The sequence below is a fragment of the Pseudomonas sp. FW300-N2F2 genome (genome assembly GCF_017351655.1).
GTDB classification, from domain to species: domain Bacteria; phylum Pseudomonadota; class Gammaproteobacteria; order Pseudomonadales; family Pseudomonadaceae; genus Aquipseudomonas; species Aquipseudomonas fluorescens_AA.
Map to the genome: position 1 here is coordinate 909,438 of NZ_JACNDQ010000001.1, position 230,686 is coordinate 1,140,123.

The 230,686-nt window shown below is 61.0% G+C and carries 198 protein-coding genes, 2 tRNA genes, 7 pseudogenes and 1 riboswitch (2 of these 208 only partly in view); of the genes and pseudogenes, 119 read left to right on the forward strand and 88 right to left on the reverse strand.

Annotation, left to right across the window (positions count from 1 at the left end):
* Positions 1-265 (reverse strand): annotated as a pseudogene (gene alaC / locus J4E63_RS04200) (alanine transaminase); it reaches 952 nt to the left of the window's first position.
* 208 nt (positions 266-473) lie between these two features.
* Here alaC and J4E63_RS04205 point away from each other — a divergent pair.
* Both J4E63_RS04205 and J4E63_RS04210 read left to right on the forward strand, forming a co-directional pair.
* The gene (locus J4E63_RS04205) at positions 474-1,136 is read left to right on the forward strand and encodes a LysE family translocator (RefSeq protein ID WP_060738843.1); all 663 of its coding nucleotides are present in this window, start codon (positions 474-476) and stop codon (positions 1,134-1,136) included.
* Between the two features lie 80 nt (positions 1,137-1,216).
* Complete coding sequence (locus J4E63_RS04210; RefSeq protein ID WP_192262235.1) at positions 1,217-1,705, forward strand: GyrI-like domain-containing protein; 489 nt, start codon at positions 1,217-1,219, stop codon at positions 1,703-1,705.
* 133 nt (positions 1,706-1,838) lie between these two features.
* Here the strand turns inward: J4E63_RS04210 and J4E63_RS04215 are convergent, their stop codons facing one another.
* Positions 1,839-2,324 (reverse strand): GNAT family N-acetyltransferase, encoded by a 486-nt coding sequence (locus tag J4E63_RS04215; RefSeq protein ID WP_060738841.1) that lies wholly within the window; start codon positions 2,322-2,324, stop codon positions 1,839-1,841.
* Positions 2,325-2,464: 140 nt separating this feature from the next.
* Between J4E63_RS04215 and J4E63_RS04220 the strand changes: the two genes are divergently transcribed.
* From J4E63_RS04220 to J4E63_RS04235, 4 genes and pseudogenes are all read left to right on the forward strand, one after another.
* Positions 2,465-2,899, forward strand: a complete 435-nt coding sequence (locus J4E63_RS04220; RefSeq protein ID WP_207281197.1) for an SgcJ/EcaC family oxidoreductase — start codon at positions 2,465-2,467, stop codon at positions 2,897-2,899.
* A gap of 67 nt (positions 2,900-2,966) precedes the next feature.
* Complete coding sequence (locus J4E63_RS04225; RefSeq protein ID WP_060738839.1) at positions 2,967-3,311, forward strand: YciI family protein; 345 nt, start codon at positions 2,967-2,969, stop codon at positions 3,309-3,311.
* Between the two features lie 75 nt (positions 3,312-3,386).
* Positions 3,387-3,482 (forward strand): annotated as a pseudogene (locus J4E63_RS04230) (polyketide cyclase); the annotation flags it as partial.
* Positions 3,482-4,720 (forward strand): RNA polymerase sigma factor, encoded by a 1,239-nt coding sequence (locus J4E63_RS04235; protein ID WP_207281198.1) that lies wholly within the window; start codon positions 3,482-3,484, stop codon positions 4,718-4,720. The pseudogene J4E63_RS04230 and the gene J4E63_RS04235, both read left to right, overlap by 1 nt.
* Positions 4,721-5,284: 564 nt before the next feature.
* Here J4E63_RS04235 and J4E63_RS04240 read toward each other — a convergent pair.
* The 4 genes from J4E63_RS04240 to J4E63_RS04255 all read right to left on the reverse strand — a co-directional run bounded on the left by J4E63_RS04240 (position 5,285) and on the right by J4E63_RS04255 (position 10,610).
* Positions 5,285-6,628, reverse strand: a complete 1,344-nt coding sequence (locus tag J4E63_RS04240; protein ID WP_060738837.1) for an imelysin family protein — start codon at positions 6,626-6,628, stop codon at positions 5,285-5,287.
* Between the two features lie 259 nt (positions 6,629-6,887).
* A complete protein-coding gene (locus J4E63_RS04245; protein ID WP_207281199.1) occupies positions 6,888-8,939 on the reverse strand; it encodes a bifunctional diguanylate cyclase/phosphodiesterase in 2,052 nt (683 codons plus the stop codon).
* Between the two features lie 296 nt (positions 8,940-9,235).
* Positions 9,236-9,832 (reverse strand): superoxide dismutase, encoded by a 597-nt coding sequence (locus tag J4E63_RS04250; protein WP_060738835.1) that lies wholly within the window; start codon positions 9,830-9,832, stop codon positions 9,236-9,238.
* 175 nt (positions 9,833-10,007) lie between these two features.
* Positions 10,008-10,610, reverse strand: a complete 603-nt coding sequence (locus J4E63_RS04255; protein ID WP_092203858.1) for a LysE/ArgO family amino acid transporter — start codon at positions 10,608-10,610, stop codon at positions 10,008-10,010.
* 97 nt (positions 10,611-10,707) lie between these two features.
* Between J4E63_RS04255 and J4E63_RS04260 the strand changes: the two genes are divergently transcribed.
* The 4 genes from J4E63_RS04260 to J4E63_RS04275 all read left to right on the forward strand — a co-directional run bounded on the left by J4E63_RS04260 (position 10,708) and on the right by J4E63_RS04275 (position 14,714).
* Complete coding sequence (locus J4E63_RS04260) at positions 10,708-11,616, forward strand: LysR family transcriptional regulator ArgP (RefSeq protein WP_092329047.1); 909 nt, start codon at positions 10,708-10,710, stop codon at positions 11,614-11,616.
* 43 nt (positions 11,617-11,659) lie between these two features.
* Positions 11,660-12,652 carry an NAD(P)-dependent oxidoreductase gene (locus tag J4E63_RS04265; protein WP_207281200.1) on the forward strand — a complete coding sequence of 331 codons (993 nt, stop codon included), beginning with the start codon at positions 11,660-11,662 and terminating at the stop codon, positions 12,650-12,652.
* Between the two features lie 106 nt (positions 12,653-12,758).
* Entirely contained in the window at positions 12,759-13,634 is an 876-nt protein-coding gene (locus J4E63_RS04270; RefSeq protein ID WP_207281201.1) for an ATPase, read from the forward strand.
* 237 nt (positions 13,635-13,871) lie between these two features.
* Complete coding sequence (locus tag J4E63_RS04275; RefSeq protein ID WP_207281202.1) at positions 13,872-14,714, forward strand: cache domain-containing protein; 843 nt, start codon at positions 13,872-13,874, stop codon at positions 14,712-14,714.
* A 143-nt stretch (positions 14,715-14,857) separates the two neighbouring features.
* Here the strand turns inward: J4E63_RS04275 and rapA are convergent, their stop codons facing one another.
* Complete coding sequence (rapA, locus tag J4E63_RS04280; protein WP_060738829.1) at positions 14,858-17,704, reverse strand: RNA polymerase-associated protein RapA; 2,847 nt, start codon at positions 17,702-17,704, stop codon at positions 14,858-14,860.
* Positions 17,705-17,934: 230 nt separating this feature from the next.
* On the opposite strand from rapA, the gene J4E63_RS04285 reads away from it, so the two are divergent.
* The 3 genes from J4E63_RS04285 (at position 17,935) to ccoM (ending at position 18,793) form a co-directional block, all read left to right on the forward strand.
* Complete coding sequence (locus tag J4E63_RS04285) at positions 17,935-18,276, forward strand: hypothetical protein (protein ID WP_060738828.1); 342 nt, start codon at positions 17,935-17,937, stop codon at positions 18,274-18,276.
* Between the two features lie 94 nt (positions 18,277-18,370).
* Positions 18,371-18,532 carry a hypothetical protein gene (locus J4E63_RS04290; RefSeq protein ID WP_003184513.1) on the forward strand — a complete coding sequence of 54 codons (162 nt, stop codon included), beginning with the start codon at positions 18,371-18,373 and terminating at the stop codon, positions 18,530-18,532.
* Positions 18,533-18,676: 144 nt separating this feature from the next.
* A complete protein-coding gene (ccoM, locus tag J4E63_RS31080) occupies positions 18,677-18,793 on the forward strand; it encodes a cytochrome c oxidase subunit CcoM (RefSeq protein WP_025212288.1) in 117 nt (38 codons plus the stop codon).
* 256 nt (positions 18,794-19,049) lie between these two features.
* Here the strand turns inward: ccoM and J4E63_RS04295 are convergent, their stop codons facing one another.
* Positions 19,050-20,525: an inorganic phosphate transporter gene (locus tag J4E63_RS04295; RefSeq protein WP_060738827.1), complete on the reverse strand. Its 1,476-nt coding sequence runs from the start codon at positions 20,523-20,525 to the stop codon at positions 19,050-19,052.
* 366 nt (positions 20,526-20,891) lie between these two features.
* The gene (locus J4E63_RS04300; protein WP_003184509.1) at positions 20,892-21,092 is read right to left on the reverse strand and encodes a hypothetical protein; all 201 of its coding nucleotides are present in this window, start codon (positions 21,090-21,092) and stop codon (positions 20,892-20,894) included.
* A 576-nt stretch (positions 21,093-21,668) separates the two neighbouring features.
* Here J4E63_RS04300 and pcaR point away from each other — a divergent pair.
* From pcaR to pcaC, 11 genes are all read left to right on the forward strand, one after another.
* A complete protein-coding gene (pcaR, locus tag J4E63_RS04305; protein WP_003184507.1) occupies positions 21,669-22,511 on the forward strand; it encodes a pca regulon transcriptional regulator PcaR in 843 nt (280 codons plus the stop codon).
* 141 nt (positions 22,512-22,652) lie between these two features.
* Positions 22,653-23,999 (forward strand): MFS transporter, encoded by a 1,347-nt coding sequence (locus J4E63_RS04310; protein WP_207281203.1) that lies wholly within the window; start codon positions 22,653-22,655, stop codon positions 23,997-23,999.
* Positions 24,000-24,293: 294 nt separating this feature from the next.
* Positions 24,294-25,154 carry a CoA transferase subunit A gene (locus J4E63_RS04315; RefSeq protein WP_207281204.1) on the forward strand — a complete coding sequence of 287 codons (861 nt, stop codon included), beginning with the start codon at positions 24,294-24,296 and terminating at the stop codon, positions 25,152-25,154.
* Complete coding sequence (locus J4E63_RS04320; protein ID WP_053182625.1) at positions 25,151-25,930, forward strand: CoA-transferase subunit beta; 780 nt, start codon at positions 25,151-25,153, stop codon at positions 25,928-25,930. The genes J4E63_RS04315 and J4E63_RS04320 overlap by 4 nt, the downstream gene beginning before the upstream one ends.
* Positions 25,927-27,132 carry a 3-oxoadipyl-CoA thiolase gene (gene pcaF / locus J4E63_RS04325; protein WP_176814202.1) on the forward strand — a complete coding sequence of 402 codons (1,206 nt, stop codon included), beginning with the start codon at positions 25,927-25,929 and terminating at the stop codon, positions 27,130-27,132. The genes J4E63_RS04320 and pcaF overlap by 4 nt, the downstream gene beginning before the upstream one ends.
* 37 nt (positions 27,133-27,169) lie before the next feature.
* Positions 27,170-27,874 (forward strand): protocatechuate 3,4-dioxygenase subunit beta, encoded by a 705-nt coding sequence (gene pcaH / locus J4E63_RS04330; RefSeq protein WP_060738823.1) that lies wholly within the window; start codon positions 27,170-27,172, stop codon positions 27,872-27,874.
* Between the two features lies 1 nt (position 27,875).
* The gene (gene pcaG, locus J4E63_RS04335; RefSeq protein WP_060738822.1) at positions 27,876-28,442 is read left to right on the forward strand and encodes a protocatechuate 3,4-dioxygenase subunit alpha; all 567 of its coding nucleotides are present in this window, start codon (positions 27,876-27,878) and stop codon (positions 28,440-28,442) included.
* Between the two features lie 331 nt (positions 28,443-28,773).
* A complete protein-coding gene (locus tag J4E63_RS04340; RefSeq protein WP_207281205.1) occupies positions 28,774-30,072 on the forward strand; it encodes an MFS family transporter in 1,299 nt (432 codons plus the stop codon).
* Positions 30,073-30,159: 87 nt separating this feature from the next.
* Entirely contained in the window at positions 30,160-31,524 is a 1,365-nt protein-coding gene (locus tag J4E63_RS04345) for a 3-carboxy-cis,cis-muconate cycloisomerase (protein WP_207281206.1), read from the forward strand.
* A gap of 12 nt (positions 31,525-31,536) precedes the next feature.
* On the forward strand, positions 31,537-32,352 hold the full coding sequence (gene pcaD, locus J4E63_RS04350) for a 3-oxoadipate enol-lactonase (RefSeq protein WP_207281207.1): 816 nt from the start codon (positions 31,537-31,539) through the stop codon (positions 32,350-32,352).
* Positions 32,353-32,362: 10 nt separating this feature from the next.
* On the forward strand, positions 32,363-32,755 hold the full coding sequence (pcaC, locus tag J4E63_RS04355; RefSeq protein WP_207281208.1) for a 4-carboxymuconolactone decarboxylase: 393 nt from the start codon (positions 32,363-32,365) through the stop codon (positions 32,753-32,755).
* Between the two features lie 207 nt (positions 32,756-32,962).
* Here pcaC and J4E63_RS04360 read toward each other — a convergent pair whose 3' ends face one another.
* Positions 32,963-34,216: an OprD family porin gene (locus J4E63_RS04360; protein ID WP_207281209.1), complete on the reverse strand. Its 1,254-nt coding sequence runs from the start codon at positions 34,214-34,216 to the stop codon at positions 32,963-32,965.
* A 496-nt stretch (positions 34,217-34,712) separates the two neighbouring features.
* On the opposite strand from J4E63_RS04360, the pseudogene J4E63_RS31085 reads away from it, so the two are divergent.
* Both J4E63_RS31085 and J4E63_RS04365 read left to right on the forward strand, forming a co-directional pair.
* A pseudogene (locus tag J4E63_RS31085) lies at positions 34,713-34,825 on the forward strand (nucleoid-structuring protein H-NS); the annotation flags it as partial.
* 680 nt (positions 34,826-35,505) lie between these two features.
* Positions 35,506-35,871, forward strand: coding sequence for a DUF6124 family protein (locus J4E63_RS04365; RefSeq protein ID WP_092329017.1), 366 nt, complete (start codon positions 35,506-35,508; stop codon positions 35,869-35,871).
* A gap of 61 nt (positions 35,872-35,932) precedes the next feature.
* Here the strand turns inward: J4E63_RS04365 and adeC are convergent, their stop codons facing one another.
* The 3 genes from adeC to J4E63_RS04380 are packed head-to-tail and all read right to left on the reverse strand — an operon-like array spanning position 35,933 to position 41,712.
* Complete coding sequence (gene adeC, locus J4E63_RS04370) at positions 35,933-37,390, reverse strand: AdeC/AdeK/OprM family multidrug efflux complex outer membrane factor (protein WP_207281210.1); 1,458 nt, start codon at positions 37,388-37,390, stop codon at positions 35,933-35,935.
* Positions 37,387-40,551, reverse strand: coding sequence for an efflux RND transporter permease subunit EmhB (gene emhB, locus J4E63_RS04375; protein WP_192263294.1), 3,165 nt, complete (start codon positions 40,549-40,551; stop codon positions 37,387-37,389). Before emhB ends, adeC begins: the two co-directional genes overlap by 4 nt.
* Before the next feature lie 3 nt (positions 40,552-40,554).
* Entirely contained in the window at positions 40,555-41,712 is a 1,158-nt protein-coding gene (locus tag J4E63_RS04380; RefSeq protein ID WP_207281211.1) for an efflux RND transporter periplasmic adaptor subunit, read from the reverse strand.
* 265 nt (positions 41,713-41,977) lie between these two features.
* On the opposite strand from J4E63_RS04380, the gene J4E63_RS04385 reads away from it, so the two are divergent.
* Positions 41,978-42,610: a TetR family transcriptional regulator gene (locus J4E63_RS04385; protein WP_060738814.1), complete on the forward strand. Its 633-nt coding sequence runs from the start codon at positions 41,978-41,980 to the stop codon at positions 42,608-42,610.
* A gap of 213 nt (positions 42,611-42,823) precedes the next feature.
* Here J4E63_RS04385 and J4E63_RS04390 read toward each other — a convergent pair whose 3' ends face one another.
* The 4 genes from J4E63_RS04390 to J4E63_RS04405 all read right to left on the reverse strand — a co-directional run bounded on the left by J4E63_RS04390 (position 42,824) and on the right by J4E63_RS04405 (position 46,236).
* On the reverse strand, positions 42,824-43,339 hold the full coding sequence (locus tag J4E63_RS04390) for a hypothetical protein (protein ID WP_207281212.1): 516 nt from the start codon (positions 43,337-43,339) through the stop codon (positions 42,824-42,826).
* Positions 43,340-43,661: 322 nt separating this feature from the next.
* On the reverse strand, positions 43,662-44,711 hold the full coding sequence (locus tag J4E63_RS04395; protein ID WP_192263299.1) for an alkene reductase: 1,050 nt from the start codon (positions 44,709-44,711) through the stop codon (positions 43,662-43,664).
* A 38-nt stretch (positions 44,712-44,749) separates the two neighbouring features.
* The gene (locus J4E63_RS04400; RefSeq protein ID WP_018607025.1) at positions 44,750-45,916 is read right to left on the reverse strand and encodes an MFS transporter; all 1,167 of its coding nucleotides are present in this window, start codon (positions 45,914-45,916) and stop codon (positions 44,750-44,752) included.
* 17 nt (positions 45,917-45,933) lie between these two features.
* Entirely contained in the window at positions 45,934-46,236 is a 303-nt protein-coding gene (locus J4E63_RS04405; RefSeq protein ID WP_003198672.1) for a helix-turn-helix transcriptional regulator, read from the reverse strand.
* A gap of 158 nt (positions 46,237-46,394) precedes the next feature.
* On the opposite strand from J4E63_RS04405, the gene J4E63_RS04410 reads away from it, so the two are divergent.
* Entirely contained in the window at positions 46,395-46,979 is a 585-nt protein-coding gene (locus J4E63_RS04410) for an ACP phosphodiesterase (RefSeq protein ID WP_207281213.1), read from the forward strand.
* Between the two features lie 120 nt (positions 46,980-47,099).
* On the opposite strand, the gene J4E63_RS04415 is transcribed toward J4E63_RS04410, so the two are convergent.
* A complete protein-coding gene (locus tag J4E63_RS04415; protein WP_060738810.1) occupies positions 47,100-47,891 on the reverse strand; it encodes a lysophospholipid acyltransferase family protein in 792 nt (263 codons plus the stop codon).
* Entirely contained in the window at positions 47,891-48,646 is a 756-nt protein-coding gene (olsB, locus tag J4E63_RS04420; RefSeq protein WP_092204386.1) for an L-ornithine N(alpha)-acyltransferase, read from the reverse strand. Before olsB ends, J4E63_RS04415 begins: the two co-directional genes overlap by 1 nt.
* A 145-nt stretch (positions 48,647-48,791) precedes the next feature.
* Here olsB and J4E63_RS04425 point away from each other — a divergent pair, with 145 nt between their 5' ends.
* The 5 genes from J4E63_RS04425 to J4E63_RS04445 all read left to right on the forward strand — a co-directional run bounded on the left by J4E63_RS04425 (position 48,792) and on the right by J4E63_RS04445 (position 53,231).
* Complete coding sequence (locus J4E63_RS04425; RefSeq protein WP_207281214.1) at positions 48,792-49,664, forward strand: acyl-CoA dehydrogenase; 873 nt, start codon at positions 48,792-48,794, stop codon at positions 49,662-49,664.
* Positions 49,665-49,843: 179 nt separating this feature from the next.
* Positions 49,844-50,938 (forward strand): serine hydrolase, encoded by a 1,095-nt coding sequence (locus tag J4E63_RS04430; protein ID WP_207281215.1) that lies wholly within the window; start codon positions 49,844-49,846, stop codon positions 50,936-50,938.
* Entirely contained in the window at positions 50,935-51,246 is a 312-nt protein-coding gene (locus J4E63_RS04435) for an amidase (protein ID WP_207281216.1), read from the forward strand. Before J4E63_RS04430 ends, J4E63_RS04435 begins: the two co-directional genes overlap by 4 nt.
* Before the next feature lie 235 nt (positions 51,247-51,481).
* Entirely contained in the window at positions 51,482-52,072 is a 591-nt protein-coding gene (locus J4E63_RS04440) for a YceI family protein (RefSeq protein ID WP_207281217.1), read from the forward strand.
* A gap of 1 nt (position 52,073) precedes the next feature.
* Positions 52,074-53,231: a phosphatidylserine/phosphatidylglycerophosphate/cardiolipin synthase family protein gene (locus tag J4E63_RS04445; RefSeq protein ID WP_060738804.1), complete on the forward strand. Its 1,158-nt coding sequence runs from the start codon at positions 52,074-52,076 to the stop codon at positions 53,229-53,231.
* 265 nt (positions 53,232-53,496) lie between these two features.
* On the opposite strand, the gene bglX is transcribed toward J4E63_RS04445, so the two are convergent.
* A complete protein-coding gene (gene bglX, locus J4E63_RS04450) occupies positions 53,497-55,788 on the reverse strand; it encodes a beta-glucosidase BglX (protein WP_207281218.1) in 2,292 nt (763 codons plus the stop codon).
* A gap of 251 nt (positions 55,789-56,039) precedes the next feature.
* Here bglX and J4E63_RS04455 point away from each other — a divergent pair, with 251 nt between their 5' ends.
* From J4E63_RS04455 to J4E63_RS04480, 6 genes are all read left to right on the forward strand, one after another.
* The gene (locus J4E63_RS04455) at positions 56,040-56,648 is read left to right on the forward strand and encodes a LemA family protein (protein WP_207281219.1); all 609 of its coding nucleotides are present in this window, start codon (positions 56,040-56,042) and stop codon (positions 56,646-56,648) included.
* Between the two features lie 124 nt (positions 56,649-56,772).
* Positions 56,773-57,528: a YgcG family protein gene (locus J4E63_RS04460; RefSeq protein ID WP_207281220.1), complete on the forward strand. Its 756-nt coding sequence runs from the start codon at positions 56,773-56,775 to the stop codon at positions 57,526-57,528.
* 28 nt (positions 57,529-57,556) lie between these two features.
* Positions 57,557-58,174, forward strand: a complete 618-nt coding sequence (locus J4E63_RS04465) for a TPM domain-containing protein (RefSeq protein ID WP_207281221.1) — start codon at positions 57,557-57,559, stop codon at positions 58,172-58,174.
* Positions 58,175-58,467: 293 nt separating this feature from the next.
* Positions 58,468-59,688 carry an SAM-dependent methyltransferase gene (locus tag J4E63_RS04470; RefSeq protein WP_207281222.1) on the forward strand — a complete coding sequence of 407 codons (1,221 nt, stop codon included), beginning with the start codon at positions 58,468-58,470 and terminating at the stop codon, positions 59,686-59,688.
* 220 nt (positions 59,689-59,908) lie between these two features.
* Positions 59,909-60,490, forward strand: a complete 582-nt coding sequence (locus J4E63_RS04475; RefSeq protein ID WP_060738798.1) for a DJ-1/PfpI family protein — start codon at positions 59,909-59,911, stop codon at positions 60,488-60,490.
* Between the two features lie 71 nt (positions 60,491-60,561).
* Complete coding sequence (locus J4E63_RS04480) at positions 60,562-60,906, forward strand: YegP family protein (protein WP_092172614.1); 345 nt, start codon at positions 60,562-60,564, stop codon at positions 60,904-60,906.
* A 169-nt stretch (positions 60,907-61,075) separates the two neighbouring features.
* Here J4E63_RS04480 and J4E63_RS04485 read toward each other — a convergent pair whose 3' ends face one another.
* Positions 61,076-62,095: a DUF4917 family protein gene (locus J4E63_RS04485; RefSeq protein WP_207281223.1), complete on the reverse strand. Its 1,020-nt coding sequence runs from the start codon at positions 62,093-62,095 to the stop codon at positions 61,076-61,078.
* A gap of 140 nt (positions 62,096-62,235) precedes the next feature.
* On the opposite strand from J4E63_RS04485, the gene yiaY reads away from it, so the two are divergent.
* Complete coding sequence (yiaY, locus tag J4E63_RS04490) at positions 62,236-63,384, forward strand: L-threonine dehydrogenase (RefSeq protein WP_060738795.1); 1,149 nt, start codon at positions 62,236-62,238, stop codon at positions 63,382-63,384.
* On the opposite strand, the gene J4E63_RS04495 is transcribed toward yiaY, so the two are convergent.
* Entirely contained in the window at positions 63,381-64,544 is a 1,164-nt protein-coding gene (locus J4E63_RS04495) for an MFS transporter (RefSeq protein WP_207281224.1), read from the reverse strand. The two genes, yiaY and J4E63_RS04495, sit on opposite strands and share 4 nt — an antisense overlap.
* Before the next feature lie 13 nt (positions 64,545-64,557).
* Positions 64,558-65,793: an aminotransferase class I/II-fold pyridoxal phosphate-dependent enzyme gene (locus tag J4E63_RS04500; protein WP_207281225.1), complete on the reverse strand. Its 1,236-nt coding sequence runs from the start codon at positions 65,791-65,793 to the stop codon at positions 64,558-64,560.
* Between the two features lie 257 nt (positions 65,794-66,050).
* Between J4E63_RS04500 and J4E63_RS31155 the strand changes: the two are divergent.
* From J4E63_RS31155 to J4E63_RS04510, 3 genes and pseudogenes are all read left to right on the forward strand, one after another.
* Positions 66,051-66,134, forward strand: a pseudogene (locus tag J4E63_RS31155) (glutathione transferase); the annotation flags it as partial.
* A 231-nt stretch (positions 66,135-66,365) separates the two neighbouring features.
* Positions 66,366-67,715 carry a GGDEF domain-containing protein gene (locus tag J4E63_RS04505; RefSeq protein WP_207281226.1) on the forward strand — a complete coding sequence of 450 codons (1,350 nt, stop codon included), beginning with the start codon at positions 66,366-66,368 and terminating at the stop codon, positions 67,713-67,715.
* Between the two features lie 328 nt (positions 67,716-68,043).
* Positions 68,044-68,547, forward strand: coding sequence for a DUF4142 domain-containing protein (locus tag J4E63_RS04510; RefSeq protein ID WP_060738791.1), 504 nt, complete (start codon positions 68,044-68,046; stop codon positions 68,545-68,547).
* 96 nt (positions 68,548-68,643) lie between these two features.
* Here the strand turns inward: J4E63_RS04510 and J4E63_RS04515 are convergent, their stop codons facing one another.
* Positions 68,644-69,048: a low affinity iron permease family protein gene (locus J4E63_RS04515; RefSeq protein ID WP_060738790.1), complete on the reverse strand. Its 405-nt coding sequence runs from the start codon at positions 69,046-69,048 to the stop codon at positions 68,644-68,646.
* Positions 69,049-69,224: 176 nt separating this feature from the next.
* On the opposite strand from J4E63_RS04515, the gene J4E63_RS04520 reads away from it, so the two are divergent.
* Positions 69,225-69,371 carry a hypothetical protein gene (locus J4E63_RS04520; RefSeq protein WP_170866878.1) on the forward strand — a complete coding sequence of 49 codons (147 nt, stop codon included), beginning with the start codon at positions 69,225-69,227 and terminating at the stop codon, positions 69,369-69,371.
* A 120-nt stretch (positions 69,372-69,491) separates the two neighbouring features.
* Here J4E63_RS04520 and J4E63_RS04525 read toward each other — a convergent pair whose 3' ends face one another.
* The 5 genes and pseudogenes from J4E63_RS04525 to J4E63_RS04545 all read right to left on the reverse strand — a co-directional run bounded on the left by J4E63_RS04525 (position 69,492) and on the right by J4E63_RS04545 (position 71,988).
* Complete coding sequence (locus tag J4E63_RS04525) at positions 69,492-69,902, reverse strand: type II toxin-antitoxin system HicB family antitoxin (RefSeq protein ID WP_058543061.1); 411 nt, start codon at positions 69,900-69,902, stop codon at positions 69,492-69,494.
* Positions 69,903-69,942: 40 nt separating this feature from the next.
* Positions 69,943-70,119 (reverse strand): annotated as a pseudogene (locus J4E63_RS04530) (type II toxin-antitoxin system HicA family toxin); the annotation flags it as partial.
* Positions 70,120-70,386: 267 nt separating this feature from the next.
* On the reverse strand, positions 70,387-70,746 hold the full coding sequence (locus J4E63_RS04535; protein ID WP_092204408.1) for a type II toxin-antitoxin system HigA family antitoxin: 360 nt from the start codon (positions 70,744-70,746) through the stop codon (positions 70,387-70,389).
* Positions 70,746-71,048: a type II toxin-antitoxin system HigB family toxin gene (locus J4E63_RS04540; RefSeq protein WP_092332753.1), complete on the reverse strand. Its 303-nt coding sequence runs from the start codon at positions 71,046-71,048 to the stop codon at positions 70,746-70,748. The genes J4E63_RS04535 and J4E63_RS04540 overlap by 1 nt, the downstream gene beginning before the upstream one ends.
* A 310-nt stretch (positions 71,049-71,358) precedes the next feature.
* Complete coding sequence (locus J4E63_RS04545; RefSeq protein ID WP_207281228.1) at positions 71,359-71,988, reverse strand: LysE family translocator; 630 nt, start codon at positions 71,986-71,988, stop codon at positions 71,359-71,361.
* Between the two features lie 145 nt (positions 71,989-72,133).
* On the opposite strand from J4E63_RS04545, the gene J4E63_RS04550 reads away from it, so the two are divergent.
* The 4 genes from J4E63_RS04550 (at position 72,134) to J4E63_RS04565 (ending at position 75,653) form a co-directional block, all read left to right on the forward strand.
* Positions 72,134-72,613, forward strand: a complete 480-nt coding sequence (locus J4E63_RS04550; protein ID WP_207281229.1) for an Lrp/AsnC family transcriptional regulator — start codon at positions 72,134-72,136, stop codon at positions 72,611-72,613.
* A gap of 214 nt (positions 72,614-72,827) precedes the next feature.
* Positions 72,828-73,124, forward strand: a complete 297-nt coding sequence (locus tag J4E63_RS04555) for a helix-turn-helix transcriptional regulator (RefSeq protein WP_207281230.1) — start codon at positions 72,828-72,830, stop codon at positions 73,122-73,124.
* Complete coding sequence (locus J4E63_RS04560; protein WP_207281231.1) at positions 73,124-74,407, forward strand: type II toxin-antitoxin system HipA family toxin; 1,284 nt, start codon at positions 73,124-73,126, stop codon at positions 74,405-74,407. The genes J4E63_RS04555 and J4E63_RS04560 overlap by 1 nt, the downstream gene beginning before the upstream one ends.
* Before the next feature lie 301 nt (positions 74,408-74,708).
* Positions 74,709-75,653 (forward strand): hypothetical protein, encoded by a 945-nt coding sequence (locus J4E63_RS04565; RefSeq protein ID WP_207281232.1) that lies wholly within the window; start codon positions 74,709-74,711, stop codon positions 75,651-75,653.
* Between the two features lie 374 nt (positions 75,654-76,027).
* On the opposite strand, the gene J4E63_RS04570 is transcribed toward J4E63_RS04565, so the two are convergent.
* The 12 genes and pseudogenes from J4E63_RS04570 to J4E63_RS04625 form a co-directional block, all read right to left on the reverse strand.
* Positions 76,028-76,101, reverse strand: a tRNA-Gly gene (locus tag J4E63_RS04570).
* A gap of 159 nt (positions 76,102-76,260) precedes the next feature.
* A complete protein-coding gene (locus J4E63_RS04575) occupies positions 76,261-77,145 on the reverse strand; it encodes an alpha/beta fold hydrolase (protein WP_103310310.1) in 885 nt (294 codons plus the stop codon).
* 311 nt (positions 77,146-77,456) lie between these two features.
* Complete coding sequence (locus tag J4E63_RS04580) at positions 77,457-78,149, reverse strand: pseudouridine synthase (RefSeq protein WP_207281233.1); 693 nt, start codon at positions 78,147-78,149, stop codon at positions 77,457-77,459.
* Positions 78,150-78,184: 35 nt separating this feature from the next.
* Complete coding sequence (locus J4E63_RS04585; protein ID WP_207281234.1) at positions 78,185-78,403, reverse strand: cysteine-rich CWC family protein; 219 nt, start codon at positions 78,401-78,403, stop codon at positions 78,185-78,187.
* Positions 78,396-79,001: pseudogene (locus J4E63_RS04590) on the reverse strand (GGDEF domain-containing protein); the annotation flags it as partial. The gene J4E63_RS04585 and the pseudogene J4E63_RS04590, both read right to left, overlap by 8 nt.
* Positions 79,002-79,323: 322 nt before the next feature.
* On the reverse strand, positions 79,324-81,102 hold the full coding sequence (gene atzF, locus J4E63_RS04595) for an allophanate hydrolase (protein ID WP_207281236.1): 1,779 nt from the start codon (positions 81,100-81,102) through the stop codon (positions 79,324-79,326).
* Between the two features lie 22 nt (positions 81,103-81,124).
* Positions 81,125-84,766: an urea carboxylase gene (uca, locus tag J4E63_RS04600; protein WP_207281237.1), complete on the reverse strand. Its 3,642-nt coding sequence runs from the start codon at positions 84,764-84,766 to the stop codon at positions 81,125-81,127.
* A 286-nt stretch (positions 84,767-85,052) separates the two neighbouring features.
* Positions 85,053-85,694 (reverse strand): urea amidolyase associated protein UAAP2, encoded by a 642-nt coding sequence (locus J4E63_RS04605; RefSeq protein WP_042732480.1) that lies wholly within the window; start codon positions 85,692-85,694, stop codon positions 85,053-85,055.
* Positions 85,695-85,705: 11 nt separating this feature from the next.
* Positions 85,706-86,431 (reverse strand): urea amidolyase associated protein UAAP1, encoded by a 726-nt coding sequence (locus J4E63_RS04610; protein ID WP_207281238.1) that lies wholly within the window; start codon positions 86,429-86,431, stop codon positions 85,706-85,708.
* Positions 86,432-86,444: 13 nt separating this feature from the next.
* Entirely contained in the window at positions 86,445-87,233 is a 789-nt protein-coding gene (locus tag J4E63_RS04615; RefSeq protein WP_103311042.1) for an ABC transporter ATP-binding protein, read from the reverse strand.
* The gene (locus J4E63_RS04620; RefSeq protein WP_192263357.1) at positions 87,230-88,045 is read right to left on the reverse strand and encodes an ABC transporter permease; all 816 of its coding nucleotides are present in this window, start codon (positions 88,043-88,045) and stop codon (positions 87,230-87,232) included. The genes J4E63_RS04615 and J4E63_RS04620 overlap by 4 nt, the downstream gene beginning before the upstream one ends.
* Positions 88,046-88,060: 15 nt before the next feature.
* Positions 88,061-89,128 (reverse strand): putative urea ABC transporter substrate-binding protein, encoded by a 1,068-nt coding sequence (locus tag J4E63_RS04625; RefSeq protein ID WP_060738776.1) that lies wholly within the window; start codon positions 89,126-89,128, stop codon positions 88,061-88,063.
* 60 nt (positions 89,129-89,188) lie between these two features.
* A riboswitch (guanidine-I (ykkC/yxkD leader) is annotated at positions 89,189-89,290 on the reverse strand.
* Between the two features lie 304 nt (positions 89,291-89,594).
* Here J4E63_RS04625 and J4E63_RS04630 point away from each other — a divergent pair.
* Complete coding sequence (locus J4E63_RS04630) at positions 89,595-89,984, forward strand: hypothetical protein (RefSeq protein WP_081015315.1); 390 nt, start codon at positions 89,595-89,597, stop codon at positions 89,982-89,984.
* Positions 89,985-90,165: 181 nt separating this feature from the next.
* Here the strand turns inward: J4E63_RS04630 and J4E63_RS04635 are convergent, their stop codons facing one another.
* Positions 90,166-91,278 (reverse strand): enoyl-CoA hydratase/isomerase family protein, encoded by a 1,113-nt coding sequence (locus J4E63_RS04635; protein ID WP_192263359.1) that lies wholly within the window; start codon positions 91,276-91,278, stop codon positions 90,166-90,168.
* Positions 91,279-91,409: 131 nt separating this feature from the next.
* Here J4E63_RS04635 and ung point away from each other — a divergent pair, with 131 nt between their 5' ends.
* Entirely contained in the window at positions 91,410-92,102 is a 693-nt protein-coding gene (gene ung, locus J4E63_RS04640; RefSeq protein ID WP_207281239.1) for a uracil-DNA glycosylase, read from the forward strand.
* 109 nt (positions 92,103-92,211) lie between these two features.
* Here ung and J4E63_RS04645 read toward each other — a convergent pair whose 3' ends face one another.
* From J4E63_RS04645 to J4E63_RS04660, 4 genes are read right to left on the reverse strand one after another with little or no spacing between them, the layout of a single operon-like run.
* Positions 92,212-93,249, reverse strand: coding sequence for an AbrB family transcriptional regulator (locus J4E63_RS04645; protein WP_207281240.1), 1,038 nt, complete (start codon positions 93,247-93,249; stop codon positions 92,212-92,214).
* Positions 93,242-94,756, reverse strand: a complete 1,515-nt coding sequence (locus J4E63_RS04650; RefSeq protein WP_103309775.1) for a tripartite tricarboxylate transporter permease — start codon at positions 94,754-94,756, stop codon at positions 93,242-93,244. The genes J4E63_RS04645 and J4E63_RS04650 overlap by 8 nt, the downstream gene beginning before the upstream one ends.
* Before the next feature lies 1 nt (position 94,757).
* Positions 94,758-95,219 (reverse strand): tripartite tricarboxylate transporter TctB family protein, encoded by a 462-nt coding sequence (locus J4E63_RS04655; RefSeq protein WP_060738771.1) that lies wholly within the window; start codon positions 95,217-95,219, stop codon positions 94,758-94,760.
* 55 nt (positions 95,220-95,274) lie between these two features.
* The gene (locus tag J4E63_RS04660; protein WP_192263368.1) at positions 95,275-96,252 is read right to left on the reverse strand and encodes a tripartite tricarboxylate transporter substrate binding protein; all 978 of its coding nucleotides are present in this window, start codon (positions 96,250-96,252) and stop codon (positions 95,275-95,277) included.
* A 456-nt stretch (positions 96,253-96,708) separates the two neighbouring features.
* Here J4E63_RS04660 and J4E63_RS04665 point away from each other — a divergent pair, with 456 nt between their 5' ends.
* Positions 96,709-97,380, forward strand: a complete 672-nt coding sequence (locus J4E63_RS04665) for a response regulator (protein ID WP_003198779.1) — start codon at positions 96,709-96,711, stop codon at positions 97,378-97,380.
* Positions 97,373-98,764: a sensor histidine kinase gene (locus J4E63_RS04670; RefSeq protein ID WP_060738769.1), complete on the forward strand. Its 1,392-nt coding sequence runs from the start codon at positions 97,373-97,375 to the stop codon at positions 98,762-98,764. Before J4E63_RS04665 ends, J4E63_RS04670 begins: the two co-directional genes overlap by 8 nt.
* 167 nt (positions 98,765-98,931) lie before the next feature.
* On the opposite strand, the gene J4E63_RS04675 is transcribed toward J4E63_RS04670, so the two are convergent.
* Both J4E63_RS04675 and J4E63_RS04680 read right to left on the reverse strand, forming a co-directional pair.
* The gene (locus J4E63_RS04675) at positions 98,932-99,753 is read right to left on the reverse strand and encodes an HDOD domain-containing protein (RefSeq protein ID WP_060738768.1); all 822 of its coding nucleotides are present in this window, start codon (positions 99,751-99,753) and stop codon (positions 98,932-98,934) included.
* Positions 99,754-99,788: 35 nt separating this feature from the next.
* On the reverse strand, positions 99,789-100,730 hold the full coding sequence (locus J4E63_RS04680) for a folate-binding protein YgfZ (RefSeq protein ID WP_207281241.1): 942 nt from the start codon (positions 100,728-100,730) through the stop codon (positions 99,789-99,791).
* A gap of 149 nt (positions 100,731-100,879) precedes the next feature.
* Here J4E63_RS04680 and J4E63_RS04685 point away from each other — a divergent pair, with 149 nt between their 5' ends.
* Both J4E63_RS04685 and J4E63_RS04690 read left to right on the forward strand, forming a co-directional pair.
* Positions 100,880-101,134: a succinate dehydrogenase assembly factor 2 gene (locus tag J4E63_RS04685; RefSeq protein ID WP_003184348.1), complete on the forward strand. Its 255-nt coding sequence runs from the start codon at positions 100,880-100,882 to the stop codon at positions 101,132-101,134.
* Positions 101,118-101,570: a protein YgfX gene (locus J4E63_RS04690; protein ID WP_207281242.1), complete on the forward strand. Its 453-nt coding sequence runs from the start codon at positions 101,118-101,120 to the stop codon at positions 101,568-101,570. The genes J4E63_RS04685 and J4E63_RS04690 overlap by 17 nt, the downstream gene beginning before the upstream one ends.
* Here the strand turns inward: J4E63_RS04690 and nadB are convergent.
* Positions 101,539-103,155, reverse strand: a complete 1,617-nt coding sequence (gene nadB, locus J4E63_RS04695) for an L-aspartate oxidase (protein ID WP_207281243.1) — start codon at positions 103,153-103,155, stop codon at positions 101,539-101,541. The genes J4E63_RS04690 and nadB overlap by 32 nt on opposite strands.
* A gap of 559 nt (positions 103,156-103,714) precedes the next feature.
* On the opposite strand from nadB, the gene rpoE reads away from it, so the two are divergent.
* The 4 genes from rpoE to J4E63_RS04715 all read left to right on the forward strand — a co-directional run bounded on the left by rpoE (position 103,715) and on the right by J4E63_RS04715 (position 107,545).
* Positions 103,715-104,296, forward strand: a complete 582-nt coding sequence (rpoE, locus tag J4E63_RS04700) for an RNA polymerase sigma factor RpoE (protein WP_003172477.1) — start codon at positions 103,715-103,717, stop codon at positions 104,294-104,296.
* A gap of 36 nt (positions 104,297-104,332) precedes the next feature.
* Positions 104,333-104,920 carry a sigma-E factor negative regulatory protein gene (locus J4E63_RS04705; protein ID WP_014337028.1) on the forward strand — a complete coding sequence of 196 codons (588 nt, stop codon included), beginning with the start codon at positions 104,333-104,335 and terminating at the stop codon, positions 104,918-104,920.
* 12 nt (positions 104,921-104,932) lie between these two features.
* On the forward strand, positions 104,933-105,880 hold the full coding sequence (locus J4E63_RS04710; protein WP_207281244.1) for a MucB/RseB C-terminal domain-containing protein: 948 nt from the start codon (positions 104,933-104,935) through the stop codon (positions 105,878-105,880).
* Positions 105,881-106,114: 234 nt separating this feature from the next.
* Complete coding sequence (locus tag J4E63_RS04715; protein ID WP_192263380.1) at positions 106,115-107,545, forward strand: DegQ family serine endoprotease; 1,431 nt, start codon at positions 106,115-106,117, stop codon at positions 107,543-107,545.
* A 61-nt stretch (positions 107,546-107,606) separates the two neighbouring features.
* Here the strand turns inward: J4E63_RS04715 and J4E63_RS04720 are convergent, their stop codons facing one another.
* The gene (locus tag J4E63_RS04720; RefSeq protein ID WP_060738762.1) at positions 107,607-109,040 is read right to left on the reverse strand and encodes a M48 family metalloprotease; all 1,434 of its coding nucleotides are present in this window, start codon (positions 109,038-109,040) and stop codon (positions 107,607-107,609) included.
* 98 nt (positions 109,041-109,138) lie between these two features.
* Between J4E63_RS04720 and J4E63_RS04725 the strand changes: the two genes are divergently transcribed.
* Both J4E63_RS04725 and J4E63_RS04730 read left to right on the forward strand, forming a co-directional pair.
* Positions 109,139-109,378 (forward strand): sulfurtransferase TusA family protein, encoded by a 240-nt coding sequence (locus J4E63_RS04725; RefSeq protein ID WP_053120054.1) that lies wholly within the window; start codon positions 109,139-109,141, stop codon positions 109,376-109,378.
* A 32-nt stretch (positions 109,379-109,410) separates the two neighbouring features.
* Positions 109,411-110,481: an AI-2E family transporter gene (locus J4E63_RS04730; RefSeq protein WP_060738761.1), complete on the forward strand. Its 1,071-nt coding sequence runs from the start codon at positions 109,411-109,413 to the stop codon at positions 110,479-110,481.
* A gap of 131 nt (positions 110,482-110,612) precedes the next feature.
* Here the strand turns inward: J4E63_RS04730 and J4E63_RS04735 are convergent, their stop codons facing one another.
* Together J4E63_RS04735 and J4E63_RS04740 are read right to left on the reverse strand one after the other, a co-directional pair.
* Positions 110,613-111,086 carry a peroxiredoxin gene (locus tag J4E63_RS04735; RefSeq protein ID WP_024616115.1) on the reverse strand — a complete coding sequence of 158 codons (474 nt, stop codon included), beginning with the start codon at positions 111,084-111,086 and terminating at the stop codon, positions 110,613-110,615.
* A 10-nt stretch (positions 111,087-111,096) separates the two neighbouring features.
* Entirely contained in the window at positions 111,097-111,657 is a 561-nt protein-coding gene (locus tag J4E63_RS04740; RefSeq protein WP_003184325.1) for a glycine cleavage system protein R, read from the reverse strand.
* A gap of 315 nt (positions 111,658-111,972) precedes the next feature.
* Here J4E63_RS04740 and dapA point away from each other — a divergent pair, with 315 nt between their 5' ends.
* The 9 genes and pseudogenes from dapA to J4E63_RS30710 all read left to right on the forward strand — a co-directional run bounded on the left by dapA (position 111,973) and on the right by J4E63_RS30710 (position 119,354).
* Positions 111,973-112,851: a 4-hydroxy-tetrahydrodipicolinate synthase gene (dapA, locus tag J4E63_RS04745; protein ID WP_060738759.1), complete on the forward strand. Its 879-nt coding sequence runs from the start codon at positions 111,973-111,975 to the stop codon at positions 112,849-112,851.
* Positions 112,852-112,868: 17 nt separating this feature from the next.
* Complete coding sequence (gene bamC / locus J4E63_RS04750; protein WP_060738758.1) at positions 112,869-113,984, forward strand: outer membrane protein assembly factor BamC; 1,116 nt, start codon at positions 112,869-112,871, stop codon at positions 113,982-113,984.
* Between the two features lie 4 nt (positions 113,985-113,988).
* Complete coding sequence (locus J4E63_RS04755; protein ID WP_103309781.1) at positions 113,989-114,747, forward strand: MBL fold metallo-hydrolase; 759 nt, start codon at positions 113,989-113,991, stop codon at positions 114,745-114,747.
* Between the two features lie 27 nt (positions 114,748-114,774).
* Positions 114,775-115,488 (forward strand): phosphoribosylaminoimidazolesuccinocarboxamide synthase, encoded by a 714-nt coding sequence (gene purC / locus J4E63_RS04760; protein WP_057449754.1) that lies wholly within the window; start codon positions 114,775-114,777, stop codon positions 115,486-115,488.
* Between the two features lie 83 nt (positions 115,489-115,571).
* A tRNA-Ser gene (locus tag J4E63_RS04765) sits at positions 115,572-115,661 on the forward strand.
* Between the two features lie 638 nt (positions 115,662-116,299).
* Complete coding sequence (locus J4E63_RS04770) at positions 116,300-117,364, forward strand: hypothetical protein (RefSeq protein WP_207281245.1); 1,065 nt, start codon at positions 116,300-116,302, stop codon at positions 117,362-117,364.
* A gap of 195 nt (positions 117,365-117,559) precedes the next feature.
* Positions 117,560-118,336, forward strand: a pseudogene (locus J4E63_RS31160) (MCP four helix bundle domain-containing protein); the annotation flags it as partial.
* Positions 118,337-118,414: 78 nt separating this feature from the next.
* Entirely contained in the window at positions 118,415-119,194 is a 780-nt protein-coding gene (locus J4E63_RS31165) for a methyl-accepting chemotaxis protein (RefSeq protein WP_404943328.1), read from the forward strand.
* A gap of 13 nt (positions 119,195-119,207) precedes the next feature.
* Entirely contained in the window at positions 119,208-119,354 is a 147-nt protein-coding gene (locus J4E63_RS30710; protein ID WP_219738703.1) for a hypothetical protein, read from the forward strand.
* Positions 119,355-119,365: 11 nt separating this feature from the next.
* Here the strand turns inward: J4E63_RS30710 and J4E63_RS04785 are convergent, their stop codons facing one another.
* The 3 genes from J4E63_RS04785 to J4E63_RS04795 all read right to left on the reverse strand — a co-directional run bounded on the left by J4E63_RS04785 (position 119,366) and on the right by J4E63_RS04795 (position 121,030).
* Positions 119,366-119,734: a cupin domain-containing protein gene (locus J4E63_RS04785; RefSeq protein WP_060738754.1), complete on the reverse strand. Its 369-nt coding sequence runs from the start codon at positions 119,732-119,734 to the stop codon at positions 119,366-119,368.
* A 100-nt stretch (positions 119,735-119,834) separates the two neighbouring features.
* Positions 119,835-120,641, reverse strand: a complete 807-nt coding sequence (locus J4E63_RS04790) for an AraC family transcriptional regulator (protein ID WP_207281247.1) — start codon at positions 120,639-120,641, stop codon at positions 119,835-119,837.
* A 197-nt stretch (positions 120,642-120,838) separates the two neighbouring features.
* Positions 120,839-121,030 (reverse strand): DUF1508 domain-containing protein, encoded by a 192-nt coding sequence (locus J4E63_RS04795; RefSeq protein ID WP_092204443.1) that lies wholly within the window; start codon positions 121,028-121,030, stop codon positions 120,839-120,841.
* Positions 121,031-121,298: 268 nt separating this feature from the next.
* Between J4E63_RS04795 and J4E63_RS04800 the strand changes: the two genes are divergently transcribed.
* The 3 genes from J4E63_RS04800 to J4E63_RS04810 all read left to right on the forward strand — a co-directional run bounded on the left by J4E63_RS04800 (position 121,299) and on the right by J4E63_RS04810 (position 123,083).
* A complete protein-coding gene (locus J4E63_RS04800) occupies positions 121,299-121,478 on the forward strand; it encodes a GtrA family protein (protein WP_259333573.1) in 180 nt (59 codons plus the stop codon).
* Between the two features lie 212 nt (positions 121,479-121,690).
* Positions 121,691-122,614 (forward strand): LysR family transcriptional regulator, encoded by a 924-nt coding sequence (locus J4E63_RS04805; protein ID WP_207281248.1) that lies wholly within the window; start codon positions 121,691-121,693, stop codon positions 122,612-122,614.
* Between the two features lie 103 nt (positions 122,615-122,717).
* Positions 122,718-123,083, forward strand: coding sequence for a 5-carboxymethyl-2-hydroxymuconate Delta-isomerase (locus tag J4E63_RS04810; protein ID WP_060738747.1), 366 nt, complete (start codon positions 122,718-122,720; stop codon positions 123,081-123,083).
* A 3-nt stretch (positions 123,084-123,086) separates the two neighbouring features.
* Here J4E63_RS04810 and J4E63_RS04815 read toward each other — a convergent pair whose 3' ends face one another.
* On the reverse strand, positions 123,087-124,019 hold the full coding sequence (locus J4E63_RS04815; protein ID WP_207281249.1) for a LysR family transcriptional regulator: 933 nt from the start codon (positions 124,017-124,019) through the stop codon (positions 123,087-123,089).
* A 536-nt stretch (positions 124,020-124,555) separates the two neighbouring features.
* On the opposite strand from J4E63_RS04815, the gene J4E63_RS04820 reads away from it, so the two are divergent.
* The 6 genes from J4E63_RS04820 to J4E63_RS04845 all read left to right on the forward strand — a co-directional run bounded on the left by J4E63_RS04820 (position 124,556) and on the right by J4E63_RS04845 (position 131,049).
* Positions 124,556-125,923 (forward strand): glutamine synthetase family protein, encoded by a 1,368-nt coding sequence (locus J4E63_RS04820; protein ID WP_207282448.1) that lies wholly within the window; start codon positions 124,556-124,558, stop codon positions 125,921-125,923.
* Between the two features lie 164 nt (positions 125,924-126,087).
* Complete coding sequence (locus J4E63_RS04825) at positions 126,088-127,737, forward strand: phosphoethanolamine transferase (protein WP_207281250.1); 1,650 nt, start codon at positions 126,088-126,090, stop codon at positions 127,735-127,737.
* A gap of 68 nt (positions 127,738-127,805) precedes the next feature.
* Positions 127,806-128,447, forward strand: coding sequence for a class I SAM-dependent methyltransferase (locus J4E63_RS04830; protein WP_207281251.1), 642 nt, complete (start codon positions 127,806-127,808; stop codon positions 128,445-128,447).
* Positions 128,448-128,568: 121 nt separating this feature from the next.
* Positions 128,569-129,702: a ribonuclease D gene (gene rnd / locus J4E63_RS04835; protein ID WP_060738742.1), complete on the forward strand. Its 1,134-nt coding sequence runs from the start codon at positions 128,569-128,571 to the stop codon at positions 129,700-129,702.
* Entirely contained in the window at positions 129,699-129,992 is a 294-nt protein-coding gene (locus J4E63_RS04840) for a YcgL domain-containing protein (RefSeq protein WP_053120094.1), read from the forward strand. The genes rnd and J4E63_RS04840 overlap by 4 nt, the downstream gene beginning before the upstream one ends.
* A 124-nt stretch (positions 129,993-130,116) precedes the next feature.
* Positions 130,117-131,049, forward strand: coding sequence for a D-2-hydroxyacid dehydrogenase (locus J4E63_RS04845; protein ID WP_192263402.1), 933 nt, complete (start codon positions 130,117-130,119; stop codon positions 131,047-131,049).
* 569 nt (positions 131,050-131,618) lie between these two features.
* Here the strand turns inward: J4E63_RS04845 and J4E63_RS04850 are convergent.
* Positions 131,619-132,212: a nitroreductase family protein gene (locus J4E63_RS04850; protein ID WP_103310569.1), complete on the reverse strand. Its 594-nt coding sequence runs from the start codon at positions 132,210-132,212 to the stop codon at positions 131,619-131,621.
* Positions 132,213-132,372: 160 nt separating this feature from the next.
* On the opposite strand from J4E63_RS04850, the gene J4E63_RS04855 reads away from it, so the two are divergent.
* Positions 132,373-132,822 carry a YcgN family cysteine cluster protein gene (locus J4E63_RS04855; RefSeq protein ID WP_060738739.1) on the forward strand — a complete coding sequence of 150 codons (450 nt, stop codon included), beginning with the start codon at positions 132,373-132,375 and terminating at the stop codon, positions 132,820-132,822.
* A 32-nt stretch (positions 132,823-132,854) separates the two neighbouring features.
* Positions 132,855-134,084, forward strand: a complete 1,230-nt coding sequence (locus J4E63_RS04860) for a hypothetical protein (RefSeq protein WP_207281252.1) — start codon at positions 132,855-132,857, stop codon at positions 134,082-134,084.
* Between the two features lie 105 nt (positions 134,085-134,189).
* On the opposite strand, the gene J4E63_RS04865 is transcribed toward J4E63_RS04860, so the two are convergent.
* From J4E63_RS04865 to J4E63_RS04880, 4 genes are all read right to left on the reverse strand, one after another.
* On the reverse strand, positions 134,190-134,567 hold the full coding sequence (locus J4E63_RS04865; protein WP_207281253.1) for a DUF2892 domain-containing protein: 378 nt from the start codon (positions 134,565-134,567) through the stop codon (positions 134,190-134,192).
* 76 nt (positions 134,568-134,643) lie between these two features.
* Positions 134,644-135,114, reverse strand: a complete 471-nt coding sequence (locus J4E63_RS04870) for an RNA methyltransferase (RefSeq protein WP_003198862.1) — start codon at positions 135,112-135,114, stop codon at positions 134,644-134,646.
* A 183-nt stretch (positions 135,115-135,297) separates the two neighbouring features.
* Positions 135,298-135,672, reverse strand: coding sequence for a YajD family HNH nuclease (locus tag J4E63_RS04875; protein ID WP_003184246.1), 375 nt, complete (start codon positions 135,670-135,672; stop codon positions 135,298-135,300).
* Between the two features lie 49 nt (positions 135,673-135,721).
* Complete coding sequence (locus J4E63_RS04880) at positions 135,722-136,408, reverse strand: spermidine synthase (RefSeq protein ID WP_207281254.1); 687 nt, start codon at positions 136,406-136,408, stop codon at positions 135,722-135,724.
* Positions 136,409-136,480: 72 nt separating this feature from the next.
* On the opposite strand from J4E63_RS04880, the gene J4E63_RS30745 reads away from it, so the two are divergent.
* Entirely contained in the window at positions 136,481-136,768 is a 288-nt protein-coding gene (locus J4E63_RS30745; protein WP_046062927.1) for a hypothetical protein, read from the forward strand.
* A gap of 131 nt (positions 136,769-136,899) precedes the next feature.
* Here the strand turns inward: J4E63_RS30745 and J4E63_RS04890 are convergent, their stop codons facing one another.
* Positions 136,900-137,373 carry a cyclic nucleotide-binding domain-containing protein gene (locus J4E63_RS04890; protein WP_207281256.1) on the reverse strand — a complete coding sequence of 158 codons (474 nt, stop codon included), beginning with the start codon at positions 137,371-137,373 and terminating at the stop codon, positions 136,900-136,902.
* Positions 137,374-137,578: 205 nt separating this feature from the next.
* The gene (locus tag J4E63_RS04895; protein ID WP_207281257.1) at positions 137,579-139,633 is read right to left on the reverse strand and encodes a S9 family peptidase; all 2,055 of its coding nucleotides are present in this window, start codon (positions 139,631-139,633) and stop codon (positions 137,579-137,581) included.
* A gap of 135 nt (positions 139,634-139,768) precedes the next feature.
* Here J4E63_RS04895 and J4E63_RS04900 point away from each other — a divergent pair, with 135 nt between their 5' ends.
* The 7 genes from J4E63_RS04900 (at position 139,769) to J4E63_RS04930 (ending at position 145,665) form a co-directional block, all read left to right on the forward strand.
* On the forward strand, positions 139,769-140,266 hold the full coding sequence (locus tag J4E63_RS04900; RefSeq protein ID WP_207281258.1) for an MFS transporter: 498 nt from the start codon (positions 139,769-139,771) through the stop codon (positions 140,264-140,266).
* 32 nt (positions 140,267-140,298) lie between these two features.
* A complete protein-coding gene (locus J4E63_RS04905) occupies positions 140,299-141,075 on the forward strand; it encodes a class II glutamine amidotransferase (RefSeq protein ID WP_053120116.1) in 777 nt (258 codons plus the stop codon).
* 12 nt (positions 141,076-141,087) lie between these two features.
* A complete protein-coding gene (locus J4E63_RS04910; protein ID WP_192263410.1) occupies positions 141,088-141,630 on the forward strand; it encodes a DUF2937 family protein in 543 nt (180 codons plus the stop codon).
* Positions 141,631-141,943: 313 nt separating this feature from the next.
* Positions 141,944-143,230, forward strand: coding sequence for an MFS transporter (locus J4E63_RS04915; protein ID WP_060738732.1), 1,287 nt, complete (start codon positions 141,944-141,946; stop codon positions 143,228-143,230).
* 64 nt (positions 143,231-143,294) lie between these two features.
* A complete protein-coding gene (locus tag J4E63_RS04920; RefSeq protein WP_092476028.1) occupies positions 143,295-144,047 on the forward strand; it encodes a 5-oxoprolinase subunit PxpA in 753 nt (250 codons plus the stop codon).
* Positions 144,044-144,748 carry a 5-oxoprolinase subunit PxpB gene (gene pxpB / locus J4E63_RS04925; protein WP_207281259.1) on the forward strand — a complete coding sequence of 235 codons (705 nt, stop codon included), beginning with the start codon at positions 144,044-144,046 and terminating at the stop codon, positions 144,746-144,748. The genes J4E63_RS04920 and pxpB overlap by 4 nt, the downstream gene beginning before the upstream one ends.
* Complete coding sequence (locus tag J4E63_RS04930; RefSeq protein ID WP_207281260.1) at positions 144,745-145,665, forward strand: biotin-dependent carboxyltransferase family protein; 921 nt, start codon at positions 144,745-144,747, stop codon at positions 145,663-145,665. The genes pxpB and J4E63_RS04930 overlap by 4 nt, the downstream gene beginning before the upstream one ends.
* Positions 145,666-145,769: 104 nt before the next feature.
* Here the strand turns inward: J4E63_RS04930 and J4E63_RS04935 are convergent, their stop codons facing one another.
* From J4E63_RS04935 to J4E63_RS04945, 3 genes are all read right to left on the reverse strand, one after another.
* Positions 145,770-146,948, reverse strand: coding sequence for a VWA domain-containing protein (locus J4E63_RS04935; protein WP_207281261.1), 1,179 nt, complete (start codon positions 146,946-146,948; stop codon positions 145,770-145,772).
* 34 nt (positions 146,949-146,982) lie between these two features.
* Entirely contained in the window at positions 146,983-147,828 is an 846-nt protein-coding gene (locus J4E63_RS04940) for a MoxR family ATPase (protein WP_003184225.1), read from the reverse strand.
* Positions 147,829-148,069: 241 nt separating this feature from the next.
* The gene (locus tag J4E63_RS04945; RefSeq protein ID WP_207281262.1) at positions 148,070-149,146 is read right to left on the reverse strand and encodes a DUF748 domain-containing protein; all 1,077 of its coding nucleotides are present in this window, start codon (positions 149,144-149,146) and stop codon (positions 148,070-148,072) included.
* Between the two features lie 147 nt (positions 149,147-149,293).
* Between J4E63_RS04945 and cysK the strand changes: the two genes are divergently transcribed.
* From cysK to J4E63_RS04960, 3 genes are all read left to right on the forward strand, one after another.
* Positions 149,294-150,268: a cysteine synthase A gene (gene cysK, locus J4E63_RS04950; RefSeq protein WP_053120124.1), complete on the forward strand. Its 975-nt coding sequence runs from the start codon at positions 149,294-149,296 to the stop codon at positions 150,266-150,268.
* Between the two features lie 354 nt (positions 150,269-150,622).
* Positions 150,623-151,561, forward strand: a complete 939-nt coding sequence (locus tag J4E63_RS04955) for an aspartyl/asparaginyl beta-hydroxylase domain-containing protein (protein WP_207281263.1) — start codon at positions 150,623-150,625, stop codon at positions 151,559-151,561.
* A 339-nt stretch (positions 151,562-151,900) separates the two neighbouring features.
* Positions 151,901-152,764 carry a DMT family transporter gene (locus tag J4E63_RS04960; RefSeq protein ID WP_207281264.1) on the forward strand — a complete coding sequence of 288 codons (864 nt, stop codon included), beginning with the start codon at positions 151,901-151,903 and terminating at the stop codon, positions 152,762-152,764.
* A 122-nt stretch (positions 152,765-152,886) separates the two neighbouring features.
* Here the strand turns inward: J4E63_RS04960 and J4E63_RS04965 are convergent, their stop codons facing one another.
* Complete coding sequence (locus J4E63_RS04965; RefSeq protein ID WP_207281265.1) at positions 152,887-153,795, reverse strand: DMT family transporter; 909 nt, start codon at positions 153,793-153,795, stop codon at positions 152,887-152,889.
* 130 nt (positions 153,796-153,925) lie between these two features.
* Between J4E63_RS04965 and aceK the strand changes: the two genes are divergently transcribed.
* The 7 genes from aceK to J4E63_RS05000 all read left to right on the forward strand — a co-directional run bounded on the left by aceK (position 153,926) and on the right by J4E63_RS05000 (position 165,099).
* Positions 153,926-155,647 (forward strand): bifunctional isocitrate dehydrogenase kinase/phosphatase, encoded by a 1,722-nt coding sequence (gene aceK, locus J4E63_RS04970; protein WP_207281266.1) that lies wholly within the window; start codon positions 153,926-153,928, stop codon positions 155,645-155,647.
* 207 nt (positions 155,648-155,854) lie between these two features.
* Entirely contained in the window at positions 155,855-159,766 is a 3,912-nt protein-coding gene (gene hrpA, locus J4E63_RS04975) for an ATP-dependent RNA helicase HrpA (RefSeq protein WP_207281267.1), read from the forward strand.
* 329 nt (positions 159,767-160,095) lie between these two features.
* A complete protein-coding gene (locus tag J4E63_RS04980) occupies positions 160,096-161,217 on the forward strand; it encodes a beta-ketoacyl-ACP synthase III (RefSeq protein ID WP_106274898.1) in 1,122 nt (373 codons plus the stop codon).
* A 192-nt stretch (positions 161,218-161,409) separates the two neighbouring features.
* Positions 161,410-162,021, forward strand: coding sequence for an RNA polymerase sigma factor (locus J4E63_RS04985; protein ID WP_207281268.1), 612 nt, complete (start codon positions 161,410-161,412; stop codon positions 162,019-162,021).
* A complete protein-coding gene (locus tag J4E63_RS04990; RefSeq protein WP_018607575.1) occupies positions 162,015-162,251 on the forward strand; it encodes an anti-sigma factor in 237 nt (78 codons plus the stop codon). The genes J4E63_RS04985 and J4E63_RS04990 overlap by 7 nt, the downstream gene beginning before the upstream one ends.
* 271 nt (positions 162,252-162,522) lie before the next feature.
* A complete protein-coding gene (locus J4E63_RS04995; RefSeq protein WP_207281269.1) occupies positions 162,523-163,833 on the forward strand; it encodes an OprO/OprP family phosphate-selective porin in 1,311 nt (436 codons plus the stop codon).
* Positions 163,834-163,974: 141 nt separating this feature from the next.
* The gene (locus tag J4E63_RS05000; protein ID WP_207281270.1) at positions 163,975-165,099 is read left to right on the forward strand and encodes a GNAT family N-acetyltransferase; all 1,125 of its coding nucleotides are present in this window, start codon (positions 163,975-163,977) and stop codon (positions 165,097-165,099) included.
* Positions 165,100-165,279: 180 nt separating this feature from the next.
* On the opposite strand, the gene J4E63_RS05005 is transcribed toward J4E63_RS05000, so the two are convergent.
* The 4 genes from J4E63_RS05005 to J4E63_RS05020 all read right to left on the reverse strand — a co-directional run bounded on the left by J4E63_RS05005 (position 165,280) and on the right by J4E63_RS05020 (position 169,506).
* Entirely contained in the window at positions 165,280-167,112 is a 1,833-nt protein-coding gene (locus J4E63_RS05005) for an ABC transporter ATP-binding protein (protein WP_207281271.1), read from the reverse strand.
* Between the two features lie 84 nt (positions 167,113-167,196).
* Positions 167,197-167,760 (reverse strand): peptidylprolyl isomerase, encoded by a 564-nt coding sequence (locus J4E63_RS05010; protein WP_192263430.1) that lies wholly within the window; start codon positions 167,758-167,760, stop codon positions 167,197-167,199.
* A gap of 4 nt (positions 167,761-167,764) precedes the next feature.
* On the reverse strand, positions 167,765-168,568 hold the full coding sequence (locus J4E63_RS05015; RefSeq protein WP_207281272.1) for an alpha/beta fold hydrolase: 804 nt from the start codon (positions 168,566-168,568) through the stop codon (positions 167,765-167,767).
* A gap of 14 nt (positions 168,569-168,582) precedes the next feature.
* Entirely contained in the window at positions 168,583-169,506 is a 924-nt protein-coding gene (locus J4E63_RS05020) for a LysR family transcriptional regulator (RefSeq protein WP_060738713.1), read from the reverse strand.
* 50 nt (positions 169,507-169,556) lie between these two features.
* Here J4E63_RS05020 and J4E63_RS05025 point away from each other — a divergent pair, with 50 nt between their 5' ends.
* The 3 genes from J4E63_RS05025 (at position 169,557) to J4E63_RS05035 (ending at position 171,799) form a co-directional block, all read left to right on the forward strand.
* Entirely contained in the window at positions 169,557-169,871 is a 315-nt protein-coding gene (locus J4E63_RS05025) for a hypothetical protein (protein ID WP_060738712.1), read from the forward strand.
* A 150-nt stretch (positions 169,872-170,021) separates the two neighbouring features.
* On the forward strand, positions 170,022-170,621 hold the full coding sequence (locus J4E63_RS05030) for an FMN-dependent NADH-azoreductase (protein ID WP_053120158.1): 600 nt from the start codon (positions 170,022-170,024) through the stop codon (positions 170,619-170,621).
* Positions 170,622-170,932: 311 nt separating this feature from the next.
* The gene (locus tag J4E63_RS05035) at positions 170,933-171,799 is read left to right on the forward strand and encodes a carboxylate/amino acid/amine transporter (RefSeq protein ID WP_207281273.1); all 867 of its coding nucleotides are present in this window, start codon (positions 170,933-170,935) and stop codon (positions 171,797-171,799) included.
* Positions 171,800-171,911: 112 nt separating this feature from the next.
* Here J4E63_RS05035 and J4E63_RS05040 read toward each other — a convergent pair whose 3' ends face one another.
* On the reverse strand, positions 171,912-173,210 hold the full coding sequence (locus tag J4E63_RS05040) for a mechanosensitive ion channel family protein (protein ID WP_060738710.1): 1,299 nt from the start codon (positions 173,208-173,210) through the stop codon (positions 171,912-171,914).
* Between the two features lie 193 nt (positions 173,211-173,403).
* On the opposite strand from J4E63_RS05040, the gene J4E63_RS05045 reads away from it, so the two are divergent.
* Entirely contained in the window at positions 173,404-174,750 is a 1,347-nt protein-coding gene (locus tag J4E63_RS05045) for a DEAD/DEAH box helicase (RefSeq protein WP_060738709.1), read from the forward strand.
* A 244-nt stretch (positions 174,751-174,994) separates the two neighbouring features.
* Here the strand turns inward: J4E63_RS05045 and J4E63_RS05050 are convergent, their stop codons facing one another.
* The gene (locus J4E63_RS05050) at positions 174,995-175,267 is read right to left on the reverse strand and encodes a hypothetical protein (protein WP_207281274.1); all 273 of its coding nucleotides are present in this window, start codon (positions 175,265-175,267) and stop codon (positions 174,995-174,997) included.
* 365 nt (positions 175,268-175,632) lie between these two features.
* Between J4E63_RS05050 and J4E63_RS05055 the strand changes: the two genes are divergently transcribed.
* The 7 genes from J4E63_RS05055 to J4E63_RS05085 all read left to right on the forward strand — a co-directional run bounded on the left by J4E63_RS05055 (position 175,633) and on the right by J4E63_RS05085 (position 195,783).
* Entirely contained in the window at positions 175,633-178,137 is a 2,505-nt protein-coding gene (locus tag J4E63_RS05055; RefSeq protein WP_207281275.1) for a glycoside hydrolase, read from the forward strand.
* A 322-nt stretch (positions 178,138-178,459) separates the two neighbouring features.
* Positions 178,460-180,166, forward strand: a complete 1,707-nt coding sequence (locus J4E63_RS05060; RefSeq protein ID WP_207281276.1) for a ShlB/FhaC/HecB family hemolysin secretion/activation protein — start codon at positions 178,460-178,462, stop codon at positions 180,164-180,166.
* A gap of 24 nt (positions 180,167-180,190) precedes the next feature.
* Positions 180,191-193,072: a filamentous hemagglutinin N-terminal domain-containing protein gene (locus tag J4E63_RS05065; protein WP_207281277.1), complete on the forward strand. Its 12,882-nt coding sequence runs from the start codon at positions 180,191-180,193 to the stop codon at positions 193,070-193,072.
* On the forward strand, positions 193,073-193,420 hold the full coding sequence (locus tag J4E63_RS05070; protein ID WP_092446284.1) for a DUF3969 family protein: 348 nt from the start codon (positions 193,073-193,075) through the stop codon (positions 193,418-193,420).
* A 397-nt stretch (positions 193,421-193,817) separates the two neighbouring features.
* Positions 193,818-195,203, forward strand: a complete 1,386-nt coding sequence (locus J4E63_RS05075) for an IS4 family transposase (RefSeq protein ID WP_207281278.1) — start codon at positions 193,818-193,820, stop codon at positions 195,201-195,203.
* Complete coding sequence (locus J4E63_RS05080; RefSeq protein WP_207281279.1) at positions 195,204-195,356, forward strand: hypothetical protein; 153 nt, start codon at positions 195,204-195,206, stop codon at positions 195,354-195,356. It begins immediately after the preceding gene.
* A 7-nt stretch (positions 195,357-195,363) separates the two neighbouring features.
* Entirely contained in the window at positions 195,364-195,783 is a 420-nt protein-coding gene (locus tag J4E63_RS05085) for a hypothetical protein (RefSeq protein ID WP_207281280.1), read from the forward strand.
* Here the strand turns inward: J4E63_RS05085 and J4E63_RS05090 are convergent.
* Positions 195,754-196,320, reverse strand: a complete 567-nt coding sequence (locus J4E63_RS05090) for an RNA 2'-phosphotransferase (protein ID WP_207281281.1) — start codon at positions 196,318-196,320, stop codon at positions 195,754-195,756. The two genes, J4E63_RS05085 and J4E63_RS05090, sit on opposite strands and share 30 nt — an antisense overlap.
* Positions 196,321-197,155: 835 nt before the next feature.
* On the opposite strand from J4E63_RS05090, the gene J4E63_RS05095 reads away from it, so the two are divergent.
* Positions 197,156-197,419, forward strand: a complete 264-nt coding sequence (locus J4E63_RS05095) for a hypothetical protein (protein ID WP_207281282.1) — start codon at positions 197,156-197,158, stop codon at positions 197,417-197,419.
* Positions 197,420-197,593: 174 nt separating this feature from the next.
* Entirely contained in the window at positions 197,594-198,154 is a 561-nt protein-coding gene (locus tag J4E63_RS05100; RefSeq protein ID WP_207281283.1) for a hypothetical protein, read from the forward strand.
* A 49-nt stretch (positions 198,155-198,203) separates the two neighbouring features.
* On the opposite strand, the gene J4E63_RS05105 is transcribed toward J4E63_RS05100, so the two are convergent.
* Both J4E63_RS05105 and J4E63_RS05110 read right to left on the reverse strand, forming a co-directional pair.
* Positions 198,204-198,476, reverse strand: a complete 273-nt coding sequence (locus J4E63_RS05105; protein WP_207281284.1) for a hypothetical protein — start codon at positions 198,474-198,476, stop codon at positions 198,204-198,206.
* A gap of 264 nt (positions 198,477-198,740) precedes the next feature.
* Positions 198,741-199,472 (reverse strand): thioredoxin family protein, encoded by a 732-nt coding sequence (locus J4E63_RS05110; protein ID WP_207281285.1) that lies wholly within the window; start codon positions 199,470-199,472, stop codon positions 198,741-198,743.
* Positions 199,473-199,659: 187 nt separating this feature from the next.
* Between J4E63_RS05110 and J4E63_RS05115 the strand changes: the two genes are divergently transcribed.
* Positions 199,660-200,052 (forward strand): transcriptional regulator, encoded by a 393-nt coding sequence (locus J4E63_RS05115; protein WP_207281286.1) that lies wholly within the window; start codon positions 199,660-199,662, stop codon positions 200,050-200,052.
* Positions 200,053-200,190: 138 nt separating this feature from the next.
* Here the strand turns inward: J4E63_RS05115 and J4E63_RS05120 are convergent, their stop codons facing one another.
* The 3 genes from J4E63_RS05120 to J4E63_RS05130 all read right to left on the reverse strand — a co-directional run bounded on the left by J4E63_RS05120 (position 200,191) and on the right by J4E63_RS05130 (position 202,234).
* The gene (locus J4E63_RS05120) at positions 200,191-201,057 is read right to left on the reverse strand and encodes a DUF6279 family lipoprotein (protein ID WP_207281287.1); all 867 of its coding nucleotides are present in this window, start codon (positions 201,055-201,057) and stop codon (positions 200,191-200,193) included.
* Between the two features lie 81 nt (positions 201,058-201,138).
* A complete protein-coding gene (locus J4E63_RS05125) occupies positions 201,139-201,855 on the reverse strand; it encodes a TorF family putative porin (RefSeq protein WP_207281288.1) in 717 nt (238 codons plus the stop codon).
* 190 nt (positions 201,856-202,045) lie between these two features.
* Complete coding sequence (locus J4E63_RS05130; RefSeq protein WP_018607615.1) at positions 202,046-202,234, reverse strand: hypothetical protein; 189 nt, start codon at positions 202,232-202,234, stop codon at positions 202,046-202,048.
* A gap of 339 nt (positions 202,235-202,573) precedes the next feature.
* Between J4E63_RS05130 and J4E63_RS05135 the strand changes: the two genes are divergently transcribed.
* Both J4E63_RS05135 and J4E63_RS05140 read left to right on the forward strand, forming a co-directional pair.
* The gene (locus J4E63_RS05135; protein ID WP_207281289.1) at positions 202,574-203,410 is read left to right on the forward strand and encodes a S1 RNA-binding domain-containing protein; all 837 of its coding nucleotides are present in this window, start codon (positions 202,574-202,576) and stop codon (positions 203,408-203,410) included.
* A gap of 389 nt (positions 203,411-203,799) precedes the next feature.
* Positions 203,800-205,254: an NCS1 family nucleobase:cation symporter-1 gene (locus tag J4E63_RS05140; protein WP_060738694.1), complete on the forward strand. Its 1,455-nt coding sequence runs from the start codon at positions 203,800-203,802 to the stop codon at positions 205,252-205,254.
* Here J4E63_RS05140 and J4E63_RS05145 read toward each other — a convergent pair whose 3' ends face one another.
* Positions 205,255-206,427: an MFS transporter gene (locus tag J4E63_RS05145; protein ID WP_207281290.1), complete on the reverse strand. Its 1,173-nt coding sequence runs from the start codon at positions 206,425-206,427 to the stop codon at positions 205,255-205,257. It abuts the gene before it with no gap.
* Positions 206,428-206,530: 103 nt separating this feature from the next.
* Here J4E63_RS05145 and J4E63_RS05150 point away from each other — a divergent pair, with 103 nt between their 5' ends.
* Both J4E63_RS05150 and J4E63_RS30750 read left to right on the forward strand, forming a co-directional pair.
* Positions 206,531-207,424, forward strand: a complete 894-nt coding sequence (locus tag J4E63_RS05150; protein WP_192263453.1) for a putrescine utilization regulator PtrR — start codon at positions 206,531-206,533, stop codon at positions 207,422-207,424.
* Positions 207,425-207,563: 139 nt separating this feature from the next.
* Positions 207,564-207,692, forward strand: coding sequence for a PA1414 family protein (locus J4E63_RS30750; RefSeq protein ID WP_003198971.1), 129 nt, complete (start codon positions 207,564-207,566; stop codon positions 207,690-207,692).
* Positions 207,693-207,900: 208 nt separating this feature from the next.
* Here the strand turns inward: J4E63_RS30750 and J4E63_RS05155 are convergent, their stop codons facing one another.
* The 4 genes from J4E63_RS05155 to speB all read right to left on the reverse strand — a co-directional run bounded on the left by J4E63_RS05155 (position 207,901) and on the right by speB (position 212,441).
* A complete protein-coding gene (locus J4E63_RS05155; RefSeq protein ID WP_207281291.1) occupies positions 207,901-209,289 on the reverse strand; it encodes a sodium:solute symporter in 1,389 nt (462 codons plus the stop codon).
* Between the two features lie 223 nt (positions 209,290-209,512).
* Positions 209,513-211,024 (reverse strand): cytosine permease, encoded by a 1,512-nt coding sequence (locus J4E63_RS05160; protein ID WP_207282449.1) that lies wholly within the window; start codon positions 211,022-211,024, stop codon positions 209,513-209,515.
* A 49-nt stretch (positions 211,025-211,073) separates the two neighbouring features.
* Positions 211,074-211,481 (reverse strand): nuclear transport factor 2 family protein, encoded by a 408-nt coding sequence (locus J4E63_RS05165; RefSeq protein ID WP_207281292.1) that lies wholly within the window; start codon positions 211,479-211,481, stop codon positions 211,074-211,076.
* A gap of 9 nt (positions 211,482-211,490) precedes the next feature.
* Positions 211,491-212,441 (reverse strand): agmatinase, encoded by a 951-nt coding sequence (gene speB, locus J4E63_RS05170; protein ID WP_092205065.1) that lies wholly within the window; start codon positions 212,439-212,441, stop codon positions 211,491-211,493.
* A 344-nt stretch (positions 212,442-212,785) separates the two neighbouring features.
* Between speB and J4E63_RS05175 the strand changes: the two genes are divergently transcribed.
* Together J4E63_RS05175 and J4E63_RS05180 are read left to right on the forward strand one after the other, a co-directional pair.
* Complete coding sequence (locus J4E63_RS05175) at positions 212,786-213,679, forward strand: LysR family transcriptional regulator (RefSeq protein WP_003184133.1); 894 nt, start codon at positions 212,786-212,788, stop codon at positions 213,677-213,679.
* A 2-nt stretch (positions 213,680-213,681) separates the two neighbouring features.
* A complete protein-coding gene (locus J4E63_RS05180) occupies positions 213,682-214,278 on the forward strand; it encodes a tRNA-uridine aminocarboxypropyltransferase (RefSeq protein WP_192263457.1) in 597 nt (198 codons plus the stop codon).
* A 158-nt stretch (positions 214,279-214,436) separates the two neighbouring features.
* Here the strand turns inward: J4E63_RS05180 and J4E63_RS05185 are convergent, their stop codons facing one another.
* The 3 genes from J4E63_RS05185 to J4E63_RS05195 all read right to left on the reverse strand — a co-directional run bounded on the left by J4E63_RS05185 (position 214,437) and on the right by J4E63_RS05195 (position 219,514).
* Positions 214,437-215,801: an HlyD family type I secretion periplasmic adaptor subunit gene (locus tag J4E63_RS05185; protein ID WP_192263458.1), complete on the reverse strand. Its 1,365-nt coding sequence runs from the start codon at positions 215,799-215,801 to the stop codon at positions 214,437-214,439.
* A gap of 165 nt (positions 215,802-215,966) precedes the next feature.
* Positions 215,967-218,126, reverse strand: coding sequence for a type I secretion system permease/ATPase (locus J4E63_RS05190; RefSeq protein ID WP_207281293.1), 2,160 nt, complete (start codon positions 218,124-218,126; stop codon positions 215,967-215,969).
* A 29-nt stretch (positions 218,127-218,155) separates the two neighbouring features.
* Positions 218,156-219,514 carry a TolC family outer membrane protein gene (locus J4E63_RS05195; protein WP_060738685.1) on the reverse strand — a complete coding sequence of 453 codons (1,359 nt, stop codon included), beginning with the start codon at positions 219,512-219,514 and terminating at the stop codon, positions 218,156-218,158.
* A gap of 455 nt (positions 219,515-219,969) precedes the next feature.
* On the opposite strand from J4E63_RS05195, the gene J4E63_RS05205 reads away from it, so the two are divergent.
* Positions 219,970-229,998, forward strand: coding sequence for a retention module-containing protein (locus J4E63_RS05205; RefSeq protein WP_310650693.1), 10,029 nt, complete (start codon positions 219,970-219,972; stop codon positions 229,996-229,998).
* A 371-nt stretch (positions 229,999-230,369) separates the two neighbouring features.
* Here the strand turns inward: J4E63_RS05205 and J4E63_RS05210 are convergent, their stop codons facing one another.
* On the reverse strand, positions 230,370-230,686 hold the 3' portion of the coding sequence (locus tag J4E63_RS05210) for a YbaN family protein (RefSeq protein WP_103307884.1). The gene runs 79 nt beyond the window's last position; 317 of the gene's 396 nt are visible here — the last part of the coding sequence; its start codon lies beyond the right edge, outside the window; the stop codon is at positions 230,370-230,372.

Genomic DNA, 230,686 nt, shown 5'->3' on the forward strand with positions numbered 1-230,686 from the left:
CCTTGTACCAGCGCGAAATGGCGCGGCGCAGGCGCGGGATGCCTTTGGAGGTGGAATAACCGTGGGTGTCTTCACGCTGGGCGACGGTGACCAGTTTTTCCACGATGTGTGGAGGCGTGGCGCCGTCGGGATTACCCATGCTCAAGTCGATGATGTCTTCGCCGCGCCGACGCGCAGCCATCTTCAGCTCGGCAGTGATATTGAATACATACGGGGGGAGTCGATCGATGCGCGCAAAGCGGCGCGGCGAACCTTGTTCGGCCATTGTTGCCTCGAGATACGTGAGCGCCCGGAACCGTCCGAGCGACGTTGGCCACTGCGGTGGCCTGCGGCGCAAGATAATCGGGCGGATGTCGGATTGTCCAGTAGCCGCGGCGAACTATTTTCGACGACACTGTCGCCCTGGCCGCGGCGCCATCGATGGTCGCAGCGGCTTGTTGAACCTGTCTCACCCAATCCTGATGGAACGAATGATGGAATTTTCCAGCGGCTTCCTGCTGAGCCTTTCGCTGTGCCTGGACATTGGCGTGGCCAATATCGCGATGATCACCCTGGCGATGCAGCGCGGCTATTTCCAGGGGTTCGCCCTGGGCCTGGGCACCTGCGTGGGCGATCTGATCTACGCCGTCCTGGCCTTGGCCGGCATGACCGTGCTGCTGCAATACGAAGCGGTGCGCTGGGTGCTGTGGGTCGGCGGCTCAGTGCTGTTGCTGTACTTCGCGGCCAAGATGATCCACTCGGCGATCTATCACAGCGCGGTATTGGCCGAGGCCGGTGAAGTGCAGGGCAACTCTTCGCGCCAGGAGTTCTTGCGCGGGATTTTCCTGGCCATGTCATCGCCCAGTGCCATCCTCTGGTTCGCGGCGGTGGGCGGTACGCTGATCGCCCGTTCGGGCGGCGGAACCTTGCTCAGCTCGGCGCTGTTTCTCAGTGGTTTCCTCTGCGCCGGGCTGCTGTGGTGCGCGGCTTTGTGCCTGGCGGCGACCCAGGGTGGCAAACTGTTGGGGGATAAATTGTTGCGTTATTCCTATTGGGCATCCGCCGCGATCTTCTGTTATTTCGCGGTGTACGTGATTGTTTCTGGCTACAACGAGTTTGTAGGTAGCGCCGTCACCGCGGCCCTGCCTGGCATCTGACAAGCGAAACGGCCCTGGCAATCACGGTTTGGCTTCTATACTGCCAAGCCCGACTTCACGTTTTGCTGGAGTGTTGCCGCATGGAAAAGCCCGAACGCGATTACACAGCCGTGCCACGCTTTGAACAGGGACGTTTTCAGCTCATCGCCGGCTTTGGTGCTCGGTTTACCCAGGACACCGCCCAAGACATCCCTTTGCTCTGGGAAAAGTTCCTGCCCTGGCTCGGCAAGGTGCCAGGGCAGAAAGATGAAGTGACCTACGGTGTGTGTTGCAACCCGGACGGGAAGGGTGGGTTCGAATACATCGCCGGCGTGGAAATCAGCCGGCTCGACGATTTGCCGGAGCAATATCGCTGGATCGAAATCCAGCCAGGCCATTACGCGGTCTTCGAACACAAAGGGCCATTGAAAAAACTGCCGGATACGTTCCAATACATCTGGAAAGAGTGGCTGCCCCATTCCGGTTACGAAGCGGCGGATCAGCCTGAATTCGAGCGCTACAGCGAAGACTTCAACCCCAGAACCGGCCAAGGCACCCTGGAGATCTGGATCCCGCTCAAGCCAAGCTGATCGGGCAGTCCCCTGTGGGAGCGAGCTTGCTCGCGATAGCGTCAGGTCAGCCACTTTGATGTTGACTGAAACACCTCTATCGCGAGCAAGCTCGCTCCCACATTCAGCGCCTATCGATCGTTGATTCTGTTTGTCAGAACACCAACCCCATCCGCCGCTCATAACCGATGCGGCCCTTGTAGGCTTCGCCACTGTCGACCCAGCCCAGGCGGGCGTACAGGCCAATGGCCGAGACGTTATCGGGATCGACCGAGAGCTCCAATCCGTGGATGTCCGGCCAGGCGGCTCGTGCCACGGCGGGCAGCGCCTGCAGGCAGGCCTTGCCATACCCTTTGCCCTGGGCCCGGTGGTCGACTTGCAAGGCATGCAGGGTGGCGCTGTGTTCGTTGGCCCAGGCCGGCAGTACCGGCGGGCGCTTGAGCAGCAGGAAAGCCACTGGCACGTCCCCAGCCAATAGCGCAAAGCCTTTGACCCCCGGGCCGGGCCGGGACAGCAGCATGTGCAGGGCGCCATGAATATCGCCGGCGAACTTGATCTGTTCGGGGTGGAGTTCGATGGCGCTGACCTGTTCACGTTGCAGCGCGGTCAGGTCTTCGTAGGGGACGAGTCGAGCGGTCACAGAAACGTCCAATGTGTGCCGGCAGAATAGGACTTGGATTCTAGCGAATTTTCTCTTTGAATTATTTTTGTTGGATTGTCGATTCGCTGTTTCTCCAAACGACAAAGGGTGTCTTCAACAAAAAACTGCGGAGAATCACCATGAATACCCAAGCCACTGAAACCCAGATCCAGGCCTTGATCGACACTTACCGCCAGGCCGTCATGGCCAAGGACGTCGATAAAGTCATGGCGCTCTATGACGAGAGCATTGTCTCGTTCGATGCCATCCAGGCCCTGCAATTCAAGGGCAAGACCGCTTACCGGGCCCATTGGCAAGCGTGTATGGAAATGTGCCCCGGTCCGCACAAGTTCGACTTTCATCAGGTCAAGATTACCCCGGCCGACAACATCGCCTTTGCCCACTGGCTGGCCTATTGCGGCGGCACCAACGAGAAAGGCGAGGAACAGGCCTGCTGGATGCGTGTGACGGCCTGTTACCAGCGTGTAGACGGACAATGGCGGATCGTCCATGAACATTGGTCCGCTCCGTTCGACCCGATGGCCGGGACGGCGCTGTTCGACCTGCAACCCTGATCGTCGGTTTTTTCGCCGAGCGTCATTCTGCCGTCCATAGTTGATCTGTCCGAACACGGAGCCTTCCATGAAGTACCTATGCCTGGTGTATAGCAACGAACAGACGCTGCACAACTCGCCCGACAGCCCGGAGGACGCCGAATGCATGGCCTATGCCGAATCGATCCAGGGCAGTGGGCGCATGCTGGCCGCCGAAGCCCTGGAGTCGGTACAGACCGCCACCACGGTGCGCATGCGTGGCGGCAAGCTGTCGATCACCGACGGCCCGTTCGCCGAAACCAAGGAGCAACTGGCGGGCTTCTACCTGATCGACGCCAAGGACCTCAACGAAGCCATCCAGGTCGCTGGCAATATCCCGGCGGCCCGGGTCGGCTGCGTTGAAGTGCGACCGGTACGCCAACTGAACCCCTGAACAACAATCACAAGCAGGATTTCATTCATGAACCTCACAGCTGCCCCTTACGCGTTATCCGTCAGCCGGGTAATCGATCGCCAGGCACACGACGCCATGGGTTTCCCTGAGGGTTGGGGCCAGAGCCTGGGCCGGCTTGAGACACTGGTTACCCAAGGCATGCCCGACTGATGTCGGTCGAAACGGTCAAGGCGCGGGTCGAGCAGGTTTATCGGCAAGACTCGCGGCGGATCCTGGCGACGCTGATTCGCCTGCTGGGTGACTTCGATCTGGCGGAAGAGGCTTTGCACGAGGCCTTTTTCATTGCGGTCGAGCGCTGGCAGCGCGACGGTGTGCCGGACAACCCACGGGCCTGGCTGGTGTCTGCCGGGCGCTTCAAGGCCATCGACAGTTTGCGCCGGCGCGCGCGTTTCGCCGCGTCCCAACCGTTGTTGATCGCTCAACTCGAAGCGCTGGAGCAGGACCCGTGGAGTGACGAAGACGTGGAAGACGATCGCCTGCGGCTGATTTTTACCTGTTGCCACCCGGCCCTGGCGGCGGATGCCCAGGTGCCCCTGACGCTACGGGAAGTCTGCGACCTGACCACCGAGCAAATCGCCCGGGCGTTTCTCGCCGCCCCGGCGGCCATTGCCCAGCGCATCGTGCGGGCCAAGGCGAAAATCCGCGATGCCAGGATCCCCTATCAGGTGCCGTCCCGCGCGGAACTGCCGGAGCGGCTGGACAGCGTTCTGCGGGTGATCTACCTGGTGTTCAACGAAGGGTATTCGGCCTCGATGGGCGCCGAGCTGACTCGCGAAGACCTGACGCGCGAAGCCATCCGTCTCGGGCGTCTGCTGATGGAGTTGCTGCCCGAGGCCGAGGTCATGGGGTTGCTGGCGTTGATGCTGCTGCACGAATCCCGGCGCCCGGCGCGAACGTCGTCGACCGGTGAACTGATTCTGCTGGATGAGCAGGTGCGATCCTTATGGGATGCCGAGCTGATCGCCGAGGGCTGTGCGTGGGTGGAAGCCGCGTTGAAAACCCGACGGTTCGGGCCGTACTGCCTGCAAGCGGCGATTGCGGCGGTGCATGCCGAAGCGCCGACGGCAGAGCAGACCGACTGGCCGCAGATCGTCGGGCTTTATGATGTGCTGCTGCGGGCCGTGCCGTCGCCGGTGATCGAACTCAACCGCGCCGCCGCCCTGGCCAAGTGCGACGGACCACAGGAAGGGCTGCGCCTGGTTGACGGGATACTCGCCAGGGGTGATTTGACGGACTATCACCTGGCCCACTCGGCGCGGGCGGAGTTCTGTCGGCAGTTGGGACGGGTGGACGAGGCGAGGGCCGCGTACCGACGCGCGCTCGAACTGACGCAGCAGTTGCCGGAACGGCGGTTTATCGAAGGGCGGCTTGCCGGGTTGCAGCCATGAACCACAGTGACGCCCCTTGTGGGAGCGAGCTTGCTCGCGATAGCGGAAGATCAGACACATCAAATGTCGACTGATATGCCCTCATCGCGAGCAAGCTCGCTCCCACAAGGGCAGTGATGACTGATCTCGCATTTTCGAAACACCAGAAACCACTGTGGGAGCGAGCTTGCTCGCGATAGCGGTAAACCAGCCAACATCAAAATCGACTGATAGACCCCTATCGCGAGCAAGCTCGCTCCCACAAGGGCAGTGATGACTGATCTCGCATTTTCGAAACACCAGAAACCACTGTGGGAGCGAGCTTGCTCGCGATAGCGGTAGACCAGCCAACATCAAAATCGACTGATAGACCCCTATCGCGAGCAAGCTCGCTCCCACAAGGGTAGTGATGACTGATCTCGCATTTTCGAAACACCAGAAACTACTGTGGGAGCGAGCTTGCTCGCGATAGCGGTAGACCAGCCAACATCAAAATCGACTGATAGACCCCTATCGCGAGTAAGCTCGCTCCCACAGGTTTTGTGGCTTGGCTGGCTGCGTTGACCCGCAGCCAGCCGGCGTTGATCAGAACTCGTGATCAGCGTTATCCGGGTTCAGGTCGCTGATGCCCAGTTTGCCCGCAGCCTGTTCGATCGAACCGGTCTGCTTGACCAGCGCGGCGATGGCGTCGCGCACGATCTGGTTACCGGCAGTGTTGCCGGCGGCGATCAACTGGTCGTAGTGCTCACCCTTGTTGGCGTGATCGACCATGACCTGGATCTTGGCTTCGGTGTCGGCCAGGTCGGCCTTGAGCGCGGTGTCCGCGGCCGGGTCGGCCTTGGCGACCAGGGACGACAGGCTGGCGCCGGTCATCTTGGTGCCGTCGACACGGGTGTATTCGCCCAGATACACGTTACGCACGCCCTTGGCATCGTAGAAATGCGAGTTGTGGGTGTTGTCGCTGAAGCAATCCTGTTCGTCTTCCGGCGAGTTGGCTTCCAGGGACACCTTCATGCGCTCGCCCGCCAGTTCACCCAGGGACAGGCTGCCCATGCCGAACAGCATCTTGCGCAGGCCACTTTCGGCCGGCTCGGCTTCCAGGGTGGCGCGGTAGTTGTCGGCCACGTTCGGCTTCCAGTTGCCGACCATTTCCTGCAGGTCATTGACCAGCAGTTGGGTCACGGACTTGAGGTAGGCACGACGACGGTCGTTGTGGCCGCCAGTGGCACCGGCGCCTTCCAGGTAATCCGAAGCGGGGCGATTGCCGGCGCCCGGGCCGGTGCCGTTGAGGTCCTGGCCCCACAGCAGGAATTCGATGGCGTGGTAGCCGGTGGCGACGTTGGCCTCGGAACCCCCCAGCTCGTTCAGGCTGGCGAGTTTTTCCGGGGTGATGTCCTTGACGTCGACCTTGTCTTCGCCAACCTGGACTTCGGTATTGGCGATGATGTTGGCGGTGGCGCCCGGGTTACCCAAGGCGTGCTCGTAGGATTTGTCGACGTAGTCGATCAGGCCTTCGTCCAGGGGCCAGGCGTTCACCTGGCCTTCCCAGTCGTCGATGATGGTGTTGCCGAAGCGGAACACTTCGCTTTGCAGGTACGGCACGCGTGCGGCGACCCAGGCAGCCTTGGCGGCTTTCAAGGTGTCGGCGTTCGGCTTGGCCAGGAACGCGTCGACGGCGGTTTGCAGGGTCTTCGCAGTGGATTCGGCATCGCTGTAGACGGCATAGACGATGTCGGCATAGTGCGCGACAACGGCCTTGGCGGCGGCTTCGTCGACTTTGCCGGCGGCAGCAGGGGCGACCGGTGCCGAGGTGCTGGCGGCCGGCGTTGGCGCTTGCGGCGCGGCGGCCTTGTCTTTGCCTTCGCCGCAACCGGCGAGGGAAATAGCGATGGCCAGCAGACTGGCGGTAGCCAGGGGCATACGAATCATGGCGAACATCCTGCTTCGGTGATGGATGGGACAGGCGCGAGGGTGCGCAAAAACTGCGACATAATGCGAAAGATTTGCATTATGTGTAAAGGGTTATGGTTGTAAATATTTCTTATTTAATGAAGGGGTCGGCAGCGTCTGTAGGAGCCGCCGAGCGAAGCGAGGCTGCGATCTTTCCACTGCCAATTGAGTCTGGAGCGAAAGATCAACAGATCGCAGGCTTCGCCAGCTCCTACAGGAACGTGGCAGAAGAGAGGAATCAGAGGATGGATACCTTGCTGCGCTCGGCCTGCTTCAGGTAAAGGCCCAATTCCCGTGCCGGCAGTGGTTTGCTGTAGTAGTAGCCCTGACCTTCGTGGCAGCCCTCGGCGATGATGTAGGCTTCCTGCTCGACCGTCTCGACGCCCTCGGCAATGACCTGCATCCCCAGGCTCTTGCCCAATTGGATGATGGCCCGGACGATGGTTGCGTCGTCTTCGTCGTCGAGCAGGTCCTGGACGAAGCTCTTGTCGATCTTGATCTTGTCCAGCGGCAGGCTCTTGAGGTAGCTCAGGGACGAATAGCCGGTGCCGAAGTCATCGATGGCAATCAGCGCTCCGGAGCGACGCAGGCTCAGCAAGTGCTGGGCCGCGGTGGTGATGTCTTCCATCAGGCCGGTCTCGGTGACTTCCAGCTCCAGGCTGCGCGGCGGCAGCCGGTACATCTGCAGGAGATTGTTCACCACCCGTGGCAGTTCGGCGTGGTGCAATTGCACAGTCGACAGGTTGACCGCCATGCGCAGGTCGAGGAAACCCTGGTCGTGCCATTCGCGCAATTGCCTGCACGCCTGGTCCAGCACCCATTCACCGATGGCGATGATGGTGCCGTTCTGCTCGGCCAGGGGAATGAACAGGTCCGGCGGCACCAGGCCGTGCTCGGGGTGGTGCCAGCGGATCAGGGCTTCAGTGCCCACTACCCGCAGGTCGCGGTAGCTGATCTGTGGCTGGTACACCAGGGTGAACTGCTCGCGGGCCAGGGCCTCGCGCAGGTCTTTTTCCAGTTCGCGACGGCGGCGCATCTCGCTGTCGACGCTGGCAATGTAGAACTGGTAGCGATTGCGCGAGCGGCTCTTGGCCAGGGTCATGGTCTGCTCGGCTTTCTGCAACAGTTTCTCGGTGCTGTCGCCGTCTTCGGGGAAAAGGGTGATGCCGATGGTGGCCCGCAGGCGGATTTGCTGATCGTCGATGGCGAACGGTGCTTCCAGGTCATCGAGGATGCTCTGGGCCAGTTCGGCGGCCTCGTAAGGCTGTTCGATGTCGGCCTGGACCAGGGCGAACTGGTCGCCCCCCAGTCGCGCCAGTGCGCCGAGCCGCCCACTGTGGGCCCGCAGGCGATCGGCCAGGGCCAGCAGCAACTGATCGCCGGTCTGATAGCTGAACTGTTCGTTGATGCCCTTGAAATCATCCAGCCCTACACACAACACCGCCACCCGACGTTGCAGGCGTCCGGCGTCCACCAGGATCTTGTCCAGTTGCTGTTGAAGTTGCTGGCGGTTGGGCAGACCGGTGAGAAAGTCGTACTGGGCCATTCGCAGCAGGCTGTTTTCCGCTTCGTGACGCAGGTGCGTGTTGCGCTCGATGGATTCGAGCAGTTGGTTGGCCGTGTTGATCCACAGGCCCAGTTCGTTTTGCTCGTGGCCGCGCAACTGCGGGATCTTGTGCGCACTGGGGCGATCGGGGTTGATTTCGGTCAGGTGCTCAATGATCCGCGACAACGGCTTGGTCAGCAGCCAGTGATAGACCAGGTACAGCACCAGGCCCATGGCCAGGGCCCGCAGCATTCCGGAGATGAAGATGATCACCGAGCTGACGATGAAGCCCTCGCCGTAGGTGGCCGTGTCGAGGGTAATGCTCAGGTCGCCGTAATATTCGCTGTAGGGGCCACGTCCCACCAGCTGCGTGGTGAAGGTGCGCTCCTTGCCCAGGATCAGGTCGGTCAGCCAGCGGCTTTCGGAGTCCTGCAAGGGGCGGGCTTTTTCGGCGAGCATGGTTTCGCGGGGATGGCCTATGGAAGCCATGCGCACGGCTTGGTCCTGGAACAGGCCTTCGATCACTTGCATGCCCATTTCCCGGTCCAGGCTATAGACGGCCTGGGTCGATGGATCGCGGAACATGTCGAGGATACGCTGGGCGTCACTGGCGACGGCCTGGTTGGTTTTGTAGGCATCGAACACGATCTGGGCGCAGCTCAAGACCATGCCAACGATCAATGCCGAGAGGAGCACGACCCGGAGCAACTTCACAGACAAGCTGTTCTTGAGTTCCAGCTTCAAAGAGTGGTTCCTTGTTCCGTGCGGGTAGCGTCAAGTTGCCATGAGTATTGGCAATCCTGTGATGTCAGTCAAAGGGACAATCAAACGCAAGGGTTTTCGCTTGAAACCTGACCGATATACGTTCTTTTCAGAGTGATTGCTCTACGACCATTGTGTCGGTTGAAAGGCACCGCAACTTGAGGCCTGTCGGGATTTTTTCTTGGGTTCCAGACACGAGGTATTTGGCTGGCGATCAATTTTTTCGCGCAAAAAAAAAACCCGGCACGGCGCCGGGTTTCCTTTGTCTGGCATCGAGCTTAGGCAGTGAAGGCTTTGCCTTCGAACTGCTCGGCGACGAATTTCCAGTTGACCAGGTTCCAGAACGCTTCGACGTATTTCGGACGAACGTTGCGGTAGTCAATGTAGTAGGCGTGTTCCCACACGTCGCAGGTCAGCAGCGGGGTGTCGCCGCTGGTCAGCGGGTTGCCGGCGCCGATGGTGCTGGCCAGGGCCAGGGAACCGTCAGCCTTTTTCACCAGCCAGCCCCAGCCGGAACCGAAGGTGCCGATGGACGTCTTGCTGAATTCTTCCTTGAACTTGTCGAACGAACCGAATGCCTTGTTGATGGCTTCAGCCAGGGCGCCGGTTGGTTGACCGCCGGCGTTTGGCGCCAGGCAGTTCCAGTAGAAGGTGTGGTTCCAGACCTGAGCGGCGTTGTTGAAGATACCGCCCGAGGAAGTCTTGACGATTTCTTCCAGGGTCTTGCCTTCGAACTCGGTGCCAGGCACCAGGTTGTTCAGGTTCACGACGTAGGTGTTGTGGTGCTTGTCGTGGTGGTATTCCAGTGTTTCTTTGGAAATGTGTGGCGCCAGTGCGTCGTGTGGATAGGGCAGCGGCGGCAATTCGAAAGCCATGGTGATTCTCCTAATCAGGTCAGTTGCGGTGAGCGCAAGGCCGATCACGGGCGGCCAGACTAGCGCCGGGGAGTTTGTACTCTTTGCGGCGCAGGAGTCGGATCATAGCACCGGGGGTGCGGCATAACCACGCAACAACTGTGTGGAATAGAGGTTCCAGAGCGGTTTGGAATAATCAGCCGGCGACAATCAATTGCATCGCCACGGTAAACATCATCACCGCCACCAACAGGTCCAGGATCCGCCAGGTGCTTGGACGGGCCAACCAGGGAGCCAGCCATGCGGCGCCGATGGCCAGGGTGAGGAACCACAGCAGCGAGGCACTGGCCGCGCCTACCACATAGGCGCCGGGCACGCTCTGCTGGGCACCGAGGGAGCCGATCAGCAGCACGGTGTCGAGGTAGACGTGGGGGTTGAGCAGCGTCACCGCCAGCGCGCTGAGCAAGACTGCCCGCAGCGAGCGCACAGCCTGGTTCTCACCCTGTTGCAGACTCTGCTTCGAACAGGCCCGGCGCAAGGCCAGGCTGCCGTACCAGAGCAGGAACGCCGCGCCGCCCCAACGGGCAATCGACAGCAGTAACGGACTCTGGGCGAGCAAGGTCGCCAAGCCGAACACCCCGGCGGCGACCAACAGGGCGTCGCAGGCGATGCACAGCGCCGCGACCGGCAAGTGGTGCTCGCGGCGCAGGCTCTGGGCCAGCACGAATGCGTTCTGGGCGCCGATGGCCATGATCAGCCCGAGGGCGACCAAGAGCCCGTTCACATAGCTTTGCCACATCGTTTTATCCCCGGTCAGTTGATGAATTGCTGGCCATTCTCCTGTGGCGAGTTGTATAAGAAAAACCAATATTGCTGATTGCTCATTAGGGAAACTGATGTTCGATTACAAATTGCTCTCTGCCCTGGCCGCCGTGGTCGAGCAGGCCGGTTTCGAGCGCGCGGCCCAAGTGCTGGGTTTGTCGCAATCGGCCATTTCCCAACGGATCAAACTGCTGGAGGCGCGTATCGGGCAGCCCGTTCTGGTGCGTGCCACACCGCCAGCGCCCACGGAAATAGGCCGTCGGTTGCTCAACCACGTGCAACAGGTGCGGCTGCTCGAGCGCGACCTGCAAAGCCTGGTGCCGGCGCTGGATGAAGAGGGGCTGCCGGAGCGTCTGCGCATCGCCTTGAACGCCGACAGCCTGGCAACCTGGTGGGCCGCTGCCGTGGGAGATTTCTGCGCCGACCATCACCTGTTGCTCGACCTGGTAGTAGAAGACCAGACCGTGGGCCTCAAACGCATGCGCGCCGGTGAAGTGGCGGCCTGTGTCTGCGCCAGCGAACGCCCGGTGGCGGGGGCTCGCAGCGTGTTGCTGGGGGCGATGCGCTACCGGGCGTTGGCCAGCCCGGCCTTCATCGCCCGGCACTTTCCCGACGGCGTGCGGGCCGATCAACTGGCTCGTACGCCGGCATTGGTGTTTGGCCCGGATGATTTCCTGCAGCATCGCTACCTTGCGTCCGTGGGCGTGGAGGGCGGTTTCGAGCATCATTTATGCCCCTCCTCCGAAGGTTTCATCCGTCTTGCCGAGGTGGGGTTGGGCTGGGGGCTGGTGCCAGAGCTGCAAGTGCGCGAACAGCTGGAACGAGGCGTGCTGGTGGAATTGTTGGCAGATAAACCGATCGATGTGCCGTTGTACTGGCATCATTGGCGCAATGGTGGGCAGTTGCTCGGCTTATTGACTGAGCGATTGATCGCAGCGGCAAGCAGCACGCTGCAAGCGGTAAGTGAAAAGCGCTTGGCTTGAAGCTTGTGGCTTGTAGCTCGAATCTGATTTTTTAGGAGCATGCATGAAGATTTTGGTCACCGGCGCAAGCGGCTTCATTGGCGGGCGCTTTGCGCGTTTCGCCCTGGAGCAGGGCCTGGATGTAAGGGTCAACGGTCGCCGGGCCGAGAGCGTGGAACATCTGGTGCGTCGCGGTGCGCAGTTCGTCCAAGGCGACCTGAACGACCCTCTGCTGGCCCGCGACCTGTGCCTGGATGTCGAGGCCGTGGTGCATTGCGCCGGCTCCGTGGGGCTGTGGGGCCGCTACCAGGACTTCCACCAGGGCAATGTCCAAGTCACGGAAAATGTCGTCGAAGCCTGTCTCAAACAGAAGGTGCGCCGCCTGGTTCATCTGTCCTCGCCGTCCATTTACTTCGACGGCCGTGACCACCTCGGGTTGACCGAAGAACAGGTGCCCAAGCGCTTCAAGCACCCTTACGCCGCCACCAAGTACCTGGCCGAGCAGAAAGTCTTCGGCGCCCAGGAGTTCGGCCTCGAAGTGCTGGCCCTGCGCCCGCGTTTCGTGACCGGTGCCGGTGACATGAGCATTTTCCCGCGTCTGCTGAAAATGCAGCGCAAGGGACGACTGGCCATTGTCGGCGACGGGTTGAACAAGGTGGACTTCACCAGTGTGCAGAACCTCAACGAAGCGTTGCTCAGCAGTCTGCTGGCCACCGATTCAGCCCTGGGCAAGGCCTACAACATCAGCAACGGTGTACCGGTCCCGCTGTGGGACGTGGTCAACTATGTGATGCGCCAGATGGAAGTCCCACAGGTCCGACGTTATCGCTCCTACGGCTTGGCTTACAGCGTCGCGGCCCTGAATGAAGGATTCTGCAAGTTGTGGCCAGGCCGCCCCGAACCGACGCTGTCGCGCCTGGGCATGCAGGTCATGAACAAAAATTTCACCTTGGATATCAGTCGCGCCCGGCATTATCTCGATTACGATCCGCAGGTCAGCCTGTGGACCGCCCTCGATGAATTTTGCGCCTGGTGGGGTGTCCAAACAGCCCGCTGATCGGCCCATCATGAACCGAGTGCCAGGTTCGGGGTCAATCGGTGCGGCGGGCGAGAGGGTTATACTCGCCGCATCAAGCCATTATCGGTTTCCCAAAGGTCGAACCATGCCCATGCGTAACGATGCCAACGACGACTTCGATGATGTACCGAGCCTGCGGATGCGGGCCGACATTCCCGATGACGATGATTTCATGCCCAGCCGCCAGCCCCACGTGCAAGCGCGCCCGGCGCCCGTTGCCGCGGCCAAGGTCAAGGGGGCCAGCACCGGGCCACTGTGGGCGTTGGTCGGCGCGCTGCTGTGTGCATTCGGTTTTCTGGCCTGGTGGAGCTTCCAGCAGATTTCCCTGATGGAGCAGCAACTGGTGGCGACCCAGGAAAGCTTCGCCCGGATCAGTGAGGATGCGGCGGGGCGCTTGCAGGACATTTCCGGCAAGGTGGTCGCCGGGCAGTCCAACGTCATGAGCGACAGTGAAGCCTTGAAGCTGCAGATCAAACAGTTGGACACCAAGCTGCAGGAACAGGGGCGGCAATTCGACGGCAAGCTGCAGGAGCAGTACAAACTGCAGCAGGCCACGTTCGGCCCCTCTGCCGACCTGGACAAGGAACTGGCCCAGCTCATCGCCCAGGCCTCGGAACAACAGAACACCAACACGCAGTTGCAAGCGTCCAACAAGGAACTCCAAGCCCAGGTCAAGGCGCTGGCGGCAGAAGTAGCCGCCCTGAAGAGCCAGGGCGAGGGTGGTGCCTTGGATGCCCAGCTCAAGAGCATCGGTGCTGATATCACCGCCCTGAAAAGAGCCACCTCCAACTCTGCCATCGACCGCCTGGAGCAGGACGTGATCGTGCTCAAGAGCCAGCAGGACAAGGGCGGCAACACGGCCGAGTTCGATGCCTTCCGCGGCCAGGTCACCCGTAACATCAACACCTTGCAGGCGCAGATCCAGAACTTGCAGCAGCAACTCCGCGCTGGGGCTCAATAAGCCGTTTGTGCGCGTCAGTGCGCATCATTTCTGAATGTGCCGCCGCTATCGCGAGCAAGCTCGCTCCCACAGGGTCAGCCCCTACAGTGTGGGAGCGAGCTTGCTCGCGATGACGTCCTGTCAGTCAATATCAATACCCACTGACTTGCCAGGCTCCCCAGCAATCCCCTGAATACTCCAACATCCCCCCACGCCGTCTACGCTCTTGAAACACCAACAAGAACGAGGGGCGCACGCATGGTTTTTTTTCACAGGATGGTCTGGCTGGGTGCAATGCTCATGCTGGGGCTGGCTCAGGCCCAGGCGGCCACTGCGGACGATGGCCAGGCGGCCCGGGCGCTGCTGGAGAAGGCCTTGGCCTATTACCACGACAACGGCGACAAAGCCTTTGCCGCGTTCAGTCGCCAAGGGGAATTCGTCGACAAGGATCGCTACGTGTTCGTGGTGGATACCCAGGGTGTGATGCTCGCCAGCGGCGGGCCGTCCCAGGCGTTGATCGGGCGGGACGTGTCCGACGTGCTGGGGGCGGATTTGCGCAAAGCCTTCAAGGACGCCTTGAAAACCCCCGAGGCCAGTGGCATCCAGCAAGCCGAGTACCGCTGGCAGAACTGGACGGACGGCAAGGTCGAGCGCAAGCATGTGTATTTCCAGCGTGTCGGCGAGCGAATCCTGGCTGTCGGCTACTACCTGCCCCGGGCTTCCGCCGAACAGGCCAGGGCGTTGCTGGACAAGGCCTCGAATGACCTGCTGAAAAACGAGAAGGCCACGCTGACGGCGGTCAACTCCCTCAAGGGCGGCTACTTGCAGGATGACTTGTATGTCTTTGTCGTCGACCTCGATACCCGGCGCTATGTCGGCCATGGCACCAATTTGCGCCTGATCAATACCGACTTCGCCAAGGTCAAGGACCCGGATGGCAAACCGGTGGGCGAGCCGATCCTGGCGTTGATCGGGAAACAGGGCGAGGGAGAGTACGAGTACCGCTGGAAGAATCCGGTGACCGGCAAGGTCGAGGATAAACACGCGTACCTGAAGAAGGTCGGGCATTTCCTGGTGGCGGTGGGATATTACAGCCCTTGATGCGAGGCGCTGGACATTGTGGCGAGGGAGCTTGCTCCCGCTGGAGTGCGCAGCGCTCCCCAAAAAAGGGGGCTGCTACGCAACCCAGCGGGAGCAAGCTCCCTCGCCACAGGTGAATCCCAACAGCCTTCAGACGGTGGCAATCAGCCCGCCACCAGCACCCGAATCGCCTCCAGGCGCAACGCCGCCTTCTCAAGCATCGCCAAGCCTTGCTCGCGCTGTTGGCGCAGGGCCACCAGCTCGCTGTCGCGCACGGTCGGATTGACCGCTTGCAGGGCGGTCAGGCGGGCCAGTTCCTCGTCGGTATCGGCGGCCAGGCGGCGCTGGGCCTCGGCCACGCGTTCAGCGTGACGCGGGGCGATCTTCTCTTCGCCAGCGTTGATCCGTGGCGTGAGCTGGTCGCGCTGGGCCTGGATGAACTTGTTGGCGCTGGCGCGGGGCACGCTTTCGAGTTGGTCGTTCAGGGTCTCGAACGAGACCCGGGCGGCCAGGTCGTTGCCGTTGGCGTCCAGCAGGCAGCGCAGGGCGGCCGGCGGCAGGTAGCGGCCCAGTTGCAGCGAGCGCGGGGCGACCACTTCACTGACGTAGAGCAGCTCCAGCAACACGGTGCCGGGCTTGAGGGCCTTGTTCTTGATCAGCGCCACCGCGGTGTTGCCCATGGAGCCGGACAGCACCAGGTCCATGCCGCCTTGCACCATCGGGTGCTCCCAGGTGATGAACTGCATGTCTTCGCGCGACAGCGCCTGGTTGCGGTCGTAGGTGATGGTCACGCCTTCGTCGTCGCCCAGGGGGAAGCTGGCGTCGAGCATTTTTTCGCTCGGCTTGAGGATCAGCGCGTTTTCCGAATGGTCCTCGCTGTCGATACCAAAGGCGTCGAACAGGGTTTCCATATAGATCGGCAGGGCAAACTGGTCGTCCTGCTCGAGAATGGCCTCCACTAGCGCATCGCCTTCACCGGCACCGCCGGAGTTGAGCTCCAGCAAACGGTCGCGACCGGTGTGCAGCTCGGCTTCCAGGCGCTCGCGTTCGGCACGGGCCTCGTCGATCAGCGCTTGCCACTGGCCATCGTCGGCTTCTTCCAGCAAGGGCAGCAGGCGCGGGCCGAACTGGTGCTGCAAGGCGTTGCCGGTCGGGCAGGTGTTGAGGAAGGCATTCAGGGCTTCGTGATACCACTGGAACAGTCGCGCTTGCGGGCTGGTTTCCAGGTAAGGCACATGCAGCTCGATGGTGTGCTTCTGGCCGATCCGGTCCAGGCGGCCGATACGCTGCTCCAGCAGGTCCGGGTGCGCCGGCAGATCGAACAGCACCAGGTGATGGGCGAACTGGAAGTTGCGGCCTTCACTGCCGATTTCCGAGCAGATCAGCACTTGGGCGCCAAACTCTTCGTCGGCGAAATAGGCCGCCGCACGGTCACGCTCCAGGATGTTCATGCCTTCGTGGAACACCGTGGCCGGAATGCCGGAGCGCACGCGCAAGGCATCTTCCAGGTCCATGGCGGTTTCGGCGTGGGCACAGATCACCAGCACCTTGGTGCGCTTGAGCATCTTCAGGGTGTCGATCAGCCACTCGACCCGCGGGTCGAAACGCCACCAGCGTTCTTCTTCGCTGGCGTCCGGCTGGGCCTGGAAGCTGACTTCCGGGTACAGCTCGGCGTGATCGCCCAACGGCAATTCGAGGTATTCGTCCGGGCAAGGCAACGGGTAGGCGTGCAGCTTGCGCTCGGGGAAGCCCTGCACAGCGGCTCGGGTATTGCGGAACAGCACGCGGCCGGTGCCGTGACGGTCCAGCAGTTCGCGCACCAGGCGGGCGCTGGCTTCGACATCGCCATCATTGACGGCGGTCAGCAAGGCTTCGCCTTCGTTCCCCAGGAAACCCTGGATGGTCTTGTGGGCTTCGGGCGAGAGGCGGCCTTTGTCCAGCAACTCCTGCACGGCTTCGGCCACTGGGCGATAGTTTTCGCTCTCGGCACGGAAGGCCTTGAGGTCATGGAAGCGGTTCGGGTCCAGCAGGCGCAGGCGGGCGAAGTGGCTGTCCTGGCCCAGCTGTTCCGGGGTCGCGGTGAGCAGCAGCACGCCTGGGATGGTTTCGGCAAGCTGCTCGACCAGGGCGTATTGCGGGCTGACCTGGTCTTCGTGCCACACCAGGTGGTGGGCCTCGTCGACCACCATCAGGTCCCAGCCAGCGGCGAACAGCGCGTCCTGGGCCTTCTCATCGTCCACCAGCCACTCCAACGCCACCAAGGCCAGTTGGGTGTCTTCGAACGGGTTGCTGGCATCGCTTTCGATAAAGCGTTCTTCGTCGAACAGCGCGACCTGCAGGTTGAAGCGCCGACGCATTTCCACCAGCCACTGGTGCTGGAGGTTTTCCGGCACCAGGATCAGGATGCGGTTGGCGCGGCCGGACAGCAACTGACGGTGGATGACCAGGCCGGCCTCGATGGTCTTGCCCAGGCCCACTTCGTCGGCCAGCAATACCCGCGGCGCAATGCGGTCGGCCACTTCACGGGCAATGTGCAGTTGGTGGGCAATGGGCTGGGCACGTACGCCGCCCAGGCCCCAAAGCGAAGACTGCAACTGGCGACTGGTGTGTTCCAGGGTGTGGTAGCGCAGGGAGAACCAGGCCAGTGGGTCGATCTGGCCGGCGAACAGACGGTCGCTGGCCAGGCGGAACTGGATGAAGTTCGACAGTTGAGTCTCGGGCAGGGTGACGACTTCGTTCTGCCCGTTGAGGCCGTGGTAGACCAGCAGGCCATCGACGTCATCGACCTCGCGCACGGTCATTTTCCAGCCTTCGAAGTGAGTGATCACATCGCCCGGCGAAAACCGTACACGGGTGAGGGGCGCATTCCGTAGCGCGTACTGGCGAGTGTCGCCAGTGGCCGGATAGAGCACGGTCAACAAGCGGCCGTCCTGTGCCAGAACGGTGCCTAAACCCAGCTCGGCTTCGCTGTCACTGATCCAGCGTTGCCCCGGTTGATACTGCTGCGCCATGCTGCCTGACTCCCGCCTTGAAAAAGCCGGTTATCTTAACGGAAGGATCCTTCAGACCAAAGGATTTACGTACGCTGATTCATTACCAACGGCACGGAACTTACGCTTGCCCAGCGATCAAACAAGCTCGGCCCTGGTGAACGGTGCAATTGCCAACTGGGTCACAAGTTTCGGACCGGCGGTTCAAGCTGCCACTTTAGCCGCCGACAACCTGAAGACAGGAGAACTTTATGTTGCCACCCATGCTCCCTTTGAGCGCTGTACCCATCACCGCTCAACAGGATCCGGTTCGCCAGCGACCGGACATACCGCCCGTGGTCCCGGTGCAGCAAAGCTCCAATGAAAGCACCATTGACCTGCAAAAACGCGACCCGGAAGAGACCGCGCTGCTGTTGCGCGAGGAGCAGCGTCGCCAGCAGGAACGCGACCGTCGTCGCCGCGAGGCCGATGAAGACCCAGAAGTACACCTCGCCGTACCGGGTACCGAGCTCAACGCCGACAACACCGTGCCAGTGGTGCCGCTGATAGACGACGAGACGCGCCAGGGCCTGTGGGTCGATATCCAGATCTGATTCAGGCGTCTGCCTGCACGCACAGGCTGGTCAACGCCGCCAACAGCCCGCATCATGGGCGCATCCGCAATTCACTGCACGATGCCTACACGCCATGAGCCAAGACGACAAGCTGATCGACCTCAGTGCCGAGCGCGCCAAGCGCGTTCACGACCTCAACGAAAAACGCCTCAATGAAGTCCGCCAGGCTTTCGAGCAGGCCATGCCGTTGGGTAAGCCCAAGAAAAAGCCGAAAAACAAACCGAAAAAGCGCTGAACCCCCTCGATCCATTGATGCAGATCAGTTATTTCCCCACCTTTGCGCCCCGTTGCGGGCGTTATTGACCCCGGTCAATTTTCATCCAGGCCTGATTGGTTACCTTGAACCCATCGCAACAGGGGCAAGACCAGGAGGCCAGTCATGTTTTTCGATAATGTGGTGTTTGCCGGGGTGTTGACGGTCGGCCTCATGTTCGTGTTTTTCGCAGGTTTCGGATTATTCATCTGGAAAGACGCACACAAGCGGAAAAAACCGTAGGTCTTTCCGGCTACAACGAGCACGCAAGGCATTTTGGGCGACTTCGGTCGCCCTTTTTTTTGGCCAATTCTTGCTGTTTCAACGCAAAACAACTGTGGGAGCGAGCTTGCTCGCGATGAGGGCCTGTCAGTCGACATCGACGTTGGCTGATACACCGCTATCGCGAGCAAGCTCGCTCCCACTTGGGCTGGGTGTTTTGGGGCATAAAAAAAGGTGCGAACCGCAAGGGTCGCACCTTTTTTGTCAGCCGCTGGAATCAGCTACCCAGGGCCTTGGATGCCAGCCAGAACAGCCCGGCCGACAGGGCCACCGTCGCCGGCAGGGTCAGCACCCAGGCCAGCAGGATGTTGCGCACGGTGCCACCTTGCAGGCCGCTCTTGTTGGCGACCATGGTGCCGGCCACGCCCGAGGACAGGACGTGGGTGGTGGAAACCGGCAGGCTGAAGATGTTCGCCGCGCCGATCATGCACGCGGTGGTGATCTGGGCCGACATGCCCTGGGCGTAGGTCATGCCTTGCTTGCCGATCTTCTCGCCGATGGTCAGCACTACACGCTTCCAGCCGATCATGGTGCCCAGGCCCAGCGCCAGTGCGACGGCCAGGATCACCCAGAACGGGGCGTATTCGGTGGTGGCGGTCAGGTCCTTGCGCAGCTTGTTCAGGTCGTCTTTCTCACGAGCGGCCAGGCCCGGCAACTTGCCGACCTTCTTCGCCGTGTCGTCCAGGCAAAGCAGGTAGCGACGAACCTCGATGCGTCGTTCCGACGGCAGCGAATGGTAGTCCGCCACGCCTTTGAGCGTGTCGAGCAGGGCATTGATGGTCGGTTCGGTCTGCTGCGGGTTGCAGCGGAATTTCTCCGGCAGATCGCCTTCCACGCTTTTGCCCAGCGCCAGGAATTCACCCAGGGACTCGTTGTTGCGTTGGTAGAACTGGCTCAAGTGCAGGGTCGCGTCTCGGGTCCGCTCGATCTGGTAGGTGGTGCTGCCCAGGTCGAGTACGAACTGCGCCGGCACGATACCGATCAGCACCAGCATGATCAGGCCGATACCTTTCTGGCCATCGTTGGAGCCGTGGACAAAGCTGACGGCCATGGCCGAGATCACCAGGACCAGGCGATTCCAGAACGGTGGGTGCTTCTTGTCGTCGATCTGGCGGCGCTGTTCCGGTGTCTTGTGCATCTTCGACAGCGGGCGCCACCATTTCAGGCCAATCAGCACCAGGGCGGCGATCAGGAAACCGGCCATGGGCGAGAACACCAGGGAGGCGCCGATATCGATCGCCTTCTGCCAGTTCACCCCATCGGCCAACGGGATATCGTTGATCAGCGCATTGGCCAGGCCTACGCCGAGGATCGAACCGATCAACGTGTGGGAACTGGACGCCGGGATACCGAAGTACCAGGTGCCCAGGTTCCAGGTAATGGCCGCTGCGAGCAGCGAAAACACCATGGCTAGCCCGTGTCCGGTGTTCACATTGATCAGCAGCTCCACGGGCAGCAGGTGAACGATGGCGTACGCCACCCCCACGCCGCCCAGCAGCACACCGAGGAAATTGAACACACCGGAAAAGAACACCGCCAGGTGAGGCGGCATGGCTTTGGTGTAGATAACAGTGGCAACCGCGTTAGCGGTGTCATGAAAGCCGTTGATGAACTCGAAGGCGAGGACAAAAGCCAGGGCGAGCAAGAGGCTCACAAGCACCCAAGCATCCAGTCCGCTGAATAAATCGATCATGAAGGTTTTCTGACCCGGTCGTAAGGGGGCGCGATTATGCCAGAAAACCTCGGTAATCGATGCACTGCCTGCTCATCGGTAACATTCTTCAACGAAATAATTTGTAGGAAAGCCTCAAGCGCGAGGTTTTCCAAGGGGTACGTAACCCCTTGATTCAGGGGCGCAAAGCGCATCCGACCAGGATCGCCGTCAACTGTAGGACGCCTCGAGAAATTGTATGAAATATCTGAAAAGGAGGTCGGCCATGACCCTTCCCGATTGTCGGACGAGGAGCGGATGGCGGCCCGCTCATGGCGGGCGTGCGCTATGGCTTCCGGCCAGGGTGGCGGCCGGAGACCTCTTCACAAGAACATCGGGCCCGGAGCGTCACTGCTCTTCGGCTTTGAGTTCTTTTTCCATTTTCTGAAGTTCCTGGGTGAAGGCCTGGTCCTGAACGGTGGCGCGCTTACGCCAGGGTTTGCGTTCCGGTTCAGGTTGCGCGGCGTAGGTGGTGACCTCCCCGCCGTAAACTTCCTTGTAACGTTGTTCCTGGCGCTCAAGTTCCGCGCGCAGTTCGTCTTTCGTCACAGTTCTACCTAAATTAAATGAAGTTGAATCTGGTGATACGCACTGCATGTGGACATGCAGACGGCCACGGCACCAGAGCTGACAGCTGACGTAGCATCAGGGCTTCGCGTTGTTGCCAAACAGGGGAAGCGACCATGAAGGTGCTTCGGGCACCAGGGTCGCGACCACGATGCCTGCGTACGGGAACGGTCGATTGGCCGTACCGTCGCTGTTTTGCATTATAGCGGCCCAGCCGAATAACACTATCGGGAAAAAGTAAAAGGCGTTGTTGTTGTGTGAACTCATGTTTTTATGTGCAACTTGTACTGCCGCTCGCAGAAGATACCGGCTAGTGCCGCTAGCCAGATGCCGTTCCCGCCGACTAGTTCAATATTGCTAACATCGTCACGTCAAACCGTGTGTTGTTTCCCGCAAAACTTACTATCGATCGCGTCCACGGCAGGCCGCTTATTCGGCGCCTGGCCTGATTGCGATTATCGGTCGACGGTTCGATAATCGAACGATCTTGGCCGGCGGCCCTTGCTTGCCCATCGGGCAGCCGCTTGAATAGCCGTCACTCCCGGGGAAGGAACAGACATGAACGACCAATTGCGCAATGCCTTCACTTCCGTAGCGCCACCGATCGTCGCCTCGCCGGCCAAGCGGATCCAGGCCCTGACCGGTGATCCCGATTTCATGACGTCCCTGGCCCGCGGGTTGGCGGTGGTCCAGGCCTTCCAGGAGCGCAAGCGGCACCTGACCATCGCCCAGATCAGCCACCGCACGGAAATCCCCCGCGCTGCCGTCAGACGTTGCCTGCATACCTTGATCAAGCTTGGCTACGCCACCACGGACGGGCGCACCTATTCGCTGCTGCCTAAAGTGCTGACCCTCGGTCACGCCTATTTGTCCTCCACGCCCCTGGCCGTTTCTGCCCAACCGTACCTGGACCGCATGAGCGAGCAACTGCACGAAGCCTGCAACATGGCCACGCTCGAAGGCGACGACATTCTCTACATCGCCCGCTCCGCCACTACCCAGCGCCTGATTTCGGTTGACCTGTCGGTGGGCGGGCGCCTGCCAGCCTATTGCACCTCGATGGGCAGGATCCTCCTGGCGGCCCTGGATGATGCGTCGCTGCGCGACTACCTCGACCACGCCGACCTGCAAGCCAAGACCAGCCGCACTTTGCATACACCCGAAGCGTTGCTCGAGTGCCTGCAACAGGTGCGGCAGCAGGGCTGGTGCATCGTCGACCAGGAACTGGAACAGGGCCTGCGTTCGATTGCCGTGCCGGTGTACGACGCTTCCGGTCAAGTGGTGGCCGCGCTCAACGTCAGTACCCATGCCGGGCGGGTCAGTCGCAATGAGTTGGAACAGCGCTTCCTGCCAGGCCTGCTGGGGGCCAGTCGCGACCTGAGCGCGCAACTGTTCACTTAAGCTGTTCGATAAACGCACACAGTCGGCGGCGATGAATTGACGGTATTTGCCTGGCCTCATTAATGTCGCGCAGCGTCATCCGGCGTGTTTCGCCGGTTTCTGATTCGTTCGCCTGCGTTTCTTGCGTGGAATAAAAATAAAATGAACCAGCCCCAGACCTCCGTAGGCCACTGCCTCGATGTGCAGTCCTTCATCAATGCCCAACCCATTTCGCGCTATCAGTGGCGGGTGGTAATCCTCTGTTTCCTGATTGTGTTCCTCGACGGCCTCGATACTGCCGCCATGGGGTTCATCGCCCCGGCCTTGTCCCAGGACTGGGGCATTGATCGCGCCAGCCTCGGCCCGGTGATGAGCGCCGCGCTGATCGGCATGGTGTTCGGCGCGCTGGGCTCCGGGCCGCTGGCTGACCGCTTCGGGCGAAAAGTCGTACTGGTGGGCGCGGTCCTGCTGTTTGGCGCGTTCAGCCTGGCGTCGGCCTACAGCACCAACGTCGATCAATTGCTGGTATTGCGTTTCCTGACCGGCCTGGGCTTGGGCGCCGGGATGCCGAACGCCACCACCTTGCTCTCGGAATACACCCCGGAACGCAAGAAGTCCCTGCTGGTGACCAGCATGTTCTGCGGCTTCAACCTGGGCATGGCCGGCGGCGGGTTCATCTCCGCCAAGCTGATACCGGCGTTTGGTTGGCACAGCCTGCTGCTGATTGGTGGGGTCCTGCCGTTGATCCTGGCAGTGGTGTTGCTGTTCTGGCTGCCGGAATCGGCGCGTTACCTGGTGGTGCGCAATCGCGGTACCGACAAAGTGCGCAAGACCCTGGCACCGATCGAGCCACACACGGTTGCCCAAGCGACGAGCTTCAGCGTACCGGAACAGAAAACCGTGAAAGCCCGCAACGTGTTGGCGGTGATTTTCTCCGGCACCTACAGCGCCGGCACCTTGCTGCTGTGGCTGACCTATTTCATGGGACTGGTGATCGTCTACCTGCTGACCAGCTGGCTGCCGACCTTGATGCGCGACAGCGGCGCGAGCATGGAACAGGCCGCGTTTATCGGCGCGTTGTTTCAATTCGGCGGCGTGTTGAGCGCCGTCTTCGTCGGTTGGGCAATGGACCGGTTCAATCCGCACAAGGTCATCGGCCTTTTCTATCTGATGGCCGGGTTGTTTGCCTACGCGGTGGGGCAGAGCCTGGGCAACATCACCTTGCTCGCCACCCTGGTGTTGGTGGCTGGCATGTGTGTCAACGGCGCGCAATCGGCGATGCCTTCCCTGGCGGCGCGTTTCTACCCGACCCAGGGCCGGGCCACCGGCGTCTCGTGGATGCTGGGCATCGGTCGCTTCGGCGCGATCCTCGGGGCCTGGATGGGCGCGACCCTGCTGGGCCTGGGGTGGAACTTCGAACAGGTCCTGACGGCCCTGGTCATTCCGGCGGCCCTGGCGACCACGGCGGTGGTGATCAAAGGCATGGTCAGTCATGCGGATGCGACCTGAGCCAGTGCTTAAGCCTGTAAGCAACCCTGTGGGAGCGAGCTTGCTCGCGATAGCAATGTGTCAGCGACTGATGCCTGTCTGATCCACCGCCATCGCGAGCAAGCTCGCTCCCACAGGGATCTCTGTGTACTGGGATAAATCGATAGCCAAACAACAATCCGTTCGATAAACGAACACTCAGTCGATTATCGGATTGTTTGGCCTTTTTCCGCAGCTTAATCTTCAGTCACTCCGGCGCTTAACCTCGCGCCTTTTTTCTTCATGTCGGTCTACTGGAAAACGGGAGCCTGCCCCATGGCTGAAATCCTTTCGCTGCACGACGCGGTGAAGCAATTCGTCAACGACGGCGATACCGTCGCGCTCGAAGGCTTCACTCACCTGATTCCTACGGCGGCGGGTCATGAAATCATTCGCCAGGGCAAGAAAGACCTGACCCTGGTGCGCATGACACCTGACCTGATCTATGACCAGTTGATCGGCGCCGGTTGTGCTCGCAAATTGATTTTTTCCTGGGGCGGCAACCCTGGCGTCGGGTCGTTGCACCGCTTGCGCGATGCCGTGGAGAAACAATGGCCGCACCCGCTGGAGATCGAGGAACACAGCCACGCCGACCTGGCCAACGCCTACGTCGCCGGCGCCTCCGGCCTGCCATTCGCGGTGTTGCGGGCCTACGCCGGCTCCGACCTGCCGAAGGTCAACCCGCTGATCAAGAGCGTAACCTGTCCCTTCACCGGTGAAGTATTGGCCGCCGTGCCTTCGGTTCGCCCTGATATCACTGTGATCCACGCCCAGAAAGCCGACCGCAAGGGCAACGTGCTGCTGTGGGGCATTCTCGGTGTGCAGAAAGAAGCCGCCCTGGCCGCCAAGCGTTGCATCGTCACCGTGGAAGAAATCGTCGACGACCTGAATGCGCCGATGAACGCCTGCGTCCTGCCGACCTGGGCGTTGAGCGCGGTGTGCCACGTACCGGGCGGTGCTCATCCGTCCTACGCCCACGGTTACACCGAGCGTGACAATCGTTTTTATCAGGCGTGGGATCCGATCGCTCGGGACCGTGAGACGTTTACCACATGGATCAACGAATACATCCACGGCACTCGGGATTTCAGTGAATTCCAGGCCAGACTGGCAGCTGCTTCGCAGGTGAAACCATGACCTACTCCACCAACGAAATGATGACCGTCGCCGCGGCGCGTCGCTTGAAAAACAATGCCGTGTGCTTCGTGGGCATCGGTCTGCCGTCGAAAGCGGCGAACCTGGCACGGTTGACCTCGTCGCCGGACGTCGTGCTGATCTACGAATCCGGCCCGATCGGTGCCAAGCCCAGCGTGCTGCCGCTGTCCATCGGCGACGGTGAGCTGGCGGAAACCGCCGATACCGTCGTACCGACCGGTGAGATTTTTCGTTACTGGCTGCAGGGCGGGCGTATCGATGTCGGTTTCCTTGGCGCGGCTCAGGTCGACCGTTTCGGCAACATCAACACCACGGTGGTGGGCGACTACCATCAGCCGAAAGTTCGCTTGCCGGGTGCCGGTGGCGCACCGGAAATCGCTGGCTCGGCCAAGAGCGTGTTGATCATCCTCAAGCAGTCGGCGCGTTCGTTTGTCGACAAGCTGGATTTCATCACCTCGGTCGGCCATGGTGAAGGTGGCGATTCGCGCAAGCGTCTCGGTCTGCCGGGCGCAGGGCCCGTGGGCATCATCACCGACTTGTGCATCATGGAGCCGGAAGCCGGCAGCCATGAATTCGTGGTCACCGCGCTGCACCCCGGCGTGACCCGCGAGCAAGTCATTGCGGCCACCGGGTGGGCGATCCGTTTCGCCGACCAGGTGCAAACCACCGCCGAGCCGACCGAGGTGGAGCTGCGTGCACTGCGCGACCTTGAAGCTCGCACCGCGGCGGCCCACGGCCAGGCACCGGGAGAAGCCTGATGCGCGACGTTTATATCTGTGATGCGATTCGAACCCCCATCGGTCGGTTCGGCGGCGGTTTGTCCGCCGTGCGTGCCGATGACCTGGCGGCTGTGCCGATCAAGGCGCTGATGGAACGCAACCCATCGGTGGACTGGAACGCGGTGGACGAGGTGTTCCTCGGCTGCGCCAACCAGGCTGGCGAAGACAACCGCAACGTGGCGCGCATGGCGCTGCTGTTGGCGGGCCTGCCGCAGAGCATTCCCGGTGTGACCCTCAATCGTCTTTGCGCCTCGGGCATGGACGCCATCGGCACCGCGTTCCGCGCCATCGCCAGCGGCGAAATGGAACTGGCGATCGCGGGCGGTGTGGAGTCGATGTCCCGTGCGCCGTTCGTGATGGGCAAGGCTGACACCGCGTTCTCCCGCAACATGAAACTGGAAGACACCACCATCGGCTGGCGCTTCATCAACCCGTTGATGAAAGCCCAGTACGGTGTGGACGCGATGCCACAGACGGCGGACAACGTGGCCGACGATTACGCCGTGTCCCGCGCCGACCAGGACGCTTTCGCCTTGCGCAGCCAACAGCGCACGGCGGCGGCCCAGGCGGCGGGTTTTTTCGCCGAAGAAATCGTGCCGGTGCGCATCGCCCATAAGAAAGGCGAAACCGTGGTCGAGCAGGACGAGCATCCTCGCGCCGACACCACGTTGGAGACCTTGAGCAAACTCAAGCCGGTCAACGGGCCGGACAAGACCGTCACCGCCGGCAACGCATCCGGCGTGAACGACGGCGCAGCGGCGCTGATCCTGGCCTCGGCCGAGGCGGTGAAAAAACATGGCCTGACGCCTCGCGGCAAAGTGCTGGGCATGGCCAGTGCCGGCGTCGCTCCACGGGTGATGGGCATCGGCCCGGTACCGGCGGTACGTAAGCTCACTGAGCGCCTGGGCCTGGCGGTCGCCGATTTCGATGTGATCGAACTCAATGAAGCGTTTGCCAGCCAGGGCCTGGCGGTGCTGCGTGATTTGGGGCTGGCGGACGATGCGCCGCAGGTCAACCCGAACGGCGGCGCCATTGCCCTCGGCCATCCGCTGGGTATGAGTGGGGCGCGTTTGGTGATGACGGCGTTGCACCATCTGGAAAAGACCGGCGGCAAGAAAGGCCTGGCGACCATGTGTGTCGGCGTCGGCCAGGGTCTGGCATTGGCCATCGAACGCGTCTGACGCGTCGCTCTACTAATAAGAAACCGAGGAATGCTTCATGACTGACAAGCCTGGTTATCGTCGCCCCCAAGCGGGCACCCAGCCGGAGTATCTGCACCCGCCGTACCAGTCCACCAACCTGCGCTCGCCGTCCAAGCCATTGGTGTTCCTGCCGCATTCGTTGTCGGAAATCACCGGCCCGACTGTCGGCGCCGACCGCGTGCAGGAAAAGGACTACGACCTGACCGCCCAGCATGCCGGCGAGCCACTGGGTGAACGGATCATCATTCACGGGCGCGTGCTGGATGAGCACGGTCAGCCGGTGCCGGGCATCCTGGTGGAAATCTGGCAGGCCAACGCCGCCGGTCGCTACAACCATGACCGTGACAACCACGACGCGCCGCTGGACCCGAATTTCACCGGCACCGGTCGCACTGTCACCGATGCTGATGGTTGGTATCAGTTCCAGACCATCAAGCCTGGCGCCTACCCTTGGGGCAACCATCACAATGCCTGGCGCCCGGCGCATATCCATTTCTCCCTGTTCGGGCCGAGCATCCTGACGCGCCTGGTGACGCAGATGTACTTTCCTGGCGATCCGTTGCTGGAGTACGACCCGATCTACAACTGCGTGCCGGACACGAGTGCCAAGGAACGCCTGATTTCCAGTTTCGACCTGGAAAAAACCATCCCTAACTACGCCCTCGGTTATCGCTGGGACATCGTCTTGCGCGGCCGCGATGCCACGCCGATGGAGAAATAAGATGACGCTCACCGCCACCACGTCCCACACCGTTGGCCCGTACTACCACATCGGCCTGACCTGGCTGAACCGCGAAGACCTGACTGTCGCCGAAACCCTCGGCCAACGCGTGGCGATCACCGGGCAGGTGGTCGACGGCAATGGTCAGTTCGTCAACGACGCGATGCTGGAAGTCTGGCAGGCCAACGCCGCCGGCAAATACGCCCACCCGGAAGACGACCAGGACAAACCCCTGGACCCGCATTTCGAAGGCTTCGGCCGAGTGCCGGTAGATGCCGAAGGGCGTTTTCGCTTCACCACCATCAAGCCGGGCACCGTACCGGGGCTGGCAGGCACGACCCAGGCACCGCACCTGGTGGTGCTGGTGTTCGCTCGCGGGCTGGTCAAGCATTTGCTCACGCGCATCTATTTCGACGGCGAACAGGCCAACGAAACCGACCCGCTGCTGGCCTGCGTCCCCGAAGAACGTCGCGGCACAATCGTGGCCAAGCCTGATGCGTCGGGTGTGTACCAGTGGAACGTGATCCTTCAGGGCACAGATGCCGAGACGGTGTTCTTCGATTACTGAGTCATGATTTTCCTGTGGCGAGGGAGCTTGCTCCCGCTCGGCTGCGAAGCAGTCGCAAAACCTGGCACTGGGGTCATCCTGATACACCGGGTCGCCGGCTTTGGGCTTGCTGCGCAAGCCAGCGGGAGCAAGCTCCCTCGCCACAGGGGATATGAACCCAGCCCAGAAGTGTATGAACCCACAGGACCACAGCAATGGCATGAACCCTGTGGGAGCGAGCTTGCTCGCGATGGCGGCGCTATAGGCGCTACCGTTTGAAAGACTGTTTGTGGAACGGGATTGTTACGAAGTGTGTCTAGACTTTGTCCATTCCCCAACGAGTGAATAACCCATGGCCACCCCAATCGTCAGCCACTACACCGGTGAAGAGCGCAGCAAGCGCATCTTCGCCATCGTCGGTGCTTCATCCGGCAACCTGGTCGAATGGTTCGACTTCTACGTCTATGCGTTCTGCGCGATTTATTTCGCGCCGGCGTTCTTTCCGTCCGACAACCCGACGGTGCAACTGGTCAACACGGCCGGTGTGTTCGCCGCCGGGTTCCTGATGCGACCCATCGGTGGCTGGATTTTCGGCCGGGTGGCGGATCGTCACGGGCGCAAGAATTCGATGATGATCTCGGTGCTGATGATGTGTTTCGGCTCGTTGCTCATCGCCTGCCTGCCCACCTACAAGGACATCGGCGTCTGGGCGCCGGTGCTGCTGTTGTTCGCGCGTTTGCTGCAGGGCCTGTCGGTGGGCGGCGAGTACGGCACCACCGCCACCTACATGAGCGAAGTCGCCCTCAAGGGCCAGCGCGGTTTCTTCGCCTCGTTCCAGTACGTGACGTTGATCGGTGGGCAACTGCTGGCGGTGTCGCTGGTGGTGATCCTGCAACAGTTTCTCAACGAAGACGAACTGCGTGCCTACGGCTGGCGGATCCCGTTCGTGGTCGGCGCCGTGGCCGCATTGATTTCGCTATTCCTGCGGCGGTCCCTGAAGGAAACCAGCAGCAAGGAAATGCGTGAGAACAAGGATGCTGGCAGCATCGCGGCGCTGTTTCGCGACCACAAGGCCGCGTTCGTCACCGTGCTGGGCTACACCGCCGGCGGTTCGTTGATTTTCTATACCTTCACCACGTACATGCAGAAATACCTGGTGAACACCGCCGGCCTGCACGCCAAGACCGCCAGCTACATCATGACCGGCGCGCTGTTTCTCTATATGTGTATGCAGCCACTGTTCGGCATGCTGGCGGACAAGATCGGCCGGCGTAATTCCATGCTTTGGTTCGGTGGCCTGGGGGCGTTGTGCACGGTGCCGATCCTGCTGACCCTCAAAAGCATCAGCAGCCCGTTCCTGGCGTTTATCCTGATCACGCTGGCGCTGGCAATCGTCAGTTTCTACACCTCCATCAGTGGCCTGGTGAAAGCCGAGATGTTTCCACCTGAAGTGCGAGCGCTGGGAGTAGGGTTGGCCTATGCGGTGGCCAATGCGATTTTTGGCGGATCGGCCGAATACGTCGCCTTGAGCCTGAAGGCCCAGGGCATGGAGAACGCCTTTTATTGGTATGTCACGGTGATGATGGTCGTGGCGTTCCTGTTCAGCTTGCGCCTGCCCAAGCAACCGGCGTATTTGCACCACGACCTTTGAATCCACCTGATCATTTGAGGCTTGTTTGAGTCATTGTGGCCACAGCAATCTCTGGCCACAGGACATCCACCTTCCCAAGGACTGTTTATGAGCGAACGACCGGGCAATCAGCTGTTTGATGCCTACTTCACCGCCCGCGACATGCGCGAGGTGTTCTGCGATGCGGGCCGGGTCCAGGCCATGCTGGACGTCGAAGCCGCCTTGGCCCGGGCCGAGGCGCGGGTGGGGTTGATTCCGCAAAGTGCCGTGGCGTCGATCGAAAAGGCCTGTCGCGCCGAGTTTTATGATTTTTCGACGTTGAGCGAAGCAATCGCCAGCGCTGGCAATTCGGCGATTCCGTTGGTCAAGGCGTTGGGCAAGCGCATCGCCGCCGAGGATGCCGAAGCCGAGCGCTACGTGCACCTGGGCGCAACCAGCCAGGACGTGATGGACAGCGGGCTGGTGCTGCAACTGCGCCAGGCATTGAGGTTGATCGAAGGCGAGCTGGCGCAACTGGCCGCCATTCTGGCCCGACAAGCCGAACGCTACGCCACCACACCGCTGGCCGGACGCACCTGGCTGCAACACGCCACGCCGGTGACACTGGGGATGAAAATCGCCGGTTGGCTGGGGGCGATCACCCGCAGTCGCCAACGCTTGAAAGAGCTCAAGCCGCGCTTGCTGGTGCTGCAATTCGGCGGCGCCTCCGGGACGCTCGCCGCCTTGGGTGACCAAGCGCTGCCGGTCGCCGAAGCCTTGGCCGCCGAACTGCAACTGACCCTGCCGGAGCAGCCGTGGCACACCCAGCGTGATCGTTTGGTGGAGTTTGGCGCGGTGCTGGGGTTGATCGCCGGCAGCCTGGGCAAATTGGGCCGCGACATCAGCCTGTTGATGCAAACCGAGGCCGGTGAAGCGTTCGAACCCTCCGCACCGGGCAAGGGCGGTTCGTCCACCATGCCGCACAAGCGCAACCCGGTGGGCGCGGCGGTGCTGATCGGTGCAGCGACGCGAGTCCCCGGTTTATTGTCGACGCTGTTCAGCGCCATGCCCCAGGAACACGAGCGCAGCCTGGGTTTGTGGCACGCCGAATGGGAGACCTTGCCGGAAATCTGCTGCCTGGTCTCCGGTGCCTTGCAACAGGCGCGACTGCTGGCCGAAGGGCTGGAAGTGGATGCGGCGCGCATGGCCCGCAATCTGGAACTGACCCAAGGGTTGGTGCTGGCCGAAGCCGTCAGCATTGTCCTGGCCCAGCGTGTCGGGCGCGATACCGCCCATCATTTGCTGGAGCAATGTTGCAAGCGCGCCGTGGCCGAACAGCGGCATCTACGCGAGGTGCTGGGAGACGAACCCCAGGTCACCGCGCAGCTATCGGCAACCGAGATTGATCATCTGCTCGACCCGGCGCACTACCTCGGACAAGCCCAGACCTGGGTCGCCCGAGCCGTGGCCGAACACTTTGCCTTGAACGCCTGAAAGGAGATTGTTGTGGGATTCGTCAAACTCGCCGAGGGCGATCTGAACTATTGTTTTGATGAGCGGCGACTGGACGGGACGCAAGACGCCCCGGTGCTGGTGCTCTCCAACTCACTGGGCACTGATTTGCACATGTGGGACGAGCAGGTCGCGGCCTTCAGCGAACACTTTCGCGTGCTGCGTTTCGACACTCGCGGCCATGGTCAATCGCTGGTCACCGAAGGCCCCTATAGCATCGAACAACTGGGTCGCGATGTGCTGGCGATGCTCGATCAGTTGAACATTGATAAGGTGCATTTCTGTGGCTTGTCCATGGGCGGGCTGATTGGCCAGTGGCTGGGGATCAATGCCGGCGAGCGCCTGCACAAACTGGTGGTGTGCAACACCGCCGCCAAGATCGGCGACCCGTCGGTGTGGAACCCGCGCATCGAAACCGTGCTGCGCGACGGTAAAGCGGCGATGGTCGCGCTGCGGGATGCTTCGATCGCCCGCTGGTTTACCGCGGACTTTTCCGAGGCTCATCCTGCGAAGGTGAAGAAAATCACCGACATGCTCGCTGCCACATCGCCCCAGGGCTACGCGGCCAACTGTGCGGCTGTGCGTGATGCCGATTTCCGTGAGCAGTTGTCGTCGATTCGTGTGCCACTGCTGGTGGTCGCCGGCACCGAAGATGCCGTGACGCCACCGTCGGGTGGGCACTTTATCCAGGAGCGGGTCAGTGGGGCCGAGTACGCCGAGTTCTACGCCGCGCACCTGTCCAACGTCCAGGCCGGCGCTGCGTTCAGCACCCGGGTGCTGGATTTCCTGCTTGATTCCAGCCGCGTCTGAGGAGTTTTTTGTGGACGAGAAACAACGTTACGATGAAGGCATGCAAGTACGCCGCGCGGTACTGGGCGATGCCCACGTCGACCGCAGCCTCGATGCCCTGACCGAGTTCAACAGCGAATTCCAGGAGATGATCACCCGCCATGCCTGGGGCGACATCTGGACCCGCCCAGGCCTGCCGCGCCATACCCGCAGCCTGATCACCATCGCCATGCTGATCGGCATGAACCGCGCCGAAGAGCTCAAGCTGCACCTGCGCGCCGCCGCCAACAACGGCGTGAGCCGCAGCGAGATCAAGGAAGTGATCATGCAGAGCGCCATCTACTGCGGCATCCCGGCAGCCAACGCCACCTTCCACCTGGCTGAGTCGGTGTGGGACGAACTGGGCGTCGAGTCGCGGGTTTAAGTGGGTTTCATCCCCTGTGGGAGCGAGCTTGCTCGCGATCGCGGTGGTTCAGTTGATGGGGATGTTGAATGTGATGACGCCATCGCGAGCAAGCTCGCTCCCACACTGGATCTTCAGTGAGCACAAATTTTGTGCGCGGCACTGATCCGCTGTGGGAGCGAGCTTGCTCGCGATGACGGTGGTACAACCTCCATCCATGTTTGGCTTCTACAGCAGGCTGATCGGATAGCTGATGATCAACCGGTTCTCATCAAACTCGTTGGTGCTGTAGTCCCGACGCATCGTTGAGTTACGCCACTTCACATTCAGGCTCTTCAGTGCGCCGCTCTGCACGGTATAGGCCAGCTCACTTTCCCGACCCCATTCCTTGCCATCGTCGACCGTGGCGGTGTGCACGTTGTCACCGCTGATGTAGCGGTTCATCAGGGTCAGACCCGGCACGCCGACCGCGGCGAAGTTGAAGTCGTGGCGCAGTTGCCAGGATTTTTCCTTGGCGTTGTCGTAGCTGGAGTTGTAGCTGTCGTTGGCCAGGGTGCCGCCGCTGGTGCCGTTGACGCGCATCCAGGCATCGTCGCCGCCGACTTTCTGCAGGCCGACATAGAAGGTGTTGCCGCCGTATTTGGCCGAGAGCATGGCGAACGCGGTTTTGTTGTCCAGGTCGCCGGCCAGGGCGCTGCCGTCTTCCTTGCCGATGAAGTAGCCGAGGTTGGCGCCCAGGGTCCAGTCGCCGATGGGCTGGCTGTGGGTCAGGTTGAAATATTGCTGCTGGTAGATGTCGGACAGTTCCGCGTACCACACGCCAACCTGGGTGCGTTTTTCGTTGAAGGCGTATTCGCCACCGCCGAAGTTGAAACGATCGGAGGTGAACGCACCGCGGCCGTTCATGGACATGTCTTCCATGCTCGCGTCGTTGCGCGGGCTGTTGCCACGGAACTGGCCGCCGTAGAGGCTCAGGCCGTTGATTTCGGTGGAGGTCACCTGGCCGCCACGGAAGGTTTGCGGCAGGGAGCGGCCGTCGTCGGAACGCAGGATCGGCAGCACTGGCATCCACTCGCCGACCTTCAATTCGGTCTTCGACACCTTGGCCTTCAGGGCTACGCCCAGGCGCCCAAAGTCATCGGCCGGGCGACCGTCGTCATGCACCGGCAGCAATTGCGTACCCGCCGTGCCACGACCGCCGTCGAGCTTGACCGAGTACATCCCCAGTATGTCCACGCCGAAACCGACCGTGCCCTGGGTGAACCCGGACTTGGCATCAAGGATGAAACTCTGGGTCCACTCCTCGGCCTTGCCCTGGGCGTTGTTCGGGTTGGTGAAGTTGCGGTTGAAATAGAAGTTACGCAGGTTCAGCGTGGCCTTGGCATCTTCGACAAACCCCGATTCCGCCGCCAGGACGGGCAGGGCGGTACTGGTCAGGGCGACGGCAATGAGGCTGGGGAACAAGTGCTGTGTGGGCTTCATGGGCGTTGTCTCTATTTTTTGTGGACGAAGCGGGTCGTTGCCGCACGTTTTGAAGTGCGGGCGGTGAGGGTGGAGCCTGGGGTGTCAGGGCGATCGGGGATCAGCCGGGCGAGGCGGGGCGTAGGGGCATGGCGTCGAACCTGTTGTTATTGGTTTTGTGCGAGGGATGGTGAAGGGCGGCCCGGGATCGGTTCAATTGCCGTTTGCGGGTTTTGGGCGATTATCGAACAGCAAAATAATCGATTGGATGGACGCAATTTCCTGTGGGAGCGAGCTTGCTCGCGATGGCGGCCTTACGCCCGGCCTCTCTCTTGCGGACCGAGTACATATCCATTCCTGCGGTAACGGCCACTTAGGGTTTCGCCCTTACGGCGACTCACTTTTGAGAAGCGCAAAAGTAAGCAAAACGCTTTATGCCCCACCACTCGGCACCTCGCCTAGGCTCGGTGTGCCCTCACTCCGGCATTGCTCCGTGGGCCGCCGCGAAGGGCCATCCATGGCCCAGCGCGGCTATCCCGGCATCCATGCCGGGATGCCCACTCCACAATGCCTGCGTTCGGCCATCGTGGTTAACGGGGCGCCGAGATCAACGTCCGACGCGAGGCGGCCTGCCAGCCGGCCTGGCTCTCACGGTCGTACTCCGATCCAATTGTGGGAGCGAGCTTGCTCGCGATGGCGGCCTGACAGCCGACCTGATTCTGGCATCTGGACTCCGATCCAATTGTGGGAGCGAGCTTACTCGCGATGGCGGCCTGACAGCCGACCTGATTCTGGCATCTGGACTCCGATCCAATTGTGGGAGCGAGCTTGCTCGCGATGGCGGCCTGACAGCCGACCTGATTCTGGCATCTGGACTCCGATCCAATTGTGGGAGCGAGCTTGCTCGCGATGGCGGCCTGACAGCCGACCTGATTCTGGCATCTGGACTCCGATCCAATTGTGGGAGCGAGCTTGCTCGCGATGGCGGCCTGACAGCCGACCTGATTCTGGCATCTGGACTCCGATCCAATGTGGGAGCGAGCTTGCTCGCGAAGACGATGGCACAGTCGTTGAAGATGTTGAATGCTCCGGCCTCTTCGCGAGCAAGCTCGCTCCCACAAGATTTGTGGCCGGTCTGACAGACGCGGCGATTTTTCCGACGAGGTTTTAAGGTTGCTGCTCGGAAGCGGTATCTCTAGCTTGTACGTGTCGCTGCCAATCCAGCGACCGGGTCTGCAAGCCCGCCGAATTCGTTAGGCGCCAGCGCCCGGGCCCACGTCTCGGGCTCCAATTGATGCAGGAGCGCCGTTATGAAAAAACATCATCCTTCTTCGCCATCAGAGAGCACCTTCCCCTACAACGACCCCGATCCGGAAAAGCTCCAAGAGGCCGCAGACCGGGCACTCGATTACCATCTGGGCACCCACCCTGATCCCAAACCCAAAACCTCAACACAAGTCTTCACCGTCATCGATACCATCGACACGGAGTGTCTCCTGGCCAATCTCAGCGAAACCCTGGCCTCGGCCAATGCCATGGTCAGTGACTTGGCGTTCGAGTTGGAGGGCTCGCGGCGGCATGTCGCGCTCGGCGTGGCGCAGATGATCGAGCTGAGTGAATTGTTGGCTAATCGTGCGCTGGATATCGTCGACCCGCGTTCGCCAAGTCGGAGTTGAAGCAGGCACAAACAAAAAAGCCCACCTTTCGGTGGGCTTCGTGTTCAACCTTCAACATCCATCAGAACAATTTCATCTTCGGCGCTTCTTCTTTCACCGGTTCGTTCTTGCCCGTCTCGGCATTCCAACCACCGCCCAGTGCCTTGTACAAATTGACCTCGCTGGTCAGTTGCGCAAGGCGGTCAGTGATCAGCGACTGTTGCGCGCTGAACAACTGGCGTTGGGCGTCGAGGAAGGTCAGGTTGCTGTCGACGCCGATGCGGTAGCGACGCTCGGCCAGGCGGTAGTAGTCCTGGTTGGCGGCAACGAAGTCGGTCTGGGCCTGCAACTGTTCGTTGTAGGTCTGGCGGGCGGCCAGGCCGTCGGAGACTTCCTGGAACGCTGTCTGAATCGACTTCTCGTACTGCGCGACGTTGATGTCTTTCTGGATCTTGGCGTAGTCCAGGCTCGCTCGCAGGCTGCCGGCGTTGAAGATCGGCAGGTTGATCTGCGGCGCGAAGGTCCAGGTGCCCGAACCGCCCTTGAACAGGCCGGACAGGTCCGGGCTCAGGGTGCCGGCGTTGGCCGTCAGGCTGATGCTCGGGAAGAACGCGGCCCGTGCGGCGCCGATGTTGGCGTTGGCGGCCAGCAGGTTGCGTTCGGCCTGGAGGATGTCCGGACGACGTTGCAGCAGGTCCGACGGCAGCCCGGCCGGCACTTTGCTGAGCAGGTCATCGCTCAACGGTTGCGAGCTCAGGTTGGCCGGCAGGCCGGTGCCCAGCAGCAGGGTCAGGCTGTTTTCGTCCTGGGCGACCTGGCGAGTGTAGCGGGCCAGTTGCACACGGGCGTTTTCCACCGCGGTACGCGCCTGGCTCAGGTCCAGGGCCGAGGCCACGCCGACTTCGGCGCTGCGCGAGGTCAGCTTGAAGCTTTGCTCGTAGGCCCCAAGGGTTTCCTGGGTCAGCTTGAGCAGTTCCTTGTCGGCCTGCCAGGTCAGGTAGGCATTGGCGACGTTGGCCACCAGGCTGATCTGGGTGCTGCGGCGGGCTTCTTCGGTGGCGAAGTAGCTTTGCAACGCTTGCTCGCTCAGGCTGCGAACCCGACCGAACAGGTCCAGTTCATAGGCGCTGATGCCCAGGGTGGCCGAGTAGGAACTGCTGATGGACGCTTCACCGGTTTGCGAAGCCCGGGCCGGCAGGCGCTGGCGGCTGCCGGAACCGGTGGCCGAGACCGCCGGGAACAGGTCAGCGCGCTGGATGCGGTATTGCGCGGCGTAGGCATCGATGTTCAGCGCCGCGACGCGCAGGTCGCGGTTGTTTTCCAGGGCGACCTGGATCAGCTGTTGCAGCGCCGGGTCATGGAAAAACTGCTTCCAGCCTTGCTCGGCGGCGGCCTGGCCGGGCGCCTTGGCTGCCTCGTAGGCCGGCCCTTGCGGGTACTGCGCCGCGACCGGTGCTTCGGGCCGCTGATAGTCGGGGATCAGCGAGCAACCGCTGAGCACGACGGCGGCGATGGTCAGGGAGAGGAGCGACTTGCTCATTGGCCAGCCTCTTTAGAAGTTTCAGGAGTATCGTCCTGGTCCGCATTTTTGCGGCGACCTATCGACGACACGGTCACGAAGAACAGGGGCACCCAGAAAATCGCCAGGATGGTAGCGGTCAACATGCCGCCGATCACACCGGTGCCAATGGCGTGCTGGCTGCCCGAGCCGGCGCCGGTGGAAATCGCCAGCGGGACCACGCCGAGGACGAACGCCAACGAGGTCATGATAATCGGCCGCAGACGCATCCTACAGGCTTCGATGGCGGCTTCCACCAGCGTTCGTCCCTGTTCGTGGAGTTCCTTGGCGAATTCCACGATCAGAATGGCGTTTTTCGCCGCTAGGCCGATGGTTGTCAACAGGCCCACCTGGAAGTACACATCGTTGGACAGGCCGCGCAAGCTGGTGGCCATCAAGGCACCGATGATCCCCAGTGGCACCACGAGCATGACCGCGATCGGAATCGACCAACTTTCATACAGCGCCGCCAGGCACAGGAACACCATCAGCAGCGACAAGGCGTACAACGCCGGCGCCTGGGAACCCGACAGGCGTTCCTCATAGGACAGGCCGGTCCAGGAAATACCCACGCCGGCCGGCAGCTTCTTGGCGATGGCTTCGACTTCGGCCATGGCTTCACCAGTGGAGTAGCCCGGTGCCGGGGTACCGAGGATCTCCATCGCTTCCACGCCGTTGTAACGCGCCAGTTTCGGCGAGCCGTAGACCCACTCGCCCTTGGCGAACGCAGAGAACGGCACCATGGTCCCGGCGCTGTTGCGCACGTACCACTTCTGCAGGTCTTCGGGGCTCATGCGCGAGTTCGGCTGGCCCTGGACGTACACCCGCTTTACCCGACCACGGTCGATGAAGTCGTTCACATAGTTACTGCCCAGTGCAATCGACAGGGTGTTGTTGATCTCCGAGAGCGTGATGCCCAGCGCGCTGGCCTTCTCGTCATCGATTTCCAACTGGTATTGCGGTTCATCGTTCAGACCGTTCGGACGTACCTGGGCCAGTACCTTGCTCTGGGACGCCATGCCCAGGAACTGGTTACGGGCTTCCATCAGCTTGTCGTGGCCAATGCCGGCACGGTCCTGCAGGAACACGTCGAAACCGGTGGCGTTACCCAGTTCCATCACCGCTGGCGGGGCGAAGGCGAACACCATGGCGTCGCGGAAGGTGAAGAAGTGTTGCTGGGCGCGGCCAGCGATCTTGAACACGGTGTTGTCAGCGTTACGCTCTTCCCACGGCTTGAGCATGATGAATGCCAGGCCCGAGCTTTGGCCACGACCGGCGAAGTTGAAGCCGGTCACGGTGAACACCGAGGCCACACCGTCGCCTTCGCCGCCGTCCTTGCTGGGGCGCAGCAGGAACTCGCGCATGTTGTCCACCACCACCTGGGTGCGCTCGGCACTGGAGCCGGCTGGTGTCTGTACCTGGGCAAACAGCACGCCCTGGTCTTCTTCTGGCAGGAACGCTGTCGGGATGCGGGTGAACAGCCAGACCATGCCGACCACGATGATCACGTAGACCAGCAGGTACGGGGCCTTGTGCTTGAGCATGTTGCCCACGCCACGTTCGTAGCTCCTGACGCCACGGTCGAAGCTGCGGTTGAACCAGCCGAAGAAGCCGCGTTTCGGCGTGCCGTGCTCGCCTTTCGGAATGGCCTTGAGCATGGTGGCGCACAGGGCAGGGGTGAAGATCAGTGCCACCAGTACCGACAGGGCCATGGCCGAGACGATGGTGATGGAGAACTGCTTGTAGATCACACCGGTGGAACCGCCGAAGAACGCCATCGGCAGCAGTACCGCCGAGAGCACCAGGGCGATACCCACCAGGGCCCCCTGGATCTGGCCCATGGATTTCTTGGTGGCTTCCTTGGGCGACAGGCCTTCTTCGCTCATCACCCGTTCGACGTTTTCCACCACGACGATGGCGTCGTCCACCAGCAAGCCGATGGCCAGCACCATGCCGAACATGGTCAGGGTGTTGATGCTGAAACCGAATGCCGCGAGGATCCCGAAGGTGCCCAGCAGTACCACCGGCACGGTCATCGTGGTGATGATGGTGGCGCGGAAATTCTGCAGGAACAGGAACATCACCAGGAACACCAGCACGACCGCTTCGACCAGGGTCTCGATCACGCCCTTGATCGACTCGCTCACCACCGGGGTGGTGTCGTACGGGAATACCACTTCCAGGCCTTGCGGGAAGAATGGCTTGAGGTCGTCGACGGTCTTGCGCAGGGCCTTGGCCGTGTCGAGGGCGTTGGCGCCGGTGGCGAGCCGCACCGCCAGGCCGGAAGCCGGGAGGCCGTTGAACTGGGCGTTGATGCTGTAGTTTTCACCGCCGAGGGCGACATCCGCCACATCGCCGACACGCACTTGCGAGCCGTCCGGATTGACCTTGAGCAAGATGGCCTTGAACTGCTCGGCGGTCTGCAGGCGGGTCTTGCCGATAATGGTGGCGTTCAGTTGCTGGCCGGGCATGGCAGGCAGGCCGCCGAGCTGGCCGGAGGCGATCTGGACGTTCTGCGCGGAAATGGCCGTGCTCACATCCACCGGGGTCAGGTTGAAGTTGTTCAACTTGGCCGGGTCGAGCCAGATCCGCATGGCGTACTGGGCGCCGAAGACCTGGAAGTCACCGACACCGGCGGTGCGCGAGATCGGGTCCTGCATGTTGGACACGATGTAGTTGGACAAGTCTTCCCGGGTCATGCTGCCGTCACGCGACACCACGCCGATCACCATCAGGAAGTTTCGCACTGACTTGGTGACGCGGATGCCCTGTTGCTGCACTTCTTGCGGCAGCAATGGAGTGGCGAGGTTCAGCTTGTTCTGGACCTGGACCTGGGCGGTATCGGAGTTGGTGCCCTGCTCGAAGGTCGCAGTGATGGTCATACTGCCGTCGGAGTTACTTTCCGAGGACACGTAACGCAGGTTGTCGATACCGTTGAGCTGCTGCTCGATGACCTGCACCACGGTGTCCTGCACGGTTTGCGCGGACGCACCCGGGTAGGTCACCTGGATCGCAATGGCCGGCGGCGCGATGCTCGGGTACTGGTTGATCGGCAATTTGAGGATCGATAGAGCCCCGACCAGCATGATCACCAGGGCGATCACCCAGGCGAAAATCGGACGGTCGATGAAAAATTTCGACATGGTTTACTCCCCTTTGCCGCCGGCGGCTTTATCAGCTGCCTGTGCGGGGGCCGGGTTCTTGGTGCCAACGTTGGTGGCTTCGGTGGCTTTGACTTCCACGCCTGGCCGTACGTACTGCAACCCTTCGGTGATCAGGCGATCGCCGGCCTTGAGCCCGTCTTCGATCAGCCACTGGCTGCCGACGGTGCGGCTGGCCTTGAGCTGGCGCAACTCGACCTTGTTGTCCGCACCCACCACCAGCGCGGTTGGCGCGCCCTTGAGGTCACGGGTCACGCCTTGTTGCGGTGCCAGGATCGCCGCGCTGTTCACGCCGGCCTGCAATTGGGCGTGGACGAACATGCCCGGCAGCAGGGTGTGGTCAGGGTTGGGGAACACGGCGCGCAAAGTCACGGAGCCGGTGGTCTGGTCAACCGACACTTCAGAGAACTCCAACTTGCCTTCGTGCGGATACTGGCTGCCGTCTTCCAGGGTCAGCTTGACCATGGCCGCGTTCTCGCCGGCCTTTTGCAAACGGCCGCTTTCCAGTTCGCGGCGCAGTTGCAGCAGCTCGACCGAGCTCTGCGTCACGTCGACATAGATCGGGTCCAGTTGCTGAATGGTTGCCAGGGCATCAGTCTGGCCGTTGCTCACCAGCGCACCCTCGGTGACCGAGGAGCGGCCGATGCGACCGGAAATCGGTGCGTAGACCTTGGTGTAGCGCACGTTGATCTGGGCAGTCTGCAGGTTGGCTTCCGATTCCAGGCGATTGGCCACGGCGGTATCGTATTCCTGACGGCTCACCGCCTGTTCATCCACCAGTTGCTTGTAGCGGTCGGCAATCGACTTGGTGGAGCGCAGGTTGGCCTCGGCGCTCTTGAGGGTCGCTTCGTAGACCGCAGGGTCGATCTGGTACAGCTGCTGGCCGGCCTTGACGTCGGCGCCCTCCTTGAACAGGCGCTTGAGAATGATGCCGTTGACCTGTGGCCGTACTTCGGCGACGCGGAACGCGCTGGTGCGGCCCGGCAGTTCCGAGGTCAAGGTGAAGGGCTGGGTCTTGAGGGTTACGACGCCGACCTGAGGAGGGGGCGCTGCAGGTGCAGCCTCTTCCTTTTTGCATCCGCTGAGCAGCGATGCCAGGGCGATGGCGGTAACCAGAGCAGTAACAGCTGGCTTGAATTGCATGGAAATCCTCGGGTCCAGGCGCGCAAGGGGCGCACTCGAAGGTGGAAGGTAAAAAGCAGCAGTAATTCAATTAGTAGGATGCTAAGAAATATACTTACGTACACGGTTGTTTGTAAACAGCCAAATTGCGTAATATCCGGATTTACAAAAGCCTGACAAAGGGCACGAGTAGATCGGGGACGCGCTTCAAGCGACGTCGCCTCATATTTTGCTCTGTTGATTCTTACGCATTGCTGACGCAATCCTGATTGAGGTGTTTACTGCCATGGTCCGTCGTACCAAAGAGGAAGCCCAGGAGACTCGCAGCCAGATAGTCGAAGCGGCCGAAAAGGCGTTCTTCGAGCGAGGCGTGGCCCGTACCACTCTGGCGGATATCGCGACGCTGGCCGGCGTGACGCGCGGTGCTATCTATTGGCATTTCAGCAACAAGGCGGACCTGCTCCAGGCCATGCTCGATACCTTGCATGAGCCGCTCGATGACCTGGCCCGCGCCAGTGAGAATGAAGAGGAGCTTGACCCGCTGGGTTGTACGCGCAAGCTGCTGGTGCAATTGTTTCAACAAGTTGCCCTGGACCCGAAGACCCGACGCATTAATGAGATTCTGTTCCATAAGTGTGAATTCACCGATGAAATGTGCGATCTGCGCCAGCAGCGGCGCCAGGTCAGTCTCGACTGTAATGTGCGTATTGCCTTGTCGTTGCGCAATGCGATGAATCGCGGCCAGCTACCGGCGGATCTGGAACCGGAAAGGGCGGCGATTGCCCTGCATGCCTATGTCGACGGTATTCTTTATCAGTGGCTGCTGGCCCCCGATAGCTTCCCCCTGGCCGGTGAGGCTGAGCGCTGGGTGGATATCGGGCTGGATATGCTGCGCCTGAGCCCTAGCCTGCGCAAATGAAACAAAATGCGTAATTGCTTCGGCTTGTTTCATGACAAGTGTTCGAAATAGCTTTTATAAACTGAATGCTGTCGTGGTTGAAAGGCAATCATGAACAAATTTTGTAGGGGATTTGTTTCGTGACCGGCAGCGACTCCGTCGGCTCCCGATCCCACGGAGTAAGCTTGCAGGAGAATCGCCGGCTCATGTCAACGTCTTGGCGGGGCCGCAGGCTCACCGACCTGGTTCGATAATGAGGCGAACGGTGTAGTTGAAGGGTGGCTCAAGCATCTTCCGGGAAATTTCCGACCGGCACGTGTATTCGCCATTGCCGGTGTAAGTCGTCCTGCTCTTCCAAGTGGGCTTATAGCTGGGTTCCAAAGCGCCAGGCACGATGGAAACCTGTAAGCGAGTGTGCATTTGACATTCAAAGTTGAAGTGGCTCATTTCATAATTAAGGACCAGTTCGACAGGTTTGACTTTTTTTAATGTCGGGCGCCAGCCGGCTCCAGGGTAGGTGTAATCCCTGAAGTGCTCGATATGGAATCTATAACTTGATGTTGGATCGATGTCGTGGGCGCTCAAGGAAAAATCCTCGGCCTGGGGTGGGTCGGTTAACAGGTTGTTCATTTTCATTGTGCCGCGGGTGTTGTTGGCAATCTCCACGGTCACTTCGGTATTGGCCTGGCTGTGGGCAACCATGGCGGGGCCCAGCAGGAGGGCGAGAATGAGGTTTTTCAGGATGTTCATGGTGAGGCATCTCTCATAAATACACGGCTCGCTGGCGTTCGCCTGCAAACTGATGGTGTTTGGTTAGTGGGTGTTGCTGGAATGTTAAAGTTCTGAATGTGTGGTTGGGTGAGGTGTAAGTTTCAATCCTTTGTATCAGTGGTTGGTGCGTTCGAGCGTTATTATTAGCGCCGTTGCGTGATTGAATCCACGCCAGATGAAAGTTGCCTTGTTATTTAATGTTGCTGTTCGCGTTGGTTGCGCGTGGCTGAAGTTTTACAGGTATAAAAAAGCCCCGGCTCTTTCGAGTCGGGGCTTTTTTTATAAAGCGGCTGATGCGAGCTTACATCACGGGGTAATCAATGTACCCCACTGGGCCTTTCCCATAGAAAGTTTCAGGATGCGGCTCGTTCAACGGTGCATTGGCCTTCAGGCGTGCCGGCAAATCCGGGTTGGCAATGAACGGAACCCCGAACGCGACCGCATCAGCCTTGCCAGCCGCCAGCCAGGCGTTGGCGCTGTCCTTGGTGAAGCGTTCGTTGGCGATGTATGGGCCGCCAAAGGCTTGTTTGAGTTGCGGACCGATGCTGTCATCGCCTTCTTTCTCGCGGGAGCAGATGAAGGCGATGCCGCGCTTGCCCAGTTCACGGGCCACGTAGCTGAACGTCTCCAGACGGTTTTCGTCGCCCATGTCATGGGAGTCGGCCCGTGGTGCCAGGTGCACGCCTACTCGGCCGGCGCCCCAGACTTCAATGGCTGCGTCGGTCACTTCCAGCAGCAGGCGGGCACGGTTTTCCAGGGAACCGCCGTACTGGTCGGTGCGCTGGTTGGTGCTGCTTTGCAGGAACTGGTCGAGCAGGTAGCCGTTGGCGCCATGGATTTCCACACCGTCGAAACCAGCGGCCTTGGCATTCTCGGCACCGACACGGTAGGCATCGACAATGTCGGCGATTTCAGCGGTTTCCAGTGCGCGTGGCGTCGGGTAGTCGGCCAGCGGACGGACCAGGCTCACGTGGCCCTTGGGCTGGATCGCGCTGGGCGCCACCGGGGTTTCGCCATTGAGGTACGACGGATGGGAGATCCGGCCCACGTGCCACAGTTGCAGGAAGATCTTGCCGCCAGCGCCGTGGATCGCTTTGGTGATGTTGGCCCAGCCGCGCACCTGGTCGTTGGACCAGATACCCGGGGTGTCCGGGTAGCCCACGCCCATCGGCGTGACGGAAGTGGCTTCGCTGAGGATCAGGCCAGCGGAGGCGCGTTGCACGTAGTACTCGGCCATCAGCGCGTTGGGGACGCGGCCTGCGTCGGCACGGCAGCGGGTGAGCGGGGCCATGATGATGCGGTTCTTCAGCTCGATGTCGCCGAGTGTGATCGGATCGAAAATAGTCGTCATGAGTTACAGCCTCGTCAGAATCGGAGAGTGATTGAAAATCAGTGAGTCGCCGGGGCCAGGTCGGCATTGCCGCCCTGGCGGAAAGTGATCAGGGTGACCAGCAGCGCCAGCACGGCCAACGCGCCGGCGGCCAGGGGCACGGAGGTCAGGCCCAGGCCATGGTCGATGACGCTGCCGCCGACCCAGGCGCCCAGGGCGTTGCCGATGTTGAAGGCGCCGATGTTCAGGGTGGACACCAGGTTGGGTGCGTCTTTGCCGAAGGTCACCACGTTGACTTGCAGGGCCGGCACGGCAGCGAAGCAGGCGGTGGCCCAGAGGAACAGGGTGATTTCACTGGGGATCAGCGCCACGCTGGTCCAGCTCAGGACGGTGGACACCACGGCCATGGTGAGGAAGACGCCCATCAGGGTGTTCGCCAGGCTCTTGTCCGCCAGCTTGCCGCCGATGATGTTGCCCAGGGTCAGGCCCAGGCCGATCAGCACCAGGGTCCAGGTCACGCCACGGGGCGACACACCCGTGACTTCACCCAGCAGCGGGGCGACGTAGGTGAACAGGGTGAACACCGACGCGGAGAACAGCGCGGTCATGCTCAGGGACAACCACAGACCGGCGCCTTTGAGCGCTACCAGTTCCGAGCGCATGTCGAGTTTCTCTTCATCGCGCTTGGCTGGCAGGAAACGGATCAGGCCGATCAGGGCAATAACACCGATGACGGTCACCGCCCAGAAGGTCGAACGCCAGCCGGCCTCCTGGCCCAGTGCGGTGCCCAACGGCACGCCGAGCACATTGGCCAGGGTCAGGCCGGTGAACATCAGGGCCACGGCCGAGGCGCGCTTGTTGGGCGCCACCAGGCCGGCGGCCACCACCGAACCGATGCCGAAGAACGCGCCGTGGCACAGGGCGGTGACGACCCGGGCGAACATCAACACGTTGTAGTCGCTGGCGATGGCGCAGAGCAGGTTGCCGACGATGAAAATCCCCATCAATGCCACCAGGGCGGCCTTGCGCGGTAGTCGGGCGGTGGCCAGGGCCATGAACGGTGCACCGATGGCCACGCCCAGGGCGTAGCCGGTCACCAGCCAGCCGGCGCCGGGAATCGACACGCCCAGGTCAGCCGCCACATCGGGCAACAGGCCCATGATGACGAACTCGGTGGTGCCGATGGCGAAGGCGCTCAGGGCCAGGATCAGGAGTGAGAGGGGCATGATGGGTCCTTGTCGGGTCAGAGCTCTTGGCTCATCTGCTTGAGGAACTGCTGGATCACTTCCTCGTTGCGTTTGAAGAAGTGCCATTGACCGACCTTCTGGCTGGTGATCAGCCCCGCCCGTTGCAACACCGCCAAGTGCGCAGACACCGTGGATTGCGACAGGCCGCAACGCTGGTCGATCTGCCCGGCGCAAATGCCGAACTCGTGGTTGTGCAACTGCTCGGGGAACTGGACCTTGGGGTCTTTGAGCCAGTTGAGGATGTCTCGCCGTACTGGGTGCGCCAGGGCTTTTATTATTTCGTCGAGGTCGAGGGTCATGGGTGGCAAGCTCGGGGGTGAGTAAAACGCTATATCGCGATAGAGCGAACCTTAAATCGTTATTTCGCGATACACCAATATGGATTTGATCTGAATGCCGAACAAATCGCTATATCGGGTTATAACGATATTGGCGCGGGGGTGCTAAGCTGCGGGCCATGAACTATCTCGCGCACCTGCACCTCGGCGGCCCCGGCCGGGAACAACTGCTCGGCAGCCTCTACGGCGACTTCGTCAAAGGGCCGTTGCAAGGGCAGTACGATCCGCAGATCGAAGCGGCGATTGCCCTGCATCGACGCATCGACATGTACACCGACCGCCATCCCTTGGTGGACATTGCCCTGTCGCGTTTTTCCACGGTGCGGCGGCGCTATGCCGGGATCGTGCTGGACGTGTTTTTCGATCACTGCCTGGCCCGGGACTGGGCGTTGTACGGCGAAGGGCCGCTGGTGGATTTCACGTCCCGTGTCTACCAGGTACTGCGCACCGAACCCCAGCTGCCAGGGCGCCTGGCGCAGATCGCGCCGTACATGGCGGCGGATGACTGGCTGGGGTCTTATCAGGAATTCGAAGTACTGGGGCAGGTACTGCGCGGCATTTCCCGCCGCCTGTCCCGACCCGAGGAATTGGCTGGGGCGATGGCGGAGTTGATCGAGCTTTATGAGCCGCTGAGCGAGGATTTTCGGTTGTTCTACCCGCAGTTGCAGGATTTTGCACAAACCCAAGCCATGCCGCAGGACTAATTGTGGGAGCGAGCTTGCTCGCGATAGCGGTGTATCAGTCAGTTCATCTGCTGAATGTTAAGCCGCTATCGCGAGCAAGCTCGCTCCCACAAGGGATCCCTCTGCACAAAAGGATCCGGTTCAAGCCGCGATGGCAGGCCGCATCGGCGCTTGCTGTTTCTCGGGTATCGTCCCGAACAGCGCCTTGTGCACCGCCTGTTGCGCTTGGAACGCCAGGGCCGCGCGTTCCTGGCCGTGGCAGGCAATCGGTTCCAGCAGGTGAATGTGTACGTCGCCCCGATCATTGGCGAACAGGCGCATCAGGTGCGACAGCAAATCATCATCGCCAATGAACGGTGCCAGCGAATCCGGCTCACCGTCGCGCAGGTAACGGATCGCCACCGGCTGCAACGCCACATCGGCATCGATGGCCGCCGACAACAAGCGACCGTGGAAGGTACGCAGGGATCGGCCATCGGTGGTGGTGCCTTCCGGGAACATCAGCAGCGGATGGGCCTGTTCCAGGTGGCGGCTCATTTGTTTGCGGATCAGTTGGCTGTCTCCCGACCCGCGCCGGATAAACAGGCTGCCGGCCTTGGCGGCCAGCCATCCGGCCACCGGCCAGGTACGCACTTCGGCCTTGGACAGGAATGACATCGGCGTGAGCATGCCCAGCAACGGGATGTCGGTCCAGGACACATGGTTACTGACCCACAGCATCGGCCGTTGCGGCAGTTGACCGTGGACGGTGACTGAAAAGGGCAGGGCATGGCTCAGCCGCGCCATGAAGAACCGCGACCAGCGCTGGCGACGGACCATCGAGTTGGCGACCCCCAGGCGTTCGAACAGGCCGAACACGCTGGCCATGCTCAGGCCCAGGGTCACCACCAGCAAGACTCGCGCGATACGCGCGTACACCCGTAACCGGCTCATTACACGGCTGCCTTGAAGTGGCGGGCGTAGCGCGGGCAGAGCTCGTCGCGCTTGAGCAGGATGAACACGTCGGCCACCTGGAAGTCCTCGTCCCAGCACGGCTCGCCGCAAATCTTCGCGCCCAGGCGCATGTAGGCCTTGAGCAGCGGTGGCATTTCGGCGATCACGTTGGACGGCACGTCCAGAGTCGGCAATGGTTTTTTCGGCACGGCTTGCAGGTGTTCGGTGCACAGGTAGCGTTCGCGCAGGCGCTGCATGATTGCCTGGGCCTGGATACCGCCATCTTGCATCGGAATGCTCGCGCAGCCCATCAGGTAGCTGTAGCCGCCTTCGTTCAGGACTTCGGCCAGTTCGCCCCAGAGCACCGCGATGGTGCCGCCGTTGCGGTAGGCCGGGTCGACGCAGGTACGGCCGATTTCCAGGATCGGGCCCTTGAGATGGACCAGGCCGTGGAGGCTGAATTCTTCTTCGCTGTAGAACCGGCCCAGGCTGCTGGCGGCCTGGTGGTCGAGCAGGCGCGTGGTCGCCACGAGGCGGCCGGTGTTCAGGTCGCGTACGCCGATGTGGGCGCAGTGAACATCATAGTCATCCATGTCCAGACCCACTTCCGCGCCTTTGAGCTTGGCGTTGAATTCGCCGCTGAAGACGTTGAAGCGCAGGGCCTGGGCTTCTTGCAAGGCGTGGGCGCCGATCAGGCGTTCGGCTTGCAGGCGGCGTTCATTGCCGGTGTCGCTGATGCGGGCGATCTGGGTCATAGCGAATCTCCGTGCGGGCTGTTCAGTTGCAGCCTGTCGACTTTCTTTATGCAGCCATGTTGTGCAAAGTCAGGCTATGTAGCCCCGGTGTCATCGCCATGAAGCTTTGGTGATGCTTATATGACAGCCTTCAAGGAGCCCTCTCATGCCCTGGCACACCCTGATCGAACGTGGCGAGCGCCTGCCCACCTATCCGGACCTGGCTGAAGGTTATGCCGCGTTGTTGCAACGCCTGGGGCCGGTGACGCCGTTCGAGTTGGCCGTGGTCGGCGCCCGCTCGATGGCCACGCCGGGGCTGGCTTTCCTGGTGGGGTACCAGGCGGCGCTGCGGGTGCTTTGGCCGAGCGCGCCCCAGAGCCTTGGCGCCTTGTGTGCCACCGAACAACGCAGCTTGCGCCCGGCGGACATGCAAACCCGCCTCGACGATTTGCGCCTGAGCGGGCGCAAGGATTTCGTCACCGCTGGCGACGCCGCCGAGTGGCTGTTGATTGCCGCTCGCAGCGAAGCGCCCGGCGAAACGCCACGACTGAACCTGGCAGTGGCCTATGCGGGCGAGCCCGGCGTGACCCTGGAAAAACTCCCCGCCATGGGCCTGATGCCGGACATCAGCCATGGCCGTGTGCTGCTCGACGGCGCGCTGTGCGAGTTGCTGGCCGGTGATGGTTGGGACGCCTACGTCAAACCGTTCCGCACCCTGGAAGACCTTTATGTACTCAGCGCGATGACGGCCTGGTTGTATGGCGTCGGGCAGGAATGTGCCTGGCCCCAGGTGTTGCAACTGCGCCTGCTGGCGTTGCTTGCCGGTTGCGCGGAGGTGAGTCGCCACAACCCTTCCAGCCTTGCCGGGCATGTGCTGCTGGGCGGGTTGTTCGCCCAGTTCCAAGGGCTCGACGGCGAACTCGACGCTGCCCTGGCCGCCGGGCCTGCGGGGTGGCGCGAGATGTGGACGCGGGACAAAGGTGTGATGGACCTTGCGGCGGGGGCGCGGGCCAAGCGGTTGGCCAAGGCGTTGGGATAGCCCTCCAAACGACCATCCATTGTGGGAGCGAGCTTGCTCGCGATAGCGCTGGATCAGCGACAATGATGTTGGCTGACACTCCGCTATCGCGAGCAAGCTCGCTCCCACAGGGGGGCACACACTCAAATTGTCATCAAGTCTGCATAGGCTCCGAAGGTTAAAACCTGCGAGCCCCAAGCATGTCCAAAGGCTGGTTCCTGATCCCGCTGCTGATACTCAACCTGAGCGTCCAGGCCGAAGACTGGCCCGGCGAGCAATGGCCAAGCGGCCCGACTCCGAGCGGGCCGGCCATCGAAGCCTTGGAACAATACGCCTTCCCACCCCGGGACGATGCGAGCCGTGAGGGCATCCGCACCGATGCGCTGCTGGTGATCCAGGACGGTCGACTGGTCTATGAACGCTACGCCGGGCCGACCACCGCCCAGACCCCGCACCTGACCTGGTCCATCAGCAAAAGCCTGCTGGCGACGGTGTTTGGCGTGGCCTACGGTGAACAGCGCTTTGCCCTGGACGATCCGGCAGCCAAGTACTACCCACCCCTGAACCGGCACCCTGGCCTGACCCTGGCCGATCTTTTCCACTGGGCGTCTGGCCTGGACTGGCAGGAGGACTACGAATACGCACCGCTCAAGTCCTCGGTGGTGGCGATGCTCTATACCCGCGGGCGTCATGACATGGCGGCGTTTACCGCGCGGCACGAAAGCTTCAGCCCCCCGGGGCAGGCGTTTCGTTACTCCAGCGGTGACAGCAACCTGTTGGCGGCGGCCCTGAAAAACATCGTCGGTGCGGCACGTTATCCCGATTATCCCTGGACGGCCCTGTTCGAGCCCCTGGGCATCCGCCACGCGACTTGGGAAACCGACGCCAGCGGCACATTCGTGGGATCGTCCTATGCCTATCTCACGGCGCGGGACCTGGCGCGTGTCGGGTTGTTGATGCAACGGGACGGCCGATGGGGCGAACGGCAACTGATCCCCAAGGATTGGGTCGCGTTCAGCCGCGAACCGTTCGTGCACTTCCAGGCCGGCCAGGACGAAGCCGTGCCGGGCGGGCACTGGTGGCTCAACCGCGGCGCCGATCCGGGGCTCCACCCCTGGCCCGATGCGCCGACGGATACCTTCGCCGCGCTGGGCCATTGGGGCCAGGCGCTGTACATCATCCCCAGCGCCAGGCTGGTGATCGTGCGCTACGGCGACGACCGCGACGGCAGCTATCGCCATAACGAACTGCTCAAGCGCGCCATGGCGGCGTTCGCCGGGAAGGTGCAGCCATGAAGCGCAAAATCCTGCTGACCTTGCTGTCGGTGCTACTCATTGCCCTGTTCAGTTGGGTCTGGCTGGAGCGGGTGGCATTGCGGGCCTTTCCCGACATCATCAGTGCCTACACCGCCAAGGAGTACTGCTCATGCCGCTATGTGATGCAGCAACCGGCCGAGTATTGTCGGGGTTATGTGAAGCAGGCAGTGCCCATCCGCGATTTTCTCGAGACCGTTGAAGCCAAGCGCGTCACCGTCAGTGGATTGGGACGTAGCCACAGTGCGCAATGGTTGGGGGAGCGGCAGGGGTGTCGGTTGGAGCCTTGAGATTGGCCTGCAACGACCGCTGTTGTGGCGAGGGAGCTTGCTCCCGCTCGGGTGCGCAGCGCTCGCAAATTCTTTAACCTGTCGCGATCTTGGGGCTGCTTCGCAGCCCAGCGGGAGCAAGCTCCCTCGCCACGGTGTTATGTGGTGAGCAGGTACCGTTGTTGAAACAGACTGTTTGCAAGCGCCCTCGGCCCGGTTAAGGTTCGCCACAGGTTTATCTGCCCCCCGAGTGTGTATGTTCAAGCGGTTTTTCCCTCACGCGGTCGCCAGCTTGCTGCTGGCCTGCGCAGTGTTGCCGGCCCAGGCCGACTGGTACCTGGACGGCGAGTCGTCGCGGTTGTCGTTTATCAGCAGCAAAAACGGCAACGTTTCCGAGGTCCAGCGTTTCCTGGTGCTGCACGGTCAAGTCCAGCCCGACGGCTTGGCGCGCCTGGAAGTGGAGCTGGAATCCATCAACAGCGGCATTCCCCTGCGGGACGAGCGCATGCGCGCCGAGTTGTTCCAGATCAAGCAATTCGCCGAAGCCACCGTTACCGCCAGGATCGACCTGGCACCGATCCAGGACCTGGCCAACGGCGCGCAGTTGGAGTTGCGCCTGCCGCTGACGGTGAACCTGCACGGCAAGCAGCATGAGTACCCCGTCGAACTGCTGGCGACACGCCTGGATGAACGCCGCTTCCAAGTAGTGACCCTGGAGCCGGTGGTACTCAACGCGGCGGATTTCGATCTGGCGCCGGGCCTGGAAAAGCTCCGCAACCTGGCCGGGTTGTCGGCCATCAGCCTGTCGGTGCCGGTGAATGCGGTGCTGATCTTCACGGCGCGCTGACATGAGCGGCCCGGTCTTTCCCTGGCGTGAAGGCAATCGCTTCGAGCTGTTGATCGACGGCCCACAGTTCTTCCCACGCATGCTGGTGGAAATCGCCCGTGCCCAGGAGCAGGTCGAGCTGGAGCTGTACCTGGTGGAGGCGGGGGCCTGCGCCGAGGCGATGGTCCAGGCACTGGTGCAGGCCGCCGAGCGGGGCGTTCGCGTGCGCTGCCTGTTCGATGACTATGGCAGCCTGGCGTTTACCCTGGCCCTGCGCAAGCGCCTGACCGAGGCTGGGGTGGAGTTGCGTTTCTACAATCGCCTGAGTTGGCGCCGCTGGGTGCGCAACCTTTATCGGGATCACCGCAAGCTGCTGTTGGTGGACCAGCGCCTGGCCGTGGTCGGTGGCACCGGGGTGACCGATGAATTCTGGAACCCCCTCGACGACCGCAGTGAATGGCACGAAGTGATGGTGGAAATCGTCGGCCCGCTGGTGCTCGACTGGCAGTTGCTGTTCGACCGCCAGTGGCTCGCCAACCGTCATCGGCGGGCCTGGAAGCCAGCCTCCAATTTCGGCTTGCCGCGCCTGCCGCGCATCCCGCCGGTGGGCGAAGGCATGGGCCGGGTGGCGTATGCCGACGCCCGCCAGCATCGCGACATCCTGCAATCGCTGTCCCGGGCATTGAACAGCGGCCAGAAACGCATCTGGATGGCGACGCCGTATTTCCTGCCGACCTGGAACGTGCGCCGCTCCTTGCGCAAGGCCGCCGCCCGGGGCATCGACGTGCGCCTGCTGCTGACCGGCCCGCGCACCGATCACCCGTCCGTGCGCTACGCCGGGCACCGTTACTACCCGCGATTGCTCAGGGCCGGCGTGCAGATTTTCGAGTACCAGCCGTGTTTCCTGCACCTGAAGATGGTGTTGGTGGATGATTGGGTCAGCATCGGCTCCTGCAATTTCGATCACTGGAATCTGCGTTTCAATCTGGAAGCCAATCTGGAAGCCCTGGATTCCAGGCTCAGCAGCGCCGTGGCGGCCAGTTTCGAACGGGATTTCGCCCAGAGCCTGCAAGTCAGCCTCGACGCCTGGCAGCGCCGACCGCTGTGGAAGCGGTTCAAGCAGCGGGTATGGGGATTGGTGGATCGGGTGGTGGTGAATCTGTTGGATCGGCGCGGCTAGCTCAAGCACCCAGATACAACTGTGGGAGCGAGCTTGCTCGCGATAGCGGAGTGTCAGCCAATGTCGATGCGGCTGATCTGACGCCATCGCGAGCAAGCTCGCTCCCACAGTGGATTTTCAGCGGTCACAAAAGCGTTTGCCACAGAACCCATTGTGGGAGCGAGCTTGCTCGCGATAGCGGAGTGTCAGTCGATATCGATGCGGCTGACCTGACGCCATCGCGAGCAAGCTCGCTCCCACAGGGAGGATCAAGTTGTTCTGAAGGTCAGAGCAACTCAAAACTCTGCTGCTTCACGTCCTGGGAATCCAGGCCGATCTGCACGTTGAACTTGCCCGGTTCCGCCCCGTACTTGAGCTGGGCATTGAAGAACTTCAGGTCGTCTTCGGTGATGGTGAAGTGGATGACTTTCTTCTCGCCGGCCTTGAGCATCACCTTGCGGAAGTTCTTCAGCTCTTTCACCGGGCGAATGATCGAGCCGGTCACGTCCTGGATGTACAACTGCACCACGGTTTCGCCGTCACGCTTGCCGGTGTTTTCCAGGGTCACGCTGGCATCGAGCTTGCCGGTCTTGTTCAGCGTGGTCGACGACAAGGCCATGTCCGACAGGCTGAACTCGGTGTAGCTCAGGCCATAGCCGAACGGGTAGAGCGGGCCGGTGGTGTCATCGAAATACTGCGAGGTGTAGTTGCCCGGCTTGCCCGGCGTGAACGGCCGGCCAATGCTCAGGTGGTTGTAGTAGGTCGGAATCTGCCCCACCGAGCGTGGGAAGGTGATCGGCAGCTTGCCCGACGGGTTGTAGTCGCCGAACAGCACGTCCGCGATGGCGTTGCCACCTTCGGTGCCGCTGAACCAGGTTTCCAGGATCGCATCGGCCTGCTGCTTTTCTTCCAGCAACGACAGCGGACGGCCATTCATCAGCACCAGCACCAGGGGCTTGCCGGTGGCCTTCAGGGCCTTGATCAGCTCGCGTTGGCTGGCCGGGATGTTCAGTTCGGTACGGCTCGACGACTCATGGGACATGCCACGGGACTCACCCACGGCGGCCACCACCACATCGGCGTCCTTGGCGGCTTGCACCGCTTCGTCGATCAGTACCTGGGCCGAGCGCGGGTCGTCCACCACCTCCGGGGCATCGAAGTTGAGGAAATTCAGGTAGTCGAGCACCTTCTTGTCGCCGGTGATGTTGGCGCCACGGGCGTAGATCAGCTTCGACTCGGCGCCCAGGGCGCGGGTCATGCCGTCGAACAGGGTGACCGATTGCGCAGGGCGCCCGGCCGCGGCCCAACTGCCCATCATGTCGATCGGTGCCTTGGCCAGCGGGCCGACCAGGGCGATCCTGGCGGTCTTCTTCAGGGGCAGGGTCTGGTTGCGGTTTTCCAGCAGCACCAGGCTGCGGCGTGCCACGTCCCGGGCATCGGCGCGGTGCAGGCGGCTTTCGGCGTAGGTGTCGGCCGGGTCGTCCTCGGCCTTGCCGATGCGCAGGTACGGATCCTTGAACAGGCCCATGTCGTATTTGGCCGCGAGCACTTCGCGCACGGCGTTGTCGATGTCGCTCTGTTCGATCTCGCCGGCCTTGAGCAGCCCTGGCAGTTCCTTGCCGTAGAGCGAGTCGTTCATGCTCATGTCGATGCCGGCCTTGATTGCCAGCTTCGCCGCTTCGCGACCGTCCTTGGCGACGCCGTGCTTGATCAGTTCGAAGATGGCGCCGTGGTCACTGACCGCGAGGCCCTTGAAGCCCCATTCCTTGCGCAGCAGGTCGTTCATCAGCCAGGTGTTGGCGGTGGCCGGCACGCCGTTGATGGAGTTCAGCGCGACCATCACCCCGCCGGCTCCGGCGTCGATGGCGGCGCGGTAGGGCGGCAGATAGTCCTGGTACATTTTCAGCGGACTCATGTCCACGGTGTTGTAGTCCCGGCCGCCTTCCACTGCGCCGTAGAGGGCGAAGTGCTTGACGCTGGCCATGATGCTGTCGGCCGCGTTGGCGCCGTTGCCCTGGAATGCCTTGACCATCACCCCGGCGATGCGCGACACCAGGTAGGTGTCCTCGCCGAAACCTTCGGAGGTCCGGCCCCAACGTGGGTCGCGGGAAATGTCGACCATGGGCGCGAAGGTGATGTCCAGGCTGTCGGCCGCGGCTTCCTGGGCGGCGATGCGCCCGGAGTGGTAGATGGCGTCCATGTCCCAGCTCGAGGCCAGGGCCAGGGGGATCGGGAAAATCGTGCGGTGGCCGTGGATCACGTCATAGGCGAAGAACATCGGGATCTTCAACCGGCTGCGCATGGCCGCGTCCTGCATCGGACGGTTCTCATCGCGGGTGATGGAGTTGAACGTGCCGCCGATGTTGCCGGCGGCGATTTCCTTGCGGATCATCTCCCGGGGCATTTCGGGGCCGATGCTGATCAGGCGCAATTGGCCGATCTTCTCTTCGAGGGTCATTTGCTTCATCAGGTTGCTGATGAACGCGTCCTTGTTCTCTATGGGGGCGGGCAGGTTGTCGGCTAATACGGATTGACTGGCCAGACTGACAAACAGGCCCAGCAAACACAGCTTCTTCATGAATAGTTTTCTCGCAAGCCTAAAGGGCGGTGATCAGGACACGCCGGTCAGCCAAAATGTGAGGAGCGGCTATTGTTGTTCGGCTAAATACAGCACACTTTCGAACCCATTGGGCTGAACTTAGTTTCGCACTGCGCATCTTTTAGCCCATCGCCCCGATTCAATCCAGTGCGGCGGCAGATTATGCCCCAGACGCCGATGAGATAGGTGGCCGGGTTTTTCCAATGTCATGCCAGGGAGCGCTTCATCCAATGAATCCACGACTGAACCACCTTCGCAGCCTGCCGATGCTGGCCTTGATGCTGCTCACTACGCTGCTGGCCGGTTGCGGCATCAATAACATCCCGACCCTGGACGAACAGGCCAAGGCCGCCTGGGGCCAGGTGCAGAACCAGTACCAGCGCCGTGCCGACCTGATTCCCAACCTGGTGGAAACCGTCAAGGGCTACGCCCAGCACGAGCAGGAAACCCTGACCGCGGTGATCGAGGCGCGGGCCAAGGCCACGTCGATCCAGGTGGACGCCAGTACCTTGGACAACCCGGAAAAGCTCAAGCAGTTCCAACAGGCCCAGGACCAGTTGACCGGTGCGTTGAGCCGGCTGATGGTGGTGTCCGAGCGTTATCCGGACCTCAAGGCCAACCAGAATTTCCTGGCGCTGCAATCGCAGCTCGAAGGCACCGAGAACCGCATCGCCGTGGCACGCCGCGACTTCATCCTGGCGGTGCAGAAGTACAACACCGAGATCCGCACGTTCCCGGGCCGTCTGTGGCACAGCGTGATGTACAGCGACCTGCCGCTGCGCGAAACGTTCGAGGCCACCAACTCCAATGCCGAAAAAGCCCCTGAAGTGAAGTTTTGATCAATTCGGCAGTTTGAAGCGTTGTGGGAGCGAGCTTGCTCGCGATGGCGGCGGCACATTCAGCATTGCTGCAAGCTGACCCACCGCTATCGCGAGCAAGCTCGCTCCCACACAAGGAGTTCCGATGCGAGTGTTGAAATTTGGCCTGGTGCTGTTGCTCTGGGTGTTTGCAGTCACGGCACAGGCCGAATTGAAGTTTCCAGCGCTGACCGGGCGTGTGGTGGACACCGCGCAGATGCTCGATCCTTCGGTGCGCGCGCAACTGGAGACGCAGCTCAAGGCCCATGAACAGGCGACCGGCGAACAGCTGGTGGTCGTGACCCTGGCGGACCTGCAGGGCAGCAGCATCGAAGATTTCGGCTATCAACTGGGGCGCCACTGGGGCATAGGGCAGAAGGATAAAAACAACGGCGCGCTGCTGATCGTCGCCCGGGATGACCGTAAACTGCGCATCGAAGTGGGCTACGGCCTGGAGGATCGCCTGACCGACGCCCAGAGTTCGGTGATCATCAACCAGGTGATCACGCCGGCCTTCAAGACCGGCAACTTCAACAAAGGCATCAGCGACGGCGTCGCGGCGATGCTGGTGGTGCTGGGCGGCAGCCCGCTGGACGAGCCGGTGCCGGCATACAGTACGGATGGACAGCAGGAGCAGGGCGATTTTGTCGAGCGCCATGCCGGGTTGTTCATCTTCCTGGTGATCCTGTTTATTTTGACGATATCGGTCTGCCAGATGCTCGGTATCCTGCCGGCCGGGCGCGGTGGCTCCAGCGGTTCGGGCAGCTCCGGTGGGGGCGGCTTCAGCGGTGGAGGCGGCGGTGGCGGCTTCAGTGGTGGCGGTGGCAGTTTCGGGGGCGGCGGTTCGTCGGGCGGCTGGTGACAATAATAATGAGCAGGCACTTTAAACCATGGCATTACTGACTGAACACGAACAACGCAAGGTCGCCGAGGCCATCGCCCGGGTCGAGCAGCATACCGACGCCGAACTGGTCACGGTGCTGGCCGCCCGCGCCGACGACTACGCTTACATCCCGCTGCTATGGGCGAGCCTGCTGGCGCTGGTGGTGCCCGGCGCGGTCCATTACCTCACCGGTTGGTTGGCCCTGCACAGCCTGTTGCTGGTGCAGTGGGTCAGTTTCATCGTGTTGTGCCTGGTGTTTCGCATCCCAAGGATCACCACTCACCTGATCCCCCGTTCCGTGCGTCACTGGCGGGCCTCCAACCTGGCACGCCGGCAATTTCTCGAGCAAAACCTGCACCACACCGTGGGCAGCACGGGCGTGCTGATCTTTGTCTGCGAGGCCGAGCGGTATGTGGAAATCCTCGTCGATGAAGGCATTTCCAAACACCTGGACAACACATGCTGGGACGCCATCGTCGCGACGTTCACCCAGCAGGTCCGCCAGGGGCAGACGCTGGAAGGCTTCGTGACTTGCATCGCGGCCTGTGGCGAATTGCTCAAGGAGCATGTGCCGGTGACTCATGAGCGCAATGAGCTGCCGAATCGGTTGGTGGTGCTGGGCTAGGGCACTCTCATGGCGAGAGCGCTTGTGTGGCGAGGGAGCTTGCTCCCGTTGGGCCGCGAAGCGGTCCCCATTGGTTCTCTGTCGGGCATCAAACTTGCCAGGCGGCTGCTTCGCAGCCGAGCGGGAGCAAGCTCCCTCGCCACATGAGCCCCGCTGCTTGTAAAACGTGGGTCGTCACGGAGGGGGGTGGAGCCTCAATTCGCACCGTTCGGGAAATTCCCCGTGCCGTCATCCCCCATCCCCCCTAAAATACCCGCCATTCTCCGATCCGCCCGCCCCGAGGCCGCTTGTCCATGTCCGCCACCGCAACTCCAGCCCGTCCCGCGCCGGATCATCACGCCCAGTTCATCGAACTGCTGCACACCAGCCTTGAACAAAACGCTTTCATCAAACTGGTGCTGGCCAAGTACGTCGGGGATGAGGCGGACCTCCAGCGGCTGATCATCAAGCAACTGACGGTCAAGGACCAGCCGTGCCTGTCCTTCGTCTACCGCTACAAGACTCGCGACATCACCAAGAATCTCCCGCTGGCCGAAGGCGTGGACACCATCGCCGCGCTGTTGCCAGCGTCGTTCAAGAACGCGCATTTGCTGGCGGTCACCGACGAGGCGCAGTTGGAGTACAGCAAAAAGGGCAAAAGCTCGCTGTTCAAGAGCAAGCCCCAGCAACTGCGGGAAGTGCCGTCTGCCGAGCACAACCGCGAGAAGAACCGCTTCCTCGACCTGAACCGGCCATTTTTGGCCGACCTGGGCGTGACCAACCACAAGCACGAGCTGATTCCGGCGATGTCGCGCAAGTGGAAGCAGATCAACAAGTTCATCGAGGTCTTCAGCCACGCGCTGACATCTTCGCCACTGGCCCTGGACCAACCGGTGCGGGTCTCGGATTTCGGTTCGGGCAAGGGCTACCTGACCTTCGCCATCCACGATTACCTGCGCAACACCTTGCAGGCCGAAGGCGTGGTGACCGGTGTCGAGCTGCGTGAAGACATGGTCAAGCTGTGCAACGAAGCCGCCGCGCGGCTGGAGCACCCGGGCCTGAGTTTCCAGCACGGTGACGTGCGCAGCGTGGCGCCGAGCGCGGTGGATGTGATGATTGCCTTGCATGCCTGCGACATCGCCACCGACTACGCGATCCACATGGGCATTCGCTCGGGTGCCTCGATCATCATGTGCTCGCCGTGCTGCCACAAGCAGATCCGCCTGCAGATCCAGAGCCCGGCCTTGCTCAAGCCGATGCTGCAATACGGTCTGCACCTGGGCCAGCAGGCGGAAATGGTCACCGACAGTTTACGGGCGCTGTTCCTGGAAGCCTGCGGCTACGAGACCAAGGTCTTCGAGTTCATCTCCCTGGACCACACCAACAAGAACAAAATGATCCTGGCCGTCAAACGCGCCGAACCTGTGGATCCCACCGAGCTGCTGGCAAAGATCGAAGCACTCAAGGCCTTCTACCACATCACCGAGCATTGCCTGGAAACGCTGCTGCGGGCGGATGGTTATCTCGAGCACTGAGGCCCCCTGTGGGAGCGAGCTTGCTCGCGATGGAACGATGACGCGGTGTGCCTGAAAGACCCCATCGCCTGAATCGCGAGCAAGCTCGCTCCCACAGACTGTCCTGCCACTTCATTTTTGTGCAGCCCGTCAGGTAATGACGGGTTATCGCTCATCCACCGACTTACCGGACTACCTTTAATGCGTTCACCCCTCACGCATTTCCAAAGGAGCCCAACCCATGGCCGCCAAGAAAATCCTGATGCTGGTCGGCGATTACGTCGAAGATTATGAAGTCATGGTGCCATTCCAAGCGTTGCAGATGATCGGCCACACTGTGCACGCAGTGTGCCCGGACAAAACGGCCGGGCAGACCGTGCGCACGGCGATCCACGACTTTGAAGGCGACCAGACCTACAGCGAAAAACCGGGGCACCTGTTTGCCCTCAATCATGATTTCGCCGGTGTCGAAGCCGCCGACTACGACGCGTTATTGGTGCCGGGCGGTCGCGCGCCGGAATACCTGCGCCTGAATGAAAAAGTCCTGCAGCTGGTGCGCGATTTCGACCTGGCGGGCAAGCCGATTGCCGCGGTGTGCCACGGCGCGCAATTACTGGCGGCGGCGGGCATCCTGGAAGGGCGCGAATGCAGCGCCTACCCGGCGTGTGCCCCGGAAGTACGCCTGGCGGGCGGGACCTATATCGACATTCCCGTGACCCAAGGCCATGTTCAAGGCAACCTGGCGACTGCACCGGCCTGGCCTGCGCACCCGAGCTGGCTGGCGGGGTTCCTGACCCTGCTGGGCACGGCTATCACTTTGTAGTAACGCACTGGCAAGGCAAGCGCAGCGGGTCTTTACTCTCGGGACATGCCCTCATTGCCTGGAGAATAATCATGTCCGGATGGTACGAAATCAGCAAAAGCAGCAGTGGCCAGTTTCGGTTTGTACTCAAGGCGGCCAACGCCGAGACCATCTTGACCAGCGAGCTTTACACCACCCGCAGCGGCGTCGACGGCGGCATTGCTGCGGTGCAGAAAAACAGCCCGTTGGCCGAGCGCTATGAACTCAAGAACACCAAGGACGGCCATCCGTACTTCAACCTCAAGGCCGGTAACCATGAAGTGATTGGCAGCAGTGAGGCGTATTCATCGGACGCCGCCCGGGACAAAGGCATCGCCAGCGTCAAGGCCAACGGACCGACGACGGTCATCAAGGACAAGACCGTGGCTGCGCTCTGACGGGACAGCAATAAGGGCGCCTGGCCTGTGGAGGGGAATCATGTGTGGGAGCAACGCTTGCTCGCGATCCAGGCGCTGCGGTTGTGCAGGCTAAGCGAGCCATTGTTCATCACGAGCAAGCTTTGCTCCCACAAATAGATCCCCTCGCTACACGTTTTTTACCCTGCCTTTAAACCTCCACCGGCACCGACAGCTTCGGATCGCCCAGTGGATGGCTCTTGGCATCGAAGAAGCGCAATTGCACCTCCAGCCCCTGGAACACCTTGGCGTAATGCCGTTTCTGGTGCTGGATGAACGCCTGACTGCGCGGGTAGATCGAAATCGCCACGGTTTTCGGTGCGGCCAGGCGCAGGGCATGGACAATGTGCCGGTCCTGCTCGCCCAGGGCATGGCCGAACAGGCACAGGTTGTCGCCATGGCGCAGCAACTGGTCGTAGCAGAACGACAGGTAATCGCTGCTGCGGATGGTCTTGAGCTTGTCCGCGCAGGAGCCTTCATTGACGAACAGCGGCACGTCGTCGAGGGTCTTGATCGTGTTGTTGATGGCGAAACTGCCCAGCAAGGTGCCTTCGGTGGACGTGAGCTTGCGCGCCGTGCCGTCCTGGTTGCGTACCAGGTGCAGGCCACCGTGCAGGTACAGCAAGCGCGGTTTGTCCGTGGTCACCTGGCTCAGGTCGAAACTGTGATCATCGCCGAAGAACAGGTCGCTGATGGTCTCGGCCCCATGCTGGATCGCCCAGTAGTTGAGCAGGTCGTAGTTGCTGGTGAACACCGTGCGGTAGCGGCTCAGCTCCTGGTTGAGCGTCGCCAGGGTCGACGGTTGCACCAGCCGCCACGGGATGTGCACCGCGTGCACGGTGTTGATCAGCGCTTCCTTGATCGCGTAGTAACGGTTACGCGGGGCGGCGGAACTGACGGCCAGGGCCTTGTTGACCCGACTGGTGGTTTTCAGCGCCCCGAGCACCTGTTCGAAACTGCGCGTCTGCATCGCGTCGAACACGCTCAGTTCCGACGGGCTCAAGGGTTTCTCCTCGACGGTGCGGGCGTTTTCGAACAGCGAGTCATAGCCGAAATCGTCCCACACTGCGCGGCTGGCCCCATTGCCCACCAGCAGGCCGCTGAAGGCGGTATCGGCGCGCACGGCCTCCCAGTCTTCGAGCCGGGTGTCGTATTCCTGGAAATCGGTCATTGCAAGGGTCATCTCAAAACGTGGCAAAGGCAGGCCGCGACTTTATCACGCCCCAGTCTTGAGCCAGATCAAGATGCGTCGTGACTACTGGGTCATTCTGTAGGTCCTGCCGATCCGGCCTCTACCAGGAGTGTGACCCCATGAGCAGTACTTTTTTCATTCCCGCCGTGAACATCATGGGGCTGGGTTGCCTGGATGAAGCGATGACCGCCATCCGCAACTACGGCTTTCGCAAGGCGTTGATCGTCACCGACGTGGGGCTGGCCAAGGCCGGCGTCGCCAGCAAGGTGGCCGAACTGCTGGCGTTGCAGGACATCGATTCGGTGATTTTTGACGGTGCCAAGCCCAACCCGAGCATTGCCAATGTCGAGCTCGGCCTGGGTTTGTTGATGGAGAACCGGTGCGATTTCGTGGTGTCCCTGGGCGGCGGTTCCCCCCACGATTGCGCCAAGGGCATCGCGTTGTGTGCCACCAACGGCGGGCAGATCAGTGACTATGAAGGCGTCGACCGTTCGAGCAAGCCGCAATTGCCGCTGATCGCCATCAACACCACGGCCGGCACCGCCAGCGAAATGACCCGCTTTTGCATCATCACCGACGAGACACGCCACGTGAAAATGGCCATTGTCGATCGCAACGTGACCCCGCTGATGTCGGTGAACGACCCGGCGCTGATGGTGGCGATGCCCAAGGGCCTGACGGCTGCCACCGGCATGGATGCGCTGACCCACGCGATCGAGGCTTATGTATCCACCGCCGCCAATCCGATTACCGATGCCTGCGCCCTGAAGGCCATGACCCTGATCAGCGACAACCTGCGCCTGGCCGTGCGCGACGGCAACGATCTGGTGGCGCGGGAAAACATGGCGTACGCGCAGTTTCTCGCGGGGATGGCGTTCAACAATGCGTCGTTGGGGTTCGTGCACGCCATGGCCCATCAACTGGGTGGTTTTTACGACTTGCCTCATGGCGTGTGCAACGCGGTGTTGTTGCCCCATGTACAGAGCTTCAACGCCTCGGTGTGCGCCGCTCGCCTGAGCGACGTGGCCCATGCCATGGGCGCCGATACACGTGGCTTCAGCCCGGAAGAGGGGGCCCGGGAAGCTATTGCGACGATCCGCAGCCTGGCCCATGACGTGGACATTCCGGCCGGTTTGCGTGACTTGGGCGTGCGCCTCAACGACGTGCCGTTGCTGGCCGCCAACGCCTTGAAAGACGCGTGCGGCTTGACCAACCCACGGGCGGCGGACCAGCGGCAGATCGAAGAGATTTTCCGCAGCGCGTTCTAAGCGACCCGGGGCGGCACGAACCTCACACAGAGCATCGCCGCCGCCCCCAGCAGCGCGCACAACGCCGCCAACGGCCAGGCCTGTTGGCACAACAACAGGCTGGCCATGGCGCCGATCACCGAGGCCATCAGTTGATGCAGGAACCCGCTCAACGCCATGGCATAAGCGCCGGCCACCGGTGAGCCTTCGTTGGCCAGGGACAGGCTGATGGGGTAGATCAACGATTGGCCAAACACCGCGAAGCAATACGGCAGCCAGAAGAGTAACGCGATGCTGCTCAGGGTGAGGCTGCCTGCCAGCATGGTCATGCTGCCGCCCAGCACCAGCGCGATGCCCCAGCCCATCATTCGCCGTTGACCGGTGCGCAGCACAAACGCGTTCACCGCCAGCGCCCCGAACAGGTACGCCGCACTGATCGGCCAACCCAGCAGGCCGTATTCGATGGCCGACCAGTGGAAGCTTTCCTGCAGGATCAGCGGCGCGGCGGTATTGAAAGCGACGATCACGCCGTAACCCAGCCCACCGGCCAAGGCCGGCAGCAGGAACGCGCGTTGCCGGACTATCTGCCCGTAGATCCCCCACGCCGATTGCCCATTGCTGGCGTGCACCAACATCGGGAACCTGGCCCGGGACACCGCCGCCGCCATGGCCAGGCTGACGGCGCCCAAACCCTGGAAAATCGCCTCCCAGCCGAAAGCGGCCTGGATCAGCGAGCCCAGGTACTGGCCGATACCGAGGGCAACCACAAAGGCGATCGATATCCAGGACAGGGCCTTGGCCAGCAGGTCGCCGCTGAAACTGTCGCGAATCAAGACCCGCGCCATCACCGAAATACCGCTGGCACCGATGCCCTGAATCAACCTGAACGTCAGGAACGCCTCCACGCTTGTGCCCAGCGGCAGGGCCAGGTTGCCCAGGCCATACAGCCCCAGTGCCGCCAGCAAGACCGGTTTGCGCCCCAAGCGCTGGCTCAGGCTGCCCCACAGCAACATGGGCAGCGCCATGCCGACCAGGTACACCGACAGGCCCCAGGAAACCAGGGACGCATCGGCACCCAGGTCCCAGGCGATAGCGGGCAGGGCCGGCAAGTAGATACTCATGCCCAGTTGTGCCAGGAAAACGGTGGTGCAGGTGAGGATCAGGGTTGTACGGTTCTTCATCGAGCGTCCTGTCTCAAGGGCGGAGGTCACGCCCGTGGGTCAGCAGCAGTTCGGTGATCTTTTCGCAAAACGAGCGAATCACGTCCGGCTCCATGTCGGCGCGCAGGGTAATGCGGATGGCAGCCTTGCCTTGCGGCACCACGGGAAAAAATACCGCCGAGGTGAAATACCCCCGTTCGGCCAGTTCGACCGCCAGGCTGTTGGCCAGGGCCGCTTCACCGCAAGGCACCATACGGATTGCCATGGGGGTGCCGCGCTGTCCGGTCCGCACGAGGCTGTCGAAGAGGCGGATATTAGCCTGCAAACGCTCCTGCAAGGCACTGAGTTCGCGGCTGCGGTGCAGGCGGATCGACGCCATGCCGGCACCAATGGCCGCTGCGTTCAGGCTCTGGGACCAATTGCTCGGTCCACCGTAGCGCTGCACCAGCGCCTTGTACCGTTCACAGCCAAACATGACCAGCCCGCCGCTGGCACCGAATGACTTGGCCAGCGAGGCAACGATCAGGGTGCGCTCGTCCACCGCCGGGATGCGCGAACGGACCAGGCCGGCGCCGGATTCCCCGACGGCAGACAGGGCGTGGGAATCGTCCAGGTAAAGAAACAAGCCATAGCGCTGCTTGAGATACATCAGGCTGTCCAGGTCCGCCATCCCGCCCATGCTGTAGGCGCCGTCGGCCACATACGCCACGTCGCGCTGGCGTTTGCACACGTCTTCGATGAAATCCATGTCGTTGTGCGGGCAGGTGATGACCTGGGTTTCATCGGCGCAGGCGGCCTTGCTGTGGTTCATCGAATAATGGGCCTGTTTGTCGAACACCATGACGGGCGCGCGATGTTGGGTGAATGCGCCGCTGGCCAGCAACGGCAGGATCCCGGCGCTTGCCGCACTGCAAGACAGGGCACTGAGGCAACTGGCGCCGAACAGCTCCGACAATTGGCTTTCGTACTGGTCCAGGATCGCCAGCTTGCAGCGATTCCTTGAGTTGGCGACCCGCAGGGTCCCGGCTTCCCACAGGGCAGTCATGGCGCCGTCCAGCAGCGCGGGGTGATAGTCCAGGCCCAGGTAGGACGTGGTACAGAAGTGATGAAAGGTCCGACCGTATTGGTCGACCAGCACATTGGGTGTCTTGACCTCGACATTCAGCCCTGAGATTTTTCCGGCCTCGGTGCCTTGCCAATCCTGGTCAGCGAGGGAAATGAGCTTGCGGTAGTTGGTGAAGTAATGAGGTGGTTGAGCAGTCTGGTCCATGGCGCGATTACATTCCTTGGTTGATGGTGCTGTCCGTGGGGTGTTGCGATAGCGGTGTGTTTCCAGACTTTACAGATTGTTGTGCAGGGCTTTGAATCGGCTGTTTCCGGCGTGTTTGAGTGTCACTGGAGAGTTCAACGTAGGACTTTGCCTAGGACCCTGGCCGGGGAATCCATCGACGCTGTCGGAGCTCGGGAACACCACGGATTTGCCCCAGGCCCGCTGGGTGATCACTCTTTTCTGAAGGTTGCTTGCTGATGCTCTCAGGCCTCAATCATCTGACCCTTGCGGTCACCGATCTGGATCGCAGTGTGGTTTTTATGGCGACTTGGCGTCGCGGCTGAAGGCCTGTCGACAGGCACCGTATGCCGGCATGGTGTTTTTTACGGAGCCGTGATGGGCTGGGTCGAGTCGAGGGGCAGCGCCTGCCAGGCGTTTCATCCCCTTAAGTGTGATCGCCTGCGCTATCCTCATCGGTATTGGGCGCGTCGGTCTCGCTCGCTGTACGGCGTCACGAACTGACCATTGCCCGCTTCGCTCACCGTTGCATTATCCGGATGACCTCCAGCCCCATGGACACTTCAAGTTCCGCGCCGCTGGCCAGCTACATCGACCTTCTGCTGGACGCCGTGTGTGCCGTCGACGGTCAAGGGCGTTTCGTGTTTGTCAGTGCCGCCTGCGAACGCATTTTCGGCTACACGCCGCAGGAGCTGATCGGCCAGCCAATGATCGATCTGGTGCACCCTGCCGACCGCCAGCGGACCCTCGAGGCGGCGCGGGAGATCATGGAGGGCGAGCCCAAGCTCAATTTCGAGAATCGCTACCTGCGCAAGGACGGGCGGGTGGTACACATCCTGTGGTCGGCGCGCTGGTCGCCGGTGGACCAACTGCGCATTGCCGTGGCCCGGGACATCACTGAACGCAAGCAGGCCGAGTCCCGCCAGGCGGCGTTGTATGCGATTTCCGAGGCGGCCCATGCCGCGGCTGACTTGCTGGCGCTGTTCAAGCGCGTCCACCTGATTATCGGTGAGTGGCTGCCGGCGCTGAATTTCTCGGTGGCGCTGTATGACGAACAATGTTCGCAGCTGAACTTCCCCTATCACGTCGATGATCGGGAAGGGCAGCCTGAGTTGCCGGGCACGGTCACCGGGCGTTTGTGCGCCGAGGTGATTCGCAGCGGCCAGCCGATCCTGCTGACGCCCGGTGGCACTTCGCTGCCAGCGGGGTTCGACGACCTGGTGGCGCAGCCGGACGCGCCGTGTTGGCTGGGCGTGCCGCTGAATTCGCAGAACGGCACGATTGGCGCATTGATCGTCAAGAGTGCGCCGGACAACGAGCGCTACACCGAACAGGACAAGGAACTGCTGCAATACGTCTGCGCACAGATCACCATTGCCATCGAGCGCAAGCAGTTGCACGCCCGGTTGCAGCACATGGCTCAGTACGATCAGTTGACCCAGGTGCCCAACCGCGAATTGCTCCGTGAACGTTTCAAGTGCGCACTGACGACCGCCCGCGCCGCATCCGGGCGCATGGCTTTGCTGTATATCGACCTGGACCGTTTCAAACAGGTCAACGACACCTATGGCCACGGAGTGGGCGATATGCTGTTACAGGCGGTGGCCAATCGTATCAAGGGCTGTATCCGCGACACCGACACCGTGGCGCGCATCGGCGGAGACGAGTTCGTAGTCCTGCTGCACAGCATCCAGGCCTTGGAGGATGCCCGCAGCGTGCAGGAAAAAATCCACCATGCACTGGTCCAGCCGCTGCGCCTGGACGGGCACTGCCTGAGCATCGAGCCGAGCATCGGCGTGGCCTGCTTCCCCGACCATGGCACTGAAGATATCGCGCTGTTCCGCCACGCCGACGAGGCGATGTACGCCGCCAAACGCCACAATCACCGGGCGTTTGGTATTTGATCGTGCGTCACCGTTCGTCGTGGCGCCAGCACCTTTCTCAAACCTTCGCCGCGTATCTCATTCCAATACAAGACGGGGCCTGCGTGCCCGGTATTCACGAGTAAGGAGGGCTGAGCCATGCCTGGTTCAAGCAATGTTTATCCGACAAACATTGCTCATGATCGAACGAAGGTGTCTGAAGCAGGTCGCAAAGATGGGAGAACCACCATCACGACCGTCGATAGAAGCCCGTCGAAAGCCGGGTCGGACGTCTCGCTGAATATTCATGGCTGGTTCTGATTCAACGGTGGATAACCCACCAGAACTTTTATCAGAGGAGGGCGCGACCATGAGCCGTATGGCCAGCTTTTTTCGCACCACCAGTCTCGTCGTGCTGATGGGCCTGGGTGCCAATAGTGCCTGGGCCCAATCGCCTGCCGAATTCATCGACGATGCTTCTGCCAAGGGCATGGCCGACATCGAGACAAGTCGTATGGCCCACGCAAAAGCCGAATCCAGGGAGGTCAAGGACTACACCATTATGGTGATCAACGACCGCACCACCGCCAATCAACATCTGGCGAAGATCGCCAAGAAGCTCGACTTGCCTGTCGCCCCCCGGGAGGAAGTGGCCGACAAGGCCAAGGCCTTGATGCCACAGGTCACGGAAGGCGAGTCGTTCGAAGCCGCGTATGCCGCCAGCCAGGTCAAGGCTACCGAGGAGGCCATCGCGCAAATCCAGCAGCAGGCCCAGACCACCGAAGTGCCAGAGATCAAGGCCTTCGCCGACGAAACCCTGCCCAAGTTGCAGACCCATCTCGAAATGGCCAGGGCGCTGCAGGCCAGCCGTTGATTTTCCGGATCTGCTTTTACATTCAGGACCGGGGCGCCAGCGTCCCGGTTGATCTTGCCCGCCGAAAAAAGGCCTGACGCCACTCGTGCATAGGCATCAGCACTGGTTCAGGTCGATCTTGTTTTTTTGTTCCAGGCCGTCAAGGCTCTTGGCCTCGTCTTTGCCCATGTCCTGGTAGTGCTTTCTCAGCGCTTCCAGTTGCTTGAGGTCCAGCGATTCGAGGCCGAGCATTGCGTTCTGTGCATCCTTGGTCGCCCGCAATAATTCGTCGACCTTGAGATGCAGGATGTCCGTATCGCGGTTCTGCGTATTCTGGATCAGGAACACCATGAGGAAGGTGATGATGGTGGTCGAGGTGTTGATGATCAATTGCCAAGTGTCGTTGAAACCGAAGAAAGGTCCGCTGGCTGCCCACAGTGCCAACAACACGATGGCCCCCAGGAATGTCTTGGGGCTCCCCGCCCAGAGGGCCAGTTTTTGAGCGATTTTTGCGAACGCCATTGCCGTGTTTCCTTATTGGATGCACCTGTCTGGTGTGACAGCAACGAGGCGGTGAAAATTCTACTTACATTCCAGTCGCCAGCATCCGTCGACGTTCATCGTCCGGCACGATGACAGTCGCAACCATTGCCGCTCTCGCAGGTCACTGCTCAAAGCCCTCGGCATCGGAGTACATCATGAATCTCGCCCGCACTTTTTGCCTTGCCTGCTGCTTGTTCGCCCTGCAAGGCTGTTTCGACAACTCGGATAACGAGACCAAGGACAACACCGACGGCACCAAGTCTTCGGTGCAGATGCAAGAGTCCGGGGCGGAGAAAAAATAGCCGTCTGGCTGAGTCCTGTGGGAGCGAGCTTGCTCGCGATGGCGTCAGATCAGCAGCATCCATGTTGGCTGACAGAGCACTATCGCGAGCAAGCTCGCTCCCACAGGTGGTGGTGGCTTCTCACCGGCCTTGTTGCAACACCTTCAGCGCTGCCGAAGCCAGGAAGCCGGAGCGGCTCTTCTCTTCAGGATGGTGCAGCACGTATTCATCGATACGATTGAGCAGATAACCGGGCAACGTGATGTTGAGTTTCTGCGCCTTTCCCAGATATTTGGTCACATCAATGTCCACCAGTGCCCAGGTGCAGCCGGCATATTTCGGATTGGCGGCGTGCAAGGTAACGGTGTTGGCCGGCGGAATCGGCGAGCCGTCTTCAGCCAGAATTTCAAAATGTCCCTCAATGGCCTCACGCGCCATCGCCATGGCCTCGTCGAGGTCGTCGCCTGCGGAAAAACACCCTGGGATATCCGGCACTTCAACCCCCCAGGCGTGCTTGTCATCGCCCATGGAAATCGCAATCGGGTAAAGCATATTCATCGTCCTCCGGGAACGTCGCGCAATGGGCCGTCTGAAGCAGCGCCTGTTGCAAAATACTGATGGCCGTTTTCTTGAGCAGATCCTTCTTCGGATGAGGAACCGTGACCAACCCCGGTTTGGTCGGGTGCTTGAAGTGATGATGACTGCCCCGAACCTGCACCAGATACCAACCGTCTGCAATGATCTGGCTTATCAAGAATCGGCTATTCACAACACCTCCGTGTGGTGTGCTTGGTGGGTACTATACCTACTGAAATTTAATGATCAACACTATAACCACCAGGGATGACACTGGCGGGTGGGTGAGTGGGTTGTTCCGAAGTGTAGAAGCCGCGCCTGGTAAGGACTGCGGGAGACGTAGTGAGTTATTTCAGGATGTGATGAGGGTGGTGATGACTAAAACGAGGACATGAAAAACCGGTCACGATGGACCGGCTCTATTTGAGATGTTGATAGGATTGGTCGATGCCGTCACGTATTAGGCAACGTCCGCCAAAAGGCTCTCGTAAGGGATTCTCAATCCATCGTGAAGGCGTTTAATCATCGCCAGACTCAGTTTGCGTTTGCGGTTCAGCACTTCAGATACACGCCCGCTCGAACCGAGGAACGGTTCCAAGTCGCGCGCGGTCAAGCCTTGCTGGTCCATCCGGAATTTGATGGCCTCAATTGGGTCGGAAGGCGGCATTGGGTAGTGCTCGTCCTCATATTTTTCGATTAGCAAGGCAAGGATTTCCAGCTCATCACCTTCAGCCGAACCGACGTCAGCACCCCAGAGTTGCTCGATGCGCGCAAAGGCTGCATTCAAGTCGTCTTGGCTGCGAATGGGTTTGATGTTCATCATACGGTCTCCGCATTAATTTGGTCGTACTGGGCATGGGTTCCGACGAACCGGACAAAACCGAGCTGGCGCTGATAGTCGATCGCCAGAATGATTCGGTATTTGTTACCGCCAATGTTGAATACAACCCTGCTGCTTTTGAGAATGCTGGCTGTTCCGAGTTCTGCCTTAATCTCTTGAGGCGTGTGATAGGTTGCTTTCTCCATGTGTCGATACCATTCAACCAGTGGAATCTGAGAGTCGGCATAAGCCGGATTACTTTCCCAAAATTCCCGCAAGGTACCTCTCGCAATAATCCGCACCCACTATCTCCCGTTTTGGGAGGAGTCTAGTCTGAGCATCCCACCATTGCAAATGGTGCTTAATGGGAACGGAGTTGAGGGGGCTGAAAGGTCCGCTCGACCCCTAGCACCCCATGCTAGTGCGCTATTCCCGATGGTGAAGAAGTACATCAGAAGACGCCTGGTTCGATTTACTGACATTTGGAATGTGATGACGACAGATGATGCCACGTGGCGAGGGAGCTTGCTCCCGCTGGGCTGCGCAGCAGCCCCCGGTTTCAGCCCAGTTCGCTTCGCTCCAGGTCCCGTCCGACCAGCTTATCCACAGGCACTAGGCCTGCTGCACAAACGTCAGCCGCACCGCAAACCCAATCAAAAGACTCCCAAACAACCATTGCTGCACGCGCTGGGCCGAAGGGGAGCGTTGAAGCCAGCGCCCAAGCGCGACACCCACCAACGCGTAGGCGCTATCAAACAACAAACCCACGCTGACCAACACCACGCCCAGGGTCGAAAACTGTCCCAACACCGGCCCGCCCTGTGGATCGATGAACTGCGGCAACAACACCGAGCAAAACAGCAATGCCTTCGGGTTGAGCAAGTTGGTCAGCAGCCCACGCCGAATCGCCTGATACCAACGCCGCTTTCCGGCCTCGATACCGGCTCCTTCAAAACTTGGCAGCAACGTGGTCCGCAGGCATTGAAAACCGATCCATAACAGGTAGGCAGCTCCGGCCAGGCGCACCGCGTCAAACGTCCAGGGCGCAGTCTTGAACAATGCCGAAAGCCCCAATGCGGCCAGCGCGACATGACATCCCCGGGCGACGCCCAGGCCCACCGCCGTCGCCAGCGCCGCGCCCCTGCCCTGACGGGCACCGGTTTGCAGCAGCAGGATCATGTCCGGCCCAGGCAGCACATACACCACCATCAAGGCCATCAGGAACAACCAGAGCTCTGCCATGCCACATCCCCCTTCATCGACGATTCGGTAGCGTCAGTCTAGGGCCGAGGGGCAGGGCAGGTGGTTGCGAAGTCAGCTTCTAAAGCTCTGGAAATTGGCATAACCTGCCATGCACTCGTGTCATTCCATTGGGAAATGCCAATTCATGAAACTGGATGCCTTCGACCGCAAAATTCTCGCCGCGCTGCAACGTGACGGTCGCCTGAGCAATGTGCAACTGGCCGAAGAAATCGGCCTGTCCCCGTCACCCTGCCTGCGCCGTGTGCGGATGCTCGAAGAAGCCGGTGTCATTCGCGGTTACCAAGCCATCCTGGACCGCGACGAAGTGGGCCTCGGGCTGACGATCTTTGTCGGCGTGAAGGTCGAACGACACAACGACGAACAAGCCGAAGCGTTTCGCCAGGCGGTCACGGCATTGCCGGAGGTGATCTCGGCGTTCCTGGTCTCAGGCGAATCGGATTTCCTCTTGCAAGTGGTGGTGCCGGATCTGCGGGCCTACGACCGATTCCTCACCGGGCGCTTGCTGAAGTTGCCGGGGGTGAGTGACATCCGGAGCAACTTTGCGATTCATACGGTGAAGACGCCGGGAGCGTTGCCGTTGGGGCATTTGCCGGGGGCTGAATAGTTTTTACGAAGATGGCTCACCCTCGTGCCGACAACATGCGCTGCTTGAATGCATCGCGGCCCACTCGCAGAAGAGAGTTGGATGCGATGGTCATCCCTCAAGGGCCGGGCTTGCGCTGTAAATTATTAAAAGGTCATATACGATCCAAATATGGATTTTTAGATCTATAATTGGTCAAATATAGCCATTATTGAATTATTTCGGAGGAGTGGCCATGTCATTCATGCACTTGCTCTATTCGCCGGCTGAGATCGCTAGGAGTGTTGGGGAGAACGCGAAGACAATCCGTCTTTCAAAGAACCTCTCCCGCAAGACGCTCGCCGAGAAGTCGGGGGTGTCTGAGTCCACCATCAAGCGATTTGAGACGACCGGTGTGGTGACCTTGGAGGCCCTGATCCTTATGGCCACAGCGCTTGATGAACTCGCTTGCGTGACCAGGCTTTTCAAACCTGAGCATCCGAATTCAGTTGATGAACTCAAGAACGCCAAGCGCAAGCGGGGAATGAGGTGATGACGAAAGCGTTCAAACGCACTGAAGCTCTGACCGTCTTGAAAAGTGGCGTTAAGGTCGGAGAGCTTTTTAAAGCCGAAGGGAGGGGAATCTACTTCGCTTACGATCAGGGGTGGCTCGTCACTGGCTACAATCTCTCGCCGCTCACGATGGCCTGGGACGAAAAACCACAGTTAGCCAAAGACACAAACCTCTTCGAAGGGCTCCATGGGCCGTTCGCTGATTCCCTGCCAGATGGCTGGGGCATGCTGCTGATGGACAGATACTTCAACAGCACCTTCGGTGACGGCACCCACCTCACGGTCACCGCCCTGGATCGCCTTGCCTACATGGGCGAGCGAGGCATGGGAGCTTTTGAGTATCAGCCGAAGGCTGAAAAAACAGTGCTGCTTGGCCCTATTGATCTTTGTCAGCTGTATGAGGCATCCATCGAGGTTCAAGAGGGTGAAACCCAAGCAGTGCTCACCAAGCTACGGCTTGCCGGGGGTTCACCGGGAGGGGCTCGTCCAAAGGCGATTGTGGCTCTCTCGGCCGATGGCGCGAATGCAACCTCGGCCTTCGGGCCTCTTCCCGAGGGCTATGCACACTGGATCGTTAAGTTCAGAGCGTTGTACGAACCGGTGGAAACCGGGGCCATCGAGTTCGCTTATGCAGAGATGGCCAGGGCAGCCGGGGTAACCATGGCTGAGTCGAGTCTCTTGAATATGCAGATGCCCGACGGGCAGTCTGAGCATTTTTTTGCGACCAAGCGTTTCGACCGAGATGGCGAACGCAAGATACACATGATGACCGTAGCGGCACTCATGTATGCGAACTACCGTGCTTTGTCATCCATCGACTACCCCAACCTGCTGAAGCTCACCCAGATACTGACCAAAAGCGCTGTCGAAGTCGAAAAAATGGCCAGGTTGATGATCTTCAACGCTCTGTCGCATAACCATGACGACCATGCGAAGAACTTTGCTTTCCTTTGCCACGATCCCGCAAAGCCCGGGGAAAAGGAGATCTGGACGCTTTCCCCCGCGTACGACGTTACGTTCGCGAACGCCATGGGTGAGCACACCACTGACTTCGGTGGCCGCACCCCCGGCAAACCGACCAGGAAGAGGATCATGGAGATCTGCCGGGATTACAAATACCTCAAGGCCGAGGAGTACATCGAGCAGACTCTCGCCGCGCTGTCGGACTGGGGGAAGGTATTCACTCGATTGAGGATCCCACATAAGGCGGGGGAGCCGATCTTCAATGTCCTGGCTAAGTTGCATCAAGATTTTGAGGGGTAGCGTGTATTAGCTATTTCCCATGGGTGAACCGAAATGGGACGCGTCTGGTGGAGGGGATGCCGGCAGGTGCTCATACGCACAGCGGGGGCCCAAAAAGAAGCTTGAACTCCAGGGTTGGCGCTTGGGCTTCCAGAAACCAGAGCATAGCTTGCGTAAGCGTCTGGCAAGAGGGAGATGCCGCAGGCATACTTTAACGATACGGGAATCAGCTCTTCCCATTTAGAACCTTTGCTAATGAGTCGACATCAGCAGGACGCAAAGAATCCAGCCGGTTAGATTCGGTACCTACTAAGGATAGGCTGTGGCCACGAAATTTTTTCCGCGCTTTGGAATTTTCGAGTTTATAAGTTTAATTATCGGTGTTTTGGGGGTGGCCGTTACTATTTACCAAGCCACAAACTCGGAAAAAATGTCTCTTCAGGTCCGCATGGAGTCTTCCATCTCTTTGTTACAAGAGGACCCAATTCTAAAGGATGAGTTGCAAATATTTTATCGGGGAGAGCCCGTGTCAGGCATTTCAAGGTTGGATTTTCTTATTGTAAATAATGGTGAAAAGCCTATCTCCGCCTCGGAAATTGTGCTTGCGCCAACGATTTATTTTGACAGTGGTTCGAAGGTGTTATCTGCAAAAATTACATCGATGGACCCGCCAGATATCAATGCCAAGCTAATAATATTGGGTGATGATAATGCTGTAAGAATAGATCCCAACCTGTTAAATCCAACTGACTATGTCCGAATGTCCATATATCTGAGGAATCCCCCTGCCGTATTGCCAAGGGTCCAAGCTAGGATTACAGGACTTAAGAAAGTCGATTTTACTGATGCGCGGCCGGAAAAAAATCCTGTTAAGAAAGAAGTATCTTGGTTGGTCTATCCTGTTGGAGTGATCATGGGGGTGTTCCTGCTCTTCCTCTTCCCAATGTTTCGCGAGTCCAGTCAGCATCGTAGATTAAGATCCAGGCTCACGAGCAATAATAATCTTGTAAAAGAGCTAAGTTCATCTGATGATTTTCAGTCTTTTATAACCCAGAATATGGCGTTTGCTATCAATAGCGAAAAATCTACCATGATGTCGTTGCTGGAAAGTTATGCAGCAGAAGGTAGTGATGATAATAAGAGACGCTTGGTAGCGTCCATAGAGCGCGTTGCAATGGAGACGGGAGGGGCGGAAATTCTCTTTTACATCTGTCCGTTTGTTCTAGGTGCTAGCGGTTTCTATATTTATTATCAGTTATTTTTATAGGTGTGCCTGTCAAATTCATTGACGAGTCTCTTTAACATAACAGGTATGAAGGGATGAGTGAAGACATCATCAGACCACTTGAAGACGCCAGCTTGGGCACAAGAGTGACTCAATGTCGATACGCTGGCTCAATGGCTGGCTGGGATTTGTAGAGTTCGGCGCAAGTAGTGTTGCCTGGGCGCGCGCTGATGTCGCTGTTTGGCGCAGTGTGGAAATAGGGACGTATTTATTTTGGACGTAGACGGGGAGCCATCTATCTACGCTCGGAGATCACCTCACACTTCCCCGAATATCAGCCATAAAAAAACCGGCCACCATGGGCCGGTTTTTTAATCCCCCGTCAAAAAACATACGACAAGGGACCAGAATTCGATTGGAGCGGGTGAAGGGAATCGAACCCTCGTTATCAGCTTGGGAAGCTGGAGTAATGCCATTATACGACACCCGCTCAGAGCGGCTGACTTTGTACCAGATGTGGCCACGGATTTGAAGTTTTTCTTTACGTGCGGCGAGGTCACTCGTCTACGCAAGGCTCAAACCAGAGCGGTCGTTGGCGGGCAAGCCCCTGTGCTGATGGGGGAAGGGGCTTGCTCGCCAGGACTCGGTTTCAGATAGCCAGTGCATGGTAGCCCTGCACGTAGCTATAGCGCGGTCGGCTTTCGTGGTGTTCCGGTGTGAGGAAACCCAGCAAGGCGTTGCGGCTGTCGCGGCAGGCGGCTTTGTGTTCCATGTCCAGGAAGTGCCCGGTGGCTTGCAGCGTGCTGAAGGTGCTGTGCTCGACGTGGTTGGCGAACAGCCTGGCGTCGACGGCCGAGGTGTATTCGTCCCATTCGCCGTTCAGGAACAGTACCGGCACGTTGATTTTCCTGGCCGCGTTGACGTAGCACTGCTGGTCGCTGTGGAGCACGTCGGTGATGTGGAAGTGCATCTGCCCGTACTCATGCTCGGCCAGGCTGCTGACGTGGCGATAGTTGAAGCGCTTGAACAGCGGCGGCAGATGCTTGCCGATGGTGCTGTTGACCAAGTGCCCGACACGGTCGCCGTCCAGGCTGCCCAGGTAATCCACGCCGCGTTCCAGGTAGTCGCGCATCGGCGCGTTGAGCACCGGTGAGAACGAGCTGATCACCGCTTTTTCGATGCGCCTTGGTCGATGGGCCAGGGCGCTCAGCGTGGCGGCGCCGCCCCAGGAAAACGACAGCACGTGCTCGGCGGCGAAGTGATCGATCAGCTCCAGGAGGATCTGCCCTTCGATCTCCTTCGTCAGCATTTTCTCGTGGCGATTGTGAGCCTTGGACTTGCCCGCGTAGGGCTGGTCGTACAGCACGACATTGAATTGCGGGTAGAGGTTTTTGGCGGTCTGTGCAAACGACGCAGTGGTGGCCATCGAGCCGTTGACCAGGATGATGGTCTTTTGTGCGGCGTCTGCGCGATAGAACTCCGTGTAAACCCGATACTGACCCTGTATATCCAGCACAGCGATTTCTGGCCTCATGTCATAAGACTCCTGGCAAGCGGGTATGCGCGCAATGAGATTGCACGGGCAATGTGACAGGTAGGCATACGCCTGGAAGATAAGGCCCATGTCGATCCAAGGAAGACGGTCGACGGGTGTTGTTATAGGCGGGCAGTTTGCCGGGCGGACAAGGCGGAACCTGAGGGTTCCCGCCGGCAAAAAGTTTCTTGGAAGTATGTGGTGACTCATCGGTCACATTTCGGCCGACGGTTTGATTCAAGCAGGGGGGCGACCGTTGCGCAAGTACCTGTCGGAAAATTGTTCGACACTTCTGCCGAGCGGTAGCGGGATCAGATGAGCTGGATTTCCTCAGGGCTCAAGGCGCGGTATTGGCCCGGCTCGAGATGGCCGTCCAACGTGAGCGGGCCCATGCGCTCGCGGTGCAGGCGCAGCACCTTGTTGTTGAAGTGGCCGAACATGCGTTTGACTTGGTGGTAGCGCCCTTCAACGATGCTCAAGCGCGCCGATTTTTCCCCCAGCAGCGTCAGTTCTGCCGGCTGGGTGGTGAGGTCTTCGAAGGCGAAATACAGGCCTCGGGTGAAGGTGTCGGCGTATTCGGCGGTGATGGTTCGCTCGGTTTCGACGTAGTAGACCTTGGGCAGCTTGGTCTGCGGTTGGGTCAGGCGCCGCGACCAGCTGCCGTCATTGGTGATCAACATCAGCCCGGTGGTGTTGAAATCCAGGCGCCCGGCGATGTGCAGGTCGTCCTTGTCCGGTTCGTCCAGCCAGTCGAGGACGGTGGGGTGTTGTGGATCGCGAGTGGCACTGACGCAGCCGGGTGGCTTGTGCAGCATGAAGTAGCGCGCCGGTCGGCCGGCTTGCAGCACTTCGTCGTCGACTTCGACGCGACTGAATTCTCGTACCGGTGCATGGGGATCGTTGACGGTCTGGCCGTCGATTCGCACCCGGCGCTCCACCAGCAACAGGCGCACTTGTTGGCGATTGAATCGCGGGAGATTGCTGAGGAAACGGTCGACGCGCATGGGCAGTTCAGGCAGGGCAGCGGAGGGTGGGCATCTTACGCGATCGTCTGGGGTTTGGCGCGCAACTGGGCTTGGACCTGGGCGCAGCGTGGGCACAGGCAGGACTGATCACGCAGTTCGGCCGGCAATGCTTCAAGCACGGCCGGATCGATGCTCACGCCATAACACCAGCAGGCCCGGTCGGCGGTTCGTGGATCGGCCAGGGTGCAGTCGTTGGTGCCGCCGCAGGCCGGGCAAAGGTCGGGTTTATTCATAACTGGAGTGAGGCATGTCCACGCAGGTTCGGTTGCACCCGGTCTGCCGGGCGCGTTGCAACGCATGATCGGTCCGCGACAGCAAGCTGTGCAAGGTGTCTTCGCCCTGCAAGGTGGTGAGGCCGAGGCTGACGGTGACCAGCAATTGTTTACCACTGCAGAAATAGCGCTGCTTTTCGATGTGCTGACGAATTTTCTCCGCGATTTTCAGACCGGTCTGTCCGTCGGTGTCCTTGAGCAGGACGACAAAGGCTTCGGCGCTCCAGCGACAGACGATGTCCGAATGCCGCAGGCTCTCAGTCAGGCTGCGGGCGAACCCGGTCAACAGTTGATCGGTGGCGATATGACCGTGGGTGGTGTCCAGCCGCTTGAAGTCGTCCAGTTCCACCAGCAGCGCCGTCAAGGGTCTGGGCTCGCGCTGGGCTTCGTGCAGGGCTTGCACGGCCAGCAGGTCGAAGCCACGGCGGTTTGGCAATTCAGTCAGGCCGTCGAGGGTGGCCTGGGCGTCGATGCGTTGCTGGTAGTCGTTGATCAGCCGATAAAGAATGGCCAGGACCGCCAGCGTCACGAGCACGCCGATCATCAGGTTCACGTACAGCGTCTTGAGAACATGATCGCGCATCGAGGCATGGGCTGCGTAATAGCCCAGCAACGCAATGACCAGGAAACCAGTACCGAGCAGCGCCACCACCGCCAGCAGCGGCTTGCACTGGGAATACAACGGCGAACGGAGCGACATGGCGATTCCCTTGGCGCAGACCCAATGAAGTCAGTTTAGTGGCCTTGTGGGAAAAGACAGTCGAATTTGCAGGTTTGTAGGAGCGTGGCGAGGGAGCTTGCTCCCGCTGGGCCGAGAAGCGGCCCCGAAAGCGTTTGCTTCGCAGCCGAGCGGGAGCAAGCTCCCTCGCCACCCATCAACGCTATTTCAGACTCTGTAAATAAGCCCGCCATCCCCCCAGATGGCTGATGTCCCGCGCACCTTCCAGGCCATATGGCTCACAGATGAATCCGCTTTCCCAGCGCCCATCGGCCAGTTGCACCTTGCCCAGCCCCAACGGTGCGGGAATGCCCGTCAGGAACGAGCCCAGTTCACTGCTCGGCAGCTCCCAGACTTCGACCTCGATCGCCACGCCGCCTTCACGAACCCGAACCATGCCGGGACGCAAGGGTGGGCCGCCGGCCAAGGCATGGAGGCGGTAGTCCGGTGAGCTTTGGGTGGCCTCGATCAGCCGGGCACCGCGTTGCTTGAGCTGCCAGTTCAGTGCCAACCCGTCCAGGTGTGCGCCGCACACGACCAGTCGCGCCCGGTCGTGGCGAGCCGGGTGGGCGGGCACGGGCAAGGTCTTGTCCTGTTGACGCTGCAAGGCATCGGCCAGGCTCAAGAGGTATTGATCGGTGAAGGCTCGACCGAACAGCGTCACACCCCAGGGCAAGCCGTTGGTCATGAACGCGCTGGGAACGGCGACGGCGGCGTAGTCCAGCAGGTTCATGAAATTGGTGTAGTAACCCAGTTCCGAGTTGCGTAGCACCGGTTCTGCGGCCAGTTCGGCCAGGGTCACTGGTCGGCCGATGGTCGGTGTGAGTACGCAATCAAGCGCGTCCATGGCCCGGTCGCATTGGGCTTTGAGTGCTTGCAACCGGTATCGGGCGCGGAAGGTTTGTACGCCATCTACCGTAGGCGCTTTCGCCAGTACGGCACGGATGACGGGCAGCACGGCGTCGGGCTCGCGCTCCATCAATGGGCCGGCAACGCTGTAGCGTTCGGCCACCCACGGGCCTTCATAAAGCAGCCGTGCGGCTTCCAGGAACGGCGACAGGTCCAGTTCCACGGCTTCGCCGCCCAGACGTTCGAGTCGCTCGATGGCCTCCAGAAACAGTTGCGGACCTTCAGGGCAGCCGAAAAACGCCAGGTCTTGCTGGCGCGGCACACCGAAACGAAAGCGCCGAGGCGCGCCGAACGCAGAGCCGTCGTTCCACTGCGGGTTGTGGCGGCTGTAGTCGTCACGAGGGTCTGGACGGGCCGTCAGCGCCAATAGCTGGCTGGATTCCTTGGCCGTCGCCGTGAAGGTCGTGACGCAGTCCAGCGTGCGACAGGCCGGGACCACGCCCGCCGTGGAGATCAATCCCAGGGTGGCTTTCAATCCCACCAGGTTGTTCAGCGCGGCGGGCACCCGGCCGGAGCCGGCGGTATCGGTGCCCAAGGCAAAACTTGCCACGCCCAGGGCCACGGCCAGCGACGAACCGGCGCTCGAACCGCCTGCCGGATAGTCGGGCAACACGCTGTTGCGGCAGGCGCCGTAGGGCGAGCGGGTGCCATTGAGCCCGGTGGCGAACTGGTCGAGGTTGGTCTTGCCCAGGGGGATCGCGCCCAGTGCCAGCAACTGCTCGACAATGGTCGCCGAGCGAGGCGGCACATAGGCAAACGCCGGGCAGGCTGCCGTGGTCGGAATGCCGGCCAGGTCGATGTTGTCCTTGATGGCAAAAGGTACGCCATACAGGGGCAGGCTCTCCAGGTCGCGGCCTTCCAATGCGGCCAGGTAGGGCTCCAGTTCCTCGACCGTCAGCAGGTGGATGAACAGGTGATAGTCCGGGTTCAGCGCCGCGGCTTTTTCCCGCAGGTCCAACAGCAATTTCCGAGGCGTCAGTTCGCCGCTGCGATAGGCATTGCGCAGTTCGTCCAAGCGAAGCGAAAGGTTCATGGTGTTAATCCTTTGATTGAGTTCAGTCACGTTCCAGCACCACGACGCGCTGTCCGGCGCGCACCGCCGAACCGGCCTGGACGCGCACCTCGCGCACCACGCCGGCCGAGGGCGCAAGCAGCGGGATTTCCATCTTCATCGACTCCAGGATGACCAGCACATCACCGGCGGCCACCCGCGTGCCCACGTCGACCTGCACTTGCCAGAGGTTGCCAGCGATGTGGCTGTCGACGCTCAGTTGACCGTCAGTCAGTTGCGCATCTTCACTTGGCGCGATGGCCGGTTCTTCACTGTCGAAGTGTGCCTGGCCACTGGCGATCCAACGCTCGCGCTCGGCATCGAAGGCACCTTGTTGCTGTTGTCGGAACGCGGCGATGCTGTCGGCTTCCTGCACCAGGAAACGCTGGTAGTCGGCGAGGTTGAGCTGGCTGTGCTCGATCTTCAGGTCGAAGCGGCCCAGGGGGAATTCGCGGCGGATGTGCAGCAACTCATCGGCGCTGACCGGGTAGAAACGGATCTGATCGAAGAACCGCAGCAACCAGGGTTTGCCGTCGAATGCGGCGACCTCCCGATAACGATTCCACATCTGCAATGTGCGCCCGACGAACTGATAGCCGCCAGGCCCTTCCATGCCGTACACGCACATGTAGGCGCCGCCGATGCCCACCGAGTTTTCCGCGGTCCAGGTCCGGGCCGGGTTGTATTTGGTGGTCACCAGTCGATGCCGTGGGTCGAGCGGTGTGGCGACCGGTGCGCCGAGGTAGACGTCTCCCAGGCCCATCACCAGGTAGCTGGCGTCAAACACCGTGCGTTGCACCTCGTCGAGGTTGGGCAGGTCGTTGATGCGTCGAATGAACTCCAGGTTGCTCGGGCACCAAGGCGCGTCCTTGCGCACCGTGGTCATGTATTTTTCGATGGCCAGCTGACAGGCCGGATCATCCCAGGACAGCGGCAGGTGAACGATGCGCGACGGCACTTGCAGGTCCTGCGCGGCGCACACGGCGTCCCACTCACCGGCGATGATGCTCAGTAGATCGGCCAAGGGCAGTTGTTCGGGTTGATAGTGCACTTGCAGCGAGCGAATGCCTGGCGTCAGGTCGATCACACCGTGCAATTGTTTGTGTTCCAAAGCCTGCATCAAGGCGTGGGCGCGAAAGCGCAGCACCAGGTCCAGTTCGGGGGCGCCGATTTCCAGCAGCAGATGAGTGTCGCCGGCCAGGCGAGCAACCAGGCGGGTATCGTCCTGGCCGATATCCAACACCACAGGCGACACAATCCCCTGTGGGAGCGAGCTTGCTCGCGATAGCGGCGGGACATCCAACATCGAAGTCACTGACTGACCGCTATCGCGAGCAAGCTCGCTCCCACAGGAGGCCCATTTCAGGGCCAGTGAGCGCGCGGTCAATATATCCACCGGCACGAATCGCACCTTGTCCCCGGCCTTGAGCTGCCCCAACTGCCAGAGATCCGCTTCGATCACCGTCACCGGACAGACAAAACCGCCCAGGCTCGGACCGTCGGGGCCGAGGATGACGGGCATGTCGCCGGTGAAGTCCACGGCGCCGATGGCGTAGGGGTTGTCATGGATATTGGAAGGATGCAGCCCGGCCTCGCCACCGTCAGCGCGTACCCATTCAGGTTTCGGCCCAATCAGTCGGACGCCGGTGCGGCTGGAGTTGAAGTGCACTTCCCAGGCGGTGTCGAAGAATGTCTGGATGTAGCGCTCGGTGAAATATTCGGGCGCGCCGTGGGGGCCGTAGATCACGCGGATCTGGCGCACGCTCGGCAGTTCCAGGATCGGTGCGCTCGTTGGCGGCAGCGTCGTGTGCTCATCCAGTGGCGCTAGGTGCAACACGTCGCCGGTGCACAACGCTCGTCCGCCATGGCCGCCAAACTGGCCGAGGGTAAACGTGCTTTTGCTGCCCAGGTAATCCGGCACTTGTACGCCACCCTGCAGGCACAGGTAGCTGCGCGCCCCGGCACCGGAAATGTTGCCGATGGCGAGGGTGGCGCCGGCAGCGATCGACAACGGTGTGTTCATCGGTACGGCTTCACCGTCGAGCGTGAGGGCAATCACCGCACCGGTCACCGCCACCCGGGCATCGCAGTTGAAACGCAACAGCGGCCCGTTCATGGTGATTTCCAATGCCGCCGCACCTTCTTCATTGCCCAGCAGGCGATTACCCAGGCGCAACGAACGGCTGTCCATCGGTCCTGACGGCGGCACCCCCACCGCCCAGTAACCGAGGCGGCCGGGATAGTCCTGGACGCTGGTCTGGGTGCCGGGGCTGAGTACTTCAACGGTGTGGGCGCGATAGACCAACGCGTCCAGGCAGCGGGTCCAGGGCTGGCCGTTGGCAAACGGTGCATCGAGGAGAATCTGTTGCAGGTAGGCGCGGTTGGTTTCGACGCCGTACAGCAGGCTTTCGTCCAGCGCTTGGTGCAAGCCCAGGCGGGCCTGCTCGCGGGTTGGCGCCCAGCGAATGACCTTGGCGATCATCGGGTCGAAGTAGGGCGGGATCTGGCAACCGGCCTCGACCCAGGTGTCGATGCGCAACTGTTTGCCGTCGGCCTCGGGGAATTTCACGGCGGTCAGCAGTCCCGGGCTTGGCTGGAAGTCCCGGCCTGGATCCTCGGCGTACAAGCGAGCCTGGATCGCGTGGCCCTCGGCTTTTAAACCCTGGCTCAACTCGTTCAGCGGCGGGAGGTCTCCGGCAGCCAGTTGCACCATCCAGCGCACCAGGTCCACGCCCCACACCTGTTCGGTGACACCGTGCTCCACTTGCAGACGGGTGTTCACTTCCAGGAAATAGAAGCGCCCGGCGTCGCTGTCGAACACGAACTCCACGGTGCCGGCGCTGCGGTAGTTCACCGCCTGGGCCAGTTGGATCGCCGCTGCGCAGAGTGCGTCGGCCATGCCCTCGGGCAGGTTGGGGGCCGGGGTTTCCTCGAGGACTTTCTGGTTGCGCCGTTGCACCGAGCAGTCGCGCACGCCCAGGGCGATCACCTGGCCCTGGCCGTCGCCGAACACCTGCACCTCCAGGTGCCGGGCCTTCTCGATGTATTTCTCGATGAATACCCCGGCGTCGCTGAAGTTGTTCTGGCCCAGGCGCTTGACCGCTTCGAAGGATTCGCTCAGCTCGGCGGCGCTGCGGCACACGCGCATGCCGATGCCGCCACCGCCGGCGGTACTTTTGAGCATCACCGGATAACCGATCCGGGTGCCGGCCAACAGTGCGGCGTCGAGACTGTCGAGCAGTTCGGTGCCTTCGAGCAGGGGCACGCCGTGCTGCCGCGCCAGGTCGCGGGCGGTGTGCTTGAGACCGAACACGCGCAGTTGTTGTGGCGTCGGACCAATGAAGGCGACACCGGCCGCTTCGCAGGCTTCGGCGAAGGCTGCGTTTTCCGAGAGAAAGCCGTAGCCGGGATGAATCGCCGTCGCGCCGCTGCTTTTGGCAATCGCCAGGAGCTTGTCCACCGCCAGATACGTATTGGCCGCCGCGCCTTCGCCCAGGCTGTGGGCTTCGTCGGCCTGCAAGATATGCAGGCTGGCGGCGTCGGCTTGGGAATACACCGCCACGCCGTGGACCTTCAGCTCGCCCAGGGTCCGCAGGATGCGGCAAGCGATGGCGCCACGGTTGGCGATGAGGATTTTTTCGAACATGGCATTGCCCCCTCAGGCATGAGTGCTGCCTGAACTGGGATGCGGGCCGTCCCGCAGTTTTCGATGGCCACCGGGGTCGTCCCAGGTGGCAAACCTCCAAACATCACTGCGCCCCTTGTGGGAGCGAACTTGCTCGCGATAGCGGTGGTACATCCAACATCAATGTGACTGACAGACCGCTATCGCAAGCAAGCTCGCTCCCACAGGGGATCAGGGCGTTATTTGATGCATTGCCCCGATCGGCTCTGGCACAGCATGAACAGCCAGCGACGCAGGCGGGTGAGTTTCAGTTCCATATCAAAAGCTCCGCTGGCGTGGGGTTGTAGGCGTTGCACGGGTTATTCAGTTGCGGGCAGTTGGAGATCAGCACAATCACGTCCATCTCGGCCCGCAGGTCGACGTATTTGCCTGGCGCCGAGATCCCGTCTTCGAAGGTCAGCCCGCCGTCGGCGGTGACCGGCACGTTCATGAAGAAGTTGATGTTCGGCCCGATATCGCCCTTGCCCAGGCGACCATCGTGGGCGCAGGCCCGCAGGTAGTTGTCACGGCAGCTGTGCATGTAGCGTTTTTCCAGGGCGTAGCGCACGGTGTTGCTTTCCTGGGCGCAGGCGCCGCCGAGGGTGTCGTGGCGCCCGCAAGTGTCTTCGACGATGGTCAGCATCGGGTGGCCGAGGTTCGAATAGAGCACGCTGCCGGTGCTCAAATAAACGCTGTTTTGCCGGCGCAGGGTGCGTTGCACGTCGTAGCGTTCCTTGGGGTTGGCCAGGCTGTAGAACAGCGTATCGACCGCCTGGTTGCCTTCGAGGTCGAGGATGCGCAGGGTCTGGCCCGCCTTGACCTCCACCAGCCAGGGTTCCCCGGCGGGAATCGTGGCACGGTAGACGGCGGTATCGGGTTGCTTGTGTGCGGTGGCGATGGCGAGTGACATGGCAGCGATCCTCAGGCGAACAGGCGGTCGGTGTTGATGAAGCCGCGCTGGTTTTCCGGGCGTGAAAGGCGGCAGTGCTCGGCGACGCTGGCGTCGGCATTCATCCAGCTGAGCTTGAGCGGTTGCGGGGCGTATTGCGGGTTCGGGTCCATCGGATGTTGCAGTGCGGTCAGCACCACCAGGGTGTCCATTGGCGCGTACAGCTCGATGTAGTCGCCAGTCAGGGAGTTACCCTCGACGAAGTGAAAATTTCCCACCTCATCGACATCGACCCGGCTGAACAGGTTGAGGGTCATCAGCAGGTCGGACAGGCCCAGGCCCCATTTGCCCAGTTCCACCAACAGGTTGTCGGTGCCGTTGCGAAAGAAGCCGTTGCGCAGTTCCTGGTAGCGACCCTGACCGTATTTTTGTGCGACTTCCTCGGCGCAGAGCACGCCGCCCAGGCTGTCGCTCCAGCCGCAGGTGTCGGCGGTGATGGCCGCCAGCACCCGGCCCATGTCCGAGTAGAGGCAGTGGCCGGCGGTGAGCTTGGCGGTGTGTTGGCATTTGAGGCTGTCGGGCAGGTTCAGGCGTTCGGTTTTCTCGTTGGCATTGAGCAGCGTGAGGCTCACGTTGGCCCCGCCGCGCAGGTCGGTCAGGCGCAGCAGTTGGCCGCGCTTGAGTACGAAAGAACGGTGGCCGCCACCGGGCAGCAGTTCTTCGGCGAAGGGGGTAAACAAGCGGGTCGAGTCGGGCATGGAAAAACTCCTTTCAAGCGATACGCAATGTGCCGGCCAGTTCGGCGGGCAGGGCGTCGACGGCGGCACGGGCGGTGCGGCGGTCGCTGTTCAATGGAATGTCGTAGGTGATGCGGGCGCCGTAGGCGCCAGGGGCGTGGGGATCGACACGGACTTTGTCGAACACCAGCAGGCGCGTGCCGAGGCTGAAACCTTCGGACAGGTCATGGGTGACCATGAACACGGTCAGACGGGTTTCGCGCCACAACTCCAGCAACAAGGCGTGCATGTCTTTGCGAATGCCCGGGTCGAGGGCGCCGAAGGGTTCGTCCAGCAACAGGACCCGGGGCTTCATGATCAGTGCCTGGGCGATGGCCAGTCGCTGCTGCATGCCTCCGGACAGTTGCGCCGGGTATTTATCCAGCGCATGGCCGAGTCCGACTTTGTCCAGCAAGTGTGCGGCGTCTTCCCGGGCCTGGCGTTTGGCGCTGCCGAACAGACGGCCCAGCAGCGGCGAGCGCGGCAACTCCAGGCCCAGGGCGACGTTGTCCAGCACGGTCAGGTGCGGGAACACCGAGTAACGCTGGAACACCACGCCCCGGCTGGCATCCGGTTCGCCGGCCAAGGGCTCGCCATCCAGGAGAATCTGTCCGCGACTGGCACGTTCCTGGCCCAGCAGCAAGCGCAGGAAGGTCGACTTGCCGCAACCCGACGCCCCCACCAAGGTGCAGAACTCACCCTCGGCGACGCTCAGGTTCAAGCGCTCGAGTACCACCTGATCGCCGTACTGTTGCCAGACATTGTTCACGGTAATGAAACTCATGCCTTCGCCCCCTCATACCAGGGAAACGCTTGCCGGGTCAGGCGCTTGAGGCCCCAGTCCATCAGCCAGGCGAGCAGGGTGATCCACACCACGTACGGCAAGATCACGTCCATCGCCAGGTAACGGCGCACCAGGAAAATCCGATAGCCCAGCCCATCGGTGGAGGCGATGGCTTCGGCGGCGATCAGAAACAGCCAGGCCGAACCGAGCATCAGTCGCAGGGAAATCAACAAGCGCGGCAGCAATTGCGGCAGCACCACCCGCAGCATCAGCGTCCAGGTCGAAGCGCCGAGGGTCTGGGCCTTGATCAGCAGCTCGGGCGGAATTTCCCGGGCGCGCTGTTCCAGGTCCCGGGCCAGGCACGGTGTGATGCCGATGACGATCAGCATCACTTTCGACAATTCTCCCAGGCCGAAGACGATGAACAGGATCGGCAGGATAGCCAGCGGCGGCACCATCGACACCACGGTGAGCAGCGGCGATAACGGCGCGCCCAACAGCGGCAACGTGCCAGCGGCGATGCCCAGGCACAGCCCGGCCAGGGCGCTGATGCCCAGGCCGATGGCCAACCGGCGCAGGCTTGAGGCGGTATCTTGCCAGAGCAGGTATTCGCCGCTGCGGGCGTCAGCGGTGAAGGCCAGGCGCTTGACCGCATCGGTCATTTGCACGGCGCTGGGCAGCAGTTTGTCGTTGGGGTTGTCCGTCAACCGTTCGGCCGAGCCCATGAAGTAGGCGAACAACACCAGCGCGAATGGCAGGATCACCAGCAACAAGCGGCTGGGACGATCCGGGTAGCGGTTGATCAGGCGCATGCCAGGTCCTCCGGTTTACAGCTTGGCGTCGGCGGCCAGCTGTACGTAGGTCGGGTCAAAGCGCAGCTTGAGGTTGGCCTTGTCGCCGCGGGTCACGCCATTGGCGAACGCCATGCCGACCGCGTTCGTGTCCTTGGCGCCTTCGCCCAACAAACCGTGCTGGAACGAGAATTCGGCCACCTTGCCCATGGTGGCGGGCAGTTGTTCGCTGGTGGCGAAGTTGAGCGCTTCTGTGGGCGTGGCGAACAACTTGGTGGTGTCCAGTTGCGCCTGGAAACCTTTGAGGTCGGTGCCCGAGGCTTTGGCCATGTGTTCCAACGCGGCCTGGCTGGCTGGGTTTTTCGCATTCATCAGCGCCACCACTTCAAACCAGGCGCCGGTCAACGCTTTGCCCAGGGCCGGGTTGTCCTGCAGGGTCTGGGTGTTGACCACCATCATGTCCATGATCTCGCCGGGAACCTGGCTGGAATTGAACACTTCACTCACGCCGGGCTGGGCCTTGATGTCCGAGAGCATCGGGTTCCAGGTGGTGACGGCCTTGACTTGATCGGTGTTGAACGCTGCGGAGATGTCGGCGTCGGAGGTGTTGACGACTTTCAGGTCTTTTTCGGCGAGGCCGACGGAATCCAGGGCGCGGGCCAGCAGGTAATGGGACACTGACAGTTCCACCAGGTTGACGTCCATGCCCTTGAGGTCGGCCACTTTCTTGCCTTCGCCCTTGAGGACGATGCCGTCGTTGCCGTTGGAAAAATCGCTGACGATCAGCGCGGTGCTGTCCACGCCACCGGCCGCAGGAATGGTCAGGGCGTCCATGTTGGTCATGGTGCAGCCGTCGAACTGACCGGCGGTGTACTGATTGATGGATTCAACGTAATCGTTGAGCTGCACGACATCGATCTTGATGCCGTATTTTTTTGCCCATTTGTCGACGATGCCTTGGCTGCCGGCGTATTCCCAGGGCATCCAGCCGGCGTAAATGGTCCAGCAGACGCTGAAGTGGTCTTTTTGTGCGGCGGCGGATGAAAAGCTCACGAGGGCCGAGAGGGCGGCGAGGAGCAGGGCGGACAGACGAAGCTTGAGCATGGTGGTTCTCCAGTTGATCAAGGGCGGACAGGAGCAACGCGGCACCGCGAACGGTGGCTTGTCTCCCGGGCTTTTGTCCCGCCGTGTAACCTCAACTGGAGGTCGCCAACTCTCGGACCAGCCACTCGCCAGAAGCGAGCCGGAACCCTAGTCAGCCATTGCAAATTGTGGTGCCGCGAACCTGTGATGACTCCTGCACGGAGTTTGTTAAAGCGAGAGCCGTGCCAATTCCGGCAAAGGCCCGGGCCAGAGAGGGCAGGTGTTGGGGAAAGAGTATCGAGGGCGGATTTGTGCTTGCTTGTGGTGCTCTCGCGCACCGGAAAAGAGCGACGAGCGACATGTTTCCAGTTGTTGCCAGGTCGCACCAGATTCCGATTTTGCTGTCTGAGTAGTTGTCAGTCACACCCTGTTGACTGCCGCCCATCAGCGTCGCTGATGTGGCCCATCCGCGGTCCAGGAGGCCGCCATGTATCGACGACTGCTGCTCATTGCGTTTCTCGGTTTGACTCTTTCGGCCTGCGTGCCTTATTACGACGGAGACTCGAGCTACTACCGTTCCGAGGTCTACACCTCACCGGCGCCGGTCTATTACGGTGGCGGGAGTTATTATTCGGCCCCGCGTGGCTATTACGCCCCGCGGTATTACCAACCGGCGCCGCGCTATTACTCGGCACCGCGTTACTACCAACAAGGCCCACGCTACTACTCGCCACCGCGAGCGGCGTACCGGTCTTATCCGAATCGGGGCGGCTGGGACGGCCGTGACCGGGGCGGTTGGAATGACGACCGAGGCGGTCGAGGCGGGCGTGATCATCGGGGACGCGGTGGTCATGACGGAAGGGGCGGTCACCGCTGATCCCGGGGCAACAGAAAGCGGCGCATATAGCGCCGCTTTTTTGTACCCGTCATAAAACCGATGGGATAGCTCTTGTGGGAGCGAGCTTGCTCGCGATGGCGTCGGGTCAGCCAGCATTGATGTGTCTGATATGCCGCTATCGCGAGCAAGCTCGCTCCCACAGGGAGTTGTCCCAGGCTCGTTACTCGTTGGACAAATCCGCCAGCGGATGCCGCCCTTCCCACGCCTTGTGGAAATGCGCCTCGACCGCCGCTGCGGGCACATGATTGATATCCGGCCAGTGCCAGCGCGGCTTGTGGTCCTTGTCGATCAATCGTGCCCGCACGCCTTCGCTGAATTCCGGATGACGGCAGCAGTTGAGGCTCAAGGTGTATTCCATCCGGAACACGCCGGCCAGGGACAAATGCCGAGCCCGAGCGATCTGCTCCCAGACCAGATGAGCGGTCAATGGCGAGCCTTCGCTCATGGTCTTGGCAGCCCGGGCGATCAGTGGATCGGGGTGGTCCACCAACAGGCTGAGGGCTTTCCAGGCGCAGCGCACATCGCTGACATCCAGCCACTCATCGATTTTCGGCCGCCGCGGCAGCCATTGGGCTTCGGGCAGTTGGGCGACGGCTTCCTGCTGCAAGGCCTTGAGCAGGCTGTTGAGTTGCATCTCGGTCTGCTCCTGCCAATTGAGTTGCAGCAGGCCTTCGATCAGGTCGTCCTGTTGTTCATCCAGCAAGAAGCGGTCGGCCAGGCCCAGGTCGATGGCGTCCCGGGCATTCATGTGAGCGCCGGTCAGGCCGAGAAACAGCCCGAGCTTGCCGGGCAGGCGTGACAAGAACCAACTGGCGCCGACATCCGGGTACAGGCCGATGCTGATTTCCGGCATGGCCAGGCGGCTGCTTGGCGTGACGATGCGGGTACTGGCGCCTTGCAGCAGCCCCATGCCGCCGCCCAGGACATAACCGTGGCCCCAGCACAGCAAGGGTTTGGGGTAGGTGTGCAGGTTGAAGTCCAAGCGGTATTCCGCCGCGAAGAATTGTGCCGCCAACGGCGGTACTTCGCCGGGATGAGCGCGGCAGGCCTCCACCAGGCTGCGCACTTCACCGCCGGCGCAGAAGGCCTTGGCGCCATTGCCACGCAAAAGCACACAAACGACCTGCGGTTCCCGAGCCCAGGCATCGAGGCGATCACGCAAGGCGTTGATCATCGGCAGGGACAGGGCGTTCAGGGATTTTTCGGCATCCAGGGTGGCGATGCCGATGCGGGCACCGTCGATGCCGGTGAGCTCTTCGAAGTGCAAATTCATCGTGACCTCGATCAGAAATTTGAATGTTCAGTATGACCGCTATGTAGGAAAGTGCCGGTTCTGCGTCAGATCAATTGACAAGCCCTGTAGGCTTTCCTAGGGTGCGCCCATTGTTTTTACCGGATGCAACCATGACTGCCGACGACCGTATCAAACTCGAACCGAGCTGGAAGCAGGCCCTGCGTGCCGAGTTCGACCAGCCCTACATGGCGGAGTTGCGTGAGTTCCTACGCAGTGAATACGCCGCTGGCAAGGAGATCTATCCGCCGGCTTCGCTGATTTTCAACGCCCTCAATTCCACGCCGCTGGATAAGGTCAAGGTGGTGATTCTCGGCCAGGATCCTTACCACGGTCCAGGCCAGGCCCATGGCTTGTGCTTCTCGGTACAGCCGGGCGTGCCGACACCGCCGTCCCTGGTGAACATCTACAAGGAATTGAAGCGCGACCTGAACATCGACATCCCGAGTCACGGCTACCTGCAAAGTTGGGCCGACCAGGGCGTGTTGCTACTCAACACGACCCTGACCGTGGAGCGAGCCAATGCCAACGCCCACGCCAAAAAAGGTTGGCAGTACTTTACCGACAGGATCATTGAAGTCGTCAGTGAACACCAGCCGCACTTGGTGTTCCTGTTGTGGGGCGCCCATGCCCAGAGCAAGCAGAGGCTGATCGATGCGACCAAGCATTTGGTGCTGACTTCGGTCCACCCGTCACCGCTGTCGGCCCACCGAGGTTTCATCGGCTGCGGGCATTTCAGCCGGACCAACAAGTTTCTCCAGCAGCAGGGCGAGACGCCGATCGATTGGCGGTTGCCGCCGCTTTAAGTGGGCGGCAGTCAGGGCCCCATCGCGAGCAAGCTCGCTCCCACAGGGTTCAGGGCAACACAAATCCCTGTGGGAGCGAGCTTGCTCGCGATGAAGGCGCCGCGGACGATCAGGCCGAATTCGGCTGGCGCGTCCAATATCTGAACAATGGCTCCGCCAGAAACAGCACGAACAGCAACCGCATCACCTGCAACGCCGTCACCAATGGCACCGACAGTTGCAGCGTCTCCGCCGTCAGGCTCATTTCCGCGATGCCGCCGGGCATCATGCCCAGTGTCAACGAGCGCAGATCCAGATGGGTCAAGGTGCTCAAGCCTAGGGCGGCAAGCGTGGCGATCAGCATCGTCAACACCGTGCCAACCAACGTGCGGCCCATGAACGACGGTGCCCGACGAAAGAACTGCCGGTTGAAATGACAACCCAACCCGCTGCCGATCAGCCATTGGCCGATCTGGCTGGCGCCGTTGGGCAGGCCGATGTGCAGGTCCCAGCCGACGCTCACCGCTGCGCTCACCAGCAACGGCCCGAACAACCAGGGATTGGGTTGGCGCAAGCGCTCCCAGACCCAGGCGAGCAGGGCGCCCGCCGGAAACAGGAGCGCCAGCCACAGCCAGTCCACCGTGGTGGCGTGCTGCGCCGGGGTGCCTTCGCCCAGCAGGTACTTGAAGGCCGCCGGCACGCACAGCACCACCACCAGCACCCGCAAGCTCTGGCCAGCAGCGACACGGCTCAGGTCCGCGCCGTTGCGGGCACCGAGGTTGACCATTTCGCCGGAACCGCCGGGCATGCTCGAGAAAAACGCGGTAGCACGGTCCTCGCCGGTGCGGCGCATCAACCACACTCCCACCACGCTGGACACGCTGGTAATCAGCGCGCCGAAGAAAATTAGTCCGAAGTGGCTCAGGACCTGTTCCATCACCACGGGGGTGAAGTGCAGGCCGATGCCGATGCCCACCACCCATTGGCCGCATTTACGGCCACCGGGGATTTCCATCAGTTGCCACGGCGTCAGGCAGCGCACCAGGATGATCGCCAGCAACGAGCCGACCATCCAGGGCAAAGGCCAGCCGATCAGGCTGGCCAGGTAACCGCCGGCCAGACCGACCAGCGGTGTTCCCCACCAATGTCTGAAGGTTGCTTCAGACATTGGCCAGGGCGCGACGTTGGGCGGCGCGGCGACGCCAGATCCGCAGCAATGGCATGAACAGCATGATCGCCGTCAGGATCCAGCAGCCGAAGGTGATCGGGCTCGACCAGAGGATTTCCAGCGCACCGTTGGAGATCGACAGCGCACGACGCAGGTTCTGCTCCATCAGGCCGCCGAGAATGAAGCCCAGCAGGACCGGCGACAGCGGGAAATCCAGCTTGCGCAGGATGTAGCCGAAGATACCAATGCCGATCATCAGGAACAGGTCGAACGTCGTGGCATGTACTGCGTAGACGCCGATGCCGGTGATGATCGCGATGACCGGTACCAATGCCCAGTTCGGCACGGCCAGGATACGGGTGAAGATGCGGATCATCGGGATGTTGAGGATCACCAACATGATATTGGCGACGAACAACGAAGCGATCAGGCCCCAGACAATGTCCGGCTGTTGCTGGAACAGCAGCGGACCCGGCGTGATGTTGTACAGCGACAGTGCGCCGATCATCACCGCCGTGGTGCCCGAGCCGGGAACACCGAGGGTCAGCATCGGCACCAGCGCCCCGCAGGCTGCGCCGCCAATGGCGGTTTCCGGAGCGGCGAGGCCGCGTTTGTCACCCTGGCCGAACTTGCCACTGGCACCGGCGATGCGCTTCTCGGTCATGTAGGCTACGGCACTGGCCAGGGTCGCCCCGGCACCGGGCAACACGCCCATGATGAAGCCGAGCACGCCGCAACGCAGGTTCACGACGAAGACCGACGCCGCTTCCTTGAAGTTGAACATCATCCGCCCAGTGGCTTCCACCGCTTCCTGGCCGCGATGGGTTTTCTCCAGCAGTAACAGGATTTCACTGATGGAGAACAAACCCAGCACCAGCACGACGAACTGGATGCCATCGGTCAGATGGATGTTGTCACCGGTGAAGCGGTAGACGCCGCTGTTGGCATCGATCCCGACACTGGACAGGAACAGACCGATCAGCGCCGCAATGAACGTCTTGAGCGGTCGGTCGCCGGCCATGCCGCCGAGGCAGACAATGGCGAACACCATCAGGACGAAATATTCCGCCGGTCCGAACGCAATCGCCCATTTGGCCAGTAGCGGCGCGAACAGCACCATGCCGCAGGTGGCGATGAACGCGCCGATGAACGAACTCCACGCCGACAGCGACAACGCCACCCCGGCCAGGCCCTGGCGAGCCATCGGGTAGCCGTCGAGGGTGGTCATCACGGTGGAGGCTTCCCCCGGGATATTGAGCAGGATCGAGCTGATGCGCCCGCCGTATTCGCAACCCAGGTACACCGCCGCCAGCAGGATCAGCGCCGACTCCGGCGGCAGGCCCAGGGCGAAGGCGATCGGGATCAGCAGCGCTACACCGTTGATCGGACCCAGGCCCGGCAGCAGGCCGACCACCGTGCCGATCAGCGTACCGCTCAATGCGGTGACGAGGTTGTAGGGGGTCAGTGCAACGCCAAAACCCTGGCCGAGATAATTCAGGGTATCCATATCAATTCTCCAGGACGTCGAGCAGGCCCAGGGGCAGCGGCACGTCCATCAGCTTGTCGAACAACAGATAAAGACCGATGGCCATCAGGCTGATGATCACCACGCTCGGCACCCAGCGCCCGCCATACAGGCGCGCCATCGGCACGCCGATCAGGATGCTGGCGACAATGAAGCCCAGGGGTTCGAAGGTCCCGGCGAATACCAGCAGCAGCGCCACGCAGATGCCGATTTTCTGCAGGGTTTCACGGTCCAGTTGCGGGTCTTCGTCGCTGTGCACGATAGGGGTCGGACGAAACAGCATGTACAGCAGCGCCAGGCCCATCAGCCCCAGCATCAGCAAGGGAAAGGCGCGCGGGCCGACCGGTTCGTAGGAAAAGGCGGCCTGATACGGCCAGGCCATCAGCGCGAGGCCGATGCAAACCAGCAGCAGCACCGCGGCAAAAATACGTTGGATGGTGAGCATGACTAACTCCTGGGCGGCGCCGGTGATGCCAGCGCCGCCACGCGAACAGAGACGGTTACTGGATCAGGCCGAACTCTTTGGCCAGCACCTTGTAATCAGCCACTTGCTTCTTCACGTAGGTGTCCAGTTCCGGGCCGGTCATGGCAAACGGGAACAGCTCGCGCTGGTCGCGCAGCTTGGCGAACTCTTCGGAAGCCAGCAGCTTGTCGAATGCATCTTTCCACCAGGCGTAGTCTTCATCGCTGACTTTTGGCCCGAGGTAGAAACCGCGGACCACCGGCCAGACGATGTCATAGCCTTGCTCGCGGGCGGTGGGGATGTTTTTCATCTCCGGCTCGTCGATGCGCTTCTCGGCAAACACCGCCAGCAGGCGCATGTCGCCGCTCTGGATGTGGGGCATGGAGTCGGAAATGTCGGTACTGCCGACCTGGATGTGGCCGCCGAGCAGCGCGGTGGCGATCTCGCCGCCGCCTTCGAGGGCTACGTAACGCAGGTCGCGGGGGTTGATGCCGGCGGCCTTGGCGATCAGGGCGGTCTGCATCCAGTCCTGGCTGCCGACCGTGCCGCCGGAACCGATCACCACCGACCCCGGATCTTTCTTCAGGGCCTGTACGAGATCGTCGAGGGTCTTGTAGGGCGAATCGCTTTTCACCGCGATGGCGCCATAGCTGGTGCCAACGGCGGCCAGCCAGCGCACGGCGCTTTCATCGAAACGACCGAACTTGCCTTGGGCCAGGTTCAGCAGTGAGCCGCTGGACCAGGCTACCAGCGTGCCGGCGTCGGCCGGGCGCTGTGCGACCACTGCGTTATAAGCCACCGCGCCGACACCACCTGGCATGTAGGTGACGCGCATCGGCTTGGTCAACAGCTTCTGGTTGACCAGCGCGCTTTGCGCTAGTTTGCACGTCAGGTCGAAACCGCCGCCGGGGGAGGCTGGGGCGATACATTCCGGGCGTTTCGGTTCGGCGAGCAACTGTCCGGCGAACATCAGGCATCCGGCGGCCAAGGCTACTTTACGCAGTGATAGGTTCATCATCGTCTCCACAGGAGTTGTTGTTGTGTGTGGTGCAAATTTGGTGTCGATGGGTTCCCGGCCTGGTCGTCGCTGATAGCGGAAGCAGGTTGTTGCCAGGGAGTTCGGGATTGAAGGCGTAGGAAGACGCTGGACCGAGGAGCGGCGGCATCGGCCACGCGGGTCTGATTGAAGCGGGAAAGGCGGGTAGGCATTGGGGCCTGGAGCTGTAGGGACAGCATGTGATTACTCCGCTTTTATTGTTTTTATTCGGCGAAAACGCTTCGAGGCGTTTTTCGTTCGCGATGTGCGTCGCGACGGGCAGTCGAAACTGTCCGTGGGAGGACTCTAGCGGCCCAACCTTTCGCTAACCTTTCAAAAGCTTTCAACGTCTTTTTTGGCTTCACAGTGACGGACTCGGCTGTAAACTCCGCGCCAAAGAATGGCGTCGACCATCCCTGAATCGAGGAATAACCCATGCGTGTTCTGCTCGTCGAAGACCATCTGCAGCTCGCCGAAAGCGTTGCCCAGGCGCTCAAGAGCACCGGTTTGACCGTGGACGTGCTTCACGACGGCGTCGCGGCCGACCTGGCCTTGAGCAGCGAGGAATATGCCGTGGCGGTGCTCGATGTCGGGCTGCCGCGCATGGACGGTTTCGAGGTGCTGGCGCGCCTGCGGGCTCGCGGCAAGACTTTGCCAGTGCTGATGTTGACCGCCCGCAGCGACGTCAAGGACCGCGTCCATGGCCTCAACCTCGGTGCCGACGACTACCTGGCCAAGCCATTCGAGCTCACTGAGCTGGAGGCCCGGGTCAAGGCCCTGTTGCGGCGCAGCGTACTGGGTGGCGAACGCCAGCAGCGCTGCGGCGGGCTGGTCTATGACCTGGACACCCGCCGTTTTACCCTCGACGATGAATTGCTGACCCTCACCTCCCGCGAGCAAGCCGTGCTCGAAGCGTTGATTGCCCGGCCGGGGCGGGTGATGAGCAAGGAGCAACTGGCGGCCCAGGTGTTCGGCCTGGACGAAGAAGCCAGCCCGGACGCCATCGAAATCTACGTCCATCGCCTGCGCAAGAAACTCGACGGCCATGCGGTCGCGATCGTGACGTTCCGCGGCTTGGGCTACCTGCTGGAAAACCGCAATGCATAAGCCCGACAGCCTGCGCTGGCGGCTGCTCTGGAACCTGGCATTGCTGCTGGTGGTACTGATGCTCGCCAGCGGCCTGAGCGCCTACTGGAACGGCCGCGAAGCGGCGGACACCGCCTATGACCGGACCCTGCTGGCCTCGGCCCGGACCATCGCCGCGGGCCTGTCCCAGCGCGACGGCAGCCTCAGCGCGGATGTGCCCTACGTGGCCTTGGACACCTTTGCCTACGACAGTGCCGGGCGCATTTATTACCAGGTCAATGACATCGACAAGAAGTTGATTTCCGGCTACGAAAACCTTCCCGGCCCGCCGCCCGGAACACCCCGCACGGACGATTACCCGGCCCTGGCGCGCTTCTATAACGCCCAATACCAGGGGCAGAGCGTGCGGGTGGTGAGCCTGCTCAAGGCGGTGAGCGAGCCGAACATGAATGGCATGGCGGAAATTCGCGTGGCCGAGACCGAAGAGGCGCGGGTCAGCATGGCCCGTGGCCTGATGGCCGACACGCTGTTGCGCCTGGGCATGCTGGCCGTGGGCGCGCTGCTGTTGGTGTGGTTTGCGGTCAGTGCGGCGTTGCGCCCGTTGGAGCGCTTGCGCACGGCGGTGGAGGAGCGCCAGCCGGACGATCTGCGGCCGTTGCCGCTGGTGGAGGTGCAGCACGAATTATGGCCGCTGGTACGGGCCCTCAACCATTTCACCGAACGCCTGCGCGGGCAGTTCGAGCGTCAGGCTCAGTTCATCGCCGATGCCGCCCATGAACTGCGTACACCGCTGGCCGCGCTCAAGGCGCGCCTGGAGCTGGGGTTGCGCGCCAGCGAGCCGGCGACCTGGCGTGAAACCCTGGAGACCGCGGCTCAGGGGACCGATCGATTGACCCACCTGGCCAACCAGTTGCTGTCCCTGGCGCGGGTGGAAAATGGCGCCCGGGCCATTGCCGAAGGCGGCGCTCAGTTGCTCGATCTCAGCCAGTTGGCCCGTGAGCTGGGCATGGCCATGGCCCCGCTGGCCCATGCCCGAGGCGTGGCGCTGGCCCTGGAAGCCGACGAGCCGGTATGGCTGCGGGGCGAGCCGACCTTGTTGAACGAGTTGTTGAGCAATCTGGTGGACAACGCCCTGGCCCACACACCGTCGGGCGGCAACGTGATCCTGCGGGTCACCCCACCGGCGGTCCTGGAAGTCGAGGACGACGGGCCAGGCATTCCGCTGCATGAGCGGGACCGGGTGTTCGAGCGCTTCTATCGGCGCAACCAGCAAGTGGCCGGTTCCGGGTTGGGGTTGGCAATCGTCGGCGAAATCTGCCGCGCGCATCTGGCGCAGATCACCTTGCATGACGGGCAGGAGCGCGGGCTGAAGGTGCGGGTGAGTTTTATCCCTGGATCAGACTGAGCCAGAGCAGAACGCCGTTGTGGCGAGGGAGCTTGCTCCCGCTGGGTTGCGCGCGGCGCTAAAAGCCTTGCGCCTGCTGCGCAGTCGAGCGGGAGCAAGCTCCCTCGCCACAAAAGCATCTGCTGACCAGAGCATGCTCGGAGACGTTTCCATGGCCTCAGGCGTCTCTAATAAAACATCGACCGCGCTTCTTCGATATCCGCACACCGGGCCTTGTTCTCCGGGTCGATGCCCAGTTTCTTGAAGGCTGGGACGCCGAATACATCAATCTTGCTCAGAGGATGGTCGGTGTCCTTGTAGCAATACAGCGCAGCGACCTGCACCAGGTCGACATAGTCGATTTGCTTGGAGTCGCGGTTGAAATCCAGATACAACCCCGGCAGCTTCACCAGCCGCTCCGGAAATTCCCAGACACTGAGTAACTTGTCCCCCAGCACCGGGTGAATCGTTTCGATGACATGGTTGAGGCTGACCGGATCCGACAGTAACTCATTATTGTCCTGTGCATACGTGAGGATCGGCAGCACGCCGATCTGATGCACCAGCCCACCCAACGCAGCCTGGTCGGGCTTGAGTTGGGTGTAGCCGCGACACAACGCATAGCTGACGCCGGCGATCTCCAGGCTTTTGCGCCAGACTTCGCGCATCTTCAGTTCCACCACCTCGGAACGGGCATGGAAAATCTGCTCCATCACCAGGCCAATGGCCAAGTTGCTGCTGTAGTTGACGCCCAGTCGAGTGATGGCCGTGTGCAGGTCAGTGACTTCCTGGGTGGCGCGCAACAGCGGGCTGTTGACCACTTTTATCAGGCGTGCCGAAAGGGCCGTATCGCGGCCGATCACTTTGCTCAGGTTGCTGACGCTGATTTCCGGGTCTTCGGCGGCCCGGCGAATCTGCATGGCCACTTCCGGTAATGTTGGCAGAACCAGGTCATCGTTATCGATGGCCTGCACCAAATCCCGTTGGACCTTATCCGCCAAATCGCTCATTTCGGTTCTCTAGGGTGTTGCGACAAATGCTGCGATCAGCGCTGGATTTCGCGGTCGCGGTCCAGTTCGTAAGGCAGGTCCAACAATTGAAGGCGAGGGCCTTCCAAGGCACCGAGGTGCAGATTGTTATCTTCTGCAGCTTCGGCCTGTAATACCGCCAGCAGTTCAATGTTTCCTTCGCCGCGGGCGGCAATCACCACTTCGCCGATGGAACTGCCATGGGTGGGGGAGAACAACGCCGTGCCAGGTTCCGGCAATTCGCTGGCGTCCAGTTGCAGGCGATACAGGCGCCGCTTGAGCTTGCCCAGGTATTGCATGCGGGCGACGATTTCCTGGCCGGTGTAGCAGCCTTTCTTGAAGCTGACGCCGCCGACGGCTTGCAGGTTGAGCATCTGTGGGATGAACAGTTCGCGGGTGGTCGGCATGACCTGGCCGATCCCGGCACGGACCTGGCCCAGCAGCCAGGAATTCAGGTCCGCCTCGGCCAGTTCGGCGCCCAGGCGACTTCGCAGTACCTGTGCCTGTTCGGCGGGTGCCCACAGCTCGGCGCGGCCGGGAGAAACGCGGATGGCGATCAAGGTTTCATGGCGCACCACGCTGTCGGTGTCGCTCGGCAGTTCGAGGCCCAGGCCAGCCAGGGCATTGTCGGCATTTTCCAGGCCGAAGCGAACCCAGGCGGCGCTTTCGTCGGTGAGCTTGGATTTGGAGAACACGGCGTATTTTTTCAGGTCCGCCAATTGCGGTTCGAGCAGTTCGGTGGCCATGGCCATCAACACACCGTCGCCTTCGAGCAGGATGCGGAAGCTCGATTGCATCCGGCCTTTCTGCGTGCAGCGGGCGCCGAGGCTGGCCCGGCTGTCGCTCAGGTAGTCGAGGTTGCAGGTCAATTGGCCTTGCAGGAATTTGCTGGCATCCACGCCGCGGACCGCGAGGACGCCTTCGTGGGACAGGGTGCAGAAAAAAGCGAAATCAGCCATGGGTCATCGCAGGGTAAAAAGTCTGGTAGACATCATAAGGGGACGCCCTTGAAATGGGTAGTTCACAAAGGATCGGTGGTGCCAGACCAAAGCCGTCTGTTGCGCTGTGGCGAGGCCTGTATACTTGCGCTCTATTTGAGGAGCGCTCCATGGTCGAAGATGTTGAACTGAATCGCCTCTACTGGCACAGCCGCCGCGGCATGCTTGAGCTGGACGTGTTGCTGGTGCCGTTCGTGAAAGAGGTTTACCCCCATCTCAATGAAGTGGACCGTGCGTGCTACGTCCGCCTGCTCGAATGCGAGGATCAGGACATGTTCGGCTGGTTCATGGAGCGCAGCGAATCCGAAGACCCCGAGTTGCAGCGCATGGTCCGGATGATCCTGGACCGTGTCCAACCCAAGTAATGACTTCGAATGCCGCTGGCAGGCCTCTGGGCAACTGCTGGCGGCCTATCTGCTGGCCCAGGTGTTCGCCCTGGGTTCGTTGTTGCTGTTGTCCATCGCGTCCTGGTGCGCCGCGCTTGGCATTATCGTGTGCCTGGCCCATGGCGCCTGGGTGATCCCCCGACATGTCGTGCTGACCCATCGCCGGGCCTTTTGCGGGTTGCGTCGCAATGCCGCGGGCTGGCAGCTCTGGAGCCGGGCCGATGGCTGGCGGGCTGTGCAGTTGCGCCCCGATAGCCTGGCGCTGCCGCTGATCATCGTGCTGCGTTTCCGATTGCAGGGTGAGCGGCGGGTCCGATCGCTGTGCGTGCTCCGCGACGCGCTGGCGCCGGATGTCCATCGGCGCCTGCGGGTGCGGCTCAGGTTCAGTCGGCGTAGGTGGGTGGCACCAGGATAGTGTCCAGAGCCTCGGGCAGCAGGTTCGGGTAGTCGAGGGTGTAATGCAGCCCCCGGCTTTCCTTGCGTTCCATGGCCGAGCGAATCATCAGTTCCGCCACCTGGGCCAGGTTGCGCAGTTCGATCAGGTCGCGGCTGACTTTGTAGTTGCTGTAGAACTCGTCGATCTCATCCAGCAGCAAGCGCACCCGGTGCTGTGCCCGTTGCAGGCGCTTGTTGGTGCGCACGATGCCCACGTAGTCCCACATGAAGCGCCGCAGTTCATCCCAGTTGTGGGCAATGATCACGTCTTCGTCCGAGTCGGTGACCTGGCTGGCGTCCCACGAGGGCAGGGCGACCGGAATGGCGATCTGCGGCAATTGCTCGAGGATGTCTGCCGCCGCCGAGCGGGCGTAGACGAAACATTCCAGCAGCGAATTGCTGGCCATGCGATTGGCGCCGTGCAGGCCGGTGAAGCTGGTTTCGCCAATGGCATACAGGCCAGGCACGTCGGTGCGGCCGTGTTGGTCGACCATCACGCCACCGCAAGTGTAGTGCGCCGCCGGCACCACCGGGATCGGTTGCTTGGTGATGTCGATGGAAAACTCCAGGCAGCGCTCGTACACCGTCGGGAAGTGGCTCTTGATGAAGGCTTCAGGCTTGTGGCTGATGTCCAGGTAGACGCAATCGATACCCAGGCGCTTCATTTCGTGGTCGATGGCCCGGGCGACGATGTCACGCGGCGCCAGTTCGGCGCGCGGATCGAAGCGTTGCATGAAGCGTTCGCCGTTGGGGAGCTTCAAATGGGCCCCTTCGCCACGCAGGGCCTCGGTCACCAGGAAACTCTTGGCCAGCGGGTGATAGAGGCAGGTGGGGTGGAACTGGTTGAACTCCAGGTTCGCCACCCGGCAACCCGAACGCCAGGCCATGGCGATGCCGTCGCCGCAGGCGCCGTCGGGGTTGCTGGTATACAGGTAGACTTTCGCCGCGCCACCGGAGGCCAGGACGACGAAGCGCGCGCCATAGGTGTCGACTTCGCCGGTACCGCGATTGAGCACGTAGGCGCCGAGGCAGCGGTCACCGTCCAGGCCCAGGCGTTTTTCGGTGATCAGGTCGACCGCGACGCGCTGTTCCAGCAGTTCGATGTTCGGCCGTAGTCGCGCCTGGGCGAGCAGGGTCTTGAAGATCGCCGCGCCTGTGGCGTCGGCCGCGTGGATGATGCGCCGATGGCTATGGCCGCCTTCGCGGGTCAGGTGGAACTCGAAACCGCCGTCTTCGGTGCCCGATTGTTCGTCACGGGTAAACGGCACGCCCTGGTCGATCAGCCACTGGATGGCTTCCCGGCTGTGCTCGACGGTGAAACGCACCGCTTGCGGATCGCAAAGGCCACCGCCGGCGTTGAGGGTGTCGTCGACATGGGATTCAATGGTGTCGGTATCGTCCAGCACGGCGGCGACACCGCCCTGGGCCCAGAAGGTCGAGCCGTTGGCCAGGTCGCCCTTGCTCAGCACTGCGATGCGCAAATGCGCAGGCAAGGTCAGCGCCAGGCTCAATCCGGCGGCTCCGCTGCCGATTACCAGAACATCGTGTTGAAACTGTTGGCTCATTCGAATGGTTTCCGCTCAAGGCGACCCGGGTCGGGGTTGGCGCCAGACACCGTTTCAACGGGTCGGGCAGCCACGCAGCCCACTAGTATATAGAGGGGGGGATCGGCACAATAGCCGGGCATTCATGGCAATGTGAAACCAGCGTGACAGAAAAGCGACACGCTTCGTCGGATCATCCGCTTGGCTTTGAGTCGACAAAGGCGGCCGTTTCGAGGACAGAACGCTGTTTATCACGTCATGGGGGCCTGATATTCAGTTCATGGTGATGTAAATAGCGGGAACTTTTGCCAAGCGCCTACGTTCAATAGACGGTTGTCTGCAAAAGGGAGCAGCGTCGGGTTGGTGCAAGATTTCGATTGGAATCTCTGCCGACAGACCCGATGACAGATTATTCGCGCAGCCGGGGAATCTCCTGCTGCGTTTTTCGTGCGTGCCGAGATCAGAGCGCGCCGGAAACTTGCTTGGAAGGGGGAGAACTTTTGCGAAAAGCCCGAGTCTATGTTTGCAAGCCCGGTCAATTAGTAATGCAAGCCTCCTTCGAGCTTATCGAGGAGTGTTCATGCTAACCCAGGAAGAGGATCAGCAGCTGGTCGAGCGGGTCCAACGCGGCGACAAGCGAGCTTTCGATCTGCTAGTGCTGAAATACCAGCACAAAATTCTCGGGTTGATCGTGCGTTTCGTGCACGACACCCATGAAGCGCAGGATGTCGCTCAGGAAGCCTTCATCAAGGCCTACCGCGCACTTGGTAATTTCCGCGGGGACAGCGCGTTTTATACGTGGCTTTACCGCATCGCCATCAACACGGCGAAAAACTATCTGGTTTCACGCGGCCGTCGGCCGCCGGATAGTGATGTAAGTTCTGAAGATGCCGAGTTCTATGATGGCGATCATGGCCTCAAGGATCTCGAATCACCGGAACGTGCGTTACTGCGGGATGAGATTGAAGGCACCGTCCATCGAACCATCCAGCAACTGCCTGAAGATTTGCGTACGGCTTTAACTTTACGTGAGTTCGACGGTCTGAGTTACGAAGACATTGCGAGCGTCATGCAATGTCCTGTGGGCACCGTGCGCTCCCGGATTTTCCGCGCTCGGGAGGCCATCGATAAAGCCCTGCAACCTTTGTTGCAGGAAAACTAGAAAAGAGACAGCGGCGACAGCCAAGAGAGGAACGCCATGAGTCGTGAAGCCCTGCAGGAATCGCTGTCCGCAGTTATGGACAACGAAGCGGACGAACTTGAATTGCGTCGGGTACTGAATGCCTTCGACGATGTTGAAACACGTGAGACCTGGGCTCGTTACCAGATCGCCCGGGCTGTCATGCACAAGGATTTGCTGCTTCCACGCCTGGACATCGCCGCGGCCGTTTCTGCTGCATTGGCTGACGAAGCCGTACCGGCAAAAGCTTCACGCGGACCATGGCGCAGCCTGGGTCGTCTGGCGGTAGCCGCGTCGGTCACCGTTGCCGTATTGGCCGGTGTGCGCCTGTACAATCAGGATGAGATTGCCGGCGTGCAAATGGCGCAGCAGTCCAACCAGCCTGGCTTGGCCGCTCCACAGGTCAAGGGCCCAGCGGTATTGGCCGGTTACAGCGAAGGTTCGGAAACCGCAGGCCCGATGGTCAACGGTGTTCTGCAAGGCCAGCCTGGCTGGCATGATCAGCGTCTGCCCAACTACCTGCGTCAGCATGCCCAGCAAGCTGCCCTGAAAGGTACCGAAAGCGCGCTGCCTTACGCCCGTGCCGCCAGCCTGGAAAACCGTTAATAAGGAAAACCATTGCGCGCCATACCTCTATTCACGCTTCTGCTTGGTGGCTGGTGTGCGATTCCAGCCCATGCCGATGAGGCTCAGGACTGGTTGAGCCGCCTGAGTCAAGCCGAGCAACAGCAGAGCTTCCAGGGCACTTTCGTTTACGAGCGCAACGGTAGTTTTTCTACGCATAACATCTGGCATCGCGTCCAGGATGGCAAGGTCCGCGAGCGGTTACTCCAGCTCGACGGCTCGGCACAGGAAGTCCTGCGCATTGATGGGCATACTCAATGCGTCAGCGGCTCCTTGATCGCGGGGCTGGGCAATACGCCGGACGGCACTTCACGTGCGCTCGATCCGCAAAAACTCAAGAATTGGTATGACCTTGCCGTCATAGGCAAGTCGCGCGTGGCCGGGCGTCAAGCGGTCATCGTGGCGTTGACGCCCAAGGACCAGCATCGTTATGGCTTCGAGCTGCACCTGGACAAAGAGACCGGCCTGCCGCTCAAGTCCTTGTTGCTCAATGACAAGGGCCAGTTGCTCGAACGCTTCCAGTTCACTCGCTTGAACGTCGCCGCGCCCACGGACGGTGACCTGCAAGCCAGCGCCGAATGCAAGGCTGTCGCGCAGGATCCCGGCAAGGCCGTTGCGGTGAAAGCCGCCTGGCACTCGGACTGGTTGCCGCCCGGCTTTGAACTGACCAGCAGTGCCATGCGCAAGGACCCGGACACCCAGATCCAGGTCAGCAGCTTGATGTACGACGATGGCCTGGCGCGCTTCTCGGTGTTCCTGGAGCCGTTGAACGGTGCCAACGCCACCGATACCCGTACTCAACTCGGTCCGACGGCTGCCGTCTCCCGCAGGCTCACGACGCCCCAGGGCGAAATGATGGTCACAGTGGTCGGTGAGATTCCTATCGGTACGGCGGAACGGATCGCGCTTTCCATGCGCTCCGACGTCACCGCGACTCAATAGCCGGCTGACGGCGCGGGTGGTTCGATTGCGCGAGAGGCTGATGACGCCAGGGCTTGATCGAAATGCCGAAACTTCCTGTCAGCATTTTCATTTGCAAAAAACCAGCTTTTTTTCTATAGGTCAGAGCCGCTCGGCTCTGGCCTTGTCTGTTCCCGGAACAAAAATACCGGCGTATCTTTCCCTGGTATTCCTTGCTCCATATCGCTTAACCATGCTCGTCGTAACGGGAGCCGTATGTCGATACCACGCTTGAAAACCTATCTCTCCATTTTTGCCACCGTGCTTGTGCTCGGCCAGGCCGTTCCTGCCGTGGCGGTCGAATTGCCTGATTTCACGCAACTGGTCGAGCAGGCTTCACCCGCCGTGGTGAACATCAGCACGACCCAGAAGCTGCCGGATCGCCGTGTATCGGACCAGCAGATGCCGGACCTGGAAGGCCTGCCGCCGATGCTGCGGGAGTTCTTCGAGCGTGGCATGCCACAACAACCCCGTTCGCCTGGCGGTGGTCGTCAGCGCGAGGCCCAGTCCCTGGGGTCGGGCTTCATCATTTCACCTGATGGCTACATCCTGACCAACAACCATGTGATCGCCGATGCCGACGAAATCCTGGTTCGCCTGGCCGACCGCAGCGAGCTCAAGGCCAAGCTGATCGGCACCGACCCACGTTCCGACGTGGCGCTGTTGAAAATCGAGGGCAAGGACCTGCCGGTGCTCAAGCTGGGCAAATCCCAGGACCTGAAAGCCGGCCAATGGGTCGTTGCCATCGGTTCGCCGTTCGGCTTCGACCACACCGTGACCCAGGGTATTGTCAGCGCCATCGGTCGCAGCCTGCCGAACGAAAACTATGTGCCGTTCATCCAGACCGACGTACCGATCAACCCGGGTAACTCCGGTGGCCCGCTGTTCAACCTTGCCGGTGAAGTGGTCGGCATCAACTCCCAGATCTACACCCGTTCGGGCGGCTTCATGGGCGTGTCGTTCGCGATTCCGATCGACGTTGCCATGGACGTGTCCAACCAACTGAAGAGCGAAGGCAAGGTCAGCCGTGGCTGGTTGGGTGTGGTGATCCAGGAAGTGAACAAGGACCTGGCCGAGTCGTTCGGGCTGGATAAACCCGCCGGTGCGCTGGTGGCGCAGATCCAGGAGGGTGGCCCGGCTGCCAAGGGCGGTCTGCAAGTGGGTGACGTGATTCTGAGCATGAATGGTCAGCCGATCGTCATGTCCGCCGACCTGCCGCACCTGGTGGGGGCCCTCAAGGCTGGCGCCAAGGCCAATCTGGAAGTGATTCGCGAGGGCAAGCGCAAGAACGTCGAGTTGACCGTCGGGGCCATTCCTGAAGAGGGCAAGGAGCTGGATTCGCTGCCCAAGTCCGGCGTCGAGCGCAGCAGCAACCGCCTGGGCGTGGCGGTGGCCGAGCTGACCGAAGAGCAGAAGCGCACCCTGGAGCTCCAGGGCGGCGTGGTGATCAAGGAAGTGCAGGACGGTCCTGCCGCGTTGATCGGTCTCCAGCCGGGCGACATCATCACGCATCTGAACAACCAGGCCATCGGCTCAGCCAAGGAATTCACCGACATTGCCAAGGCATTGCCGAAGAATCGTTCAGTGTCGATGCGAGTCCTGCGTCAGGGGCGTGCGAGCTTCATCACCTTCAAGCTGGCCGAATGATCGGTTAGCCGCTGAAAAAAACCGCCTCGAAAGAGGCGGTTTTTTTATGCCTGGCGAATGCTCAGCCCATCATGTCCTTGACCATGCGTTCCTGCTCCATGAGTTCTCGCTGGCGGGCATCGATGCGCGACGACAGGGGGAAATTGGTGCCGGCGCGCCGTTTGGCGAAGTCCAGTTGCTGAATGGCCTGACGGTAGTCGCCCACCAGGGCGAAGTACTCGGCACGGGCCTGATGCAGGCCAATGATGTTGCCTGACAGCCCGCGGGTCTCGGCCACCATGTACCAGATGTCCGGATCGTCCGGGCGCGACTTGAGCAGGGTTTCCAGGGCTTTCTCGGCATCGGCGGGGCGGTTCTGCTTGAGCAGCAGGTCGACGCGTACCTGGTTCAGCGGATAGTTGCCTGGGTACTGGCTCAGCATCCGGTCGACGCGGGATTGAGCGTCGGCCAGTTTGTTGCTGGTGATGTCCAGGTCCACCTGGGCGAGGTTGTAGATGATCTCGTTGGGCGATTTGGCCAGCAGCGGCTTGAGATTCTCCCGTGCGTCATTCAACTGGCCGCCCTTGATCTGCGCGATCGCCAGGCCATAGCGGGCCACGTCGTTCTTCGGGTTCTCATCCAGCTGTGCCCGGAAGCGCTTGGCGCCCAGGCCCGGGGTTTCTTCGTAGGTCAGTTGGACCCGAGCGCGAATCAGTTGATAGCGCACACTGTCTTCGATGCCGCCCGGCTTGGCCTGTTCGGCGCGGTTGCGGGTGTCGGCGATCCGCGATTCGGTCACCGGGTGAGTCAGCAGGAATTCCGGCGGCCTGGCGTCGAACCGGTACTGGCGCATCAGGCGCTCGAACATGGTTGGCATGGACCGCGGGTCGTACCCGGCCTTCTCCAGGTTCTGGATGCCAATGCGGTCGGCTTCCTGTTCGTTCTGGCGCGAGAAGCGCCGTTGTTCCTGGATGGCGGCGGCCTGGGTTCCGGCGATGGCCGCGATCCCGGCGTCACCACCACCGGCGGCGGCAATCACGATGCCAGCCAGCAGCGCCGCCATCATCGGCACCTGCATGCGTTGCTGGGCTTCGACGCCGCGGGCGAAGTGGCGTTGTGACAAGTGCGCCAGTTCGTGGGCCATGACCGAAGCGTATTCGCCTTCGGTCTGTGCGTTGAGGAACAGGCCGCCGTTGACCCCGACGATTCCGCCCGGTGCGGCGAAGGCGTTGAGCTGCGGGCTGTTGATCAAGATGAATTCCAGGCGCCGGTCGTTGACCTGGCTGGTTTCCACCAGCTTGTAGACGCTGGTTTCGACGTAGTCCTTGAGCTGTGGATCGTTGAGCTGTGAAACCTGGCTGCGCAGCAGGGCCAGCCAGGCGCGGCCCAGTTGGTGCTCCTGTTCTGGCGAGACGATGGCAGAACTGGCATCGCCAAGTGACGGCAAGTCGTCGGCGAAGCCCGGTGAGGCAAGCAGGCAAGCGAGCGTCAGCAGGGTGGGGCGCAGAAATGTCATGCACGAAGCCTTAGTTGACAAAGACCCTACTGTAGCCGGACACCGGGCCTGGGACCAGATATTCTAGGCCGCTCAACGACCTGCCGCGGAGCGAACCCATGACTGATGCTGTAGCCCACGATGCCGAACTGGACGCCAGCGGCCTGAATTGTCCGTTGCCGTTGCTCAAGGCCAAGCTGGAACTCAATCGCCTGGCCAGCGGCAGTGTGCTCAAGGTGATCGCCACGGATGCGGGCTCGCAACGTGACTTTCGCACCTTCGCCCGATTGGCCGGTCATACGCTGCTGCGTGAAGAAGACGAAAACGGCGTCTACCGTTACTGGCTGAAAAAGGCCTGAAAAAAACCGATAGCGTCTCTTAAGGATTTTTAATGTTCAAAGTGTTACGCGATTGGATTCAGCGCTACTTCTCCGATGAAGAGGCGGTGGTTCTGGCAGTGCTGCTGTTCCTGGCGTTTACCGCCGTGCTGACCCTGGGCGGCATGCTGGCGCCGGTGCTGGCGGGAATGGTGCTGGCGTATCTCATGCAGGGGCTGGTCACGACGCTGGAGCGTTTGCGGCTGCCCGGCACTGCGGCAGTCGGGCTGGTATTTGCCTTGTTCATGGGCGTGCTGGTGGTGTTTATCGTGGTGATCGTACCGTTGCTCTGGCACCAGTTGGTGACCTTGTTCAACGAGTTACCGGGGATGCTCGCCAAGTGGCAATCCCTGCTATTGCTGCTGCCCGAGCGTTATCCGCACCTGGTGTCCGATGAGCAGGTGTTGCAGACCATCGAAGTGGTGCGCGGCGAGATTGGCAAGTTCGGCCAATGGGCGCTGACGTTCTCGCTGTCCAGCCTGCCGCTTCTGGTCAACATCATGATCTACCTGGTGCTGGTACCGATCCTGGTGTTCTTCTTCCTCAAGGACCGGGAAATGATCGGGCGTTGGGTGCGGGGCTACCTGCCTCGCGAGCGGGCGCTGATCACCCGAGTGGCCCAGGAGATGAATCGGCAGATCGCCAATTACATTCGCGGAAAAGTCATCGAGATTTTCATCTGCGGCGGCGTGACCTATATCGGTTTCGTGACCATGGGGCTCAATTACGCCGCCCTGCTGGCGCTGCTGGTGGGCATTTCAGTGGTGGTGCCTTACGTCGGCACCGTGGTGGTGACCGTGCCGGTGGCCTTGATTGCGCTGTTCCAGTGGGGCTGGAGCGATCAGTTCATTTACCTGATGGCGGTCTACGGGATCATCCAGACCCTGGACGGCAACGTGCTGGTCCCGCTGCTGTTCTCCGAGGCGGTGAACCTGCATCCGGTGGCGATCATCTGTGCGGTGCTGCTGTTTGGCGGGCTGTGGGGATTCTGGGGGGTGTTCTTTGCGATTCCCCTGGCGACGCTGTTCAAGGCGGTGCTGGATGCGTGGCCGAGCAAGGAGCCGGTTGTAGCGCCGTTGTTGTAGCTTTGACTGATGGGGTGAGGCGGATGGCCTCATCGCGAGCAAGCTCGCTCCCACACTGGATTGAGTAACACCACTAATCCCGTGTGGGAGCGAGCTTGCTCGCGATAGCGCCAGTAAAGGCAGCGAAAGTTTCAGCCCTTGTTGAGCGCCTGGGCCGCCGCCAACACCGCATCCACATGCCCCGGCACCTTCACGCCACGCCATTCCTGGCGCAGCACGCCGTTCTTGTCGATCAGGAAGGTGCTGCGGTCAACGCCCAGGTATTCCTTGCCGTAGAGCTTTTTCAGCTTGATCACGTCGAACAGCTGGCAGACCGCCTCGTCCTTGTCGCTGATCAGTTCGAACGGGAACTCTTGCTTGCACTTGAAGTTCTCGTGGGACTTGAGGCTGTCCCGGGAGACGCCGAACACTTCGGTGTTGGCAGCCTGGAATTGCGCGTACTGATCGCGAAAGCCCTGGCCTTCGGTGGTGCAACCGGGAGTGCTGTCCTTGGGGTAGAAATAGATCACCACCTGCTTGCCCTTGAGGGCGGCGAGGCTGATGGTCTGCCCGCTGGTGGCGGGCGCCTGGAAATCGGTAACCGGCTGGTCGACGGCAACGGCCATGAACGCTTCCTTACATTGGGTTTTGTGGGCGCCACGGTTCGATCAGGGCATCCAGGTTCATCGCATCGGCGAAGTCCAGGAACTGATCGCGCAGCCAACTGATCTGGGTGCCGGCGGGCAGGGTCACGGTGAACGTGGCGTTGAGCATGGTGCCGCCGGTCTGTGGGGCCTGATAGGTGTCGCAGGTCAGGTTCTCCAGCTCGACGTGGTGGTCCATGAAGAACTGGCACAGCTCGTTGATGATGTCCGGACGGTAGGCCGAGCTCACGTAGGCCACATAGGGCAGGGCCTGGGGACGGTTCTCCAGGGCGGCGCTGCGCACGACGTTGACGGTAAAGGCATGCTTCTTGGCCAGCACCGGCAGGCTGCCTTCCAGGCGCGCCAGAGCGTCCCAGCTGCCGGAGATCTCGAGCACGAGTGCACTGCATTCGCCATGACGGGTCAGGCGTGAGGTCACGACGGCGCAGCGATTTTCATGGCTGGCGCGGCACAGGACGTTAGTCAGCTCCATGGGGTTGGCGCCAAGGGCACTGATAACAAGGAATTGTTCGCGGACTGTGGGGGTGGACATGCAGCATTCCTAAAGCGATGAGCGGTCGGTACCTTTGCCGCTCGACACAGCGTCCGGCCCGGGAAAGCGAACGGCTCAAGCCTTGTGTCCAGGGTTGCGCTGCATTCCGCGACAGCGGGAATGCACCAGGACAAACCCGGGATCGGGGCTTGTGGCGTCGAAAACGGAGGCTGGAAACCGGCGTATGAGCTTGTCGGTACCGATCAAAGCCTGAAGGGTAGCGAAAACCATCGCCCAGGGGAATGGTAGTTCGCTTGTACAAGCATCTTGGCGCCAGTACCATTACCGCTCTCTTTTTCCGGCAGGAGCGGTTTCATGATTGCGGGCAGTATGGTGGCACTGGTCACACCCATGGATGCACAAGGGCATCTTGACTGGGCCAGCCTCAGCAAACTCGTGGACTTCCACCTTGAGAACGGCACCCATGCCATTGTCGCCGTCGGTACCACCGGCGAGTCGGCAACCCTCGACGTCAATGAGCACATCGAAGTCATCCGTGCCGTGGTCAAGCAGGTCAACGGTCGCATCCCCGTCATCGCCGGTACTGGCGCCAACTCGACTCGCGAAGCCGTCGAGCTGACCCGCAACGCCAAGGAAGCCGGTGCCGACGCCTGCCTGCTGGTCGTCCCGTACTACAACAAGCCGACCCAGGAAGGCCTGTACCAGCACTTCAAGCACATCGCCGAAGCCGTCGACATCCCGCAGATTCTCTATAACGTTCCTGGCCGCACCTCCTGCGACATGCAGGCCGAGACCGTGATCCGCCTGTCCACCGTGCCGAACATCATCGGCATCAAGGAAGCCACCGGCGACATGAAGCGCGCCAAGGCCATCCTCGATGGCGTGAGCAAGGACTTCATCGTGCTGTCCGGGGATGATCCGACAGCGGTCGAGCTGATCCTGCTGGGTGGCAAGGGCAACATCTCCGTCACCGCCAACGTTGCCCCGCGCGAAATGGCCGACCTGTGCGAGGCCGCGCTCAAGGGCGACGCCGAGACCGCACGGGCCATCAACGAAAAACTGATGCCGTTGCACAAGGACCTGTTCATCGAGGCCAACCCGATTCCGGTGAAGTGGGCCTTGGTCGAAATGGGCCTGATGCACGAAGGCATCCGCTTGCCACTGACCTGGCTGAGCACCCCCTGTCACGAACCGCTGCGGCAGGCCCTGCGCCAGTCCGGCGTCCTGGTTTAATTGAGGAAGTACAACGCATGAAGCGAATGGCCGGACTTTCCGCACTTGCCTTGATTATCTCCAGCACCAGCGGCTGCGGATGGATCTGGGGGCCGGAAGGTTACTTCCGCGACCGTGGTAGCGATTACCTGCAAGCGCAACAGACTGCACCGATGCAACTGCCGCAAGACGTCAACATCGCCAAGCGCCTGGATCCGCTGCTGCCGATTCCGCGCAACGTCGCGGACGACAGCGTCAAGGGCGAGTACATCGTTCCACGTCCGCAGCCGCTGTCGGCCGTGGCCGACGCCAGCGACTACACCCTGCAGAAGAGTGGCGATTCCAGCTGGGTCATGGGCCAGCATCCGCCAGCCGAAGTCTGGCCGGTGGCGATCCAGTTCTTCCAGGACAACGGTTTCCGCCTGGACGAACAGCGCCCGCAAACCGGCGAGTTCACCACCACCTGGCAGCGCTCCGATGAACTGTCCGCCGCCATGGCCAAGCGCCTGAGCGCCGCCGGTGTCGCGGCCGACAGCGAAACCCGCGTGCGGGTGCGTATCGAGCCGGGCGTGCAGCGCAACACCAGTGAAATCTACGTGGTCAGCGCCGAGCGTCCTGCCGGCAGCACCGCCGACGTGGCCTTCACCAACCGTTCGGTCAATACCGGCCTCGACGCTGCCCTGGTGGACGACATGCTTGCCAGCATGAGTCGTACCGCGGAGCAGGGCGGTTCGGTCTCGATGCTGGCGTCCAAGGAATTCGATGCGCCGAGCCGCGTCAGCCTGAGCGAAGACGGCAGCGGCAACCCGGTGCTCAACGTCGGCTCCGACCTGGACCGTGCCTGGTCGAGCGTTGGTCGTGCGCTGGAACAGGGTGAGTGGCGCGTTGAGGACATCAACCGCAGCCTGGGCCTGTACTACATCAACCTCGCCGAGAAGGCCGAGAAGAAAGACGACAAGCCCGGCTTCTTCAGCGGCCTGTTCGGCAGCAAGCCGGACAAGGAAGAGATCGAAGCCCGCGCCGAGCGTTACCAGGTTCGCCTGAGCAAGGTCGGCGAAAGCGTCCAGGTCACTGTCGAGAAGAACATCAACACCGTGGCGCCGGCCGATGTGGCCCGCAAGGTATTGAGCGTGATTCAGGATAACCTGGGCTGATCCGATGCGTTTCGCCGTTCTCGGCAGCGGTAGCCAGGGCAACGGCACGCTGGTCGCCAGCGCTGGTACGTACGTGTTGGTCGATTGTGGTTTCTCCCTGCGGGAAACCGAGAAACGCCTGTTGCGCCTGGGTGTGCACCCGGCGCAACTGAGCGCGATACTCGTGACCCACGAACATGCCGACCACGTGCATGGCGTGGGTTTGCTGTCTCGGCGCTACAATCTGCCGGTGTACCTGAGTCGTGGGACACTGGCAGGCCTGCGCAAACCCATCGAGCCAGCCGGCTTCGTGGTCGGTGGCGAGCAACTGCGTATCGGTAGCCTGGACATCAGCGTGGTCAGTGTGGCGCACGATGCCCGGGAACCGACGCAATATGTGTTCAGCGATGGCGAACGACGTTTCGGGTTGTTGACCGACCTGGGGTCGTACTGCAACAGGGTGATGGACAGTTACCGGGACCTCGATGCGTTGATGATCGAGTCCAACCACTGCCGTGACATGCTGGCCCGTGGGTACTACCCCTACTTCCTCAAGCAGCGGGTCGGCGGGGAACACGGACATTTGAACAACCACCAGGCTGCGTTCCTGGTGGCCGAGTTGGGCTGGCAAGGCCTGCAACACCTGGTCCTGGCCCATCTGAGCAGCAAGAACAACCTGCCGCAGCTGGCCCGGCAATGTTTCGTCGACACCCTCGGGTGCGACCCGGACTGGCTGCAACTGGCCGATCAAGATTCAGGGCTCGACTGGCGACATATCGCCTAGCCCACTACTTAGCAAGCGGAGCCCATCATGGAAAAACGTGAAGAACTCTACCGCGGCAAAGCCAAGTCGGTTTACAAGACCGACGACGCTGACCGCTTGATCCTGCTGTTTCGCAACGACACCTCGGCGTTCGACGGCAAGCGCATCGAACAGCTGGACCGCAAGGGCATGGTGAACAACAAGTTCAACGCCTTCATCATGCAAAAACTCGAAGCCGCCGGCGTGCCGACCCAGTTCGACAAGCTGCTGGGCGACAACGAATGCCTGGTCAAGAAGCTGGACATGATCCCGGTCGAATGCGTCGTGCGTAACTACGCCGCCGGCAGCCTGGTCAAGCGCCTGGGCGTGGAAGAGGGCATGAAGCTCAACCCTTACACCTTCGAGCTGTTCCTGAAGGACGACGCCAAGGGCGACCCGTTCATCAACGAATCCCACGTCGTGGCATTCGGTTGGGGCACCACCGAGCAACTGGCCCGCATGAAGGAATTGTCCCTCAAGGTCAATGAAGTGCTGACCAAGCTGTTCGACGACGCCGGCCTGCTGCTGGTGGACTTCAAGCTTGAGTTCGGCGTGTTCAGCGACGGTTCCATCGTCTTGGGCGACGAGTTCAGCCCGGACGGCTGCCGTCTGTGGGACAAGGACACCAAGAAGAAGATGGACAAGGACCGCTTCCGCCAGGGCCTCGGTGACGTCATCGAAGCCTACGAAGAAGTCGCCCAGCGCCTGGGTGTACCGCTGTAATCGACGCAAGCATCTGATAGCACGGAAAAAATTTCGCTCGGGGGTTCGCTTCCGGCGAATGTGCTGGTATGATGCGCGCCACTGGAGAGATGCCGGAGTGGCCGAACGGGACGGATTCGAAATCCGTTGTACTGGCGACAGTACCTAGGGTTCAAATCCCTATCTCTCCGCCATTATTGAATACGACTAAGCCCCTGAAATGGTTGAACATTTCAGGGGCTTTTTCGTTTGGTTTGGGGGCAAAGGACTCGCTATGACGCTGTCCCAGCCTTAGGGGATGGTCCATTAGGCAGGATGCTGAAGAGGGACTGGGGACAGCAGTTTTGAGTTCACTCATCATCAGATCGTGGTCTGTCCCCATTTCTCTGCTGATCCGCTTGTAATCGACCCAGGCAAACCGGAGGGCTTCAGCATCGTGAGTGAGGTTCGCCCCTGACTAAATGTGCCCTGTGAGAGTCTAATGCCAGTCAGTTAAGCCCCAAACCCGTGGGAGCAAAGCTTGCTCGCGATTGGGGTGAGCCAGTCGACAATTGACTGGTCTGTCGCCATCGCGAGCAAGCTTTGCTCCCACAGGTTTTGTGTCGTTTGATCCTTAATCAGATGATGCGTAAGAATATTCCCTGAATTATGTGGGCGGGAAATGTCGGAAAATTCCCTGCTGCAATTTGCGTTCAGGCCAGTCATCTGCTTGGCTTGCCCATGGCCACCGGAGGCAAGGCGGGCAGTTTCATCGGCAACGCCCTCCGTTAACGGACAACCGCCCGGCAAGGTGTTTTCGACGGTCTAAAAGGATTTTCCTGGAGGCTTGGCGATGATTTATGGAGTTTTGGCCTACGTGCAACAGTTCTATAACTGGCTGACGACGGGCAATAACATGATCCCTCCAGAAAATGCCGGTGGCGCAGCGCCCGTACGGGCTCAAGTGGTCCAAGGTGATGGCCATCCAAATATCCAGCAGCAAGCCCCGGGTGTTCAGCAAAATGCCGTCGTACCCCCGCAGAATGCGGGGCTCAATGGTGTTCCGTTTCCGCCTCCGCCGCCCATGAACGGGCTTAACGTCATGAACATGAACGTGGTTCCTGCTGCTCTCAGCTTGCAGGAGGCCCTTGTCAGTCGAGAGGTCAGGGCGCTGCGCGTGCGTGCCAACGTGCGGGCCCGACAGGGCGAGAGCGGTCATGTCCTGGCCCGGCATCATCCCTCCCTGACGGACCAGCAACTGATGGACAGGTTGTTGACCGGCCTCGATCCGGAAGGTGAGCCGGCTCCGACCAGTGGTGTCAGTTCGCGTTTTGCCTCCGAGGAGGTGTTTTTCGAGTCGTTGCGGATGGTCCATATCACAATGACCAGCGCCCTCGCCAAGACGCGTCGCTTGCTCAAGCCTAACCTCGATGCCTGTGCCCAGGCCGAAGCGCTGTTCCTTAATGCCGTAGGCGTTCAGCGGGGACTTGCGCAAACGCAGCGGACAGAGGCCTACAGTGATTTGCGGTTGGCGATTCAGTCACTGACAACCTTGCCTGATCATCTTCCGGTGGAGTGGGATAACGTTCGACGCTGTGTCGTCCTGTATCCCAAATATGTCATCAACCTGCATCAGCGGGTGCAGGCTGGAACGGGGTTCTATGGCACCGGCCCGTTACCCAATACGGTCGTCAATGGCCGACTGCCCAAGGGGCTCGGCAAGCAAAGAACGATGCAAATCTATGCGCGTGTACAGCCATTCAATGGTCCTGCCGACAACACACTCACCGTCTTCGTCACGCCCGATTCGCCGATGAATGCGTTTGGCCGCAAACACAGCGTGGAAAGTTGGGGATTGATTACTCATTACCCCCAATATCATGAGGAAGGTAACGTTCGCATCACGGGTAGCAATTGAATTTAAATGTGGTGCGGGCGATGTCAGAAAAATCCCTCTATGCGCTTGCCTCCAGTCCCCCTTTTGTCCCGTCCAACCCCCTCCGCAACCTGCATGATCACAGCCCAAGGCTTTGTAACAATTGGACTAATGGTCTATAGCTCAAGGCATGGCTGCCGATAGGTAAGTTAATTCCCATGAAAGGAGTGACACCTCATGCCGCGGTTTTTTGCCGATCTGGGCTTTCGCTGGAAAATCACTCTGCCCATTGCGTTCCTGGCGCTGTTGTTGGTGCTGATGGGGTGGTCGGGCATGCGCGGCATCGGCCAGGTGACTGAATCGAGCACGCAGTTGACCAAGCGCTATCTGCCGGCCATCAGCCTGTTGCTCAACGCTGACCGTGATCTCTACCAGGCCTTTGTGGCCGAGCGAAGCCTGCTTGGGGGCAATGCCGGCAGTCATGCCGAGGCGCTGCGTGCCAGTCATCGGGACAATATGAAGCAGGCTTATGACCGTGTGCAGAAATATGCCGCGATGCAGCCCAGTGCCGACGCATTGGCGCTGGTCAGTCAGTTCAATGATCGCTTTGCACAGTGGTCGCAGGTTTCGCGGCAGGTCGTCGAGCAGGCCGTGAGCAATCCGCAGGCGGCCAGCGCGCTGAGTTTTGGTGACGGCGAAAGTAAGTTCGACACCATGCGTGATGCCATCGACAAGCTGGGCGAGCTGGAAGACGAAGCGTCGCTGCGCGAGGGGCAAGCGGCGATTGACCATGGCCAGGCGGTTGGGATGCAGCAGGGCGGTATTCTGCTGGTCGGCCTGCTGGGGTGCATTCTGCTGATTGTTGTCTTGCCAATGGTCGTGCTGCGCCCCATGCGTCGCCTGTTGCATCGGGTCGAACAGATCGCCGAGGGCGGTGGCGATCTGAAAGGCCGTCTCGAAGTGCGTTCGGCTGATGAATTGGGGCAGCTTGGCAGTGCGTTCAACCGCTTCCTCGATAAACTACAACCGCTGATTGCCGAAGTGGGCCGGGTGACCGGCGAGGTCGATGCCGCGGCGCGCGCCATGGCCACGATGGCGGCGACCAACGATCGGTTGATCAGCAGCGAACATGCGGCCCTCGACCAGGTCAGTACCGCCGCGACCCAGATGAGTGCGGCTGTGCATGAGGTGGCCCATAACGCCGTAAACGCGTCGGACGCCGCGCAGCAAGCCAGTAGCCAGTCTCGCGACGGCACTGAGGTCGTCAATAACACCATCGAATCGATCCGCCAGTTGGCCCAGGAAGTGGAGAGCGCTTCGGGCACGATCGAGGCACTGGCCCAGGAAACCTCCAGCATCGGTGCGGTGCTCGAAGTGATTCGGGGCATTGCCGAACAGACCAACCTGCTCGCGCTGAACGCGGCCATCGAGGCGGCACGGGCGGGTGAGCAAGGCCGTGGTTTCGCGGTCGTGGCCGACGAAGTCAGGGCCCTGGCGGCACGCACCCAGGACTCGACCAAAGACATTCAGGTGCGCATCGAGCGCTTGCAAAGCGGTGTCGCCAAGGCCGTGCAAGCCATGCAGGTCGGCAGCAGCAAGGCCCGGGACAGCGTCGAGCGCGCCGCGGGCGTCGATCAGGTGCTCAGCGGTACCAGTGGCTCTATCCAGCGGATCAACGACATGGCCGCGCAGATCGCCAACGCGTGTGAAGAGCAGAGCAGTGTCACCGAAGAGATTGCCCGCAACATCTCCGACATCCGCGACTTGTCCAACGAAGCGGCATCCAATTCCGCCCAGAGCATGCAGGCCAGTCAGCAGCTTTCGAGCCTGTCGAGAAACCTGGCGGAACTGACCGGCCGCTTCCGCACCTGAAGCCGGTGGTGTCGTGTCGACTGACGACCTCCTCGAAGCCCTGCATCAGCAGGGCTTTGTCCTGATGCCCGGTGTGTTGAATGCCGGGCAGATCGCCGACCTGTGTTGGCCGATCGATGCAGGTGTGTTGGGCGATCATCAGGAAGCTGAATACGATTGAGCCTGGCTCAGTCAGATCCAGACATCGTTGACCGCCGTTCGCTCATTGGTTTCTTCGCCGGTATTGATCACGCCGCGAGGCTCGATCAACAGCAGTTTCACTTCCTGGGCGGCACTGGGCTTATGCTCCACACCTTTTTTAACCACGTACATCTCGCCAGGACCAATCGTCACCGCGCCGTCGCGAAAATCGATACGCAGCTCGCCCTCCAGCACGATGAAGGTTTCATCCGTATCGGCGTGGGCGTGCCAGATGAAGTCGCCTTCGAGCCGGGCGATCTTGAATTGGTAGTCGTTCATTTCGGCCACGACTTTCGGCGTCCACTGTTCCTGGAACAGGGTGTATTTCTGGGCGAAGTTGATGGGGGCGTATCGGGTCATCGAGGCATCTCCTTGGTGGGGTGGTGCGTCCTACTTTATTGTTCGAGCCAACGTGCGTATTGGATGATCGTGCAGCTTTTTGCGCTGCGAAGTCGCTGTCTTAGCGCAGCATGTTCAGCCAGCGTGCCGGTGAAATACCGAAGGCCTGGGTATGCAACCGGGTCATGTGGCTCTGATCGAAAAAGCCACAGGCCAGGGCCACTTCGCTCAATGGCGTACCGTGGAAGGCCAGGCGTCGGGCTTCGCTCAAGCGGCGCTGGGTGATGTAGCGATAGGGGCTGGTGCCGTACAGCGCCCGGAAATCCCGGGACAGACTCCATCGGTCCCTGCCGCTTGCCTGCACCAGATCGTCCAGGGTGATCACCTGGTCGAGGGCATCGTGGATGAATAGACGGGCACGCTCTGCCGCCGGGTAGTCGATCAGCCGCCGTCCACGCCTGCTGCCCGCCGCAATGTCGAGGGCCTGGGCCACATCGTAGATGGCGTCCTCTTCCTCCAGCGGGTCGAGGGGATGATCCAGGCTGTTCAACAATCGACGGGTCGCGATGTTGAGGCGCGGATCGCTGGACAATCCACCTTCGATAAAAGGCAGCGGCTTGCCCCCCAACACCTGCTGGATCACCGACGGTGCTATGTAGAACATCCGGTAGCGAAAGCCATCGCCGGTCCCCGCTTCGCCATCGTGCACTTCGTCCGGGTGCAGGACGATGGTGCCGCCGGGCTGGCTGTGGCGCTTGCTGTGGCGATAGTTGAAGCTCTGGACGCCGGAAAGCGTGATGCCGATGGCGTAGGTGTCATGGCGATGGGTGGTGTAGCCGTGCCCACGGAAATAAGCCTCGATGCGTTCCATTTTCCTCGATTCGGGCGCCCGCACCAGCCAGTCGCGGTTATGGATGGATCGAGTCATTGCACCGGCCTCCTGCTTTTGTCTGCATACCCTACCTGCCTGGAAACCATCGTCACAGCAAAAAAGCAGAACCGGTGTAGGCGCTGTCGAGTGCAACGAGGCTGCGATCTTTCCCCTGACACTTGAGTCTCAGGCGAAAGATCAAGATCAAAAGATGGCAGGCCCCGTCAGCTCCTACAGACACCGCCTGGCGCTGTTCAGATCTCTTTCACGGGCGTCTCGTCATGGACGTTCTTGATCAACCTGACGGCGTGAAGGCAGTCACTCTTGTTCACATAGGCTTCGCCACTGGCGATCGTTTCGTGGTTGCCGGCTCTCAAGCGCCAGCGCCATTGGCCTTTCCCGGTGCTCGGGGTGCCTCGGGTCTGTCGATAGATTTCAAAATACATCGGTTCGCTCCCTGCGATTCATTTACTCAAGACATGTGTTGAACATGTGGCTGCAAGCCTAGCCAAGTGGTTGGTTTTGGCTATGGGAAATTCGTTTCCATTGGTTATCAGATATTGCTGGGCATGGGCCCTGGTCGGGAATTTGACCGTTTCTAGTTTGAAAGTCATTTTGTGAATATGTGGTCGGATTGAGTTCTGACTTGATCCTTGCGTTGCCCTGCCTGGTCCTGCTTAATACGGTTCGACGCCTAGGGCCGGAAACAGCCGCTTGCATGGTCGCACCCTTGGCCATTTCGTCGTGGTATCGATCGGCGGGTTCGGGCTGGCGATGCTGGTGGCCTGGGTAGCCCAACGTGTCGGCCTGGATTACCTGGCGGGCATCGCGGCCGTGGCGCTGATCATCCCCGTGTTCACCTTCATCCTGCATAACTTCTGGACGCATCGATAACCGTTCGCTGGACGGTCCGACGCCTCGGGCGAATCGGCCCCAAGATTTTGCGGTTGCTGCGCAACCGAGCGAGAGCAAGCTCCCTCGCCACAAAAGCAGTGCCTCTTCCAAATTCTTTGGCGGTATTGCACAGGCGCTTCGCCTTTTTGCGCATAGACGTGCAGCCCCCGGCGTTTCTACACTGCATCCAGTCAAGGAATCGGGGGCAGGGGATGAACCGCAACGAATTGCGCAAGGCCGACATCAACCTGATGGTGGTTTTCGAAACGTTGATGCTTGAACGCAACGTGACGCGGGTGGCGGAAAAATTGTTCCTGGGCCAGCCCACCATCAGCTCGGCCCTCAATCGCTTGCGCAAGATGTTCAACGACCCGCTGTTCATTCGCGTCGGCCACCGCATGGAGCCGACGGCCCGGGCCGAGGAGATCATCCAGCATCTCTCGCCGGCGCTCGATTCGCTGTCGGTGGCTTTGAGCCTGACCCACGATTTCGATCCCGCCAACAGCACCATGACGTTTCGTATCGGCCTGTCGGACGACGTCGAGTTCGGCCTGTTGCCGCCGCTGTTGAGCAGCCTGCGGCAAGAGGCGCCGCAAATCGTGTTCGTGGTCCAGCATGTCGATTACTGGCGCATCCCCGATTTGCTGGCGTCAGGCGACATCACCGTGGGCATCAGCCAGACGCGCGGCCTGCCGGCCAACGCCAAGCGCAAACTGTTGCGACACATTCAACCCCGCGTGTTGCGTGCCGATGCATCGGACACACCGCTGACCCTGGACGAGTACTGTTCGCGACCTCATGTGCTGGTGTCCCATACCGCCAACGTCGCCGGGTTCGCTGATGAATGGCTGGCCGAGATCGGGCGCACACGCCAGGTCGTGCTGTCGGTGCCGCAATACAGCGCATTGCCGGCGTTGCTGGCCGGCACCGACTTGATCGCCAGCCTGCCGGACTATACCGCCGCCGCCATGGCCGCCTCGGGGCAACTGTTCAACGAGCCCTTTCCCTTCAAGACCCCGACCCTGGATTTGTCCATGGTCTGGCTGAGCCATGTCGACAGTGACCCGGCCGAACGCTGGTTGCGATCGCGGCTGGAGGCCTTCATGGGCGAACGCGTGCCCCTGGCAGAGACCTGACACCGGCCTGGGGCGAAACAAAACCTGCCTGAACGAATAAAGTCGAGGTAAGGTTATGACGGCTGAAACCCCCTCGTCATATTTTCGAATCGGAGTCGAACACATGCCTCACCTGCACATGGAGTACACCGCCAACCTGCCGGAGCTGAAGGCCGAGGTCGCACTGCTGCGACTGAACAATGCACTGGTGGCCTCCGGTCAATTTTCCGCCGAGCATGACATCAAGAGCCGGGCCGTGAAGCTCGAGACTTTTCGAGTGGGCACAGGAATAGGCGAGCGGGGTTTCGTGCACGTGAAGCTGGCCTTGCTCAGCGGACGCTCGCCGGAAATCAAGAAACAATTGGCCGATAGCCTGCTGGCGGTGATCCAGGACCTGGGGCCATGGCCGGCCGAGGTCAGCGTGCAACTGTGCGTGGAGATTCTCGACATCGATCGGGAGCCGTATGCCAAGGCCTTGATCGGTCAATGACGATCAGGTGTCGCGTGGGGCGCAGGCCTTGATGATCTGTTCGCGTAGCCAGGCGTTGGCACTGTCCTGATCGAGGGCCAGGCTCCACTGCATGTTCAAGGTAAACCCTGGCAGCCCCCTGGGCGCTTCGTGGTGATTGAAAATCGCCTCGTTGGCCAGCAGTTTCTGGATGCGGCGGGGCAGGGTCAGGATGAAGTCGGTGCCGGTGATCATCTTCAGTGCGGCACTGTAGCTGTTGGCGCGAGCGGCGATTTGCCGATGATGCGCCTGCTGCGACAGCCAGCCATCCACCATGTTGGTCGCTGACGTCCAGGGTGTCGGAAACACGTGTCGGCGCTGTACGAACGATTGAAGGCTCAGTTGCGTCTCAAGCGGCGTCGCCCGTTTATCCACGACGCAGACCAGGTCTTCCTGCAACAGCTGCCGGGATTTGAAATCGGTATGGTTGCTGTGGAAGTTCGGGCCGAAGCAGATCACCAGGTCCAGGCTGCCGTCCCGTAGCTCTTCGGCGGGAATGTCGGCTTCGAGCTTGTGCACGTTCACCACCACCGGCAGATTGGCGTAATCGAAGCCTTGCAGCAGTTGCGGCAGGATCAGGTGTTCGAAATATTCCGGTGCGCAGATATTGAAGGTAACGGCTTGTCGGGTCGGATCAAAGGTTGGCCTGCCGGCATGGCACAGGTTGATGCTTTGCAAAATGCCGCGCACATGATCGTACATGCCCTCGGCTTTGTAGGTGGGGCGCATGCCAGTGCGGGTGTTGATAAACAGTTCGTCTTCGAAACAGGTTCGCAGTTTCTTGAGGCAATAACTGACGGTTGACTGGCTGACGCACAATGCCTCGGACACGCCGGTGACACTGCTTTGCTCGTACACGGCGCTAAACACCATGAGGTCCTGCATGTCGAGCTTTCTGAGGGAGTTACTGTTCAGCATCCGTTCTGTCTCTCGCTGTGCTCCTTGCGCGGATCTTGCGCAAACCAGGCTGACGATCCTAACGGAACGATGGTGCCAAGAGAATGCCGGGCAGGCGCTTTCATGGTCGGGAACGGGACAGATAATGTAGGGAACACGACGTGTCGATCAACGACCGATTCGTTTGCCTATGTTTAGTTTGCGCCGATCCAAGCTCCAGCAAATCCAGGTTTAACCGTCCAGGGGGCCGTGGGACGCTTGCCCGATGTGTTTCCTGTGATGCGCTCATGGACGGTTCGCCCCTGGCATTCCTATACCCTTCATACGCCGCAGTCGATCCGGTCGGCCGGTTCACGCCTGCCATGGCCCCAGCCCTTTGTGCGTTGCCTTCCGAGCTGGCCTTTTGGGCGCTCTGGCATTGCCGGCATGCGCGCCCTCCAGATACTTGTATTTCCTGTTGATCACTCATCGTGCTCGCACAACGACGAGCACGCATTGACGGCGCTTTGTCGCCCGTCCGACATGGAAATACGAGCCTTCTCATGAGCCTTGCGAAAATTTCTTTTGCACCCGTGCAAGACGCCCTGGCGTTCCTCGCGCAGAACCCCGATATCGAGCTGTTCGAGTTGTTCATTCTCGATAACAACGGTGTGCCTCGGGGCAAGTTGTTGCATCGGGACGAGTTGCTGGCGGTCTACGAAAGTGGCCGGCCACTGCCCAGTACGATTCTCGGGCTGACCATCAATGGCGACGATGTGGAAAACTCCGGGCTGGTGTGGGACGTCGGTGACATCGATTGCCGCGCCTATCCCATCAGTGGCAGCTTGCAACGCATGCCGTGGCGGTTGATTCCCACGGCCGCGGTGCAGGTCAGCATGCATCCCCAGGAAGGTGGACCGGCGACCATCGCCGATCCGCGTTATTTGCTCAGCCAGGTGATCGAGGCCTTGCAGGCCGACGGTTATTACCCGGTGATGGCGGCGGAACTGGAGTTCTATCTGCTGGATGCGCAACGCGACGACCAAGGCCGGCCGCAGCCAGCGCGGGACGCCGACGGTGGACGACCGCGTGCCACCCAGGTCTATGGTTTGCGCGAACTGGAGCAGATCGAGCCGTTCCTGGCCGACCTGTACGCCGCATGCAAACTGCAAGGCATCCCGGCCCGGACCGCCATTTCCGAATACGCACCCGGGCAAGTGGAGATCACCCTCGAACATCGCAGCGATGCCTTGCAAGCCATGGATGAAGCGGTGCGCTACAAACGACTGGTCAAGGGCGTGGCCCACAAGCACGGCATGCAGGCGTGTTTCATGGCCAAGCCATTCGATCACTTGGCGGGCTCCGGCATGCACATGCATGTCAGTCTGGCGGACCGTGATGGCCACAACCTGTTTGCCAGTGAAGCCGGCGACGGCACGCCGCTGCTGCGCCATGCAGTGGGCGGGATGCTCGACACCCTGCTCGATTCGCTGCTGATGTTTTGCCCGAACGCCAACTCCTACCGGCGATTCCAAAGCAACAGCTACGCGCCGCTGGCGGCGACCTGGGGCGTGGACAACCGCACCGTGAGCCTGAGGGTGCCGGGTGGCCCGGCATTCTCGCGGCACATCGAGCATCGTATCTGCGGCGCCGATGCCAACCCTTACCTGGCTGCGGCGGCGATATTGGGCGGCATTCATCACGGCATACGTGAACAGTGCGATCCCGGGAAACCTGTGGAAGGCAACGGCTATGCCCAGGTGATCGAACCGCTGCCCACCGACTGGCTCACCACCCTGCGTGCGCTCGAGGCTTCGGCCTGGGCGCGGCAGGCGTTTGGCGAGGCGTTTCTGGGTGTTTATCTCACGGTCAAGCGCGCCGAGTACCGTCAGTTCATGGGGGAAGTCGGCGAGCAGGATTGGCGCTGGTATCTGCATCAGGCCTGAAACAGGTGCATGGCGGGATCCTTAAATAATTATTTAATAGCAACTTTTTCACGAAAAATTGATGGTGGGCTACCTAAAGTTTGTGTTGCCGTAGGAAACGATTTTTTCATGTTTACTGCGGCACTTCTTTTTCAAAGAGCAACTTCAGGAAACCGTCAACCATCATGCTGACTATTAAAGCCGTGCGCCCCGAGTGGGTGACGCTGGCCGCCAGTGCCTTTTTGTTAGTGGGCTTCAACATCGTGCTCTGGCAACACTTGCTGGCGATCACCACGGCTGACGCTCGGGGCCTGCTGATGTGCGCGGCGTTTGGCCTGATGATTTTCTGCGCGTTCAACCTGGTGTTGACGCTCGTGGCCTTCCGTCCGCTGCTCAAGCCCGTACTGATGCTGCTATTCCTGATCAGCGCTGGCGTGGCCTATTTCATGGCCCAATACGGTGTACTGATCGACGCCGGCATGTTGCGCAACTTCGCTGAAACCAATGCCACGGAAGTCCGTGACCTGTTGTCGCTGAAGTTGTTTGTCTATATCGGCTTATTGGGTGTCTTGCCATGCTGGTTGTTGTTAAAAACCCCAATCAACTACCGTAGTTGGCCCAAAGAATTATTAAGTAAGTTGCTGGTCGGCGTGGCCTCGGCCGCCGTGATCGGCCTGGTCGCCCTGGCCAACTACCAAGGCCTGTCTTCATTGTTTCGTAACCACCACGAATTGCGGTTGATGGTCGTGCCGAGCAACTACATCGGTGCTTCATTTGGGTACTTGCGTGAGCAGGTCGCGTCGGCCAAGCAGCCGTTCATCACCGTGGGCGAAGACGCGAGCCGCAACCCGGCCTGGGAAACCCACGGTCGCAAATCCCTGACTGTCCTGGTGGTGGGCGAAAGTGCCCGGGCCGAGAACTTCGGCATCCTCGGTTACAACCGCGACACCACGCCGACACTGGACAAAGAGGCTGGCCTGATCGCCTTCACCGACGTGCATTCCTGCGGCACCGAAACCGCCGTGTCGGTGCCCTGCATGTTTTCCAACATGGGACGCAAGAACTACGACGCCAGCAAGGCCAGGAATGAAGAGGGCTTGCTGGACGTGCTCAAGCGCGCCGGGCTGGAGGTGATCTGGCGAGACAACCAGTCCGGCTGCAAGGGCACCTGCGATCGGGTCACGCTGCAGGATGTCAGCAATCTCAAGGACCCGGCCCTGTGCGCCAACAGTGAGTGCCGCGACGAGATCCTGCTCCAGGGCCTGCAGCACTTCATCGACTCGCTCGACAAGGACACGGTCCTGGTGCTGCACCAGATGGGCAGTCACGGGCCGGAGTACTTCAAGCGCTATCCCAAGGAGTACGAGCATTTCACCCCGGTGTGCGAAAGCAACGCGCTGAACAATTGCAGCCGCGAGAGCATCGTCAATGGCTACGACAACACGCTGGTGTACACCGATCACGTGCTGTCGACCCTGATCGACCTGCTGCGGGCCAACCAGGACAAGGTCGACACGGCCATGCTGTACCTGTCGGACCATGGCGAGTCCCTGGGCGAATACAACCTGTTTCTCCATGGCACGCCCTACATGCTTGCCCCGGAGCAACAGAAACACGTGGCGATGCTGGCCTGGTTTTCCGACAGCTACCAGAAGTCTTTTTCGGTCGACACCCATTGCCTGCAACTGAGCCGGGAAAAGCCCTTGAGCCAGGACAACCTGTTCCACTCGATGCTCGGGCTGCTGGAAGTCAACAGCCAGGTCTACAACCGGGACCTGGACCTGTTCGCCAACTGCCGCGGTGCGGTCATCGACGGCGTACTCGCCCGGGAATGATCGCCTCCACCTTTTTTTCACGTCGGGTTGTTTAACCTGTCCCCATTCATTCCCCAAGAGCCGTTTGTATGTCCGGGCAGCCCCCTTCCACCGTCGAGCTTGAGTTCGCCAGGCAACACGACCGGGAACACGCGCAAGTGTGCTGCCAGCCGGCGCCTCGGCGTTTGCGCCTGGCGTTCTGGCGCGACGAGCACATGGTGCGCAATGCCCTGAAGGTGGCAGGCGAGCCGGGGCTGGTGCTGGATGTGGCCTGTGGGGCGGGGCGGTTCTGGCCAGTACTGGCCGAGCATGCCAACCGAGTGATCCTGGCGGCGGACCCGTCGCCGGACATGCTCGAACATGCGCTCACCCACCATGGCGGCGCGTTGCTCCAGCGGGTCAAGACCTTTCCGAGTTCGGCGTTCACCCTCGGGCTGTCGGCCAACGCGGTGGATTGTATTCTCTGTCTGCAACTGTTTCGCCACGTCAGTGCCAGCGAGCATCGCCTGGCGCTGTTGCGCGAGTTTCATCGGGTCAGTCGCGACACGGTGATCGTTTCGGTGCAAATCGAAGGACGCCTCAAGATCGGCCAGGCCCCGCAACGGACCCTGGCTGACAAGGCTGATGTGGAAGCCGAGTTCCGCCAGGCCGGTTTCAGCGTGCTTTGGTATCAGGATTTCCTGCCCGGTTTTGCCCTGACGCGGGTTTATGTGTTGCGTAAGACCGGTTAAGTCTTGATGTAGGACTATTCTTGCTTTTTCGCAGGCGATTTCTCTCAGGCGGCTGCTCTATGGATGCTCGCAATCGCCAGCGGCGATATATACTGCGCGCCATTCTTCAAGGGAGAGCCGTGTGGCCATCGATATTCACTGGATTCGCGACAACGATAGCCTCGGTCAGTTTTGCGCCGAGTGGCAGCAGTTGCCATTCGTCGCCCTCGACACCGAATTCATGCGGGTCGACACCTTTTATCCCATTGCCGGTTTGCTGCAGATCGGCGACGGCAAGCGTGCCTACCTGATCGACCCCTTGACCATCGACAATTGGCAGCCCCTGGCCGCCCTGCTGGAAAACCCGGCGGTGCTCAAGGTGCTGCACGCCTGTAGCGAAGACCTTGAAGTGCTGCTGCGCCTCACTGGCAGCCTGCCCGCGCCGCTGTTCGATACTCAACTGGCCGCCGCCTACCTGAACCTGGGTTTCTCCATGGGCTATTCGCGGCTGGTGCAGGAAGTGCTGGGCATCGAGTTGCCCAAGGGCGAGACCCGTTCCGATTGGTTGCAACGGCCCCTGTCCGAGACACAGATCAGCTACGCGGCAGAGGATGCCGTGCATCTGGCAGAGGTTTTCGTACAACTGCGCCCGAAGCTTTCCGACGAAAAATACCGCTGGGTCCTGGAGGATGGCGCCGAACTGGTGGCCAACCTGCGTCGCGAAGTCGACCCGTACGAGGTCTACCGCGAGGCCAAGCTGGCCTGGAAGCTGTCCCGGGCTCAATTAGCCGTGCTGCGCGAGTTGTGCGCCTGGCGCGAGCGCGAGGCGCGGGCCCGTGACCTGCCGCGTAACCGCATCATTCGCGAGCATTCGCTGTGGCCCCTGGCCCGCACCCAGCCGGATAACCTCGGCGCACTGGCGAAGATCGAAGACATGCACCCGCGTACCGTGCGCCAGGACGGCCAGTTTCTGCTGGACTTGATCCAGCGCGCCGCCAGCATTCCTCCCGAGCAATGGCCGCCGGCCGTGGCCGAGCCGTTGCCCATCGAGGCTTCCGCCTTGGTCAAGCGTCTGCGGGCGTTGGGGCAGGCTGAAGCCGAGCGCCTGGAGATTGCCCCGGAGCTGATGCTGCGCAAGAAAACCCTCGAAGCGCTGATCAAGAGCGGCTTTCCCGAGGGCCCTTACCAATTGCCCGATTCGTTGCGTGGCTGGCGCCGCGAATTGATGGGCCAGGCGCTGCTCGACAGCCTGGCCACTGCCGGAGAACAGCCTTGAAACGTATCTGCTCCATCTACCGCAGCTCGAAGAAAAACGAGATGTACCTGTATGTGCTCAAGAGCGATGCCTTGAAGCGTGTGCCCGAGCCCCTGATGGCCGCCTTTGGCAAGGCGATCCATGCCTTCGACCTGGTGCTGAGCCCCGAGCGGGAACTGTCCCGGGAAGATATCAACAAGGTGCTGGAAAATCTCGACACCCAGGGCTATCACTTGCAGATGCCGCCGGCCGAAGACGAGTACATCGAGCATTTGCCCGAAGAGTTGCTGCGCCGCAACGACCCGGTCTGACGGTAGTGGGGGCACCTGTCCTGGGTGCCTTTTGCAACACTGGAATGGTTTATTGACGACGATCGCAGGGATGGAGCGACACTCTGCCGGCGCTCGTCTGCACTGTTTTTGAAAGGTTTGATTCATGCGCGTTCTGATTGCCGAACACGATCACGCGGTGTATGCCCAGCTTCTGCGTCAGGCTGCACCCGATATTGAAGTCCTGACCAGTGGCGATTCTGCCGAGCTGTCGCGACTGGCCGCCGATTGCCCGGTCTGGCTCGGCCAGCCTGATCTGCTGGCCACCCTGTTGCGTCAAGGCCACCAGCCCCGTTGGCTGCAATCGACCTGGGCGGGCATCACGCCGTTGCTGGCCGATGGCTTGAGCCGCGATTACCGCCTGACCCGTGCGGTGGGCATTTTTGGCCAGGTGATGGCCGAGTACGTGCTCACCTACATGCTCGGCCATGAGCGCGAGGTGCTGGCCCGGTTGGTCAGCCAGGTCGAGCGCAAGTGGGACAACCGCCAGGGGCAAGGCCTGGCTGGGCGCAAGGTGTTGATCGTCGGGACGGGAGACATCGGCCAGCGTGTGGCGCAGTTCCTGGTGCCGTTCGGTGTGCAGTTGTATGGCATCGCCAGCGAAGCCAGGACGTTGGCACCGTTTATCGAAGTCGGGGCGTTGAAGGACTTGCCTCGTCTGGTGGGCGACATGGATTACGTGATCAATTTGCTGCCCAATACGCCGGATACCCATGACATCTACGACGCGGCGCTGTTCAAGCAATTCAAGCCGAGCGGGTTGTTCATCAACGTCGGCCGCGGCGTGGCGGTGGTGGATGCGGACCTGGTGCAAGCCCTGAAGGACGGGCACCTGGCCGGTGCGGTGATCGACGTTTGCCGCCAGGAGCCATTGCCACAGCGCCATCCGTTCTGGACTGCCTGGGGGCTGCTGCTGACCGGCCACAGCTCGGCACCGACCTCGCCACCGATGATGGTGCAATTGTTCCTGGAAAACCTGCGGGCCTACCAGGCGGGCGAAGCGCTGCGCGGGGAAGTGGATTTCAGCCGGGGTTACTGAAGCTCATTTTCAGTGCTCACAAAAAATGAGTTCGCCACAGATCAAAATGTAGGAGCGAGCTTGCTCGCGATGGTGGAGTGTCAGTCAACATCAAAGTGGCTGACTTGACGCCATCGCGAGCAAGCTCGCTCCCACAATGAGTTTTCAGTGGTCACAAACAATGTATTAGCCACAGATCAAAATGTGGGAGCGAGCTTGCTCGCGATGGTGGAGTGTCTGCCGACATCAAAGTGGCTGACCTGACGCTATCGCGAGCAAGCTCGCTCCCACAATGAGTTTTCAGTGGTCACAAAAAATGTGTTAGCCACAGATCAAAATGTGGGAGCGAGCTTGCTCGCGATGGTGGAGTGTCTGCCGACATCAAAGTGGCTGACCTGACGCTATCGCGAGCAAGCTCGCTCCCACAGTGGGTTTTCAGTGGTCACAAAAAATGTGTTCGCCACAGATCAAAATGTGGGAGCGAGCTTGCTCGCGATGGCGGAGTGTCAGCCGACATCAAAGTGGCTGACCTGACGCTATCGCGAGCAAGCTCGCTCCCACAGTGGATCTTCAGCGGTCACAAAATAGGGTTACAGGGTGAAGTCGCCTTCTGCCACCAGTTCGCTCAATGGCCGGCGCGGGCTTGGGACTTCGCGGGCCTGGAGGTATTCGGCCAGGGTCGATTTGTCCCCCAGCTTGCCAATCGCCACGGCGGCGTGCAGGGCGTAGCCTTCCGGGATCTTCAGTTCCTTGCGGGTCAGTTCCTGGTCGAAACCGGCCATGCCATGGGTGTGCCAGCCGCTGAGGCTGGCTTGCAACGCCAGGTGGCCCCAGGCCGCGCCGGTGTCGAAGGTGTGGGTCTGCGCCGGGGTTTCCTCGGTGGCACCGGGCACCGCGAAAGTGGTTTTCGAGACGACGATCACCAACGCCGAGGCGTGTTGGGCCCAGCCGCGGTTGAACTCGTTGAGCAAACCCAGGAAACGCTGCCAATTCGGCGTGTCGCGCCGTGCGTACAGGAAGCGCCAGGGTTGTGAGTTGTAGGCCGAAGGGGCCCAGCGAGCGGCTTCGAAGAAGCTCAGCAAGGTTTCTTCGGTAATGCTTTCACCGGTAAACGCGCGGGGCGACCAGCGTTCGATGAACTGAGGGTGGATCGCGTAATCGGCAATGCGGGAATTGGCGCTCATGGGCTCACCTGGCTCGAGTTTTGGAAAGACAATGCAGCAAGCTACGTCCCGCTGCCCGGCCTGACAAGCCCCTGCCTACCGACAGTCGCCAATGCTTGGCCTGAGGAGGTCCCGGCACTAGACTGTCGGCCTTTCACCACCTGATGTTGATGCTTGAGCCATGGCCGCCAAAGTCGAACCGTTCTGGATACGCAAAACCCTCGATCAGCTCGATACACAGGAGTGGGAATCGCTGTGCGACGGCTGTGGCCTGTGCTGCCTGCAAAAGCTCGAAGACGAAGACGACAACAGCGTCTACTACACACGCATCGCCTGCAAACTGCTGGACCTGAAAACCTGCCAGTGCACCGACTACCCTAATCGCCGTGAGTTCGTGCCCGATTGCATCCAGCTCACGCCGGGCAAGGCCGATGAGTTCAAATGGCTGCCGCCCACCTGCGGTTATCGGCTGGTCAGCGAAGGCAAGGACTTGCCGTTGTGGCACCACCTGGTCTGCGGTGATCGAGAGGCCGTGCACCACGAACGCATTTCCCAGTCCGGGCGCATGCTGGCCGAAGGCAGCGTGCCGGAAGACGATTGGGAAGATCATCTGATTTTCCGCGCCGGCTGAACCACCGGGCGGCGCACCACCAGGGAGAACCCATGGCTGCAGGATTGAAACGGATGCTGGCAGCCGGGCTGCTGGCGGTGTGCGGGCCGCTGTGGGCGGCGCAGAAAGTCGACCTGGATTATCACGTGCACCTGTTGCCACAGAGCGATCAGGCCGAGGTGCGCCTGACCCTGGCCCGGGGGGCGGCGGTGCGCAGCCTGGATTTCGACCTCGGCGACGGCAGCCGCTACAGCGATTTCAAGGCCGACGGCCAATGGCAGCTCACCCCCGGCAAGGAGGCGCGTGGCGTCTGGCGTCCGGCCGCCGACAAGGCTAGCCTGAGCTACCGTGTGCGCATCAGCCATGCCCGCAAGAACGCCACCTTCGAAACCCGCATGACCCCGACGTGGGCGTTGCTGCGCGGCGACGATCTGGTGCCGGCGGCCAAGCTCGACCAGCAGGATGGCGTCGAACTGGTGGCCCGTCTTGAGGTGGAATTGCCCGACGGCTGGAAAAGCATCGAGACCCCCTGGCCGCGTATCGGCAAACAACGTTTTCGCATCGACAATCCCTCGCGCTTGTTCGACCGCCCCACCGGCTGGATGCTCGCCGGCAAACTGGGCAGCCGCCGCACACGCCTGGGCGAAACCGAAGTGACGGTGGCCTCGCCCCAGGGCCAGGGCATGCGCCGGATGGATGTGCTGACACTGCTGACGTTCGTCTGGCCGCAGGTACAGGCGTTGGTGCCGCGTCATCCGGCCAAGTTGCTGATCGTCGGCGCCGGCGATCCGCTGTGGCGTGGTGCCCAGGCCGGCCATGACTCGATTTACCTGCACAGTCGTCCGCCGCTGGTCAGCGAGCGGGGCAGCAGCCCGTTGTTGCGGGAGCTGGTGCAGGCGCTGGCGCGGGTCAATGATCAGGATCGTAGCGACTGGATCAGTGAGGGGCTGACCGAGTACTACGCTATTGAACTGCTACGCCGCGCCAGCGGCCTGAGTGATGAGCGCTACCAGACCTTGAACGACCGGCTCGCCCGCGAGAGCAAGGGTGTCACCACCTTGCGCGGCGAGCAGATCGGCCCGGCGGCGGTGGCCAAGGCGGTGTTGCTGTTGCAGGAACTGGACCGCGAGATTCGCCTGAAAACCCGCAACAAGCGTTCGCTGGATGATGTGTTGCAGGGGGCGATGCGCTTGGAAACGGTCGATACCCAGGAGTTTGTGCAGCTCAGTGAGAGCGTTCTGGGTGGGGCCTCTACTGTGCTGGATAGCCGGTTACTTCAGTGACACCGCTTTCGCGAGCAAGCTCGCTCCCACATTGGATTTTCGGCGTTCACAAAACCTGTGGGAGCGAGCTTGCTCGCGATGAGGCCATCAGCAGCGCTGCAAAAATCAGAGCCCAGCCTTCGGCGAAACCAGCGAATCATTCCCCGTCACCGTAGCCGTGCCAGTCGCCGCCTCGGCATTGGCCTTCAAACGACTCAGTTCTTCACCGGCCTCCTCGATACGGGTGCGGGCGCTGTGCAGATTCTGGCGATTCTTCTCCAGCAGGCTCTTGGCCGAGCAATGCCCGGTGATCCCTCGCGCCAGCGCCAGGCCACCGATCGCCAGTTGAGCCAGGCCGATCACCCCGCCACGACGCAAGCCCTTGCCCATCATCAGCACACCGCCGGCCAGCGAGCCAATGCGTTCCCAGCCGTGCACGTTTTGTGGCGGATGGGATTGGAAAGGGGTGCTCTCGATGGGCTCGAACGGATTGTTATCGCTCATGATCTGTCTCCGGTATGGGGTTGGTATAAAACTGACTGCCCGAGCGATTGCCTTGTTCAATCGAGTTTTGCACCGATCAGCGGAATTGCGGCCCCGAACGGGTGTTGTTGCCTTTGGCCATGCGGTCGTACAGCACGACGTTGACGGTGGCGGCCAGGTTCATGCAGCCGGTGGTGGGGATGTACACCACGTCCTCGCACCAATCGCGGATGTCCTTGTCCAGCGAGCCGTCCTCCGGGCCGAAAATGTACAGCGCCCGGTCCGGGTGGGTGTATTCGGGCAGGGGGCGAGCGCCTTCCACCAGTTCCACAGCCACTGGCACACAGCCCAGGGGCAGGATTTTCTTCAGGTCGTCGATACCGATCAGCGGGATGTCGTAGTGGACTTTCTTGGTGTCGGTGACGAAGTCGGCGGCGCGCTCATAGCGCTTGCCGGTGTAGAACACCGACGCCACGCCGTAGCAGCCGGCGGCACGCATGACCGAACCGACGTTTTCCGGTGACTTGGGGTTGAACAGACCGATGCAGCTATAGCGTTTGTTGGCCACGGGCGGGGTGCCTTTGGGGAAAAGGCGCGATTATACGGGGAATGGGGGAGGGTGGTCAGGTTCGAGATGGGTGGTGTTTGTTTGATCGCCATCGCGAGCAAGCTCGCTCCCACATTGGATTTTCGGCGTTCACAAAACCTGTGGGAGCGAGCTTGCTCGCGATGGCGGCCTGACAGGCTGTAATTACTCGTCTTTCTTCATCAACCCGGCCAGAGCGGCGAAGGGGTTGTGGGTCGCCTTGGCGATTTTCGGGGTGCTCAGGGAACCGTCGCCGAAGTATTGCTGGTCGGTGTAGCGCGAGTGCTCGTTATCGTGGCAGTACAGGCACAGCAGTTCCCAGTTGGAACCGTCCTGGGGGTTGTTGTCGTGGTTGTGGTCGCGGTGGTGAACGGTCAGTTCGCTCAGGCGCTTGCCGGAAAACTCACGGGCGCAGCGGCCACAGACATGGGGGTACATTTTCAGGGCTTTGTCGCGGTAGCCCATCTCCCGGTCGCGCTGAGCATCGGCGAGGATGCGGTCCAGCTTGGCGGTGTTGGACGGTGGCGTTGACGAACTCATGGGTTCACCTTTGTAAATAAAGACTGATGACGGTTGGGCACAGTTTAGCTTAGCCCTTGAGTTTCTCGGCAATCCAGATGGTGTGGCGGGTGCCTTTGTTGCCGTGGGCGAACACTTGCACTTCTTCGGCCTTGAAGCCGGCCTTCTTCAGCTTGTCGGAAAACTGCCGGTCAGCGCTGGCCGACCACACTGCCAATATGCCCTTGGGCCGCAAGGCCTTGGCGCAGGCAGCCAGGCCACCGGCCGAATACAGCCAGCTATTGGCTTTCTGGGTCAGGCCTTCCGGGCCGTTGTCGACGTCCAGCATGATCGCGTCGAAACCCTGGGGTTCGGCTTGCAGCACCTTGGCCACGTCTTCCATGCGGATCACTGTGCGCGGGTCTGCCAGCGGTCGCCCGGCCTTTTCACCCAAGGGGCCACGGTTCCACTCCACCACCCCGGGCACCAGTTCGGCCACCACCACTTCGGCGGTCTTGCCCAGGTGCTTGAGGGCCGAGGCGAGGGTGAAGCCCATGCCGAGGCCGCCGATCAGCACGCGCGAGCCAGGACGACCGGCGACCTTGCGGCAAGGAATCTCTGCCAGGGCGTCTTCGGAACCGTGCATGCGGGTGTTCATCAACTGCCCGCCGTCGCCGCCCTGGATCTTGATGACGAAATCTTCGCCGTACTCGAACAGGCACAGGGCACCGCCGTTATCAGGGATGGGTGTGGTGTCGAGCAGAACGAAACGTTTCATGGAGATCTCGTAGGAGGGCAAACCGCGCGGTAACGACTAGCCTTAAAGCAGACAATAGCCACGGAGCCATTGATGAAGTGCATCATTCTAACGGCCATTGCCCTGGCGGCGCTCTCAATAAGTTGCGCCCAGGCTCAACAACCGACGATTCCGGTCAACCCGCCCAGCATCCCCGGGTCGCCGGGCACCGCCACCCCCATGCCGTATCCGCCGGTCACGCCCAACGGGGTCCCCAAGGCGGGCACCGGAAGCGGCGGGCCGCCCTTGCTGCCGCCCATTGAAATGCCCAAGCCGCCCAAGGACCAGCCGATACCGGGCATGGAGCCGAAGCCGGTGAAGGCCAAGTCGCCGGGGGGGTAAATCGACAAGACGACGCAATAACCTGTGGGAGCGAGCTTGCTCGCGATAGCGGTGTGTCAGTCGACTTCAATGCTGGCTGATCCGCCGCCATCGCGAGCAAGCTCGCTCCCACAGGTATTGTGGTCTGGCTGTCAGACCTGCTGCGACAACAACTGCCCGTCGGCCATGCGCAGGCGCTTGGACAGGGAGACGGCGAGGGCGCGGATGATCTTGGCGGCGATCTTGGGGGCGTCGTTGAGCATTTTTTCCAGGGAATCCTTGCCCAGGTTCAGCAACTGGCAATCACTGGCGGCGATGCAACTGGCCGAGCGCCGTTCGCCATCGAGCACGGCCATTTCACCGAAGGCCCGACCGCTGCGCAGCGTGGCGATGGTCACGGGTTGGCCGTCGGGACCGGTTTTCTGCACGGCCACCTGGCCGGTGTGGATGATGCACATGAAGCTGCCTGCATCGCCCTCGTGGAAAATCGCTTCGCCCGCGGCGATGGCGCTGATGCTGAAATAGCCCGACGCCGCGGCGAAGTCGACGGGCAGCAACTGGTCGAACAGACCGCAGTCCATCAGCCAGTCGCGAATTTCTTTGTTCAGTAAGGTCGGTTCTGACATGTCGGCACGGTCTTTTTCTTGTGGCTGCTACGGGTTTGGATTGAAGAAGAACCCTGGTGGGAGCGAGCTTGCTCGCGATAGCGATGTGTCAGTCAACATCAATACTGACTGATCCGACGCCATCGCGAGCAAGCTCGCTCCCACAATTATTTGATCTGGGATGCCCAGCGCATGGAGCTAAGACCCGGCCATCCCACAGAGTTCCTCAACCCAACCCCAAAACCTTCAAGACAAATGCATATTCGAGCGCTACGTCACGCAATCCCTGGTAACGCCCGCTCATTCCGCCGTGGCCGGCGCCCAGTTCGGTCTTGAGCAGCAGGGGGTTGTCGTCGGTCTTGGTGGCGCGCAATTTCGCCACCCACTTGGCCGCTTCCCAGTACTGCACGCGACTGTCGTTGTAACCGGCGATCACCAGCAGCGCCGGGTACGCCAGGGCGCGGACGTTTTCGTACGGGGCGTAGGCCCGGATCCGATCATAAACGTCCGGCTCCTCAGGATTGCCCCATTCGTCGTATTCGGTGACGGTCAGCGGCAGGTCCGGGTCGAGCATGGTGTTGAGCACATCGACGAACGGCACCTCGGCAATCGCGACCTTGAACAGCTCCGGGCGTTGATTGAGCACTGCGCCGATCAGCAGGCCACCGGCGCTGCCGCCGCTGATCGCCAGTTGTTCGGCGGTGGTGAAGCCGTTGGCGATCAAATGCTCGGCACAGGCGATGAAATCGCCGAACGTGTTGTGCTTGTGTTCCTGTTTGCCGGCGCGATACCAGGCTTCCCCCAGCTCGCCGCCGCCCCGCACATGGGCGATGGCAAACGCCACGCCGCGGTCGAGCAGGCTCAGCCGCGCATGGGAAAACCATGGATCGAGGCTTTCGCCGTAAGCGCCGTAGCCGTACAGGTACAGCGGCACCGGCCGGCCGAGGGCCTCGCGCTTGACCACCAGGCTGATGGGCACCTGGGTGCCGTCCGCTGCCGTCGCCCAGAGCCGCTGGCTGACGTAGGCATCGGCATCGAACGGGCCCAGCACCGGGGTCTGCTTGAGTACGACCTGTTCGCCGCTGGCCAGGTCCAACTGACGGATCTGTGCCGGACGGTTCAGGGCCTCGTAACGCAGGCGGATGCGATCGCTGACGAATTCCAGGCTGTTCTGCACATGCAGGCTGTAGGCCGCGTCCGGCAACTGCACCCGATACGCCGGCAAGTCCTGGGGATGCACCTCGATGATCGGCAGGCCGCCCTCACGCAGGCTCAAGGTCATGGCCCTGGCGTTCAGGCTCAGGCCGTCGATCATCACCGTATCGCTGTGGGGGATCAGGTTCTGCCAGTCGGCCTCGGTCGGCGCCACGCCAGTGTCGGCGGCCTGGTACAGGGCGAAGTTGATCCCGTCGCGGTTGCTGCGGATCAACCAGGTCCATTGGCCATTGAGCAGGCCGTGGTCGACGTCGTATTCGTGGTTTTCCAGGCGTGGCGCCAGGCAGGTGAAGGGTTGTTGCGGTTGCGCGGCGTCCAGTACCCAGACTTCGCTGGTGGTCTTGCTGCCCAGGGACAGGATCAGTTGCTTTTCCGAGCTCGAACGATAGCAATGCAGGAAGAAACGCCCGTCCGGCTCATGGAACACTTCTTCGGCGGCAGTTCCGTCCAGGCGATAGCGCCAGAGTTTGTGGGGGCGATGGGTGTCGTCCAGTTCACCAAAAAACAGCGTCAGGCTGTCGTTGGCCCAGGTCATGCTGCCGTCGCAATTGTCGAAGGACAGTTCACTGATCTTGTCGTTGGACAGTTCCTTCACGAACAGGGTGTAGATCTCGTCGCCCGTGGTATCCAGGCTGTAGGCCAGGCGCTGGTGGTCGGGGCTGATGCTGAAGGCGCCCAGGGCAAAGAATTCGCCGCCGGCCAGCGCGTTCGGGTCCAGCAGCAGTTGTTCGCGGCTTTCGTCCACGCTCAGGCTGTCGTCGGCCGGGCGTGGGCAGCGGTAGTGACGCGGGTATTCGTCACCGGCCGTGGTGCGGGTGTAATACAGGTACGGGCCCCAGGGCGAGGGCAGTGACAGGTCGGTCTCGAGGATCCGGCCCTTGATTTCCTGGAACAGGGTTTCGCGCAGTTCGGCCTGATCGGCGAGTTGCGCCTCCTGATAGCTGTTTTCCGCCTTGAGGTAGTCGAGCACGGCGTCGGTGTCGCGCTCCTGCAGCCAGGCGTACGGGTCAACACCGGCGTCCCTGCGGGCAATCGGGGCGTTGGAAACGTGGGCAGATAGGGACATGAAAGGCTCTCGAACGTTGTACGAAAAGGGACACGCGGCCTGGACAGAACCCACCACACAGGCCATTCGCCAGACGCCGGGGCAGCCTGACGCGCGAAAAGCCGTTACTATAAGCGTCTCTTTGCCTGCCTTGCCATGGACACCATGACCGAGAATGACTATCTGATCGCCTGGGGCCTCTACGCCTTCGCTGCCCTGGGCTGCCTGTTGGTGTGGATGCGCATGACCCGCTGGATGTGGCGCTGGTTGCGCGAACCGCTGCGCTTGCTGATGGCGGTGTTGCTGTTCAGCCCCACCATCGTCGACCCGGTGAAGGACAAAGTCGCCCCGGCCTTGGCCATTGTCGCCCTGGATATCCTGTTCAAGGTCGGCAACAACGTCTGGCGGGCGGCGTCCGATCTGCTCATGTACGGCATGATCGCCTTCGGCCTCTACCTGGTGATCGTGCTGATCCGCTTCCCCATCGAGCGCGCCGCCAACGCGCGCAAGGAACGGGCTGCCGCCGCCAAAGCCGCCGCCGCGGCCGATGAGCCAGAGGACGAACCACCGTTCGGTGTGGCCGGTGATGACCGCTACGGTCGCCCGCCGGTGCCGAGCAACCCCCAGCGTTCGCGTATCGAACCGCGCCTGTAAGCAGGCCTGCCCCTTGAAGCGAGAGTTCGAGCATGTGTGAGTTACTGGGCATGAGCGCCAATGTGCCGACCGACATCGTGTTCAGCTTCACCGGGCTGATGCAGCGCGGTGGCAAGACCGGGCCGCACCGGGACGGGTGGGGCATCGCCTTCTATGAAGGTCGTGGCCTGCGCCTGTTCCAGGACCCGGCCGCCAGCAGCGAATCGGAGGTGGCGAATCTGGTGCAACGCTATCCGATCAAGAGCGAAGTGGTGATCGGGCATATTCGCCAGGCCAACGTCGGCAAAGTCTGCCTGTCCAACACCCACCCGTTCGTGCGTGAGTTGTGGGGCCGCAACTGGTGTTTTGCCCACAACGGTCAGCTTGCCGATTTCCAACCGGGCGTGAGTTTCTACCGCCCGGTGGGCGACACCGACAGCGAAGCGGCCTTCTGCGATCTGCTCAATCGCGTGCGCCAGGCCTTCCCGGAGCCGGTGGAGGTAGAACAACTGCTGCCGTCGTTGATCGAGGCCTGCACCGAATACCGCAGCAAAGGCGTGTTCAACTGCCTGCTCAGCGATGGCGACTGGCTGTTCTGCTATTGCTCGACCAAACTGGCCCAGATCACCCGTCGCGCGCCGTTCGGCCCGGCGCGGCTCAAGGACGTGGATGTGATTGTCGATTTCCAGGCGGAAACCACGCCCAACGACGTGGTCACGGTGATCGCCACCGAGCCCTTGACCGAAAACGAAACCTGGACCCGCTACGAACCGGGCCAATGGAGCCTGTGGCGACGCGGCGAATGCGTCAGCCACGGCCGGACCGAATAAGGACGTCACGCTATGTTGCTCAGTTATCTACGGCTGGTGTTGTTCGCGGTGGGCCTGTTGGTTGGGGTCCAGGTGCCGGGCTTCATCAATGATTACGCCAAGCGGGTCGAGGCTCACCTGATCGAGGCGCAGACCGGCCTGCAAGGTTTCCAGGGCACCGCCAACCAGTTCTTCAAGGGCGACATGCAGGCCCTGGTGGCCCATTACCGCGCCAGCGAGGACCCGATCTTTCGCAGCGATGCCGACAGCCTGAACACCTTGCTCGTGCGCCAACAGGCCCTGGACAAGCAATTCCAGGCCATGCAGGGCCCGTGGTACATCCGCCTGCTGCAAGTGGCCCTGGCCGCCGATCCGGACATTCGCAAGGAAACCTGGAACGGCTACAGCTACCAGATCCTGCTGACCCCCGAGGCCATGGTCTGGGGCATCAGCGGCGCGATGTTGCTGTCGTTCGGCCTGGAATGCCTGTTCCGCCTGATCGACTGGGTGGTGTTGGGCGGCAAGCGCTTGCGTCAGAGCCGGCCGATTGAAGAGCGGGACCTGCGAGGGCTGTAAAGCCGCAGCCGGCTTCTGTGGCGAGGGAGCTTGCTCCCGCTGGTCTGCGCAGCAGACCCAAACCTGCTGGATAACATCAACCTGACACTGCGCGGTGCCTGGTTTTGGGACCGCTGCGCGGTCCAGCGGGAGCAAGCTCCCTCGCCACAAGCGTGTTCAGCCAGGCCAATCGATGCACCCAATCAAATTTTTCTTATGACCCAGCCAAGGTTTTATTCGTTGGACGGGATCGGCCGCGCGCTCAAGAATCGGGGCAACGGTCTCCACGTCAGCGTCGTCGAGACTCACAACAATAAAACCGTGGAGAACCCCCATGAGTGCACCCGACACGCTCGGCGTCCCCCAACCCCAGGCCCGTTCTGGCCCGTTCGATTGGTATCGCAACATCAACCAGCAGGAACGTCGCACCTTCTGGAGCTGCAAGATCGGCTACGCCCTGGACGGCATGGACACCCAGATGCTCAGTTTCGTGGTGCCGACCCTGATCGCGATGTGGGGCATCACCACCGGCCAGGCAGGCCTGATCCACACCAGTACTTTGATCGCCTCGGCCATTGGCGGCTGGGTGGCGGGCATTCTCTCCGACCGGATCGGTCGGGTGCGCACCCTGCAACTGACGGTGCTGTGGTTTGCCTTCTTCACCTTCCTGTGCGGCTTTGCCCAGAACTACGAACAACTGTTGATCGCTCGCACATTGATGGGTTTCGGCTTTGGCGGCGAATGGACTGCCGGTGCGGTGTTGATGGGCGAGGTGATCCGTGCCAAGGACCGCGGCAAGGCGGTGGGCATGGTGCAATCGGGCTGGGCGCTGGGCTGGGGCATGACGGCGATCCTGTATGCGCTGCTGTTCTCGGTGCTGCCGCCGGAAGACGCCTGGCGCGCACTGTTCATCCTCGGCATCGTACCGGCAGTGTTCGTGATTTTCGTCCGCCGACTGGTCAAGGATCCGGAAGTCTATAACCAGACCAAGGCCCGGCTGACGCCGGAAAACCCAGCGAAGTTCTACGAGATTTTTGCCCCCGGCATTCTCTTCACCACCCTTCGCGCCTCGTTGCTGACCACCGGTGCCCTGGGCGGTTACTACGCCATCACGTCCTGGCTGCCGACGTTCCTGAAAAATGAGCGCGGCTTGAGTGTATTGAGCACCGGCGGCTACCTGGCGATGGTGATCGTGGGTTCCTACGTGGGCTATGTCATCAGTGCGTACCTGTCGGACATCCTGGGGCGCAAAAAGAACTTCGTCTTGTACGCCGTCGGCTCCTTCACCATCGTCCTGCTGTACACCCAGGTGCCGGTGAGCAATAACGTGATGCTCTGGCTGGGCTTCCCCTTGGGGTTCTTCGCGTCGGGCATGTTCAGCGGCATGGGCTCGTTCCTCACCGAACTGTTTCCTACGCGCATTCGTGGTTCGGGCCAAGGTTTCTGCTACAACATTGGCCGGGCGGTGGCGGCATTGTTCCCGCTGTTGATCGGTATTCTGAGCCAGAAGGTGCCGCTGAGCGTGGGTATCGGGGCGTTCGCAGCGGTGTCCTATGGCGTGGTGATCCTGGCGGCCCTGAGCCTGCCGGAAACCCAAGGCAAGCAGTTGGAAGCCGAGTAACTGATAACCTGTGGGGCACGTGCCCCACAGTTAAACAAAGAAAGAATCTACAGGAGCGTTCACCGTGAACCGCCTGCTATTGAACTGCGACATTGGCGAAAGCTTCGGCAGCTGGACCATGGGTCTGGACGCCGAGGTGATGCCCTTCATCGATTGCGCCAACATCGCCTGCGGCTTCCACGCCGGCGACCCGAGCATCATGCGCAAGACCGTCAGCCTGGCCCTGAGCCACGGCGTGCGGATCGGCGCGCACCCGGCCTATCAAGACCTGGCGGGCTTCGGCCGCCGTTCCATGGCCTATGGCGCCCAGGAATTGCAGGACTTGCTGCATTACCAGATCGGCGCCCTCGACGGCATCTGCCGGGCCCAGGGCGGGCGGGTCAGCTACGTCAAGCCCCACGGTGCGATGTACAACGACATGATGGCCAACCCGGCGCAACTGCGCGCGGTGATCCAGGCTGTCGCGGCCTATGATCGGCAACTGCCGCTGATGCTCATGGCGACCCGGGACAACAGCGCCGCCCAGGCCTTGGGCGACGAGTACGGCCTGACCCTGTGGTTCGAAGCCTTTGCCGATCGCGCCTACGACAGTGCCGGCCGCCTGGTTTCGCGGCAAGCGCCGGGCGCGGTGCATCACGATCCCGAGGTCATTATCGGGCAGGCCCTGACCATTGCCCGCGGCGATGCCTTGACCGCCAGTGATGGCAGCGCCTTGCACCTGAAGGCCAATACCTTGTGCGTGCACGGTGACAACGCCAGCTCCGTGGCGGCCGTGCAACGCATCCGCGAAGCCCTGGACCGGCAGCGTGCGCCATGAAACCACGCTTGGAAGTGGTGGCGGTGGACTGCCTGATGGTGCGCCTGTTCGACGAGATCGCCGAGGCCAACATGCCCTGGATGCTCTCCGCCAGCGAGCGCCTGCGAGCGGTGTTTGCCGAACACCTGATCGATCTGGTGCCGTCCTACACCACCTTGATGGTGCACTACGACTTGCTCGCCCTGGACCCGGCCCAGGCCCGCGCATTGATCGGCGAGGCGCTGCATGACCTCTCTCCGGATGCCCAGTCCGCCGGCCAATGCCACGTGCTGCCGGTGTGGTACGACCTTCGCGTCGGGCCGGAACTGGCGCTGCTGGCGAGCCGCAGCGGCTTGACGGTCGCCCAGGTGATCCGTCGCCACAGCGAACGCGAGTACCAGGTGTTTGCCCTGGGCTTCGCGCCCGGCTTCGCCTTCATGGGGCTGGTGGACGAAGCATTGGCTGCACCGCGCCTCGACACGCCACGCAAGCGCGTGGCCGCGGGCAGTGTCGGCATCGCCGAGCGCCAGACCGCGGCGTATCCGGTGGTGTCGCCCGGCGGCTGGAACCTGATCGGTCGCACCCCGGCCAAACTGTTTGATCGTGAGCGCGACGGCTACAGCCTGATGCAGCCGGGGGACACGGTGCGTTTTGCCCCCGTGGACCACGCCGAATTCATCGCGTTGGGTGGCGACGATACACCGCTGGAGGCCCAGGCATGAGCCGGTTGTTGATCGAGGCCAGCACACCGCTGTGCCTGTTGCAGGACGCCGGCCGTTTCGGTGTGAGGCACCTGGGCGTGACCCAGGGCGGGGCGGCGGACTGGCTGTCGATGGCCTGGGCCAATTGGATGCTCGGCAATGGCCTGGACGCGGCGGTGGTGGAGATTACCCTTGGCGGCTTTACCGTGGTGGCCGAAGAGGATTGCGTGCTGGCGCTGGCCGGGGCGGACCTGGGCGCGCGAATAGACGGCCAGGGCGTGGCGTCGTGGCGCTTCTTCAGCCTGCGCAAGGGCCAGGTGCTGGCGCTCACCCAGCCGGTGCTCGGTGCCCGGGCCTACCTGGCAGCCCCTGGCGGTTTCAACGCGCCTGCGGTGCTGGGCAGCCGGGCGACGGTGGTGCGCGAGGAACTGGGTGGCCTGGATGGACGGGGGCGGGCGCTGAGTCGCGGCGCGCACTTGAGCTATTCAGGCACGGCGACGCCGCGGCCCATGCCGTACACGCGGATTCCGGATTTCCAGCAAGCGCAGCCGCTGGACCTGATCCTGGGGGCGCAGAATGGCGCGTTTAGCGGACAGAGCCTGTTCGACGCGTTCAACGCCCCGTGGACGCTGGACAGTCGCGCCGACCGCATGGGCATGCGCTTGCTGGGCACGGCGCTGGAGTATCAGGGGGTGGCGATGATTTCCGAAGGTATCCCCCTGGGCGCTGTGCAGGTGCCGCCGGACGGCCAGCCGATCGTGCTGCTCAATGACCGGCAAACCATCGGTGGTTATCCACGCCTGGGCGCCTTGACCCCATTGGCCCTGGCCCGGCTGGCGCAATGCTTGCCGGGGGCACAGGTGCGGTTGCGGCCGGTGGTGCAGGAGGTTGCGCATCGGCAGCAGGTGGAGTGTTTGCGTAGTTTTCTCGACCGCTAAAAGCATCGCGAGCAAGCTCGCTCCCACAGGGGTCTTATGTACGACGAAGATCCCGTGTGGGAGCGAGCTCGCTCGCGATGAGGCCTGAACAGGCAACCAAAATCTTACTTGGACAGAAACCGCATCCCTTCCTCCAACCCCCGCAAGGTCAGCGGATACATCCGGTCTTCCACCAACTCGCGCACGATGTTGGTCGAGGCGGTATAACCCCAGGTGTCCTTGGGGTAGGGATTGATCCAGATGAGCTTCTTGTACTTCTCCATGAAGCGCTGCATCCACACATAACCGGCTTCTTCGTTCCAGTGTTCGACGCTGCCGCCGGCCTGGGTGATTTCATAGGGGGCCATGGCGGCGTCGCCGATGAAGATCACTTTGTAGTCGGCACCGTACTTGTGCAGCAAATCCTGGGTCGAGGTGCGCTCGGAAGTGCGGCGCAGGTTGTTCTTCCACACCGATTCGTAGACGAAGTTGTGGAAGTAGAAGTACTCCATGTGCTTGAACTCGGTCTTGCAGGCCGAGAACAGTTCTTCGCAGATCTTCACGTGGGCATCCATCGAACCACCGATGTCGAACAGCAGGAGCAACTTGACGGTGTTGCGTCGCTCCGGGCGCATCTGGATGTTCAAGAGGCCGGCGTCCCGGGCGGTGTGGTCGATGGTGCCGTCGATGTCCAGCTCTTCGGCCGCACCCTGGCGGGCGAACTTGCGCAGCCGGCGCAGGGCGATCTTGATGTTGCGGGTGCCCAGTTCCACCTGGTCGTCGAGGTTCTTGTATTCGCGTTGGTCCCAGACCTTCACGGCCTTGCCCTGGCGCTTGCCAGCGTCGCCCACCCGAATGCCCTCGGGATTGAAGCCGCCGGAGCCGAACGGGCTGGTGCCGCCGGTGCCGATCCACTTGTTGCCGCCGGCATGGCGTTCCTTCTGTTCCTCCAGGCGTTTCTTGAATTCTTCGATCAGCTTGTCCAGGCCGCCCAGGGACTGGATCTGTGCCCGTTCCTCATCGGTCAGCGAGCGCTCGAATTCCTTGCGCAGCCAGTCCTCGGGAATCAGCGCCTGGAGGTGATCGTCGAGTTTCTCCAGGCCGTTGAAGTAGGCGGCGAACGCCCGGTCGAACTTGTCGAAATGCCGTTCGTCCTTCACCAGGATCGCCCGGGACAGGTAATAGAACTCGTCCATGTCGGCGAAGATCACCCGCTGTTTCAGCGCGTTGATCAGGTCCAGCAATTCACGCACCGACACAGGCACCTTGGCGGCGCGCATCTCGTTGAACAGGTTAAGCAGCATGGCAATCGCCCTCGCTCTTGTGGGACGAAGAGGATCAGCGGGTGCCGCGACGGCTCATGAACGCCAGGCGCTCGAGCAGTTGCACGTCCTGCTCGTTCTTGACCAGGGCGCCGGCCAGCGGCGGGATGGCCTTGGTTGGATCACGCTCGCGCAGCACCGCTTCGCCGATGTTGTCGGCCATCAGCAGTTTGAGCCAGTCCACCAGTTCGGAAGTGGAGGGCTTTTTCTTCAGGCCCGGCACCTTGCGCACGTCGAAGAACACGTCCAGCGCTTCGCTGACCAGGTCCTTCTTGATGTCCGGGTAATGCACATCGACGATTTTCTGCAGGGTGACGCGGTCGGGGAAGGCGATGTAGTGGAAGAAGCAGCGACGCAGGAAGGCGTCCGGCAGCTCTTTTTCGTTGTTGGAGGTAATGATGATGATCGGCCGCTGCTTGGCCTTGATGGTTTCATCGGTCTCGTAAACGTAGAACTCCATCTTGTCGAGTTCTTGCAGCAGGTCGTTGGGGAACTCGATGTCGGCCTTGTCGATTTCGTCGATCAGCAGGATCACCCGCTCCTCGGACTCGAAGGCTTCCCAGAGCTTGCCCTTCTTCAGGTAGTTGCGCACGTCGTGGACCTTGTCCACACCCAGTTGCGAGTCTCGCAGGCGGCTGACCGCGTCGTACTCGTACAGGCCCTGGTGAGCCTTGGTGGTGGACTTGATGTGCCAGGTGATCAGGCGCGCGCCGAAGGACTCGGCCAGTTGTTCGGCGAGCATGGTCTTGCCGGTGCCCGGTTCGCCCTTGACCAGCAACGGCCGCTCCAGGGTAATGGCGGCGTTCACGGCCAGTTTCAGGTCATCGGTGGCCACGTAGGCGCTGGTGCCTTCGAACTTCATCTGCAATTCCTCGAACGGTGTCGCCGGCCTGGCGAGGCGGGGCGCGCGAAATAGATATCGTGCCCGACTATAACGCGAGGCCCCGCCGACTGTGAACGCAGACGCTGTATTCAGTCTCTGAATGGGGCGTCACATGTTGACTCAGTCTCGGCTGCTTGCCAGTGGGCAATTGGCTGGAATGCATCGGTGGTCATGACGCGCGCTTGGTGGCGAGGGATATCATGGGGCCAAGGCCGCAGGCCTAGTCGGTCGAAGGCGGTGGCTGTTCATAACGAGCGTTGAAGGCCTGGACGAAACCGTTGCGCAGGATCTGCAGGAAGGCTTCGAAGGCGCTGATGTCCTGCTGATGAACGTTGCCGCTGAGTTCCACCCGGGTGGCGAACTGGTTCTTGCGCTGGTTCTTGAGGGCCGTTTCGCCCGTGCCGACCAGCGCTTCCCAGACCGAGCGGAAGATATTCTTGTTCTTGTTTTCCACGTCCTGCTGCCAATCGAACACGTCGACATCACGCAGCAGTGGCTTGATGTAGCCGCTGAGTCGAGCGTTGTCGGCTTCGGCCTCGACCACCAGGTCGCCGTGGCCGGCATTGAAATCGAACTTGCCATAGGCTGCGGCGAAGTCGTTCAGGCGCTTGAGTTCGATGTTCGTGGCCCGCAGGCGGAAATCGAAATCTTCGAAATTGCTCAGCGGGTCGAAAGTGGCCTGCATTTCCAGGGGCGCATGTTCGGCTACCAGGGCTTTACCTTCGAAGCGGGCGTCGCGCTTGCCTTCGGTGTCGACCACGTTGGTCAGGTTGTAGAAGCTGGCGTTGACGTCGGTGGCCCGCAGGTTGACCGGTGGCTTGGAGTTGAAATTGCGAAAGGTGACCTTGCCATCCCTGATGCGTACTTCGTTGAAGGTGATGGGCAAGAGTTTGCCCAGTTGCTCGCGCCAGTTGGTGCCCCGGCCGGTCTGGGAGTTCTGCCGGTTGGCTCCGCCGTCGACGAAGTTCACCTCGGGACGGGTGAATTCCACCTCGGCCACCACCGCGTGGTCGTACCACAGCGAGTGCCAGCTCACCGACAGGTCCACCAGCGGTGCGCTGACGAACGGCACCGGGACCTTGCCGTCGACCTTGATGATTTCCAGGCCGTTGATCCGGTAGGCACCGCGCCACAGGGCCAGGTCCACATCGGTGATCTGGCCGCGATAATCGCCCATGTTGGCCAGTTTGTCGTTCAGGTAGTCGCGTACCAGGTACGGCAGGGCGAAATGCAAGGCCACCAGCACCGCGACGAGGGTGGCGAACACCCACAGTGGCCAGCGATATCGACGCTTCATGTCAGTCAGTCTCCAGCGTTTGTTGGGGGAGCGCCTCCTAATGCCATTGACTGTCGCAACAACGGGAACGTTCGGTGCAACTGGACGCCCATGGGCAACAGGCATACCTTTAAAGGCTTAAATTCTCGCCGCATCAAGGACCCAGCCATGAGCCGTATATTCGCTGACAACGCCCATTCCATCGGCAATACGCCACTGGTACAGATCAACCGCATTGCGCCGCGCGGTGTGACCATCCTGGCCAAGATCGAGGGGCGCAACCCAGGGTATTCGGTCAAGTGCCGGATCGGCGCGAACATGATCTGGGACGCTGAAAGCTCGGGCAAGCTCAAGCCGGGCATGACCATCGTCGAACCGACCTCGGGCAACACCGGGATCGGCCTGGCGTTCGTGGCCGCCGCCCGTGGCTATAAGCTGATGCTGACCATGCCGGCCTCCATGAGCATCGAGCGCCGCAAGGTGCTCAAGGCCCTGGGGGCGGAGCTGGTGCTCACCGAACCGGCGAAGGGCATGAAGGGGGCCATCGAGAAGGCCGCCGAGATCCTGGCCAGCGATCCGTCCAAATACTTCATGCCGCAGCAGTTCGATAACCCGGCGAACCCGGCGATCCACGAAAAAACCACCGGCCCGGAAATCTGGAACGACACCGACGGCGCGGTGGATGTGCTGGTGGCGGGCGTGGGCACCGGCGGAACCATTACCGGGGTTTCGCGGTATATCAAGAACACCTGTGGCAAACCGATCTTGTCGGTGGCGGTCGAACCTGAGGTTTCGCCGGTGATTACCCAGGCGATGGCGGGCCATGAGATCAAGCCCAGCCCCCACAAGATCCAGGGAATCGGTGCCGGGTTCGTGCCGAAGAACCTCGATTTGTCGATCGTCGACCTGGTCGAGCGGGTCACTGACGACGAGTCCAAGGCCATGGCCCTGCGCTTGATGCAGGAGGAGGGCATCCTCTGCGGGATTTCCTGTGGGGCAGCGATGGCCGTGGCTGTGCGCCTGGCGGAAAAACCGGAAATGCAGGGCAAGACCATCGTCGTGATCCTGCCGGATTCGGGCGAGCGGTACTTGTCGAGCATGTTGTTCAGTGATTTGTTTACCGAGCAGGAGACTCAGCAGTAACGGTGAATTCACAGGTGTAGCGAGACGCTTTTGTGGCGAGGGAGCTTGCTCCCGCTCGACTGCGAAGCAGGCGCCCGCAATCCAACGCGGGTCGCCAAATCGCAGGGGCGCGCTCCGCACGCCAGCGGGAGCAAGCTCCCTCGCCACAAAAGCCCTCGCCATCGTAGGTTGAATGATTGTTCGATGCGTCAGCCAAGGTTCAGGCGGCGCATGTTAGAAAGTGTTTATTGCGTTTCACTCAACAGAGAATGTTGCGTCAGACGGTTTTTACCCGGGCCATTAGGGATTAACATGGCCCCCGGCTACGTCGGGCAGTAGGCGTTGCGTCAGTTGTTTTGGACAAGGAGTTATGAAATGACCGTTTCGTTTGTCGCCAAGGCCTCGGTGTTGCTGCTGTTTTTGGGCAGTACGCTTTATGTGCATTTGCGTGGCAAGGCACGCTTGCCGGTATTGCGCCAGTTCGTCAACCACTCGGCGCTGTTCGCCCCCTACAACGCCTTGATGTATCTGTTCTCCGGCGTGCCCTCGAAGCCTTACCTGGATCGCAGCAAATTCCCCGAACTGGATGTGCTCAAGGACAACTGGCAAGTCATTCGCGACGAGGCCATGCACCTGTTCGACGAGGGTTACATTCGTGCCGCCGAGAAGAACAACGACGCCGGTTTCGGCTCGTTCTTCAAGAAAGGGTGGAAGCGTTTCTACCTCAAGTGGTACGACAAACCGCTGCCGTCGGCCGAGTTGCTCTGCCCCAGGACGGTCGAGCTGGTCAGCCGGATTCCCAACGTCCGGGGCGCGATGTTTGCCCTGTTGCCCGGTGGCAGCCATCTGAATCCACATCGAGACCCCTTCGCCGGTTCGTTGCGTTATCACCTGGGGCTGTCCACGCCCAATTCCGATGACTGCCGGATCTTCGTCGACGGTCAGATCTACGCCTGGCGCGACGGCGAAGACGTCATGTTCGATGAGACCTATGTGCACTGGGTCAAGAACGAAACCCCACAGACCCGCGTAATCCTGTTCTGCGATGTCGAGCGGCCCCTGAAAAGCCGGCTGATGACCCGCCTCAACCGCAGCATCAGCGCGTTCCTCGGCCGCGCCACCGCGCCGCAGAACCTGGAGGATGAACACGTCGGCGGCATCAACCGGGCCTATGCCTGGAGCAAGACGTTCAGTGACGGCATCAGCGGTCGGGTCAAGCAATTCAAACGCAAGCATCCCAAGGCCTACCGGGTGATGCGGCCGGTGTTGGCGGTGGCGGTGCTGACGGCGCTTGGCTATTGGTTGTTCGTTTAAACATTGCGTATTCCATCGAGCGCTGGTTATAGTCAGCGCTCTTCGGGTTTTCGAACCCACCCTTCAAGAGATCGGCTCATGCCTGCATCCCCTGTCATCGCGGTCGTGGTTCCAGCGTTCAACGCTGGCGTCGTGCCGTGTGGGAATCAGCAGCCTGCGCAGATCGGTCAATACCCCCCACCTGTCAGTAGCTCATCGGTGTACGCCGTCGTATCACCGCCGGGTGTTGGCATTCAGGGCTGATCGGCAACGGTTGCCATCCCCTGTGCCCGCCTGAAAAAAACTACTGGACTTCAGCTTCGGCTGAGTTGGCTTTTTGCCTGACTACAGGTGGTATCCATGTTTTCCCTTTCCAAAAACGCCTTATTGGCGGCGGCTTCCACGAGCCTGTTCGTTTTGCTGTGGAGCAGCGGGGCGATCTTTTCCAAGCTGGGCCTGGCCCACGCTTCTCCCTTCGCCTTTTTGCTGATCCGTTTTGCCATCGCGCTGTTCGCGTTGGTGCTGTTGATCCCCATGCTCAAGTTCAAGCTGCCCAAGACCGGCAAGCCGATGCTGTACGCGGCGACCACCGGGCTGGTGCTGCTGGGCGCCTATCAGATCTTCTATTTGCTGGCCCTGCAGATGAACGTCACCCCCGGAGTGATGGCGACGCTGATGGGCGTGCAGCCGATCCTGACCGTGGTGCTCGTGGAGCGTCAGCGATCCTGGCAGCGCCTGTTCGGCTTGGCGCTGGGCTTGGTGGGATTGGTCATGGTGGTGTACCAGGGCATCGGCCTGGCCGGCATGTCCCTGGCCGGGATGCTTTATGGTTTGCTGGCACTGGTGAGCATGACGGCCGGTTCCATCATGCAGAAGCGCATCACCGATAACCCACTGGGCACGCTGCCGGTGCAGTACCTGGCCGGGTTGGTGTTGTGTGCGGTGTTCGTGCCGTTCCAGCCGTTTCACTTCGAATACAGCACGGGGTTCTTCGTGCCGGTGTTGTGGATGGCGCTGGTGGTGTCGGTGCTGGCGACGTTGCTGCTGTACCGTTTGATTGCTCGGGGCAACCTGGTGAATGTCACCAGCCTGTTCTACCTGGTGCCGGCGGTGACGGCGATCATGGACTACCTGGTGTTCGGCAACCGGCTGGCGTTGTTGAGCTTGCTGGGGATGGTGCTGATCATCGTGGGGTTGGTGTTTGTGTTTCGTAAGAGCCGCTAGCCCTTAGTTGTTCGCTGGTTGTACCGCCGCTATCGCGAGCAAGCTCGCTCCCACAAGGTTATGCGCAGCCCTTTTGTGGGAGCGAGCTTGCTCGCGATGGCTTATTCAGCCACACCGATGAACTACCGGGCAGACGCTTCAGCCGGTTTCACCACCCCAGGTTTCAACACCAACCACAACGCCGCGGCAATCAACACCCCGCCATACAAATGCGCCATCCCCAACGGCTCATCCAGCAGCAACGCCCCCCACAACACGCCGAACGGCGGGATCAGGAACGTCACGGTCATGGATTTGACCGGGCCGATGGAACTGAGCAAGCGGAAATAAAGGATGTACGCCAGTGCGGTGCACACCAGGCCCAGGCCAAGCAGTGACAACCAGACGCTCCAGCCACCCCAACTGGCCGGCGGTTGGCTGATGACGCTGTAACCAAACAGCGGCAGCAAGAACACCGTGGCACCGAACATGCTGCCCAGGGCCGAGAGGCGGCTGTCCAGGCCTCCTTGGTGATCGAGCCAGCGTCGGGTGAGGAAACCGGCAAAGCCGTAGCAGGTCGTGGCCAGCAGGCAGGCGAGGGCGCCCATCAACAGTTGCAGGTCGAAGGCCACCGGGCCGGCGCGGGTCAGGATGCCAACGCCGAGCAGCCCCAGGAAGACACCGCTGACCTTGGCCAGGGTCAGTTGTTCGCTGAAGAACAAGCCGCCGATCAATACTCCCATCAATGGCGTGGTGGCATTGAAAATCGCCGAATAACCGGCCGGTAGCACCTGGGCCGCCAGCGAATAAAACGTGGCCGGAATGCCCGAGTTGATCAGGCCCAGCACCATCACGACTTTGAGCTTGCCGCGAAAATTCCAGTCGACGCGCATCAGGGCCAGGATCGCCAGCAGCCCGACGAAGGCGATGGACACGCGAAAGAATGCAGTGGGGATGGTGCCAATGACAGGGGCGATGATACGCATGAACAGGAAGCTGGCCCCCCAGATGGCGGCCAATGACAGTAAACGCAGGATATCGACGAGGTTCACGAGCCACTCCTTCCTTGATGGGGTGGCAAGTGTCGCCGCCCGGCATAGCGATGGCAATGGTTGCGTTGGCGCGTGATTGGCCTCTAAGCTCAGTCGCCAATAACAAGTATGACCCGCCGAGGTTTACCCTATGCCGCAGCCATGGCCCGCCCTCGAAATCGCCCGTTCGATCCTCGACGGCTTCGACGATTATCGTGAGCATTTCCGGCAGATCACCGACGGCGCCCGCGCCCGGTTCGAGCAGGCCCTATGGCTGGAGGCCCAAGCGGCGTCGGCGGCGCGGATCAATCTGTATGAAGAAAAAGTCTTCGAAACCGTCGCCAGGCTGCACAAGGCCTTCGATGACGAAACACTGATGGATGTGGGCTGCTGGCCGCTGGTCAAAAGCGCCTACATCAGCCTGATCGACCTGCGTTTCGACGATGAACTGTCGGAAACCTGGTACAACTCGATCTTCTGCGGGCTGTTCAGCCACGACCTGATCAGCGACGGCACCATGTTCATCCACACCACCCGCCCCAGCCTGCGCCGGGCCCGTGCCGCCCAGACCCGTACCTACAAGCCCCAGGGGCAGTTGGACCGGATGCTGGCGAGCGTGTTCGCCGATTACCGGTTCAGCGAGGACTACGGCGACTTGCCAGGCGACCTGCAGCGCCTCGAAGCGCAGTTGCGCGAGAACCTGCCGGACTGGGTCTGCAAGGACCCGGAACTGACGGTGGAGTTGTTTTCCTCGGTGCTCTACCGCAACAAGGGCGCCTACCTGGTGGGCCGGATCTTTACCCGCGACGACCAATGGCCGCTGGTGATCCCGCTGCTGCACCGCGAGGGCCGGGGTATCCAGATCGATGCGCTGATCACCGATGAGGCGCAGGTGTCGATCATCTTCTCGTTCACCCGCTCGTACTTCATGGTGGACGTGCCGGTGCCGGCGGAATTCATCGGCTTTCTCAAGCGCATCCTGCCGGGCAAGCACATCGCCGAGTTGTACACCTCCATCGGTTTCTACAAGCACGGCAAGTCCGAGTTCTACCGGGCGCTGATCAACCACCTGGCGAACACCGACGACCAGTTCATCATGGCCCCCGGCGTGCGCGGGATGGTCATGAGCGTGTTCACCCTGCCGGGCTTCAACACGGTGTTCAAGATCATCAAGGACCGCTTCTCGCCGTCGAAAAACGTCGACCGGGCCACGGTGATCGAGAAGTACCGACTGGTGAAAAGCGTCGACCGGGTCGGGCGCATGGCCGATACCCAGGAGTTCGCCGATTTCCGCTTTCCTCTGAGCAAATTCGAGCCGGCCTGCCTGGAGGAACTGTTGGAAGTCGCGCCGTCCACGGTGTCGGTGGAAGGAGAGACGGTGCTGATCCGGCACTGCTGGACCGAACGCCGGATGACGCCCCTGAACCTCTACCTGGAAAACGCCAACCCGGACCAGGTGCGCGAGGCGCTGGAAGACTATGGTCTGGCGATCAAGCAACTGGCGGCGGCGAATATCTTCCCCGGCGACATGCTGCTCAAGAACTTCGGCGTGACCCGCCACGGCCGTGTGGTGTTCTACGACTACGATGAAATCTGCTACCTGACCGAAGCCAACTTCCGCCACATCCCCCAGCCCCGTACCCCGGAAGACGAAATGGCCTCCGAGCCCTGGTATTCCATCGGCCCGCTGGACGTGTTCCCCGAAGAATTCCCCCCGTTCCTGTTCGCCGACGCCGGGCAGCGCAAGCTGTTCGACCAGTTGCATGGCGAGCTGTACAACGCCGACTACTGGAAAAGCCTGCAAGAGGCGATCCGGGCGGGGAAGGTGATCGATGTGTTCCCGTATCGGCGTAAAGACCTGGACAGTGAGTAACCCCTAACTCTGCGCAAAACCCTGTGGGAGCGAGCTTGCTCGCGATAGCGGTATCTCAGTCAATATCAATGCAGGCTGAACCACCGCCATCGCGAGCAAGCTCGCTCCCACAAGGGTGTGGCGGTGGGCTGCTTTGCGTGTTCGGCGCAATGGCCGCAAATCTGCGACAATCCGCCCCTGCATAAACCGACGACCCTTGCGTACCTGATGACTGACCAAGCCCCCGCTATCGACAAGCTGCTGAAAAACCTCGACCACGCCATGCTCGCCGACCGTCACCGGTTGCGGCGCCAGTTGCTCGAGCTGCGCAAGAAGCCCGACGAGGCCAAGCTGGCCCAGTGGGTGGCGCGCATGCAGGCGTCGTGCGACCAGGTGCTGGCGCGCAAGGCCAGCCTGCCGGTGATCCGCTATGACGATAATTTGCCGATCGCCGCCAAGCGCGACGAAATCAAGCAGGCATTGCTCAAGCATCAGGTGCTGATCATCGCCGGCGAGACTGGCTCGGGCAAAACCACGCAGTTGCCGAAGATCTGCCTGGAAATCGGTCGCGGCCAGCACGGCTTGATCGGCCACACCCAGCCGCGCCGGATCGCCGCCCGCAGCGTCGCAAGCCGTGTCGCCGAAGAGCTGGCCACACCGTTGGGCGCGCTGGTGGGTTATCAGGTGCGTTTCGAGGACCAGAGCGACGCCAACACCCTGATCAAGCTGATGACCGACGGCATCCTGCTGGCCGAGACCCAGAACGACCGCTACCTCGAGCGCTACGACACGATCATCGTCGACGAAGCTCACGAACGCAGCCTGAACATCGATTTCCTGCTCGGCTACCTCAAGACCCTGCTGCCGCGTCGCCCAGACCTTAAAGTGATCATCACCTCGGCGACCATCGACCTGGAGCGTTTCTCCAAGCACTTCGATGACGCGCCCATCGTGGAAGTCTCTGGCCGTACCTTCCCGGTGGAAACCTGGTATCGCCCCCTGACCCTGGAGCAGGACGAGGAGGGCAATCGGGTCGAGGACGACTTGACCGTTGACCAGGCGATCCTCGCCACCCTCGATGAAATCGCCGCCTATGAACGCAGCGAGCGCCGCAGTCCCGGGGATGTGCTGGTGTTCCTGCCGGGCGAGCGGGAGATTCGTGACGCGGCGGAGATGCTGCGCAAGGCCCAGCTCAAACACACCGAGATCTTGCCGCTGTATGCGCGTTTATCGCCGGCCGAACAGCAGCGGATCTTCCAGTCCCACCCGGGCCGTCGCGTGGTGCTGGCGACCAACGTCGCCGAAACCTCGCTGACCGTGCCGGGTATCCGCTACGTGATCGACAGCGGTACCGCGCGCATCAGCCGCTACAGCTACCGGGCCAAGGTCCAGCGCTTGCCCATCGAGGCCATTTCCCAGGCCAGCGCCAACCAGCGCAAAGGCCGTTGCGGGCGGGTCGAGCCGGGGATTTGCGTGCGGTTGTACAGCGAGGAAGATTTTCTTGGGCGGCCGGAGTTCACCGACCCCGAGATCCTGCGTACCAACCTGGCGGCGGTGATCCTGCAGATGCTGCACCTGCGCCTCGGCGAGATCACCGATTTCCCGTTCATCGAGCCGCCGGACGGCAAGGCCATCAGCGACGGTTTCAACCTGCTGCAAGAACTCTCGGCGGTGGACCGCAACAGTCAGCTGACCCCGCTCGGTCGGCAGTTGGCGCGCTTGCCGGTGGACCCGCGCATGGGCCGCATGCTGCTGGAAGCGGCGAAGCTGGGCAGCTTGCAGGAAGTGCTGATCGTCGCCAGTGCCATGTCGATCCAGGACCCGCGGGAACGTCCGCCGGAGCGTCAGCAGGCGGCCGACCAGGCCCACGCCCAGTGGAAGGATCCGGATTCGGACTTCGCCGGGCTGGTCAACCTGTGGCGCGGTTTCGAAGAGCAGCGCCAGGCCTTGACTGCCAGTCCGCTGCGCAACTGGTGCCGCAAGAATTTCCTCAATTACCTGCGTCTGCGCGAATGGCGTGATTCCCATCGCCAGTTGAGCCTGATCTGCCGCGACATGCAGTTGAGCCTCAATAAAGAATCGGCGGATTACCCGAAACTGCACAAGGCGGTGCTCTCGGGCTTGCTCAGTCAGATCGGCCAGAAAACCGAAGACGGTGATTACCTCGGTGCTCGCCAGCGGCGCTTCTGGATTCATCCGTCGTCGGGCCTGGGCAAGAAGCGGCCGCAATGGCTGATGACCGCCGAGTTGGTGGAAACCACCAAGTTGTACGCGCGCATGGTGGCCAAGATCGAGCCGGACTGGATCGAACCGCTGGCCGGCCACCTGATCAAGAAAAACCACTTCGAACCCCATTGGGAGAAGAAGCGCGGGCAAGTGGTGGCCTATGAGCAGATCACCTTGTTCGGCCTCATCGTCGTCGGTCGTCGGCCGGTGCATTACGGGCCGGTGGACCCGGTGGTGTCCCGTGAGCTGTTCATCCGCGAGGCGCTGGTGCGCGGTGAAATCCAGTCCAAGGCCAAGTGCCTGGGCGCCAATACCCGCTTGCTGGAACAGCTCGACGAACTGGAAGCCAAGGCCCGTCGCCGCGACATCCTGGCGGACGAGGAAACCCTGTTCGCGTTCTACGACGCCCGTTTGCCGGCCGAGATCCACCAGACCGCGACGTTCGACAGCTGGTACCGGATCAACAGCCAGAAAGACCCGCAATTACTGATCATGCGCGAGGAAGATGTGTTGGCCCGCGAGGCCAGCGAGGTCACCGCCACGCAGTACCCCGATACCTTGCGTGTCGGTGACCTGACCTTGCCGCTGAGCTATCACTTCGAGCCCAACCATCCCCGCGACGGCGTGACTTTGCGTGTGCCGGCACCGTTGTTGCCGATGCTGCCGCCGGAACGCCTGGAATGGCTGGTGCCGGGGATGATCGAGGCCAAGTGCATCGCCCTGGTACGCAACCTGCCCAAGGCCCTGCGCAAGAACTTCGTGCCGGTACCGGATTTCGTCAAGGCGGCGCTGCAACGCATCACCTTCGCCGAGGGCTCATTGCCGCAGTCCCTGGGCCGTGAGTTGCTGCGCATGACCGGGGCGCGGGTCAGCGACGAAGCCTGGGCCGAAGCGGCCCAACAGGTGGAAAGCCATCTGCGCATGAACCTGGAAATCGTCGACGGCCAGGGCAAGTTCCTCGGCGAGGGCCGCGACCTGGCCGAGCTGACAGCACGCTTTGCCGAGGCCAGCCAGGCGGCCTTGGCCGTGCCGCAAACGGCAAAAAGCCAGGCACCGGTGGAGGCGAAGGTCTTCGCGCCAGTGGCCGAGAAAACCCAGCAGAAGATCGCCGGGCTGTCGATGACGGTCTATCCGGCGCTGGTGGAAGAGGGCGGCGTGGTCAAGGAAGGGCGTTTCCCGACCCCGGCCGAAGCCGAATTCCAGCATCGCCGCGCCTTGCAGCGTTTGCTCATGCAGCAATTGGCCGAATCGGCCAAGTTCCTGCGTGGCAAGCTGCCGGGGCTGACGGATCTGGGCCTGCTGTACCGCGACTTGGGCCGCATCGACGGCCTGGTGGAAGATATCCTGCTCGCCAGCCTCGACAGCTGCGTGCTCGAAGGTGAAGCGAGCCTGCCCCGCGACGGCGCCGCCTTGGCTGCCCTGGCCGAGCGCAAGCGCGGCGGCTGGACCGAACACGCCGAACGCCTGGCGAAGCTGACCCTGGACATTCTCAAGCTCTGGCATGGCCTGCAAAAACGCTTCAAGGGCAAGATCGACCTGGCCCAGGCCGTGGCGCTGAACGACATCAAGCAGCAACTCAGTCACCTGGTGTACCCGGGCTTCGTGCGGGAAACCCCGCATCAGTGGCTCAAGGAGCTGCCGCGCTACCTCAAGGCCATCGAGCAACGCTTCGAGAAGCTGGGCAGCCAGGTGCAGAAAGACCGGGTCTGGAGCGGCGAACTGTCGAACCTCTGGGCCCAATACCAGGCCCGCGCCAGCAAACACGCCCAGGAAGGCAAGCGCGACCCGCAACTGGAGTTGTACCGTTGGTGGCTGGAGGAATACCGGGTGTCACTGTTCGCCCAGCAACTGGGCACCAAGGTGCCGATTTCCGACAAGCGCCTGGGCAAGCAGTGGGGGCTGGTGGAGGGGTGATCGCCAAGGCCACCAAACCCTTGTGGGAGCGAGCTTGCTCGCGATAGCGGTGAATCAGTCAACATCAGTGCAGGCTGAACCCCCGCTATCGCGAGCAAGCTCGCTCCCACAGGTTTTGTGTCGTAAGTCAGGGAGAATGGGCCAAACCCCCGCGTTTATGGCAAACTTCGCGCCTATAAATGCCGGTTCCGTGGTTTTGAGCTTCAAGGCCACGGGCGGATCCGGAATAAAGCGATGCCAGGGCTGCTTCCCCGGATGGGAAAAGTCCCTTTGTGTATTGGTACGTCGGTGCCAATACTTTCTGCCTGAACAGATCAGAGACACGACCCATGCATAACGTCGTCATCAGCGGCACCGGCCTGTACACCCCGGCCAACAGCATCTCCAACGAAGAGCTGGTGCAATCTTTCAATACCTATGTCGCACAATTCAACGCCGACAACGCCGATGCCATCGAGCGAGGTGAAGTCGAGGCATTGACCGAATCCAACGCCGCGTTCATCGAAAAGGCCTCGGGCATCAAGAGCCGCTTTGTCATGGACAAGGACGGCATTCTCGATCCGCAACGCATGACCCCACGCCTGCCCGAGCGCTCCAACGACGAGTGGTCGGTGCTCTGCGAAATGGCCGTCGGCGCTGCGAAACAGGCCCTGGAGCGCGCCGGCCGCACGGTCGCCGACATCGACGGGGTCATCGTCGCCTGTTCCAACCTGCAGCGTGCCTACCCGGCCATCGCCATCGAAGTCCAGGAAGCCCTGGGCATCGAAGGTTTCGGTTTCGACATGAACGTGGCCTGTTCTTCGGCGACCTTCGGTATCCAGGCCGCGGCCAACAGTGTGCAACTGGGTCAGGCCCGGGCGATCCTGATGGTCAACCCGGAAGTGTGCACCGGCCACTTGAACTTCCGCGACCGCGATAGCCACTTCATCTTCGGCGACGCGGCCACTGCCGTGATCATCGAGCGGGCGGACCTGGCGACCTCGCCGTACCAGTTCGACGTGGTCAGCACCAAGCTGCTCACCAAGTTCTCCAACAACATCCGCAACAACTTCGGTTTCCTCAACCGCGCCGCAGAAGAGGGCATCGGCAGCCGCGACAAGCTGTTCGTCCAGGAAGGCCGCAAGGTGTTCCGCGACGTCTGCCCGATGGTGGCCGAACTGATCGGTACCCATCTGGAAGAAAACCAACTGAATGTTGGCGACGTGAAACGTTTCTGGCTGCACCAGGCCAACTTGAGCATGAACCACCTGATCGTGCGCAAACTGCTGGGACGCGAAGCCACCGAAGCGGAAGCCCCCGTGATTCTCGACCGCTACGCCAACACCAGTTCGGCCGGTTCGGTGATTGCATTCCACAAATACCAGGATGACCTGCCCAGCGGCTCGGTCGCCGTCCTCAGTTCCTTCGGTGCCGGGTATTCGATTGGCAGCGTGATTTTGCGTAAGCATTGATCTGGTCTGGCTCAGCTTTGATCTGTGCCTTTTCAGTTCCTATCTGGGCTAGTTCAGCTTTTGTGGCGAGGGAGCTTGCTCCCGCTGGGCTGCGCAGCGGCCCCAGGATTTTGCGGTTGCTGCGCAACCGAGCGGGAGCAAGCTCCCTCGCCACAGAAAAATCATCAGTCTTGCAAGGCAATGGGGCGTTGAATGACGGCCACCGACGACACCCTCCTGCTCCAACGCCTCCTGGCCGGTGAGCAGCAGGCCTACAGGGAACTGGTCAGCGCCTACCAGAGCCCGATGCGTGCCGTGGCCTATGCCATCGTCGGCAGTCGCCATGCCGACGAAGTGGTGCAGGACGCCTGGCTGTCCGTGGTGCGCAATCTCAGTGGTTTCCAGGGGCGTTCCAGCCTCAAGACCTGGCTGTTGACCATCACGGCGAACGCCGCCAAGGGTCGCTACAAGCAGAACCGCCGGGAAGTGCTGCTCGATGATCTCCCTGCCCCCCACGGCACCCTCGGCGATGACCGTTTCGCCGCTGACGGCCATTGGCTGCTGGCGCCGTTCGCCTGGCACCAGGACACGCCCGAAGCGTTGCTCACGATGAGTGAATTGCGTGATTGCCTGGAGCACACGTTGCTCAGCCTGTCGGAACTGCAAGGCAGCGTACTGACCCTGCGGGAACAGCAGGATCTGGAGCTGGACGAAATCTGTAATCTGCTGGGTATTTCGCTCTCCAATGTCCGTGTGCTGTTGCATCGTGCCCGACTGAAGGTCTTCGCGACTGTTGAACATTTCGAGGAAACCGGCGAATGCTGACCTGCAAGGAACAAGTGGCGCGCTCCAGCGATTATCTCGATGGACAATTGAGCTTTCGTGAACGCCTGATGGTGCGTCATCACTTGATGTTCTGCCCTAATTGCCGACGTTTCATCCGTCAGATGCGCTTGATGCAGGCGACCCTCAAAAAACTGCCGCAACCCCCGATCCCCGACCTGGACCACCTCGCCGAGAAACTCGCCGCCGAGCGTCGCAAAAACATCCGCTGACCCCGGAGACACCACCCCCCTTGTGGGAGCGAGCTTGCTCGCGATGGCGGCGTATCAGGCAACAAATCTTTCACTGACATACCGCTATCGCGAGCAAGCTCGCTCCCACAATGGGTTATTCCCATTCGAAGTAAAAAGTTCCGCTGTCATAAAATCTTTATGTGATAGCAACTCGCCTGACACAACCGGTCGCCAACATCCCCTCCCAACACCAGCGGGCCCAGTTCCGCGTGTTTTCTAACGCATAGACTACCAACAGGGGAATTCTTCGATGATCCGTAAGCACTTCGCAGGTGTTGCCGCCAGCGCACTGGCAATGGCAGTAACCGCCCAGGCTTTCGCCGGCACCGTCACCACCGATGGCGCCGATATCGTGGTCAAAACCAAGGGCGGCCTCGAGGTCGCTACCACTGACAAAGAGTTCAGCTTCAAGCTCGGTGGTCGTTTGCAGGCTGACTACAGCCAGTTCGACGGGATCTACACCGACAACGGCAAATCGGCCGATGCCGCTTACATCCGTCGCGGCTTCCTGGAACTGTCCGGCGTGCTGTACACGGATTGGGCCTACACCATCAATTACGATTTCGCCCACAACAGTGGCGATTCCGACAACGGCTACTTCGACGAAGCGTCCCTGGCCTACAACGGCTTCAAGCCGGTGTCGATCAAGGTCGGTCGCTTCGACCCCGACTTCGGCCTGGAAAAAGCTACCAGCTCCAAGTGGGTGACGGCGCCTGAGCGTAACGCTGCCTACGACCTGATCGACTGGGCCAACAGCCATCAGAACGGCCTGGGCATCCAGGCGTCCAGCACCTTCGCCGATTCGTTCTATGCTTCGGCCGGCGTGTTCAGCAAGGACACCGACGACACCGACGGCGACAGCGTCAAGCAAGTCAACGGTCGCTTCGTCTTCGCTCCGATGCACGAAGCTGGCAACGTGCTGCACTTCGGTCTGAACGTAGCCTCCCGTGACGTTTCGGACACCGTGTTCGATGCACGTTATCGCTCCCGCCTGGGCATGCGTGGCGTTGAAACCCTGGGTGGCAACGATGCCGGTCCTAACGGCAACCGTCCGGTCCTGGGCGGCGCCAACAACTCGCCGGCCGGTTCGTACGACACCGACACCGCCTTCGGCCTGGAAGCCGCTTTCGCCATGGGTCCAGCGTCGATCCAGGGTGAATACATCTCCCGCAAGACCAAGGCTGACAGCAACGCCTTCGAAGACCTCAAAGGCCACGGCTTCTACGTCCAGGGCGCCTACACCCTCACCGGTGAATCCCGCGGCTATAAAGTCGGCAAGTTCGACGCCATCAAGCCTCAGAACAAGTCCATCGGTGCCTGGGAAGTGTTCTACCGCTTCGACAGCATGACCGTCGAAGACGACAACATCACCACCGCCAGCGCCACCCGTGACGTCGGCGATGCCGAAGCCAAGGTGCACAACCTGGGCGTGAACTGGTACGCCAACGAAGCAGTGAAAATTACCGGTGCCTACGTCAAGGCCAAGACCGACAAAGTTACCAACGTGAATGGCGATGACGATGGCGACGGTTTCGTCGTCCGTGCCCAGTACGTGTTCTAAATCGCGCTGACTTGATACAGAGCTTTTTCTTCATCCGTTAATGCTCCTTTTCAACCCCGCCTCTGGCGGGGTTTTTTTATGTGCGCTCGGTCAGGATCGGCGATACTCGCTCCATCCGTCGTCTGGCTCTCGAGGAATCGCATGCCGCTTCACGTCTTGGACAGCCTGTCCGCCATCGCGCCGCACGAGTGGGACGCGTTGGTGCCCGCCAACCAGCCTTTCCTGCGCCATGCCTTCCTCGGCACCCTGGAAGACAGCGCCAGCCTGGGTCCGCAATCCGGTTGGCAAGCCGAGCATTTGTTGCACATTGAAAACGGTCAGCTGTTGGCGGCCTTGCCCAGTTACCGCAAGTGGCATTCCTACGGTGAATACGTGTTCGACCACGGCTGGGCCGACGCTTGCGCCCGCGCCGGCATCGATTACTACCCCAAGCTGTTGACGGCGGTACCGTTCAGCCCGGTCAGTGGTCCGCGACTGTTGGCGGCGCGGGTGGAGGACGGCCTGGAGTTGCTGGGCAGCGTGCCCGGATACCTGGAAATCGAAGGGCTTTCCAGTGCCCACATCAACTTCACCGATGCCTTCACCGACGCAGCACTTGCCGGGCAAGAAGGCTGGCTGCAGCGGATCGGCTGCCAGTATCACTGGCAAAATCGCGGTTATCGCGACTTCCAGGATTTTCTCGATGCCCTCAGTTCCCGCAAGCGCAAGCAGATGCGCAAGGAACGCGAACAAGTGGCGGGGCAGGGCATCGCGTTCGAATGGCTCGAAGGTCATCAGTTGGACGAGGCACAGTGGGATTTTGTCTACGCCTGTTACGCCAACACCTACGCGATACGACGGCAGGCGCCCTACTTGACCCGGACATTCTTCAGCCTGCTGGCCGAACGCATGCCCGAGGCCATCCGTGTGGTGCTGGCCAAGCAAGGTTCACGGCCGGTGGCGATGGCGTTCAGCCTGGTGGGCGGCGACAGTTTCTATGGACGGTACTGGGGCTGTCTGGCGGAGTTCGACCGGCTGCACTTCGAGACCTGTTTCTATCAAGGCATGGACTACGCGATTGCCCAGGGCTTGCAGCGCTTCGATGCCGGCGCCCAGGGTGAGCACAAGTTGATTCGCGGGTTCGAGCCGGTGATTACCCGCTCGTGGCATTACTTGCGTCATCCGGGGTTGAAAGCGGCGGTGGCGGATTTTCTCGTGCGCGAGCAGGAGGGGGTGCTGGCGTACGCCGAAGAGGCCAGGACGGCACTGCCGTATCGGCAGGGCTGAGCCCGCTGGCTGACACATCCACCTGTGGCGAGGGAGCTTGCTCCCGCTGGGCTGCGCAGCAGCCCCGACAAGGCTGGTTGTCCAACCGATTGATCGCATTGGCGCACAGATTTAGGGGGCGCTTCGCGCCCCAGCGGGAGCAAGCTCCCTCGCCACGGGGTCAGCTGTGTCAGGTAGGAATCAGTCGATCCCTACGAACCCACCCGTCTGATGCTGCCACAGCCGCGCATACAACCCACCGTGGGCCAGCAATTCGGCATGGCTGCCGGTTTCGGCGATGCGGCCATTTTCCAGCACCACCAATCGGTCCATCCGGGCGATGGTGGAGAGGCGGTGGGCGATGGCGATCACCGTCTTGCCTTGCATCAGGGTCTCGAGGCTTTCCTGGATCGCCGCTTCGACTTCCGAGTCCAGCGCTGACGTCGCTTCGTCCATGATCAGAATCGGCGCGTCCTTGAGCAGCACACGTGCGATAGCGATGCGTTGGCGCTGGCCGCCGGACAGTTTCACTCCGCGCTCACCCACATGGGCATCGAAGCCGGTGCGACCTTCGGCGTCCGACAGCAATGGGATGAATTCATCGGCCCGGGCCTTGTGCACGGCTTCCCAGAGTTGCGCATCGGTGGCGTCGGGTTTGCCGTAGAGCAGGTTTTCGCGAATCGAGCGATGCAACAGCGAGGTGTCCTGGGTGATCATGCCGATGCGTTCGCGCAGGCTTTCCTGGCCGACTTCGGCGATGTCCTGGCCGTCGATGAGGATGTGCCCGCCTTGCACGTCATAGAGGCGCAGCAGCAGGTTCACCAAGGTGGATTTACCCGCGCCGGACGGGCCGATCAGGCCGATTTTCTCGCCAGGCTTGATGGTCAGGTTGAGGTCGCCGATGACCCCGCTTTTCTTGCCATAGTGGAAGTCCACATGCTCGAAACGCACTTCGCCCTGGGCCACCGCCAGGGGCTTGGCCTGGTCGCGGTCGGTGACGCTGACTGGCTGGGCGATGGTTTGCAGGCCGTCCTGGACCATGCCGATGTTTTCGAAGATGCCGTTGACCACCCACATGATCCAGCCGGACATGTTGACGATGCGGATCACCAGCCCGGTCGCCAGGGCAATGGCGCCCACGCTGATCAGCGACTGGGTCCAGAGCCACAGCGCCAGCGCGGTGGTGCCGACGATCAGCAGCCCGTTCATGCTGGTGATGACCACGTCCATGCTGGTCACCACGCGGCCGGCCAACTGGGCTTTTTCGGTCTGCTCCTGGATGGCTTCGCGGGCGTATTGCTGTTCGAAATTGGTATGGGCGAACAGCTTCAGGGTGGTGATGTTGGTGTAGCCGTCGACAATCCGCCCCATGAGTTTGGAGCGGGCATCGGACGACACCACTGAGCGCTCCTTGACCCGTGGCACGAAATAGCAGAGTGCGCCAATGTAGGCGGCAATCCACATCAGCAGCGGGATCATCAGGCGCCAGTCGGCTTCGGCGAACAGCACCAGGGAACTGACGGCGTAGATCAGCACGTGCCACAGGGCATCCACTGCCTGGACCGCCGAGTCGCGCAGGGAGTTGCCGGTTTGCATGATGCGCTGGGCGATGCGCCCGGCGAAATCGTTCTGGAAGAAATTCAGGCTCTGCTTGAGCACGTAGCTGTGGTTCTGCCAGCGGATCAGGCTGGTCATGCCGGGGCTCAGGGTCTGGTGCACCAGCAGGTCATGCAGGGCCACGAAGATCGGTCGGAAAACCAGCGCCACCACGGCCATCCAGGCCAGCTCCAGGCCATGGACCTTGAAGAAGTCCACGTTGGGTGTGCCTTGGGTCAGGTCGATGATGCGGCTCAGGTAGCTGAACAGCGCCACTTCGATCAGCGCGCCGATCAGGCCCACCACCAGCAGCACGACGAAGCTGGGCCAGACCTGTTTCAGATAATAGGTGTAGAAGGGCAGGACGCGGTTCGGCGGGGCCGAGCTCGGGGCGTCGCGGAAGATATCGATCAGTGTTTCGAAGCGGCGAAAAACCATCTGTAAATGCCCTGGCAGGGGCTCTCCTTTTTGCTAATGGGCGGTGCGGGATGACCGCGCCGCCCAGGCTTGCCGTGTGCCGCTTCAGTCGATGCGCTTGGCCGACTTGATGAGCACAGGGTCGATCGGCACGTTTTGCATGCCTTGCTTGGTGGTGGTCTGGGAGTTGACGATGATGTCCACCACGTCCATGCCCTTGACCACCTTGGCGAACACTGCGTAGCCGGCGTCACGGCCCGGATCGAGGAAGGCGTTGTCGGCCACGTTGATGAAGAACTGGCTGGTGGCCGAGTCCGGGTTGGACGTGCGCGCCATCGACAAGGTGCCGCGAACGTTGTGCAGGCCATTGCTGGCTTCGTTCTTGATCGGTGCCTTGGTGTCTTTCTGTTGCATCTGTGTGGTAAAGCCGCCGCCCTGGGCCATGAAGCCCGGGATCACGCGGTGGAAAATCGTGTTGTTGTAGAAACCACTGTCCACGTACTCGAGGAAGTTCTTGGTACTGATGGGGGCCTTGACCGGGTCCAGTTCGATTTCGATCTGGCCGTTGGTGGTTTCCAGCAATACATGGGGTGCCTTGGCGGGCGTGGCGGCCATCAGGTTGGCGGCAAACAATACGGTGCCGGCGGCGAGGGCGATTTTTTTCAGCATGGGGTCAGAGATCCTGAGTGGTGGAATCGGTTGCGGTCAAAAAGTCGAGCAGGGTTTGGTTGAAGCGTTCGGGTTGATCCAGCGGGGTAGCGTGCCGTGAATCGGCGATGACCACCAGATGCGCATTGGGCAGCCGCTTTACATAGGCTTCTTTCAGCGCCACCGGGGTGTAGTCGTGGTCGGCGCAGATGACGAGGGTTGGACAGGCGACCTGTGAAAGTCGTTCCTGCACACCCCACCCCACGATTGCATCGAAGCTGGCGAGATAAGCACGTTTGTCGTTCTTTGCCCAGCGCCGGGCCATTTCCAGGCGTAACTCGGTTTGCCCGGGCTTGGGAAACAGCTTGGCGCCCAGGGCCTTGCCGATGGTTTCCAGGCTGAGGATGCGCATCAGGCTCCAGCGCTTGAACCATTGCCAGCAGTCATCGGGCGTGCGGACCTTGACCTCCGGCGCGCTGTTGACGATGCAGAGGCTCTTGACCCGTTCGGGCTCATCCACCGCCAATTGGAAACAGATCATGCCGCCCATGGACCAGCCCACCAAATGCACCGGGCCCAGGTCCAGGTGATCGATCAGGGCGCTCAGGTCGGCGCTGAAACCGGCGATGCTGTAGCGTTCGCGGGGTTTGTCGGAACGGCCGTGACCGCGCACATCCATCACGATCAGGCGGTAGCGGGCGGACAATGCCGGGATCTGCTTTTCCCAGTCGCGGGTGCTGGAGCCCAGCCCATGGACCAGTACCAAGGGCGCGCCGTGGCCGTATTCCTCGTAGTGCAGGTCGCATCCTTCGTGTGCAAAATAGGCCATCGGCAAAATCCTTGTCAGGCTTGTTCAGGGGCGGCGAACGGCGCATCCAGCGGCGCGGTGTCGAAGGTGCGCAGCAATTCGATCAGGATTTGCGTGGCCGGGCCCAGGGGTTTTTCCTTGTTCGAGAAAAGATAGAAGGTCGAGTTGCGGCTGCCTCCCTGTTCCAAGGGTAGACGCTTGAGCACGCCTTCCTTGAGTTCTCGTTCGATCATGTGCCGGGGCAGCCAGGCGAAGCCCAGGCCGCTGCCGACAAAACTCGCGGCGGTGGCCAGGCTGCCCACGGTCCAGCGTTGTTCGGCGCCGAGCCAGCCGACGTCGCGAGGCTGCTGGCGGCCGGAGTCGCGGATGACCACTTGCAACTGGCTTTCCAGGTCCTGGAAGTTCAGCTCGCGATTGAGGCGGTGCAGGGCATGCTCGGGATGGGCCACCGCGATGAACTCCACGTCGCTCAACTCCGCACCCAGGTAACCGGGAATGCTGAAGCCGCTGATGGCCAGGTCGGCCACGCCTTCGAGCAGCACTTCTTCGACACCCGACAACACTTCTTCGCGCAGCCGCACCCGGCAGCCACGGCTTTGCGGCATGAACGCGGTCAAGGCGCGAACGAGGCGGGCGTTGGGGTAGGCCGCGTCGACCACCAGGCGCACTTCCGCTTCCCAGCCTTGCTCCATGTGGTGGGCCAGGTCTTCCAGTTGGCTGGCCTGTTTCACCAGTTGCCGCGAGCGGCGCAGCAGCACCCCGCCGGCTTCGGTCAACACGGCCTTGCGTCCATCGATGCGCAGCAACGGCACGCCGAGCTGATCCTGCATGCGGGCCACGGTGTAGCTCACGGATGACTGGGAGCGATGCAGCACTTCGGCGGCCTGGGCGAAACCGCCGTGGTCGACCACTGCCTGCAAGGTGCGCCATTGATCCAGGGTCACGCGGGGCGCTTTCATATCGGGCTCCTCTTGTCCTAAGCTGGCGGTCCCTTGGTGGAGACTGCCGAATGAAGAAAATCTGTTGTGTGGTGCTGGCCTTGCTGCCACTGACTGCGTTTGCCTATCCGATCGATGTGGAGAAACACCTCAACGGCCTGAGCATCGACTACACCGCCTATGACACCGATGCCGACATCGGCTCTATCCAGGTCAACAACTACGGCAGCACCGACGCGGCCTGCACCGTGGTGTTCAACAACGGTCCCGAGGCACCGCGCACCCGCAAGATCGAAGTCGCCGCCGGCAAGTTCAAGAACGCCACGGCCAAGTTCAACCGCAACATCATCAAGCTGCGCATCAAGCTGACCTGTCAGCCGAAATAGCCCGGCAACGGGGCAAGTGATCGTGCCTGCTCCGCTTATAAACGAAAATATCGATGTATTACAGCAGTTATTTGCGCTTTTTCATCGATATGCTCACGTTTAACCTTCACTCCATCGACTGACAACATTCTCAGATGGAGCCTACAAGCCATGTCCCGCGTTCTGATCATCGAAAGCAGTGCCCGCCAGCAAGACTCGGTTTCCCGTCAACTGACCCAGACCTTCATCAGCCAGTGGAAAGCTGCGCACCCGGCCGACGAAATCAGCGTCCGCGACCTGGCCATCAACCCGGTGCCGCACCTGGATGCCAATCTGCTGGGCGGTTGGATGAAGCCTGTCGAGCAGCGCAACGACATTGAAAACGCCTCGCTGGAACGCTCCAACCAACTGACCGATGAGTTGCTGGCCGCCGACGTCCTGGTGATGGCTGCACCGATGTACAACTTCGCCATTCCCAGCACTTTGAAGGCGTGGCTCGACCATGTGCTGCGTGCCGGCGTGACGTTCAAATACACCCCCACCGGTCCCCAGGGCCTGCTGGCCGACAAGCGCGCCTTCGTGCTCACCGCCCGGGGCGGCATTCACGCCGGTGGCAGCACCGACCATCAGGAACCCTACCTGCGCCAAGTCATGGGCTTCATCGGCATCCACGACGTGACCTTCATCCATGCCGAAGGCATGAACCTGGGTGGCGAGTTCCAGGAGAAGGGTTTGAATCAGGCCAACGCCAAATTGTCCCAGGTCGCCTGATCCGTTAATCCTCGGGTAATCGCCAGGTGGTCTAGTGACCTGGCGCTTCCCTTCAAACCGTTTTGCGCATCGAACCTCCCTTTGCACTTATTGCTCCTGAGTGCATCAGCCCGATTGAACGCTTTAGCGAGATCGGGCTTTTTTTTGCCTGCGATTTACTGGCCGCTGAAATGATCCTGTGGGAGCGAGCTTGCTCGCGATGGCGGTGTGTCAGCTTGCATAGATCTATGAATGTACCGACGCCATCGCGAGCGAACTCGCCCCCAAAGCTCAAAACCGCTATCTTCGCCGCCATCCGAAACGAGGGGCGTATGGGCTATCTACTTTTTGTAACGCTGATTCAGGCGTTTTCCTTCAGCCTGATCGGCGAATACCTGGCTGGGCATGTCGACAGTTACTTCGCGGTGCTGGTCAGGGTTGTGCTGGCCGGACTGGTGTTCATACCGCTGACCCGCTGGCGTCAGGTGGAGCCGTCGTTCATGCGCGGCATGCTGTTGATCGGTGCCTTGCAGTTCGGCGTGACCTACGTCTGCCTGTACCTGAGTTTCCGTGTATTGACGGTGCCCGAGGTGCTGCTGTTCACCATCCTTACGCCCCTGCACGTGACCTTGATCGAAGACGCGCTGAACCGGCGCTTCAATCCCTGGGCGCTGATCGCGGCGCTGGTGGCTGTGGCCGGCGCGGCGGTGATTCGCTACGACCGGATCAGCCCGGATTTCTTCATGGGCTTCTTGCTGCTGCAACTGGCCAACTTCACCTACGCGGCCGGGCAGGTGCTCTACAAACACCTGGTGGCCCGACACCCGAGCGACCTGCCGCATTACCGGCGTTTCGGCTATTTCTATCTCGGCGCGCTGATGGTGGCGTTGCCGGCATTCCTGCTGTTCGGCAAGGCCAATTTCTGGCCAGAAGCGCCGTTGCAATGGGGCGTGCTGGTGTTCCTCGGCCTGGTTTCCACCGCACTGGGGTTGTACTGGTGGAACAAAGGCGCCTGCCTGGTCAACGGCGGGACGCTGGCGGTGATGAACAACCTGCACGTGCCGGTGGGGCTGCTGGTGAATCTGCTGATCTGGAACCAGCACGAGGCGTTGGGGCGGTTGCTGCTGGGTGGGTCGGTGATCTTGGCGGCGGTGTGGATCAGTCGGTTGGGGATCCGCCAGCCTCAGCCTTCACCCTGATCCCCTTGTGGGAGCGAGCTTGCTCGCGATGGCGGAGTGTCAGTCAGCATCTATGTTTCTGATACACCGTCATCGCGAGCAAGCTCGCTCCCACAGGGGATCTGTGGTGGTTTCAGATCACCTGCTTCTGCGGTTCCGGCAGGTGGCTCGCCCCTAGCACCGCCGGCAACAATCCCGAGCGCAAGTCCATGCCGCTGGGCTGTTGGTACAGGTTCAATCCGAACTCCGGCATCACCGCCAGCAGGTAATCGAAAATATCCCCCTGGATGCGCTCGTAATCCGCCCACGCGGTGGTGCGGGTGAAGCAGTAGATTTCCAGCGGGATGCCCTGGGCGGTGGTCTGCATCTGCCGGACCATGCAGGTCATGTTCGGCTGGATCTCCGGGTGGCTCTTCAAGTAGGCCAGGGCATAGGCGCGGAAGGTGCCCAGGTTGGTCATCCGCCGACGGTTGGCCGACATGGCTGCGACGTTGCCCTGGGCCTCGTTCCAGGCCTTGAGCTCGGCCTGCTTGCGGCCGATGTAGTCGGTCAGCAGGCGCACCTGGGTCAGGCGCTGTTCTTCCTCGTCATGCAGGAAGCGCACGCCGCTGGCGTCGATGAACAGGCTGCGCTTGATCCGTCGCCCGCCGGACTGCTGCATGCCGCGCCAGTTCTTGAACGACTCGGACATCAGTCGCCAGGTCGGGATCGAGACGATGGTCTTGTCGAAGTTCTGCACCTTGACCGTGTGCAGCGTGATATCCACCACATCACCGTCGGCGCCGACCTGGGGCATCTCGATCCAGTCGCCGACCCGCAGCATGTCATTGCTGGTCAGTTGCACGCTGGCAACGAATGACAGCAGGGTGTCCTTGTAGACCAACAGGATCACCGCCGACATCGCACCCAGGCCCGACAGCAGCAACAACGGCGAACGGTCGATCAGCGTGGCGACGATGATGATCGCGCCAAACACATACAGCACCATCTTCGTCAGTTGCACGTAGCCCTTGATCGAGCGGGTACGCGCATGTTCGGTGCGGGCGTACACGTCCAGCAGGGCGCTGAGCAGGGCACTGAGGCTCAGCACCATGAACAGGATGGTGAACGCCAGGGCGACGTTGCCCAGGAAAATCATGCTGGTCTTGCTCAGTTCCGGCACCAGGTGCAGGCCGAACTGGATGATCAGTGACGGCGTCATCTGCGCCAGGCGATGGAAGACCTTGTTCTGGCGCAGGTCGTTGACCCAGTGCAGGGCCGGTTGGCGCCCGAGCAGTTTGGCCGCGTGCAGGATCAGGTAGCGCGCCACCCGTCCCAGCACCAGGGCGATGACCAGCAGCAACATCAGGGCGAGGCTGGAGTGCAGGAGCGGGTGCTGGTCAAGGGCACCCCAGAGGTCTTGGATGTTGACCCAGAGTTGTTTGATGTCCATGGACGAAACGGTTCTTCTATAAAGACGCGACGGGACGATTAGAGCATTTAAGCCCGGTCAAGTGACCGTTGATGACAAATCGGCTTATAAAAATGCACTGATTTACCGCCGTTTGTATAAAGAAACTCGGCCTTCGCGCTCGAAACCGTTACCCTATGCAGCTGTTTTTTTGCATTTCTTCGAGGTAGCACCCGTGTTTTCCCAATTCGCCCTGCACGAACGCCTGCTCAAAGCCGTGGCCGAGCTTAAATTTGTCGAGCCAACGCCGGTGCAGGCAGCGGCTATTCCGCTCGCGCTCCAGGGGCGTGACCTGCGGGTGACGGCGCAGACCGGCAGCGGCAAGACCGCCGCGTTCGTGCTGCCGATCCTCAACCGCCTGATCGGCCCGGCCAAGGTCCGCGTCAGCATCAAGACCCTGATCCTGCTGCCGACCCGCGAACTGGCCCAGCAGACCTTGAAGGAAGTGGAGCGTTTCTCGCAATTCACCTTCATCAAGTCCGGCCTGATCACCGGCGGCGAAGATTTCAAGGTCCAGGCCGCGATGCTGCGCAAGGTGCCGGACATCCTGATCGGCACGCCGGGGCGGATGATCGAGCAGTTGAACGCCGGCAACCTCGACCTCAAGGAAGTCGAAGTGCTGGTACTGGACGAAGCTGATCGCATGCTCGACATGGGCTTTGCCGAAGACGTGCAGCGCCTGGTGGACGAATGCGTCAATCGCCAGCAGACCATGCTGTTCTCCGCCACCACCGGCGGTTCGGGCCTGCGCGAGATGATCGCCAAGGTGCTGAACAACCCCGAGCACTTGCAGCTCAACGCCGTCAGCCAACTGAACTCCACCACCCGCCAGCAGATCATCACCGCCGACCACAACCAGCACAAAGAACAGATCGTCAACTGGTTGCTGGCCAACGAGACCTACGAAAAAGCCATCGTGTTCACCAACACCCGGGCCATGGCCGACCGCATTTACGGTCGCCTGGTGGCCCAGGAATACAAGGCGTTCGTGCTGCACGGCGAGAAAGACCAGAAGGACCGCAAGCTGGCCATCGACCGTCTCAAGCAGGGCGGCGTGAAAATCCTCGTCGCCACCGATGTCGCCGCCCGCGGCCTGGATGTGGATGGCCTGGACATGGTCATCAACTTCGACATGCCTCGCAGCGGCGACGAGTACGTGCACCGCATCGGTCGTACCGGTCGCGCCGGTAACGATGGCCTGGCGATCTCGCTGATCTGCCACGGCGACTGGAACCTGATGTCGAGCATTGAGCGCTACCTCAAGCAGAGCTTCGAGCGCCGCACCATCAAGGAAGTCAAAGGCACCTACGGCGGACCGAAAAAGGTCAAGGCCTCGGGCAAGGCCGTTGGCGTGAAGAAGAAAAAGGTCGACGCCAAGGGCGACAAGAAGAAAACCGGCGCTAAGGCCCCGACCAAGCGCAAGACCGCCAACCGCCCGAAGACCGACGCCCCGTCGCTGGTCAGCAAGGACGGCATGGCCCCGCTCAAGCGCCGCAAGCCGGAAGCGCCGGCGGCTGAGTGAAGCCGCGGTAGTGCTTCATGAAAAACCGGACCTTGGGTCCGGTTTTTTTATGGGTGAAACTAAAATCTAAGCTTGGCACAGACCCCTGTGGCGAGGGAGCTTGCTCCAGCTGGGCTGCGTAGCAGCCCCAATGGTGTATGTTCACCATTTTTCCGCAGTGAGACTTGGTTTTTGGGGGCGCTACGCACCCCAGCGGGAGCAAGCTCCCTCGCCACAAAAGCAAGGTTGCGTCCGGCTTAGGCAATCACCCAGCCTTCTTCTCTGCCTGCTTCAACTCTTGCAGACGCTTATCGATCAACTGGCACTTATCCGGCACATCCTTGCTGGCAGTCTCCAGGTCCATGGCCTGCAACTCATCATTGATTTCCTTGGCCTTGGCCGGGTTCTGCTCGGTGAGCTTGGTCACTTCCTGGGCCAGCTGTTCACGTTTGAGGGTGGCTTCGTCAGGCGTGCAAGCCCAGGCGGGCAGGGCGCAGGTGAGGGTGGCTGCGAGGGTGAGTTTCAAGAGGGTTTTCATGGCTGGGCCTCATATTCCTTGTTGGGCAGGTAATGGGTTGAGGCCGTTGTTGGGTGGAAAGTTCATTGGCCGCCATGCTGGCTGCCGCTTCGCAGGGTGCTTTTTTCAGATTTTCCCTAGCCGATATTAAACCGTCGTCTACCATGGAGAAATGCGACTGGTAGCCCTATGCCTGCAACGCCGGGTCGCTGCTTCACACAGGATGTAAGTGCTTCATTAGCTAGGAGGCTAACAATATGTCCGTCGCAATGCAGTCAATGACTTCCAGATCATCCAGTTCAGCTCACATTGAGCAATGGAGCAGCTACGCCTGTCAGGGTGTATCCACGGCCTGTGATAGCCGTTAATTCAAAGGAATGAAACCTATGAACCTTAGAGCGATATTCAGTCGGCTGATGTTGTGTCTGTGTGGTTTATTTGCGCTCTCATCGGCCCATGCGGAGAGTCTGATCATTGCCACACCACAACAAGGTGTGGGAATAAAAGTCGATGTCTTTGACAAGCCCGACGCCTCAAACGGTATTCCTTCCTCGACGAGCCTGGTGGGATTCGGCCTCCCAGCAGGATTTATACCCGCGGTGCAGTCGTTCAAGGGAAAAATTTATATGTTCTGGTCCAATAATTATGATTCAGAGCATATCTATTCTTCCTATTCGACAGATGGGAAAAAGTGGTCCCCTGCTAAAACTATCCCAGTGAATGGCTACCGATGGGGTGGGGATATTTCAGTGACTGTATTTAAGCAGAAGCTAGTGCTGACCTTTGCCGATCCTCAGCAACGCTTGAGGACCACCAGCTCTACAGACGGCGTCAGTTGGACCGATATTCAAACTATCAATACCAGCCCTATGGCCGGCGTTAACAGCCCCGTTGTGTATAACGGTCAATTATTCATTTTTTATCACAAAGGTGACGGTAATGCTAAAACTGTTTATTACGTCACTTCGAATGATGGTCTTCTGTTCGGCCGGGAAACTCCAGCGTTCCAGGAAAGCACTGACACGCCTCTGACCAAAGTGGTGCCTATCGTCTATAGCGGTAAGATTTGGGTCTATTACACGGTGGAAAATCGCCTCATGTACGCACGCACTTACAACCGTCGCGGCCAGTGGGGAGAGAGGCAAGAGCTGAAAGGTATAAACAGTAAACTTTTCCTGAACAGTGCGGCGATGATCAACGATCGTGTGTTTGTCAGCAACAATACAAAAACTTTTTACTCCAGCGATGGGGTTAACTGGAATCCGTATTTCGCTGCGAGTGGGCTTGATAACTTTCCCTCGGTTTTGGGCGTTTCCTATGGCATTACCGCAAGCGATCTAACCGTGCGCAACCCGCAACTGCCCTCGGACCTGGCCACAGGCCTCAGCCATAGCGACTATGCAACGTTCGCCTGGCGCAGCTTTTTCGCACTGAACAATACAGCTGCCGCACCATTGCCCGCTAACCGCGGCGTCGGCAATCCCGCCAGCAGTTTTGCTGATTCGGGCAAGGTGCCAAAGTCTCCCAGCCCCTTGTTATGGCAAACCTTCGCGCACCGTACCGAGTTGTTTCCCGCGGGACCACAAAAAAACACCGCAGGTGGTCCGACGCGCCCGTTTGGTTCTGACCCGCAATACAGCTATATCCAATTTCCCCAGGGTATTCGTTTGGCGCCTGGCGCCACCTTTAATCATTACAACAATCTGGATGAGGCGACCCAAATAGGACAAAACGCTATTTTCTTCCCGGTCAATCCGCCAAATGCGGCGAAGACAGGGAGCGATTATGCCCCTTCAAACGACAGCCAGATCCTGTTCGAGGCCAAGGCAAATCCCGTCGTTTATGAATATGCGAAAGGCCTGACCAGCTTCCCGGATATGAATGTAGTGCTGCCCGACGGCGCGGTGGAGGTCAAGGCGACATGGCGCAAGCTGGCAGACATCCCGGTTCAAAATCGCGCGCGTTACCACACGGCGACGGTGGTGACCTATAAGGGCCTCGACAGTGACCCGGTGGCGCAGAACGAAGACTACGCACTGGTCGCCTTGCATATCATCCATAAGACGTCCAACTACCCGACCTTCATTTTCGCCACGTTCGAGCACGAAGATGCCCTGACGTTGCCCGACGGTAAATCACCGACCGGGCTCTACTACATTGCCAACTACAACAAGATTGATTACCCCGGTTTCGATATAAACACCCCCCCGACCGCCACCTTCTCTGACGGCAACAAGACCTATACGGTTTCCCTGCCAAAAGCGGGCGCAGTCGCAAACGCGAGCCTTGATCCGCCGGTCTACTCTGGCAGCAACGGGATCCCTGAAGGGCAGGCCGGCCCGATCCGGGTCGTGCAACCGCTCACCATGGATGTCGAAGTCGCGGCGGTGAACAACCAGGTCAAGCAGTTGATGGACGGCAGCGGCGAATTCAACAATTCGGTCTGGAAGCATTATCGGCTCAAAGGCGTTCAAGCCATCCCGTCGAGCACTCAAACCGATCCGGATTACTACCTGGCCAATATCATGGTCGAAAGCAGCCAGCCGGGGATTCAGCTGTTTCGTGGGAGCAACATATTCCCCATCCCGAATAACAACACCCTGACCAATGCGCGCAACCAGCCGAATATCAAGGTACCGGATTACGACCACAGCACCCAAAGCCTGACCATGGGCGGATGCATGGGGTGTCATGGCATCGCCCAGAGCTCGCTGAAACAAGGTTTCAGCTTCCTGTTCGATGCAATCAATCCCACGTTCAGCAAAGGTGTCACCGGCTTTGCGGGCCCAGAGACCGTAGGCTTACCTGATCCGCGCACCATGAAGGCACGTGCCTTGAAATATTCTTTCGGTCCTCAGAACACGGCAGCCGTCGAGGAGGCAAGTAAGTAGCCGTCAAACCATTGCCCAGCAGGATATCCCTGCTTTCAGAGGCGGATGCCTCGCTCTTTCATAAAGAACCGGACCTTGAGTCCGGTTTTTTATGAAGCCCGTCGACACAAAATTACCCCCGGCGAACGCTGCTGGTCCGTTTTGTAGGAGGTTTCCAGAGTTGCCTCGGGACCTTTCGTACCCCCGTACCGGAGCCATCCGATTTCAGATGAATGGTTCCAGCAATAGCCTTAAAGCCCAATCCATTTAGTTGACGTCAAAATGATGGCTTATTAATATCGCGCCACTATTTTGATGTCACTTTCCGCTCGAGGGATCGAACATGTCCTCACCCGTCTTTTGGGCGAGGTTGTGCGTGGCTTTGCTGTGCCTTTCTCCGCTGACCCTGGCTCACGCCGCCCCCACTCCAGGCGAGACGGACCTGATCCGCGAGCGCCAGAACCGTTTGCTCGAAGAGCAGCGTCGTCGCCTGGAGGAACTCAAGGACCTGCCCGGCCAGGAGGCGAAGCCGGCCCAGCCGACCGCACCTGTCGATACCCGTTGCTTCCCCATCAAGACCATCGAACTCAAAGGCGCCAACAGTCTTTCCGCCAGCGCGCGTGAGCATCTGCTCAAGCCCTACATCGGCCAATGCCTGGGTGTGCCGCAGCTTAACGAACTGCTCAAAGTCATCACCGACCACTACATCGAAAAGGGGCTGGTCACCAGCCGTGCCTATCTGCCGCAGCAAGACCTGTCCGGTGGGCATCTGAGCGTGCTGGTGGTGGAAGGGCGACTCGAAGGCCTGAAGGGGGCCGAGAACAGCAAGCTATCGGAGCGTGAACTGGCGATGGCTTTTCCCGGCAAGGCCGGTGACCTGGTCAACCTGCGGGAGATCGAGCAGATGGTGGATCAGCTCAATCGCCTGCCGTCGAACCAGGCCAAGATGGAGCTGACCCCAGGCCAGGAAGTTGGTGGCAGTGAAGTAAATGTCACCAACGAGCCGAAAAAGCCCTGGCGCGCCGGTCTGTCGCGCAGCAACGACGGCCAGCGCAGCACCGGCGAGCAGCAGTGGGGCAGCAGTTTCGAGTGGGACAGCCCGCTGGGCCTGGCCGACCAGTTGATGCTGCGCGGCGGTCACGATGGGATGACCGATCACCAGCACACCTCCAACAACGCCATGCTTTATTACAACCTGCCTTGGGGCTGGTGGAACGTCAGCTACACCTACAGCCAGAGCGAATACCGCTCGCAAATCCCGGCCAACGGTTTCAACTTCAAGCAGACGGGCGACAGCCAGAACCATCAGTTGCGGGTCGAGCGGGTGATCCATCGCGATGCGCTGAGCAAGACTTCCCTCAACACCGGCCTTTCGTACCTGCGCACCAACAACTTCATCGAAGACAGCAAGCTTGCCGAAAGCAGCAATCGCATCAGCGAGGCGCAGTTCGGCATCAACCATGGCCGGCGGATCGGCAATGCCTTCGTCAACCTCGACCTGGGCCTGCAACAAGGTATCGGCGCTCTCGATGCCCAGGGCGATCACGACCCGGGCCCTGGCGTGCCGGATGCGCGTTATCGCAAGTACACCGCCACCCTCAGCTATTTGCAGCCTTTCATGCTGGGGGGCGAGTCCTTCAGCTTCAGCAGCCTGATGACCGGCCAGCGCAGCGAAGACGTGCTGTTCAGCCCGCAGCGCATGAGCCTGGGCGGGCAATCGTCGATTCGTGGCTACAAGGACCAATCACTGTCCGGCGACAGCGGCGGCTACTGGCGCAACGACCTGCGCTGGAGCCGCCCGGTGGCGGTGGAGTGGCTGCGCCCGGTGTTCGCCGAATACGGCACCAGCCTCGGCTATGACCAGGGCGTGATTCGCGGCGACCGCTACAACGGCGGCCAGCACGGGCGCATGTCGAGCAACTCGCTGGAGCTGTTCGCCCGCGGCGAGCACCTGAGCGCCAGTGTCACCTTCGCCCATTCCCTGGAACGCCCGGATGCCCTGACCGAGCGCGAAGCGCCGATCTACTTCCGTATTGATGCATTTCTCTAAATTTTGCTGCAACGAGACCTGAACATGGACGACCGCCAACACGCCTTCCTGGCTCGCCAACCTTCCGCAACCCTGCAAGCACGTGACCGCTTCTGGGGCATGCCCAAGCGTGGCCTGGCGTTCCTGCTGGCCAACGTCATGTTCTGGCAACCGATGTGGGCCCAGGCCGACGGCATTGTCGTCAGCGCCCCGGGTACCGGCCTCAGTCAGGCAGGCAACGGCGTACCCATCGTCAACATCGCCAAACCCAACGGCAGCGGGCTGTCCCACAACCAGTTCAGCGACTACAACGTCGGCAGCAACGGCGTGATCCTCAACAACGCCACCGCCCGCACCCAGTCCACGCAACTGGGCGGGATCATTATCGGCAACCCGAACCTCAACGGCACGGCCGCCACGACCATCCTCAATGAAGTCAACGGCGGCAACCCCAGCCAGTTGCGCGGCTACACCGAAGTGGCCGGGCAATCGGCCCGCGTGATCGTGGCCAACCCCTACGGCATTACCTGCAACGGCTGCGGCTTCATCAATACCCCGAAAGCGACCCTGACCACCGGCAAGCCAATCATCGAGAACGGTCAGGTGAGCCGCTATCAGGTCGACCAAGGCAGTGTCGCGATCGAAGGCGCGGGCCTCAACGCCAACAACGTCGACAGTTTCGAAATCATCACTCGCAGCGCCAGGATCAACGCCGAGATCCAGGCCAAGAACCTGACCATCGTCACCGGGCGCAACGACGTCAACGCCGACACCCTCAACGCCACCGCCCGCGCCGCCGACGGCAGCGCCAAGCCACAACTGGCGATCGACTCCTCAGCTCTGGGCGGGATGTACGCCGGCGCGATCAAACTGGTGGGCACCGAGGCCGGTGTCGGGGTGAAGCTGGACGGGCAGTTGATTGCCAGTGGCGGGGATATTCAGTTGGATGCCAACGGCCACCTGAGCCTGGCGCAGACCTCGGCCACCGGCGCGGTCAACGTCAAAGCCGCGAGCCTTGATGCCCAAGGACCGGTTTACGCCGGCACCACATTGAAGGCCCAGACCCAGGGCAACCTGAGCAACCAGCAGAGTCTTGCGGCGCGGGACAGCATCACCCTGGGCGCGGGTGGGCAACTGACCAACAACGGCATTATTGAGGCCGGGGTCAATGCGAATAACACCCGTAATGCGGCGGGGGATGTGAGCCTGGAGGCGCAGAGTCTGAGTAACAACGGTAAGAGTGTTGTTGCCAGTCGTAACCTCACAGCCAACGTGACGCAGACGCTGAGTAACCAGGGCGGAACCCTGAGCGGCGGGCAGACCACCACGGTCAACGCCGCGACCCTGGACAATCAAAGTAAAGGACGGGTGCTCAGCAGTAATACGCTGAACATCACCGCCAACACACTGCTCAATACCCAAGGCACAGTCAGCAGCAACGGCAACCTGACGGCCAATGTCGGGCAGTTGAAAAACACCAGTGGCGAATTCACCGGTTTGAACGGCGTTACGTTGCGCGTTGCTTCGCTGGACAACGTAGCGGGTCTGGTCGCGGCAGGGCAGGGGTTGGATATCAACGCCAGCGGCCAAGTGAACAACCGCAGCGGCCGCCTCACTTCAAGCAAGAGCGTCCAGCTCAGCGCTGCGTCGCTGGATAACACCGCAGGCCGCTTGCTCAGTGACGGTGCGCTCACCGCCAGCATTTCGGCGCAGCTGCTGAATCAGGCGGGATTGCTGTCCTCGGCCGGACTGCTGACCCTCAACGCGGCGAGCCTGGACAACCGTCAGAGCGGCATTGTCACCACAAGCCAGGCTGCCAGCCTCACCGTAGGCACGTTGGATAACCGCGGCGGTGAGCTGTCGAGCCAGGGTGTCCTGGCGCTGACCGGCACCGAGCTGAGCAACGGCAACAGCGGCAAACTGATTGCCTACGGCGACTTGCGCCTGACCCTGGAACGCCTGACCAACCAGAGCCAAGGGTTGATCTCCACCCGAGGTGCCCTGGCCGTCAATGCCGGGCAACTGGACAACCGCCAGGGCTCGCTTTATGCCCGGCAAGGGATGAACCTGGACCTGCGCGGGCAACTGCTCAATGCCCAAGGCAGCCTCAAAAGCGACACCAGCGCCAGCGTCAAAGCCGCCGGGATCACTAACGATGCGGGCCAGTTGACCAGCGTCGGTGCGTTGAACATCGACAGCGCCGCGACCCTGAGCAACCTGGGTGGCAGCGTGATCAGCGGTGACACGCTGTCACTGAAGGCCGGTCAGGTGAACAACACCTCCGGCCGCATCGCCAGTGCCAAAGCCCTGAATGCCAGCGTCACCGGGCTGGAGCAACAGAACGGCCAATTGGTCAGCAACACCAGCCTTTCCCTCGACCTCAACCATGGGCAATTGAACAACCGGGGCGGGCTGATCAGCACCCCCGGCGCGCTGCTGTTGAACAACCTCGCCGCCGTGAACAACCGTGACGGCGAGATCTCCAGCGACAAAGCCTTCAGCCTGAATGCAAACAGCCTGGACAACAGCGCCGGGAAGGTCGTCAGCAAGCAGGGCCTCAACCTGACCATTGCCCAGGCGTTGAACAACGCCCAAGGATTGGTCTCGGCCAATGGCCTTGCCGTGCGCGCCGCCAGTCTGGACAACAGCAGCGGCACCTTGAGCAGCGACGCCGACCTGAGCGTGAACGTCGACGCAACGCTGACCAACCTGGAGGGCGAAGTGTCCAGTGCCGGTCTGACCCGGCTCAACGCGATGACCCTGAATAACCGCAACGGTCAGGTGCTGGGCGATAACGCCTTGAACATCAGCCTGGGCGGTGCGCTGGACAACCGCGAGGGCGTGCTCGGTTCGGGCAAGGTCGTGGACATCCAGGCCGCGAGCCTGAACAACGGCAACGCTGGCCAGGTGATCAGCTACGGCAGCCTGAGCGCACGCATCAGCGGCCTGCTGGACAACCAGAGCCAGGGCGAAGTGATCGCCAAGGGCGCACTCGGCCTGCAAACCGGCAGCCTCGACAACCGCGGCGGTCGCCTCACCGGGGTCGGCCTGCTGACCGTGCGCAGCGATTCGCTCGACAACCGTGGCGGCAACATCCGCGCCGACAAAGCGCTGCAACTGACGGTCGCGCAACTGGACAACCGCAGCAACGGGATCATCACCGGCAAGGCCGGCGTCGGTGTCGAAGTCACGCGGCTGGACAACCGCGGTGGCCTGCTGAGCAGCGTCGGCCCGCTGAACTTGAAGGCCAATGAGGTGCAAAACGCCCTTGGCCGCATCTCCAGCCAAACCGACCTCACCGCGCTGATCGATACCCTGCAACAGCAGGGCGGCGCGCTGGTCTCACAAGGCAACCTGAGCCTGACCGGCAGCGTTCTGGATAACCGCAACGGTGGCTTGGTCGGCACCACAAAAGCGCTGGATTTGCAGGTTGGTCAGGTCGATAACCGGGCGGGCGAACTGTCCGCAGGGCTGGACGCCAAGGTTGGCGCTCAACGCCTGGACAACAGCGACGGCGGCAAACTGATTGCCGGCAGCGCTCTTGAATTGAAAGTCGCGCAACTGATCAACCAGACCAAGGGCCTGATCCACGCCCAAGGCCGCCTCATGCTCACGGGCAATACGCTGGACAACAGCGGTGGCGGACTCAGTAGCCTGAATGCTTTGGTGATCACACTCGACAACGCATTGTTGAATAACAAAGGCCTGATCAGCAGCGAAGGTGAACTGACCGTCAACGCCGGCAGCCTCGATAACACCGCCGGCAGCCTTGGCAGCGCCGGCGCGTTGTCCATCGTCAGCCAGGGTGGGCTGATCAACCAGGGCGGCTCCATCAGCACCGACGCTGGCCTGAGCCTCAAAAGCGCCAGCCTGGACAATAGCCAGAAAGGCCTGATCTCGAGCAGCGCCGCCACTGAGGTCCGCACTGGCGCTTTCAATAACAGTCAAGGTGGCCGCCTGACCTCGGGCAACACCCTCAAGCTCACCGCCACTCAGGTGAACAACGCCGCCGGCCGTATCGCCAGCAACCAGGCCTTGAGCGCATCGGTCACCGGGCTGGATCAGCAGCAAGGGGAGTTGTTCAGCAACACCAGCGTCAGCCTGGACATGAACCAGGGCCAGTTGAACAACCAGGGCGGCCTGATCAACGCCCCGGGCCTGTTGCTGCTGAGCAACCTCAAGGACGTCAACAACCAGGGTGGTGAAATTTCCAGCCGGCTAGCGTTCACCCTGGCGGCGCGGAACCTCGATAACAGCGGCGGCAAACTGCTCAGCAATCAAGGCCTGATCCTGAGGACAGCCCAGGCCCTGAACAACGCCAAAGGGATCATCTCGGCCGCGTCCGTGGACAGCCACAGCGCCAGCCTGGATAACAGCGATGGCCTGGTCAGCAGTCTCGATCAGCTCGATTTGGACGTAGATAGCCTGCTCGACAACCAGCGCGGTTCGCTGATCGCCGACGGCGCGCTGACATTGAACGCTGATCGCCTGGACAACCGTGCCGCCAGCATCGCCGGCAAAGCCGGGCTCAACGCTACCGTCACCGCGCTGGATAACCGTCAAGGCACGCTGGTCAGCACCACGGACCTGACGGTGAAGGCCTCCCGCCTCGACAACCGCCAAGCCGGTTTGATCGGCGCGACAAAAGTGCTGGATCTCAACGTTGACGACCTCGACAACCGTGGCGGCGAGCTGAGCGGTAACACTGGCGTCACACTGGTGAGCAAAAACCTCGACAACAGCGACAGCGGCCAAATATTCGCCGGGCAAACCCTGAAGCTCACCGTGGACAAGCTGCTCAACCGGACCAAAGGCCTGCTCAGTGCCAAGACGCAATTGAGCCTCGACGGCGGTTCCCTGGACAACAGCGGCGGCTATCTGGTCAGCCAGCAGAACCAGCGCATCGACCTCAGTGGCGACCTGATCAACACCCAGGGTCAAATCAGCAGCGAAGGCACCCTGGACGTCAGCGCCGCCAACCTGAGCAACAGCGGCGGCAGCTTGTCCAGCGCGATGAGCCTCACCGTTAAAAGCCTGGGCCGCCTCGATAACCAGGGCGGCGAACTGGTGACCGACGGCGCGTTGCTGCTCACCAGCACGGCGCTGGACAACCGTCAGCAGGGCAGCATCAGCGGCAAAGGCGCGGTGAACGTCTCTACCGGCGCGTTCGACAACAGCCAGAACGGACGCCTGAACAGCGGCAGCACGCTGAACCTCAATGCGGCCCAGGTCACCAACCAGGACGGCGGCCGCATCGGCAGCCAGGGCGCACTGACTGCCTCGGTTTCCGGCCTGGATCAACAGGGCGGCCAGCTGTTCAGCAACACCTCGCTGAGCCTGGACATGAATAACGGCCAGCTCAACAACCAGAACGGCCTGATCAACGCCCCCGGTACGTTGCTGCTGAAAAACCTCCTCGGCGTGAACAACCAGGGCGGTGAAATTTCCAGCGCTCAAGCCTTCACTCTGACGGCGCAAAACCTCAACAACGACGGTGGCCGGTTGCTCAGCAACCAAGGCCTGACCTTACGCGTCGTCCAGGCGCTCAACAACGTCAAAGGCCTGATCGGCGCGGCCAGCGTCGATACCGTTGCGCAAAGCCTGAACAACAACGGTGGAACCCTGACCAGTCGTGGCAAGCTCGACCTGACGGTTGGCCAACAATTAGACAACCAGGCCCAAGGCCTGATCAGCGCCGCGCAGTTGCTGACACTCAACAGCGGCAATTTGAACAACCAGGGTGGCAGCGTGCTGGCGGGCGGTGCATTGGTCCTCAACGCCATGGCCCTGAACAACAGCGCCAACGGCCTGATCAATGCCCAATCCAGACTCACCCTCGGCGCCGATTCGCTGGACTCCAGCGACGGCGGCGAAGTGTCGGCCAAAGGCGATCTGAACCTGACCCTGGCCGCGCTCAACCAAAACGGTGGACGTCTTCTGGGCGAACAAGCCGTGACGCTGAACCTCGGCGGTCATGACCTGAACAATCGCAACGGCCTGATCACCGCCAAAGGTTTGCTGACCGTCAACGGCCTGCGCAACCTTGATAACCAGGGTGGCGAAATCTCCAGTAGCCAGAGCTTCAACCTCAGCGGCCAGACGATCGATAACAGCGGCGGCAAGCTGATCAGCAGTCAGAACCTGAGCCTTGATGGCGATAGCCTGGTCAACCAGAACGGCTTGATCTCTGGATGGCAAGACTTGCAGGTCAGTGGCAGCAGCCTGGACAACCGCAACAACGGCACGCTTTCCAGCCGCAATGGAGACGTCGGCGTCACCCTCAGCGGAGCTCTGCTCAACAGCGCTGCCGGTGCCCTGGTCGGCCAGAAAAAACTCACTGTCAGCGCCGCCAGCCTGGATAACCGGGGCGGGATTCTGTCCAGCGGTGGCGACCAGACCCTGACCGTCACTGGCGGTTTGCTGAACAACGCCCAAGGCGGCTTGATCGACAGCGGCGCCATTCTGGTCATGAACGCCATGACCCTGGGCAACGTCAGCGGCACCCTCAATGCACAACAAGCCCTGAGCTTCACCGGCACCAGCCTGGACAACAGCGGCGGCAACCTGATCGGCAACGCCGCCGTGACCCTGGATTTGCTCGGCGCCCTGACCAACACCAATGGCAAGCTCGCCAGCGCCGGCCCGCTGCGGGTCGAGCGCGCCACGCAGATCAACAACCAGGGCGGCCAGATCGCCAGCCAAGGCCTGTTGACCTTGCTCACCAGTGGCCTGGACAACCGCAATCGCGGCACCGTCGCGGCCAATGATTTGTTGGTCCTGAATACCTCCGGCGCCGTCCAGAATGATGCCGATGGCTTGATCTACAGCCAGAACGGCGGCGTGGAAATCGACGCAGCCAGTCTTTCCAACGGCAAGGGTGTGGTGCAAAGCCAAGGAGGGTTGAAACTCACTGTCGATACGGACATCGATAACCAGAGCGGTCGAATCCAAGCCAAGGCCGGCGATGTGAGCGTAACGGGTCGCCATTTCGATAACCGTGGCGGCGTGCTCGCCAGCCTGCAAGGGATGCTCACCACCCAACTGACCGGCGTGCTGAAAAACGGCTACGACCTGAACAACAACCGCCAGGGCGGCATCACCCAGGCCCAGCGCCTGAACCTGACCGCACGCGGCGGCCTTGACAACTACGGCGGGCGCATCTCCGCACAGACCGGCGACGCCAGCGTCACCACCGGCAATTTCGACAACCGCAACGGCGGCCTCTATGCCAAAGGCAAGGTCAACGTCAGCGCCAACGATTTCGACAACAGTGGCGACAACGACGGCCAGATCGCCGGCAGCCAGATCGACCTGGACCTCACCGGCGCCCTGAACAACCGCCTGGGCATCATCGAAAGCGACAGCACCCTGGCGATCAAGGCCGCGAGCCTTGATAACCAGACCGGGCAGTTGCGTGCCTTGGGTGGAAGCGGTACGACCAACTTCCAGATTGGCGGCCTGTTCGATAACCGCAACGGCACGCTGGAAACCGCCAACAATGGCCTGATCCTCAACGCCGCCAACTTCCAGAACCAGGGCGGCAGCCTGTTACACGTAGGCAGCGGCAACTTTGATATCTCCACCGCCAACCTGACCAACGCTGGCGGCAGTCTTGTCACCCGCGGCGGGTTGACGCTGACCGCCGACAACTGGACCAACAGCAGCGTGATCCAGGCCGGACGCCTGACCGTCAACGTGAACAACCTGACTCAGACCGGGACCGGGCAGTTGCTGGCTTCTACCAGCCTGGTGGGGAATGGGGAAAATTGGAGTAACGATGGGCTGATTGCCAGTGATGGTTCGATCAGTCTTGAGATGGGGGGGAGCTACGGAGGTAGCGGGCGGATGTCGAGCCTCGGTGGTATCGACCTGACCGCAGCGCAACTGAATTTGGGCGCGGCTTCCAGCATCGCTGGCGGTGGCGACACCACGGTAAACATCAGTGGACAACTGACCAATGCTGGGCGTCTGACCTCCAGTGCAAATCTGACCGTCCAGGCCGGGAGCCTCATCAATTCCGGAACCCTGGGGTCGGCCCGGAACCTCGTGTTGAAAACCCCTTCGCTGCTGAATGACAGCGGGTTGGTATTCAGCGGTGCGGACATGACGCTGGGCGTGAGCAACTTCACCAACCAGAGCGGTGATCTTTACGGGTTGGGTAATGTAGTGATCGGTGGCTATGGCGCCGCCGCACGAGCCGCCAGCGTGAACAACGTCTCCGGCTCGATGGAGAGCGGCGGCACATTCACGATCAACGCCGATGGGTTCCAGAACCGTACCGAGGGCGCGGTGGCGTCTGGTGGACGCAAGCTGATTTCGGGGTTTATCGCCAATATATGTAATGACTGCCGAGGAAACACTTTCACCTTCACATTGGCTGCTCGCGAGGTTTTCGAAAGTATCGACAACGACACCAGCAGCTCGGCACTGTTAACAGCTGGCAACGATTTGGTTTTCCGGGGTGGTACTTTCCTGAATAGCAAAAGTACGGTAAGTGCCGGTGGCAACATCAATATCACGGCTGACAACTTCCAGAACATTGGCGCGCAAAATGGGACCATCGAGCGCACCCGCAGCTATCAGGTCGCTGGGATGAGTGATGGCAATACCGACAGGTTTTTTACCAATGTCGTGACGCCTTATAACCAACGAAACAACCCTGATTTCCCGTACGTTTATTACCTCGATCTGGACGGTGGCATTCACAAAGCCATACCAAGGTCAGGGCGTGAAAGGGAGGGTGGGCGAGAGGGAGAAAGCTACGAAGTCGTATCGCTCAAGGATACTGAAACTGGAGTGGGTGTCAGTGCTCGTTTTGGTTACAACATCGTATTGTCTGGTTTGAAATATGGCTTCGAAGCTTCAATGTCGTCCCAGTACGATCCGAACAACCTGCTTCAGATGCCAAACCTGGATCAGTACAACCTGCTCAGTGACATTGAAGTCGTCAAGGACAGTTCCGGCGCCGCAAGTACAGTCGGCAGCCGTAACGCCGTCATCCAGGCCGGCGGTAACGTCTCGATCACTGCAACCAAAGACCTGCAGAACAGTGTCATCCATGAGGACTACGCCGCCAGTGGCGGTACCAACAAGGTTGCAGACACCAAGGTCAGCGGCACCGGCACCACGGTCGTAAGGATCAACAATCAGCTGCCACCTGATCGCGCCCAGCAGCAGGTAAACCCGCTGAGCCTTCCTGGTTTCGCCTTGCCCTCCGGGCAAAACGGTCTGTTCCGCTTGAGCGGCCAAGGTGGTTCGGCTCAACAGGCCACCCAGGCCAGCACCGGCTCGCAAAACTGGAGCATGGGCAGCGCCTCGATCAGCACCCGCCAGCGCCAACAAGACCTGCCTGATGCTCAAGCCCGTGATGTCCAGGTCGGTGCTATCGCGGCGGTGGGCACCAGTGATCGGCAACTGGCCCTGATCGCTCGTCAAGCCAACGACAGCAACGTGGGAGCCAGTACGCTCAACGTCAGTGCGCCCGTGGAAGGCAGCCACTCGCTGCCAATGCCAAGTCGCAACAGCGGCGTTGGCATCGGGACTCAAGTGGCCGCCGTGAATGTCACGGGTACCAACCTGCTTCCAACGGCACAGGTCGTTCCACAGGTGGGCAATGCGGTGGATACGCCAGCCGCCAGCCAGGCGGTCGTGCGCGTTCAAGGTGTACCGGAGACCTCCTTCAAGTCCAATCCGCAGAAATACCTGATCGAGACCAACCCCGTACTCACCGACCTCAAGTCGTTCATGAGCTCGGACTACCTGTTGCAAAACCTCGGCTACGACCCGGACCAAAGCGCCAAACGCCTGGGCGATGGCCTCTACGAACAGCGCTTGATCCAACAAGCGGTCGTTGCCCGCACCGGCCAGCGTTTCATCGACGGCCAGACCAGCGACGAAGGCTTGTTCAAATACCTGATGAACAACGCCATCGCCAGCAAGCAGGAGCTCGGCCTGTCGGTGGGCGTGACGCTGACTTCGGAACAAGTCGCCGCGCTGACCCACGACATCGTCTGGCTCGAAGAGCACGAAGTGAACGGCGAAAAAGTCCTGGTGCCGGTGTTGTACCTGGCCCAGGCCGAAGGCCGCCTCGGGCCTACCGGTGCGCTGATCGCCGGTAATGACGTGACGCTGATCGCCGGCCAAAACCTCGATAACGTCGGCACCCTGCGCGCCTCCAACAACCTGTCGGCGACCGCAGGCAACGACCTGGTCAACAGTGGCTTGATCCAGGCCGGTAATCGTCTGGACCTGTTGGCGGTCAACAACATCGCCAACCAGGCTGGCGGGATCCTCGCCGGGCGTGACGTCAACATCAAGGCGGTGATGGGGGACGTCGTCAACGAGCGTACCGTGACCACCGCAAACTACAGCCGGCGACAGGACTTCATGGACAGCGCCGCCCGTATCGAGGCTGCCAATGATCTGGACATGGGCGCCGGACGCGATATCAAGAGCGTCGGCAGCGTCATGGTCAGTGGGCGTGACACCACGATCGATGCCGGCCGGGACGCGATCATCGTCTCAGCCCAACAGGAAAGTGCCAGCAACAATGGTGTCCGCAAAAGCGCGGTGACGCAGTTCGGTTCCAGCGCCCAAGCAGGTCGTGACCTGGTCGTGAACGCTGGCCGGGATCTCAACGCCATCGCCAGCCAACTCGGGGCCGAGCGCAACGTCGCACTCACCGCCGGGGAGAATATGACCATCTCCTCTGCGGCCGACGAAACCCACTCTTATTCCAAAACGAAAAAAGTCACCATCCAGGAAGATCACGTCAAACAGATCGGCAGCGCCATCACCGCCGGCGGTGACGTGACAATGGGGGCCGGAAAAGACATGGCCATCATCTCCAGCCGCATCAGCGCCGGGGACGAGGCGTATCTGGTGGCGGGTGAGAATCTCGACGTGCTGGCGGCGCAGGACAGTGACTATTCGCTGTACGACAAGAAGAAAAAAGGCAGTTGGGGGAAAAAGCAGACCAAGCGTGATGAAGTGACGAAGGTCACGAATGTGGGGAGTGAAATCACTGCGGGCGGTGATCTGACGTTGGTCAGTGGGGATGATCAGCGGTATCAGGCTGCGAAGCTGAGCAGTGGGGGTGACCTGGCTGTGCAGAGTGGGGGGGCGATTACCTTTGAGGGTGTGAAGGATCTGGTCCAGGAGACGCATACCAAAAGCAATGGCGATGCGTTCTGGACCTCATCGAAAGGAAAGGGCAACACCGACGAAACCCTGCGCCAGACCCAGATGGTGGCCGCCGGCAGCATCATGATCAAGGCGGTCGATGGGCTTCATATCGATGTTACGCAGGTCAATAAGGAAACGGTCAGCCAATCCATCGATGCGATGGTCAAGGCCGATCCGAAACTGGCCTGGCTGAAAGAAGCCGAAGCACGGGGTGACGTGGATTGGCGGCAAGTGAAGGAGATTCACGAGTCGTTCAAGTACAGCAACTCTGGGTTGGGGCCTGCTTCGCAGTTGATCATCGCGATCATGATGTCCGTGGTCATGGGCCCGGCAGGTCTGGGCGTGGTGAGCGCAGGCGCTGGTGGGGCTTTCGCCACCAGTCTGGCAACTACGGCGGTGACCAGCACCATTAACAACAAGGGCAATCTTGGGGCTGCGTTTAAGGAAACGTTTAGTGCGGATAGCCTGAAAGGGGCCGCCATTGCGGGGGTTACTGCGGGCGTACTCAATTACGCGGACGAAAATTGGTTCGCGGCCGCCTCGCAAGGTTCGAAGTCGGCGAACCTGCTGACCAGCAATAACTTCACTGACGTTGCAATACGGACTGGGGGCCGAGCGGTGCTCTCCAGCGGCATCTCGACTGCCATTGGGGGAGGCAGTTTTGGGGACAACCTGGGTGCGGCGCTGATGGGGGAGGCGGGCAGTGTGGCGATGGCCACGGGGTTTAACTGGGTTGGCGATAACATCAAGTTCCCAGATGGCGGATTTCAGAAAATCGTTGCACACGCGATCATGGGTGGCCTGCTGGCTGAAGCCATGGGGAGTGACTTCAAAACGGGGGCGGTCGCCGCTGGTTTGAATGAAGCGCTGATTCCCGGCATGACCAAAATTGCGAATGGAAACCAAGAGCTGCAGGTGATGCTGTCGCAGCTAACAGGGTTGTTGGCGGCCGCCGCGGTTGGAGGCGATCTGGATACCGCCTCTAAGATCACTCAGAATGCAACCACCTTCAACTATCTGTTTCATGCGGAACTGGTTGAAAAAGAACAAAGGCTCAATGCTTGCACGTCGCCGAGCGAGTGCCAGTCCATCAGGGACTACTACAACAATCTTGACGCTGCTCGGAACAAGGAGTTTGGGCAGTTCTGTCGACAGAACCCAACGGACTGCGGGAAGATCACGCAGCAGTTGGTGGCTGAAATTCCTGCAAATGAGAAATTGCTTGAGGAGGTCAGGGTCTCCGGCAGCAAAACCAGTTTTGCACACTCGACACAACTTTGGTTGGCTGCACAGAATAACCAGCAGGCTATCAATACCGGCATTGTAGAGAAGTCCCGGTCTGAAAATGGCGAGGTAGTGGGGCTGCTGACGGACGTTGCTTTGGATGCGCTATATCCGGATTTGTTCGCATCGACTGCTGGGGGGAAGGGTGGTACAACTGGAATTAAGAATGGGGTTGTAGAGGACGGCGCAAATTCAGGGATAAAAAATATATATGAATCAATAAGAAAGGCCCCCCAGTACCCGGAAGGGTTTAAGGAACGAATTGGCGGGACAACAAAAAATGTAGTAAATAATATGGAAGTGCTAGATGACTTGCGAAAAGTTGAGCCCGGGAAGTGGGCGAAGGTCTACAAGGATGGCTTTGCTTCAGACGGGTCTAAAGTCTCAGTTCATTATTTTCAGAGCGAAAGTGGGAAAGTTTTCAATGTGAAAACTAAGCCCGGATGGAGTAATAACTAAATGAAAGAAATGTCTTTAGTATTGGAGGTTTTTGAGGCCGAGGAGTCTGCTAGGTTTCTGTCCGCACTGTCAATAGGTCTGTTGACTTCTGTGCAAAATGGTGTGATGTCGCTGGATGAGGCTGAACGACTGCTTTTCTCGCCAAGAAGTTCGAGGGTTTTGAGGGAAAAAGGAATTTCTCCAAAAGTCACTGAGTTGCTTATGGATTGTTGTGAGTTGGAGGACGTTCTCAGTTTGATACCATCAAAATTTAACAATAATTTGCAGATGATGTTGGATAAGTTTGCGGATTTTTTGAAGGAGTCGAAAGTTAGAGAGACCGATTCCAACTTTTTAGAAATCAAATGATTAAAGTGGCGGGTTGGGGTAACAGTAGGAAGTATGAATGGCACTTCCTTAGCGGTTAAGCGCTTGAACTGAAGGAGAAGGGGGCACCCATTAGCCGGTCTCAAGTCAAGGCTAAAAGCCAACTCGCCCTGCAGCTTTTAACTGCTGGGTTCCCCCTTATCCCAACCTGCCTGGGAAAAGTGAAGGGAAAAGGGACAGATTTATTTGATTTTTTGCTACGCTGAAAGCTTCCATGGAGCAGGAATCAAATATGCCCAGACGAAAAAGAGGACAGATTTGAATGGCACTTACTTAACAGCTAACTAGCTGATACGACTGCGAAAAAATGAAAAAAGGCTGGCCTTGGTCTACGGTGATAGTTGCGAACACACACCGATCAAGCAAGGACACAGCCCGAGTGAATCGTAGACGCCAAATCGTCCGACATCAACAGCACCGTATGCGCCAGCACGCCACGAACAGCAATGCTCATGCTTTCTTCAAGCTGCTCTCCGATCCTGAGTTATTGCGGGGTGTCGAGTCGTCGATACCCAAGCATCGCCAGCGGCTATTTCCCCCGACCGAAACGCTGTCCATGTTTTTGTCCCAGGCAATGAGCGCCGATCGGTCCTGCCAGAATGCCGTGAATGATTTATCCATCAAACGCTCCTGCGAGGGTTTGAAACCCAACAGCGTTCATACCGGTGCCTACTGTAAAGCCAGAGCGCGGTTGCCGGTGGAGATGGTTTCAACCTTGTTGCGCTCCACGGGGTCATCAATGAGCAACCGGGGTCCGTCATCGTGGCGTTGGATGGGGCGACCCGTTCGTCTCGTGGATGGCACTACGGTGACCCTGCCGGATACGCCGGCCAACCAAGAGGCCTACCCGCAATCTCGTGGGCAGAAGGCCGGACTGGGCTTTCCCATCTGCCGTTTAGTGGGGATTGTTTGCCTCGCCAGCGGTGCTGTTTTGGACGCCTCGTTGGGACGTTTTCGCGGTAAAGGAGGCGATGAACAGACGTTACTCAGAACCATGCTTGATACCTTGGAGCGAGGTGACATTGTGCTGGGCGATGCCTACTACGCCACCTACTTTTTACTGTGTGAACTGCAGCATCGAGGCGTGGACGGGGTGTTCGAACAATATGGCGCTCGACGGCGTAGCACGGACTTTCAGTTGGGGAGGTCCTTGGGGTCGGAAGATCATTTGGTTGAACTGAAAAAACCAAAGGCAAAGCCGTCCTGGATGAGTCAGGCCTATTACGAAAGGGCACCTGAAACGCTGACGGTACGTGAGTTGAAGGCCGGAGGGAAAATCCTGGTCACCACTTTGAGTTGCCCGCAGCAAGTGCCCAAAGCGTCCCTCAAATCCCTGTTCAAGGATCGATGGCATGTGGAGTTGGATCTGCGCAACCTCAAGACTACGCTGGGGCTTGAAGCACTGAGCTGCAAGACGCCGGATATGGCCGTCAAAGAGTTATGGATTTACTTGTTGGCGCACAACCTGATACGGATGCTCATGACGCAATCAGCTCTGTTAGTCGACTGCCTGCCTCGCGAACTGAGCTTCAAGCATAGCCTTCAGCTGTGCCTTGCGTTGAGGCAGTACGGGGCTCAAGAGCAAGAGGACAAGATGCTCAATCTGCTTGAGCTGATTGCCCAGAAGCGCGTCGGTAGGCGTCCAGGCAGAATTGAGCCGCGAGCCATAAAACGAAGACCCAAGCCTTACCCCATGCTGATGAAAACACGTCGATCAGCAAGGGGCGAGGTCAGGAAGAATGGACACCCGAAGAAGGTTAAGTAAGTGCCATTCAAATCTGTCCCCTTTTCTAAAAGTCAGTGGTATGGGGTTGATAAAACTGGTGTTAATGCTTTTGGTGATGTCACTTTTGATAAGTTGGTGCAAGATCAATTAAATAAAAATTATGGCGACTCAGTGCAGAATGCTAGAAGGTGAGTGGGGTATGAAATTATTTAGGCCAAAAAAATTGTTCGATATGGACAGTTTTCTACCTCTCGGCGGGGAGGAAAGAGTGGATATGGTTTATTCGGGCGGCGATCTAAGTTTGGATGTGTTTTATGAGTCTGAAAGTTGTGCGGATGGCTTGGCGAAAAAAAATATCAGATTTTTGAATGCTAAATATTTTTTTAAGGCGCCATTTCCAGGGCATAGCATTTTTGTTTGTCCGGAAGATGGTGAGATTTCTTTACTTAATTCGCTTGTAGAGTATGAACTGTCGGAGCTGCTGGATATAGATGGCAGGACCCGTGGGGTAGCGGATTATAGGCACTATCGATTATTTTTGCACTCAGTAGGAGTGGCATTGCACGTAATTGCTAAGTCCGTTAAGATTTCAAATGAGGGGGCAGGCGTCAAATGTTAATTGGTCTGCAGGAATGCTGCTAATGAGCCAGACACCATTGTCCGCTTGGAAAAATTTGAAGCCCTGTTGGCTCATTCGCAAGGCTTCAATTTTTATTACAACAGGACTTCCATGACGCTGTCCGACGTTAATAGCTGTTGCTACATCTTGCGACAAATGTACGTAGTGGCGTGTGCCTGCAATCAGCCCTTGTTGCCTAATTGAGTCTAGAAAACGACTTGCAGTACCATGATAGAGGAATTCGGGAGGTGTTTTCTCCAAATGATTAATATTAACATTGGTTGTTGAGTGTCCCTGCACGGCACGAATGCGTTGCCCATTCTCTGAAATACTGAAACGATTTTTATCGCTGTTGTTGACAATCTCGTGAATGAGATGAATATCTAAAGCTTTTCCAATGTTTGTTGCGCCGGCTATCAAGGACTCGATTTCTCCCCAACCTTCGCTATCCAATTGCAATCCAATAGCTTGCGGTTCATGTCTGAGGATATAGCTAAGAAATTTGCTGGCTTCGTTGAGTTGTTGTTTGGTTGTCATGTGTGTAGTACTTGTTGTCGGGGCGGGAGTTAAGTGTGCTGCTTGTCGCGGGCTGGGACCATAAATGCCTTTTATTATTTCCGTTTACCCTTCAATGAGCAAGCTTTGTGTGTAACTCATTGATTTATTAGTGAAATACCGGGGATTAATTTTGATCTGCAATGCCTGCAACGAGATCGGCCTACTGGCATGGACTTTTGGTAGCTCAGGTGCAGGAGAGCTTTGGCGTGCGGGTAGAGCAGCGAGGGCGGGGGCTGCCGAGGGGGAGTCTGGGAAAATAATCTTATCGCCTTTTGTCGTCCCATTTTTTCGGTAGACCAGAATGAAAAAAATAAATGCTGTGTCGTGTGGTCAGTGCGGGGGGACGTTGGAAATTTTTAAAGAAATTAGTACCCAAGGGCTGAAGTGTACCTACTGTGGCTGGTCGGTGGTAACGACGAAAATTCCGGATGCCAGGCTTGACGAGACCAAGTATGAGATTAGCTGTAAAGGTGATTATCGAAATAAGACTCACGTGAAAACCGTGTCAGAGGCAATGGGCTGTAATTTTTTGATGGCAAGAGAGACACTACGGAATGACGTTGCTCCAATATTTGTTGGGCAAGCGGAAGAAGTTCTTAGGGTTAGGCATGCTCTAGTTTTAGCAGGGCTGGTCTGTGTGGTTTCGCCTAAGTTTAAGTGGGATAATAAATGACTATGTGGGTAGGGGGAGGGCGGATTCATTGCTGAGTAAGGTTTAGGGGGTGCTAATGATTGGTAGTGTTAACCACAAATATTAAGATTGATGTCCAGAATGGAACTATTAATACGGCTTTCCCAATATGATGGAGGGGATATGGAACTTAATAGTTTGATTGAGCGTTTTGTTGCGCAAGAGCTGAGTGATCACGTTCGTGCGGTGTTGCGGGAGGCTCTTCAGCAAAGAGCTGAATCTGATAAGGTTTTAGCTAGGCAGTGTGAGTTTAACTGCTTTGATGTTGAATTTGATTTTTTAAAAGGAATTGTGGTTGTTCAAGATGTTCTCGGTTCGGGGGAGGGGAGTTGCATGGAAATACCGATATCAGAATTTGCTGTTCTTTGTGGGTTGAATGATGGTTAGGGTGGCCCAATATTTTAAAGACGTGGGCATAAATAAATCTGTTCCTTTTTTCTTTTTTAGTGTGATCTCGCCCAGATAGCTTCTCAGTCAATTGCGCGGAGAAGCTTCTTGTATAAATGTCAGTTTTGATCTGGTGGCGAAAGTTGAAGTGTTAATAATGTGCTCGGAGCATTTATGAAGAAAATTACATTGCTGTTGCTGACTTCTGTCCTGACACTGCCGGCCTGCAAATCCAACGTTCGAGACTCTTCTCCCACTCTCCTTAACAACGGTATCCAACTCCAGCAGAACAAGGTGTCAGTCGATGGCCTACACGCCAAGGTCATCATGAAAGCGTCGGGCAGCACGTTCCCAGTAGAGTTTTCAATCAGGCGCGCAGCAGACCCTGATCAGCGCATGAACGTGCAGGGTACTGTGGTGGATACCGGTCGGGGCAAGGTGTTTGGCTGGATCGCCAAGATCAACGAAACGGTTCACAGCGCAACCTTGAAACACTTCCCGCAATTGGAAGTACAGGCCGATGCTGATCAGCTGTTTGAGGTATCAGGTTACGCCAGTGGGAGCAGCATCAATAGTGGCTATCGCTGCGGCCCGATCAGAAGCACTTTTACGCCGGAACGAAGCAAGGTGTATCTGGTGGAGTTTCAGTTTATTGCTGATCGGTGTGAGCAGCATGTCTACGACATTACTCAGCCGCAAGAGCGTATTCCCGTCGCTAGCGTCTCGGACCTTTGAGTCGATTTAGGAATACGAAACGGGCGACCCTCAAGTCGCCCATTTTTCATTATTCTGCCGCTTGCGCCCGCAGCCGCCTCCCAATCACATCCATCACATCACACCCATCGCGCAACGCTATCGTCAGCATTTTGCAAAAGTCAGAAAGCACCACCGTATCGGAGCTGATATCTGAACGAAACGCGATGTTTTCCAGCAATTGGGTCACGGTGCGAATGCGGTAATCAGCCGTTTCGAAAAGGACGTCGAGCGGGGCTTCGGTGTCGATGAGCAGGGTAGCGGGGATGCAGTCGATGCCGGTGATGGGCATGTATCTCGTCATAATCAGAGCCTCGAAAATTAATGAGTCTCTCTGTTGAGCAGGTCGCCAAACCTGGCCGCTTTTTGGGGCGACGAGGGACTATAGGCCGACCCCTTGCCGAGCCACAAGACGCCACTTTCCGAGCTTTGTGTAGGACCTTTGGTCCTGCAGCAGTCGGCTTTTGGGGCTGCTGCGGGTCAGGCACTGCAGGCGACTGCTGCGCAGTCGAGCGGGAGCAAGCTCCCTCGCCACAGGGATCGCGCTCGACTTGTGCGGGTTGGCGCATCAGCCATGACAGCAACTATGTGGCTTGGCCTCGTCATATTTATCGTGGTGGCGCACCCAGTCCATGATTTCGTCTTCGTTGCGGCCCTTGGGCGTCAGGTCGAGGTAGTTGTAGGTGCCGACCAGGATGTCCAGGCCGCGGGCGTAGGTGGAGTAGGTGTGGAAGATGTCGCCGGCTTCGTTGCGATAGAAGACGCTCAGGCCGGGGAGTTCGCCTTCGGTGGTGTCGGTTTTTTCGTAGTTGTAGGTGGCTTTTCCACCGGCGGTGTCTTCGGCTTTGAAGCTGACGCCGAAGTCGTAGTTGAAGTCGCAGCCGTTGGATGAGACCCAGTCGAACGCCCAGCCCATGCGCCGTTTGAACGGCTGGAACTCGGCAAACGGGGCGCGGGAGACGGCGACCACGGCCACGTCATGGTGGGCCAGGTGTTGGTTGGCGCCGTCGATGTGGTCGGACAGGAACGAGCAGCCATCACAGCCTTCTGTCCAGCCGGGGCCGAACATGAAGTGGTAGACGATCAATTGGCTGCGGCCGCCGAACAGGTCGGCCAGGCTCAGTTCGCCGTGGGGGCCTTGGAAGCGGTAGGGTTTGTCGATTTTTACCCAGGGCAGGGCGCGGCGTTCGGCGCTGAGTTTGTCCCGTTCGCGGGTGAAGGCTTTTTCGTGGGCCAGGTGTTGGCGGCGGGCTGCGAGCCATTCTTCTCGCGAGACGATTGGATGATTCTCTACGTTCATGGTGATTTCTCCTGCATGGCAGAGCTGCTGAGTGGGCGCTTCAGCAACTGGTCGTTTGGCCTACGATGTATTCGACAGGCCGTTGGTCGGCTCAAGGCAGTGACCACCCGGAAACCCGGCTGAACGGCAGCGCAGCACCTCGGTCACAACCTAGGTAGGCATCTCACTCTTCAGAGGATGGACCAGGATGACGACTTATAACTGGGACTTGATCGAAAAGTTGTTGCACGAAGTGCAGAACGGCGCCGGTCACAGCTTTACGCCTCGGCCTTATGCGGAGGAATACGCGGCTCGGAAGGCGGCGGCGGGTGAGGAAATCGAGAACCTCGATCATCTGAAAGCGGTCGCCGGGGAGTATGAAAAATTACTGCTGGAGCGTGGCTATATCGAGCCGCGGCCGGAGGAAGAGGGCGGTAATGGCGAGAACTTCGTGCTGACGCCCCGTGGCTCACGGTTGTTGAGCCTGATCGACAGCAGCATTCCGGGCAATGATCATCCCCGCCAGGTGCTGGATGAGCAGGAAGATGCGTTGGATGAGCTTACTTTTGATGATTTGGCGTCCAAGGCGCAGATTGCCTAGGAACCAGGCACAAACCTTGTGGGAGCGAGCTTGCTCGCGATAGCGATTGAACAGGCAATACATCTGTTGAATGCCAGACCGCTATCGCGAGCAAGCTCGCTCCCACATTGGGACTCCCACATTGGATCTTCAGTGGTTTTAAGAGCGTGCGGCTTTCAGGCACTTCAAATCAGTGAAATCCTTCTTCACCCCGTCGATTTTCTTCAGCAGCCGTTCGCGCTGGGGCGGGGTGCTTTCGGCCATCAGGTCCACCAGCAGGCTGCGAGCCTGGGCTTCGGTTTTGCTGAAGGCTTCCCGGTAGGCGGGCGTCCAGAGGCTTTCGCGGTTGACCAGCAACTGCTCGATGCGTTTCGGGAAATCGAGGCTGTGACGTTGGGCCACGGCTTCGCTGAACTGGTTTTGCCAGTGGGCGCGGTTGGCGATCCATTGCTGGTTCTGATCGCCCAGGGCGGTGGACCAGGCCGTCACCCGTTGGCGCTGGGCGTCGTTGAGCGGGCCGAGCCAGTCGTTCAGGCGTTTGACCATGCGCTCGCTGCGTTCCTGGATCTGCTCCTGCAATGTCGGCTTGAGGTATTGCTGCTGGCGCTTGCGCTGGTCCTTGACGAAGGCCGCGTCCATGTCGGCGACCTGGTCGTCGCTCAAGCCTTGCAGCAATTCGATGGCCGAGGGAGTGATTTCACGGGCGGTTTCGGCTATCGCGGCCTTGGCTTCGCGGGTGCGCTGCTGCAGGGCTTCGTCGGTCACCTGGTTGGTTTGCACCATGGTCTTCAGGCGGTCCAGCCAATCCAGGTAGCCGGGCAACTGGGTGGTGCAGTGCCAGCTCAAGTGCTCCTTGAGGCGTTCGTTGAACCAGTCTTTCTGTTCGCCGTTGATCTCCAGGTAATCGTTGAGGGTCCAGGGGATGATCAGGTCGAGGTTGCGGTAGGCCAGGCCTACGCGGCTGCAGGCGGTCAGCGTCAGCAGCAGGGCGATGAACAGGGCAGTGCGGGTCAACCAGCGCGACATGAGCGAGTCCTTGCAAAAGCGTAGGTGCTTTGTTGGAGCATGGCAGGCACGCAGCAGTTCAGCCGATCGAATACGTAACGCTTAGTAAAAAGGATGGGCCATCTTGAGGGTCAGCAGGCTGTCGCATTCGCTGTTGTGGCCGGAATACGCCGAGCAACTGCTACCGCTGAGGCTTGAGTCGCTGTAGATCAGGTCCAGGTCGAGGCCCTTCCACGGACGGGAAATTTTCAACGACCAGTCGCTGAAACTGCCTACATAACCGTTCTCGACCGAGACCGGCGTATTGAGCTGGTGGGTGGTGTATTTGGCGCTGATGCCAATGCCGAACGGCACGTTGCCGCCCAGGTCGGCGAACAGCGTGCTGTTCTGTTTGTCCGGATCGTTGCTCAGGGCCGCGCCGAAACGGCTGCCGAGCACGGTCAGGCCGCCGTAGAACTCCTGGCTGTCGAGGGTATCTGCGGTGGGGTAGCTGTAGTGGATCAGGCCGACTTCGTAGCCCAGGGTCTGGTCGAAGGGTTGTTTAAAGCCCATGTAGGAGTCGATTTCAAGGTCGGCCGAGGAGGTCAGGCCGGCGCTGGGTGACCACTGGCCAACGTACCAGCCGCTGTCGTGGCTCAGGTCCAACCCACCATGAAACGAGCCGGTACTCGACGGTGTGACGAGACCCTCGGCCATGCTGCGGCTGGGGGTGGTGCCCAGCTTGAGGTCGAAGTCGCCGAGTTCGCGTTGGAACACCTGCCCCTGGGCGAGGGAGCACGTCAGCAGGCCGATTGCCAGCGCAACAATAGGAATACGCATGCTTCACTCCATGAAATAGCGAGGAGCAGGAACTAAGCTGAAACGCTTGAGCTAGAGAGGTGCAAGGATACCGGCGAATGATCGGCAGCGAAGGCCGTTCGTCGATTCATGGGAAATGGATAGGGCGGGGGAGGGTTCCAGTCCAAGCGCTTCGAAGCTCAAAGCGCTTTGGGACCAGGTGACGCGCAGGTTACTTCTTGCCCAGGCTGATCTGCTTGGACGGGCCGAATGTCTGGCCGCTGACGCCTTTGGCAATTTGCTGGATCTCGCCGCCGGACTTGAGGAACGCAGCGATCTGGTCGTTGATCGACTCGCTGGTTTCAACGGCTGGAGCTGGCTTTGCTTTGCTGTTGGATGCTTTTACGCGCATGACGGCCATTAACCTGTAGATAATTAATTGGGCCAGGCATCGTACAGGAAATACTTGACAATTGCTTGGCAAATATTCTTCTGAATTATCGCTAGCGTGACGGGAATAATCAGCCGTTATTCGGCAGTCATTGCCCTAAGCCTCTGTTTTAAATAACAACCGCGTGAAGAATATTGTGCCGGGCGTGGACGGCACGCACCGTCACCGGCCTGACGAATGGCTGTGCCTCGGACGAAAACCCAGGAAAATCAACGGTTGTACCAGGCCTTCCAGGCAAACCTTGCCGGCGGCCACGAATCGCGCCGCAAAACCGGGTAGAATGCCGCCCACGCAATGAGGGTATTGGAAATGGCTTTAGTCGGGCGCTACAACAGTTTGCAAGTGGTTAAACACACTAACTTCGGTTTATATCTGGACGGCGGTGCGGACGGCGAAATCCTGCTGCCCAATCGATATATTCCCAAGGATATTCCCAGTGAAGATGAAGACTGGCTCAATGTTTTCATTTATCTGGACAGCGACGATAAATTGATCGCCACCACGGAAAAACCCAAGGTTCAGGTCGGTGAATTCGCCAGCCTGAAAGTGGTTGAGGTCAACAGCATCGGCGTGTTCCTGGACTGGGGCCTGCCCAAGGACCTGTTGCTGCCGTATTCCGAAGAAAAGCGCCAGATGACCGCTGGCGAATATTGCGTGGTGCATGTCTACCTCGACAAGCACACTCGCCGCATCACCGCCACGGCGCGCCTGGATCGTTATCTGGACAAGACCCCGGCCAACTACACGCCGGGCCAGGAAGTGGATTTGCTGGTCGCCGAAGCCACCGACATGGGGTTCAAGGCGATCATCAATAACAAGCACTGGGGCCTGATCCACAAGAATGAAATCTTCAAGTTCATGCGCGCCGGCATGCAGGAAAAAGGCTTCATCAAGGAAATCCGCCCGGACGGCAAGATCAGCCTGAGCCTGCAGCCGGTGGGCCAGGAAGCCGCCACCTGCCTGAACGCCAAGATCCTCGCCAAGTTGCGGGAGAACAACGGCACTCTGGCGGTCAGCGACAAGAGCGACCCGGCGCTGATCAGTAGCCTGTTTGGCGTGAGCAAGGGCAACTTCAAGAAGGCCATTGGTGCGCTGTACAAGAATGGGCAGATTGTCATTCATGCCGATCGCATTGAATTGAGCTAACTGCACGCAATTCCTGTGGCGAGGGAGCTTGCTCCCGCTGGGCTGCGAAGCAGCCCCAAACCAGGTGCACTCAATCCAAGCTGACACACCGAGGTGGCATGTTCGAAGGGGATGCTTCGCGCCCCAGCGGGAGCAAGCTCCCTCGCCACAGGTTGACCTTCGCTGTATACAAAATCCTGCACCTTTAGCATGCACCCGCGCCCTGTTCGTGGGCGTATGCCTGTTCCTGTGCGGCGTTCCTCTGCGCCACACACCCCGGTTTGTCTCACATCCTGCGCGTATGGCACGCATTCTGCGTAGCAACGCGTATACAAACCATGCCGGCTCCCGTGCGCAGTATGGTGAGCAGGTCGCTACGGGGGCACGGCGGTACTCAAAGGAGCCCCGCAATGTCCGAGCAATTGCCCAACGGCTACAGCCCCCGCCTCTATAACGAGGACCTGGGCCCACTGCCGCAGAAATGGAATTGGTACAACATCTTCGCGTTCTGGATGAGTGATGTGCACAGTGTGGGCGGTTATGTCTTCGCCGCCAGTCTGTTCGCCTTGGGCCTGGCGAGTTGGCAGGTGCTTATCGCCTTGCTCGGCGGGATCTGCATCGTGCAGTTGATCGCCAACCTGGTCGCCAAGCCGAGCCAACAGGCGGCGGTGCCGTACCCGGTGATCTGTCGGCTGGCGTTCGGGGTGTTCGGGGCGAATATTCCTGCGGTCATTCGCGGTTTGATCGCCGTGGCCTGGTACGGCATTCAGACGTACCTGGCGTCCAGCGCGCTGATCATCGTGGTGCTGCGGTTTTTTCCTTCGATGGAGGTTTACGCGACGCCGCATTTTGCCGGTTTGTCCTACCTGGGTTGGTTCGGTTTCCTCAGCCTGTGGTTTGTCCAGGCGCTGGTGTTCTGGACCGGCATGGAATCGATCCGTCGTTTCATCGATTGGGCCGGGCCGGTGGTGTACGCCGTGATGTTCCTGCTGGCCGGTTGGATCGTGTGGAAGGCCGGTTGGAGCAACATCAGCTTCACCCTGGCGGAAAAGTCCTTGTCCGGCTGGCAGGCCTTCGGCCAAGTGATCGTGGCGACGGCCCTGGTAGTGTCGTACTTTTCCGGTCCGACCCTGAATTTCGGCGATTTCAGCCGTTACTGCCGGAGCATGTCTGACGTGCGCCGGGGTAATTTCTGGGGGCTGCCGGTGAATTTCCTGGCGTTCTCCCTGGTCACCGTGGTGATTGTTTCCGGGACCTTGCCAGTGTTCGGTGAAATGCTCCACGACCCGATTGCCACCGTGGCGCGCATCGACAACGACGTGGCGGTCTTGCTGGGAGCCTTTGCCTTCGTGACCGCCACCATCGGCATCAACATTGTCGCCAACTTCGTCTCGCCGGCCTTCGACTTCGCCAACGTCGCCCCCAGCAAGATCAGTTGGCGCGCCGGCGGCATGATCGCGGCGGTGGCCTCGATTTTCATCACGCCGTGGAACCTGTTCAACAACCCCGAAGTGATCCACTACACCCTGGACGTTCTGGCGGCGTTTATCGGCCCGCTGTTCGGGATCCTGCTGGTGGATTACTACCTGATCAAGAAGCAGCAGATCGACGTCGATGCGTTGTTCAATGACGGGCCCAGCGGGCGCTATTACTACAGTGGCGGCATCAACTGGACGGCGGTCAAGGCGTTGATTCCGGCGACGCTGATGGGTGTGGCGATTACCTTCACCCCCGTGCTGCAACCGATGGCCAACTTTGCCTGGTTCACCGGTTGCTTCCTCGGCGGGGTGTTGTATTTCGCCTTGGCGCGACGCGAGCCGGCCACGCAGTCGAGCAAGGCGTTCAGCCCGGCCGGCCAGGCCTGATCAACGCAGGGCGGTCTGGGCGCAAGGGCTCGCCGCGCCTTGGCTGGCGGGCCGCAGCAACAGGCCTCCGGCCAGCACCAGGCCGCTGCCGGCAATGATCAGCGCCGGTTGCAGGCCGCCGCTGAAATGGCTGCTCAGCGCCGCCAGCAGGGGGCCGCTGAGTTGGCCCACGGCAAAGCAGGCGGTCAACAGGCCAGCGTTGCGCTGGGTGGCGTGGGGCGCCAGTTCCCGGGAGCGCAGCATCACCAACTGCATGCAGGCCAGGAACGGTGTGCCACACAGGATCACCCCCAGCGCCAGCCCCGGCCCGCTGCCCAGCAGGCAGGCAAATACTCCGGCGGCTTGCAGCCAGAGCGTACCGATCAACCAGCGGCCGGTGGTGCTGGGGTTCGGCCGCCGCCGGCTGACCAGCAATACGCCGCTGGCGGCGGCCATGCCGAAGCAGGGCCAGAACAAATCGGCCAGCCATTGGCCGTGGAACTGCGCCGAGGCCATTTGCGACAGGAACGTCGCCGGAATGATGTAGCCCACGCCGTACAGGGCGTACACCACGCCCAATCGTGCGATGCCCGCGTTCGGCGAAGGGGCGGTCGGCCCTGCGACAGGTGCTGCGGCTGCCGGCTGCGGCAGGATCGGCAAGATCACCAGCAACATCGCCAAGGCCACGCCGGCATACACCAGCCACAGGGTGGCGGAGGTCTGGCCCAGCAGGTTCGAGCCGAGGGCAAGCAGGCCGGTCAGGAAAATCCCCAGGCCCGGCCCGGCAAACACCAGGGCACCGAGCCGTGGCCGTCCTATTGCCGCGGCCAAGGGCTGGCTCAGGGCGGTGATCATCACCATCACCCAGGCGCTCGCCACGCCGGTTCCGAAGCGCAAGGCCAGGTGCGGCCAGAAGCCCCAGGCCCAGAACGACGCCAGGGTCAGCAGCACGCACAGCCACAGGCCGCCGAGCAACCGCCGCCGCACCTGTTCCGGACGACGGGCGAACATCGCATCGAGCGCACCGATGAAGTACCCCAGGTAGTTGACGGCGGCAATCAGACCGGCGGCGGTCAAGTCGACCTGACCTTCGCCGATCAAGTGAGGTAACTGGGGCGTCAAAGCGAAGCGGCCAATGCCCATGGCCATCATCAGCGCGATGAAACTGCCGAGCAGGCGAATAAGAGGTGACATGGTCGTTCTCCGGTGTCGGGGCGAATGACCGTCAGGCTAGGACTGATTGACTTTCATTAAAAATGAATAATAGTGAGTAACTTGTTCTTTTTTGGAGAAGGTCATGGAGTTCAGCCAACTGCGGATTTTCCAGGCCGTGGCCGAGGAAGGTTCCATTACCCGGGCTGCCGAGCGCCTTCACCGGGTGCCGTCGAACCTCTCGACCCGGCTCAAGCAGCTTGAAGAGCAGCTGGGTGTGGACCTTTTCCTGCGGGAGCGTCAGCGTTTGCAGTTGTCGCCAGCAGGAAAAGTCCTGTTGGACTATGCGGCCAAGCTGTTCGCCTTGCACGACGAGGCTCATGCCGCCGTGCAGGGCGGGCAGCCGGCCGGGGACTTCCTGCTGGGCACGATGTACAGCACGGCGGCGACGCATTTGCCGGACCTGCTGGCGGCTTATCACCGGGCGTACCCGGCGGTGAACCTGCAAGTGCAATCGGGGCCCAGTGGCGAGTTGCTTGAAGGCCTGCTCACCAACCGGCTCGACGCGGCACTGGTGGATGGCCCGCTGGAGCTGGCGGGGCTGGATGGCGTGCCGTTGTGCGACGAGCGGTTGGTGCTGATTACCGAGGCCGATCACCCGCCGGTAAACAGTGCGCTGGACGTGCAGGGCCGCGCGGTGTTCACGTTCCGGCGTGGTTGCTCGTACCGGATGCGATTAGAGGCCTGGTTTGCCCATGATCACGCGACCATGGGCCGGGCGATGGAAATCGAGTCTTATCAGGGGATGCTGGCATGTGTGATCGCCGGGTCCGGGGTGGCGTTGATGTCCGAGTCGATGCTGGCCAGCCTGCCGGGCCGCGAGCGGGTAACGGTGCATTCGCTGGCCGAGCCGTTCGCCAGCGCCACCACTTGGCTGATGTGGCGCAAAGGCATGGTTGGAGCCAACCTGAACGCCTGGATTGAGTTGCAACAACAGGCCTGGCCGCGGGGGCCAATGCTCACGGCGCAATCGGCTTGAACTCCGGGAGGTGGATTTGGATCAATTCAGTAACAGATCATTGCAAACTGAGACGAGCATTGCGTAGAACATCGGACTATTATCAGTGCGAAGGGGCCACAGAAATCTGCCGCTCGCACCACCCTGAGGGGGCACCACGATGAAAGAGAAAATCCAGAACTGGCTTCACGACTTGGGTGTCGCACTTGGCCTGATCGAACCGCCAATGCAACCGGTACCGATCCGCACCGATGACGAGCAACGCCGCCGCCAACCGCGCCGCCGGTAAATACACCACCGAATTTGGAGAGATCGCAGTTCCGGACCATTTCAATTGAGATGGCCCGGAACTGCGATCTTTTTATTTCTGAAGACAGAATCTGTGGGAGCGAGCTTGCTCGCGATAGCGGTGGACCGGCATGCATTCATGTTGAATGTACCGCCGTCATCGCGAGCAAGCTCGCTCCCACAGGGATCTCATTGTCGGGAGTTAGCGGTCAAACCGCCTCGGCCACCACCTTCGGCCGTGGCGACAACACGCTCACCAGCACAAAACTCCCCAGCGCCACGCTCAGGCTGTAGTAGATCGGGGTGTTGGCGTCCAGGCCGTCCTTGAGCATGAAGAACAGCGCGGTCAAGAAGCCCAGCGACATGCTGGTGATGGCGCCGGCGGTGGTGGCGCGTTTCCAGTAGATGGCGCCGATCAGCGGGATTAGCATGCCGCCCACCAGCAGGTTGTAGGCCAGGGTCAGGGCGCTGATGACGTCGCTGACCACCAGGGCGATCACCAGGACTACCGCGCCCATCAGCAGGGTCGCGATGCGGTTCTCGTGGACGTCGCCACTGCCGCTCTCACGGCCCTGGCGCAGACGGGGCAGCAAGTCCTGGACCACCGTGGTGGACGCGGCGAGCAGGCCCGCTGCGGCGGTGGACATCAAGGCCGCCAGGGCGGCGGCGATCACCAGGCCGCGAATGCCGTTGGGGAGGCTGGTCTGCACCACGCTGGCGAAGGCGTTGTTGACGTTCTCCAGGTCCGGCAGCAACACCTTGGCCGCCATGCCGATCAACGCCCCGGCCAGGCCATACAGCACGCAGTACAGGCCGGCGGCGGTGCCGGCCACTTTGGCCACGCCTTCGCTGCGGGCGGTGAACACGCGCTGCCAGATGTCCTGGCCGATGAAGATGCCGAAGAAGTAGATCAGGAAGTAGGTGAGGATGGTGTCCCAGCCAATCGCGGTGAAGTCGAAGTAGCTGGCCGGCAGTTTAGCCACCATGGCATCCCAGCCGCCCGCGTCACTGATGGACATCGGCATCAGCAGGAACACCAGGCCGACGGTCATGATCAGGAATTGCACGATGTCGGTGAGGGTCAGCGACCACATGCCGCCGATGGTGGAATACAGCACCACCACGCCACCGCCCACCAGGATCGACACCCAGAACGGCAGGCCGAACAACACTTGCATCACGGTGCCGATGGCAATGGTCGAGGTGGCGCCGATCATCAGTGCGTAAACCAGCATGATCAGCGCACTGGCCTGGCGCGCCGCCGGGTTGTAGCGGCGTTCCAGCACTTGGGTCACGGTGTAGATCTTGAGTTTGAGCAACGGCTTGGCGAGGAACAGGCTCAGGCCGACGATGCCCAGGCCGATGGCGCCGCACAGCCAGAATCCGGAAATGCCGTAGACGTAGCCCAGGCGCACGGTACCGATGGTGGACGCACCGCCCAGGACGGTAGCGGCCATGGTGCCCAGGTAAAAGCCCGGGCCGAGGTTGCGCCCGGCCACCAGGTAGTCGTCACGGGTCTTGGCGCGGCGCATGCCGTACCAGCCGAGGGCGATCATGCCGGCGGCATAGATGAGAACGACGATTAAGTCCAAAGCCATGGTGGCGTGTCTCCGATTGTCTTTTTTATAGGAAGTCGGGGTGATGTCGGGTGACGCTTTTGTGGCGAGGGAGCTTGCTCCCGCTCGGTTGCGAAGAAATCGCTATTTCGGGAGCGCTCCGCACTGGAGCGCCAGCCCGGTCCAGCGGGAGCAAGCTCCCTCGCCACAAAAGCTCCCGGCCTCAGGTGTTGCATTTACAGTCAGGTGATGCGTTCACCTCGGGTCAGGCGGTCTGTCTGAGCTGCGGTTTATCGATGGACGCCGAATCGTTCCTACGCGGATCATCCGGCCCATACACCGCCGCCGGCTCTGGGAACACCCCAAGCAGCACCAGGTACACCACCGAGGCCAGGCCCAGGGTCACCGGCAGGCTGATGTCGATCCCACCGGCCAATTCCCCCAGCGGCCCGACGAACTGCCCCGGCAGGTTGACGAAGCACAACCCCACCAGCGCACTGGGGATCCACGCCCCCAGGCCGCGCCAGTTCCAGCCGTGGCTGAACCAATAGCGCCCGCCGGTTTCACCGCGGGTGAACACTTGCAGGTCATCCGGGCAGTAGAAGCCGCGGCGCACCAACAGGCCGATGATCATGATCACCATCCACGGTGTGGTGCAGGTGATGATCAGCACGGCGAATGTGGACACGCTCTGCACCAGGTTCGCCGCGAAGCGCCCGATGAAGATGAAGGCAATCGACAGCACGCCGATCAGCAGCGTGGCCTTGACCCGCGACAGCACCCGTGGGAACACGCTGGACATATCCAGCCCGGTGCCATACAGCGACGTGGTGCCGGTGGACATGCCGCCGATCACCGCGATCAGGCACACCGGCAGGAAGAACCACCCCGGCGAAACTGCCAGCAGCCCGCCCACGTAGTTGTTGGCCGCGATGTAGTCCGGCGCCTTGATCGCCACGATGGTGGCGGTGGCGAGGCCGAACAGGAACGGGATCAATGTCGCCAGTTGTGCCGCGATCACGGCCAGCATGATGCGGCGCTTGGGCGTGTTGCGGGGGATGTAGCGCGACCAGTCGCCTAGGAACGCTCCGAAGGAAATCGGGTTGCTCATGGCTACCAGTGCCGCGCCGATGAAGGCTGCGTAGAAGCCCGGCTGGCCGAGGCTGACCGTGCCGGCGAACTGGCTGTCGAAGGTCGGTGCGAAGGCGAAAATGCCCAGCAGGAACAGCAGGCTGGCGGCCCACACGGCAATGCGGTTGACCCACAGCATGAAGCGGAAGCCGTAGATGCACACCGTCAACACCAGCAGGGCGAACAGGCCGTAGGCCAGGCCCAGGCTCAGGTCGGTTTCCGGCACGCCGACCAGCCGCTTGGCACCGCCGATCAACGCATCGCCCGAGCTCCACACCGACAGCGAGAAAAACGCGATGGCGGTCAGCAACGAGAGGAACGAGCCGACGATGCGCCCGTGCACGCCGAAGTGCGCACCGGAAGACACCGCGTTGTTGGTGCCGTTGAGCGGGCCGAACAGGCCCATCGGCGCGAGAATGATCGAACCCACCAACACGCCCAGCACAATCGCCCAGACCCCGGCCTGGAACGACAAGCCGAACAGCACCGGGAAACTGCCGAGCACGGCGGTGGCGAAGGTATTGGCGCCGCCGAAGATCAGGCGAAACAGGTCGCCCGGGCCGGCAGTGCGTTCGTGGTCCGGGATCTGTTCGACCCCGTTGGTTTCAATGTGCGTAAGGCTTTTATCGTTATTGTTATGCATGATCTGCTCCGATCATCGAGGCGCGTTCATCGAATGTGAATGTCACCTGTTGCTAAGGGGATGGCAGCCCTTCCGGCATTGCGGACAAGTGTTCGTGACAGGCCAGCCACAGGCCTTGTTGTTCTTGGCGAAACACAATGGTTTCGCGCTCCTGGCTAAAGTGAAGCTCCCCTTGCATGCGCAGCTCGGTGGCCACGTCATGGATGAAAATCGCCACGTCCCCTTGCAGGCTGACGAAGGCGTTGCTCGAGGTGCAGTTGAGCACTTCGAAGCCATCCTCGGACCGCCAGCGATCCCACAACGCCTGGTAGGCATCGCGTGACAGCAGGGGCTGTTCAAGGGTGTGGAACACGAAGCTCGCATCGGCCGTGAACGCACCGAAGTAGGCGTCGCGGTCATTGCGGGCGAAGGCCGACACCAGCTCAGCGGCAGCCTTGAGGACTTGATCTCGATCGTTCATGGCCGCACCTCAGCGATGAACCACGCCGGGCAGTACGCAGAGCATCTCGTACAGCAGGTTGGCGCCCAGCAGCGAGGTGTTGCCGGTGGTGTCGTACGGCGGCGAGACTTCTACCAGATCGCAACCGACCAGGTCGAGGCCCTGGCAGCCCCGGACGATTTCGATCGCCTGGATGGTGGTCAGGCCGCCGATTTCCGGGGTGCCGGTGCCGGGCGCCCAGGCCGGGTCGATGCCGTCGATGTCGAAGCTCAGGTACACCGGGCCACCGCCGACTTTCTCGCGCACTTCGGCCATCAACGGCGCCAGGGATTTGTGCCAGCACTCTTCGGCCTGGACCACGCGAAAGCCCTGGTTGCGGCTCCAGTTGAAATCATCGGCGGTGTAGCCCTGGGCCCGCAGGCCGATCTGCACCACGCGGTCGCAATCGAGCAGGCCTTCCTCCACGGCGCGGCGGAAGGTGGTGCCATGGGCGATCTTCTCGCCGAACATGTGGTCGTTCACATCGGCGTGGGCGTCGATGTGCACCAGGCCGACCTTGCCGTGTTTCTTGTGGATCGCCCGCAGGATCGGCAGGGTGATGGTGTGATCGCCACCCAGGGTCAGGGGGATGACGTTGTGTTCGAGGATCTTGTGGTACGACTCTTCGATGATCCGCACCGCGTCCAGCAGATTGAAGGTGTTGATCGGCACATCGCCGATGTCCGCCACCGACAGTGAGTCGAACGGCGCGGCGCCGGTGGCCATGTTGTAGGGGCGGATCATCACGGATTCGGCGCGGATCTCGCGAGGGCCGAAACGGGTGCCGGCGCGCAGGGAGGTGCCGATGTCCAGTGGCACGCCGACGAAGGCCGCGTCCAGGCCGGCAGCGGTTTGCAAATGGGGGAGTCGCATCATGGTGGCGATGCCGCCGAAGCGCGGCATTTCGTTGCCGCCCAGTGGTTGGTGAAGAGTCTTGTCCACGGGTAGGGCCTCATCGCTGTTTTATTTATCAGGGGCCGATTCTGCGAAAAGCCGTTGCCGTGAAGAATCGCTGGGGGCAAATACTTAGTTCAGATTTTTCTAAACTAATGGCGGGCAGGGCGATAGACTTCGCGTCAGCGCCGTCCCCCTGTTTGGATCGGTGTGGCCCTGTGGCGAGGGAGCTTGCTCCCGCTGGGCGGCGAAGCCGCCCCAAAACCATTCACCTCGGTGCATCAGGCAGATTGCAGCGACAGGTTTGCGACGGCTGCGCCGCCGAGCGGGAGCAAGCTCCCTCGCCACAAAAGCTCTGCAAGTTCTATGACCCGTGAGTTCAGGAGTATCTGATGGCCAACGCTCTACCCGACCTGAAACTGCTGCGCATTTTTGTCAGCGTGGTCCGGCACCAGGGGTTCGCCAATGCCCAGCACGAGCTCAACCTGTCCACATCGGCCATCAGCACCTACATGAGCCAGCTGGAATCGGCCCTGGGCCTGGTGCTGTGTCATCGCGGCCGGGGCGGGTTCAGCCTGACCAGCAAGGGCGAGCTGTTCCATCAGGAAACCCTGCGCCTGCTGGGCGAGCTCGAAGGGTTCGAGCAGTACGCCGCCGCGCTCAAGGGGGAGCTGCGCGGTACGTTGAACCTGGGGGTGATCGACTCCACCGTCAGCGACAAGGCCTTGCCGTTCGCCGAAGCCATCGGTGCCTACAGCCAGGAACATCCAGCGGTGCATTTGCATCTATCGGTCATGAGCCCTTACGAGCTGCAACTCGGCGTGCAGGACAACCGCCTGGACCTGGCCATCGGTGCGTTTTCCACGCGCATGAGCGGGCTGGTCTACATGCCGCTGTACCGTGAGCAGCACTGGTTGTATTGCAGCAACCGCCACCCGTTGTTCAACGAGCGGCGCATTCCCGAGCAGGTCATCACCCAGCAGCGCATGGTCGGGCGCGGTTACTGGAGCCAGGCCGAACTGGCGCGCCACGGCTTCAAGCACAGCGCGGCGACGGTGGAGAGCATGGAGGCGCAATTGATCCTGGTGCTGTCCGGTGCCTACGTCGGCTACCTGCCTGAGCACTACGCCCAGGCCTGGGTCGACAAGGGCGACTTGCGCGTGCTGCTGCCAGCGACCTTCGGTTATCAGGCGCCGTTTTCGATGATCGTGCGCCGTGGTCGCAGCCGCGAGCCGCTGATCCAGACGTTCCGTGATTTGCTCAAAGCTCAACTGAATCAGGCCTGACCATGTCCAGAATCCAATGCCCGCGTTGCCACAGGCCACAAAGCCATTGCCTGTGCCCGCTGATCCCCAGCCTCGACAGCCGCACCCGCGTCTTGCTGTTGCAGCATCCCAGTGAAGTGAACCACGCTTTGAATACCGCCCGCCTGGCGGCGTTGGGGCTCAATAATGCCGAGTTGATCGTGGGTGAGGTGTTCGAGGATTTGCCCCGGTTGCTCAATCAACCGGGCTATCAGGCGCGGTTGTTGTTTCCCGGCGATGAGGCGCAACCGTTGCAGGCCTGCGCCCCGTCCGATGAGCCGATCCTGCTGGTCGTCCCGGATGGCACCTGGCGCAAGGCGCGCAAGCTGCTGCACCTCAACCCGCTGCTGGCGGCACTGCCGAGGGTGACCCTGGCCGAGGGCGCTGTGTCCCGTTACCGCTTGCGCAAGGCGCCCGGGCCGGGGGCGTTGTCGACGGTGGAGGCGATTGTCCAGGCGTTGCAGGTCCTGGAAGCGCCGGCGAGTTTCGAGGCGTTGCTGAGGCCGTTCGAGGCCTTGATCGAGGGGCAGATTGCGGCGATGGGGGAGCAGACCTATCAGCAGAATCATGGCGGAGGTTAGATAACTCTGTGGCGAGGGAGCTTGCTCCCGCTCGGCGGCGCAGCCGTCGCAAAACCTGCCGCCGCATTTAGCCTGGTACACCGAGATGAATGGTGTTGGGGCTGCTTCGCAGCCCAGCGGGAGCAAGCTCCCTCGCCACAGGTCGAGCCAAATCCAGATCAGCGTTCGCGCATCGCCTCGGTCCGCGCCTTCAACACCGGCTTGAGCAGGTAATCCAGGACACTTTTCTCCCCGGTAATGATATCCACCGTCGCCACCATTCCCGGAATGATCAGCAACGGCTTGGCATCCCCGCCCAAGTGGTTTTTGTCAGTGCGGACCTGGATCAGGTAGAAGCTGTTGCCCTTGTCATCGGTGATGGTGTCGGCGCCGATCAGTTCGAGCCTGGCGCTCAGTCCGCCATAGATCGTGTAGTCGTAGGCGCTGAACTTGACCATGGCTTTCTGGCCCGGGTGCAGGAACGCCACGTCCTGGGGGCGGACCTTGGCTTCGATCAGCAGGTTGTCTTCCAGGGGCACGATTTCCACCATGTCGTTGCCCGGCTGAACCACGCCGCCGATGGTGTTGACCTTCAGTTGCTTGATCACCCCATGCACCGGCGAGACCACCGTCGTGCGGGTCACGCGGTCGTCGATGGCGATGCTCGAGGCGGTGATTTTCGACAGTTCGGTGCGTTTCTCGTTGAGGTCCTTGGCCGCCTCGGAGCGGAAGGTCTGTTCCGATTCGTCGATCTTGCTCTTGATCTCGTTGATCGCCGATTCGGCCCGGGGAATCGCCAGGGTGGTGGCGTTGAGCGAACCGCGGATTTCCACCGCGCTGCGCTTGAGCCGCAGGATTTCCACCGGCGACACCGCCCCGGTGCGCACCAGTGGCGCGGACATGTTCATTTCTTCCTGCAACAAGGCCAGGGCGGAGCTGAACTGGCCTTGTTTGGAGCGAAACTCCGCCAGCTCCTGGGTCTTCTGCCGCAGCTGTTCAGTCAGGGTCCGTTGTTCGCTGGCCAGGCGCCGCTGGCGCTGTTCATACAGTGAACGCTCGTCCTCGGCCACTTGCGGGGCCTTGGCGATCACCTCTGCGGAAAGCTTGAAGGGCCGGCCCTCGGCCTCGGCCGACAAGCGTTCGACCTGGGCGGTCAAGGCATAGCGGTCGGCTTCGCTCTCGCCCTTGTTCGATTGATATCGCGTGTCGTCCAGGCGCAGCAGGGTGTCGCCCTTGTTCACCATCTGGCCTTCGCGCACGAATATCTCGGTGACGATGCCGCCCTCCAGGTTCTGGATCACCTGGATCTTGCTCGACGGAATCGCCTTGCCTTCGCCGGTGGTGACTTCCTGCAAGACCGCCAACTTCGCCCAGACCAGCCCGGTGATGATCAACCCGGCGGCCAGCCACACGGTAACCCGCGAGCGTCGGGGCGAATCCTGCAGCGTGGCGCCGGCAGTTTCCGGCATGAACTCGCTTTCGGCGCTTTTGCTGAAACTGCCGAAGTAGCTTCGGGCGGTTGAATCCGGTGTTTGGGCAGACATGGGCGGTACCCGTCAGTGAGGGAAATAAATCCGAACAAAGAACCTGTGAGAGCGAGCTTGTGTGGGAGCGAGCTTGCTCGCGATAGCGATGTAACAGTCCCACCTGCGCCAACTGATCCAACGCTATCGCGAGCAAGCTCGCTCCCACAGGGGGCGGTGTTGCGCTTAAACCGCCGCAGAGCCTACCCGTCCCTTGCGCAAGGCATCGATGACCGTTTCCTTCGGCCCATCCGCCACGATCCGGCCGTTATCCAGCACCACCAACCGGTCCACCAGGCTCAGCATCGAGGTGCGGTGAGTGACCAGCAGCACCGTCTTGCCCTGTACATGGGTGTGAAGCTTCTGCCGCAGGACGTCTTCGCTGGTGTTGTCCATGGCGCTGGTGGGTTCGTCCAGCAGCAGGATCGGCGGGTCGAGCAACAAGGCCCGGGCCAGCAGCACGGCTTGGCGTTGGCCGCCGGACAGCAGTTGCCCACGCTCGCCCACCGGGCGGTCGAAACCTTGGGGATGCTGGCGCGCCAGTTCGGTGACACCGGTCAGTTCCGCCACTTCCAGCATGCGCGCATCGCTGATGTAGCGCGCGCCCAGGGTGAGATTGTCCCGAAGGCTGCCGGCCAGCAGCGGCAGGTCATGGGCGACGTAGCCGATCTGTTGACGCAGGTCGGCGACGTCCAGTTGCCGCAGGTCCAGGCCGTCCAGCAGCAACTGGCCTTCCTCCGGTGCATAGAAACCCATCACCAGGCGCGCCAGGGTGCTCTTGCCCGAGCCGCTGCGGCCGATGATCCCGACCCGTTCGCCGGGCTTGAGGCTGAAACTGATATTGGCCAGCGCCGGGGCGCTCTGGCCGTTGTAGTGGAACGTCACGCCGCTGACGTCCAGGGCACCCTGCAATTGGGTACGGTCCAGGGGCCGCTGCTTGGCGTCTCGCTCCTGGGGCAACGCCATCAGGGCATCGGTGCTGCGCATGGTGAGCTGGGCTTGCTGGTAGCGGGTGATCAGCCCGGCGATCTGCCCGAGCGGTGCGAGCACCCGGCTGCCGAGCATGTAGGTCCCCACCAGCGCACCGACGCTGAGGTTGCCGGCAATGATGCTGTAGACCCCGGCGACGATGGTCGCCATGCCCGCCAGTTGTTGCAGGAACAACGTGCCATTGGTCGCCAGTGCCGAGAGGTTGCGCGCATGGCTGTCCAGGCGGGTGAGGGCGCCGTGGGTGCTTTCCCATTGATGCTGGCGCTCGCTTTCGGCGCTGCAGGCCTTGAGGGTTTCCAGGCCACCGAGGGTTTCGATCAGCAGGGCCTGGCGCTGGGCGCCGAGGGCCAGGCTTTTTTGCACGGTGTCGCGCAGGCGCACCTGGATGATCATGGCGAAGACGATGGTGATCGGAAACGCGATCACGGGAATCACCACCAGCCAGCCGCCCAGCAGGCCGATCACGACGAGCATCAGCAGGGCGAAGGGCAGGTCGATCAGGCTGGTGAGCGTCACCGCCGTGAGGAATTCGCGCAGGCCCTGGAAGTCGTGGATGCTCTGGGCGAAGCCGCCGATGGTCACCGGCTTGGCCTTCATCGCCATGCCGGTGATGCGTTCGAACAGGGTGGCGGACAGAATCACGTCGGTTTTCTTGCCGGCGGTGTCCAGCAGATGGGCGCGCACCACCCGCAGCACCAGTTCGAAGCCGGTACCGATCAACAGCCCCACGGCCAGTACCCACAAGGTGGACGTGGCCTGGTTCGGCACCACGCGGTCGTAGGTCTGCATGACGAACAGCGGCACCATCAGCCCCAGCAGGTTGATCAGGAAACTCGCCAGGATCGCGTCGCTGTACAGCCAGCGCGACAGTTTCAAGGTGTCGCGAAACCACGCCTCGACCCGCGGCACCAGGGGCGAGCGCAGGTCTTCGAGTTCATGGCGCGGCCGGGCGAATAGCGCCTGGCCGATGTAATCGGTGGTCAGTTCCTCGCGGCTGACCCACTGCTCGCCACCATCGGCTTCACTGGGCAGGATCAGCGCCTTGCCATCCTCGCCCCAGCGCCGCAATACCGCGCAGCGGCCCCCCGCCAGGATCAGCATCACCGGCAGGTTCAGGGGGGAGATGTCCGCCAGCTCACGACGCAACAACCGCGCCTGCAAGCTCGCCCGGGCCGCTGCGCGGGGCAGCAGGTCCAGGCTCAAGCGTTGGTGCGCCATAGGGAGCCCGGCGCTGAGGCTGGCGCGGCTGACCGTCGCGCCATGGAGTTTGCAGAGGATCAACAGGCCGTCCAGCAAGGGATCATCGAAGTTCAGGCGCGGATCGGCGCCGGGGGTTGTGGGTTCCATGCTGGTCACAGTGTTCGCTCCCATTTTTTTGGAGGGGGCTACTTCAGTTCCGGCAGCCGTGCCTGATTCTTGACTTCGGTCTGCGCGACCGCATCGGCCGGCAGCACGATCCGTTGTTTGTGCAACAGCAGCCCCATGTTCGCCAGCACCCGGTACATCGAGTACTCCTCGGTGTAACGCACCTCGGTGTAGCGACGGTTGGCGTTGTACAACTCGTTTTCGCTGTCGAGCAGGTCGAGCAGGGTGCGCTGGCCGAGACCGAACTGATCCTGATACGCGGCGCGCACACGGGCGGTGGTGTCGGCGTATTCGCGGGCGGTGGGGGTCTGTTTGCGGGCGTTGAGCATCGCGTTCCAGGCCAGGCGCGTGTCTTCGTTGAGCTGGCGCAGGGCGTTGTTGCGGATGTCCATGGCCTGGTTGATCTGGTGGGCGTTGGACGCCAGCCGCGCCTTGTCGCTGCCCCCGCGGAACAGGTTGTAGTTCATCACCACACCCACACGCCAGTTGTTGTCGTGGCCTTCTTCGCCGCCGAGGTTGTTGTTGGCGCCCACCGCTGCTTCGGCATCGAAGCGCGGGTAGAACGGCGACTTCGCCACTTCATATTGGCTCTCGGCGGACTGTATGTCGGCCTGGGCCGATTTCAGGTACGGGTTGTTATCCACCATGCTTTGCTGGGCTTCGCGCAGGTCGGCGGGGATTTCGCCTTTGGTCGAGGGCGGCGCCTCCAGCTCATCGGGCATGCGCCCGACCACGCTGTAGAAGTTCGCCTCGGCGTCCGCCAGGTCCACCTGGGCGGTGTCGAAGTTGTTTTCCGCCAGGGCCCGACGGGCATTGGACTGGTCGGAGTCGGCCGTACTGCCCACCCCACGCTCGGTGCGCAGGCCGATCTGGTCGTTGACCCGCAGGTGCGCCTGCAGGTTGTTCTTGGCCAGGGTCACCAGTTCGCGACGCTTGAGCACTTCCAGGTAGACCTCGATGGTACGCAGCGCCAGATCCTGGGCGGTGCCCTGGGCGTAATAGGCCCGGGAATTGACCACGCCCTGGGTGCGCTGCACTTCATTGGCAGTGTTGAACCCGTCGAAGATCATCTGCCGCAGGCGCAGCTCCGATTGGGTGTAGGTCAGGATATTGGTGTGGTGGTTGCCCAGGGCACGGGTGTTGGTGTTGTCGCTGTAGCCACGGCCGTAACCGGCATTGAGATCCACCGATGGGAAAAAGCCCCCCCTGGCGACCTTGACGTCTTCATTGGCCGACAGACGGCTGTCCACCCGTTGTGCCAGTTCCGGGTGAGTCGCGATGGTGCTCTGGATCGCCTCGGTCAATGACATGGCCTGCGCCTGAGAAGAGCAGGCCATGGCCAGCAAAACCGCGCTGCAGAGGGGGGTTAGAACGCGCATGGGGTGCATCTCCTGAGGTCTGTAGTGCTTCGCTTGTCGCCAAAATATTGACGTGTTTAAGATCAAAACCGTTTCAACCTTGTAACAACACAGCTAAGAACATCCTGAGCAAAACCTAAGAAGAATTTCTCATAAGCATTATTCCGAAAAAAACTTATGAGCTTGAAAAAAACCGGCACATTGTTCAAAGCGAAAGCCTTTGAATCTGCGGGTTCTGACGGCTTTTAGGCGTCAATAAAAGTTTCATGCAGATTTTTAAGCGACGTGAAGAAGTGCCGAAAGGGCGATGTGAGAAGCGGTTTTTGGTGACGGTTTTTTGTCGTTTAGGCGAATTGCCAGCACCTTCTGCTTTCGCGAAAGCTGGCAGATTTTCCAGCTTTTTGGGTCGCTGAACCTGAGGACGAATTCTTCACCCAGACAGGTGCCGATTGCGGTCGGCAACGGAGGAAATGCACATGGCAGCGCTCATCGGTATCGTCAGCAAAGTGGTCGGGCAAGTTTTCGCAGAAGCGGCTGGTGGCCTGCGGCGGCCTTTGGTCGAAGGCGATCGGCTCTATGCCGGCGAACACCTGGTCACCGGTGCCGAAGGGGCCGTGGCTGTGCATCTGCAGAACGGCCAGTCGTTGACCCTGGGCCGCGAAAGCAACCTGACCCTGACCCCGCAGCTGCTGGCCAACCATGCGCCTCATGTCGACACGCCCGACACGACGACGCCGAGTGACGCGCAACTGACCGATGTGCAAAAGCTGCAGCAAGCCATCGCCGCCGGTGCCGACCCGACCCAGACCGGTGAAGCCACGGCCGCCGGACCCGAAGGTGGCAACCCGGGTGGTGTAGGCGGTGGGCACAGTTTTGTGCTGTTGGAAGAAGTGGGCGGGGAGGTCGATCCGCTGATCGGTTTTCCGACGGCCGGGTTCAACGGGATTCCCGAATTTCCCCAGCTACGCTTGGCCGGTGACCCGGATAACAGCGGCGACAATGCCGCCGTGCCGCCGGTAACCCCTGAGACGCCGGACAATCCCGTGACCCTCGACGGAGTCAATGTCGAGGGCGGCGAACTGACCACCAACGAGGCCAATCTGGCCGATGGTTCGGCCAGCAATCCGGGGGCGCTGGTGCAAAATGGTACCTTCACGGTATCCGCGCCTGACGGGCTGAGCAGCCTGAGCATCGGCGGCATCAACGTGATCAGTGGCGGCGTGCCCGCAGGCTTTCCTCAAACCATCACGTCGGCGCTGGGCAACACGTTGACCATCACGGGCTATGACTCGACCACGGGGGTGGTCAGTTACACCTACACCCTGACGGACAATGAAACCCATCCTGCCGGCGGCGGTGCCAACAACATTACCGAGCAGTTCCCAGTGGTGGCCGTCGACACCGACGGCGACACGGCCACCGGCACCCTGGACGTCAACATCACCGATGACGTGCCCCAGGCGATCGACGACAGCCACGCGAACACGGCGTCGGAAACCCTGGTCACCCTTACCGGCAACGTATTGCCCAACGACCACCAGGGCGCCGACCGGATCCCCACCGGCCCCGACAGCGGGCCGATCATTGGCGGGACGTTCACCGGCACCTACGGGACCCTGGTGCTCAACCCCAACGGCACGTACACCTACACCCTGAACACCAGCGACCCGCAATTCGTCGCGTTGCATGGCGGGGGCAGCGGTACCGAGACGTTCACCTACACCCTGACCGACGCCGATGGCGACACCAGCACCGCGAACCTGGTGCTGCAAGTGCACAACAATGACGACCCGGTGGTCATTACCGGCCTCGACACTGAAGGTGGCGAGCTGTCGTTGCAGGAGAAAAACCTCAGCGACGGCAGCAGCCCGGATGCATCGGCCCTGACTCAAAACGGCACGTTCACCGTGACCGCGTTGGACGGTGTGCAGACCCTGAGTGTTGGCGGCATCAATGTGGTTATAGGCGGTGTGGCAGCAGGTTTCCCACAATCGATTACCACTGCGCTGGGTAATACGTTGACCATCACCGGCTTCAACGCTGCTACTGGGGTGGTGAGCTATAGCTACACGCTGCTGGACAACGAAGCCCATCCAACTGCCAACGGCGCCAACAGCGTTAGCGAACAATTCGCCGTAGTCGCCACCGACGATAACGGCACCACGGCCAACGGCAACCTGGACGTAAATATCGTCGACGACTTGCCTAAAGCCGTGGACGACAGCAACGCCAGCACGGCCTCGGAAACTCACCTGACCCTGACCGGCAGCGTCCTGACCAACGACACTCAAGGTGCGGATCAGGTGGCGTCCGGGCCAATCACGCCCGGTACTTTTACTGGCACCTACGGCACCCTGGTGCTCAACGCCGACGGTTCCTACACCTACACCCTCAACACCGCCGATGCCGATTTCAAAGGCTTGCACGGCGGCGGCAATGGCAGCGAAACCTTCACCTACACCCTGACCGACGCCGATGGCGACACCAGCACCGCGAACCTGGTGCTGCAAGTGCACAACAATGACGACCCGGTGGTCATTACCGGCCTCGACACTGAAGGTGGCGAGCTGTCGTTGCAGGAGAAAAACCTCAGCGACGGCAGCAGCCCGGATGCATCGGCCCTGACTCAAAACGGCACGTTCACCGTGACCGCGTTGGACGGTGTGCAGACCCTGAGTGTTGGCGGCATCAATGTGGTTATAGGCGGTGTGGCAGCAGGTTTCCCACAATCGATTACCACTGCGCTGGGTAATACGTTGACCATCACCGGCTTCAACGCTGCTACTGGGGTGGTGAGCTATAGCTACACGCTGCTGGACAACGAAGCCCATCCAACTGCCAACGGCGCCAACAGCGTTAGCGAACAATTCGCCGTAGTCGCCACCGACGATAACGGCACCACGGCCAACGGCAACCTGGATGTGAACATCGTCGACGACTTGCCTAAAGCCGTGGACGACAGCAACGCCAGCACGGCCTCGGAAACCCACCTGACCCTGACCGGCAGTGTCCTGACCAACGACACCCAAGGTGCGGATCAGGTGGCGTCCGGCCCAATCACGCCCGGTACTTTTACTGGCACCTACGGCACCCTGGTGCTCAACGCCGACGGTTCCTACACCTACACCCTCAACACCGCCGATGCCGATTTCAAAGGCTTGCACGGCGGCGGCAATGGCAGCGAAACCTTCACCTACACCCTGACCGACGCCGATGGCGACACCAGCACCGCGAACCTGGTGCTGCAAGTGCACAACAATGACGACCCGGTGGTCATTACCGGCCTCGACACTGAAGGTGGCGAGCTGTCGTTGCAGGAGAAAAACCTCAGCGACGGCAGCAGCCCGGATGCATCGGCCCTGACTCAAAACGGCACGTTCACCGTGACCGCGTTGGACGGTGTGCAGACCCTGAGTGTTGGCGGCATCAATGTGGTTATAGGCGGTGTGGCAGCAGGTTTCCCACAATCGATTACCACTGCGCTGGGTAATACGTTGACCATCACCGGCTTCAACGCTGCTACTGGGGTGGTGAGCTATAGCTACACGCTGCTGGACAACGAAGCCCATCCAACTGCCAACGGCGCCAACAGCGTTAGCGAACAATTCGCCGTAGTCGCCACCGACGATAACGGCACCACGGCCAACGGCAACCTGGATGTGAACATCGTCGACGACTTGCCTAAAGCCGTGGACGACAGCAACGCCAGCACGGCCTCGGAAACCCACCTGACCCTGACCGGCAGTGTCCTGACCAACGACACCCAAGGTGCGGATCAGGTGGCGTCCGGCCCAATCACGCCCGGTACTTTTACTGGCACCTACGGCACCCTGGTGCTCAACGCCGACGGTTCCTACACCTACACCCTCAACACCGCCGATGCCGATTTCAAAGGCTTGCACGGCGGCGGCAATGGCAGTGAAACCTTCACCTACACCCTGACCGACGCCGACGGCGACACCAGCACCGCGAACCTGGTGCTGCAAGTGCACAACAATGATGATCCGGTGGTGTTGGTGGGCCTGGATGCTGAAGGTGGCGAGCTGTCGTTGCAGGAGAAAAACCTCAGCGACGGCAGCAGCCCGGACGCACCGGCCCTGACTCAAAGCGGCACGTTCACCGTGACCGCGTTGGACGGCGTGCAGACCCTGAGCGTGGGCGGCATCAATGTGGTTATAGGCGGTGTGGCAGCAGGTTTCCCACAATCGATTACCACTGCGCTGGGTAATACGTTGACCATCACCGGCTTCAACGCTGCTACTGGGGTGGTGAGCTATAGCTACACGCTGCTGGACAACGAAGCCCATCCAACTGCCAACGGCGCCAACAGCGTTAGCGAGCAATTCGCCGTAGTCGCCACCGACGATAATGGCACCACGGCCAACGGCAACCTGGATGTGAACATCGTCGACGACTTGCCTAAAGCCGTGGACGACAGCAACGCCAGCACGGCCTCGGAAACCCACCTGACCCTGACCGGCAGTGTCCTGACCAACGACACCCAAGGTGCGGATCAGGTGGCGTCCGGCCCAATCACGCCCGGTACCTTCACCGGGACCTACGGCACCCTGGTGCTCAACGCCGACGGTTCCTACACCTACACCCTCAACACTGCCGACGCTGATTTCAAAGGCTTGCATGGCGGCGGCAACGGCAGCGAAACCTTCACCTACACACTCACTGACGCCGACGGCGACACCAGCACCGCGAACCTGGTGCTGCAAGTGCACAACAACGACGACCCGGTGATCATCACCGGCCTCGACACCGAAGGTGGTGAGCTGACGGTCCAGGAAAAAAACCTCAGCGACGGCAGCAGCCCGGACGCACCGGCCCTGACTCAAAGTGGCACGTTCACCGTGACCGCGTTGGACGGTGTGCAGACCCTGAGCGTGGGCGGCATCAACGTCGTCACCGGCGGCGTGGCGGCGGGTTTCCCGCAGTCCATCACCACTGCGTTGGGCAACACGCTGACCATCACTGGCTTCAACGCCAGCACCGGCGTGGTCAGCTACAGCTACACCTTGCTGGACAACGAAACCCATCCAAACGCCAACGGCGCCAACAGCGTTAGCGAACAATTCGCCGTAGTCGCCACCGACGATAACGGCACCACGGCCAACGGCAACCTGGACGTGAACATCGTCGATGATTTGCCGACCGCCCATGCTGATGCCGCCTCGGTGGATGAGGGCGGGACGGTCAGTGGCAACGTCCTGAACAACGACGAAGGCGGTGCCGACGGGCCGGCCGCGAGTGGTGCCGTGATTGGCGTGCGCGCTGGCAACGACACCTCGACCCCGGCGATCGGCGGCTTGAACACCCAGATCAATGGCACCTACGGCTACCTGACCCTGGACGCCAACGGCAACGCCGTCTACCACAGCAACCCGAACACCGTCAGTGCCCCAGGCGCGACCGATGTGTTCACCTATACCGTGCGTGACGCCGACGGCGATGAAAGCACCACCACCATCACCATCGATGTCCACGATATCTGCCTCGTCGCCACACCCGAGCACGAAATCAGCGTCTACGAAAAAGCCCTCGACCTGAACCAGGATGGCCAGGACCTGGCCCCCGGCACCGTCACCGGCAGCACTCCGAATGCCACCAGCGAGACTGCCAGCGGCAGCCTTGTCGGCTCGATCAGCGGAGCCGTGGGCGCAGTGACCTTCGCGTTGGTGGGCAACGCCGCCGGTGCCTACGGTCAACTGTCGCTTCACCCCGACGGCTCCTACACCTACACCCTGACCTCGCCGGCCACCACCACGCCTCACGCCAACGATGGCCCGAACGTGCTGAGCGAAAGCTTCACCTACCAGGCCACGGACTCGTTGGGCAACACGGTCACCAGCACCATCGTCATCGACATTGTCGACGACGTGCCCAAGGCCCATGCCGATGTTGCCTCGGTGCTGGAGGGCGGCACAGTCAACGGCAATGTGCTGGACAACGACGTGCTTGGCGCGGACGGTGGCACGGTGATTGGCGTACGCGCCGGCAACGACACCTCGAACCCTGCCGTCGGTGGCTTGAACACCCAGATCAGTGGCACCTACGGCTACCTGACCCTGGACGCCAACGGCAACGCCGTCTACCACAGCAACCCGAACACCGTCGGCGCACCGGGCGCGACCGATGTGTTCACCTACACCGTGCGTGATGCCGATGGCGATGAAAGCACGACGACCATCACCATCGATGTGCACAACAGTTGCCTGGTCGCCGCACCGGACCACGAAATCAGCGTCTACGAAAAAGCCCTCGACCTGAACCAGGATGGCCAGGACCTGGCCCCCGGCACCGTCACCGGCAGCGCCCCGAACGCCACCAGCGAGACCGCCAGCGGCAGCCTTGTCGGCTCGATCAGCGGTGCCGTGGGCGCAGTGACCTTCGCGCTGGTGGGCAACGCCACCGGTGCCTACGGTCAACTGTCGCTTCAGCCCGACGGTTCGTATACCTACACCCTGACGGCGTCAGCCACGACCACTCCCCACGCCAACGATGGCCCGAACGTGCTGAGCGAAAGCTTTACCTACCAGGCCACGGACTCGTTGGGCAACACGGTCACTAGCACTATCGTCATCGACATTGTCGACGACGTGCCCAAGGCCCATGCCGATGTTGCCTCGGTGCTGGAGGGCGGCACAGTCAACGGCAATGTGCTGGACAACGACGTGCTTGGCGCGGACGGTGGCACGGTGATTGGCGTACGCGCCGGCAACGACACCTCGAACCCTGCCGTCGGTGGCTTGAACACCCAGATCAGTGGCACCTACGGCTACCTGACCCTGGACGCCAACGGCAACGCCGTCTACCACAGCAACCCGAACACCGTCGGCGCACCGGGCGCGACCGATGTGTTCACCTACACCGTGCGTGATGCCGATGGCGATGAAAGCACGACGACCATCACCATCGATGTGCACAACAGTTGCCTGGTCGCCGCACCGGACCACGAAATCAGCGTCTACGAAAAAGCCCTCGACCTGAACCAGGATGGCCAGGACCTGGCCCCCGGCACCGTCACCGGCAGCGCCCCGAACGCCACCAGCGAGACCGCCAGCGGCAGCCTTGTCGGCTCGATCAGCGGTGCCGTGGGCGCAGTGACCTTCGCGCTGGTGGGCAACGCCACCGGTGCCTACGGTCAACTGTCGCTTCAGCCCGACGGTTCGTATACCTACACCCTGACGGCGCCAGCCACGACCACGCCCCACGCCAACGATGGCCCGAACGTGCTGAGCGAAAGCTTTACCTACCAGGCCACGGACTCGTTGGGCAACACGGTCACTAGCACTATCGTCATCGACATTGTCGACGACGTGCCCAAGGCTCACGGCGATTTCGCCTCGGTGGTAGAGGGCGGGACGGTCAATGGCAATGTACTGGATAACGACGTGCTCGGTGCGGACGGCGGCGCAATCATCGGCGTGCGTGCCGGCAACGACACCACCAACCCGGCCATCGGTGGCTTGAACAGCCAGATCAACGGTACCTACGGCTACCTGACCCTGGACACCAACGGCAACGCCGTCTACCACAGCAACCCGAACACCGTCGGCGCACCGGGCGCGACCGATGTGTTCACCTACACCGTGCGCGACGCCGATGGCGATGAAAGCACGACGACCATCACCATCGACGTGCACAACAGTTGCCTCGTCGCAGCAACCGACCATGACGTGACCGTCTACGAAAAAGCCCTCGACCTGAACCAGGACGGCCAGGACCTGGCCCCCGGCACCGTCACCGGTAGCGCCCCGAATGCCACCAGTGAAACCGCCACGGGCACCTTGGTGGGGTCTGTCACCGGGGCAACGGGCGCCGTGTCTTTCGCCTTGGTGGGCAATGGCGTCGGTGCCCATGGCCAACTATTGCTCAATCCGGATGGTTCCTACACCTACACGTTGACCTCGCCGGCCACGACGACGCCCGCCGCCAACGATGGCCCGAACGTGCTGAGCGAAAGCTTCACCTATCAGGCCACGGACTCCCTGGGCAACAGCACCACCGGCAGCCTGGTGGTCAGCATCGTCGATGACATACCAAAGGCCGTTGCGTCCGAGCGTTCGGTGACGGCGGTGGAGGTCGATTCGAACCTGCTGATCGTGCTTGATGTGTCCGGCAGCATGAAAGACGATTCCGGTGTGCCGGGGCTCTCGCGTATGGATCTGGCCAAACAGGCGATCAGCGCCTTGCTCGACAAATACGACGACATGGGCGACGTCAAAGTCCAGCTTGTGACCTTCAGCGGCAGTGCCACCGACCAGAGTGCCGTGTGGGTGGACGTGGCAACTGCCAAGACGCTGATCGCCGCGCTGAATGCGCACGGTGACACCAATTACGATGCGGCCGTGGCGATGGCCAAGACGGCGTTCGCCACCCCCGGACAACTGACCGGCGCACAGAACATTGGTTACTTTTTCTCCGATGGCAAGCCGACCTTGGGCGAAATCGGCTCGGCGGACGAGGTCGCGTGGAAAGCCTTTCTCGATGCCAACGGCATCAAGAATTACGCCGTCGGCCTGGGCAGCGGCGCCAGAAACGTCAATCTCGACCCGCTGGCCTATGACGGCAGCACCCACACCGACACCAATGCGGTGGTGGTCACCGACTTGAACCAGCTCAACTCGGTGCTTTCCGGTACCGTGCAAGGCGCGCCGGTCACCGGCAACCTGCTGGGCGAGGGGGGCTCGTTTGGCGCCGATGGCGGGTTTATCAAAAGCCTGGTGGTCGATGGCACCACGTACAGCTATGACCCGGCGGCCAATGGTGGCCATGGCGCGCTGACCGCCAGCGGCGGGCTCAACCATGGCTCCTTCAATACAGCCACCAACACATTGAGCATCGCGACCGACCACGACGGCACCCTGGTGGTCAACCTGGATACCGGTGCGTTCAGCTACACCTCCCAGACGGCCACCAGCACCTTGATCACCGAGCACATCGGCTACACCGTCAGCGACCATGACGGTGACCTGGCGAGCTCCAACCTGGTGATCAACGTCGTGCCCAACAGCCCACCGAGCGCTGCCGACGACAACATCATCACCAACATTCTGTCGGGCAACATCGTGATCCCGGGCGAGTTGCTGCTGGGTAACGACAGCGATGCCAACGGCGATCCGCTCACCGCGTCACCCACCAGTTTCAATACTGGTTGGGTCGCCAAAGGCGCGGACTTCACCGGCAGCACCGGCCCGGCCAGCTTCACCGGCAACAACGTGCAGTCGATCAACCTCAGCCGCAGCGCTTTCGTCGCCAATACCGCGAGCATGACGGCGATGCTGGTGGTCAGCGGTGCATTGGGGATGGTGTCCAATAACAACACCAACGATGAAGACCGGCTCAACATCAGCCTCAAACAGGGCGAAACCCTGACCCTGGACCACAACCTGTCGGCCGGTCACATTGCGATGGAGTATTCCCTCAACGGCGGGCCATTCATTGCGATCAACGACGGGGCTTCTTTCACCGCAGCAGCGGATGGCAATTACCAGATCCACGTCACCAACATCGCCAATCCCGGCGGCGGTAATTCCAACGCTGCGGAGAACTATCAACTGACCCTCACCGTCGACTATGCCGGGGCGCAAGACAAAACACCGGATTACCACGGCAGCTACACCGCCAGCGACAACCACGGCGGCAGTGACAGCGCAGCGGTAGGCATCAGCTATCAGGCGGGCCATACCCTGACAGGCACCAGCGGCGACGATGTGCTGTTGGCCGGCAACGGCGACAACATCCTCAACGCCGGCGACGGCAACGACGTACTCAGCGCCGGTTCGGGCAACAACACCCTGAACGGTGGGGCCGGCAATGACTTGCTCTACAGCGGCACGGGCAACGACCTGCTCGATGGCGGTACGGGCAACGACACCGTCAGCTACGGCCACGCCACGTCGGCAGTCACGGTGAACCTGGGCCTGTTGGCGGCGCAGAACACCCTGGGCGCGGGCACCGATACATTGAGCCACATCGAAAACCTCGTGGGCTCGAACTTCAACGACACCCTCACCGGCGACGGTGCCAGCAACCGCCTCGACGGTGGTCTGGGCCATGACGTGCTCAATGGCGGTGGCGGCGACGACCTGCTGATCGGTGGCCTGGGCAACAACACCCTCACCGGTGGCAGCGGCGCCGACACCTTCCAATGGCAGGCGGGCAATAGCGGCCACGACGTGATCACCGACTTCACGCCCGGCATCGACAAGCTCGACCTGTCCCAGCTGTTGCAAGGGGAGAACGGCAGCGCGGCGTCACTGGATGATTACCTGCATTTCAGCGTGAGCGGCAGCGGGGCGTCGGTTATCACCAGCATCGACGTCAGCGCCATCGCCGGCGCCACGCCGAACCAGACCATCGACCTGGCCGGCGTCAACCTCGCCAGTCACTACGGCGTCGCGCCTGGCGCGGGGGGAATCATCGGCGGAGCGGACACGGCGACCATCATCAATGGGATGTTGAATGATCATTCGTTGAAGGTGGATACGGTTTGAGGTGAGCTGAAACGACAAACCCCGCCATGTCCAAATTGGACATGGCGGGGTTTCTACATTCCAGGTTGGGATTGCCTGGTCTCAGATGAGTATTGATCGGCGCCTCTCTGTGGGAGCGGGCTTGCCCGCGAAGACGGCGGCACATCCACCATCACCATCCGAGACACACCGCTTTCGCGAGCAAGCTCGGCTCTCACAGGACTTGCGGTATGGGCCAGATTCCGAGGGCATGCTGGCGCGCGCGGTAGGAGCTGTTGAGCGGCGCGAGGCTGCGATCTTTCCCCAGACATTTGAGTCTCGAGCGAAAGATCAGAAGATCGCAGGCTTCGCCAGCTCCTACAGAGCCCAGCGGGAGCATCTGCAGGGTTGGCTTAGGGCCTGCGCAGTGTTTTCTGCCTGAGGATATAAATCGTCACCAATACCGCACTGGTGAGCATGAACCCCCGCGCCCACGGCAGCGGCACCAGGTAGCAGGAAAAGAGAATGCTCGCCCACATCAGCCCGATGGCATAGACCTTGCCCTTGAGCGGGATGCCGTTGCCGCTGAGGTAGTCGCTGATCCACGGGCCGAGGCGGGGATGCTCGACCAGCCATCGGTAGAAGCGCGGCGAACTGCGGGCGAAGCAGGCCGCGGCCAGCAGCAGGAAGGGGGTGGTGGGCAGTACGGGAACGAAAATGCCGATGACTC

Coding starts and splice junctions, on each gene's coding strand:
- J4E63_RS04205 (WP_060738843.1), top strand. CDS start 474: ATGGAATTTTCCAGCGGCTTCCTGCTGAGCCTTTCGCTGTGCCTGGAC.
- J4E63_RS04210 (WP_192262235.1), top strand. CDS start 1,217: ATGGAAAAGCCCGAACGCGATTACACAGCCGTGCCACGCTTTGAACAG.
- J4E63_RS04220 (WP_207281197.1), top strand. CDS start 2,465: ATGAATACCCAAGCCACTGAAACCCAGATCCAGGCCTTGATCGACACT.
- J4E63_RS04225 (WP_060738839.1), top strand. CDS start 2,967: ATGAAGTACCTATGCCTGGTGTATAGCAACGAACAGACGCTGCACAAC.
- J4E63_RS04235 (WP_207281198.1), top strand. CDS start 3,482: ATGTCGGTCGAAACGGTCAAGGCGCGGGTCGAGCAGGTTTATCGGCAA.
- J4E63_RS04240 (WP_060738837.1), bottom strand. CDS start 6,628: ATGATTCGTATGCCCCTGGCTACCGCCAGTCTGCTGGCCATCGCTATT.
- J4E63_RS04250 (WP_060738835.1), bottom strand. CDS start 9,832: ATGGCTTTCGAATTGCCGCCGCTGCCCTATCCACACGACGCACTGGCG.
- J4E63_RS04255 (WP_092203858.1), bottom strand. CDS start 10,610: ATGTGGCAAAGCTATGTGAACGGGCTCTTGGTCGCCCTCGGGCTGATC.
- J4E63_RS04260 (WP_092329047.1), top strand. CDS start 10,708: ATGTTCGATTACAAATTGCTCTCTGCCCTGGCCGCCGTGGTCGAGCAG.
- J4E63_RS04265 (WP_207281200.1), top strand. CDS start 11,660: ATGAAGATTTTGGTCACCGGCGCAAGCGGCTTCATTGGCGGGCGCTTT.
- J4E63_RS04270 (WP_207281201.1), top strand. CDS start 12,759: ATGCCCATGCGTAACGATGCCAACGACGACTTCGATGATGTACCGAGC.
- J4E63_RS04275 (WP_207281202.1), top strand. CDS start 13,872: ATGGTTTTTTTTCACAGGATGGTCTGGCTGGGTGCAATGCTCATGCTG.
- rapA (WP_060738829.1), bottom strand. CDS start 17,704: ATGGCGCAGCAGTATCAACCGGGGCAACGCTGGATCAGTGACAGCGAA.
- J4E63_RS04285 (WP_060738828.1), top strand. CDS start 17,935: ATGTTGCCACCCATGCTCCCTTTGAGCGCTGTACCCATCACCGCTCAA.
- J4E63_RS04290 (WP_003184513.1), top strand. CDS start 18,371: ATGAGCCAAGACGACAAGCTGATCGACCTCAGTGCCGAGCGCGCCAAG.
- ccoM (WP_025212288.1), top strand. CDS start 18,677: ATGTTTTTCGATAATGTGGTGTTTGCCGGGGTGTTGACGGTCGGCCTC.
- J4E63_RS04295 (WP_060738827.1), bottom strand. CDS start 20,525: ATGATCGATTTATTCAGCGGACTGGATGCTTGGGTGCTTGTGAGCCTC.
- pcaR (WP_003184507.1), top strand. CDS start 21,669: ATGAACGACCAATTGCGCAATGCCTTCACTTCCGTAGCGCCACCGATC.
- J4E63_RS04310 (WP_207281203.1), top strand. CDS start 22,653: ATGAACCAGCCCCAGACCTCCGTAGGCCACTGCCTCGATGTGCAGTCC.
- J4E63_RS04315 (WP_207281204.1), top strand. CDS start 24,294: ATGGCTGAAATCCTTTCGCTGCACGACGCGGTGAAGCAATTCGTCAAC.
- J4E63_RS04320 (WP_053182625.1), top strand. CDS start 25,151: ATGACCTACTCCACCAACGAAATGATGACCGTCGCCGCGGCGCGTCGC.
- pcaH (WP_060738823.1), top strand. CDS start 27,170: ATGACTGACAAGCCTGGTTATCGTCGCCCCCAAGCGGGCACCCAGCCG.
- pcaG (WP_060738822.1), top strand. CDS start 27,876: ATGACGCTCACCGCCACCACGTCCCACACCGTTGGCCCGTACTACCAC.
- J4E63_RS04340 (WP_207281205.1), top strand. CDS start 28,774: ATGGCCACCCCAATCGTCAGCCACTACACCGGTGAAGAGCGCAGCAAG.
- J4E63_RS04345 (WP_207281206.1), top strand. CDS start 30,160: ATGAGCGAACGACCGGGCAATCAGCTGTTTGATGCCTACTTCACCGCC.
- J4E63_RS04360 (WP_207281209.1), bottom strand. CDS start 34,216: ATGAAGCCCACACAGCACTTGTTCCCCAGCCTCATTGCCGTCGCCCTG.
- J4E63_RS04365 (WP_092329017.1), top strand. CDS start 35,506: ATGAAAAAACATCATCCTTCTTCGCCATCAGAGAGCACCTTCCCCTAC.
- adeC (WP_207281210.1), bottom strand. CDS start 37,390: ATGAGCAAGTCGCTCCTCTCCCTGACCATCGCCGCCGTCGTGCTCAGC.
- emhB (WP_192263294.1), bottom strand. CDS start 40,551: ATGTCGAAATTTTTCATCGACCGTCCGATTTTCGCCTGGGTGATCGCC.
- J4E63_RS04380 (WP_207281211.1), bottom strand. CDS start 41,712: ATGCAATTCAAGCCAGCTGTTACTGCTCTGGTTACCGCCATCGCCCTG.
- J4E63_RS04385 (WP_060738814.1), top strand. CDS start 41,978: ATGGTCCGTCGTACCAAAGAGGAAGCCCAGGAGACTCGCAGCCAGATA.
- J4E63_RS04390 (WP_207281212.1), bottom strand. CDS start 43,339: ATGAACATCCTGAAAAACCTCATTCTCGCCCTCCTGCTGGGCCCCGCC.
- J4E63_RS04395 (WP_192263299.1), bottom strand. CDS start 44,711: ATGACGACTATTTTCGATCCGATCACACTCGGCGACATCGAGCTGAAG.
- J4E63_RS04400 (WP_018607025.1), bottom strand. CDS start 45,916: ATGCCCCTCTCACTCCTGATCCTGGCCCTGAGCGCCTTCGCCATCGGC.
- J4E63_RS04405 (WP_003198672.1), bottom strand. CDS start 46,236: ATGACCCTCGACCTCGACGAAATAATAAAAGCCCTGGCGCACCCAGTA.
- J4E63_RS04410 (WP_207281213.1), top strand. CDS start 46,395: ATGAACTATCTCGCGCACCTGCACCTCGGCGGCCCCGGCCGGGAACAA.
- J4E63_RS04415 (WP_060738810.1), bottom strand. CDS start 47,891: ATGAGCCGGTTACGGGTGTACGCGCGTATCGCGCGAGTCTTGCTGGTG.
- olsB (WP_092204386.1), bottom strand. CDS start 48,646: ATGACCCAGATCGCCCGCATCAGCGACACCGGCAATGAACGCCGCCTG.
- J4E63_RS04425 (WP_207281214.1), top strand. CDS start 48,792: ATGCCCTGGCACACCCTGATCGAACGTGGCGAGCGCCTGCCCACCTAT.
- J4E63_RS04430 (WP_207281215.1), top strand. CDS start 49,844: ATGTCCAAAGGCTGGTTCCTGATCCCGCTGCTGATACTCAACCTGAGC.
- J4E63_RS04435 (WP_207281216.1), top strand. CDS start 50,935: ATGAAGCGCAAAATCCTGCTGACCTTGCTGTCGGTGCTACTCATTGCC.
- J4E63_RS04440 (WP_207281217.1), top strand. CDS start 51,482: ATGTTCAAGCGGTTTTTCCCTCACGCGGTCGCCAGCTTGCTGCTGGCC.
- J4E63_RS04445 (WP_060738804.1), top strand. CDS start 52,074: ATGAGCGGCCCGGTCTTTCCCTGGCGTGAAGGCAATCGCTTCGAGCTG.
- bglX (WP_207281218.1), bottom strand. CDS start 55,788: ATGAAGAAGCTGTGTTTGCTGGGCCTGTTTGTCAGTCTGGCCAGTCAA.
- J4E63_RS04455 (WP_207281219.1), top strand. CDS start 56,040: ATGAATCCACGACTGAACCACCTTCGCAGCCTGCCGATGCTGGCCTTG.
- J4E63_RS04460 (WP_207281220.1), top strand. CDS start 56,773: ATGCGAGTGTTGAAATTTGGCCTGGTGCTGTTGCTCTGGGTGTTTGCA.
- J4E63_RS04465 (WP_207281221.1), top strand. CDS start 57,557: ATGGCATTACTGACTGAACACGAACAACGCAAGGTCGCCGAGGCCATC.
- J4E63_RS04470 (WP_207281222.1), top strand. CDS start 58,468: ATGTCCGCCACCGCAACTCCAGCCCGTCCCGCGCCGGATCATCACGCC.
- J4E63_RS04475 (WP_060738798.1), top strand. CDS start 59,909: ATGGCCGCCAAGAAAATCCTGATGCTGGTCGGCGATTACGTCGAAGAT.
- J4E63_RS04480 (WP_092172614.1), top strand. CDS start 60,562: ATGTCCGGATGGTACGAAATCAGCAAAAGCAGCAGTGGCCAGTTTCGG.
- J4E63_RS04485 (WP_207281223.1), bottom strand. CDS start 62,095: ATGACCGATTTCCAGGAATACGACACCCGGCTCGAAGACTGGGAGGCC.
- yiaY (WP_060738795.1), top strand. CDS start 62,236: ATGAGCAGTACTTTTTTCATTCCCGCCGTGAACATCATGGGGCTGGGT.
- J4E63_RS04495 (WP_207281224.1), bottom strand. CDS start 64,544: ATGAAGAACCGTACAACCCTGATCCTCACCTGCACCACCGTTTTCCTG.
- J4E63_RS04500 (WP_207281225.1), bottom strand. CDS start 65,793: ATGGACCAGACTGCTCAACCACCTCATTACTTCACCAACTACCGCAAG.
- J4E63_RS04505 (WP_207281226.1), top strand. CDS start 66,366: ATGGACACTTCAAGTTCCGCGCCGCTGGCCAGCTACATCGACCTTCTG.
- J4E63_RS04510 (WP_060738791.1), top strand. CDS start 68,044: ATGAGCCGTATGGCCAGCTTTTTTCGCACCACCAGTCTCGTCGTGCTG.
- J4E63_RS04515 (WP_060738790.1), bottom strand. CDS start 69,048: ATGGCGTTCGCAAAAATCGCTCAAAAACTGGCCCTCTGGGCGGGGAGC.
- J4E63_RS04520 (WP_170866878.1), top strand. CDS start 69,225: ATGAATCTCGCCCGCACTTTTTGCCTTGCCTGCTGCTTGTTCGCCCTG.
- J4E63_RS04525 (WP_058543061.1), bottom strand. CDS start 69,902: ATGCTTTACCCGATTGCGATTTCCATGGGCGATGACAAGCACGCCTGG.
- J4E63_RS04535 (WP_092204408.1), bottom strand. CDS start 70,746: ATGAACATCAAACCCATTCGCAGCCAAGACGACTTGAATGCAGCCTTT.
- J4E63_RS04545 (WP_207281228.1), bottom strand. CDS start 71,988: ATGGCAGAGCTCTGGTTGTTCCTGATGGCCTTGATGGTGGTGTATGTG.
- J4E63_RS04550 (WP_207281229.1), top strand. CDS start 72,134: ATGAAACTGGATGCCTTCGACCGCAAAATTCTCGCCGCGCTGCAACGT.
- J4E63_RS04555 (WP_207281230.1), top strand. CDS start 72,828: ATGTCATTCATGCACTTGCTCTATTCGCCGGCTGAGATCGCTAGGAGT.
- J4E63_RS04560 (WP_207281231.1), top strand. CDS start 73,124: ATGACGAAAGCGTTCAAACGCACTGAAGCTCTGACCGTCTTGAAAAGT.
- J4E63_RS04575 (WP_103310310.1), bottom strand. CDS start 77,145: ATGAGGCCAGAAATCGCTGTGCTGGATATACAGGGTCAGTATCGGGTT.
- J4E63_RS04580 (WP_207281233.1), bottom strand. CDS start 78,149: ATGCGCGTCGACCGTTTCCTCAGCAATCTCCCGCGATTCAATCGCCAA.
- J4E63_RS04585 (WP_207281234.1), bottom strand. CDS start 78,403: ATGAATAAACCCGACCTTTGCCCGGCCTGCGGCGGCACCAACGACTGC.
- atzF (WP_207281236.1), bottom strand. CDS start 81,102: ATGAACCTTTCGCTTCGCTTGGACGAACTGCGCAATGCCTATCGCAGC.
- uca (WP_207281237.1), bottom strand. CDS start 84,766: ATGTTCGAAAAAATCCTCATCGCCAACCGTGGCGCCATCGCTTGCCGC.
- J4E63_RS04605 (WP_042732480.1), bottom strand. CDS start 85,694: ATGTCACTCGCCATCGCCACCGCACACAAGCAACCCGATACCGCCGTC.
- J4E63_RS04610 (WP_207281238.1), bottom strand. CDS start 86,431: ATGCCCGACTCGACCCGCTTGTTTACCCCCTTCGCCGAAGAACTGCTG.
- J4E63_RS04615 (WP_103311042.1), bottom strand. CDS start 87,233: ATGAGTTTCATTACCGTGAACAATGTCTGGCAACAGTACGGCGATCAG.
- J4E63_RS04620 (WP_192263357.1), bottom strand. CDS start 88,045: ATGCGCCTGATCAACCGCTACCCGGATCGTCCCAGCCGCTTGTTGCTG.
- J4E63_RS04625 (WP_060738776.1), bottom strand. CDS start 89,128: ATGCTCAAGCTTCGTCTGTCCGCCCTGCTCCTCGCCGCCCTCTCGGCC.
- J4E63_RS04630 (WP_081015315.1), top strand. CDS start 89,595: ATGTATCGACGACTGCTGCTCATTGCGTTTCTCGGTTTGACTCTTTCG.
- J4E63_RS04635 (WP_192263359.1), bottom strand. CDS start 91,278: ATGAATTTGCACTTCGAAGAGCTCACCGGCATCGACGGTGCCCGCATC.
- ung (WP_207281239.1), top strand. CDS start 91,410: ATGACTGCCGACGACCGTATCAAACTCGAACCGAGCTGGAAGCAGGCC.
- J4E63_RS04645 (WP_207281240.1), bottom strand. CDS start 93,249: ATGTCTGAAGCAACCTTCAGACATTGGTGGGGAACACCGCTGGTCGGT.
- J4E63_RS04650 (WP_103309775.1), bottom strand. CDS start 94,756: ATGGATACCCTGAATTATCTCGGCCAGGGTTTTGGCGTTGCACTGACC.
- J4E63_RS04655 (WP_060738771.1), bottom strand. CDS start 95,219: ATGCTCACCATCCAACGTATTTTTGCCGCGGTGCTGCTGCTGGTTTGC.
- J4E63_RS04660 (WP_192263368.1), bottom strand. CDS start 96,252: ATGAACCTATCACTGCGTAAAGTAGCCTTGGCCGCCGGATGCCTGATG.
- J4E63_RS04665 (WP_003198779.1), top strand. CDS start 96,709: ATGCGTGTTCTGCTCGTCGAAGACCATCTGCAGCTCGCCGAAAGCGTT.
- J4E63_RS04670 (WP_060738769.1), top strand. CDS start 97,373: ATGCATAAGCCCGACAGCCTGCGCTGGCGGCTGCTCTGGAACCTGGCA.
- J4E63_RS04675 (WP_060738768.1), bottom strand. CDS start 99,753: ATGAGCGATTTGGCGGATAAGGTCCAACGGGATTTGGTGCAGGCCATC.
- J4E63_RS04680 (WP_207281241.1), bottom strand. CDS start 100,730: ATGGCTGATTTCGCTTTTTTCTGCACCCTGTCCCACGAAGGCGTCCTC.
- J4E63_RS04685 (WP_003184348.1), top strand. CDS start 100,880: ATGGTCGAAGATGTTGAACTGAATCGCCTCTACTGGCACAGCCGCCGC.
- nadB (WP_207281243.1), bottom strand. CDS start 103,155: ATGAGCCAACAGTTTCAACACGATGTTCTGGTAATCGGCAGCGGAGCC.
- rpoE (WP_003172477.1), top strand. CDS start 103,715: ATGCTAACCCAGGAAGAGGATCAGCAGCTGGTCGAGCGGGTCCAACGC.
- J4E63_RS04705 (WP_014337028.1), top strand. CDS start 104,333: ATGAGTCGTGAAGCCCTGCAGGAATCGCTGTCCGCAGTTATGGACAAC.
- J4E63_RS04715 (WP_192263380.1), top strand. CDS start 106,115: ATGTCGATACCACGCTTGAAAACCTATCTCTCCATTTTTGCCACCGTG.
- J4E63_RS04720 (WP_060738762.1), bottom strand. CDS start 109,040: ATGACATTTCTGCGCCCCACCCTGCTGACGCTCGCTTGCCTGCTTGCC.
- J4E63_RS04725 (WP_053120054.1), top strand. CDS start 109,139: ATGACTGATGCTGTAGCCCACGATGCCGAACTGGACGCCAGCGGCCTG.
- J4E63_RS04730 (WP_060738761.1), top strand. CDS start 109,411: ATGTTCAAAGTGTTACGCGATTGGATTCAGCGCTACTTCTCCGATGAA.
- J4E63_RS04735 (WP_024616115.1), bottom strand. CDS start 111,086: ATGGCCGTTGCCGTCGACCAGCCGGTTACCGATTTCCAGGCGCCCGCC.
- J4E63_RS04740 (WP_003184325.1), bottom strand. CDS start 111,657: ATGTCCACCCCCACAGTCCGCGAACAATTCCTTGTTATCAGTGCCCTT.
- dapA (WP_060738759.1), top strand. CDS start 111,973: ATGATTGCGGGCAGTATGGTGGCACTGGTCACACCCATGGATGCACAA.
- bamC (WP_060738758.1), top strand. CDS start 112,869: ATGAAGCGAATGGCCGGACTTTCCGCACTTGCCTTGATTATCTCCAGC.
- J4E63_RS04755 (WP_103309781.1), top strand. CDS start 113,989: ATGCGTTTCGCCGTTCTCGGCAGCGGTAGCCAGGGCAACGGCACGCTG.
- purC (WP_057449754.1), top strand. CDS start 114,775: ATGGAAAAACGTGAAGAACTCTACCGCGGCAAAGCCAAGTCGGTTTAC.
- J4E63_RS04770 (WP_207281245.1), top strand. CDS start 116,300: ATGATTTATGGAGTTTTGGCCTACGTGCAACAGTTCTATAACTGGCTG.
- J4E63_RS31165 (WP_404943328.1), top strand. CDS start 118,415: ATGGCGGCGACCAACGATCGGTTGATCAGCAGCGAACATGCGGCCCTC.
- J4E63_RS04785 (WP_060738754.1), bottom strand. CDS start 119,734: ATGACCCGATACGCCCCCATCAACTTCGCCCAGAAATACACCCTGTTC.
- J4E63_RS04790 (WP_207281247.1), bottom strand. CDS start 120,641: ATGACTCGATCCATCCATAACCGCGACTGGCTGGTGCGGGCGCCCGAA.
- J4E63_RS04795 (WP_092204443.1), bottom strand. CDS start 121,030: ATGTATTTTGAAATCTATCGACAGACCCGAGGCACCCCGAGCACCGGG.
- J4E63_RS04805 (WP_207281248.1), top strand. CDS start 121,691: ATGAACCGCAACGAATTGCGCAAGGCCGACATCAACCTGATGGTGGTT.
- J4E63_RS04810 (WP_060738747.1), top strand. CDS start 122,718: ATGCCTCACCTGCACATGGAGTACACCGCCAACCTGCCGGAGCTGAAG.
- J4E63_RS04815 (WP_207281249.1), bottom strand. CDS start 124,019: ATGCTGAACAGTAACTCCCTCAGAAAGCTCGACATGCAGGACCTCATG.
- J4E63_RS04825 (WP_207281250.1), top strand. CDS start 126,088: ATGCTGACTATTAAAGCCGTGCGCCCCGAGTGGGTGACGCTGGCCGCC.
- J4E63_RS04830 (WP_207281251.1), top strand. CDS start 127,806: ATGTCCGGGCAGCCCCCTTCCACCGTCGAGCTTGAGTTCGCCAGGCAA.
- J4E63_RS04845 (WP_192263402.1), top strand. CDS start 130,117: ATGCGCGTTCTGATTGCCGAACACGATCACGCGGTGTATGCCCAGCTT.
- J4E63_RS04850 (WP_103310569.1), bottom strand. CDS start 132,212: ATGAGCGCCAATTCCCGCATTGCCGATTACGCGATCCACCCTCAGTTC.
- J4E63_RS04855 (WP_060738739.1), top strand. CDS start 132,373: ATGGCCGCCAAAGTCGAACCGTTCTGGATACGCAAAACCCTCGATCAG.
- J4E63_RS04860 (WP_207281252.1), top strand. CDS start 132,855: ATGGCTGCAGGATTGAAACGGATGCTGGCAGCCGGGCTGCTGGCGGTG.
- J4E63_RS04865 (WP_207281253.1), bottom strand. CDS start 134,567: ATGAGCGATAACAATCCGTTCGAGCCCATCGAGAGCACCCCTTTCCAA.
- J4E63_RS04875 (WP_003184246.1), bottom strand. CDS start 135,672: ATGAGTTCGTCAACGCCACCGTCCAACACCGCCAAGCTGGACCGCATC.
- J4E63_RS04880 (WP_207281254.1), bottom strand. CDS start 136,408: ATGAAACGTTTCGTTCTGCTCGACACCACACCCATCCCTGATAACGGC.
- J4E63_RS30745 (WP_046062927.1), top strand. CDS start 136,481: ATGAAGTGCATCATTCTAACGGCCATTGCCCTGGCGGCGCTCTCAATA.
- J4E63_RS04890 (WP_207281256.1), bottom strand. CDS start 137,373: ATGTCAGAACCGACCTTACTGAACAAAGAAATTCGCGACTGGCTGATG.
- J4E63_RS04895 (WP_207281257.1), bottom strand. CDS start 139,633: ATGTCCCTATCTGCCCACGTTTCCAACGCCCCGATTGCCCGCAGGGAC.
- J4E63_RS04900 (WP_207281258.1), top strand. CDS start 139,769: ATGGACACCATGACCGAGAATGACTATCTGATCGCCTGGGGCCTCTAC.
- J4E63_RS04905 (WP_053120116.1), top strand. CDS start 140,299: ATGTGTGAGTTACTGGGCATGAGCGCCAATGTGCCGACCGACATCGTG.
- J4E63_RS04910 (WP_192263410.1), top strand. CDS start 141,088: ATGTTGCTCAGTTATCTACGGCTGGTGTTGTTCGCGGTGGGCCTGTTG.
- J4E63_RS04915 (WP_060738732.1), top strand. CDS start 141,944: ATGAGTGCACCCGACACGCTCGGCGTCCCCCAACCCCAGGCCCGTTCT.
- pxpB (WP_207281259.1), top strand. CDS start 144,044: ATGAAACCACGCTTGGAAGTGGTGGCGGTGGACTGCCTGATGGTGCGC.
- J4E63_RS04930 (WP_207281260.1), top strand. CDS start 144,745: ATGAGCCGGTTGTTGATCGAGGCCAGCACACCGCTGTGCCTGTTGCAG.
- J4E63_RS04935 (WP_207281261.1), bottom strand. CDS start 146,948: ATGCTGCTTAACCTGTTCAACGAGATGCGCGCCGCCAAGGTGCCTGTG.
- J4E63_RS04940 (WP_003184225.1), bottom strand. CDS start 147,828: ATGAAGTTCGAAGGCACCAGCGCCTACGTGGCCACCGATGACCTGAAA.
- J4E63_RS04945 (WP_207281262.1), bottom strand. CDS start 149,146: ATGAAGCGTCGATATCGCTGGCCACTGTGGGTGTTCGCCACCCTCGTC.
- cysK (WP_053120124.1), top strand. CDS start 149,294: ATGAGCCGTATATTCGCTGACAACGCCCATTCCATCGGCAATACGCCA.
- J4E63_RS04955 (WP_207281263.1), top strand. CDS start 150,623: ATGACCGTTTCGTTTGTCGCCAAGGCCTCGGTGTTGCTGCTGTTTTTG.
- J4E63_RS04960 (WP_207281264.1), top strand. CDS start 151,901: ATGTTTTCCCTTTCCAAAAACGCCTTATTGGCGGCGGCTTCCACGAGC.
- aceK (WP_207281266.1), top strand. CDS start 153,926: ATGCCGCAGCCATGGCCCGCCCTCGAAATCGCCCGTTCGATCCTCGAC.
- hrpA (WP_207281267.1), top strand. CDS start 155,855: ATGACTGACCAAGCCCCCGCTATCGACAAGCTGCTGAAAAACCTCGAC.
- J4E63_RS04980 (WP_106274898.1), top strand. CDS start 160,096: ATGCATAACGTCGTCATCAGCGGCACCGGCCTGTACACCCCGGCCAAC.
- J4E63_RS04985 (WP_207281268.1), top strand. CDS start 161,410: ATGACGGCCACCGACGACACCCTCCTGCTCCAACGCCTCCTGGCCGGT.
- J4E63_RS04990 (WP_018607575.1), top strand. CDS start 162,015: ATGCTGACCTGCAAGGAACAAGTGGCGCGCTCCAGCGATTATCTCGAT.
- J4E63_RS04995 (WP_207281269.1), top strand. CDS start 162,523: ATGATCCGTAAGCACTTCGCAGGTGTTGCCGCCAGCGCACTGGCAATG.
- J4E63_RS05000 (WP_207281270.1), top strand. CDS start 163,975: ATGCCGCTTCACGTCTTGGACAGCCTGTCCGCCATCGCGCCGCACGAG.
- J4E63_RS05005 (WP_207281271.1), bottom strand. CDS start 167,112: ATGGTTTTTCGCCGCTTCGAAACACTGATCGATATCTTCCGCGACGCC.
- J4E63_RS05010 (WP_192263430.1), bottom strand. CDS start 167,760: ATGCTGAAAAAAATCGCCCTCGCCGCCGGCACCGTATTGTTTGCCGCC.
- J4E63_RS05015 (WP_207281272.1), bottom strand. CDS start 168,568: ATGGCCTATTTTGCACACGAAGGATGCGACCTGCACTACGAGGAATAC.
- J4E63_RS05020 (WP_060738713.1), bottom strand. CDS start 169,506: ATGAAAGCGCCCCGCGTGACCCTGGATCAATGGCGCACCTTGCAGGCA.
- J4E63_RS05025 (WP_060738712.1), top strand. CDS start 169,557: ATGAAGAAAATCTGTTGTGTGGTGCTGGCCTTGCTGCCACTGACTGCG.
- J4E63_RS05030 (WP_053120158.1), top strand. CDS start 170,022: ATGTCCCGCGTTCTGATCATCGAAAGCAGTGCCCGCCAGCAAGACTCG.
- J4E63_RS05035 (WP_207281273.1), top strand. CDS start 170,933: ATGGGCTATCTACTTTTTGTAACGCTGATTCAGGCGTTTTCCTTCAGC.
- J4E63_RS05040 (WP_060738710.1), bottom strand. CDS start 173,210: ATGGACATCAAACAACTCTGGGTCAACATCCAAGACCTCTGGGGTGCC.
- J4E63_RS05050 (WP_207281274.1), bottom strand. CDS start 175,267: ATGAAAACCCTCTTGAAACTCACCCTCGCAGCCACCCTCACCTGCGCC.
- J4E63_RS05055 (WP_207281275.1), top strand. CDS start 175,633: ATGAACCTTAGAGCGATATTCAGTCGGCTGATGTTGTGTCTGTGTGGT.
- J4E63_RS05060 (WP_207281276.1), top strand. CDS start 178,460: ATGTCCTCACCCGTCTTTTGGGCGAGGTTGTGCGTGGCTTTGCTGTGC.
- J4E63_RS05065 (WP_207281277.1), top strand. CDS start 180,191: ATGGACGACCGCCAACACGCCTTCCTGGCTCGCCAACCTTCCGCAACC.
- J4E63_RS05070 (WP_092446284.1), top strand. CDS start 193,073: ATGAAAGAAATGTCTTTAGTATTGGAGGTTTTTGAGGCCGAGGAGTCT.
- J4E63_RS05085 (WP_207281280.1), top strand. CDS start 195,364: ATGAAATTATTTAGGCCAAAAAAATTGTTCGATATGGACAGTTTTCTA.
- J4E63_RS05090 (WP_207281281.1), bottom strand. CDS start 196,320: ATGACAACCAAACAACAACTCAACGAAGCCAGCAAATTTCTTAGCTAT.
- J4E63_RS05095 (WP_207281282.1), top strand. CDS start 197,156: ATGGAACTTAATAGTTTGATTGAGCGTTTTGTTGCGCAAGAGCTGAGT.
- J4E63_RS05100 (WP_207281283.1), top strand. CDS start 197,594: ATGAAGAAAATTACATTGCTGTTGCTGACTTCTGTCCTGACACTGCCG.
- J4E63_RS05105 (WP_207281284.1), bottom strand. CDS start 198,476: ATGACGAGATACATGCCCATCACCGGCATCGACTGCATCCCCGCTACC.
- J4E63_RS05110 (WP_207281285.1), bottom strand. CDS start 199,472: ATGAACGTAGAGAATCATCCAATCGTCTCGCGAGAAGAATGGCTCGCA.
- J4E63_RS05115 (WP_207281286.1), top strand. CDS start 199,660: ATGACGACTTATAACTGGGACTTGATCGAAAAGTTGTTGCACGAAGTG.
- J4E63_RS05120 (WP_207281287.1), bottom strand. CDS start 201,057: ATGTCGCGCTGGTTGACCCGCACTGCCCTGTTCATCGCCCTGCTGCTG.
- J4E63_RS05125 (WP_207281288.1), bottom strand. CDS start 201,855: ATGCGTATTCCTATTGTTGCGCTGGCAATCGGCCTGCTGACGTGCTCC.
- J4E63_RS05130 (WP_018607615.1), bottom strand. CDS start 202,234: ATGGCCGTCATGCGCGTAAAAGCATCCAACAGCAAAGCAAAGCCAGCT.
- J4E63_RS05135 (WP_207281289.1), top strand. CDS start 202,574: ATGGCTTTAGTCGGGCGCTACAACAGTTTGCAAGTGGTTAAACACACT.
- J4E63_RS05140 (WP_060738694.1), top strand. CDS start 203,800: ATGTCCGAGCAATTGCCCAACGGCTACAGCCCCCGCCTCTATAACGAG.
- J4E63_RS05145 (WP_207281290.1), bottom strand. CDS start 206,427: ATGTCACCTCTTATTCGCCTGCTCGGCAGTTTCATCGCGCTGATGATG.
- J4E63_RS05150 (WP_192263453.1), top strand. CDS start 206,531: ATGGAGTTCAGCCAACTGCGGATTTTCCAGGCCGTGGCCGAGGAAGGT.
- J4E63_RS30750 (WP_003198971.1), top strand. CDS start 207,564: ATGAAAGAGAAAATCCAGAACTGGCTTCACGACTTGGGTGTCGCACTT.
- J4E63_RS05155 (WP_207281291.1), bottom strand. CDS start 209,289: ATGGCTTTGGACTTAATCGTCGTTCTCATCTATGCCGCCGGCATGATC.
- J4E63_RS05165 (WP_207281292.1), bottom strand. CDS start 211,481: ATGAACGATCGAGATCAAGTCCTCAAGGCTGCCGCTGAGCTGGTGTCG.
- J4E63_RS05175 (WP_003184133.1), top strand. CDS start 212,786: ATGGCCAACGCTCTACCCGACCTGAAACTGCTGCGCATTTTTGTCAGC.
- J4E63_RS05180 (WP_192263457.1), top strand. CDS start 213,682: ATGTCCAGAATCCAATGCCCGCGTTGCCACAGGCCACAAAGCCATTGC.
- J4E63_RS05185 (WP_192263458.1), bottom strand. CDS start 215,801: ATGTCTGCCCAAACACCGGATTCAACCGCCCGAAGCTACTTCGGCAGT.
- J4E63_RS05195 (WP_060738685.1), bottom strand. CDS start 219,514: ATGCGCGTTCTAACCCCCCTCTGCAGCGCGGTTTTGCTGGCCATGGCC.
- J4E63_RS05205 (WP_310650693.1), top strand. CDS start 219,970: ATGGCAGCGCTCATCGGTATCGTCAGCAAAGTGGTCGGGCAAGTTTTC.